The sequence below is a fragment of the Vibrio sp. 1078-1 genome (genome assembly GCF_033340475.1).
Genome location: NZ_JAWOWM010000001.1, coordinates 517,997 through 748,682, shown reverse-complemented (window position 1 = coordinate 748,682; position 230,686 = coordinate 517,997). Strand labels below are relative to the sequence as shown.

The 230,686-nt window shown below is 44.5% G+C and carries 195 protein-coding genes, 1 tRNA gene and 3 pseudogenes (2 of these 199 cut by a window edge); 96 read left to right on the top strand and 103 right to left on the bottom strand.

All coding sequences use genetic code 11. From position 1 onward, the window contains the following. Positions 1-82: the 5' portion of a DEAD/DEAH box helicase gene (locus R7190_RS03285; RefSeq protein ID WP_104976537.1), read on the bottom strand. It extends 1,850 nt beyond the left edge of the window; 82 of the gene's 1,932 nt are visible here — the first part of the coding sequence; the start codon lies at positions 80-82; its stop codon lies beyond the left edge, outside the window. 413 nt (positions 83-495) lie between these two features. Here R7190_RS03285 and rnb point away from each other — a divergent pair, with 413 nt between their 5' ends. Both rnb and R7190_RS03275 read left to right on the top strand, forming a co-directional pair. Continuing rightward, positions 496-2,499, top strand: coding sequence for an exoribonuclease II (rnb, locus tag R7190_RS03280; protein ID WP_170890049.1), 2,004 nt, complete (start codon positions 496-498; stop codon positions 2,497-2,499). A gap of 71 nt (positions 2,500-2,570) precedes the next feature. Next, positions 2,571-3,380, top strand: a complete 810-nt coding sequence (locus R7190_RS03275) for a helix-turn-helix transcriptional regulator (RefSeq protein WP_053307810.1) — start codon at positions 2,571-2,573, stop codon at positions 3,378-3,380. 33 nt (positions 3,381-3,413) lie between these two features. Here the strand turns inward: R7190_RS03275 and R7190_RS03270 are convergent, their stop codons facing one another. Beyond that, a complete protein-coding gene (locus R7190_RS03270; protein ID WP_017635751.1) occupies positions 3,414-3,767 on the bottom strand; it encodes a DUF3024 domain-containing protein in 354 nt (117 codons plus the stop codon). 266 nt (positions 3,768-4,033) lie between these two features. Between R7190_RS03270 and R7190_RS03265 the strand changes: the two genes are divergently transcribed. Beyond that, complete coding sequence (locus R7190_RS03265) at positions 4,034-4,858, top strand: phosphate ABC transporter substrate-binding protein (RefSeq protein WP_064354614.1); 825 nt, start codon at positions 4,034-4,036, stop codon at positions 4,856-4,858. A gap of 63 nt (positions 4,859-4,921) precedes the next feature. Here R7190_RS03265 and R7190_RS03260 read toward each other — a convergent pair whose 3' ends face one another. Continuing rightward, a complete protein-coding gene (locus R7190_RS03260; protein ID WP_005375670.1) occupies positions 4,922-5,602 on the bottom strand; it encodes a MaoC family dehydratase in 681 nt (226 codons plus the stop codon). A 329-nt stretch (positions 5,603-5,931) separates the two neighbouring features. Between R7190_RS03260 and R7190_RS03255 the strand changes: the two genes are divergently transcribed. Continuing rightward, positions 5,932-6,022 (top strand) — tRNA-Ser (locus R7190_RS03255). Between the two features lie 161 nt (positions 6,023-6,183). Here the strand turns inward: R7190_RS03255 and R7190_RS03250 are convergent. Next, complete coding sequence (locus tag R7190_RS03250) at positions 6,184-7,734, bottom strand: PAS domain-containing methyl-accepting chemotaxis protein (protein ID WP_025768974.1); 1,551 nt, start codon at positions 7,732-7,734, stop codon at positions 6,184-6,186. Positions 7,735-8,019: 285 nt separating this feature from the next. Here R7190_RS03250 and modF point away from each other — a divergent pair, with 285 nt between their 5' ends. After that, the gene (gene modF, locus R7190_RS03245; RefSeq protein ID WP_064354613.1) at positions 8,020-9,474 is read left to right on the top strand and encodes a molybdate ABC transporter ATP-binding protein ModF; all 1,455 of its coding nucleotides are present in this window, start codon (positions 8,020-8,022) and stop codon (positions 9,472-9,474) included. Here the strand turns inward: modF and R7190_RS03240 are convergent. Beyond that, positions 9,462-10,934, bottom strand: coding sequence for an EAL domain-containing protein (locus tag R7190_RS03240; protein WP_053307813.1), 1,473 nt, complete (start codon positions 10,932-10,934; stop codon positions 9,462-9,464). The two genes, modF and R7190_RS03240, sit on opposite strands and share 13 nt — an antisense overlap. Positions 10,935-11,282: 348 nt before the next feature. Between R7190_RS03240 and R7190_RS03235 the strand changes: the two genes are divergently transcribed. From R7190_RS03235 to R7190_RS03225, 3 genes are all read left to right on the top strand, one after another. After that, positions 11,283-12,017 carry an IclR family transcriptional regulator gene (locus R7190_RS03235; protein ID WP_053307814.1) on the top strand — a complete coding sequence of 245 codons (735 nt, stop codon included), beginning with the start codon at positions 11,283-11,285 and terminating at the stop codon, positions 12,015-12,017. A gap of 6 nt (positions 12,018-12,023) precedes the next feature. Continuing rightward, the gene (locus R7190_RS03230; protein WP_086047306.1) at positions 12,024-12,863 is read left to right on the top strand and encodes an arginase; all 840 of its coding nucleotides are present in this window, start codon (positions 12,024-12,026) and stop codon (positions 12,861-12,863) included. Positions 12,864-13,173: 310 nt separating this feature from the next. Then, positions 13,174-16,164: a DUF6701 domain-containing protein gene (locus R7190_RS03225; RefSeq protein ID WP_411977991.1), complete on the top strand. Its 2,991-nt coding sequence runs from the start codon at positions 13,174-13,176 to the stop codon at positions 16,162-16,164. Positions 16,165-16,230: 66 nt separating this feature from the next. On the opposite strand, the gene R7190_RS03220 is transcribed toward R7190_RS03225, so the two are convergent. The 4 genes and pseudogenes from R7190_RS03220 to pcp form a co-directional block, all read right to left on the bottom strand. Then, complete coding sequence (locus R7190_RS03220; RefSeq protein ID WP_025768979.1) at positions 16,231-17,523, bottom strand: DEAD/DEAH box helicase; 1,293 nt, start codon at positions 17,521-17,523, stop codon at positions 16,231-16,233. 170 nt (positions 17,524-17,693) lie between these two features. Continuing rightward, complete coding sequence (locus tag R7190_RS03215; protein ID WP_017821090.1) at positions 17,694-18,680, bottom strand: CobW family GTP-binding protein; 987 nt, start codon at positions 18,678-18,680, stop codon at positions 17,694-17,696. Positions 18,681-18,743: 63 nt separating this feature from the next. Further along, positions 18,744-19,007, bottom strand: coding sequence for a hypothetical protein (locus R7190_RS03210; RefSeq protein WP_053303741.1), 264 nt, complete (start codon positions 19,005-19,007; stop codon positions 18,744-18,746). A 197-nt stretch (positions 19,008-19,204) separates the two neighbouring features. After that, positions 19,205-19,843, bottom strand: a pseudogene (pcp, locus tag R7190_RS03205) (pyroglutamyl-peptidase I). Positions 19,844-20,132: 289 nt separating this feature from the next. Between pcp and R7190_RS03200 the strand changes: the two are divergent. The 4 genes and pseudogenes from R7190_RS03200 to trpB all read left to right on the top strand — a co-directional run bounded on the left by R7190_RS03200 (position 20,133) and on the right by trpB (position 23,190). Next, the gene (locus tag R7190_RS03200) at positions 20,133-20,381 is read left to right on the top strand and encodes a hypothetical protein (protein WP_005375646.1); all 249 of its coding nucleotides are present in this window, start codon (positions 20,133-20,135) and stop codon (positions 20,379-20,381) included. 306 nt (positions 20,382-20,687) lie between these two features. Next, positions 20,688-20,900, top strand: a complete 213-nt coding sequence (locus R7190_RS03195) for a cold-shock protein (RefSeq protein WP_005375644.1) — start codon at positions 20,688-20,690, stop codon at positions 20,898-20,900. Positions 20,901-21,259: 359 nt separating this feature from the next. Next, positions 21,260-21,566: pseudogene (locus R7190_RS03190) on the top strand (S1 RNA-binding domain-containing protein); the annotation flags it as partial. A gap of 400 nt (positions 21,567-21,966) precedes the next feature. Then, entirely contained in the window at positions 21,967-23,190 is a 1,224-nt protein-coding gene (gene trpB / locus R7190_RS03185) for a tryptophan synthase subunit beta (protein ID WP_005375643.1), read from the top strand. Between the two features lie 131 nt (positions 23,191-23,321). Here trpB and R7190_RS03180 read toward each other — a convergent pair whose 3' ends face one another. Continuing rightward, on the bottom strand, positions 23,322-24,779 hold the full coding sequence (locus R7190_RS03180; protein ID WP_053303744.1) for a DUF3360 domain-containing protein: 1,458 nt from the start codon (positions 24,777-24,779) through the stop codon (positions 23,322-23,324). A gap of 418 nt (positions 24,780-25,197) precedes the next feature. On the opposite strand from R7190_RS03180, the gene R7190_RS03175 reads away from it, so the two are divergent. Beyond that, positions 25,198-25,614 carry a VF530 family DNA-binding protein gene (locus R7190_RS03175; protein ID WP_005375544.1) on the top strand — a complete coding sequence of 139 codons (417 nt, stop codon included), beginning with the start codon at positions 25,198-25,200 and terminating at the stop codon, positions 25,612-25,614. A 151-nt stretch (positions 25,615-25,765) separates the two neighbouring features. Here the strand turns inward: R7190_RS03175 and R7190_RS03170 are convergent, their stop codons facing one another. The 5 genes and pseudogenes from R7190_RS03170 to R7190_RS03150 form a co-directional block, all read right to left on the bottom strand. Then, positions 25,766-27,016 carry a DEAD/DEAH box helicase gene (locus tag R7190_RS03170; RefSeq protein ID WP_005375545.1) on the bottom strand — a complete coding sequence of 417 codons (1,251 nt, stop codon included), beginning with the start codon at positions 27,014-27,016 and terminating at the stop codon, positions 25,766-25,768. A gap of 393 nt (positions 27,017-27,409) precedes the next feature. Further along, on the bottom strand, positions 27,410-27,880 hold the full coding sequence (locus tag R7190_RS03165; protein WP_017821094.1) for a hypothetical protein: 471 nt from the start codon (positions 27,878-27,880) through the stop codon (positions 27,410-27,412). Then, positions 27,870-28,780: pseudogene (locus R7190_RS03160) on the bottom strand (hypothetical protein). The gene R7190_RS03165 and the pseudogene R7190_RS03160 overlap by 11 nt, the downstream one beginning before the upstream one ends. Positions 28,781-29,101: 321 nt before the next feature. Beyond that, a complete protein-coding gene (locus tag R7190_RS03155; protein WP_170893315.1) occupies positions 29,102-29,347 on the bottom strand; it encodes a hypothetical protein in 246 nt (81 codons plus the stop codon). Positions 29,348-29,387: 40 nt separating this feature from the next. Beyond that, positions 29,388-29,603, bottom strand: a complete 216-nt coding sequence (locus R7190_RS03150; protein WP_005375557.1) for a DUF3820 family protein — start codon at positions 29,601-29,603, stop codon at positions 29,388-29,390. A gap of 143 nt (positions 29,604-29,746) precedes the next feature. On the opposite strand from R7190_RS03150, the gene R7190_RS03145 reads away from it, so the two are divergent. After that, positions 29,747-30,055 carry a cysteine-rich CWC family protein gene (locus tag R7190_RS03145; protein ID WP_080276966.1) on the top strand — a complete coding sequence of 103 codons (309 nt, stop codon included), beginning with the start codon at positions 29,747-29,749 and terminating at the stop codon, positions 30,053-30,055. A 38-nt stretch (positions 30,056-30,093) separates the two neighbouring features. Here R7190_RS03145 and R7190_RS03140 read toward each other — a convergent pair whose 3' ends face one another. After that, a complete protein-coding gene (locus R7190_RS03140) occupies positions 30,094-30,438 on the bottom strand; it encodes a HopJ type III effector protein (protein WP_005375560.1) in 345 nt (114 codons plus the stop codon). A gap of 199 nt (positions 30,439-30,637) precedes the next feature. On the opposite strand from R7190_RS03140, the gene R7190_RS03135 reads away from it, so the two are divergent. Next, the gene (locus R7190_RS03135; protein WP_170893316.1) at positions 30,638-32,407 is read left to right on the top strand and encodes a choice-of-anchor I family protein; all 1,770 of its coding nucleotides are present in this window, start codon (positions 30,638-30,640) and stop codon (positions 32,405-32,407) included. A gap of 70 nt (positions 32,408-32,477) precedes the next feature. Here R7190_RS03135 and R7190_RS03130 read toward each other — a convergent pair whose 3' ends face one another. Together R7190_RS03130 and phhA are read right to left on the bottom strand one after the other, a co-directional pair. Further along, a complete protein-coding gene (locus tag R7190_RS03130) occupies positions 32,478-32,816 on the bottom strand; it encodes a 4a-hydroxytetrahydrobiopterin dehydratase (RefSeq protein WP_005375563.1) in 339 nt (112 codons plus the stop codon). Then, positions 32,806-33,600, bottom strand: coding sequence for a phenylalanine 4-monooxygenase (gene phhA / locus R7190_RS03125; RefSeq protein WP_170893317.1), 795 nt, complete (start codon positions 33,598-33,600; stop codon positions 32,806-32,808). The genes R7190_RS03130 and phhA overlap by 11 nt, the downstream gene beginning before the upstream one ends. Positions 33,601-33,822: 222 nt before the next feature. Between phhA and R7190_RS03120 the strand changes: the two genes are divergently transcribed. Then, on the top strand, positions 33,823-35,796 hold the full coding sequence (locus tag R7190_RS03120; RefSeq protein WP_186585197.1) for an acetoacetate--CoA ligase: 1,974 nt from the start codon (positions 33,823-33,825) through the stop codon (positions 35,794-35,796). 148 nt (positions 35,797-35,944) lie between these two features. On the opposite strand, the gene R7190_RS03115 is transcribed toward R7190_RS03120, so the two are convergent. Then, positions 35,945-36,520: a class I SAM-dependent DNA methyltransferase gene (locus tag R7190_RS03115; RefSeq protein ID WP_017821100.1), complete on the bottom strand. Its 576-nt coding sequence runs from the start codon at positions 36,518-36,520 to the stop codon at positions 35,945-35,947. Between the two features lie 171 nt (positions 36,521-36,691). On the opposite strand from R7190_RS03115, the gene R7190_RS03110 reads away from it, so the two are divergent. Both R7190_RS03110 and R7190_RS03105 read left to right on the top strand, forming a co-directional pair. After that, on the top strand, positions 36,692-37,570 hold the full coding sequence (locus R7190_RS03110; RefSeq protein ID WP_005375568.1) for a LysR family transcriptional regulator: 879 nt from the start codon (positions 36,692-36,694) through the stop codon (positions 37,568-37,570). Between the two features lie 176 nt (positions 37,571-37,746). After that, positions 37,747-38,640 (top strand): cation diffusion facilitator family transporter, encoded by an 894-nt coding sequence (locus R7190_RS03105; RefSeq protein WP_053303754.1) that lies wholly within the window; start codon positions 37,747-37,749, stop codon positions 38,638-38,640. Between the two features lie 151 nt (positions 38,641-38,791). Here R7190_RS03105 and yddG read toward each other — a convergent pair whose 3' ends face one another. Further along, positions 38,792-39,694: an aromatic amino acid DMT transporter YddG gene (yddG, locus tag R7190_RS03100; protein WP_005389394.1), complete on the bottom strand. Its 903-nt coding sequence runs from the start codon at positions 39,692-39,694 to the stop codon at positions 38,792-38,794. Positions 39,695-39,814: 120 nt separating this feature from the next. On the opposite strand from yddG, the gene R7190_RS03095 reads away from it, so the two are divergent. The 5 genes from R7190_RS03095 to R7190_RS03075 all read left to right on the top strand — a co-directional run bounded on the left by R7190_RS03095 (position 39,815) and on the right by R7190_RS03075 (position 44,092). Continuing rightward, positions 39,815-39,964 carry a hypothetical protein gene (locus R7190_RS03095; RefSeq protein ID WP_017634379.1) on the top strand — a complete coding sequence of 50 codons (150 nt, stop codon included), beginning with the start codon at positions 39,815-39,817 and terminating at the stop codon, positions 39,962-39,964. A gap of 12 nt (positions 39,965-39,976) precedes the next feature. Then, positions 39,977-40,627 carry an isoprenoid biosynthesis glyoxalase ElbB gene (elbB, locus tag R7190_RS03090; protein WP_017634378.1) on the top strand — a complete coding sequence of 217 codons (651 nt, stop codon included), beginning with the start codon at positions 39,977-39,979 and terminating at the stop codon, positions 40,625-40,627. Between the two features lie 333 nt (positions 40,628-40,960). Then, positions 40,961-42,109, top strand: coding sequence for an L-threonine dehydrogenase (gene yiaY / locus R7190_RS03085; protein WP_186585195.1), 1,149 nt, complete (start codon positions 40,961-40,963; stop codon positions 42,107-42,109). Between the two features lie 149 nt (positions 42,110-42,258). Then, positions 42,259-43,335: a PQQ-dependent sugar dehydrogenase gene (locus R7190_RS03080; RefSeq protein ID WP_186585193.1), complete on the top strand. Its 1,077-nt coding sequence runs from the start codon at positions 42,259-42,261 to the stop codon at positions 43,333-43,335. Positions 43,336-43,477: 142 nt separating this feature from the next. Beyond that, the gene (locus R7190_RS03075) at positions 43,478-44,092 is read left to right on the top strand and encodes an HAD family hydrolase (protein WP_186585191.1); all 615 of its coding nucleotides are present in this window, start codon (positions 43,478-43,480) and stop codon (positions 44,090-44,092) included. Between the two features lie 108 nt (positions 44,093-44,200). Here the strand turns inward: R7190_RS03075 and R7190_RS03070 are convergent, their stop codons facing one another. The 4 genes from R7190_RS03070 to R7190_RS03055 all read right to left on the bottom strand — a co-directional run bounded on the left by R7190_RS03070 (position 44,201) and on the right by R7190_RS03055 (position 66,565). Beyond that, complete coding sequence (locus tag R7190_RS03070) at positions 44,201-44,680, bottom strand: Dps family protein (protein WP_005388254.1); 480 nt, start codon at positions 44,678-44,680, stop codon at positions 44,201-44,203. 299 nt (positions 44,681-44,979) lie between these two features. After that, a complete protein-coding gene (locus tag R7190_RS03065) occupies positions 44,980-46,980 on the bottom strand; it encodes a methyl-accepting chemotaxis protein (RefSeq protein ID WP_053303759.1) in 2,001 nt (666 codons plus the stop codon). Between the two features lie 121 nt (positions 46,981-47,101). Then, complete coding sequence (locus R7190_RS03060; RefSeq protein ID WP_033906832.1) at positions 47,102-47,455, bottom strand: hypothetical protein; 354 nt, start codon at positions 47,453-47,455, stop codon at positions 47,102-47,104. Positions 47,456-47,887: 432 nt separating this feature from the next. Beyond that, positions 47,888-66,565 carry a tandem-95 repeat protein gene (locus R7190_RS03055; RefSeq protein WP_318137509.1) on the bottom strand — a complete coding sequence of 6,226 codons (18,678 nt, stop codon included), beginning with the start codon at positions 66,563-66,565 and terminating at the stop codon, positions 47,888-47,890. A gap of 182 nt (positions 66,566-66,747) precedes the next feature. Here R7190_RS03055 and R7190_RS03050 point away from each other — a divergent pair, with 182 nt between their 5' ends. The 7 genes from R7190_RS03050 (at position 66,748) to R7190_RS03020 (ending at position 76,300) form a co-directional block, all read left to right on the top strand. Beyond that, positions 66,748-67,116: a hypothetical protein gene (locus R7190_RS03050; protein WP_025998718.1), complete on the top strand. Its 369-nt coding sequence runs from the start codon at positions 66,748-66,750 to the stop codon at positions 67,114-67,116. Between the two features lie 9 nt (positions 67,117-67,125). Next, positions 67,126-68,475, top strand: coding sequence for an HlyD family type I secretion periplasmic adaptor subunit (locus R7190_RS03045; RefSeq protein WP_053307833.1), 1,350 nt, complete (start codon positions 67,126-67,128; stop codon positions 68,473-68,475). 3 nt (positions 68,476-68,478) lie between these two features. Further along, entirely contained in the window at positions 68,479-70,710 is a 2,232-nt protein-coding gene (locus tag R7190_RS03040; RefSeq protein ID WP_170897020.1) for a response regulator, read from the top strand. Next, complete coding sequence (locus R7190_RS03035) at positions 70,685-72,109, top strand: TolC family protein (RefSeq protein WP_053307835.1); 1,425 nt, start codon at positions 70,685-70,687, stop codon at positions 72,107-72,109. Before R7190_RS03040 ends, R7190_RS03035 begins: the two co-directional genes overlap by 26 nt. Then, positions 72,099-73,685 carry an ATP-binding cassette domain-containing protein gene (locus R7190_RS03030; RefSeq protein WP_054701322.1) on the top strand — a complete coding sequence of 529 codons (1,587 nt, stop codon included), beginning with the start codon at positions 72,099-72,101 and terminating at the stop codon, positions 73,683-73,685. Before R7190_RS03035 ends, R7190_RS03030 begins: the two co-directional genes overlap by 11 nt. Next, complete coding sequence (locus tag R7190_RS03025; RefSeq protein ID WP_170897022.1) at positions 73,682-75,820, top strand: ATP-binding cassette domain-containing protein; 2,139 nt, start codon at positions 73,682-73,684, stop codon at positions 75,818-75,820. Before R7190_RS03030 ends, R7190_RS03025 begins: the two co-directional genes overlap by 4 nt. Positions 75,821-75,925: 105 nt before the next feature. Continuing rightward, complete coding sequence (locus R7190_RS03020) at positions 75,926-76,300, top strand: hypothetical protein (protein WP_005375619.1); 375 nt, start codon at positions 75,926-75,928, stop codon at positions 76,298-76,300. Between the two features lie 26 nt (positions 76,301-76,326). On the opposite strand, the gene R7190_RS03015 is transcribed toward R7190_RS03020, so the two are convergent. From R7190_RS03015 to R7190_RS03005, 3 genes are all read right to left on the bottom strand, one after another. Beyond that, positions 76,327-77,217, bottom strand: a complete 891-nt coding sequence (locus R7190_RS03015) for an RNA polymerase sigma factor RpoD/SigA (protein WP_017635872.1) — start codon at positions 77,215-77,217, stop codon at positions 76,327-76,329. Between the two features lie 333 nt (positions 77,218-77,550). Continuing rightward, on the bottom strand, positions 77,551-78,993 hold the full coding sequence (locus R7190_RS03010) for a diguanylate cyclase domain-containing protein (RefSeq protein WP_054577116.1): 1,443 nt from the start codon (positions 78,991-78,993) through the stop codon (positions 77,551-77,553). Between the two features lie 247 nt (positions 78,994-79,240). After that, entirely contained in the window at positions 79,241-79,537 is a 297-nt protein-coding gene (locus R7190_RS03005; RefSeq protein WP_017635870.1) for an alternative ribosome-rescue factor A, read from the bottom strand. A 365-nt stretch (positions 79,538-79,902) separates the two neighbouring features. Here R7190_RS03005 and R7190_RS03000 point away from each other — a divergent pair, with 365 nt between their 5' ends. From R7190_RS03000 to R7190_RS02985, 4 genes are all read left to right on the top strand, one after another. Continuing rightward, positions 79,903-80,112, top strand: coding sequence for a cold-shock protein (locus R7190_RS03000; protein ID WP_005375625.1), 210 nt, complete (start codon positions 79,903-79,905; stop codon positions 80,110-80,112). A gap of 89 nt (positions 80,113-80,201) precedes the next feature. Continuing rightward, a complete protein-coding gene (locus tag R7190_RS02995; protein ID WP_005375627.1) occupies positions 80,202-80,747 on the top strand; it encodes a YaeQ family protein in 546 nt (181 codons plus the stop codon). Further along, positions 80,734-81,276: a hypothetical protein gene (locus tag R7190_RS02990; RefSeq protein WP_017635869.1), complete on the top strand. Its 543-nt coding sequence runs from the start codon at positions 80,734-80,736 to the stop codon at positions 81,274-81,276. The genes R7190_RS02995 and R7190_RS02990 overlap by 14 nt, the downstream gene beginning before the upstream one ends. A 111-nt stretch (positions 81,277-81,387) precedes the next feature. Continuing rightward, positions 81,388-81,747 carry a glutaredoxin family protein gene (locus R7190_RS02985; RefSeq protein WP_054574391.1) on the top strand — a complete coding sequence of 120 codons (360 nt, stop codon included), beginning with the start codon at positions 81,388-81,390 and terminating at the stop codon, positions 81,745-81,747. A gap of 191 nt (positions 81,748-81,938) precedes the next feature. Here R7190_RS02985 and R7190_RS02980 read toward each other — a convergent pair whose 3' ends face one another. After that, positions 81,939-82,565 (bottom strand): OmpA family protein, encoded by a 627-nt coding sequence (locus R7190_RS02980; RefSeq protein ID WP_025768460.1) that lies wholly within the window; start codon positions 82,563-82,565, stop codon positions 81,939-81,941. 282 nt (positions 82,566-82,847) lie between these two features. On the opposite strand from R7190_RS02980, the gene R7190_RS02975 reads away from it, so the two are divergent. Both R7190_RS02975 and R7190_RS02970 read left to right on the top strand, forming a co-directional pair. After that, on the top strand, positions 82,848-83,480 hold the full coding sequence (locus R7190_RS02975) for a thiol:disulfide interchange protein DsbA/DsbL (RefSeq protein ID WP_042521488.1): 633 nt from the start codon (positions 82,848-82,850) through the stop codon (positions 83,478-83,480). Between the two features lie 13 nt (positions 83,481-83,493). Further along, positions 83,494-83,967, top strand: a complete 474-nt coding sequence (locus R7190_RS02970; RefSeq protein WP_005375638.1) for an FKBP-type peptidyl-prolyl cis-trans isomerase — start codon at positions 83,494-83,496, stop codon at positions 83,965-83,967. Between the two features lie 82 nt (positions 83,968-84,049). Here R7190_RS02970 and cyoE read toward each other — a convergent pair whose 3' ends face one another. From cyoE to R7190_RS02950, 4 genes are read right to left on the bottom strand one after another with little or no spacing between them, the layout of a single operon-like run. Continuing rightward, positions 84,050-84,949, bottom strand: coding sequence for a heme o synthase (gene cyoE, locus R7190_RS02965; RefSeq protein WP_005385222.1), 900 nt, complete (start codon positions 84,947-84,949; stop codon positions 84,050-84,052). After that, complete coding sequence (locus R7190_RS02960; protein ID WP_017635865.1) at positions 84,942-85,961, bottom strand: COX15/CtaA family protein; 1,020 nt, start codon at positions 85,959-85,961, stop codon at positions 84,942-84,944. Before R7190_RS02960 ends, cyoE begins: the two co-directional genes overlap by 8 nt. Positions 85,962-85,972: 11 nt before the next feature. Further along, entirely contained in the window at positions 85,973-86,509 is a 537-nt protein-coding gene (locus tag R7190_RS02955) for a hypothetical protein (protein WP_017635864.1), read from the bottom strand. Beyond that, positions 86,499-87,290, bottom strand: a complete 792-nt coding sequence (locus tag R7190_RS02950) for an SURF1 family protein (RefSeq protein WP_186585627.1) — start codon at positions 87,288-87,290, stop codon at positions 86,499-86,501. The genes R7190_RS02955 and R7190_RS02950 overlap by 11 nt, the downstream gene beginning before the upstream one ends. Here R7190_RS02950 and R7190_RS02945 point away from each other — a divergent pair. Next, positions 87,289-87,525 (top strand): DUF2909 domain-containing protein, encoded by a 237-nt coding sequence (locus R7190_RS02945; protein ID WP_005375504.1) that lies wholly within the window; start codon positions 87,289-87,291, stop codon positions 87,523-87,525. The genes R7190_RS02950 and R7190_RS02945 overlap by 2 nt on opposite strands. Before the next feature lie 24 nt (positions 87,526-87,549). On the opposite strand, the gene R7190_RS02940 is transcribed toward R7190_RS02945, so the two are convergent. Genes R7190_RS02940 through coxB form a run of 4 tightly spaced genes read right to left on the bottom strand, consistent with a single transcriptional unit; the run spans position 87,550 to position 91,834 of the window. Continuing rightward, complete coding sequence (locus R7190_RS02940) at positions 87,550-88,434, bottom strand: cytochrome c oxidase subunit 3 (RefSeq protein WP_005375506.1); 885 nt, start codon at positions 88,432-88,434, stop codon at positions 87,550-87,552. Between the two features lie 51 nt (positions 88,435-88,485). Beyond that, a complete protein-coding gene (locus R7190_RS02935) occupies positions 88,486-89,025 on the bottom strand; it encodes a cytochrome c oxidase assembly protein (RefSeq protein WP_017821600.1) in 540 nt (179 codons plus the stop codon). Between the two features lie 17 nt (positions 89,026-89,042). Then, positions 89,043-90,674 carry a cytochrome c oxidase subunit I gene (gene ctaD, locus R7190_RS02930; RefSeq protein WP_005375510.1) on the bottom strand — a complete coding sequence of 544 codons (1,632 nt, stop codon included), beginning with the start codon at positions 90,672-90,674 and terminating at the stop codon, positions 89,043-89,045. Further along, on the bottom strand, positions 90,671-91,834 hold the full coding sequence (gene coxB, locus R7190_RS02925; RefSeq protein WP_005385208.1) for a cytochrome c oxidase subunit II: 1,164 nt from the start codon (positions 91,832-91,834) through the stop codon (positions 90,671-90,673). The genes ctaD and coxB overlap by 4 nt, the downstream gene beginning before the upstream one ends. A gap of 330 nt (positions 91,835-92,164) precedes the next feature. On the opposite strand from coxB, the gene R7190_RS02920 reads away from it, so the two are divergent. Beyond that, on the top strand, positions 92,165-93,859 hold the full coding sequence (locus R7190_RS02920; protein WP_186585187.1) for a phospho-sugar mutase: 1,695 nt from the start codon (positions 92,165-92,167) through the stop codon (positions 93,857-93,859). A 99-nt stretch (positions 93,860-93,958) separates the two neighbouring features. Here R7190_RS02920 and R7190_RS02915 read toward each other — a convergent pair whose 3' ends face one another. Both R7190_RS02915 and R7190_RS02910 read right to left on the bottom strand, forming a co-directional pair. Further along, the gene (locus R7190_RS02915; protein ID WP_053307844.1) at positions 93,959-94,381 is read right to left on the bottom strand and encodes a GNAT family N-acetyltransferase; all 423 of its coding nucleotides are present in this window, start codon (positions 94,379-94,381) and stop codon (positions 93,959-93,961) included. 79 nt (positions 94,382-94,460) lie between these two features. Further along, positions 94,461-95,093, bottom strand: a complete 633-nt coding sequence (locus R7190_RS02910; RefSeq protein WP_005375522.1) for a LysE family translocator — start codon at positions 95,091-95,093, stop codon at positions 94,461-94,463. 229 nt (positions 95,094-95,322) lie between these two features. Here R7190_RS02910 and R7190_RS02905 point away from each other — a divergent pair, with 229 nt between their 5' ends. The 3 genes from R7190_RS02905 (at position 95,323) to R7190_RS02895 (ending at position 97,251) form a co-directional block, all read left to right on the top strand. Next, a complete protein-coding gene (locus R7190_RS02905; protein WP_005385198.1) occupies positions 95,323-96,150 on the top strand; it encodes an AraC family transcriptional regulator in 828 nt (275 codons plus the stop codon). Between the two features lie 79 nt (positions 96,151-96,229). Further along, a complete protein-coding gene (locus R7190_RS02900; RefSeq protein ID WP_005375526.1) occupies positions 96,230-96,940 on the top strand; it encodes an AzlC family ABC transporter permease in 711 nt (236 codons plus the stop codon). After that, complete coding sequence (locus R7190_RS02895) at positions 96,940-97,251, top strand: AzlD domain-containing protein (RefSeq protein ID WP_005385193.1); 312 nt, start codon at positions 96,940-96,942, stop codon at positions 97,249-97,251. The genes R7190_RS02900 and R7190_RS02895 overlap by 1 nt, the downstream gene beginning before the upstream one ends. Here R7190_RS02895 and R7190_RS02890 read toward each other — a convergent pair. Further along, positions 97,248-97,862, bottom strand: a complete 615-nt coding sequence (locus R7190_RS02890) for a fumarylacetoacetate hydrolase family protein (RefSeq protein WP_017635857.1) — start codon at positions 97,860-97,862, stop codon at positions 97,248-97,250. The genes R7190_RS02895 and R7190_RS02890 overlap by 4 nt on opposite strands. A 220-nt stretch (positions 97,863-98,082) precedes the next feature. Continuing rightward, a complete protein-coding gene (locus R7190_RS02885; protein ID WP_017821605.1) occupies positions 98,083-99,141 on the bottom strand; it encodes a porin in 1,059 nt (352 codons plus the stop codon). A 609-nt stretch (positions 99,142-99,750) separates the two neighbouring features. Here R7190_RS02885 and R7190_RS02880 point away from each other — a divergent pair. The 3 genes from R7190_RS02880 (at position 99,751) to R7190_RS02870 (ending at position 102,702) form a co-directional block, all read left to right on the top strand. After that, a complete protein-coding gene (locus R7190_RS02880; RefSeq protein ID WP_005375535.1) occupies positions 99,751-100,722 on the top strand; it encodes a porin in 972 nt (323 codons plus the stop codon). Between the two features lie 464 nt (positions 100,723-101,186). Then, positions 101,187-102,044, top strand: coding sequence for a DMT family transporter (locus tag R7190_RS02875; RefSeq protein WP_005375542.1), 858 nt, complete (start codon positions 101,187-101,189; stop codon positions 102,042-102,044). 43 nt (positions 102,045-102,087) lie between these two features. Further along, positions 102,088-102,702: a glutaredoxin domain-containing protein gene (locus R7190_RS02870; protein WP_005385185.1), complete on the top strand. Its 615-nt coding sequence runs from the start codon at positions 102,088-102,090 to the stop codon at positions 102,700-102,702. 127 nt (positions 102,703-102,829) lie between these two features. On the opposite strand, the gene R7190_RS02865 is transcribed toward R7190_RS02870, so the two are convergent. From R7190_RS02865 to R7190_RS02855, 3 genes are all read right to left on the bottom strand, one after another. After that, positions 102,830-102,964, bottom strand: coding sequence for a hypothetical protein (locus tag R7190_RS02865; protein ID WP_017635854.1), 135 nt, complete (start codon positions 102,962-102,964; stop codon positions 102,830-102,832). A gap of 133 nt (positions 102,965-103,097) precedes the next feature. Further along, positions 103,098-103,445 (bottom strand): hypothetical protein, encoded by a 348-nt coding sequence (locus R7190_RS02860; RefSeq protein ID WP_005375501.1) that lies wholly within the window; start codon positions 103,443-103,445, stop codon positions 103,098-103,100. A gap of 176 nt (positions 103,446-103,621) precedes the next feature. Further along, positions 103,622-104,815, bottom strand: coding sequence for a multidrug effflux MFS transporter (locus R7190_RS02855; RefSeq protein WP_017821607.1), 1,194 nt, complete (start codon positions 104,813-104,815; stop codon positions 103,622-103,624). A 105-nt stretch (positions 104,816-104,920) separates the two neighbouring features. On the opposite strand from R7190_RS02855, the gene R7190_RS02850 reads away from it, so the two are divergent. Further along, positions 104,921-105,808, top strand: coding sequence for a LysR family transcriptional regulator (locus tag R7190_RS02850; protein ID WP_025768470.1), 888 nt, complete (start codon positions 104,921-104,923; stop codon positions 105,806-105,808). 183 nt (positions 105,809-105,991) lie between these two features. Continuing rightward, complete coding sequence (locus R7190_RS02845) at positions 105,992-107,812, top strand: putative bifunctional diguanylate cyclase/phosphodiesterase (RefSeq protein WP_005375494.1); 1,821 nt, start codon at positions 105,992-105,994, stop codon at positions 107,810-107,812. A 106-nt stretch (positions 107,813-107,918) separates the two neighbouring features. Here R7190_RS02845 and R7190_RS02840 read toward each other — a convergent pair whose 3' ends face one another. After that, entirely contained in the window at positions 107,919-109,202 is a 1,284-nt protein-coding gene (locus R7190_RS02840) for a peptidoglycan DD-metalloendopeptidase family protein (RefSeq protein ID WP_025768471.1), read from the bottom strand. 124 nt (positions 109,203-109,326) lie between these two features. After that, positions 109,327-109,956 (bottom strand): hypothetical protein, encoded by a 630-nt coding sequence (locus R7190_RS02835; protein WP_017635850.1) that lies wholly within the window; start codon positions 109,954-109,956, stop codon positions 109,327-109,329. A 200-nt stretch (positions 109,957-110,156) separates the two neighbouring features. Between R7190_RS02835 and R7190_RS02830 the strand changes: the two genes are divergently transcribed. From R7190_RS02830 to R7190_RS02815, 4 genes are all read left to right on the top strand, one after another. Continuing rightward, the gene (locus tag R7190_RS02830) at positions 110,157-110,558 is read left to right on the top strand and encodes a GFA family protein (RefSeq protein ID WP_025768472.1); all 402 of its coding nucleotides are present in this window, start codon (positions 110,157-110,159) and stop codon (positions 110,556-110,558) included. A 153-nt stretch (positions 110,559-110,711) separates the two neighbouring features. Continuing rightward, positions 110,712-111,383, top strand: coding sequence for a YoaK family protein (locus tag R7190_RS02825; RefSeq protein ID WP_005375484.1), 672 nt, complete (start codon positions 110,712-110,714; stop codon positions 111,381-111,383). 455 nt (positions 111,384-111,838) lie between these two features. After that, positions 111,839-113,203 (top strand): YjiH family protein, encoded by a 1,365-nt coding sequence (locus tag R7190_RS02820; RefSeq protein ID WP_005385171.1) that lies wholly within the window; start codon positions 111,839-111,841, stop codon positions 113,201-113,203. Positions 113,204-113,639: 436 nt separating this feature from the next. Beyond that, entirely contained in the window at positions 113,640-115,511 is a 1,872-nt protein-coding gene (locus tag R7190_RS02815) for a methyl-accepting chemotaxis protein (RefSeq protein WP_025768473.1), read from the top strand. Positions 115,512-115,655: 144 nt separating this feature from the next. Here the strand turns inward: R7190_RS02815 and R7190_RS02810 are convergent, their stop codons facing one another. The 3 genes from R7190_RS02810 to R7190_RS02800 all read right to left on the bottom strand — a co-directional run bounded on the left by R7190_RS02810 (position 115,656) and on the right by R7190_RS02800 (position 118,422). Continuing rightward, positions 115,656-115,997 (bottom strand): hypothetical protein, encoded by a 342-nt coding sequence (locus tag R7190_RS02810; RefSeq protein ID WP_080276968.1) that lies wholly within the window; start codon positions 115,995-115,997, stop codon positions 115,656-115,658. A 232-nt stretch (positions 115,998-116,229) separates the two neighbouring features. Further along, positions 116,230-117,387, bottom strand: coding sequence for an amino acid permease (locus tag R7190_RS02805; protein WP_005375474.1), 1,158 nt, complete (start codon positions 117,385-117,387; stop codon positions 116,230-116,232). A gap of 723 nt (positions 117,388-118,110) precedes the next feature. Then, complete coding sequence (locus R7190_RS02800; protein ID WP_054577105.1) at positions 118,111-118,422, bottom strand: hypothetical protein; 312 nt, start codon at positions 118,420-118,422, stop codon at positions 118,111-118,113. Positions 118,423-118,563: 141 nt separating this feature from the next. On the opposite strand from R7190_RS02800, the gene R7190_RS02795 reads away from it, so the two are divergent. Then, complete coding sequence (locus R7190_RS02795) at positions 118,564-118,896, top strand: helix-turn-helix transcriptional regulator (RefSeq protein ID WP_031780945.1); 333 nt, start codon at positions 118,564-118,566, stop codon at positions 118,894-118,896. Positions 118,897-119,007: 111 nt separating this feature from the next. Here the strand turns inward: R7190_RS02795 and R7190_RS02790 are convergent, their stop codons facing one another. From R7190_RS02790 to R7190_RS02780, 3 genes are all read right to left on the bottom strand, one after another. Then, entirely contained in the window at positions 119,008-119,388 is a 381-nt protein-coding gene (locus R7190_RS02790) for a hypothetical protein (RefSeq protein ID WP_005375467.1), read from the bottom strand. Between the two features lie 167 nt (positions 119,389-119,555). Continuing rightward, positions 119,556-119,942: a GlcG/HbpS family heme-binding protein gene (locus tag R7190_RS02785; protein ID WP_186585185.1), complete on the bottom strand. Its 387-nt coding sequence runs from the start codon at positions 119,940-119,942 to the stop codon at positions 119,556-119,558. Between the two features lie 9 nt (positions 119,943-119,951). Beyond that, positions 119,952-120,920 carry an aldo/keto reductase family oxidoreductase gene (locus R7190_RS02780; protein ID WP_186585183.1) on the bottom strand — a complete coding sequence of 323 codons (969 nt, stop codon included), beginning with the start codon at positions 120,918-120,920 and terminating at the stop codon, positions 119,952-119,954. A 154-nt stretch (positions 120,921-121,074) separates the two neighbouring features. On the opposite strand from R7190_RS02780, the gene R7190_RS02775 reads away from it, so the two are divergent. Beyond that, complete coding sequence (locus R7190_RS02775; RefSeq protein ID WP_186585181.1) at positions 121,075-121,950, top strand: LysR family transcriptional regulator; 876 nt, start codon at positions 121,075-121,077, stop codon at positions 121,948-121,950. Positions 121,951-121,959: 9 nt separating this feature from the next. Here the strand turns inward: R7190_RS02775 and R7190_RS02770 are convergent, their stop codons facing one another. After that, a complete protein-coding gene (locus tag R7190_RS02770; RefSeq protein ID WP_186585179.1) occupies positions 121,960-123,717 on the bottom strand; it encodes an SgrR family transcriptional regulator in 1,758 nt (585 codons plus the stop codon). A gap of 564 nt (positions 123,718-124,281) precedes the next feature. On the opposite strand from R7190_RS02770, the gene R7190_RS02765 reads away from it, so the two are divergent. Together R7190_RS02765 and R7190_RS02760 are read left to right on the top strand one after the other, a co-directional pair. Beyond that, on the top strand, positions 124,282-124,821 hold the full coding sequence (locus R7190_RS02765; RefSeq protein WP_054578683.1) for a redoxin domain-containing protein: 540 nt from the start codon (positions 124,282-124,284) through the stop codon (positions 124,819-124,821). Positions 124,822-125,333: 512 nt separating this feature from the next. Further along, positions 125,334-126,017, top strand: a complete 684-nt coding sequence (locus R7190_RS02760) for a hypothetical protein (protein ID WP_054578682.1) — start codon at positions 125,334-125,336, stop codon at positions 126,015-126,017. Between the two features lie 195 nt (positions 126,018-126,212). Here R7190_RS02760 and R7190_RS02755 read toward each other — a convergent pair whose 3' ends face one another. Together R7190_RS02755 and R7190_RS02750 are read right to left on the bottom strand one after the other, a co-directional pair. Continuing rightward, positions 126,213-126,578 (bottom strand): winged helix-turn-helix transcriptional regulator, encoded by a 366-nt coding sequence (locus tag R7190_RS02755; protein WP_005375456.1) that lies wholly within the window; start codon positions 126,576-126,578, stop codon positions 126,213-126,215. A gap of 167 nt (positions 126,579-126,745) precedes the next feature. Then, positions 126,746-127,330: an NAD(P)H-dependent oxidoreductase gene (locus R7190_RS02750; RefSeq protein ID WP_054578681.1), complete on the bottom strand. Its 585-nt coding sequence runs from the start codon at positions 127,328-127,330 to the stop codon at positions 126,746-126,748. A gap of 270 nt (positions 127,331-127,600) precedes the next feature. Here R7190_RS02750 and R7190_RS02745 point away from each other — a divergent pair, with 270 nt between their 5' ends. Continuing rightward, the gene (locus tag R7190_RS02745; RefSeq protein WP_005375451.1) at positions 127,601-127,942 is read left to right on the top strand and encodes an ArsR/SmtB family transcription factor; all 342 of its coding nucleotides are present in this window, start codon (positions 127,601-127,603) and stop codon (positions 127,940-127,942) included. Between the two features lie 85 nt (positions 127,943-128,027). Next, positions 128,028-129,083: an ACR3 family arsenite efflux transporter gene (gene arsB, locus R7190_RS02740; RefSeq protein WP_005385145.1), complete on the top strand. Its 1,056-nt coding sequence runs from the start codon at positions 128,028-128,030 to the stop codon at positions 129,081-129,083. A 36-nt stretch (positions 129,084-129,119) separates the two neighbouring features. Here arsB and R7190_RS02735 read toward each other — a convergent pair whose 3' ends face one another. Further along, complete coding sequence (locus R7190_RS02735; RefSeq protein ID WP_170890025.1) at positions 129,120-129,899, bottom strand: helix-turn-helix domain-containing protein; 780 nt, start codon at positions 129,897-129,899, stop codon at positions 129,120-129,122. Positions 129,900-129,918: 19 nt separating this feature from the next. Beyond that, the gene (locus R7190_RS02730) at positions 129,919-130,452 is read right to left on the bottom strand and encodes a YbhB/YbcL family Raf kinase inhibitor-like protein (RefSeq protein WP_047101665.1); all 534 of its coding nucleotides are present in this window, start codon (positions 130,450-130,452) and stop codon (positions 129,919-129,921) included. Between the two features lie 187 nt (positions 130,453-130,639). Between R7190_RS02730 and R7190_RS02725 the strand changes: the two genes are divergently transcribed. The 4 genes from R7190_RS02725 (at position 130,640) to R7190_RS02710 (ending at position 134,617) form a co-directional block, all read left to right on the top strand. Next, positions 130,640-131,431: a PhzF family phenazine biosynthesis protein gene (locus R7190_RS02725; RefSeq protein WP_186585177.1), complete on the top strand. Its 792-nt coding sequence runs from the start codon at positions 130,640-130,642 to the stop codon at positions 131,429-131,431. Between the two features lie 207 nt (positions 131,432-131,638). Continuing rightward, the gene (locus tag R7190_RS02720; RefSeq protein WP_005385136.1) at positions 131,639-132,589 is read left to right on the top strand and encodes an HlyD family secretion protein; all 951 of its coding nucleotides are present in this window, start codon (positions 131,639-131,641) and stop codon (positions 132,587-132,589) included. Between the two features lie 4 nt (positions 132,590-132,593). Then, positions 132,594-133,520 (top strand): ABC transporter ATP-binding protein, encoded by a 927-nt coding sequence (locus R7190_RS02715; protein WP_047101669.1) that lies wholly within the window; start codon positions 132,594-132,596, stop codon positions 133,518-133,520. After that, positions 133,520-134,617, top strand: coding sequence for an ABC transporter permease (locus R7190_RS02710; protein ID WP_017635233.1), 1,098 nt, complete (start codon positions 133,520-133,522; stop codon positions 134,615-134,617). The genes R7190_RS02715 and R7190_RS02710 overlap by 1 nt, the downstream gene beginning before the upstream one ends. 109 nt (positions 134,618-134,726) lie before the next feature. On the opposite strand, the gene R7190_RS02705 is transcribed toward R7190_RS02710, so the two are convergent. Next, entirely contained in the window at positions 134,727-135,098 is a 372-nt protein-coding gene (locus tag R7190_RS02705) for a hypothetical protein (protein ID WP_005375433.1), read from the bottom strand. 377 nt (positions 135,099-135,475) lie between these two features. Continuing rightward, positions 135,476-139,714 carry a formate dehydrogenase subunit alpha gene (gene fdhF, locus R7190_RS02700; protein ID WP_186585175.1) on the bottom strand — a complete coding sequence of 1,413 codons (4,239 nt, stop codon included), beginning with the start codon at positions 139,712-139,714 and terminating at the stop codon, positions 135,476-135,478. 315 nt (positions 139,715-140,029) lie between these two features. Between fdhF and R7190_RS02695 the strand changes: the two genes are divergently transcribed. From R7190_RS02695 to R7190_RS02665, 7 genes are all read left to right on the top strand, one after another. Then, on the top strand, positions 140,030-140,452 hold the full coding sequence (locus tag R7190_RS02695; RefSeq protein ID WP_017635236.1) for a hypothetical protein: 423 nt from the start codon (positions 140,030-140,032) through the stop codon (positions 140,450-140,452). A 135-nt stretch (positions 140,453-140,587) separates the two neighbouring features. Next, entirely contained in the window at positions 140,588-141,979 is a 1,392-nt protein-coding gene (locus tag R7190_RS02690; RefSeq protein ID WP_186585173.1) for a TolC family protein, read from the top strand. Between the two features lie 146 nt (positions 141,980-142,125). After that, entirely contained in the window at positions 142,126-143,844 is a 1,719-nt protein-coding gene (locus tag R7190_RS02685; protein WP_186585171.1) for an efflux RND transporter periplasmic adaptor subunit, read from the top strand. Between the two features lie 2 nt (positions 143,845-143,846). Further along, a complete protein-coding gene (locus R7190_RS02680; RefSeq protein ID WP_186585169.1) occupies positions 143,847-147,014 on the top strand; it encodes an efflux RND transporter permease subunit in 3,168 nt (1,055 codons plus the stop codon). Between the two features lie 76 nt (positions 147,015-147,090). Continuing rightward, a complete protein-coding gene (gene copI / locus R7190_RS02675; protein ID WP_064376773.1) occupies positions 147,091-147,657 on the top strand; it encodes a copper-resistant cuproprotein CopI in 567 nt (188 codons plus the stop codon). A 326-nt stretch (positions 147,658-147,983) separates the two neighbouring features. Continuing rightward, positions 147,984-148,835, top strand: a complete 852-nt coding sequence (locus tag R7190_RS02670; protein WP_005375420.1) for a carbenicillin-hydrolyzing class A beta-lactamase CARB-42 — start codon at positions 147,984-147,986, stop codon at positions 148,833-148,835. 282 nt (positions 148,836-149,117) lie between these two features. After that, positions 149,118-150,167 carry a sensor domain-containing diguanylate cyclase gene (locus tag R7190_RS02665; RefSeq protein WP_021707655.1) on the top strand — a complete coding sequence of 350 codons (1,050 nt, stop codon included), beginning with the start codon at positions 149,118-149,120 and terminating at the stop codon, positions 150,165-150,167. A 112-nt stretch (positions 150,168-150,279) separates the two neighbouring features. On the opposite strand, the gene R7190_RS02660 is transcribed toward R7190_RS02665, so the two are convergent. Further along, complete coding sequence (locus R7190_RS02660) at positions 150,280-150,432, bottom strand: hypothetical protein (RefSeq protein ID WP_005375418.1); 153 nt, start codon at positions 150,430-150,432, stop codon at positions 150,280-150,282. A 246-nt stretch (positions 150,433-150,678) separates the two neighbouring features. On the opposite strand from R7190_RS02660, the gene speG reads away from it, so the two are divergent. Continuing rightward, complete coding sequence (gene speG, locus R7190_RS02655) at positions 150,679-151,218, top strand: spermidine N1-acetyltransferase (protein ID WP_005375417.1); 540 nt, start codon at positions 150,679-150,681, stop codon at positions 151,216-151,218. 47 nt (positions 151,219-151,265) lie between these two features. Here speG and R7190_RS02650 read toward each other — a convergent pair whose 3' ends face one another. The 7 genes from R7190_RS02650 to R7190_RS02620 form a co-directional block, all read right to left on the bottom strand. Further along, entirely contained in the window at positions 151,266-152,063 is a 798-nt protein-coding gene (locus tag R7190_RS02650) for a hypothetical protein (RefSeq protein ID WP_186585167.1), read from the bottom strand. 176 nt (positions 152,064-152,239) lie between these two features. Beyond that, the gene (locus R7190_RS02645) at positions 152,240-153,325 is read right to left on the bottom strand and encodes an OmpP1/FadL family transporter (RefSeq protein ID WP_186585165.1); all 1,086 of its coding nucleotides are present in this window, start codon (positions 153,323-153,325) and stop codon (positions 152,240-152,242) included. Between the two features lie 120 nt (positions 153,326-153,445). Further along, on the bottom strand, positions 153,446-156,586 hold the full coding sequence (gene vmeQ / locus R7190_RS02640; protein ID WP_136976497.1) for an efflux RND transporter permease subunit VmeQ: 3,141 nt from the start codon (positions 156,584-156,586) through the stop codon (positions 153,446-153,448). Between the two features lie 10 nt (positions 156,587-156,596). Continuing rightward, complete coding sequence (gene vmeP / locus R7190_RS02635; RefSeq protein WP_136976498.1) at positions 156,597-157,739, bottom strand: efflux RND transporter periplasmic adaptor subunit VmeP; 1,143 nt, start codon at positions 157,737-157,739, stop codon at positions 156,597-156,599. Between the two features lie 90 nt (positions 157,740-157,829). After that, entirely contained in the window at positions 157,830-158,621 is a 792-nt protein-coding gene (locus tag R7190_RS02630) for a hypothetical protein (protein WP_136976499.1), read from the bottom strand. Positions 158,622-159,150: 529 nt separating this feature from the next. Then, complete coding sequence (locus R7190_RS02625; RefSeq protein WP_186585163.1) at positions 159,151-161,310, bottom strand: prolyl oligopeptidase family serine peptidase; 2,160 nt, start codon at positions 161,308-161,310, stop codon at positions 159,151-159,153. A gap of 206 nt (positions 161,311-161,516) precedes the next feature. Further along, positions 161,517-163,088, bottom strand: a complete 1,572-nt coding sequence (locus tag R7190_RS02620; protein ID WP_054578669.1) for an ATP-binding cassette domain-containing protein — start codon at positions 163,086-163,088, stop codon at positions 161,517-161,519. Between the two features lie 445 nt (positions 163,089-163,533). Between R7190_RS02620 and R7190_RS02615 the strand changes: the two genes are divergently transcribed. From R7190_RS02615 to R7190_RS02605, 3 genes are all read left to right on the top strand, one after another. Next, positions 163,534-163,959 (top strand): universal stress protein, encoded by a 426-nt coding sequence (locus R7190_RS02615; RefSeq protein WP_005375398.1) that lies wholly within the window; start codon positions 163,534-163,536, stop codon positions 163,957-163,959. Between the two features lie 166 nt (positions 163,960-164,125). Next, positions 164,126-164,743 (top strand): NAD(P)H-dependent oxidoreductase, encoded by a 618-nt coding sequence (locus R7190_RS02610; RefSeq protein WP_005375391.1) that lies wholly within the window; start codon positions 164,126-164,128, stop codon positions 164,741-164,743. Further along, on the top strand, positions 164,740-166,704 hold the full coding sequence (locus R7190_RS02605) for a monovalent cation:proton antiporter-2 (CPA2) family protein (RefSeq protein ID WP_005375390.1): 1,965 nt from the start codon (positions 164,740-164,742) through the stop codon (positions 166,702-166,704). Before R7190_RS02610 ends, R7190_RS02605 begins: the two co-directional genes overlap by 4 nt. A gap of 92 nt (positions 166,705-166,796) precedes the next feature. Here R7190_RS02605 and R7190_RS02600 read toward each other — a convergent pair whose 3' ends face one another. After that, on the bottom strand, positions 166,797-167,090 hold the full coding sequence (locus R7190_RS02600; RefSeq protein ID WP_005375389.1) for a hypothetical protein: 294 nt from the start codon (positions 167,088-167,090) through the stop codon (positions 166,797-166,799). A gap of 245 nt (positions 167,091-167,335) precedes the next feature. Between R7190_RS02600 and R7190_RS02595 the strand changes: the two genes are divergently transcribed. Continuing rightward, the gene (locus R7190_RS02595) at positions 167,336-167,629 is read left to right on the top strand and encodes an ArsR/SmtB family transcription factor (protein WP_005375388.1); all 294 of its coding nucleotides are present in this window, start codon (positions 167,336-167,338) and stop codon (positions 167,627-167,629) included. Positions 167,630-167,737: 108 nt separating this feature from the next. Here the strand turns inward: R7190_RS02595 and R7190_RS02590 are convergent, their stop codons facing one another. Further along, a complete protein-coding gene (locus R7190_RS02590; protein WP_017635250.1) occupies positions 167,738-169,087 on the bottom strand; it encodes an alpha-amylase family protein in 1,350 nt (449 codons plus the stop codon). A 520-nt stretch (positions 169,088-169,607) separates the two neighbouring features. Between R7190_RS02590 and R7190_RS02585 the strand changes: the two genes are divergently transcribed. Both R7190_RS02585 and R7190_RS02580 read left to right on the top strand, forming a co-directional pair. Next, complete coding sequence (locus R7190_RS02585; protein ID WP_005375386.1) at positions 169,608-169,964, top strand: MerR family transcriptional regulator; 357 nt, start codon at positions 169,608-169,610, stop codon at positions 169,962-169,964. A gap of 58 nt (positions 169,965-170,022) precedes the next feature. After that, on the top strand, positions 170,023-170,400 hold the full coding sequence (locus tag R7190_RS02580; RefSeq protein ID WP_005375385.1) for a carboxymuconolactone decarboxylase family protein: 378 nt from the start codon (positions 170,023-170,025) through the stop codon (positions 170,398-170,400). 77 nt (positions 170,401-170,477) lie between these two features. On the opposite strand, the gene R7190_RS02575 is transcribed toward R7190_RS02580, so the two are convergent. Both R7190_RS02575 and R7190_RS02570 read right to left on the bottom strand, forming a co-directional pair. Continuing rightward, positions 170,478-170,708, bottom strand: coding sequence for a PAS factor family protein (locus R7190_RS02575; protein ID WP_005375384.1), 231 nt, complete (start codon positions 170,706-170,708; stop codon positions 170,478-170,480). Positions 170,709-170,990: 282 nt separating this feature from the next. After that, positions 170,991-173,417 carry a M9 family metallopeptidase gene (locus R7190_RS02570; RefSeq protein WP_213986388.1) on the bottom strand — a complete coding sequence of 809 codons (2,427 nt, stop codon included), beginning with the start codon at positions 173,415-173,417 and terminating at the stop codon, positions 170,991-170,993. A gap of 448 nt (positions 173,418-173,865) precedes the next feature. Here R7190_RS02570 and R7190_RS02565 point away from each other — a divergent pair, with 448 nt between their 5' ends. Continuing rightward, positions 173,866-174,843: a hypothetical protein gene (locus R7190_RS02565; RefSeq protein WP_065275418.1), complete on the top strand. Its 978-nt coding sequence runs from the start codon at positions 173,866-173,868 to the stop codon at positions 174,841-174,843. 31 nt (positions 174,844-174,874) lie between these two features. On the opposite strand, the gene accD is transcribed toward R7190_RS02565, so the two are convergent. Then, positions 174,875-175,738 (bottom strand): acetyl-CoA carboxylase, carboxyltransferase subunit beta, encoded by an 864-nt coding sequence (gene accD, locus R7190_RS02560; RefSeq protein ID WP_186585159.1) that lies wholly within the window; start codon positions 175,736-175,738, stop codon positions 174,875-174,877. Between the two features lie 141 nt (positions 175,739-175,879). On the opposite strand from accD, the gene R7190_RS02555 reads away from it, so the two are divergent. Next, positions 175,880-176,779, top strand: a complete 900-nt coding sequence (locus R7190_RS02555; protein ID WP_005375376.1) for a LysR family transcriptional regulator — start codon at positions 175,880-175,882, stop codon at positions 176,777-176,779. A gap of 147 nt (positions 176,780-176,926) precedes the next feature. Here R7190_RS02555 and R7190_RS02550 read toward each other — a convergent pair whose 3' ends face one another. Next, positions 176,927-178,486 (bottom strand): methyl-accepting chemotaxis protein, encoded by a 1,560-nt coding sequence (locus R7190_RS02550; protein ID WP_017635256.1) that lies wholly within the window; start codon positions 178,484-178,486, stop codon positions 176,927-176,929. A gap of 550 nt (positions 178,487-179,036) precedes the next feature. Beyond that, entirely contained in the window at positions 179,037-180,113 is a 1,077-nt protein-coding gene (locus R7190_RS02545; protein WP_171344147.1) for a nickel/cobalt efflux protein RcnA, read from the bottom strand. A gap of 135 nt (positions 180,114-180,248) precedes the next feature. Here R7190_RS02545 and rcnR point away from each other — a divergent pair, with 135 nt between their 5' ends. After that, a complete protein-coding gene (gene rcnR, locus R7190_RS02540) occupies positions 180,249-180,521 on the top strand; it encodes a Ni(II)/Co(II)-binding transcriptional repressor RcnR (RefSeq protein ID WP_005375370.1) in 273 nt (90 codons plus the stop codon). Between the two features lie 266 nt (positions 180,522-180,787). On the opposite strand, the gene R7190_RS02535 is transcribed toward rcnR, so the two are convergent. From R7190_RS02535 to ltnD, 6 genes are all read right to left on the bottom strand, one after another. Next, positions 180,788-182,281, bottom strand: coding sequence for a GntP family permease (locus tag R7190_RS02535; RefSeq protein ID WP_005375369.1), 1,494 nt, complete (start codon positions 182,279-182,281; stop codon positions 180,788-180,790). Continuing rightward, positions 182,281-183,240: a D-erythronate dehydrogenase gene (denD, locus tag R7190_RS02530; RefSeq protein ID WP_064369125.1), complete on the bottom strand. Its 960-nt coding sequence runs from the start codon at positions 183,238-183,240 to the stop codon at positions 182,281-182,283. Before denD ends, R7190_RS02535 begins: the two co-directional genes overlap by 1 nt. A 61-nt stretch (positions 183,241-183,301) precedes the next feature. Further along, positions 183,302-184,078, bottom strand: coding sequence for a 2-oxo-tetronate isomerase (gene otnI, locus R7190_RS02525; RefSeq protein WP_047101720.1), 777 nt, complete (start codon positions 184,076-184,078; stop codon positions 183,302-183,304). Next, positions 184,078-184,725 (bottom strand): aldolase, encoded by a 648-nt coding sequence (locus tag R7190_RS02520; protein WP_005385078.1) that lies wholly within the window; start codon positions 184,723-184,725, stop codon positions 184,078-184,080. Before R7190_RS02520 ends, otnI begins: the two co-directional genes overlap by 1 nt. Before the next feature lie 11 nt (positions 184,726-184,736). Further along, on the bottom strand, positions 184,737-185,993 hold the full coding sequence (gene otnK / locus R7190_RS02515; protein WP_031777204.1) for a 3-oxo-tetronate kinase: 1,257 nt from the start codon (positions 185,991-185,993) through the stop codon (positions 184,737-184,739). 25 nt (positions 185,994-186,018) lie between these two features. After that, entirely contained in the window at positions 186,019-186,927 is a 909-nt protein-coding gene (ltnD, locus tag R7190_RS02510; RefSeq protein WP_005375356.1) for an L-threonate dehydrogenase, read from the bottom strand. A 274-nt stretch (positions 186,928-187,201) separates the two neighbouring features. On the opposite strand from ltnD, the gene R7190_RS02505 reads away from it, so the two are divergent. Next, complete coding sequence (locus tag R7190_RS02505) at positions 187,202-187,960, top strand: DeoR/GlpR family DNA-binding transcription regulator (protein WP_005375354.1); 759 nt, start codon at positions 187,202-187,204, stop codon at positions 187,958-187,960. 177 nt (positions 187,961-188,137) lie between these two features. Here R7190_RS02505 and R7190_RS02500 read toward each other — a convergent pair whose 3' ends face one another. The 13 genes from R7190_RS02500 to ppiC all read right to left on the bottom strand — a co-directional run bounded on the left by R7190_RS02500 (position 188,138) and on the right by ppiC (position 203,479). Beyond that, complete coding sequence (locus R7190_RS02500) at positions 188,138-189,892, bottom strand: ABC transporter permease subunit (protein WP_373921228.1); 1,755 nt, start codon at positions 189,890-189,892, stop codon at positions 188,138-188,140. Positions 189,893-189,896: 4 nt separating this feature from the next. Then, a complete protein-coding gene (locus R7190_RS02495; RefSeq protein ID WP_186585157.1) occupies positions 189,897-191,411 on the bottom strand; it encodes an ABC transporter substrate-binding protein in 1,515 nt (504 codons plus the stop codon). Further along, the gene (locus R7190_RS02490; protein WP_186585155.1) at positions 191,401-192,249 is read right to left on the bottom strand and encodes an ABC transporter ATP-binding protein; all 849 of its coding nucleotides are present in this window, start codon (positions 192,247-192,249) and stop codon (positions 191,401-191,403) included. The genes R7190_RS02495 and R7190_RS02490 overlap by 11 nt, the downstream gene beginning before the upstream one ends. Before the next feature lie 20 nt (positions 192,250-192,269). Continuing rightward, entirely contained in the window at positions 192,270-193,031 is a 762-nt protein-coding gene (locus tag R7190_RS02485) for an ATP-binding cassette domain-containing protein (protein ID WP_186585153.1), read from the bottom strand. Positions 193,032-193,202: 171 nt separating this feature from the next. Next, entirely contained in the window at positions 193,203-194,507 is a 1,305-nt protein-coding gene (locus R7190_RS02480) for an MATE family efflux transporter (protein ID WP_161441156.1), read from the bottom strand. Between the two features lie 434 nt (positions 194,508-194,941). After that, on the bottom strand, positions 194,942-196,690 hold the full coding sequence (locus R7190_RS02475) for an ATP-binding protein (RefSeq protein WP_025505171.1): 1,749 nt from the start codon (positions 196,688-196,690) through the stop codon (positions 194,942-194,944). After that, entirely contained in the window at positions 196,683-197,774 is a 1,092-nt protein-coding gene (locus tag R7190_RS02470) for a dsDNA nuclease domain-containing protein (protein WP_025505174.1), read from the bottom strand. The genes R7190_RS02475 and R7190_RS02470 overlap by 8 nt, the downstream gene beginning before the upstream one ends. Positions 197,775-198,134: 360 nt before the next feature. After that, on the bottom strand, positions 198,135-198,632 hold the full coding sequence (locus tag R7190_RS02465) for an RNase H family protein (protein ID WP_318137508.1): 498 nt from the start codon (positions 198,630-198,632) through the stop codon (positions 198,135-198,137). 168 nt (positions 198,633-198,800) lie between these two features. Further along, positions 198,801-199,412, bottom strand: a complete 612-nt coding sequence (locus R7190_RS02460; protein WP_062854311.1) for a hypothetical protein — start codon at positions 199,410-199,412, stop codon at positions 198,801-198,803. A gap of 667 nt (positions 199,413-200,079) precedes the next feature. Further along, positions 200,080-200,280: a hypothetical protein gene (locus R7190_RS02455; protein WP_005479249.1), complete on the bottom strand. Its 201-nt coding sequence runs from the start codon at positions 200,278-200,280 to the stop codon at positions 200,080-200,082. A gap of 147 nt (positions 200,281-200,427) precedes the next feature. Continuing rightward, positions 200,428-201,072: a recombinase family protein gene (locus R7190_RS02450; RefSeq protein WP_198556790.1), complete on the bottom strand. Its 645-nt coding sequence runs from the start codon at positions 201,070-201,072 to the stop codon at positions 200,428-200,430. Between the two features lie 272 nt (positions 201,073-201,344). Beyond that, complete coding sequence (locus R7190_RS02445) at positions 201,345-203,072, bottom strand: recombinase family protein (protein ID WP_025505472.1); 1,728 nt, start codon at positions 203,070-203,072, stop codon at positions 201,345-201,347. A 62-nt stretch (positions 203,073-203,134) separates the two neighbouring features. Further along, positions 203,135-203,479 carry a peptidylprolyl isomerase PpiC gene (gene ppiC, locus R7190_RS02440; protein ID WP_082240195.1) on the bottom strand — a complete coding sequence of 115 codons (345 nt, stop codon included), beginning with the start codon at positions 203,477-203,479 and terminating at the stop codon, positions 203,135-203,137. 214 nt (positions 203,480-203,693) lie between these two features. Between ppiC and R7190_RS02435 the strand changes: the two genes are divergently transcribed. Then, complete coding sequence (locus R7190_RS02435; protein ID WP_005385059.1) at positions 203,694-204,608, top strand: chemotaxis protein; 915 nt, start codon at positions 203,694-203,696, stop codon at positions 204,606-204,608. Between the two features lie 80 nt (positions 204,609-204,688). On the opposite strand, the gene R7190_RS02430 is transcribed toward R7190_RS02435, so the two are convergent. The 4 genes from R7190_RS02430 to hutW form a co-directional block, all read right to left on the bottom strand. Further along, the gene (locus R7190_RS02430) at positions 204,689-205,225 is read right to left on the bottom strand and encodes an ATP:cob(I)alamin adenosyltransferase (protein WP_186585151.1); all 537 of its coding nucleotides are present in this window, start codon (positions 205,223-205,225) and stop codon (positions 204,689-204,691) included. 97 nt (positions 205,226-205,322) lie between these two features. After that, positions 205,323-205,853, bottom strand: coding sequence for a heme utilization protein HutZ (gene hutZ / locus R7190_RS02425; RefSeq protein ID WP_005375331.1), 531 nt, complete (start codon positions 205,851-205,853; stop codon positions 205,323-205,325). Between the two features lie 56 nt (positions 205,854-205,909). Next, positions 205,910-206,413, bottom strand: a complete 504-nt coding sequence (gene hutX, locus R7190_RS02420; RefSeq protein WP_186585149.1) for a heme utilization cystosolic carrier protein HutX — start codon at positions 206,411-206,413, stop codon at positions 205,910-205,912. Positions 206,414-206,445: 32 nt separating this feature from the next. Next, on the bottom strand, positions 206,446-207,816 hold the full coding sequence (gene hutW / locus R7190_RS02415) for a heme anaerobic degradation radical SAM methyltransferase ChuW/HutW (protein ID WP_186585147.1): 1,371 nt from the start codon (positions 207,814-207,816) through the stop codon (positions 206,446-206,448). 160 nt (positions 207,817-207,976) lie between these two features. Here hutW and R7190_RS02410 point away from each other — a divergent pair, with 160 nt between their 5' ends. The 6 genes from R7190_RS02410 to R7190_RS02385 are packed head-to-tail and all read left to right on the top strand — an operon-like array spanning position 207,977 to position 212,558. Then, positions 207,977-208,723 carry an energy transducer TonB gene (locus R7190_RS02410; protein WP_064354554.1) on the top strand — a complete coding sequence of 249 codons (747 nt, stop codon included), beginning with the start codon at positions 207,977-207,979 and terminating at the stop codon, positions 208,721-208,723. After that, complete coding sequence (locus R7190_RS02405; protein ID WP_186585145.1) at positions 208,723-209,421, top strand: MotA/TolQ/ExbB proton channel family protein; 699 nt, start codon at positions 208,723-208,725, stop codon at positions 209,419-209,421. Before R7190_RS02410 ends, R7190_RS02405 begins: the two co-directional genes overlap by 1 nt. Then, complete coding sequence (locus R7190_RS02400; RefSeq protein ID WP_005375322.1) at positions 209,418-209,831, top strand: ExbD/TolR family protein; 414 nt, start codon at positions 209,418-209,420, stop codon at positions 209,829-209,831. Before R7190_RS02405 ends, R7190_RS02400 begins: the two co-directional genes overlap by 4 nt. A 28-nt stretch (positions 209,832-209,859) precedes the next feature. After that, complete coding sequence (locus R7190_RS02395) at positions 209,860-210,729, top strand: heme/hemin ABC transporter substrate-binding protein (RefSeq protein WP_005375320.1); 870 nt, start codon at positions 209,860-209,862, stop codon at positions 210,727-210,729. Between the two features lie 9 nt (positions 210,730-210,738). Continuing rightward, positions 210,739-211,776: a FecCD family ABC transporter permease gene (locus R7190_RS02390; RefSeq protein WP_053350537.1), complete on the top strand. Its 1,038-nt coding sequence runs from the start codon at positions 210,739-210,741 to the stop codon at positions 211,774-211,776. After that, positions 211,776-212,558, top strand: a complete 783-nt coding sequence (locus R7190_RS02385) for a heme ABC transporter ATP-binding protein (RefSeq protein WP_005385036.1) — start codon at positions 211,776-211,778, stop codon at positions 212,556-212,558. The genes R7190_RS02390 and R7190_RS02385 overlap by 1 nt, the downstream gene beginning before the upstream one ends. 112 nt (positions 212,559-212,670) lie before the next feature. Here the strand turns inward: R7190_RS02385 and R7190_RS02380 are convergent, their stop codons facing one another. After that, positions 212,671-213,132: a TetR/AcrR family transcriptional regulator gene (locus R7190_RS02380; RefSeq protein ID WP_005385033.1), complete on the bottom strand. Its 462-nt coding sequence runs from the start codon at positions 213,130-213,132 to the stop codon at positions 212,671-212,673. Positions 213,133-213,739: 607 nt separating this feature from the next. On the opposite strand from R7190_RS02380, the gene R7190_RS02375 reads away from it, so the two are divergent. Then, positions 213,740-214,039 (top strand): YfcZ/YiiS family protein, encoded by a 300-nt coding sequence (locus tag R7190_RS02375; protein WP_005375307.1) that lies wholly within the window; start codon positions 213,740-213,742, stop codon positions 214,037-214,039. Positions 214,040-214,127: 88 nt separating this feature from the next. On the opposite strand, the gene R7190_RS02370 is transcribed toward R7190_RS02375, so the two are convergent. After that, positions 214,128-214,400 (bottom strand): YnjH family protein, encoded by a 273-nt coding sequence (locus R7190_RS02370; protein ID WP_053307874.1) that lies wholly within the window; start codon positions 214,398-214,400, stop codon positions 214,128-214,130. 317 nt (positions 214,401-214,717) lie between these two features. Between R7190_RS02370 and R7190_RS02365 the strand changes: the two genes are divergently transcribed. Then, a complete protein-coding gene (locus R7190_RS02365) occupies positions 214,718-215,317 on the top strand; it encodes a hypothetical protein (RefSeq protein ID WP_042521566.1) in 600 nt (199 codons plus the stop codon). Positions 215,318-215,390: 73 nt separating this feature from the next. Here the strand turns inward: R7190_RS02365 and R7190_RS02360 are convergent, their stop codons facing one another. After that, a complete protein-coding gene (locus tag R7190_RS02360; RefSeq protein WP_005385027.1) occupies positions 215,391-216,500 on the bottom strand; it encodes a 1-acyl-sn-glycerol-3-phosphate acyltransferase in 1,110 nt (369 codons plus the stop codon). Positions 216,501-216,691: 191 nt separating this feature from the next. Here R7190_RS02360 and R7190_RS02355 point away from each other — a divergent pair, with 191 nt between their 5' ends. Then, a complete protein-coding gene (locus R7190_RS02355) occupies positions 216,692-217,300 on the top strand; it encodes a hypothetical protein (RefSeq protein WP_005375302.1) in 609 nt (202 codons plus the stop codon). 127 nt (positions 217,301-217,427) lie between these two features. Here R7190_RS02355 and R7190_RS02350 read toward each other — a convergent pair whose 3' ends face one another. Together R7190_RS02350 and R7190_RS02345 are read right to left on the bottom strand one after the other, a co-directional pair. After that, positions 217,428-217,910 carry a hypothetical protein gene (locus R7190_RS02350; protein ID WP_017635276.1) on the bottom strand — a complete coding sequence of 161 codons (483 nt, stop codon included), beginning with the start codon at positions 217,908-217,910 and terminating at the stop codon, positions 217,428-217,430. A gap of 14 nt (positions 217,911-217,924) precedes the next feature. Then, positions 217,925-218,458 carry a nicotinate-nicotinamide nucleotide adenylyltransferase gene (locus R7190_RS02345; protein WP_042521568.1) on the bottom strand — a complete coding sequence of 178 codons (534 nt, stop codon included), beginning with the start codon at positions 218,456-218,458 and terminating at the stop codon, positions 217,925-217,927. A gap of 178 nt (positions 218,459-218,636) precedes the next feature. Here R7190_RS02345 and nadE point away from each other — a divergent pair, with 178 nt between their 5' ends. Continuing rightward, positions 218,637-219,467: an ammonia-dependent NAD(+) synthetase gene (gene nadE, locus R7190_RS02340; RefSeq protein WP_005375299.1), complete on the top strand. Its 831-nt coding sequence runs from the start codon at positions 218,637-218,639 to the stop codon at positions 219,465-219,467. A 100-nt stretch (positions 219,468-219,567) separates the two neighbouring features. Here nadE and R7190_RS02335 read toward each other — a convergent pair whose 3' ends face one another. Continuing rightward, a complete protein-coding gene (locus R7190_RS02335; protein WP_064354885.1) occupies positions 219,568-221,385 on the bottom strand; it encodes a hybrid-cluster NAD(P)-dependent oxidoreductase in 1,818 nt (605 codons plus the stop codon). Between the two features lie 267 nt (positions 221,386-221,652). Here R7190_RS02335 and R7190_RS02330 point away from each other — a divergent pair, with 267 nt between their 5' ends. Both R7190_RS02330 and pyrC read left to right on the top strand, forming a co-directional pair. Then, positions 221,653-221,817, top strand: a complete 165-nt coding sequence (locus R7190_RS02330) for a YqaE/Pmp3 family membrane protein (RefSeq protein ID WP_005375297.1) — start codon at positions 221,653-221,655, stop codon at positions 221,815-221,817. Between the two features lie 155 nt (positions 221,818-221,972). Then, complete coding sequence (pyrC, locus tag R7190_RS02325; RefSeq protein ID WP_053350086.1) at positions 221,973-223,001, top strand: dihydroorotase; 1,029 nt, start codon at positions 221,973-221,975, stop codon at positions 222,999-223,001. Between the two features lie 95 nt (positions 223,002-223,096). Here the strand turns inward: pyrC and R7190_RS02320 are convergent, their stop codons facing one another. Continuing rightward, positions 223,097-224,002 carry a DUF808 domain-containing protein gene (locus tag R7190_RS02320; protein WP_062730918.1) on the bottom strand — a complete coding sequence of 302 codons (906 nt, stop codon included), beginning with the start codon at positions 224,000-224,002 and terminating at the stop codon, positions 223,097-223,099. A gap of 172 nt (positions 224,003-224,174) precedes the next feature. Here R7190_RS02320 and R7190_RS02315 point away from each other — a divergent pair, with 172 nt between their 5' ends. From R7190_RS02315 to R7190_RS02295, 5 genes are all read left to right on the top strand, one after another. Continuing rightward, complete coding sequence (locus tag R7190_RS02315; protein ID WP_054578652.1) at positions 224,175-225,095, top strand: M14 family metallocarboxypeptidase; 921 nt, start codon at positions 224,175-224,177, stop codon at positions 225,093-225,095. A 761-nt stretch (positions 225,096-225,856) separates the two neighbouring features. Next, a complete protein-coding gene (locus tag R7190_RS02310; protein ID WP_033906772.1) occupies positions 225,857-226,801 on the top strand; it encodes an ABC transporter permease in 945 nt (314 codons plus the stop codon). Continuing rightward, positions 226,798-227,751, top strand: a complete 954-nt coding sequence (locus tag R7190_RS02305) for an iron chelate uptake ABC transporter family permease subunit (RefSeq protein WP_053307879.1) — start codon at positions 226,798-226,800, stop codon at positions 227,749-227,751. Before R7190_RS02310 ends, R7190_RS02305 begins: the two co-directional genes overlap by 4 nt. A gap of 53 nt (positions 227,752-227,804) precedes the next feature. Continuing rightward, the gene (locus R7190_RS02300) at positions 227,805-228,773 is read left to right on the top strand and encodes a siderophore ABC transporter substrate-binding protein (protein ID WP_054701806.1); all 969 of its coding nucleotides are present in this window, start codon (positions 227,805-227,807) and stop codon (positions 228,771-228,773) included. 94 nt (positions 228,774-228,867) lie between these two features. After that, positions 228,868-230,686 carry the 5' portion of a TonB-dependent receptor gene (locus tag R7190_RS02295; RefSeq protein ID WP_132936315.1) on the top strand. Its footprint extends 362 nt past the window's final position, so the window shows 1,819 of its 2,181 coding nt (coding positions 1-1,819); it begins with the start codon at positions 228,868-228,870; its stop codon lies beyond the right edge, outside the window.

The window sequence follows — 230,686 nt, the reverse complement described above, 5'->3', positions numbered from 1 at the left end:
ACACGAAACCCATTCCGTCTAGAGCAGAAAGGATAGAATCATTCAGAGATAAATCACTGAATTGAATAACAGAATCTTGCATTGGGATCCTACTTAATTAAACAAAAAAACAGTCCCATATGCTCTTCCAATTCGATACTGATCCATCCAGATACTGATTCCATTCAGACGGGAACACAGCACAGTACACAACCGCGATAAGCCATTAGGGACGACTAAGGGAGGCGGATTATTCCTTAAAAGCATAAAAAAATCCAGAAAAAATTGAATTACATCACAATTTATTCTCAACAATGGTATTTTTAGCATATTTTTCCACCAACCCTACCATTCCCCGTAGATTCGCGTAACTCACAGATGAGAATTTCATCAATATTTAAGCCAATTTCTCGTGGTTAAATTGGCAAAATTCACAGCGAAATTACGCTCCACAGGTAGTAATAATAGCTCGCAATGATTATAGTGTGCCCAACTCCATAGGTAATTTAAGAAAAGATGTTTCAAGATAACCCACTACTCGCTCAGCTTAAGCAGCAAATCCAAGAAAACCTGCCTAAAAAAGAAGGCTCAATAAAAGCCACAGATAAAGGCTTTGGCTTTTTGGAAGTGGACAGTAAGACGAGCTTCTTCATCCCGCCTGCGTACATGAAAAAGTGCATGCACGGTGACAAAGTCATCGCCATTATCCGCACCGAAAATGAACGCGAAGTTGCAGAGCCACAAGAGCTGCTGGAACAAGCCGTGACTCGCTTTATTGGTCGAGTAAAAATGTTCAAAGGCAAGCTCAACGTAGCACCTGATCACCCACAGCTTAAAAAGCTATCTCTTAAAGCGAAACTAAAGAAAGGTCTAAAACCTGACGAGTTCGCCGAAGGTGATTGGGTTGTCGCACATCTTATTCGCCACCCTCTAAAAGGCGATAACTCTTTCTTCGTAGAAATTTCTGAAAAAATCACTGACGCGAATGATAAAATTGCGCCTTGGTGGGTGACGCTTGCTCAAAACGATCTACCAAACTCTGAGCCAGCAGGCATCGATAACTGGGAACTAAAAGACGACGCGGAGCTAGAACGCGTAGACATGACTCATGTTCCATTCGTCACTATCGACGGTGAATCGACTAAAGATATGGACGATGCGCTGTACGCGAAGAAAACCGTATCTGGCGATTTCGAACTCACCATCGCTATTGCGGACCCAACCGCTTACATCACACCTGAAGATGAAATGGATAAAGTAGCGCGTGAGCGTGGCTATACTATTTATCTTCCAGGCCGCAACATCCCGATGCTACCTCGCGATTTAGCGGACAACCTATGTTCTCTGATTGAAGGAGAAACCCGCCCTGCTATTTGCTGTACCGTAACGGTAAGTAAAGATGGTGTGATTGGCGACAATATTAAATTCTTCGCGGCAAACATCAAATCACATGCACGCCTAGTATACGATCACGTGTCTGATTGGTTAGAAAACGGCAGCTCTGAAGCATGGACGCCATCTGAAGAGATCGCGACTATCGTTCGTGATCTTTATGAGTTCTCTCTTGCTCGCGCTGAATGGCGTGAGAAAAACGCAGTGGTCTTCCCTGATCGTCCTGACTACCGTTTTGAGCTCAGTGAAGATAACGATGTAATCGCTATCCACGCAGACATGCGCCGCAGTGCAAACCGTCTTGTTGAAGAATCCATGATTACCGCAAACATCTGTGCAGGTCGTACATTACGCGATAAATTTGAAACAGGTGTCTTCAATACGCATGCAGGTATCAAGAACGAGAAGATTGAAGAAGTGGTTCAACTTGTCAATCCAGAAGGCCAGTTGGAGTTCACAGCGGAGTCTATTGCTACGCTAGAAGGCTTTGCTGCGTTGCGCCGCTGGTTGGCTGCTCAAGAAACGTCTTATCTAGATAACCGTATTCGTAAGTTCCAAGCATACAGTGAAGTGGGTAATCAGCCTCTGCCTCATTACGCAATGGGTTTAGACATCTATGCAACTTGGACATCACCAATTCGTAAATACGGTGATATGATCAACCACCGTATGTTGAAGGCCGTCATCCTTGGTAAAGAACCCGTACAAAAACCAGATGACCAAGTAGGCGAAGAGCTAGCTCTACATCGTAAACATCATAAAATCGCTGAGCGAAATGTCTCAGATTGGCTATATGCACGCACGCTTGCTGATGAGCCGAGCAAGAAAACTTGTTTCACAGGTGAGATTTTCGATATTAATCGTGCAGGCGCACGTGTCCGACTTCTCGAAAATGGCGCAGCAGCCTTTATTCCTGGTGCACTAATTCTTGATAATAAAGAAAGAATTGAGTGCAATGGCGACAACGGTACCATCTCTATCGATAAAGAGGTCGTATACAAACTTGGGGATACATTGGAAATTGTCCTTACGGACGTAAACCAAGAAAACCGCAGTTTAGTTGCAAAGCCAACCCAGGTATTCGCTGAACAACCAGCAGCACAAACAGAACAGACTGTAAGTGAATAATACCGAATGAAGTTAAAAGGCGCTCTATTGAGCGCCTTTTTTATTTGTTATGTAAAACGATAAGAACGAGTATGCCGAACATTGAGATCATTCGCTTTAATCACTTCACTGCGCGCAAAAGTGAGCGTTACACTGCAACACATAATGGATTATATATTGTTGAAGAAGGTGCCCTATTAGTTCATCAACCTAATGGTGAGCAATTTGAACTTAAAGCCGGAGATTTCACACTCTATAACTCCGCAGATCTGAGCAGTGCAGAAGCCGTCTCTAGTGACGGTGGCTTTAAAGCACTGGCTTTGGTCTTCAACCCAAACATATTCTGTGACTTTAAGAAAGCGCACCCGATGCTACGTTCCAAAACGGAAGAAAGGCGCTTCTATCCTTTTTCAACGCAATCCAGTAGCGAAGTAGCACAATTGAAGGACATGTTGGTTAAGTTAGCGAGTCGCAACGCTCCAGACTACACACAAAGCCATATCGCAATGGCATTGCTGTCGTTGATGGTTGAGGTAGAGCCAAACATCCTATCTATCATAGATGATGCAAGTAGCCTGAGCGACTCTCAAAAAGCCATTAAGTACATTGAGGGTAATATTGAAAAAGACATCACGCTAGAAGGCTTAGCGGCTCATATGAGCATGTCCATCGCGACCTTGAAACGTCGCCTCGCCGCAGATGATCTTTCGTTTTCTCAGATATTAAAGGTGAAACGGATAAACTTCGCAGCAACCCAACTGCGCAAGTCAGAAAAATCAATAACAGAAATAGCGTTTGAGTCTGGTTTTAAAAGTGCAGCGCATTTCAGTACAGCATTTAAATCCGTTTACAACATGACCCCCAAAGACTTTAGAAACCAAGTCGTTAAGCCTAAAGTATAAATCATGTCGGCATTCGCATCCGTTGGGCTCGCCCTATTCCCAAAAACACGCTTGAGGATCGCGCTCCAACTCGTTGAGTAAGTCCTCAAGCATTCGGCTAAATGGAAGTGGCTTATAAGGCACCCACCTTAACAGCTCGTTGTGATATGTGGGAACATAGAAATACCAAAGTTGGTTGTCCTCATCAAACATGATCTTCGCGACGGGAGAAGTATACTCGCTATGCTGGGAGTCGAGGAGAAAATGCGCCCGATGAAGCTCAACGCCATTTTCTACTAGCTCATAGAGGCACTTGCCCTGTTCGACAGGCAAGTTAGCATTACGCGCAGAGCAGAGCGATTGAACTGATTTGTATAAACGACTTGTCGCCATTTGGGACACTGACATCAACGTTCTCCCGATGGATGATAGTTAGAGCTGTCGATCCTAGTATATAACCTTTACATCATCACCGATGGTAGTTATCTACCTAACTCAAGTATAAGATAGCTATATTATCATTTACCCAGATTATCATCTCAATCCACTTGGAAACGCTAGCTCCATCACCTCTTGACTAGAAACAATTCCCCTGTTTAGCGCTAACAGTTCACAAAAGTGTAACCTGAACGCAATATCATAAACTCTGCTTTATCCCGTATATGGAGTTTAATATGTTACGTTTTACTGTGGCGACGTTATTGGCCATAGCAGTCTCCCTCCCTACCATTGCAAAAGAAATCAACATCTCGGGTTCAACGTCGGTTGCTCGTGTGATGGATGTACTTGCTGAGGAATACAACAAAACACACCCAGACGATTACGTTGCTGTTCAGGGCATTGGTTCGAGTGCTGGTATCACCATGGTCAATAAAGGAGTAGCCGAAATAGGCATGAGCTCTCGCTATCTGACTGAAAGCGAAAAAGGTGAAGATCTCAATGTATACCCTATCGCTTATGATGGCCTCGCTGTTGTTGTAAACCGTACCAACTCTGTAGAAAACCTTTCTCAGCAACAACTATTTGATATTTACAAAGGTAAAATTAAGAATTGGAAAGAGGTCGGGGGCGCAGATCAGCCTATCGCGGTGGTTACTAGAGAAGCGTCTTCAGGTTCACGTTACAGCTTCGAAAGCTTGCTGGGACTGACCAAAATCGTTAATGATCGCCTTGTCTCGGATATCAGCCCAAACAACTTGGTTGTAAACAGCAACAGCATGGTAAAAACCATTGTTAACCATAACACTCGCGCCATTGGTTTTATCTCTGTAGGGTCAGTAGATCGCTCGATCAAGGCGATTCAGTTAGATGGTATTGACCCAACCTCGACAAACATTAGCAATCATAAGTACAAGTTGGCGCGACCATTCCTAGTGCTATACAAAGTAGATAAGATTAGCGATGCAGGTAAAGGTTTTATCGCTTTCCTTCGTTCAGAGCAGGGACAAAAAGCGATTGCAGGTTACGGTTATACGCCAGTAAAAAACTTTAATCAGTAAAAATGAAAAAGAGAGCACCTTGATGCTCTCTTTTACTATGTCGTGTTCTATCCGGTTTCGGAATTAGAAATGCAGTTGAATTACAGAGACCACAACCGCACCAGGTCGACGAATACCTTCAATTTCCACTTTAATTTCGCGCTCAATCTCCAAACCTTTTTTGATTGGCGTTACTTTTGTTAACGTGCTGACTGCACGAACATTATTGCCTGCTTTGACAGGGTAAGGGAAACGGACTTGGTTTAAACCCAAGTTAACTACCATTTTAGCTGTTGGGAACATTGGCTTGTCTGGATCGACTGAATCCGTCAGTTTAGGCAGCAATGCTAATGTTAAAAAGCCATGAGCGATAGTTGTCTTAAATGGAGATTCAGTTGAAGCACGCTCTGGATCAGTATGAATCCATTGCATGTCTTCCGTTACCGCACCAAATTGGTTAATACGTTCTTGAGACACATGAACCCAATCACCAGTGTGAATAACTTCGCCAATTTTTTCACTTAACTCGTCATAAAGCTTTTGAGCCTCAGGTGCCATTACGATCGGTGCAGGTTGAGGTGCAACTTCTTCGTTGACGGCTGGCTGCTGGTGATCACGAACTTTTGAGAAAAGAAAGCTATTTTGAGCTTTCCCCAAAAAGTCACTCCAATAATCGCGTAACGTTGGAGACATCCAATTCATAAACTCGGATTGATGAGCAGAAATCGCATCAACTTTGTCTTTAAATAGATTTGTGACCTTCATAAACACCCTTAAGAATTCTAAGCACAACTGGCTATACCAGTTAATTTTGAATTAGTTCACAAAGTCTTGCAAATACTTTCGGGCGAACACATGTACCCTAAAAGCATGTTATGTCTTATATATCAGCAAGATAACAATAAAACACCATTTTATTGACGTGCGCCAATATAAAGTAAAAACTCTATAAATTGGTACTTTTTGTCCCTTTTTCACTCCGTTTTCAAACTGTCCAACATCACATCAGTGATCATAAAACAAGCAAACAGTACTTCTATTATAATTCAGCACTTTACAAGTCGGACTATGCTCCTTATTATACCGCCCACAACGGAGAGATGGCTGAGTGGTTGAAAGCACCGGTCTTGAAAACCGGCATACGTTAATAGCGTATCTAGGGTTCAAATCCCTATCTCTCCGCCACTTATTTAGAGAGCTCGCATTTATTGCGAGCTCTCGTCGTTTTAGCTCTTACAAAAACGAGATTTAGAAATCCTCGCTCGTAAGCGAATCCAGCACTTCACTATATTCCAGTTAAAAGCCCGCTAATGTTTAGCGGGCTTTTAACTTCGATTTTCTAAAGTTTAAGCAAACTTCTTAATCATTTCAGACAGGTCATTGGTGCAATTTTGCACTTTGGTGTTCATATGATTCGTTTCAGTCATCAGTTCATACGATTCACTGTACTTTAAATTAAGCGACTGGATGTTTTCATTTATTTCATCCGTTACATAAACCTGCTCTTCTATCGCGACCGCAATTTGTTGGTTTCGTTCGACGACGTCCTGAACAAGGGACTCCAGTTGTTGAATGCTATCCAAAGCAGTACCTAGCAATGTTACCGTTCCGGTCGACATTTCATTACCTTTCTCTAACGCAGAAACCGCTGATTTGCTCCCATTTTGAATCCCTTCAATGGCCGATTTAATCTCTGTTGTCGATTCCTGAGTTCTTTTAGCTAAGGTTCTCACTTCATCTGCTACAACGGCAAACCCTCTGCCTTGTTCGCCTGCCCTCGCGGCTTCAATTGCAGCGTTCAACGCTAATAAATTAGTTTGTTCGGCAATACCATTGATGACTTCAACAACGGTTCCAATTTGCTCGGTTTGTTGGTTCAAACGTATGACCACTTTAGATATTTCGCCGAGCTCACCCACCAGCTCTAGTACCGATTGGTTAACATTATCGATAACGCTACGGCTGTCTATCATCGTATTTTGCGCTTCTAACGTAGCCTCGGCGGTCGCTTGAGCATTATTTGATATCTCAGATGAAGAGGCTTGCATCTCGTTGACCGCTGTTGCGACCGAGTCAATCTCCACTTTCTGTGCGCTTAAGTTCTCCGTCACTTGCTGGCTATTTGTCGCAGCACTGTTAGCACTTGCGCGCGTTTTTTCGCAAGAGTCTTTTACAGACACGCCAACGCGCCCCAATAGCGCATTGGCAAATTGCTTACGCATCTTCATACCCAGCTCAATCTCAGCCAGATCGTTGATTCTTCCGCAATAAATATATTCCATGAGTGGATTGTTGAAGTCTTGCCTAGCCTGTTTAGCGAGCTTCTCAACTGGTCTGGTTAATACATAAATAGAGAAAACGGAAAGTAACGCAACAACGCCAAACGCTATCACTGGTGATTGATTCATTTGTAGAATGAGTAAGCCAAGAAGGTTTGAAATTAAAAGGAAGAAGGCCGATCTCATCCACAAACGTGTACGAGGAAGATACATTTTCCACGGCTTACGATTATTTCGAAGCTTCGAATACGCTTTTTCCGCTCGCTGGATGTGTATACGCTCAGGTTTAAATCTCACTGATTGGTATTCCACAACTTCACCATTAGATTTTATAGGAGAAGCAAACGCGTCAACCCAATAATAGCCGCCGTTTTTACGTCGATTTTTGACCATTCCCATCCAGTGTTTGCCAGTTTTCAGGTGAGTCCATAAATCTTTAAAAGCCTGTTTTGGCATATCAGGATGACGCACAACATTGTGGGGTTTACCGATAAGCTCCCCTTCATCAAACCCCGCGACTTCATTAAAGTTTTCACTGGCATATTTGATGTAACTGGAGGTATCGGTAATGGAAACTAGGCTGTAACTCGAAGGGTAATCGTATTCCGTTTCACTCATAAACATGTGTCCTTACATTGATTAATTAACAAACGGCAAATATGAATTTATCAGCATAACATATACATGCATAATGATAGGTTGATTCAAAAATAAAACAAAATTATTGACAAGTTTACTTGTTACTTAATGACTCTAGTCGCATTTTTATCCTCTACTACAAGGCTTCGTTAATATGCACAAGACTGAGCACTGTTCAAAATTAATACACAAAAGCGCTTCCGTACTGAGTTCGTAAATTGTTATAAGTAATCCACTAAAACGAAAACAGGGAAGACAAACACAATGACTATTCACTTTCGTCAGCTTGCAGCTAAGAGAAACACGACACACTTGTTTATTGACGATTGGAAAATTAACACTCAGCAGTCTTGGGGGATATTCAGCGCGGATGGAGATATTGGCTCTCTGCTTGGAGACCTTATTTGTGATGAAATGTCACCAAATAGTGGGGAAATTGAGCTAAATGGGCTGTCCGTTGCGCAAGTGTCGTTATCAGAGCAACAGCGATTACTGGAAAGAGAATTAGAAAAGGATGATACGGATTTTCTTGATCGTATCGACCAAGGGAGCACTGTTTATTCATTAATCCTAGAGCAGAGCCAAGACACCAACTTAACTGAACAGCTAATTAATGATCTCGACCTAAGTCATCTTAAAGATAGTGGCTTCCGCGTTCTCTCTACCGGAGAAACCAGAAGAGTAATGCTCGCCCGAGCTTTAGCCACACAACCTGACTTAGTATTACTCGATAATCCATTTACTGGCTTAGATATTGCGCACCGAGCTGCTCTCGCTCGCTATTTACACTCGCTTTCTCAAAATGTGCAACTACTCGTAACCTTCTCTCGCGAATCTGACATGCCTGAGTGGATCAATAGCATCGCGCTTTTCAGTGCAGGAAAGCTTGATAGTACAATGGATAAGTCCAGTTGGGATAATCATCCAATCATTGGACAAATAAAATCTCAGTCAGAGCAACAGAGTGAAGAAATGATGAGCTTGATACGTCAGCATCAGCACTCGACGCCATTCAACAACCCAATATTTGAACTAAAGAATGGGACTGTTGAATACACCGATAAGAAGATTTTTACTGACTTGAACTGGCGCATAGACAAGGGCCAACATTGGCAGGTCAAAGGCCCAAATGGTTGTGGAAAGAGTACCTTACTTGGATTGATCTTTGGCGATCATCCGCAATGCTACAGCAATGACATTGATATTTTTGGTAAAAAGCGTGGTACTGGCGAGACAATCTGGGAAATTAAGCAGCATATCGGTATGGTGTCTTCAGCGCTACACCTCCAATATCGAGTCAATTGCAGCGCATTAGAAGTCATTTTGTCAGGATTTTACGATTCGATTGGGTTGTATAACCAGCCAACTCGCAAAGAGATGAATATTGCAAACGAGTGGCTCGATATCTTACATATGAGCCAGTACAAAAAAACCTCATTCAAGCAATTAGAGTACGGTCAGCAGCGACTATTACTGATTGCAAGAGCCATCGTGAAACAACCCACATTATTGATTTTGGACGAGCCGTATCAAGGGTTAGATTTTTTGGGTAGACGGTTAGTTAAGAACACACTTGAGCTCATCGCTAGAGAGAATTTAAGCCAACTATTGTATGTGTCTCACTACCAAGAAGACCGCTTAGATAGCATCAAAAATGAGTTAGAGTTTGTGTTTGATGAAAATGCTCAGTGTTATAGAGCTAACGTCTACCAATCATAATGACTTCGCTGCGCAAGCTGCTCATAAGGTAATGGTTTGGAGTATAGGTATCCCTGATGATATCTCACTCCCATCTTCTTTAAGTGTTCAGCTTGCGCTATGGTTTCCACGCCTTCAGCGATCAATTGTACTTGTAATTCTTCCGCGAAGTGAACCATCGCTTTTAAGACAGAAGCACTAAGGCTAGGAATACCAATGGTTTCGACAAAGCACTTATCGATTTTTAAGTAATCTATGCGCATGTGCTGTAGAAATGCTAACGAGGTTTGGCCAGTTCCAAAATCATCGATCAGCACATCAATACCATGCACTCGCAGCGCTGCAATGCATTTTCTCGCCTCTGAATCAATGAGCTGACGCTCCGTTATCTCTACCCCTAATGAGACTTTGTTTCGGCTCAACTGTCTGTCGAGCAATTGAATTTTTCTGATCGCGTTTGGTCCGACTAAATAACCAGGCGGCACGTTAATACCAAGGTGGACAGGCTGATCAAAGCCTAATTTACTGAAGTCCTCTGCCGCTTTATCCAGAACGAAATCAGTAAGTAAAAAAACCAATCCACTTTGCTCTGCCGCAGGGACAAACTCATCCGGAGAAATGAACCCCTTACTTTGATGCTCCCATCGCACTAGCGCTTCAAACCCGAATAACTGGCCGGTATCAACGTTAACTTGCGGTTGGTAATACAGGGTCAACTCTCCTCTTTTTATCGCTCTTTTAAGATCCAGTATCAAATTGCGATGGGGATCAATAAACTTATTCAACGCATACAAGCAAAGGTAGATAACGAAAATAATTGGAATTGAGTACAAAAAATAGGAAAGTGTTCTCTGTTTGACGAAAAGATCGCTGGCTTCGCTCAAAGCTTCATACTCAAACATTTGCGACGATTTGATACCGATAGGATTACTTCCCGCTCTTAATGCTCCTTCAGGTGAAACTTGATCATGGATAAACAGCGCAGAGCGTTTTAGGCGTAAATCGTTGTTAAACCCTATTGTTGCATTAAAGTAGTCATGATCGATAATCGTTACGGCTTGATAACCCCGCTCTCCCTCCGTTACCACTAGCAAGAACTGATCGTACAAGCTATCAACACTACCAAGCGCTAGCGTTTGTCCCTTGGGAAAGGCGATGTGCTCAGCTAACGGTTTAGAGATACTTCCCAATTTCGAAGAACAAGTAATGACTCCCTCTTTCACAATGAGCATTTCTTCAATATCTCGTTCAAACATTAAGCTTTGCTGGAGCTCTTCACATCGTTCAGGGTGTAGCAGCGCCGTGCGGTTTTCTGTCTCTATTTGGAATAAAATTTCATCTGCAATTTGCACATTTTTTTCTAATAAATGATTGAGATTGTTTTGCACGCTTTCACGAGCTAAATACAAAACTTCTCCAATAACCAAGGGAATAGGCAGAAGGAAAATGATGGCTTTTTTAAAAATCGCCTTATTCAGCATATAAAAGTAACCTTTTATAAAACCGATTTACTGAGATGGTACCTCGATTCCGATACCCGCTAGCAACTCACGTTTTTTAACATTATTTGTTTGGATTAACTCAGTATGCGAAACGCTGAGTAATACCGCAAACTAAACAATGTCTTATTCACTCCTGTTCCAATTTAGTATCAAGCGCCTCAAACCTGAGACTTTAATTCGACACCATGTTATGTCTATCGGTACTTGCGAAAGTCTTTACCGGTCTGTTTCTCATCATGTAAGAATTACCCATTAAAATTATTTTTCTTTTCTCAGTAATTAAGAATTATATTTGTCGTAACTCCTACAACACGTTACAACACTCTCATGACGACAAACAAAGCTAATGCTAACCAGGTAAACGAAAAATCACTGCAGTTGTTAATGCAAGTTGCAGTTAGTCCGTTCCCAGTTTCTGCGAAAGCGCTAAGCGAGCAATTGAACGTTCCTTTAAGCAGCCTTTACCGACACTTAAAACTGCTTAAAGAGTGGAACTTGATCGAAGAAAGCGTTCACGACAAGACATTTGTCGTTGGTCCAGCGGCATTATTACTCATGCACAGCTATGAGACCGCGCAACATGGGCTCGACATGGTCGAAACCATACTGGCTAGGTTGGTACAACAAACCGGGGAAATGGCCGCTTATATGGTACCAGCTGGTTATCGTGCGCTTTGTGTCAGACAGAAAGAAAGTATGCAGGCGCTGCGTTGCAGCTTCGTCCAGGGTCAAAGTCAACCTCTGCTGCGCGGTGCCTCATCTAAAGTGATGCTCGCTTTTATGCCTCAAAGTCGATGCGAGAAAATCTTGAGATATTTTAATCAAGATCACCGACGCGACGAGTGGGAAAAAGAGCTCACAACCATCCGTAAACACGGATATGCCGTCAGTACTTCTGAGATTGACCCTGGTGTTTCAGGTATAAGCGCACCGGTAATGAAAGGAAGCAAACTGATTGGCGCAGTCTCGGTGATGGCTCCGGCCCACCGAGTCGAAAAGGATAAGCAGCGCATTATTTTACATGTACTGCAAGCGGCAAGGGCACTACCACCAGAAAGGTAATTCATCATGTTAAGCTTTTTCAAACGCTATAAACTCCATCACACAGTGAAACAGCCGCAACATTACCCTTTTTCTTTTATGACAGTGTGCGAGTATTTACCTCCTATGTCGAAGGGTGCGTTTGAATTAGCTGATCAAAGTTTGGAAAATGCTAGTGATTGGCTTTACCAACAACATGATCATGAAACCGCTGAAAACTTTGGTCACTTCAACCACGACAAGCTGGAAAATGGCGAGTTTCAGGAAGCGTTAAGTCTTTCGCTTTCTCGTCATTCTATTCCCGTTTTAGTGACCAACTGTACCGAGGCAATCTTGTCAATGTTACCTGTGGTCGTATCCTATCGAGACGAAGTGGGTGTCGTAAATATCGGGCATAACATGAACTTGAAGCCGACACTTGAGCCACGCTTAGGCTCTGCATTCCATTTTGCTCTTTCTCGCTATCAAAACGTACGATTGTTTTTTGCTGGCGTCTGTGAGCAAGAGACGAAGCAGGAAACGTGGGAATACGCGGAAGATCAAGGTTGTGATTGGGTGACCGAGAAAGAGTTTTCTTTTCGTCATCGCAATAACGTTAAGCAACAGATCGGCAATTACCTAGACCACTGCGACCAAATAATCATTAGCATCGACCTTGGATCTCTAAAAACCAAAAACAGCCTTGATGGCGCGTCAGAAATTGATATCCAAATGGTTCTACGCACGATTAGGCAATGTCTGGTTGCAGGTAAAGTGAGGGCAATTCAGCTCGTTGGCGATCGAGATTGCCTGGTCTATTCGAGACAAACGAAAGCCATACTAGAAGAGTTATATCAGATGGCTCCACTCATCGTTCACGCTGCATAGCGTTATAAACATTCAGAATCAGGATCGCTTCCTTCCTGATTCTGAACCAACATGCTTACTTATTATCCTTAACTAACAAATAGTTACACATATAAATCGACACACATCACACTGGCCTCTTGAACTAACCTGACACTTACGTTGTAATAAGGCCGCTAAACTTTGGTATGACATACGAAATAAAAAATAACCAAAGTTCAATAACTAAGCTGCTTCAAAACAAAAAATTACCGCAGCTATTCCAATTTCAGTGAGCATTTGCTCACGCTCGCTTGATGCCATCTTGTTCCACTCATTAGGACATTTGATGATGCGTCTTTGCAGTATTTTCACTGCGGTTCTTTTTTTACCGCTAACCTCACACGCCACCACTTATGACTTAGCAGATATCAAGTCAAACACTAATGTTGCCTTTTGTAAAAACGGAACCATTCATGTAACGGGTTCTACTTACGATTGCACTACAAATATTGTTCTCCCGAAAGGCGATCAAATTATAAATAGTAGTCAAAGCTCATCGTCTTTAACCGCTCATGGTTCCATAACACTCCGTGGGCAGAATGTCATAGGCTCAAAGGAAAGCCCTATAAACATCAAAGCTAAAGGAACTTGGTTAAAAATTAATGGTAATAGCTACGTACTAGGTAATGTCTCTGCTTTAGGTTCTATAAAAATAACTGATAGTGAAATCGAAGGAGATATAGAAACCAATGGTGTTGGTGGAAATGGCCGTTCTGTCGAGTTTTACGGAGAGCACAACGTCCTTAATGGCAACATCATTGCTCAAAGTGACGTGTACATCGAATCTGGTATGTTCTGCGGTGATATCAAATCAAAAGGAACAAAAGTAGAAATTAATCAACTGGAATCGTCGCTTTCTAATACACCAATAGTTGTGGGCAACATTAATGCTCTATCGGGGATAAATCTTAATAATACGACAGTTTTTGGTTCTTTGACATCTCAGGGACATACTGTAGATACAGGTTTTGGCACGACCAAAATATATGCGAATAAGCAAGCTATTTCGGCAATGCATTTTTCAATTAATAACTCCAATACTTCTATTTGTGGTAGTGTGACAGCCACCCTAGAATCAAGTTCAAATTTCAACCACTATTGTGGCATTGATGAACCCAATTGTAGTTACGCAAATCAAACACCAACAACTTGCCCTATTCCTTCTTATATCCCTGAATGTAAAATTACGCCTCCATCAGAGAACGACTTCGACCTCAGCGTCACACCATCGGACGACATGGCACTGATGTGCGGCGACGATCTTCCGCAATTTACAGCAATGACAACCAATAATGGAGAAGTTGTAAGCGCAGAAGTCAGTGCAGCCCTATCACACCCTGACTTGTTCACTTTAGAGGTGATCAAAGGTCAGCAGACATTAAAAGCAAACCAATTTATGTCTGACGACAATGGTGAGCTCGTTGTTCGAGTGGTCCCGAACGATATTGATACCATCGCGTTAGGTACTAACTACACGCTGACTTTCACTATGGCAGAAGACACCAGCAAGCATCAAACGGTTAGCTTTATGTTTACGCCATTTATGTTTGAGGCCGACTCAAAGACGAAAAGCGCCACTTTAAATGAAATACGCGTTATTGCAGGTAAACCAGAAAACGTGCATACGCGATTGCTTGCTTGTGCTTCCACCGGCGAACCTGTAGTCGCAAGCAACTACAATGGTACTCCTAAGGTTTTTCATCCATTGGTTCAACCATTAGGAGGAAGTGAAGGAAACTTTAGCTATTCAGCGGAATTTAAAGACGGCTTGTCTGAACATGGTCTTGTCACGAACGAGTCCGGCATATTTGAAGTGACATTGTCCGATCATTTTGAATGTGAGGGATTTGAAGAGTGCCCTGAAGAAGGCAAAGTGGAAGTGAAAGGGACATTTAATGTGCACTCGCGACCATGGACATTCGCTATCTGTGACAACCAACGTGCTTTGCCTTCTGGCACCTCTGAACAAGGAGATGGGTTTATTGCCGCCGGAGAACTTTTCTCTCTAACAGTGAAGCCGATCATTTGGCAAACTGACGGCTCTGTAAGTGGTTCTGTTGAATCAGCACGTTATTGTGATGCCTCTATCACCCGTAATTTTATGCTTGATGACGCTCCAGCAGCATCGGTTGTCTTGTCGAGTGAGCAACATACGCCATCAGAGACAGCGAACCAAACCTCAAAATTGCTAAAAAGTAGTGACTCACTGGCTCAGGCGCATAATTCAGCCAAGAATGATCAATTCGTCTTTAATGGATTATATTGGGAAGAAGTCGGGAGCTTGAGAGTAAAAGCAAACCTAGAAAGTAAATATCTAGGTATGACTGTGAACGAAAGCTATCGTTACATCGGTCGTTTTTACCCAAAATATTTTCAAGTGCAAGACCAAGAATGGCACTACCCACATGGCCAAACTTTTGCTTACATGAATCAACCTTTTGAGAAAGTCACTTACGATGTTGTCGCACTCAATGCGAATAAGGAAAACGTGAAGAACTACGTCCACTTTTCATCTAACCTTCAACAACATTTCGACTTAGGCGAGCTAAGCTCATACTCCGATCGGTTTTTGCCGCCTAAGCCTAAGAAGGTAGACTGGAAACTACTGGGTAGCGCGAGTGTTGGAACGTTTGTGATCGAGAAGCCCTCGACCAATGCGACTTGTAACAATAGCCCATGTTGGAAAAAGAACACGACAGATAAACAATACCCTGATGGCCCATTTAATAAAGGGACTAACAGTGACAGCAGCCAAATAGGTTTAGTCACGACTAAAGCCGTTGATGAGGTAAACTTCTTCGACGATAGCGAAGTGCTCACAAAACAACCAGACATTCGATTCGGTCGTTTGAACTTTCAAGATGTAGGTGGCAACCAAGGCATGGTGATCAAAGTGCCACTTGATGTGGAAATTTGGCAAAACGGTCGATTTACGACTAACTTCGATGACAGCTCAACAACGGCGAGTGGTGAATATTACTTCAGCACGCCAATTTGGTCTCATGCGCTAGCAAACAACGCCCTGCTTTCTGGCGTTGGAACGATGAGTATTGGCAGAATGACCGATATCGTTGCAAGCCAAATTGACTCAGCACGCGAGCAAATACAATTCCACCTGGATTTAGACGGCTCAGGTAATCGCATCCCTTGGCTGAAATACGATTGGGATAACACGACAAGTGAAGAGGAAAATCCACCTGTTACAGTTACGTTTGGTATTCACCGAGGAAACGATCGCATTATTTATCGTGGTGAGCCAAATATGCTTGGCCTAAATTAACGCGAAACGACAAAACAAAAAAAGCCCCTATATTGAGGGGCTCTTTTCATCTAAAACGGATGTAATTTACTTTGCGCCACGACGCGCTTTCAGGCGCTTCACCATAGCAAGACGACGCTCTGCCGACCCTTGGTCTGTTGCCGACTGGTTCGGGTTATTACGACGACCTTGACGATTCTTAAACGCTGGTTTTGAGTGCAGCTTTTCAATGTAAGATTCACGCTGTTTTGGTTCATAGCCTGCAAGCTCAATACGGCGAATTCGCTGCTGGATTAGATTTTCAACCTGAACAACCGTGAGCTCTTCATCTCGGTTTACAAATGAAACAGCATGGCCTTGTTTACCTGCACGGCCTGTACGACCAATTCGGTGAACGTAATCTTCCGCTAGGAAAGGCATGTCATAGTTCACAACGTGAGGTAAATCTTCAATATCTAGACCTCGAGCAGCGACATCGGTAGCCACCATGACACGTGCTTTACCGGACTTGAACTCTTCTAACGCACGACGACGAGCACTTTGAGCACGGTCACCATGACAAACCACCGCTTTGATACCATCAAGTTTCAGCTCTTTTACAACGTCGTTTGCGGTCTCTTTGTAGTTCACAAATACCAACACTTGTTTCCAGTTCTTACGACCAATCAGCTCCGAAAGCAGTTCCGTTTTTCGCTCTTGATCAACTGGATATAACACGTGAGCAACTGTCTGTGCTGTCGTATTCGCTCGCTCAACTTCAATACGCTTAGGCTTACGCAGGATATCTTTTGCTAACAGATTTAGTTGGCTCGAAGTCGTTGCTGAAAACATCATAATTTGCGGATCAGTATCCACATCTAGCATGATCTTACGTACTGCGTGAATAAAGCCCATGTCCAAGATACGGTCTGCTTCATCAAACACTAAAAACTCTAAGTGTGCGACCGAGACATTACCTTGTTCAATGTGCTCTTCCAATCGACCTGGTGTAGCCACTAGGATATCTACACCGTTTTCTAATGCCGTTACTTGAGAAGACATTTTACGGCCACCGAAAATCGCAGCCACCGACAGGTTCGTGTACTTCGTGTAAGCTTTGATGTTGTCAGCAATTTGTTCAGCAAGCTCACGAGTTGGAGCCAAGATAAGTGCGCGAGCAGTCTTACGAGAAGCGCTACGGTTACTGTCTAGCAGCTGCTGAATCATAGGCAGAGAAAACGCAGCCGTTTTACCAGTACCTGTTTGTGCTGTAGCGAAAATATCATGGCCTTTGCGAGCCATTGGAATCGCCTTCTGTTGAATTGGCGTTAACTTTTCATAACCGCATTCTGCCAGTGCTTTAACCACTTCTGGCGCAAAACCTTGAGATGAAAATGACATTGAGCGTATTCCTTAAACAAACCACTAAAAATAGCTTTAAAAATTTAGCCGTGCACTATACCCGAATTTGAGTGATTTATCTCACTTTTCTCATTGAAATCCTACAAAAGAAAAAACGGTGAGCACAGATATATCAGTGGTTCACCGTTTTCGTTTAACCTTTGCGCAATTTAATGTTTGATGCCAGATAACTGAAGGAGAATTCGCTCAAGCTCATCCCATGGCAACAGCTGAGAATCTATCACTTCTAATCGTGATTCAAAGCCTTCTAAGCTGATTTCATTCACCGACACGACTCGGTTGGCAACATTAAACGCGTAACAACCTTGATCCGTATTGACCACTGCTTTAACACGCTCTGCGGTCAAGTCCGAAAGCATAGAGAAAAGCTTTTCAAAATCAAACTTATACTCTGCCCCAAACAACCACCCACAACTAAAATAACCCTGCCCTTTGTTCTCTTTGCGCACAAAGGCTTCACCAGGCGCCAACTGGAATTGAGGCTCTTGATGAGCGTGGTCATGATGATGTGACTCGATATGGGAAGAAGCGCTGCCGTAAACCCGTTCAATATCCAAGACTTCTATCGGCAACTCACCGTCATGAATAAGCTTACTGAATACTTTTGAAGGGGATTGGTCCGTCACCCAGTCATTAAACACATCAAGGTCGTGGCTGGAACATAGGTCAACCTTACTACCAATAACCACATCTGCACTGTCTAACTGGTCCACGAAGTTTTGGTTAGAAAGATACTTTTCATCACTTAAGTTACGCGGATCAACCAAGGCAATCGTCGCTTTAAGATCAACGTAAGGTTCATACTGCTGTGAGGTAAGCGTCGCGATAACCTGTTTTGGATGACCAAGGCCTGTCGGCTCAATCAATAAACGGTCCGGTTTTTGACGCAATAATGCGGTGATACCTACCGACATCGGCACACCCGCAGTGCAGCACATACAACCACCCGGCACTTCTTTAATCAGCGCTCCTTGGTCGGTCATCAATGCACCGTCGATGCCAATCTCACCAAATTCATTGACCAAAACCGCCCAGTTTTCTTTTTCCGGTTTGTTCTTCAGTAGATTTAAAATCGTGGTCGTTTTACCGACACCCAAAAATCCGGTCAGTATGTTGGTTGGTACTCGATTTGACATGCTTATCTCCGACACGTTAGTGCATTAATGCTCCAGCAAAGTATACGGAGAATGTGACTCGCTTCAACGCTTTTTATCGCACTCATCAAGCTCATTGCGTGATGCGTTGGCACACATTTTTCGAGCTTGTTTGGGTTGACTTATCAACTCTGAACGCTTCATATCGGACAAGTACCTACCGGTATAAATAACGCAAGTAAAAAACGCGATAATAGCGACTACGATGGGAAGAACTCCGAGCGTGTTTTCGAATTTAAGCGCAGCAATAGCCAACGCGAAAACAACGACAGAGATAAGTGCGATTGACTTACTTTTGTTGCTTTTCATAATAACTCGCCTTTCGTAAAGTTAGCCCCTAACACCTCCTGTACTAGAGGAATGCCAGTTTGAACAACATCCAACCTGACTATTCAATGCTACTCCTTTCGCTACTTGTGAAATTTGACAAAGCTAACATTTACTACAACATCAAACGACGAGCTTATTATTATCTTTCAGACACTTACTGGATTTTAAAACACTTACTAGCAAATCGTTCCACCGCTTACCAGGATATCGCTATCATTGGCAATACAAACTTGCGCCACCAGCCTTAGCCCTTCGACTATCATGTCCAAAGACATAGAAGGCTGACTGCCATCTACTGCTTGTTCTGGCAATAATGGGATATGAACAAACCCATGACGAATAGGTTTGTCTTTTAGATAATGTTGGATGCCATAAAAAAGGTGGTTACATACAAATGTTCCGGCACTGTTGGAAATCTGGCTAGGTATCCCCTGCTTTTGCAGCGTTTGAACAACACGCTTTATCGGCAGCGTCGAGAAGTAAGCATCAGGACCATCGGCCACCACGGGTTCATCAATCGGCTGATGACCAGCGTTATCTGGAATACGAAAATCATCGACATTAATTGCGACACGCTCTGGGGTTATCGCGCTACGCCCGGCCGCTTGCCCTACAGTAATCACACAGTCTGGCTGGTGCGCTTCTATTGCTTCAATAACGACTTTCACCGAGTCATATCGAACTACGGGGACTGGGCAAGTAACTATCACACCGCCTTTTATGGCCGCAGCCTCTAATTACTTGACCGCTTCTAAGGCGGGGTTAATGGCGTCACCACCAAAAGGTTCAAAACCGGTAATCAGGACTTTCTTCATAACAGCCTTTAGGAAAAGAGTTTTACAAATTATTGCACTCCCCTTTACCCCATCCAATAGCAAAAGTATTGATGAGATAAACCAGACAACATTATGTGACTCATGTCTAACCAGAGAGTGTTTTCTGCCTCATTGAATCTAGGCAAGTTCCGGACTATCGAGACTAACTTATTGATGATTAGTGGCAGGGCAAGGTTCTCTCATTACATGACGCACGTAGAAGCTTGGTTTCCACGCTTAACTTAGGTAGAGTACGCGACCGCAATGCAATTCGAAGAGATTGAATACAATGAATATTGATAACCATGTAATCGAAACGATTGAAGAGTTAGAGGCATTTCTGCATTTAGTAGAAAGCGGCGCTCTTGGCCTTGAAGGTGTCACTGGCGTTGCGCTAGCCACCTCTAATACCGATGGTCGTCCATTTGTTGCCGTATTAGGAGAAAAGCACCAATTGCTCCTCGGTCGCTGGGTTTCGCAGCACGTATATGACAATGGTAAAGACATCGTTCGTAACGGCCCAACCAGAAAACACTAAGCGCTCGACGCCACCTATAACATCACGCCGTCTTATACACCAAGCGTATGCTTTGAAAGCAATGCGCTTGGTGTACTCAAAAAATAAAAAAGAAAAGGCTAGCCTTTATTAATTTTGTCGGTATACTGCACATCAGCTCTTACGGAAAGAGCTATTAATGTAATTAAAGATCAAAGTTTCTCTCAGTTCCACATCGAATTCCTCGTTTACGTTCCTGCGACAAAATAGTTATCTCTAAAATCATATAGTAGCACTTGATATTAGCTAAAAATTCAATATTTAAAACAATCAAATATAGAGGTATCTATGTCTAATAAATTAACTGGTTCAGTAAAATGGTTCAACGAAACTAAAGGTTTTGGTTTTATTTCTCAAGACAATGGCGGTGATGACGTATTCGTTCACTTCCGTTCTATTGTTTCTGAAGGCTTCAAAACTCTTACTGAAGGCCAAAAAGTATCGTTCGTTGTTGAACAAGGTAACAAAGGTTTACAAGCAGCTGAAGTAACTGCTCTGTAATTCTTTGTGTGGCATCAATGTTGTTGGTGCCACAATCCCCTTCCACTTATTACTGCCCTTACTATTCTCTATCTAAGTTTATATACCCAAATCACTTACCTCTCCCACACCATCATTAATCACTTTCAATAAAGTCACTTTGGTATACATCTTTAGGTAATCACACAACCTACCTTGCAATTCCAGTTTGGAATTAAATTAATCTCATTCATATCTGAATCACTTCGCCTCATGCTTTGCTCATAAAAATAAAGTTTATAAAATAAAAGCGATTGGCGAATATCAGAGAAAAAATGAAATTAAATATATCTGCTCAATCAATAAATTCTAATAACTACGAGCACATAATCCCTAGCTGAGAGGTTGAGTCAGCACTGAAATGTCATTACATGAAGCCATTTATCGGACAACACTTCATAGGGACAGCGTGTGGAGTCACACACTTCGGGGTATTTGTTGAGTTAGAGGAACCGAACCGAAGGTCTCATTCCTTTATCAAGTTTCCAAAATGGTGAGTTCGAATTTGATGCAGTCAAACAAAAAATTTCCAGCCAGAGCGCCACGTTTACTTTAAGAGCTAAAGTGCACGTGTTGGTTAAAGACGCCGATTCGAGACAAAGAAAGATCATGTCCAACTTAAAAGACGCGGAACACGCGGTAGGTTAGCCTGTTTTAGGTTACTTTCTAATCCATTAATCAAAAATAAAAAATAAGCTTTTAATACCGCAATTAACTTGTGACATTTCGCTGACATCGACTCATTCTAAAACCCTAATATCTGACAAAGGAAACGAATCTAATTTTTGTTTCCAGACACCATCGCAGAGTGTATTTCCAGCATTCTGTTTGCCTCGAGAGGTTCTTATGACAGCCTAGGATCTCTCGAGGCTTTTTTGCATCTATTCAAACCACCTGATTCTACATCACAACTATTGTCCCCTACACAAGTTGTACTTTTTAACTAGTGCACTAGATCGCGAACTCTGATTTAAGCAACTGATCACACAACCACTTCTAAATTTTGGGTATAAAAGTATCAATACTTTCGTTAACTAGGATGTAAATAATGAAAAACTCGTTTGATCTCACTATGCCCAACGAAGAAGGATACTTTGGTGAATACGGTGGTAGCTTTGTTCCACCTGAGCTTGAACAAATCATGCATGACATCAACGCAGCTTATGAGGAATGCAGCAAAGATCCTGAATTTAAAGCGGAACTCGCTCGCCTGTATAAGCACTTTGTTGGACGACCTAGCCCAATCTTCCATGCGGAAAACTTGTCTAAAAAATACGGAGCAGACATCTACCTAAAGCGCGAAGACTTAAACCATACAGGCGCACATAAAATTAACCACTGCTTAGGGGAAGCCATTCTCGCTAAAAAGATGGGTAAGAAGAAACTAATTGCAGAAACTGGCGCAGGGCAACACGGTGTTGCGCTTGCTACAGCCGCGGCATTGGTTGGCTTGAAATGCGACATTTACATGGGTGAAGTTGATATCGCCAAAGAACATCCGAATGTCGTCCGCATGAGAATCCTTGGTGCTAATGTCATTCCTGCCACTCATGGGCGCAAAACCCTCAAAGAAGCGGTAGATTCTGCATTCGAAGCTTATCTGAAAGATCCTGATACACAACTTTATGCGATAGGCTCTGTCGTTGGCCCTCACCCATTCCCTAAAATGGTGAGAGATTTCCAATCAATTATCGGTAACGAAGCACGAGTTCAATTCAAAGAAATGACCGGCAAGTTACCCAATAATCTCGTCGCATGCGTTGGAGGTGGTTCTAACGCGATGGGGCTATTTACTGCTTTCTTAGAGGATGAACAAGTCGCCATTCACGGCGTTGAACCTGCGGGCCGCTCTTTGCAAAAGGTTGGCGAGCATGCTGCAACACTCACACTCGGTGAGCCAGGTATCATGCACGGATTTAAGTCTTACATGCTTAAAGATGCGCAAGGCGAACCTCAGGAAGTGTACTCTGTAGCAAGTGGCTTGGATTACCCATCGGTTGGGCCTCAGCATAGTTACTTAAAAGACATTGGCCGTGTCAATTACGGCTCAATCAGTGATGACGAAGCGATTGATGCCTTCTTTGAGCTGTCTCGTGAAGAGGGAATAATCCCTGCTATTGAATCCTCACACGCTGTCGCTTACGCAATTAAACTCGCACAGCAAGGAGAAACCGGCTCGATTTTGATCAACTTATCAGGCCGTGGTGACAAAGACATTGATTTTGTCGTTGAACACTACGGCGCAAAATACGGCATTGAATCACTCATATAGCCTAACTCCGTAGCCTAACCCTACATGCAAAAAGCTACCTGGTACTAGGTAGCTTTTTGTTTTTGTCTACTATTTTAAGAAGCAAGTCCCTTTACTCACTGCTCTCACTATACCTTTAGAGCATAATTCGATTAACCGATAAGAGCTGGAATGCCTGGAAGCTGACCAACAATAGCAAGGGAGCCTGCACATACGATAAACGCAGTGCCAGGAATCAGATATTTATCTTTGCGCGATAGTTCGTTAGCACGCTCATGGTCGCCGATAAGCCCGAGGTTATCCAACAGCATCGTGATTGCCCAACCGAAGACTGGATTAACGAATGCACAGGCAAAAATACAGATACCTGCACTGAGTGAATCTTTATGCTTATGGATCATCTGCATACCCGCTTCAAGGAGTGGTAAGAATACACCCACAATCAAAGCAACGCGCAGAACAGGTTCCCACATTGCTAGATCCATTGGGTAGCCAATTACCGCCGCCGCAATACACATGAAACCCGTCAACAGAGCGCCACCTGGAATAGGACGCTTGGCAATTGCGGCAGGAATCATGTACGTTCCCCAAGAAGAAGCTAGGTTTCCGCCCCCTAAGAGTGAACCAACCCCCTGACGAACAGATGCTCCGACCATCGTGTCGTCGACATCCATGAGTACACCTTTCGCTTCTTTTGGGTAGTTAAGTTCTTGAAACACACGATGGCCGAGATAATCAGGGGACCACATAGCGACTGCCAGTAGAGCAAATGGAGTCACGGCAATAAAGTGCTCTAGGGTTGGCCAGCCTAGCTGCCAGCCTGTATCTTCCCCCCACCAGTAGAATGGACTGAAATTAGGTAGGCCCGGTTCTGTGGTAAAAGCAAACTCAGCGCCCATCAAATAAGCAACAATACCCGCGAGTGCAGAGCACAATGGGATAGCGAGCCAACGTTTATTGATCTTGGCTAAGTAAGCGTAAACCATAACGGTTAGGCCTATGACCACAAACGAAATGTAACCTTGGTCCGTACTTGCAGCCCACGCTTCCGTCTTATTAATTTGCCCGAGCAACCCAACGGCACCAAGGTAGATCAACAACCCTCCTCGAACCCCGATACCAGTAAGAGTCATGAGTTTAGAGCCACCTTTGGTTAAGGCGAGAATTAACCCAAAAACACACACCATCAAACCTAGCGCGAGAGGGTGCCCTCCTGCAGCTGCAATCATAGGAATCAGCGGTATCATTGGTCCATGGGTTCCCGCTAAGTTTGCATTCGGGTTTAGGATGGCAGAAAACAGGATGACGAACAGGGCTCCAGCGATAAGTAATTCGTAACGCACGTTTTCTGCAATGAATTCCGGAGATAAACCAAACTGAGCAGCAAAAGCGGAAACCATGGCAGTGACCATAACCACTTTACCAATGGTTGCTGCTAATGCCGGTACCCAGTCTTCGATTTCAATACTGTAATCACGTGAAGGCAAATGAATTCCCCAGCGACGGAAACTCATGACGGTTAAATCATGATTTAGAAAGTCTTCTCGGCTTTCAAATTCATGCGGTTTTTTGCGCACATCCCTGTAAAAAGTCTTACTTTTGTCAGACATTGAGTCATCCTTTTATGTTTCAACGTTGAACTACGTCAACTAGAGTTTCGCTTGGTAGACAGGCCTTCGACCAATACGAGACAACACCCACATCAAACTTCTAGGCCATACTAAGAAAGCGGCATGAACCAATTTTGATTTTGAGCTTATTAAGCATGTGTTGCTATGGGTAGGAATATTAGACATTAGTAAAAGAACAACAAAAATCTCACTTATTACACAATAATTTAACATCGAGCTGGGACGCTTGAACTTTTAAGAGTCATTTTTGAGCAGAGAGCCAAGTAGAGCGGCCAATTCCGATTTATACTTTCAAGGTAGAGAGCACTGTGCTCGCATCCATCGCAAAGTAACTATAGATATCTCTACATTGTATACTTTGTTAAACTCCGCCCTTTAATGAGTAAGGCCCTTAAAAATGATGACTGACGAAGAGAGAATCGAGCTGCAACAGAACAATCCACTGCACGGATTAAAGCTAGAGACTATGTTGCAAGAGTTAGTGGATTTTTACGGCTGGGACATTCTAGATACAGCAATGCGTTTTAATTGCTTTAACACTAAGCCTTCGATTGCAAGTAGCGTGAAGTATTTAAAGAAAACCGAATGGGCGAGAGAAAAATTAGAAAACTTTTACCTTTATCGCTTTAAGCGCATGCCACGCGCGAGCGAAGAAGAATACAACTTACCACCAAGAGCTCGTACCTTCCCTCATGGCCTTGAACCTAAAGAGCCAATGCCGCTAACCGTTGACTCTATTCTTAAGTCACAAGCCAAAGCAGCGTCTGCATTTAAAAAGCGTTCACCTCGCGGACGCCCTGCTCGTCGCCAATAACACTATCTTGAAAAGCAATAGAGCCCTACTGGTAGCTCCAGCAGGGCTCTATTGTTCTTTAAAGGAATGGCTAGAAGCGAAGACTCAAGCTAGTGAGCATTCCTTTTCTCTAACAACTCCCGTAAGTAAACTCACATGTAGTTTACGTTTTCTATTGATTACGCTTTTTCTTCTTTTTACCCGTACCTGCCGGCTTCGCTCGCGGCTTCATTGGTAAAAAGTAGGCTTCACTCTGATCGTCTTCCACTTCAAAACCGACTACCTGCTCGCGTTCAAGTTGAAACTTATTTTTCTTTTCTATCACTTTGAAATGGTGGTAGTCGTCGTAATCGATAAGAGATAACCCTAAACCTACTTCACCAGCACGACCACTACGACCGATTCGATGCATATAATCAGCAGGGCTACGCGGAAGATCGAAGTTAATCACCACTGGAAGTTTTTCTATATCAAGGCCGCGTGCTGCGATATCGGTGGCAATAAGAACTTGAATCTCGCCAGACTTAAAACCGTCAAGGACACGAGTACGAGCGCCCTGCCCTTTATCACCATGGAAAACTTCAGCGGTAATACCGCGTTTTGACAACTTTTGAGCTAAATGATTACAGGCATTCTTAGCATTCACAAAAATCAGAGTCTGTCGCCACTGATGCTGTTTGATTAAGTGCGCGAGTACCGCCGTCTTCTCACCTTTATTTACACTAAACACGCGCTGCACCAAAGTGCTGGCTTCTGCGCTCTGCAACTGAACTTCAACAGGGTCGCGGAGCAACTGCTGAGCCAACGTCGTCACTTTATCAGGGAAAGTTGCAGAAAATAACAGCGTCTGTTTCTTCTCTGGGAGTAACGCAAGAATCTTATTCAGTTCTTCGGTAAATCCGAGGCTCAACATACGGTCGGCTTCGTCAAGAACAAGCGTTTTTACTTGGTCCAACTTAATCGCGTTACTGGATACCAGATCAAGTAATCGACCCGGCGTTGCAACAATGATGTCACAGCCACCACGAAGCGCCAGCATTTGTGGGTTCACCGATACACCACCAAATACGGCAACCGTTTTGATCTTATCTCTGAGATGGTATGAGTAAGATTTGACGTTATATGCCACCTGTGATGCCAACTCACGAGTTGGTACTAAAATCAGGTGGGAAACGAAGTTGCCACGGCGATTGTTTGATTCGTCTTGCTGAACAATTTTTTGCAAGATTGGCAGCGAAAAAGCAGCGGTTTTACCAGACCCCGTATTGGCACCACCAATAATATCTTTCCCTTCAAGGATATCAGGAATAGAACGGGATTGAATGGGCGTCGGTTGGCTGTATTCCAACGCTTCTAGTCGCTCGACTAATGTTGGAATCAGGCCAAGATCGGCAAATGTCGCTTGCTGTGTTTTATCTGTCATTACAATGAGTGGCTCAGTGCTAGTAAAGGCCGTGTATCTTATGCTATTTCGCGTCTGGATGTTAGAGATAATGGCCCAAACAGAAGATTGGTGAAAGAAGCACTATAGGGTTCAGGAACTTCCTTTCACTAACATGAGTTAATGGTTTCGATAACCAATACTCTACGACCAAGATGGTAAAGCTCACGACAAGCAAAGTGAAAAGGAGTCAGGCATTCTGACTCCTGTAAAGCAAAATACAGCTTGAGAAAACCCTATAGCTTATAATTGGACAAAAATGCGTTACGACAAATAGAATATTAGCAACTAATGGATAACTTCAAGTATTGAGAGCTAGCGCATGACATGTACATACGCTAGCAGGGTGCTTGTGCCAAGAGCTTGAAAGATGATTTAATCGCACGAACTAGGGTCTAAAACATACGTCCGACTTGAGGATTTTAATGTAAGTTCTTGTTCAGAAGTACATTCAATATAGTCATATTGCTTTATTTTTTCTCTCGTGTTGTTATCTAACCATATGGCAGAGGCAATAGAACTTAATACTATTATCGCTATAGAATATAGCCCTGTTTTTGTCGAAAATGGTACTTTTAGTAATAGTTCTGTTGACCTGTGTAGCATAGCTATGGGAATGATCGCTATAAAACCAAATATTAGAAGGCCTACAAAAGAAGCAACATTGTTCACTAAACCTGCTAGTTTTACTTTAGGAATGATACCGATTGAGTTGTTAATGCTAATTAACTCATTAATTGAGCTGTAGCTCAACCACACCATAAAAACCATAAGAGGCCAACTAGCCATCACTTTAAGCCAACGCTTTATCTTTAGTCTTCGGTTAAATTTTTCATTAGAAATCATTAATAGTTTTCTTTACTTGATTCTTCATCGGTTCCGTAAATTTAAATTGGTCATCTAGTTTAGATATTTCCTTTCCTACAATAAACGCAGTAACAGCGAAAATACCAAGTGTTAGAGCGGTTGGCACAACAAGTACCGTACTTAATGTTGCGACTCCCAGAATAGTTATTCCTTGAGCGATAACTCCTGCGGCAATGCCCTTAGATATATCCGCTGTAAATTGGCCGACCACTTCACCTAGCGTTTTTTCATCATGTAGAATGTAGTCAACCGCATTAACCGCACCACTAAACACAAGTTCAACATAGATGTTGCCTTTCAAGAAACTGACATTGCCTTGAACAGTATTTAGAGCATGACCAATTTTAAGCATTTGTGGTGTTGCTTCTTGCCAACGGATACCTAGGTCTAAATATTTAGGCTTGTAGTTCTCAACCACAATATTCATTACACCATTGATATTGACAGCTTTAGCGGTTGCCCCCAACCGCCAAGCTCTTTAGCGACCTCATAAGCGCCTTTAAGCCCCATGCCTACGCCAGTGTAGTCCTTGCCGTTCGAAAGTTGTCCATGCGAGTCTTTGATGAGCAAGTCTAAATACTCGTTACCTTCTTCAACAGTCAGTACCGCAATACTCACGTTCTCTTGTTGAGAGGTGTCCCACTGATATTCTTTAGCTTGCTTTTGTAAATCATCGTTCCATTCTTTTTCTGTTAGGTCGTAAGCTTGTTGGACCGCTTTGCGTTCAGCAAGAACGCGCTCGCTATTTTCAGCCCATCGTTTCTCATCGTTCGCGGTAGATCTCAGCTCTTCCTGACGTTCTCAGCGTTGACGTGCTGCTCGTTCTCTAGTGGTTTCTTGTCTTTCTTCTGGGGCTACAGGAGAGGATTCATATCTCATGGGAGTCGGTTTTACTGATAAATAAAAAGGATAATAACAATATTTTCAGTGATTTATCATCCCCAACAAGATTGCATGATGATTTAACCAATTAAATAGGCAGTTTGACTAATCAAACAAGCACAATGAAGGCTCAATAGTGTTGAGTTACATTCAATCGGATAACTTTTCGTAGGGTAAAACGTACGAACCAAATTTTGTAGAGTATTTATTCCAGTTCTTTTTTGGGGCAATAAAGAGTCAGCCTAACGGTCTGGCTCTTTTGAATGAAAACACTGGTCTCGTGGGTGAACTTGTAAGGCTGTGGCAGGTTACACTCACTTACTCCTTAGGCAGGTGACCAGTTTCCTTCGCAAGCTTTTGCATCGCCTCGGCAAACGTTGTTGTCCCGCCTTTAGCTTTAACCTGTATTACCTTATATGCCAACTTTTCCAACGCTTGGCGCTCTGCCAAAACAGCTTTGTCATCTTGCTGGCTACCTTGAGCTGGCTGATGAATGTAACATCCCTCTAATTTACCATCTTCGACCAATTGGTGGTGTTTCAGTGCATCGATATCAAAATTCATAATAAGTCTTTTCATCAAGAGTGGGCGTTTCTGTAGCTAATTACATGCGCTTCAAAGGCTTCACGACACTATCTAAGCCTTCAATTTTGAGCGCTAAACATAGCTTGAGCAAATCCCCTAGCTCGCCGCTTGGCCAGCCCTTTTTATCAAACCACAGTAAGTATTCTTCAGGCAGGTCGATTAACACTCGCCCTGCATATTTCCCAAATGGCATTTGCATTCTAGCGAGTTTAATGAGGTTTTCTTTTTCTAACATAAGTGACAGAGAGTTAAGGTAACTCGTGCAAGGGTAACACTGGTTCTCCCTCCTCACCAGCAAATCGCAGTCACGTTTATTTTGGCGGCCTTGACTCGCTTTGTGCTAGAGTACGCGGCATAAAAAATGAGAACGAGAAAGCAATGAAGTCACCTTGTCGAGCAGCATGTAAAAATAACGCCGGAATATGCTCTGGTTGTCACCGGACGATGGATGAAATCATCCAATGGAAAGACAAAACCGATCTCCAACGAGATGCGATTATCGAACAAATCGCAGGAGAAGATTCAACGCACAGTTGTCCTGAGTGCGGGACTCAAGCCCATTGTGATATCGCCGCAGGCAAAGAGACATGCTGGTGCTTTACTATTGAAACCCGTGATTTACCCAAGCCAAGCGCCAACCAGCTGTGTTTGTGCCGAAAATGTCTAGAAAAAAAGCCAGTCGCGTAATACGACTGGCTTACTGATCATCGTTTTCTGACTGGTGTTTATTTAGCGGTTAAAGCGGACGCTTCAAACTTAATGCCTTCCCACCCTGTCACCATAAAATTACGAATATTCTGGTGATCGCTGTTCTCTGGATGCTGCAATACATCTTCACGATAAAAACGGCCAAAGCAGGCTAGCGTCGCTTCTTTGTCTAGGTTGTTTAGCAAACCGAAAGCGAAGATCTTACACGAACCGTTGTTCTCGCCTGCATTGTTTTGTGTCTCACCATTTACAAAAGCGGTTGGCTCAAACGTATAGTTATCTTCGATCACCGCCATCGTTGCTTCAAATTCGACCTGCTCTGGTGACGCTGCCAATAAATCTAAAAACGATTTTAATTCCATTATTCCTCTATCCCTACTTCATCATATTGATGACACATTAGTTTCATAAAAAGCCAATATAAGAGTCATCAATCATACATATATTCAGAGCCTTACCAAATCAAACGTCATTCAGCGCTCTATCATTCCAGTTGCGGAAATGGACAGCAGCATAAAACCCATGCTGATTGACAACCTATCGGATTGATAAGGAGATATCATGATCACCCCTTTAAAGGCAATCGGTGCACTCGCATTGTCATCACTTGCCATCGCGTGTTCATCACAACCCGAAGATACCGTGGCTTCATTCGCTACACAATGCAAACCTACCACTGCACCCGTTACTGGGGAAACGTCAATTCAAGGTTTAACTTTTATCGGAGCATCCGTTGCTGATGCACCATTCGACACATCGGCAGCTGAAATCGTCAGTTATGACGCCTGTACAGATAAGCTCTATGTGGTTAATGCTCAAGCAAAACGTGTCGATGTAATGTCTATGGATGACAACGGCGTACCAACGCAAAGCGCATTCATTGATCTCAACAGCGCTGGCGAAGCAGCGGGCATTGAAATTGGCGCAGCAAACAGTGTCGCTGTATTCAATGGTTTGGTAGCAGTTGCGATTGAAAACAGTAATAAACAAGCGAATGGTATTGTTGGCTTGTACCGCTCCGACGATTTGTCATTAGTCATGACGTTTCCAACAGGCGCATTGCCAGACATGGTTGGCTTCTCGAAAGATGGCCGATACATCGCAACCGCTAATGAAGGAGAACCAAACAGCGATTACAGCATTGACCCTGAAGGTAGTATCACTTTGATCGATCTGAGCCTTGGTGTTGCTCAAGCAGAAGTGTCACAAATTGGCTTTAACGAATTTGATGATTCACGAAAAGCAGAGCTTCCAAAGAATGTGCGTATTTCGGGGGTAAACGCCACCATCGCACAAGATCTAGAGCCGGAATACCTCACTTTTGCAGATAACGGCAAAATCTATGTCGCGCTACAAGAAAATAACGCCATGGCAATCGTCAATCCAGAGAGCAAATCAGTAGAGCGAATTGTTGGCTTGGGTGAGAAGTCTTGGTCGGGCGCTAAACTCGATGCATCCAACAAAGACAAAATCATTGGGAACTTGAAAAGCTACCCACAACTGGTTGGCTTATTTATGCCTGACACCATCGACAGCTACTCAGTGAATGGGAGTACTTACATCGTATCTGCAAATGAAGGCGACGGGCGTGAGTACGGATTCAAAACCACTCAAGAACTGTGCGACAAAGCTGGCTTTATGTGGGATGAAGACGATTACCTCGGTACAGATGAATATACATCTGAGCAAGGAACCTGTTTAAGCCATATTGATGAAGTGCGCGGTAAGAAGCTGAAAGTGGCAGCAGAACACCCATTGGCAGAGGCACTAAAAGACAACAAACAACTCGCGCGTTTAAAAGTGATTAAGCCGGAACAAACGCTTTCTGCACAAGAGAATGTTCAATCATTTGGCGCGCGTTCATTCTCGATTTGGGATGAAAACGGCAAGTTGGTCTTCGATAGTGGTGACGATTTCGCGACTATCGCGCTGCTGAATGAAGGCAAGAACTTCAACAGCACCAACGATAACAATAATAGTGGGGATGACCGAAGTGATGATAAAGGTATTGAGCCAGAGGCGATTGAAGTAGCACAAATTAACGGTCGTCATTACGCGTTTATCGGCTTGGAGCGTCAAGGCGGTATCATGATTTATGACATCACAGACCCGAAACAAGCGCAGTTTATGCATTACGTAAACCGCCGTGATTACAATCAGCCAGTATGTACAGAAGTCGAAGATGGCGAATGCATGAACGACACATACAATCCAAAAGCAGGCGATTTAGGTCCAGAGTCCATTAATTACTTTACCCGTAACGGTGGTCATTTTATCGTCGTTGGCAATGAGGTATCGGGCACGACATCCGTCTTCCGAATCAATCTATAAAGTAATGTAAAAGTCATTTAGAAACAAAACGCCCGACGTAAGCCGGGCGTTTTTTGTATGAGGTAATGTCCTACTCTGCCGATGCTAGCGCGTCACACTTTGATGCGCAGATAAAATCGTTTTTATGCAGACCTTTGATAGAGTGACTCCACCACGTTACGGTGACCTTACCCCATTCCAACAAAATAGAAGGATGGTGGAACTCATCTTCTGCCAGTTCCGCGATTTTGTTACTGAAAGCCCATGCTTGTTTGAAGTTCTTAAATTTATACACCTTTTCTAGTTGAGGTATGTCTTCTCTTTCAATGATCTGCCAATCAGACAATTGCAGCAGCAGAGATTGTTGTTCTTCTTTGCTTAGTGCAATGGCATCGATACTACAAGCTTCGCATTTTTGTTCATTCAACATGAGCAGGTTCCTTTGGTTCAAAAAGTGGAGGAAGCAGTCCAGCTTCAATCGCTAGATCGGCTTGTTTCAATAAATTTAACTGACTGATTTTAAAAAGTTGAGAAAAGTCGTCAATCACGTAGTACTTCGGTTGCATGATGTCGATACGATAAGGCGTTCTCAGCACAGTTTGTAATTCAAATGGGTCGCGAATTGCTGCATCATTCTCTAATGCGTAGAGGGTTTCGCCAGGAGATGAAAGAATACCACCACCGTAAATTTTGGTTTTGTCCCCTTCTTTCACCAAGCCAAACTCTACGGTAAACCAGTAGAGGCGAGCGAGATAGGCTCTTTGTTTTGGGGTAGCGGCTTGCCCTAGTTGACCATAATGCTCGGTAAATGCAGCAAAGTCTGGGTTGGTTAACATCGCGCAATGACCAAATATTTCGTGGAAGAAATCTGGCTCCTGTAAGTAATCGAACTCATCTCTTGTACGCAAGAATGTGGCGACTGGAAAGCGCTTATTACCGAGTAGATTAAAAAATCGGTCGAAATCAATAAGCGCGGGAACGGGCTCCACTTGCCAACCTGTTGTATCCATCAAGACACGATTAATTTCTGGCAACTGAGGAACGCGGTCTTGAGGTAAATCAAGCAGCGTCAAACCGTGTAAATAAGCCTCACAAGCTCTGTTTTGGATCACACCCATTTGTCGTGTTACCAAATCTCGCCAAATGGCGTCTTCTTCACGGCTCCATTCAACCCTGCCTTCCTGGTTTACGGGTTTAGAACGATACTGGGTCATGGCTCATCTCCATTAACAAATCCTTTACATTAAGCCTATCTGTAGTCTTAAGAGCTTCCAATCCCTGCGCGATTTTCTCAGCATTATCCTGATGTAACATATTGTTTACAACCCATCGTAACTGCATGATTTTTATGACACGATATAATATCTGGCTTGTTTGACTTTATCGTGTATTCCTCTCACACTAAAACCTGTTATCACTTTGTTATAGAGGGACCTATGCGCGAGAGCAGCAAAGTATGGCAACCGAGCGACAGTCGTATCGAAGAAGCCAACATTACACAGTTTATTGAACACATTAATCGACAAGGAAATACCCTTGAAAGCTTCGCTGATCTGCATCAATGGTCACTCGATCATGTAGAAAAATTTTGGCAGGAAGTTTGGCTATTCTGCGACGTCATTGGCACTCCGGGAGAGACCATAAAAGAGCGATCAGAAAGTCGCTGGCAGCAGCCTGTTGAAAATAGGGATATAAAATGGTTCCCAAACGCGCAAATTAACTACGCCGAAAATTTGCTAACCTACGCGTGTCACCAACCCGATGATCTCGCGATTTGGTTTGAAAATGAACGTGAAGAAAAACAGACCTACACCTGGAAACAATTGTGCGAAGAAGTTTCGAGTGTGCAGCAATGGTTGAAAGAATGTGGAATTAAGCAAGGTGATGTCGTCGCTGGTTATTTACCTCACCTACCTCAAACGGTGATAGCTATGCTAGCAACCACCAGTTTAGGGGCGACCTGGACTTCCACCTCACCTGATTTTGGCGTCGAAAGCGTTTTGGAGCGCTTTGGTCAAGTGAAACCCAAAATCCTGTTTACTTGTGATGGCTATACATTCAATGGCAAAACTTTCGATATGTCTGAGAAAAACCAGCATATTGCGGATCATCTTGATGGTCTTAAACAAGTTTGCCAAATTAGCTACCTTAAACCACACATTTTTGAATGCGATGTCTGCACCCAAGATTGGCAAAACGTCCTGAATCAATACACACCCGAAGCGCTGACTTTTACTCGTGTGAATTTTAACGATCCGCTATTTGTGCTTTATTCTTCAGGCACAACAGGCAAACCGAAATGCATCGTTCATTCCGTCGGCGGAACGGTGCTTAATCACTTGAAAGAGCATCAACTGCATTGCGATATTCAACCGAACGAACGCGTGTTTTATTACACGACCTGCGGTTGGATGATGTGGAACTGGCACGTTTCTTCACTCGCGAGCGGTGCATGTTTGGTGATTTTTGATGGTAGCCCTGTTTACCCCACTCATGATGTGCTCTGGGACCTCGCAGAACGAGCCGAAGTGACGCTGTTTGGAACCTCAGCAAAATACCTAGAGGCGCTGGAAAAAGCATCTTTTTCTCCGCAGAAAAGTGATGCATTTCCAAGTCTGAAAACCATTTGCTCAACGGGCTCTGTTCTGTATCCAGAACAGTTTGATTATGTCTATCAGCACATTAAAGAAGATGTACACCTCGCCTCGATTTCTGGCGGAACAGACATTTGTGGCTGCTTTGTATTAGGCAACCCTATTTCTCCCGTTTATCGGGGAGAGTGCCAATCAGCAGGGTTAGGGGTCGATGTCCGAGTCTTTAACCAACAAGGTAATAGCGTAATGGGAGAGCGCGGCGAGTTGGTTTGTGCCAATTCATTACCCAACTTCCCTGCTGGCTTTTGGAACGACACCGGTGAGAGATATCATCGCGCTTATTGGGATAAATTCGACAATATTTGGCACCACGGCGATGATGTTGAACAGACCAGCGTTGGGGGATACGTGTTTTATGGTCGAAGTGATACCACGTTGAATCCCGGTGGCGTAAGAATCGGCACGGCCGAAATCTATCAGCAAGTGAACTGTATAGACGGTATTCTAGATTCGATCGCAGTAGGAAAAGAAGTCGATCGCAACGAACAAATATGGCTGTTTGTCCAATTAGTCAAAGGGGTAGAGCTCAATGACGAGATGATCGCTTCCATCAAAGCACAGCTAAAGTCTGCATGTTCTCCAAGGCATGTACCTAGTGCAATTTACGCAATAAGCGATATACCTAAGACACGCTCAGGAAAGCTGGTCGAGTTAGCCGTTAAGCAAGTCGTTAACAACCGAAGCGTCGAAAATTTAGGCGCAATAGCCAACCCTGAAGTGCTGGAGGAGATACGCAGGATAGTCGTCTCAAAATAACCTCCGAAGACTAAGTTGTTCGAGTATGTCCTTGCCTGCACCACGACGCTTGTTTAGAGCAAGTGAAGTTACATATATCCTCATCAGATAAGAAAAAAGCGAGCTTGTTAGCTCGCTTTTGTCATTTTTTGTTCTTTATTCAGCGGTATTAGCGACGACCAAGCCCCATTAATACCGACATTGTTTTACCATCAGATGTAATGTCAAAAACGTGTTGCGATTCAACTTCAGTAAAACCCGCTTCTTTCAGTGCACGCTCAGACTTCGCAAGGGTAAAACCGTCTTGTTCACATTCTGCAATCCAATCAAAATGAACAAAATAGCCGCCGTGGTTAAGTAGAGAATGCGAGATCGTTAATGACGCGTCTAAGTCTTCCACAAACGCTAAAACTGATGATGCAACCACCAAGTCGAACTGTCCACGAAAGGCCGGATGCTGAGCGACCAAGCCGCGAGATAATGCATCTACCACAGGTTCTACGTTGACGAGCTCTTTTTTATCGAGTTCCTCAATCATGGCTTCCGATGCGTCTAATGCTACGATGTCTTTAACCATCGGTGACAATCGTTGACTTAACTGCCCTGTTCCGCATCCAAAATCTAGTACTTTAATGCCATCAAGCTGAGTTAGCTGTTGTAACTGCTCAAACACCGACTGCGCAAATTGCTCTGTTGCTGGATTTGATTCCCAGTTTTTTGCTAAGCCGTCCCAATCTTGTGCCATCGTGGCCTCCATGTTCACTTTTTGTAACCCACATAGATTACCGCAAAACCGTTAAAAGACCATAGACTTATCTGGCGGATTCGCGTTTTTTTCGATAATCTTTCATGGCTTTGGGAGCGCATCTGCATAATACCCAAATTATTTGAATTCATTTATTGGTTGTGTCAAATCATGAACTTAACTCAAGTAGAAGCCTTCTGCACCATCGCTGAGTGTGGTTCTGTTTCTGAAGCGGCAAGGCAACTCGACTGCAATCGTACCAAACTCAGTATGTCGATTAAGGCATTAGAGAAAGATCTCGACGTTGAATTGTTTAACCGAACTGGCAACCAGCTCACCCTCTCTGAAGCTGGGAAAGCCATTTACAAAGATTGCGAACACCTACTTATCATCGCACAACGGGTCAGAAAGACCTGCGCTCAAATCTCGGAAGGGTTTAACGCGGAAGTTTGGGTAGCACGTGACGACTCCTTACCTGATGATCTCTGGCAAGAATTATCTCATACATTGAATAACCGCTTTCCTTCAACAACCTTCAACTTAATCTTGGCATCCAGTGGCGACTTAGCCAACTTGGTCAGTACCCACCAAGTAGATTTTGCTTTCGGCGTTGATTATGAGCGAGTAGACGATCCTCGTATCGTATATAACCCATTAGGCAAGATACGTATGATGTCAGTATGCAGTGTAGAACACCGCCTAAGTAAGATGCGCCGTGTCTCAGACGAAGATCTACGTAGTCAGATGCAAGCACTAATGGTGTACCTAAATGAGAAAGACAACCCTGAACTGCAACCTTTCTCGACTCGATATATTGGTTTTTCGAGTTTTGACTACATGCTGAACACCATCTTAGAAGAAGACGCTTGGGGCGTGCTTCCAGAACCATTAATCCGCCATTACCTTCGTCAGCAGAAGCTCGCCGTTATCAAACACACATACGGATTGACGCAAGAAGACTACTGTATGTTTTCACCTAACGGCCATACTGAGCATCCAGCAATGACGTGGTTAGCAGATAAATTGAGCGAGTATTTATTTGACTTCTAAACATTTTATCAGTGAGTGTCAATTTTACTGACACCAAAAAATCACAGTAAGCCATTGTTTTATAGGAATATAAATAAAAACGCAATTTTTTAGATTAGTTACTGGTCACTTTGTGGTTGCCTAAATTACCTTATGAGCGAAGAATAGTAAGGTATTAAAATTCAAAGGCATCTTTTATGTGTGACAGGACAAGCAAAAACGAAAACCGTATTCTAACCATTTCAGCCCTTTTGGCATCTGGGTTCGCTGCTGGTGGTATGGTACTTGGCTTGCTTGTAGGATCAATTGTCATCGTGTTTGACGGTGTTTACTCTTTGGTCAGCTTACTGTTAACTTTATTGTCACTGGCCGCTTCTTACTATATTAACAAGCCTTCAAAATCTGTATTCCCATTTGGAAAAGCGGTCTTAGAACCAATCGTTATTGCGATAAAAGCAGCCGTCATTTTAGTGGTTGTAAGCTTCTCTCTCTACTCTGCGATATCAGCATTGATGTCTGGAGGTCGCGAGGTCGATGCTTCTATTGCGACCTTATTCGGCATCGTGAATGTTATCGGTTGTGGTTACGCTTGGTGGTTTATGGCGAAACGCAGCCGCCGCTTCTCATCAGGCTTGATTGAAGCGGAGAAAAAACAGTGGCAAATGGATACTTTGTTGAGTGTGGCGGTGACCGTAGGATTTATCTCGGCTTGGGCTGTTTCACTAACGCCATTCTCTGAGTATGCGGTATATGCCGACCCCATGATGATGGTTTTAATGGGCTTTTACTTCCTCAAAGTACCGTTCGATATGCTAGTAGGTGCCTTACGTGAACTACTAATGATGGCACCAAGCAAAGAGCTGTGTCAGAGCGTTGGCAAAGATGTTCTTGAGATTGAAAAAGTAACTGAGCATCAATTGAAACTGGCTGGCGTAACGAAGGTGGGCCAAGAGCTACGAGTAAATGTGGACGTACATATTGATGACGACACATTGGAGCTTGATACACTAGAGCACACTCGTAAGCAGCTTATCAAGCGACTGTCGAAGCACAGATTCAAGCTTCAACTACACTTGAACGTCGCTTATTAGAGTGCCACCAAAGAGCCGTTAAAACTCAATAAAAAGCTCCCAATCTCGGGAGCTTTTTTAATTTTTTCGATTTAGTTTCTTCGTATTCGAATACAGCTCGCAAGGGAGATCTGTTCGTTGCTCACTTAAATTCTCTGATCTCGTTGGTAACTTACCCAGCCGCTTCGCGCTTCTCTTTGGTGACTAACCAACACATCAGCGAGCCCACCGTTACCATCACAACGCCCTGCCAAAAGCTATGGCTCAGAGTTACGCCAAGAATAATGGAAGAAAATAAAGCGGAAAAAATGGGTGTGAAGTAAGACAAGGTGGCGAGAAAAACCATATTGCCGCCAACGATCGCGATATTCCATAAACCATAACCACCAGCCATTAAAGCCGCAGAGGCCACTAAGTACCCCATCGCTTCCCAACTGAATGTCATTGGTGGCTCATCCGTAAACGCGTATTTGACCCAAAGCGAAACAGCTGTTGCAATAAAAAACAGGGTAATCGCATTATGTTTAGATTGCTGCCTTTGGGTTAAGTTGCAATAAAAAGCCCATATAACCGCGCCAGCGAAAGCCATAAAATACACCAGAGGGTTACTACTAACATTGGACATGATCTGAGTTATGGATAAGCCATTCTCACCGCTCACAGTCCAAGCAACCCCAACAAACGCCAGCGTAACTGCGGGATAAAGCAACCAGTTTGTTTTTTTATTGCTGCCAAGGACCGCAAATAAAACCGTCAGTGCGGGCCAAAGGTAATTGACAATCGACACCTCAATTGCCTGCGCGCGCGAGTTGGAATATCCCAAAGATAGAGCGAGAAATATTTCATAACAGACGAACATCGCACCACCAAGCGCAAGATACTTGGGAGAAAAGTAAGACAACTTTGGAATACCGACCACGATAAGAAGGAAAACAGAGCTAAGAGAGTACAACATGGCTGCCCCGCCTACAGGACCTAAACTCTCCGTAACCAACCTCGCGATGCCAAGCAGACAACTCCAAGAGAGAATCGCGATACAACCATAAAGTGTGAAACGAAATTGCACTGATTTCATGTGACCTACCACTCACGAATGCCAAAGGAAACGTCAGCTTAACTCAAAAATGATCAGGTTCAACGTACTGTTTTATAAAAATCAGTATAAAAATCATTCTATTAAGCCGTTGGAGTCGATATGAAACATTTTCTGCCCTCTAGTGTTATGCTTACACCCTTTGTTGTGCGCTACTATGATGAAGATGACAACGAGAGTGAAAACGTTAAAACACATTCGGAAACGCATGGTCTAGATAGCGAAGAGCAATCTAAGGAACGTTCAGAGTAAAGGAATCCAAACATGAAAAAAGTCGCAGTCATTTTAAGTGGTTCAGGCGTTTACGACGGTTCTGAGATCCACGAAGCAGTGTTGGCGCTCTACGCCATCGAGAAGGCAGGTGCAACTTGGCACTGCTTTGCACCTAACATTGACCAACTCCACGTCATCAATCACCTAACTGGTGACGAAATGGATGAAACACGTAACGTATTGATCGAATCAGCTCGTATTGCACGCGGAAATATTGACGATGTCGCCAAACTTAACGTCGATGAATACGATGCCCTACTGCTTCCAGGTGGGTTTGGTGCCGCGAAAAACTTAACCGACTTCGCTGTTTCGGGTGCGGAGTGCTCCATTAACACACACGTAGCTCAAGCTTGTCGCGCGTTTGCTAATGCGAAAAAACCAGCTGGCTATCTGTGTATTTCTCCTGTCATTATTCCGATGATTTATGAGCAAGGCGTGAAAGGAACGGTAGGCAACGATGAGGCAGTCTCAATAGCATTTAATCAAATGGGCGGTGAACACACCACGTGCCCTGTCGAAGACATCGTTTTTGATGAAAAACACCTCGTACTTTCAACCCCTGCTTACATGTTGGCAGAGAATATCTCTCAAGCGGCTTCAGGTATCGAAAAGTTAGTATCAAAACTGATTAAAATAGCTTAATTATTAGTAGTTAGCTTATAAAACACTTCCCTATCCCCATTGATAATTAAGTTATTAATGGGGATTTTTTATACTTTAGTCGAATTTAGAGATATATCCGCGTCAGAAGTCAATTTCTGCCAATCGTTTGCGTCCATAGTTTCACATTTGTTCTACTTTATATCAGTGTTGCACTTATACGCAGTGCAACAAGATCACTGTCACAGTTTTTCTCTTGCAAGTACCTCTAAGTGGGTAAACTTGCTTTAGATCAACTTCAATCTGGAAACGAATGTGCGACAGTAAATGGCAAATTAAGAAAGATTATTAAAAATAACGACGGAGCTATCCAATATGACAAGTGCATTTTTTATCCCTACGGTAAACCTAATGGGCGCTGGTTGTTTGAAAGACGCAGCAGACAACATCCAATCTCAAGGCTTTAAAAAAGGTTTGATCGTTACGGATAAGATCCTTAACCAAATCGGTGTAGTCAAACAAGTTCAAGACCTTCTCACTGAGCGCGATGTAGCAACCGTTGTGTTTGATGGCACTCAACCAAATCCAACTATCAGCAACGTTAACGACGGCTTAGCACTTCTTACTGATAACGAATGTGACTTCGTTATCTCTCTAGGCGGCGGTTCACCACACGACTGTGCGAAAGGTATCGCGCTTGTTGCTTCTAACGGCGGCAAAATCGCAGATTACGAAGGCGTAGACCAATCTGCAAAACCAATGATGCCACTTATCGCGATCAACACGACGGCGGGTACTGCATCTGAAATGACGCGTTTCTGCATCATCACTGACGAAGAGCGTCACATCAAGATGGCTATCGTTGATAAGCACACAACACCGCTTATCTCGGTAAACGATCCAGAGCTAATGCTAGCTAAACCTGCTTCGCTAACTGCGGCAACAGGTATGGATGCCCTAACTCACGCGATTGAAGCTTACGTATCTATCGCAGCAACACCAATCACTGATGCGGTAGCAATTAAAGCGATTGAGCTTATCCAGGCTTATCTACGCACAGCAGTGAAAAACGGTGAAGATCTAGAAGCTCGTGAACAAATGGCATACGCGCAGTTCATGGCGGGTATGGCATTCAACAACGCGTCTCTAGGTTACGTACACGCAATGGCACACCAGCTAGGTGGTTTCTATGACCTTCCACACGGTGTTTGTAACGCGATTCTTCTACCTCACGTACAGCGTTACAACGCGCAAGTATGTCCTGAGCGTCTACGTGACGTAGCAAAAGCAATGGGCGTAAACGTAGAAGGCATGTCTGCTGAAGCAGGTGCAGCGGCAGCAATCGACGCTATCGTTACTCTAGCGAAAGATGTGGGTATCCCAGCAGGTATCAAAGAGCTTGGTGCGAAACTGGAAGACATCCCAACACTAGCAGACAACGCACTGAAAGACGCTTGTGGTTTCACTAACCCTAAACAAGCAACTCACGAAGAAATTTCTAAGATCTTCGAAGAAGCGATGTAATCTCGCTAACTAAACAGTTCTCTAGCCTTAATTCAATCCCCGATCTCGTATCGGGGATTTTTTACATTCATATACAAGTGAATCTCTGCCAAACATAGTCTTTTAGTGTTAGCTTTTAAGTATTAACACGATTCATATTGGAAGGAACCATGAGAACGATTGCTGCTGCCCTACTCACTTGTTTATCCTTTTCTGCCAACGCTGCCGAATACCGCGCGAACGAGGTGGCGAATGGATTTCAGATCCCTTGGGGGATCGAGTTTTTAGATAACCAACGCGTTATCGTCAATGAAAAGAACGGTACGGTTTCGTTGCTGGATATCACATCAGGCAAACCTCAAAAGCTGTTTAACGTCCCCAATGTGAACACCAGTGGACAAGCTGGTTTATTGGATGTTGCACTCGCACCGAATGCCGATACGCAAAACCCGCAACTCTTCTTTACCTACAGCAAGCGCACGAGTAAAGGCAATACGGTGGCGTTAGCGACGGCGCAATTGCAAAACAATCAACTTGTGGGTTGGAACGATCTCTTTGTTGCTGATGCCATCACCGACACAGGGCGTCACTACGGCAGTCGACTTTCATTTGTAGACGACAAAGTTTATTTCTCAATCGGTGACCGTGGCGAACGTGATAATGGGCAAGACACTCAAACCCATGCTGGCAGTATTCTGCGCCTTAACCTTGATGGTTCGGTTCCGCAAGACAACCCATTCAAACCTTCCCAAGCTCGTCCTGAGATATGGAGTTACGGGCACCGCAACCCACAAGGTATGTTTTACGACGAAGCAACAAAACAGCTGTGGTCTATTGAACATGGACCACGCGGCGGCGATGAAATTAATCTAATCAAGAAAGGCGCGAACTACGGCTGGGCAAAAGTCTCTCATGGTAAAGAATATTGGGGTCCGTTGGACGTCGGTGAAGCTAAGTCGTTACCGGGAATGGAAGATCCCAAGCTGGTATACGTCCCTTCTATCGCACCCAGTAATATGATTTTGTACCGTGGTGATAAATACCCAGAGTTGGACGGAAAAATCCTCGCCGGTGCCTTGAAGCTGGCGCACATCAACGTGGTTTCTATTGAGAATGGCAAGCTCACCGAATCAAAAAGATTGATGGAGAATCTTGGTGAGCGAGTAAGAGATATAACCATCAGCCCCGATGGTTATATCTACTTTTCTACCGACAGCGGCAAAATCTTTCGTCTTGAGGAAAGGTAATCAAACACTAAAATCGTTAAGACTATTTAATTTGTGACGTACTAGTGATTTATTTTCGTACAATCTAAGCAGAAGAATCTAAACTTAACAATAACCTTTTGTTTTTTAAAACGATAGTTCGGTTAAGTTGTACGAGGTCATTATGATTCCATTCCCTTTACAGCTCGATAAAATTAAAGCCGTGGTGTTTGATTTGGACAACACCTTGGTGAGTTCTGATATGAACTTCGGCGAATTGCGACAACAGCTTGGCTGTCCGCAGAGTGAAGATCTATTGGATTTTGTCGACGCACTTGAGCATCCTCATCATCGAGAGCACGCTCATAACGTGATATTTGATTACGAGATTTCTGATGCTGAGCAGTCTGCTCTAATGATTGGCTGCCATGAATTGCTCGCCCACTTGCATCAAAATGAAATCAAAACCGCTATCGTGACGCGCAACTGCCAAATCGCCACTCAGCGCAAACTAGAGCACAACCAAATCTCAGTAGAACGAGTCATCACTCGTGAATGCTTCCCGCCCAAGCCAGACCCTTTGTCTCTGCAGGTATTGGCGAAAGAGTGGCGTTTGATGCCTGATGAAGTGCTTTATGTCGGCGATTACCTTTACGACTTGCAGGCAGCGTATAACGCGCAGATGCCCTCTTGCCTTGTGCACCATGGGAATCAAGAAACCTTCAATGACTCAGCCTCGTTGGCGCTTAATGAACTCAGCGATTTACTGAGCCATTTCCAATCCTTACCACGCAAATAAAGCGCACACATAAAACACGCAAACAAAAAAAGGGGCACCAGCGTGCCCCTTATGACTTATTCCCGATTGTTTCATGCGTTCCCAAGGATTGCTTGGGTGATGCGCTGCTTAGCCTTGTAGGTAAGCGTTAAGCATCCACATTAATTTTTCTTGCTCACGGATGTAGTCACCCATCAATGCCGCTGTACCTTCGTCATCTGCTTCACCCGCGTTTTGTAGAATCTCACGCTGTTTTAGAAGCAGAACGCTAAAGCCTTGAACCAGACCTTGTACACACTCCTCACCAGAAGTAGCGTTTTGATGTTCTTTAATTTCACTTGCTTCCAAGTAGTTGCTGAATGCGTGCGCTGGCGTGTGACCCAAAGTTAGAATACGCTCTGCAAGCTCATCGATTTTTGTTTGTAGATCAGTGTAGATCTCTTCAAATTTTACGTGCAGTTCGAAGAATTGCGCACCTTTAATGTTCCAGTGGTAACCGCGAGAGTTCATGTACAACACTTGGTAATGCGCTAACAGTTGATTGAGCTGTTGAGCTAGTTGTGCTGATTGTTCGCTGTCTAGACCAATTAGGCTTACTTGTTTGTTCATAATCTTGCTCCTAGAAGGATGATACCAATCGTAGTAACGAACGATTCTCTTACCGGGATTGGTATAAAGTTTAAAAATTCTTTTGCAGTATTTGCTGCCGATGGAGTCATATTACGACTCCGGCTCGGCGAAGAGAATTTGGTTTTAGCTATGATTTAAATAGCCAAATCCAATGAGCAAGCAGACGAATATCGGCGTATCATCCAACAAAAAGCCCCAACCCTTTTTGTGTAAAAAGGATTGGGGCTTTTTTACTATTTGGTTAACGTTCAAAAGTCGATGAAAGATGTAAACCTTATCTACGCCGTTTTGAAAGTTGCCATCTGTTGATTCAGCTCAGTAACTTGCTCTTTTACTTGCAATGATGTCTCTGATGCACGTTGGCTGTTATTCGAAACTTCATCCACTGATTGAGTAATACCGGACATCAATCCAGTGATCGAATTGGTCGCATGAGATTGCTGCTCTGCCGCTGCTGCAAGTTCTGCCATTTGCTCATTCAAGGAACCTATTTGCTCAGTAGTAACAAGCAAACGAGTTACCGCTTTTTCAATGTGCTCAGCGCCCTGCTCCGCAAGTGATTGACTGTGTTCAATCTCCTCTACCACCGAATTGGTCGAGCGTTGAATCGCATTGATGATACCGTTGATTTCTGTCGTCGATTGAGTAGTGCGAGTCGCTAACATACGTACTTCATCCGCCACAACCGCAAAGCCTCGTCCTTGGTCACCCGCACGCGCTGCTTCTATCGCGGCATTCAATGCCAGTAAGTTAGTTTGTTCTGCTAAGCCTTCAATCACCTCTGTAACTCGGCCAATGGCTTCGCTCTCTTTGCTTAACTGCGTCACCTGCGTACTCGCGGTTTCAATGCTGCCGTGCAAACTTTCCATAGTGACTTTGTTTTGCTCTAAAGCATCACGACCTTGTTCAATCTCGCCTTTTGAATCAGAAAGCTTCTGCACTGATTGGTTGGCTTGATCTAGGGTGTTACGCGCGGCTAAAGCGATTTCATCCAATTGGCTTCCCATTTCAACAATGCTGGTCTGTTGCTGTTCTACATTCGATGAAGTGACTTGCGCCGATTCCAACAAAGCCCCCATACTGGTATCCACTTGGTGCGCTTTCTCACTCACCCCTGCCACGATGCTCGCTAACGATTGGTTCATGCGGTTAATCGAATCGGTAAGGTCTGCCAATTCATCTTTCCCAACAACAGTTAACGGAGGCTGAGAAACGTCCCCTGAAGCGATCGTCTTTGCACGCTCCGATAAGTTTTTCACTCGGCGACCAATGGTGTTGCCCATGTATTTTGAAATCGCTACTGCGGCAAACAAAACCAATGCCGCGGCAATCAGCATGGTGGTGAGTACGTTTTTGATCGACTGATTAATGCCCTGTCCACTTTGATCTGCACGACTTTGCTGAGCCAATACGATCGTTTCTAAGCTTTGGTCTAGTGCATCCGCTGCTGGCAACAGTTCATTCGCCATTAACAAGTTTGATTCGTTCCACTCTGGCGATTGACGCAATGCAATTACCTGCTCTGCTAAAGGAAAGTACAGTTGCTGCATTTCTTTAAACAGTGACCACAAAGATTGGTCGTTATCAGTAAGTCTGTCGAGTTTGCTATCGATTTCCGCCACAGATTGATTGTGGTATTTAATCAAGTCGTGGTATTTGTCTAGGTGATCTTGCTGCCCGTATAACAGGAAATCTCGCAGTGCAGACAGTGCATTGGCGAGCGAGGTATAGCTGTCGGCATAAACTTTGAACAGACGTTTTCTGTCTCCACCGAATGGGTTTCCTGACTCTTCGTTGATTAAGCTTTGAAGCTGGTCAAGTGCCACTTCTGCAATGGGTGCCGCTTCGTTAATAAAGAGGTTGTGTGCGGGTAAGTTCTCATCACTGTGGCTAAGTTCAATCAGCTTGTTTAGAGAAACTTTTACCGCGTCCCACTGGCTTTGGATCGCTTGAAAATCCTGTTCAGAGATCAACGCCTGCAACGTTGGAAGCGACTCGTCTGTAGATGCCATGATATTACGCACGTCCTCACTCAGACGTGCGCTCGCCTCTTCATCGCCACCTAGCAACATGTAGGCTCGAATCGAGGACAGCGACGCTTGAACGGACTGTTGGATACCGCGACTGGTGTCGACGGTCGGTAAATCGGATTTAAGTAACGAAGAGGCGTATTGCTCTACGGTAGTGACGTTGCGATACGTGAATACCGCTGATGCCATAAAAAGTACGGCTAGCAGCACAAAACTGAGCTGCAACTTCCCTGATATCGTAAGGTTCATCCATAAACTCCTGACAACGATGAGCCTTAAATATAACGATGTTTACAAAAATGTTAAATACAGGTGTCAAAAGTTACTAAGAAAACCATGTAAACCACTATTTTAAGCCTATAAATAGGGCTTATTCGAAGTATGGTATGCGCTCACTACGTAAAATCAGATAATTAACGTAAGTCGTTTCTAAGCAGTCTTGCTCCCACAACGAAAGAATCCGCTTAGTGGCGAAGTAGTAATCTTTATTACGCAGTAACACGCCCACCGTGCGACTGAGCTGCTCAAAGCGCTGTTGCTCATTAGCAGAGATGTCATTGTCCTCATTTTCAATGATGGGCGCCAATCCATCGGCAAACCAATTGTTCAGAATTTCACGCATCTCAAGTTCTGACTCCGGTACATCGATACTCGACAACTCGCGATGCTGTGGTGGCGGTACTATGTACTTTGACGCTTTTGGTGAACTGACATAACGGTACATGTCGCTCCTCCTTGTAAATGACTCTTATACCCAAGTGACTTCAAGATGCAGGATTCAGAGCGTTGTCATTGATTCGGGGTCAAGGAAAACAACGCAGCGTAATAGTCAGCTCTTTCCAAGTTGTTTGACACAGAAACCGAGTCAATGACACGCTCCCGAAGGGCGAGCTGTCTTGGTTTGTATACTTTGTTGTCGATTCTTGATTTAGACCCACTAGACCTTTAAATCGCCGCCGCGTCTACAAACCAAGCCATTCTCGCTGAACCTAACATCTCGAGGTTACTTGGGTATAAACTAGCTAAGAATACTTTTTTCAATTTCCAAGTTTTTTTCTAGAGCTCATAGAAAGAAGCCCAACAAAAAAGCCATGCAAAGTAGGCTCTGCATGGCTTTGGTTTGGGCAGCAATGACACTGCCCTCGTCTAGGACTGGTTACATTGAGCTTTGATCGAAATCGTTGCCTTGGTCAGTACCCGTTTGAGTATCCGAGTCGAAGCTGCCAGAGTCATCCGTGAAGTCAACACCTTGATCTTGACCTCCTGCACTTGTCCAGTCGCTGCCGCCAGATTCCATACCCGCCATATCTGGTTGCTGATCTTGAGCAGAACCTTGCATGGTGTATTGATCATCGACTTCAACTTCAACTGTGCCACTCGCACCTTCTACTGCGCTGCCCAATTCGTCGTAACCTTGGAATTGGATTTCGCTCGTACCTTCGTAACCTTCTGGTAGGTCAACTGATACTGGTTGGTTGAGGTTGCCACTTAATGTGAAGCTACCATCGCCATTATCCAGTGCGTTGCTTACCGATGCACCATCAGGTAGACCGGACATTTCTGCATAATCCACCGATTCGTTACCACTGACCTCATCTGGAACCGAGATAGAAATAGTATCGCCTGGTGCTGCAGTCACATCAGCTGCGCTCTCCTCTTCACTGTCTGCACCGTTTGCTGCTTGCTCTTCAGGCTGTTGCGCTTCGCCAACTTGCTGCTCTGCTGATGCTTGAGCAGTTTGGATTTGTGGCTCGTCGCTTTGCGCTGAATCGTCCGCAACTTGGATGCTCAGATTCTGAGTCAATACTTCACCATTGTCGTTGACCTGAACATCCATAGCCAAATTGCCATCGAAGTCATCGTTCGGCCAGTATGTCCACTCTTCATCACCTGATTTCGCAAAGAAACCAGCATCGTTTGCATCGGCGACATCCAACACTTCTGCAGAAGGGCTAATGCCAAGTTCATCAATCAACTGCGCTTCCGTTAGTGTTAGTGAACCATCATCAGCCAGTGCGTAGCCTTCGCTGGTTATGGTTTCACCTTCACCTTGGATGTCGACATTGAAGAAGCTCTCAATGCGGTTTTCACCGTCAGTTGCAATGAAGCCAACTTGAACATCTCCGGTGTAGCCTTCTGCTGGTGTGAATTGGTAGTTACCTTGGTTATCGGTCTCTATCACACCTTGACCTTCCATTAGGCTCACTGACTCAATGCTCAAGCTGTCGCCTTCTGCATCGCTCAAGGTCGATAGCATGTCATCATTGGTGAACGACAAGGTGCCATCCGCTGCCATTTCTGTGGTAGAAATGCTGTCGATTTCTGGTGAAGCATTCTCTTGTGGTGCGTCTTCTTTCACGACCACGCCTGTTTGCTCATCATGAAGCACACCGTCTTTATCAATCACGTAAGCGATATCCGCTTCACCCGTAAAGCCTGGTGCTGGATTGAATGTCCATGTGCCATCACCGTTATCGACAATTTCACCTTGGCTGCGATCAGCTAGGTGAACGAATTTCACTTCATCACCCGCGTCAGCGTCCACATTCTCTGCCAATCCGATTAGGTCATCTGCGGTTAGTACAACTGGCTCACCCGCTAAGGTTTCGAAGTCACCTGAATCGATGCCATCTTCGAACTCTTCTGGCTCGTCACCATAATCCACCGTTGTTGCGGTCACGGTTACGAAGAACTCGCCATTAAAGTCAGCCGGAGGCGTCATTTGCAGGTCTGAGATATCCCACTCGTTCAAGTCGATGTATTGACCCGGTTCCGTGATGGTAACGGTGTTCACACCATCCGTAACTTCGAAGCCAACAGGGAAACCAGTCATCACTAGGTTACTTAGCGTTTCTGAATCGTCGATCAGACCGACATTCAAGCCTAGGTGACCTGTTTCGTCCTCACCGAAGACTAACGGACCATCATGGTCGGTTGTGATGACTGCGCCATCGGCAACAGGGCGAACAAACACTGGTACATCAAGTACCGTCTCAAACTCACCGTCACTTACCACAACTTGCAAGTCAGAAACCCCTGCAAAATCGCCAGTCGGTGTGAATGTCCAAGTACCGTCACCGTTGTCCGTTACCTCACCACCATATTCACCTTCTGCGGTGATAATGCGTGATACGACTAGGTTTTCAGTGTCGATATCGCCGAACAAGTTCATCAAGTCGCCAGCGTCGAAGGTGAATGCGCCATCCTCGTCGGTTGCCATAAAGGCATTACCCACATTGAATGGAGCATCGTTGACTGGGATGACATCCACATTCAACGAGCCTTCAACCACTTCTTCACCATCCGTCGCGGTGTAGCCCAGTTCCACCAAACCATTGAAGTCTTGAGTGGTCACCAAGTGGTACATACCATCTGGCTGCTGGGTTAATGTCGCGTTTGCAGGAGCACGAACCGTGATGCTTTCTACGCTGATTTCGTCACCATCAAGATCCGTAACTTGATCAGCGATGTAAGCTGGGTCAATCACCATGACCACATCTTCTTCGCCTTGCATCTGGATGGTTGGCGCTTCTGGTGCATCGTTAACCGCTTCGACGTTTAGATTGCCTTCAACCGGCGTAACTAAATCACCATCGCTGACGCCGAACGACATTGGCACATCACCATTGAAGTTCTCAGCCGGAGTGAATGACCAAGTACCATCACCGTTGTCTAGCAAGTCACCGTATTGCTCATCAATCACTAGGTCGACAGCAGACAGTTCATCGTAGGTGTTGTCGATGTCTGTCGCGTTAGCAAGCAACATGTCCTGCGTAATAAGAATGGTGGTATCTTCGGTGCCAGCAATATTCACTGGCGTTGATTGCGGCGCATCGTTAATTGGGTTCACCGTTAGGTCGACGCCCACTTCCACGCTCGCACCATCGTTATCAATCAAGTCGAAACTTAGGTCGATATCGCCATTGAAGTTCGCGTCAGGCGTAATCGTAAAGCTACCATCTTGGTTCTCAACAACGGTTGCATTGGCTACCGCGGTTAAGTTCACCGCTTCTAGATTATCGCTGTCGACGTCACCCGCTTGAGCCAGTAACTGCTCTTGACTCAATGTGATTGAACCGCCTTCATCGACGCTGTAAGCCAAGTCGCCAGATACCGGAGCATCGTTGACTGGCAATACATCAATGTTCGCGTTGGTTGTCGCAGTTGCACCGTCTTCATCAGCGACGACTACGTCTAGGCTTACGCCACCGTTGAAGTTTTCATTTGGTGCGAAGCTGTAAGTGCCATCGTCATTCGCCGTTAGAATGCCGTCACTACCACTGTAAGAGACGCTTTCTAGGCTCACGTCACCTTCCACATCACTTGATTGCGCTAGCAGTTGCTCTTCCGTGAAGATAATGACTTCGTCTTCATTGACAGAGTAACTTGTCGCACCTGCGATTGGCGGATCGTTCACCTCAAGTACCGTAATACCTGCGGTGGTTGAATCCGTCGCACCGTCTTCATCGACAACCACAACGTCAAGGCTCACTTCACCATTGAAGTTCTCGTTTGGAGAGAAGGTGTACGTACCATCACCATTGTCTTGGAAGACGCCATCGTTGCCACTGTAAGTCACACTACTGATGTCTACGTCGCCTTCAATATCCGACGAATTAGCCAGTAGTTGCTCGTCACTGATGGTGATCGAGTTGTCTTCATGTACGGTGTAAGACGTGCTGCCCGCCACAGGTGGATCGTTCTCCGGCGTCACACTCACATCAATGTTGGCAGAGGTCGTATCCGTACCGTCTGACACATCGAAAGTGAAGTTCACATCACCATTGAAGTTCTCGTTTGGAGCGAAGCTGTATGTGCCATCGCCATTGTCAGTTAGGACACCGTCCGCACCTGTGTAAGTGACACCTTCTACCGATAGGTCATCGCCATCGATATCCGTTGCGCCATCAAGCAGATCTTGGTCAGTGAAGGTCAACACACCATCTTCACCAATAGTGAACGCTTGATCTTCTGGCTGCGGTAAGTCATTAACTGGGTTAACCGTTAGGTCCGCCGTTGCAACGATAGTATCGCTGCCATCGTTGATATCGAACGTGATATCAATGTCGCCATTGAAGTTCGCGTCAGGCGTAATGGTAAAGCTACCATCGTCATTAGCCGTAACCGTCGCATCACCGTCAACCACTAGGTTAGAAGCAGTTAGTGCATCGCCTTCTACATCCGTTGCTTGTGCCAACAATTGTTCTTGGCTCAGTGTGATTGAGTTGTCTTCGTCGACACTGTAAGCCAAGTCACCCGATACTGGAGCATCATTGATTGGCAGAACATCAATGTTTGCCGTCGTCGAAGCGGTCGCACCATCTTCGTCCACGACTACAACATCAAGATTCACTTCACCATTGAAGTTTTGGTTTGGTGCAAAACTGAACGTACCATCACCATTGTCGGTAAAGATACCTTCGCTGCCACTGTAGCTCACGCTATCTAGTGCTACCTCACCTTCAATATCGGAAGAGTTTGCCAACAACTGTTCTGCACTGATGGTAATGACTTCATCTTCATCAATGGTGTAACTGGTTACGCCTGCGATTGGTGGATCGTTCACCTCAAGAACGGTAATACCCGCTGTTGTTGTATCAACCGCGCCGTCCTCATCAACCACGACAACATCTAGGCTAACATCGCCTGTAAAGTTTTCGTTTGGTGAGAAGGTGTAAGTACCATCGCCATTAATTTCTAGCACACCGTCGTTACCGCTGTAACTCACGCTGCTGATCGCAACATCACCCTCGATATCAGACGAATTAGCCAGTAGTTGCTCATCACTAATGGTGATCGAGTTGTCTTCATGCACAGTGTAAGACGTGCTGCCCGCAACTGGTGGATCGTTCTCTGGCGTAACTGTTACATCGATATTTGCCGTCACGGTATCCGTGCCATCGGAAACATCGAAAGTGAAGTTCACGTCACCATTGAAGTTCTCGTTCGGTGCGAAGCTGTAAGTGCCATCACCATTATCGGTTAGGACACCGTCCGCGCCAGTGTAAGTCACACCTTCAACTGTTAGGTTGTCACCTTCTACATCCGTCGCGCCTGTTAATAGGTCTGCATCTGTAAAGGTAAGAAGACCGTCCTCACCCACGGTGAACGCTTGGTCTTGTGGCTCTGGCGCGTCATTGACTGGTGTAACGGTTAGGTCAAGACCAGCCGCAACCACTTCTTCGCCATCCGTGACATCGTAACTAAACTCAATGTCGCCGTAGAAGTTCTCGCTTGGAGTAATGGTGAAGCTGCCATCCTCGTTCATTTCAACCGTTGCATTTTCATCATTGGTGCTTAAGTTGATTGCACTTAGGTCATCGCCATCGATATCAACAGCGTGCTCAAGTAACTGCTCTTGAGTTAGCGTGATGCTGTTGTCTTCGGCAGTGACTGCAGTGATATCACCCGTCACTTCTGTTGCATCATTGGTTGGCGAGATATGAATCGTCACATCTTGCGTCGCTGTCGCCGTTGTACCTGTATCCACATCTGTAGAGGTTGCGTTCACGGTTAGCGTCACATCGCCATTGAAGTCCGCAGAAGGAATAAACTCTAGCCCTTCTAGCTCGCCCGGTTGTAGTGACCAAGTGCCGTCACCATTATCGACACCCGCTGATAGCGCGCTGCCTTCTGGCACATCTTCAATCAAGATAGAGAGGTTTTCTGAACCATCGGTATCGGTTAACGCTGCATCGATATCAAGCGGCACTGGTGTATCTTCGGTACCAATGATTTGGTAATCCGCGTCCGCTACCGTGATTTCGATGTTGTCGATGCCGAATGACTCGTCAGGAATACTTTGGTTTAGCGTAGAACCAAAGCCTAACTGAAGCTGACCGTCTTCCACCGGAACGGTTAAGTTAACTTGGTGTGCTTGGTCGTTCCAACCACTGAAGCCTTCACGTTGAGAGGCTCCGTGAATCACTTCACCCACTTCGTTACCGTCAGAATCGTAAAGCGTTGTCGTACCATCTTGAGTACGGAACGCGGAGTTCTCCAAGGTGGTTAGCTGTTCGCCGCCGACAAAGATTTGGAACGACTCGCCATCCCAAGAATCGATTTCGTAGAAGCTAAACGAGATATTCACTTCATTGACATCGCTTGGGATATCGTAGGTTTTGCTGACCGCTTCATCACCGCCAGTGCCACCAATACGACCCAGCATGTCGCCTGTTTCGAAACCTTGTGAACTTTCAGTATTCGCGTTCCAACCGTTCGAGCCAGACTCGAAGTTATCAGAGGCAATTACCAAGTCCGAAGCAATCGACAACTCTGGCATATCAACCACAGATTGAACATCAATGTTCGCTTCTGCAGGAACCGTTACGGTGCCATCGTTGACATCAAACGTCACGTTGACGTTGCCATCGAAGTTTTCATTCGGAGCGAAGGTGTACGTGCCGTCACCGTTATCAACCAAAGTACCGCTGTCAGAAGCAACGTTTTCAACCGTTAGGTTATCACCATCGATATCACCTGCATTTTGCAGCAGTTGCTCTTCGGTGAAGGTGAAGCTGGTGTCTTCTTGCGTAACAAACTGTGGCTGACCAACCGTTGGCAAGTCATTCACTGGGTTCACAGTCAGATCGGCAGTGGCTTGAATGGTCGCATCGCCGTCTGTAATGTCGAAGCTCAGATCAATGTCGCCATTGAAGTCCGCATCCGGTGTGATAGTGAAGCTGCCGTCATTATTCGCAACAACGGTCGCATTGCCGTCAACAGTGAGGTTGGATGCAGTTAGGTCATCGCCATCCACGTCGCCGGCTTGAGCAAGAAGCTGCTCTTGGCTTAGCGTGATAGAACCGTCTTCATCCACGCTGTATGCCAAATCACCTGATACTGGCGCATCATTGATTGGCAATACATCGATGCTTGCATTGGTTGACGCAGTTGCACCGTCTTCATCAACAACGACAACATTTAGGCTAACATCACCGTTGAAGTTTTCGTTTGGTGCGAAGCTGAATGTACCGTCGCCGTTGTCAGTAAAGATACCGTCGGAGCCGCTGTAGCTGACGCTATCAATCGCGACATCACCTTCAACGTCAGAAGCATTCGCCAATAGCTGCTCAGAGCTAATGGTGATGACTTCATCTTCGTTAACGGAGTAGCTGGTCGCGCCTGCGATTGGTGGGTCGTTCACCTCAAGAACAGTAATGTCAGCGGTGGTTGAGTCCGTCGCACCGTCTTCATCTACCACGACAACATCTAGGCTCACTTCACCATTGAAGTTCTCGTTTGGCGAGAAGGTGTACGTACCGTCACCATTGTCTTGGAACACACCATCTGTGCCGCTGTAGCTAACGCTATCAACTGCGACATCTCCTTCGACGTCTGATGAATTCGCCAGTAACTGCTCGTCACTAATGGTGATCGAGTTGTCTTCATGCACTGTGTAAGAGGTGCTGCCCGCAACCGGTGGATCGTTCTCAGGTGTGACTGTCACATCGATATTCGCGGTCACGGTATCCGTACCATCGGAAACATCGAAGGTAAAACTCACGTCGCCATTGAAGTTTTCGTTTGGAGCGAAGCTGTAAGTGCCGTCACCGTTGTCGGTTAGGACACCATCTGCGCCAGTGTAGCTCACACCTTCAACCGATAGGTCATCACCATCGATGTCCGTTGCACCATCCAACAGGTCTTGATCCGTGAAGGTCAACACGCCATCTTCACCAATGGTGAACGCTTGATCTTCTGGCTGCGGCAAATCATTAACTGGGTTAACAGTAAGGTCCGCCGTTGCAACAATAGTGTCGCTGCCATCATTGATGTCGAACGTGATATCAATGTCGCCATTGAAGTTCGCATCTGGCGTGATAGTGAAGCTACCATCGTCGTTTGCCGTAACCGTTGCATCACCGTCAACCACTAAGTTAGTCGCGGTTAGCGCGTCCCCTTCTACATCCGATGCTTGAGCAAGAAGCTGCTCTTGGCTAAGCGTAATTGAATTGTCTTCATCGACACTGTAAGCCAAGTTGCCCGATACTGGCGCATCGTTGATTGGCAATACATCGATGTTTGCATTAGTTGACGCAGTTGCACCGTCTTCATCAACAACCACAACATCTAGGCTAACATCGCCATCAAAGTTGGCGTTTGGTGCGAAGCTGAATGTGCCGTCACCGTTATCGGTAAAGATACCGTCGGAGCCGCTGTAGCTGACGCTATCAATCGCAACTTCACCTTCAACGTCAGAAGCATTTGCCAATAGCTGTTCAGAGCTAATGGTGATAACTTCGTCTTCGTTCACTGAGTAGCTGGTCGCGCCTGCAATTGGTGGATCGTTCACCTCAAGTACTGTAATACCTGCGGTAGTCGAATCCGTCGCACCATCTTCATCGACCACGACAACATCTAGGCTCACTTCGCCATTGAAGTTCTCGTTTGGCGAGAAGGTGTACGTACCGTCACCATTGTCTTGGAACACACCATCTGTGCCGCTGTAGCTAACGCTATCAACCGCGACATCTCCTTCGACGTCTGATGAATTCGCCAGTAACTGCTCGTCACTGATGGTGATCGAGTTGTCTTCATGCACTGTGTAAGACGTGCTGCCTGCCACCGGTGGATCGTTCTCTGGAGTGACTGTCACATCGATATTCGCGGTCACGGTATCCGTGCCGTCAGAAACATCGAAGGTAAAGTTCACGTCGCCATTGAAGTTCTCGTTTGGCGCGAAGCTGTAAGTGCCATCGCCATTGTCAGTTAGGACACCATCTGCGCCTGTGTAAGTGACGCCTTCAATCGAGAGGTCATCGCCATCGATGTCCGTTGCACCATCCAATAGGTCTTGATCAGTGAAGGTCAACACGCCATCTTCACCAATGGTGAACGCTTGATCTTCTGGCTGCGGCAAATCATTAACTGGGTTAACGGTTAGGTCCGCTGTTGCAACAATAGTATCGCTGCCGTCGTTGATATCGAACGTGATATCAATGTCGCCATTAAAGTTCGCATCTGGCGTGATAGTGAAGCTACCATCGTCGTTTGCCGTAACCGTTGCATCGCCATCAACCACTAGATTAGATGCGGTTAATGCGTCGCCTTCTACATCCGATGCTTGAGCAAGAAGCTGCTCTTGACTCAACGTGATTGAGTTGTCTTCGTCGACGCTGTAAGCCAAGTTGCCCGATACTGGTGCATCATTGATTGGTAAGACATCGACTGTGATGTAAGTATCGACCTCTGCACCGTCTTCATCACGAATGGTCACATCCAACTGCACTTGACCATTGAAGTTTTCATTCGGTGCAAAGCTACAAGTACCATCGCCGTTTACTGAGAAGATACCATCTGGACCGTCGTAGCTGATGCCTACTAGCTCAACATCCCCTTCAACATCCGAAGCATTCAGTAGCACTTGCGATTCACTAAAGGTTAGAACTTGGTCTTCATCGATAGTGTATGCAGTAGGACCTGCGATTGGTGGGTCATTTACCTCAATCACAGTAATGCCAGCAGTGGTAGAGTCCGTTGCACCTTCTTCATCGACAACGACAACATCTAGGCTCACCTCGCCACTGAAGTTCTCGTTTGGTGAGAAGGTGTAAGTACCATCACCGTTGATTTCCAGGACACCATCGTTACCGCTGTAGCTCACGCTATCAATCAACACATCGCCTTCAATATCCGATGAGTTCGCTAATAGCTGCTCGTCACTGATGGTAATCGAATTGTCTTCATGAACGGTGTAAGCCGTACTGCCTGCCACCGGTGGATCGTTCTCTGGCGTAACTGTTACATCGATATTTGCCGTCACGGTATCCGTGCCATCGGAAACATCGAAAGTGAAGTTCACGTCGCCATTGAAGTTCTCGTTTGGTGCGAAACTGTAGGTGCCATCACCATTGTCAGTAAGAACACCGTCTGCGCCTGTGTAAGTGACGCCCTCAACAGATAGGTCATCCCCTTCAATGTCGGTAGCGCCTGTTAGCAGATCCGCATCAGTAAAGGTCAGCACACCATCTTCACCAACAGTGAACGCTTGATCTTGTGGTTCAGGCGCATCATTAACTGGTGACACCAATAACTCAAGGTTGGTTGAGACAACATCATCGCCGTCAGACACATCGAACGTAAAGGTGATATAACCATTAAAGTCCGCATCTGGCGTTAAGGTGTAAGTACCGTCGCCATTGTCTGTAATGGTGATGTTTTCATCATCCGTTGCCAAGTTCAGTGCTGTCAGTTGGTCTCCATCCAAGTCACGCGCATTAGCGAGTAAATCTTCTTGCGTAATTAGGATCGAACCATCTTCTTCAACCATCGCTGAAACAGGCAATGCTTCAGGCGCATGTTCAATGTGGGCACCTGTTGCATTGACGTAGATGGTTTGAGAAACGGTTTCAGAATCATTATTTGATAGCTCTGTTGCCGTTGCCGTTACATTGATTTCTAGCTGTTGGTTAAAGTCTTCTGGCAATTGAATCTGTAGCTCTTGTTCAATTGCTGTGGTTGGAAGCGTTACAGAACCATCTGGACCGACTGTCACTTCACCGCTGTAGATCTGGCTGTTCACTTCACCGACATCAATGGTGAAGTTGAAGTCGGTGTAATCGGCATCGCCGCCACCGTAGAGATCTTCAAAGCCGTAAACCAGTTCACCGTCTTCGTTCACAGTAGTTCGGGTATGTTCAATACCATCTTGGTTCAGCTCTGAGCTTGAACCACCATGGAAGACAGCATCACCGAATTGGCTTTGAATCACGGTTTCAGAACCATCAGCGCCAACAAACACGAGTTGTGGGTCAACTGTATCCATGTTCGCAGGAGAGCCATCTGCTGCACGGAACTCGTACTGACCATCTTGCATGGACGCAAAGTCATTGAAGTTATGACCGTTAGGAATTAAGAATAGGTTGAAGCTTTCCCCTTCCGAGATTTGGAAGCTGAACTGATCTTGTCCCGGAACGAGGTCACCGCCGCCGCCAACTTGAGAGGCGTTTTCGTACACCACTTCAACGCCCGTGATGTTGCCATCTTCATCGACTTTGTAGTAACCCGCTGTATTTTGGTAACCCGCGGTTTCACCTTCAAACGTAACCGTGATTTCAGTATCGTTGAAACTGGTGATACCGTTGTCTTGATCGTTAAGTACCCCTTCGTTGTCGTAGCTGATCACCGAACCTTCAGGAACACCATCAACGGTCACAGTCAGCGTTTCTGACAAGTCTTGGTCAACCAATGCTGCGGCGATGTTCACTTCAACAATACCGCCTGGCTCAACCAAGATCGCTTGGTCATCCACGTTTCGACCATCGCCATCAGTGATGACTAGGTCTGGCGCATCTGCCACGGCTTCGATATGGACATTAATGTCTTGCTCAACTTCATCAGTACCGTCAGAAACCGTAAAGCTGAACTGCAAGTCACCACTGAAGTGCTCTTCTGGTACGAAGCTAAATGTACCGTCACCGTTGTCCGTTACAGTACCTTCATCACCCGAGTAGTTAATGCTGGTAACGGTGAGGTCATCACCATCAATATCAATCGCGCCACTTAGAAGATCTTCTTGCGTGAACAGGATGCTGCCATCCTCTTCAATGTGGTACATGCCAGGCGCAACAATTGGAATGTCATTGACTGGGTTCACCGTCAACGTCATTTCATTGGCAACACTCAATTCACCGTCGCTTACTTCATAAGTAAACTCTATGTCTCCATTGAAGTGCTGTGAAGGCGTAACGGTAAAGGTGCCGTCACCGTTATCCACGATAGAGGCATTCGGATCATTGGTTTCTAGTGCCGTTGCGTATAGGTCATCACCATCTTGATCGCTGGCGTTTTCAAGCAGCATTTCTTGTGTCACGAGGATAGAACCATCCTCGTCCACGTCTGCCACGATTGGTGCTGCTTCTGGTGCGTCGTTGACGAACTCAACTTTCAAGTCGATGTTTGCCGCCACCACATCGGTGCCATCGCTCACATCAAACGTGAGGTCAACATTACCAAAGAAGCCTTGCTCTGGCGTTAACGTGTAAGTGCCATCACCATTGTCTGTCACTTGAACCGTATCGCTTAAGCTCGTCACGTTCACAACAGATAAGTCATCGCCTTCGATGTCCGTCGCTTGAGCCAGCAGCTCTGCTTCAGTAATCGTGATGGCTTCGCCGTCTTCTGTGGTGAAGGACAAATCAGGTACATCTGGCAGGTCGTTCACTGGGTTAACGGTGAGGTTTAGATCCGCAGCGACGGTTTCAATCGCGTCAGTTACGTCATAAGTAAATTCGATTTCACCAAAGAAGTTTTCGCTCGGTGTAATCGTGAAGCTACCATCAGCGTTCTCAACGATGGTTGCATTAGGATCGTTGGTCGACAGGTTCACCGCTTCAAGGTTGTCACCATCCACGTCCGTCGCGTTCGCCAACAAGTCTTCTTGAGTGATGGTAATTGAGCCATCTTCATCGACGACCGCATCAACAGGCCCGCTTACCTCTGGACCTTCGTTGACGATCTCAACATCGATCTTCGCAGTGCTTGGTGCGCTTGCTTGACCATCGCTGATGTCGAAGGTCAGGTTCACTTCACCGTAGAAGTTCGAAGTTGGCTCGAAGGTAAAGGTGTTGTCGCCGTTGTCTGTCAACGTACCTTGTGACTGGTCAACAAGCAGTAGATTCTCGATATGAAGAATGTCGCCATCCACATCGGTCGCACCTGATAACAGGTCTTTTGCTTCGATGATGATGGTGCCGTTTTCTAGCATTTGAGTATGCAGCGGTGCACCAGGAACTGGCACATCGTTGACCGGAATAACGGTCAGGTCTAGATGAGTATCGACTTCATCGGTGCCATCGAAGACTTTGTAATCGATATCGACTTCACCATTGAAGTTTTCATTCGGCATAAAGGTGTAAGTGCCGTCGCCATTATCGACAAGCTCACCGTTATCACCGCTGTAAGAGATATCAGAGATAGACAGCGCATCACCTTCCACATCACTTGCATTCGCAAGCAGATCGTCCGCGCTAAACGTAATGCCCACATCCTCATCAGTCGACAATACAATCGGACCAGAAACGATTGGCGCATCGTTTACTGCTTCGAAGTTGATGTTGATGATGTTGTCGTCAGTGAGTTCACCATCCGTAACTTGGTAGCCAAGCTCAATCTCACCGTAGAAGTTCTCATCTGGTGTGACTGTCCACGTACCATCGCCGTTGTCGGTTAACGTAGCGTGCTCCGCGTTATCCCCCACCAGCTCTAGGTTTTGAATATCAAGGACGTCACTATCGATATCACTCGCTTGTGCGAGAAGCTGCTCTTCTGTGATTACCACAGAGGCAAACTGCGTAGAACCTTCGGTATCGATGGTCACATTTGGCAGATCAGCCGTCAGTTCGATTTCACTGTCACCTTCACGGATATTCAGTTCTACCGTTTCAGTGATTTCCGTGCCATCCACACCAATAGATGTGAACACCGCTTCATCATGACAAGTTTGCGAAACCGTCATGTTTTGAACCACGTATGTACCGTTACCTTGAATCGTACCTAACTCAAAGTAAGACACCGGCTCGTTCACCGTTAGGGTGTAATCCGTCTCATAGCTACCACGATCTTCTTTGTGGTAAGTCATCGAGTCGATCAAGTCACCATCAGAGTTGAATGCGCGAATTTCGACTTCGGTAAAGTGGCGAGACTCTTCCATAAACCAGCCGCCTAGACCATCTAGGTGGAAGCTGATTTCGTTGATGTCTTGACCTTCAACAGTCACAGTCAGTTTTTCATCACCGCTCAAGCCTTGGCGGTCAGTATCACCAATACCGTGACCGATGTGTGTTTTACCATTCCACGCACCGAGTGGGTCATCATTACTTTGAACGGTAACTTTCAAATCACCATCAACAAACTCACGTGTGTAAGGGTCAACAGCAGTACCCCAATCATCAAGGCTGGCGTTGTCGTCAAAGGTACCAATTTGACTCGTATGCGTACCGTTTGCCAATGCATCATCATTTGGAATGAAGCGCACTTCCGTGTCTGCAGGAACCTCCTGCCCGACTTCTAGCTGTACCCATTCGTCATTTAGATTTGCTTCAATGATGCCGTTTTCAGGGGCTTGGTCGAGACGTAACGCAGGCTCTTCACGCAGAGAAACACCCACTGTTTGGTCTTCTTCTGCTTGAATAAAGATCTCGTCACCCGCTTCTGGCGCATCGTTGACAGGATTAACGGTCAGATCCAACGTGGTCAGAACATCATTTTCGCCATCGCTGATGTTGTAAGTGAAGTCCAACTCACCATTGAAGTTTTCCGTATGCGTAATCGTGAATGAACCATCATCGTTGGCTACGATCGTCGCATCCGGATCATTGGTTTGTAGATTGCTGGCAACAAGGTCATCACCTTCAATGTCTGTCGCATTCGCAAGCAACTGTTCTTGCGTGATGGTGATGGCATTATCTTCATCCACTTCAGCTTGAATGCCTGATGTTTCAGGTGCGTCGTTCACCGCGATAACATCGATGCCTGCGGTTGTCGTATCCGTTGCACCATCTTGGTCGATGACCGTAACGTCGAGAGAAATGTTACCGTCAAAGTTCTCATTTGGCGTGAAGGTATATGTGCCGTCGCCATTGTCCACGAAGCTACCGTCGTTACCAGAGTAGCTAACATTCGCCAAGGCTACATCGCCTTCCACATCAGAAGAGTTAGCTAACAACTGCTCGTCACTAATGGTGATTTGACCGTCTTCTTGAACCGTGTAAGACGTAGAACCGGCAACCGGTGGATCGTTCACTGGTGTCACGCTGACATCAATGAATGCTGGTGTTGAACCTGTGCCGTCAGACACATCGAATGTGAACTGAACATCACCGTTGAAGTTCTCATTCGGCGCGAAACTATAAGTGCCATCACCATTGTCGGTAAGTACACCATCCGCACCTGTGTAGAGAACGTTTTCGATAGACAGATCATCGCCATCAATATCCGATGCACCTTCCAATAGGTCTGCATCCGTGAACAGCAAGGTGCCATCTTCTTCTACCGTGAACTGTTGATCTTGCGCTTGTGGCAAGTCATTCACAGGATTAACCGTAATATCCAGACCAACTTGTACCGAGCCGCCATCGTTATCAATGATATCGAAGGTCAGATCTAGGTCACCGTTGTAGTTTTCATCTGGTGTGATGGTGTAGCTGCCATCATCGTTGTATTGAATTGTCGCGTTGTCATCTGTCGATAGATTGATGGCTTCAAGGTTCTCGCTATCAATATCGCCCGCTTTGGCAAGCAGTTGCTCTTGGCTTAGCGTAATTGAGCTGTCTTCGTTGATGGTGTAAGCCAAATCACCCGATACTGGTGGATCGTTGATTGGCAATACGTCGACATTGATGTGCGTATCAACGGTTGCCCCATTCTCATCTTGAATGGTCACATCCAACTGAACTTGACCATTGGAGTTCTCGTTTGGCGCAAAACTACAAGTACCATCGCCATTGACGGTAAAGATACCATCCGAGCCTTCATAGCTGATGCCAACAAGCTCTACATCACCCTCGATATCAGATGCGTTGGCAAGAATTTGTGACTCACTGAATGTCAGTACTGAATCTTCATCAATCGTGTAAGACGTTGGACCGGCAACTGGAGGGTCATTCACTTCAATGACGGTAATGCCTGCGGTCGTTTCGTCAATCGCTCCTTGCTCATCCGCCACAATCACATCAAGGCTGATGTCACCACTGAAGTTCTCATTCGGCATGAAGGTGTAAGTGCCGTCACCGTTGTCTTGGAATACGCCATCGGTGCCTGAATAGGTCACGCTATCGATGGACACTGCACCTTCCACATCTGAAGAGTTAGCCAGAAGCTGCTCGTCGGAAATGGTAATCGCGTTGTCTTCATCAACCGTGTAAGACGTTGAACCCGCAACCGGAGGATCGTTCACTGGAGTGACGCTCACGTCCACGTTGGCTGGTACGGTCTCAGTACCGTCAGAAACACCAAAGCTAAAGCTGACATCGCCGTTGAAGTTTTCATTTGGTGCAAAGGTGTAAGTACCATCACCGTGGTCAGTCAGCACACCATCGCTGCCTGTGTAGCTAATGCCATCAACCGTTAAGTTATCGCCATCGATGTCGGTCGCGCCAGCAAGCAAGTCTGCATCGGTAAACTGAAGCGTGCCATCTTCTTCAACACTGAACTGCTGGTCTTGAGGAACAGGAAGATCGTTAACTGGATTAACCGTTAGATCCGCCGTTGCTTGGATAGTGTCTGTGCCATCTGTAATGTTGAATTGGATATCAATGTCACCATTAAAGTCCGCATCTGGTGTAATCGTGAAGCTGCCATCATCGTTCGCTGTGACGGTTGCGTTTCCATCTACAGTCAAATCGCTAGCAGTCAGGTCATCGCCCTCAATATCAGACGCTTGAGAAAGAAGCTGCTCTTGGCTGAGCGTAATTGCACCGTCTTCATCAACGCTGTAAGCCAAATCACCCGATACTGGCGCATCATTGATTGGCAATACATTCACATTGATGACGGTATCAACTTCTGCTCCATCTTCATCTCGAATGGTCACATCAAGTTGAACTTGCCCGTTAAAGTTCTCGTTTGGCGCGAAGCTGCACGTGCCATCATCGTTAACGGTGAAAATGCCATCCGGACCATCGTAGCTAATGCCAACAAGCTCTACATCGCCTTCCACATCAGAGGCATTCAACAGCACTTGCGACTCACTAAAGGTCAGAACAGAATCTTCATCAATGGTGTAAGAAGTTGGTCCTGCGACTGGTGGATCGTTCACTTCCAGCACCGTAATGCCAGCAGTGGTGACATCCGTTGCGCCTTCTTCATCAGCGACGACAACATCAAGCGTCACTTCACCATTAAAGTTTTCATTTGGAGAGAAGGTGTACGTACCGTCGCCATTGATTTGCAACACACCATCGCTGCCAGAGTAGCTCACGCTATCAATCGAGACATCCCCTTCTAGATCCGAAGAATTTGCCAACAGTTGCGCGTCAGAAATGGTAATAGAGTTGTCTTCGTGAACCGTGTAAGACGTTGAACCAGCCACCGGAGGATCATTCACCGGCGTGACGCTCACATCTACATTCGCTGAAACCGTATCTGTGCCATCAGATACGTCGAAGCTGAAGTTCACATCGCCATTGAAGTTCTCATTTGGCGCAAAGCTATATGTGCCATCTCCATTGTCAGTTAGAACGCCGTCGGTGCCTTCATAGCTGATTCCCGTTACAGAAAGGTCATCGCCTTCAATGTCGGTAGCACCTGCAAGCAGATCTGCATCAGTAAATTGAAGAGTGCCGTCCTCTTCCACACTGAATTGTTGGTCTTGAGGAACAGGCAGATCGTTGATTGGATTAACGGTTAGGTCAGCGGTTGCTTGAACGGTATTCGTGCCATCTGAGATATCGAAGCTGATGTCGATATCACCATTGAAATCTGCGTCCGGCGTGATGGTGAAGCTACCATCGTCATTTTGAGTCACCGTCGCATTGCCATCTACCGAAAGGTTAGAAGCCGTCAGTGCATCGCCTTCCACATCGGAAGCTTGCGACAACAACTGTTCTTGACTCAAACGAATCGAGCCATCTTCGTCCACCGAGTAAGCAAGATTGCCAGACACTGGCGCATCATCGACTGGCGTAACACTGACATCAATGTTGGCAGAAACCGTATCCGTACCGTCGGACACATCAAAGCTGAAGTTTACGTCACCATTGAAGTTTTCATTTGGCGCAAAAGTGTAAGTCCCATTACCGTTGTCGGTCAGGATGCCGTCACCACCGTCGTAGCTTACGCCCTCAACTGTTAGGTTATCGCCTTCAATATCCGTTGCGCCAGTAAGCAGGTCAGCATCGGTGAAGATCAGCGTACCATCCTCTTCAATCTCAAAGGTTTTATCTTCAGGCACTGGTGCGTCATTGATTGGACGAACAGTTAAATCAATCGAGCTAGAAATGGTTTCTTGACCATCACTGATATCAAACGTTAAGCCGAGTTCACCATTAAAATCAGTATCAGGTGTGACGGTATAAGTGCCATCACCATTATCCACAACGGATGCATTAGCACCCACTTGCACGTTGAATGCGGCAAGATCATCGCCATCAACATCACTCGCGTACCCGAGAAGTTGTTCTTGCGTGAAGGTAATGGTGCCATCTTCATCCATGATGTATGCCAGATCTTGCCCTACTTCTGGCGCGTCATTTTCACCTTCGACTTTAATTTGGAACGTTTCGCTCGTAGTTTCGGAGTCGAAATCGTCTTCTACTTGCGTCGTGGTTTCTTCGCTGGTGTCTTGTACATCCACCGCGAAGCTCTCTTCAGTGGTTTCTGAATCTAGCTCGTCACCACCTTGAGAACCTTCAGAGTCTGAAGAAGCACTTGGCGCAGATGAAGTTTGTACCGCTTGTCCTTGCGCTTCATTGCCTTCTGCGTCCGAACCACCTTCAGAGCCAGAGGCATCACCACCACCGACCGCTTGGGCACCCGCCCCAGAATCCGAACCACCGCTGCCCAGAGCCTGGTCACCTGATTCTCCGCTAGAAGCTACACTATCAACAACATTGGATTGTGTAGCGTCAGAGTCGCTGCTACTTTCAGTATCCTCTTCTTGAACTGCGCCACCCGAGCTCACTGCTTCTTCTTCCGTACCCGCGCCACTAGGATTTTCTTCCATCGCACGATTGGCTTCATCAACAGCATCTGCACTTTCAGCACCGGTCGCTACAGTCGAAGAGACGGTCGACTGCTGTTTTTCTTCTTTTGTCCCCGTATCCTTCGTTTCTGTTTGCTCTACCGCATCGTTAAGCTTTTCATTGTCTTTTTCTTGATTAGTGTCGCCTGCCATTACAGCCTCCGTTGCTTTTAGCTAACTGATCGTATTTAGAGGCAGTAAAGGACACCATTTTTAGAAACCAACTTTTTTATACAACTTTTTTCATACCTTTCGAGTTCCATAAAAACAAAAAAATTTGAAAACCCAGTATAAAGATCCTTACTTGTTGTCATTAAAGCAATTAGTGCGGTGGGATAATGATAAATATGACAAATCTGTTGCGCTCAGTCGACAACAGCCATAAAGGGCTGCAATTGCTATTAGGCGATTTTTACCAAGATTTCAGTGACGCAGGGATTGATATTGAGATGCTGCATAAACAAAACCGTTTTGAAGCACTCAGATGTTATTCAAAAAGACTAAAGACCATTCTCGTCTTGTTATGTGATGACGACTTACCACCAAAATTGGCAAAGATTGAACACTTAAACAAACACCATTTCCCTGCTCCTAATGAATTGATCGAGGACGTTAAAACCGAGCTTAACAACGTAAACAAACAAATTAGCCAGCTGTTAAAAATCGAAAATTCAATCGATAGCCGCACAGGTAGTGAATCGTAGGGGTGGCTCATGAGTAATAAGCAAATAGAACATCACCTCAAAAAGGCGCTCGTTTCGAACAACGAAGCTTCGAAGGTAACAACAGACGATACAATCGTGCTAGCCAGTGCAATGACCAGCGTACACAAAACCTTGCTGGTTATCTTTTTGCTTTCCATGGTGGCTATCGCCGTGGCATCTCAGGCTCGTATCGACATTGTGGTGTCGGTGCGCGGTGAGCTATTGCTCGAATCTGACATCGAAAAAGTGCAACACCTTGAAGGCGGTATTCTAGAAGAAATGCTAGTGCGCAAAGGCGAAGTAGTTTACGAAGGTCAGCCTATTGCACGCCTTCGCTCTCTGGATAGAAACACTCAACTCGATACGGTAAACACAGAGATCATTCAGCTAGAGCTAGACAAGATTCGTTACGAAAGCCTGCGCGATATGGTGGAACCCGATTTTTCTGCCTACATCGAAAACTACCCAGAATTAGTGCAAGTCAACATGAATACCTGGCAGCAAGAATTTTCTAAAAACCGTTCCAATGAAGAGTTGATCACTCACGATATCCAACATAAGAATTCGCTTATTGATTCAATGCTCAAGCGCCGTAAAAGCTCCGAGAACCAGCTCTCCTTGATACGCAAGCAGCTCAATATTAAGAACACCTTGTACAAAGAGGAAATGGCGTCTTACGTCGATGTTCTGAATATGCAGGTTCAAGAGTCAAACATGGTGCGTGAGATAGAAAACCTTGATGAGTCGGTCATGAATGAGCGTTTCCAACTCGACAAACTAGAGAAGCAGTACCGAGACTTGGTGGAGAATCGTAATGCCGAGTATCAAGCACAAATCATTCAAGCAAACAAGGACTTAAAGTTGAAACGTATATTACGTCCTCAACACTCAGATAAAGTGGATCGCCTCGTGGTTTACGCCCCTATTGACGGTGTAGTAGATAAAGTGCACTTCAACTTCCGCTCCGCTGTGATACCGCCAGGTGAAAGCATCGCGGACATTGCACCGATCAATAACGCCCTTCACGGAGAGGCGAAGATCCCGCGTAAAGACATGGGTTTTGTAGAAATCGGACAAGCGGTCAAAGTGAAGATGGATACCTACAACTTTGCCAAATACGGATTTTTGGAAGGTCGAATTGCATCGATCAGCCGTTCTTCTTATGAAGAAGAAGACGCTGAATTCTATCTCGCGGAAATCCAAATCAGTCAAAACTATCTAGAGCGCGGAGGCACACAATACAAGCTGTCCCCTTATATGGAGTTTACCGCAGACGTGAAAACAGGTTCACGCCGGGTGATCGAATACGCAGCGAAGCCGGTAATGTCGGCTATCGAAGACGCATTCGATGAGAGGTGATGGATGAGTAGCAAACCTTCTTACAATATTTCCGTTCCTGTTATGCGCCTAAGCATCGCTTTCAGCTTGATGCTGGCTGCCCTCGCCTTTTATTTGTATATCTCTTGGGAAAAAGTGGATTCAGTCGAGAAAGTGCAAAACGCGCCTCTGTTGGTTCAAGCTCAACAGCTCAACCAAACTATCGAGTTTGATATTCAAACGCTTCAACGCTGTTTAAGCGCGCGTTATTGCAGTACAACAGAGCTTGATTTTGAGGTTCTGAAAGACGAAATTGACCAATTTAAGTCGCTCGCGTCACTCAACAAAACCGAGTTTAGCTTGGTGGGCGCGACCGAATACACGCAGCTTGAACTGGCAATCAATCGCTTCTCAGACAGCCAAAAAACACGCGACGATGTGTTGGCACTGTACCTCTCGCTCACCAATAACTACCTACAAATGGACGACAACTACCGGACCATATTTAACAACCATGCGAGTGACCTAATGATGGAGAAAAACGAGTTCTTCATTTGGTTGTTTGTGGTCGTTGTCGTACTGGTTGGTATCGCAGTGCTATCGAACTTGGTGGCAATCCTTAAACTGAAAAAATCCAGCTCGAATGAGCGTGACATTGACCAAGAATTCGATGAGCTTTATCAAGAACTCAAACTACTGGATTTACAAAGGTTGGAAGAGTTGCTGAATGAAGTGAGCATCAATCCTAAGCAGCGTCAGATCTACTCACACCTAAAACTGATTTTCAGCAAACTCGAAGAGCAAAAACGCAATAACGATCTCTACAAGCAGCTCTATGCTCTGATTGGTTACGAGATTCGTGGCATCACCAACACCATTAACGGCGGCGTGCAATATCTCGTTCAAGAGACCGATGAGAGCGGAGTGTTGATGGCGCAAGATATAACCTCGGCTGCCAATACCCTGTCTGAATTGGCAGAGAACTACAACCGACTCATTTCACAAGGGACCGAGAGCAAATCGAAAGAGTTTTCACTGCTGAATGTACTGTCTGAATTGATGATTCACATCAGTTCAAAAGTGCAGCGAAATGAAGGTGAGCTAGACTGCTTTATCTCAGATAACTTACCAAACCGTGTTGAAGGACAATCTACCAGCTTATTCTGGGTGTTGTTCCTACAGCTATCAAATGCCATCCAACTCAAAGCCGACAAGAAACTGTTTGTCACCATTGAATCAGGTGCGGCGTCAGACATTGAAAATACCCGCTTGACCATCAATCTAAACTTCTTAACCACACTGGATGTGCCGTTTGCCAAGCTCAATACCCTACACTGGAGCGACCATAAACAGCACACTGCAACCAAAGACGATTTGGCTAAAAGCGTACTGAAAGATTATGGCTATTACGAGAGCCATTGGTATCAATCGGGCAATCAGGAACGTTTTCAAATTCAGCTCGATTTGAAAGCCAAAAGCTTCCACACCGAGAAAACTCGCTTCGACAATAAGCGTTTGTTGCTGTGTGCCAACTCTCAGCTGCGCATTGATGTAATGAACAAAATGTTAGTCAACTTGGGCTTGGAGATCACGCCAATTCGAACGCCGAACGAACTCTTCTCTGCTGCAAAAACCTTTGGCGAATACGATGCCATCATGCTGACCGACACGTTCGAGCCAAACAAGCTGCCCTCACTGAGCAAAACGGTGAAATCGCAACTGCGCAATCACCCGAACACGAAGTTGTTGCTTTCAGTCACTAGCACTCAGCAAGCACAAGAGAGTCATACCTTTGTCGACAAGATTCTGAACTCTCCTGCGATTCCATATGAGTTCATCCCTAACCTGTTAGCAATCATGGAAGCGGAAGCCTCTGAAGATCAGATGGAGAACAGCTCATTCCTGATTGTGGAAGATGACCGTGTTCAACAGATTCTACTCAAACGTATTTTGAGCAAGCAAGAATACGAAGCCGATACCGTTGGCGATGGCGCAGACGCTGTTCAGCACTTCATAAATCAACGCTCGGACATCATCTTTATGGACTGCATCATGCCAGGCATGGGCGGTATTGAAGCAACCAAACGCATTCGACAGTACGAACAAGAGAGCGGGCAAAACCCTTGCACCATTATAGGTGCGACAGCATTGACCAGCAGTAATGAACACCAAGCTTGTATCGAAGCAGGAATGGATTACGTGATCAGCAAACCTTATAAAAACGACGAAATCATCAAGGTGATCAACAAGTATGTGGCGGTACAGAAACTTAACTAGCTGCGTATTGGCAGCGCTTACATTGAGCAATGCTCCTTCGGCAATGGCGACCACCTTGCTTGAGGCGGTCAAACTCGGCTTGGAAAACAACTTATCTCTGCGCGCTAGTGACAAAGGCGTGGAAGAAAACGAATACAACATCGACATTAGCCGTTCTAAGTTTCTACCCTCTTTAAACGGTGCTGCTGATACCACATGGAATGAAAACGAAACCATATTAACGGGAACACCGGATACACGTTCTAGCTACAACTCGAACAGCTACAGTGTGTCTTTATCCCAATCGGTGTTTAACCTTGGTGACATCTTTAAATACGGCACCGCGAAGCTTGATTTCAACATTGAAGAAATCAAACACGAGAACAAAATCCAGAGCACCATTTCTGAAATCGCGACGCAATATTTCGAATACCTCAAAAACAACGCGCAAATCAAAGCCACCCAAGTAGAACTTAAATCGTCTGAAACACGTGAGCGCCAAATGCGTCGCAACGTGGAACTTGGCAACACTGCGGCGAGCGAGTTGTATGAGGTAATTGCCCAGAAAGAAGGCATTGCCAATCGCTTAAGAACCTTAGAGAAAGACCGGCGCGTAATTTTGAACGGTTTAGAGATTCAAGTTCAATACCCAGTCACCCCATCACAGGACATCTACGAAAGCGTGCCCTTGGCGGAAATCAGCGAATCCGAACAACGTGAGATTCTTGAACAAGCTTTGAAGCTCAATAACGACTTATTGGTTGCGAAGAAAACCGTCGAGCGCAGCCGAAGAGGCTTGAAAGAAAGCGGTTCAAACTTTGTGCCGACCGTATCGCTCTCTGCCAGTTACCGTTACGACGATGCGAACAACTATGACCGAACCGACCCAACCGCAACAGGGGACAGTAACTCGACCAGCGTCGGGTTGAACTTGAATGTGCCAATTTTCTCCGGCGGTTCGGATTACTACGGTTATCAAAAATCGTCGACTGCCATCGAGCGAACGGAGCTGCTGTACCAAGATTCGTTGTTCACTACGCGCAATAGCGTTAACACCTCGGTGCTCAACATCAATGACTTCTCCCGCGCCATCAGCAGTTACGAGAACATCATCCGCGCAAACTACGCTTCCTACAAAGGCATTCAACGCGCTTACCAGCTTGGCACGCGAACCATTACCGACTTACTGGCAGCGGAAAGTAAACTGTTTAGCGCGCTACGTGATTACGAGAGCGCGCGTTATGACTACATCATTGAATCGATCAATCTTGAGCAAATCAAGGGCATGTTGTCGGTGCAATCCATCGAAAGCATCATGCAGTTGATGAGCGATATCGAAGGCAGAAGCAATCAAGACTTAGTTCCAAAACACCTTCTCTCCAAACCATCGATTAAGAAAGGAGGTCGCAATGCAAACTGAGCATTTTTCCCAAAAGATTAACTTTGCTGACAAGTGTTACCTGACTTTCTCAACGGTCATCTCGACACTGTTTGGTTTAGTACTGCCCTTTTCGATTCTGATTATCTTTGACCGAGTTTTACCTAACCAAGCCAAAGACACACTGTTTCTTCTGTTTGCCATTATCTTGATCACCATCTTCCTCGACTATCACTTAAAAAATCAGGAAGAGAAGATTTCGTCGGTCATCATGAAGCAGTTCGAAACCAACCTAACCAACAAGGTGTTTCAATCCATCTGTTTGGCTGAGATATCGAAGTTTCGTCGCCTAGAACCCGGTGAATACCTAGAGCGTATTGCTACCATTCCAGAGATTAAATCCTTCTTTGGCGGAGAATCTGTACGGGCATTGATCAACCTTGCAGTCAGCATACTGACCATTCTGATTATCGGTCTAATCAACATCTGGGCTGGGGTGACCATCTTGCTCGCCTCCATCGTTTTGGCGGTGTTCGCACTCAGTCTTTCCAAGCAAAAAATCAACAGCCTAGAAAACAAATCCGACATCGAAGGCTTAACCACGTCGAAAATCATCGAGATCATCTCTAGCCCACTCGATATCAAAGCGCGCAATATGGAATATCGCGTCGAAAGTTTGATGACACAAATGGTGGAAGAACGTGAAGTCGAGAACATCAAATACGAGCAAATCGAATCGAACTTCAGCCTTATCTTGTCGCTCATACAACAGCTCTCCATCGCTTGTGTGGTGGTGGTTTTGGCAACGGCAGTTATCAACATGCAATCTAGCCAAGGCATCATGGCAGCCATCATCATGCTTACCAACCGCTACTTCGCCCCATACCAACAAGTGATGCGTACGGTGAGCCGCTGGGAGTTGAACAAGCTTCATATTCAACGTATCGCCGAACTACTTGAGCTTGCGGCATCTGTAGAACAACAAAATGACACGACAGAAGTCGAGCGCATCTCGGTGAAGTATTCGGAAAAACAACGCATCGAGTTTGAACGCGGTCAGGCTTACTTGCTAACAGGGAAAAGCGGCGCAGGCAAAACCCACCTCGCTAACTGCATTACGCGGCAAAACACCGACAGCAAGCTCGATATCCAAATCAACGAGACACCACTCGATGACGTCAATTACAACGTCTGGCGCAATAGCGTGCTCATGGTCGACAAAACCAATTCGTTCGTCGAAGGCACCATCATCGACAACTTGACTTGTTTCCGCCCGAGCTTAAACAACACCGCATTTGCGCTTTGCGAGACCATGAACATCAAAGCACAAATCGATGCCCTTCCCGCTGGTTTTTATACCGAGCTTAAAGGACATTTACGCAACCCATTCTCGCGCCAAGTCGCTTATGCCTTGTTGTTAGTGCGTGCCTTACTCGCGAACAAACGTGTGTTGATCTTCGACGATATCGACTGTGTTTATGATGACGACTTTGCTCGATTGGTTTTGACCAGTACCGCCTATCGCGCCAACGACAAAATCCTCATCATCGTCAGCAACAAGATGGACAAACTTAATCATCGCCTCAAACGCGTCAAACTTACCGGAGGTGACCAATGAGTATTTTGGTTGATTTTAATAATGTCCCTCAGCGCTTGTTGGACTTTGAGGCTCGCAGTTATGACGAGCGATACAATCAGTCACCTTTGATTCGTGGTTTAGCTTACACCCTCATTGCGCTTGAATGGGAAGGCACACCTTCTATCCTCAGTGACGCTTTTATCCCTAAACCAAAAGACAGCGACAGTTTTGTTGCCACGATTGAACGTCTTGGTTACCGTTGTGACGTCACCAAATTAAAAACGTTGGAGCACATCGAGGGGCACCCTCATCCTTGTTTTATCGAGATAGAAAACCTCACTGCGATTTTCTTGGGCACTAAAGACGGCAAACTGATCCTGTTTGATTACACAAATAACAACACCATTGAATACCCGCTCTGCAAGAAGCCGTGCTTGTTGGTCTCGATCAGCGAATACTCCCGCTTATTCCGAGAACCGCCACCTGAATCTCAAGACCGCAGTAACTGGATTAAATACGCGTTTTATCGCTACAACAATGAACTCAAAAGCCTGATTATTCTCAGCTTCGTGGTCAGCATTCTCGGCGCACTCCAGCCCTTTTTTATTATGAGTGTGTACAACTTCGCCTTAACCTCTAGCTCGCAAGCCACGCTTTATTGGCTCACGTTATTTGCTGTGATTGTTGGGTTCTCGGAATACTTTTTCAAGAAAATGCGGGTCAACATCATCGCCACATCAGGAAAGGATTTGGCGGTGCATATTTCTCAAAACGTAATATCCAAACTGTTGTGGCTTCCTTATTCGATGACATCTACCGCTGGTGTCTCTTCTCAGTTAGCACGATTGAAGGACATCGACACTTTCCGCCGTTTGGTAACCGCAGAGTCAACATTAAGCTACTTCGACATGCCGTTTGTTATCGTATTCATTATTGCCATTGCTCTTATGTCTGGTACCGCAGCGCTAGTCGTTATGGCGGGGTTGATTCTAATGTTGGTGTTCTGTGTTTATTCTCGTTACATCTACTCGCAAGCCACGTCCAAGAGCTCTCGCGCCAACGCCATGGTTTCTTACCAATGGAATGAGATTCTTCGTGGTATAAAAACCATCCAAGGCTTGCCATTATTGCGTGTTATCCAGTCCCGCTTTAGCGCATCGCATTTACAAAGCACCAGCGATGCAGAACATGTTTCAGTGACTAATAGCAGGGTTCAGGCAGCAGGCGGGAGTTTGATTCAGGTTATTGGTACCGCAAGTATCGTCGCGGCCGTTATCGGCGTGATGGACGGCACCTCCGATGCAGGTGCAATGCTTGCTACCGTAATTTTAGTCTGGAAGGCGTTGGGGCCTATTATGGGCATCTACAACTCTATTTCTAAGTTCCAATCCATTAAGGCGTCTTCTGCGCAAATCAACAACCTTATGGCGATGAATGACGATAAGCTAACGTTAGAGAAAAGCCCCCCTATTCGCCTCTTTCAAGGTAGTATCGTCGGCTCTGGTGTGAGCCATCGTTATAGTGGTGCGGCAACAGGCTTAACTAATCTTGGTTTTAAAATTCCACCGGGCGCAAAAGTTGTGATTTGTGGACCAACAGGTTGCGGTAAAACGACGCTCATTTCTATTATCGCTGGGCTAGAGGAACGCTATCAAGGCTCAGTTTCGGTGGACGGTTATAACATCAAACAATTCAACAGTTACCGCTATCGAACCTCGATTAACTACATCCCGTTTAACCTGCATATTTTTGAAGGCTCCTTGGAGACTAACTTCATCTTGCATAATGGGTTAATCCCAACAGAAAAAATGCGTGAAATGGTGAGTTTCTTTGAGCTCGATACATGGTTGCCACAAGGCCTGGACACTCAATTGAGCGTTGATATCTGTAAAAGTTTACCAAATGGTATTCAACAAAGACTGCGGCTCGCATTAGGGCTAGGCAACTGCGAACAATCTTTGATTATCATTGACGAGCCATTTAATGGTGCAGAGCAAGAAAATTCCCACTACTTCAAGCGGTTATTTAGCGACAAACTACTCAATAAGACCGTTATTTTCTCAACGAATGATCCGGGCATGATCTCTACATCCAATATGAGCTTAGTCTTGGAGCCAGATGGCAACCTGAAGTATTTCGGGTTAACCGATAAGTACTTAAAAAGTCTAAGTTAAGTTCGGAATGTGGTGTGGTTCATCATTCATACTTGAGCACGGTCATTGACAAAAATGTAAACGATGAGACTATTTACTCTGTAAGCGCGTACACTAAGGAATCCGATGTATACATTTGTTGCAGACAAATTGGATGTGGTTTATTTATCAACGATACCAGAAAACTACCAGTTACAAGACTTCGACGTGCCTGAAGAAGAACTCGAAATTCGTGAAATTGTAGAGGTATGGTATGAGTGTGCGTTTCTTCCTGACTTTAACCTTCAACACATCGACATCGAAAACAAAACTGCTTTGGTCGAGACACAAGCGCAAGTCGTAAACAACTACACAAGTACGCTCGCTTTTTTACTCAAAAGTCGTACTTATCGCGCAGCACTTAACCGATTATTGAGTGTATGGAGATTGGAGGCAGCAGCTAAAGCACAGCTTGAGCTGCTGTTACTTACGGAAGAACAGAGTAGCAAGCCAGTAAATTAATCGGCTAGGATAAGGGGCTAAAAATCTTAAACCCAACCATCGAATCGGAGACGTTTCTGCACGCGTTCAACCGCCTCTATCTGCATCTGACGAACACGCTCGTTAGACACGTTTAACAACAGGCCTATTTCCGACAAGGTTTTCACTCTCTGGTCAAATAATCCGAATCGATGGATTAAGACTTTCTGCAACTTAGTTGGCAAGGTTTTAATAATATTTTCAATAGCTTGAGTAAAGCACTGGTTTTCACAGTCTTGTTGTGGATCTGGCGTATACTCACTTTCACACAGTTCAAGAACAAATGGAACACGATGAAGGTCCGCAGTGGTCGATACATCAATAAAACCACTAAGAGCAACAAGTTCATCTATACGCTCTGCTTTCACCCCTGAGCAGCGTGAGAGTTCAGAAATAGACAACTCCTTGCTCTCACTTTTTGACGCATCGAGCTTTTTTAAAGCCAGGCTATTTATCTCTTTGCACACATGAGCAGGTAAACGTACCGTGCGGCCATTGTTCATTAATGCCGCTTCTATATTCTCGCGAATCCACCATACCGCATAAGTAGAAAAACGGTAGCCTGGCTCAGGATCGAACTTATCGACCGCTTTTATCAAACCAATGTTACCTTCTTCTATTAAATCGAGCAGAGTAAAGTTATTGCCTGGCCGTTTGAGGTAGCCTTTTGCGATTTTCACAACAAGTCGAAGATTAGACTCAATCAACATTTCGCGCGCTTCTTCATCACCAGCTCGATTAAGTTTGGCGTAATGCAACTCCTCTTCACGAGACAACAAATCAATCCCCACAATATCTTTGAGATAGTGAGCATAAGGGTCTTTCCCAACTGACAACGATTCTTTCATTGACAGTTCATCCGTGACAGCTCGGAACCTAGCAAAGCATTCGTTGTTCATTCCCCGTCCTTCTCAAGCCAACTTATTTCTTATCTTCTTTAATTGTTTTTGTACAACACCGTATGCATCATGCTTTATATGCATTACTTTACACTGAGTGTAGACAGGGGTTCTGATCTTTACCAAGAAATCGCTTATCACTTTAAAACAATTACTGCTTCTATGATAAAAACGTGAGCAGGTGGGGGGTTATATATATGAAAGTGCGAATATTTGTACGCAAATTGGCCTCAAAGAAAACAACGCAACGTAATCGTCAACGCTTACCACGTTACTCTGACTAAACCTTTGAGGCTTGAGGATGGTTTGAAGTATCAGTTGAATTAGCGAGACCTAATTCACTTGACGAAGCGCAGGTTGAAGCTGACAGTCTGTTATAACTTGGAAAACTGCACGATTCTTTCCTTCAGACTTACCTTGATACATCAAGTCGTCAGCATCTTGCAAGCTCACGATGTGGGTAAACTCAGGATAGTAAGCACAGCCCAAACTGATACTCAAATGAATTGCTTGTCCGCCCAGTATAACAGGCTGATCGTAAACGGCTTTACAAAGCATATTGGCAAAATTGAGCGCTTCTCGCTCTGACAGAGACGACGTAACGAGTGCGAACTCTTCTCCTCCAATTCTCGCCAATGTCATTCGGTCATCAGTCATCGACTTAGCGGCTTCTGCGATGGCAACTATTGCTCGGTCTCCAGCAAGGTGGCCATATCGATCATTGATTGATTTAAAATCATCAATATCAAACACCATCACCGTTAAGTTTCGCTTCAAATGATTCAGTAGCGCCAATTGCTCAATCAGGTGTCTACGGTTGTATAGCTTTGTGAGAGAATCCGTCAACGTCATCTCCAGCAATTGCTGATTGGCAATCGTTAATTGCCTTGTCCGAAGAGCAACCATACGTTTGAGAGCAAAAATATGATAAAGCGTTGCGACCGCCATAATGAAAATAGCAATAGGGAAAAGATAAAGTGGATAAACCGTTTTCACCACACTCCAACGGGTGAGGATCCGCTCACGATCCGTATCGATGACTTTTTCAAACGCTCGTGATACCTCTAAAATGGAAGTTGCACTGTGCATTCCTGCTGCAATCCGAAGATCTTTACTATATAAGCTAATTGTCGGGACAAACATACCCGCTCCCGGCGTGGTTGCCATATAAAAGTTAGCAACTTGCAGGTCTGCAACAAAGTACAGCACCTTTTTATCGACGGCGGCTTGTATCATCGAATCATTGTTAATGTATTCTGCGATAGGTGCATTCGGATAATTCGTCTGAACAAACTCAGACTCGTAACTTCCTTTAACAACGCCAATTGGCAGCGTCATTTCGCCAGTTAAAACACTCCTGATATCAACCGAAAGTACATCTTTATTTACGTACAGTTTGGTTTGGATAGGCATTATGACTGCGCCAAAGTCCATATACTTCGCTCTTTCGGGCGAGTAGACAAGTCCTCCGTGAAAGTCAGCCTTACCCTCTTTTACGGCTTGTAAAGAAGCATCCCAATCCAAAAGGAGAAACTGAACGTCGATTTGGTTGTTCGCCGCGTACTCTTTCCAAAAGTCGATTAAAATACCTTTAGGTTCACCATCTGGGCTAAGGTAAGAGAACGGCTTCCACGCTTTGGAGTTAGCAACAATTAAAGAATGAGACTCTGACTTGTGTGCATGCGCCATCGGACAAATGGACAGCCACAGTAGTAATAAAGAAGCACACGCTTTTTTACATTTGCAACCATAAGTACCATAACTCGTCGATGACATACCTACTTCTCACCAGTCTTTTTAAACCATAATCTCGGCTGTTTGATTAGACTAAAGATATAGTAGAGTTGCATAAGACAGGAAGTGACGCTTATTGATATGAATCTAACTTAGTAAGTTTTAGTACTTAATTGGTACTTTCAACGCCTAGTTCGCTGAAGCAGTTGAAGCAGTTGAAGCAGTTGAAGCAGTTGAAGCAGTTGAAGCAGTTGAAGCAGTTGAAGCAGTTGAAGCAGTACATGATAAATTAGGAAAACTTATCTGGTACTAAAAATTGAATATCATCAGTTTTGCAAACACCTAGTACCAACAAAAAAGCCCTATTCAAAATCCACCTTGGGGAGAACTTTGAATAGGGCTCTTTGCCTCTATGCTTCATTTTACGGCTGAAGCTACCTTTACCTTTTTTCGCTTTAACGACTCGTGTTTGGAACAGCTGACTGGTAACAACCGCTTTTAACGCGTTGTCTTTGATTTCACCTCTGCCGAAGTCGGTCTCATGTTGTGAGCCACTCGGTTGAGGACTGATTTTACGCTTTGCCATAAATCCTCCTTAATGGTCGAACCAGATTGGACAATAATTATATAAATAAGTCAAATTTATAGATTTAGTTGAATTTTATGCTAAAAAACTTCACATCACCGTCATTTATTTGAAATTTAATCAAAAACATGCTGGTTAAATAGTGACTAAATACAAATATTTGTCCATAAAGCACTAATATATGTTGACTCTTCGTGGAATTAACCTAGACTCAAACACGGCTAGAAAGAAAGTTCTTTGTTTTCACATTTCGTTGGATTACTTGTAACCCGTCGTCCTGTGGTACGCAATAGCAATTTATTTTTCCACGCTATAAGCGCCGTTGAGGCGAAAGATTACATTATTTAGATATTTAGGAAATAGACATGTCTAACACAGCTACTGGCACAGTTAAGTGGTTCAACGAAACTAAAGGCTTCGGTTTCATTCAACAAGAAAACGGTCCTGACGTATTTGCTCACTTCTCTGCAATCACTGGTGACGGCTTCCGTACTCTAGTTGAAGGCCAGAAAGTAGAATTTGTTATCTCTCAAGGTCAAAAAGGCCCTCAAGCAGAGCAAATCAAAGTACTTTAATTCTTAAAGAATTTGATACGATAGCCAGCTTTTAAAGCTGGCTATTTTTTTGCCTAAAACTTATTTTGCCAACAAAACGATATAAATCTATGGCTCTTAAACCAACCATTTACAAATTTCGTATCGCCATTTCCGATATGAATAATGACTATTACGATTCTAAAAATCTAACTATCGCCCTTCATCCTTCTGAAAAGCCGCAACGAATGTTGGCTCGCATTCTAGCTTACTGTTTAAATGCTCAAAGCAATCTGGAGTTTACAAAAGGACTCTCTACGATTGAAGAGCCTGATTTATGGCATGTTGGCGATGATCAAAGCATTACTCACTGGATTGAAATTGGCGAACCAGAACCAGACAGAATTAAGAAAGCTTCTCGCCTCGCAAAGCATGTAAAAGTTTACACTTATAACACCAAAGCGGCTGTCTGGTGGGACAAAATGTCAGGAAAGTTCTCAATGCTTCCCGTCAACGTAGAGAGCTTTGACTATGACGCTATCGACTTGATTTGTCAGCATCTTGACCGAGGTACTAGCCTTTCTGTTATGATTACTGGCAGCTCAATTTTTGTTGATATCAATGATCAACATATCGAAGTAACGGTGAAGGAACTAAAAAACCATGACGTCTCTTAGTGAACTGAGTCAAGAGATGGGATTTGAAGAAATCCCCTTTGTTAAAGAACATAAAGCAGCAAAGCGGCGTTGGTTAAAAGAACAGTCACAACTATTTACAAAAGTTTGTGAGAACAAACCCACAACAGCACCTACTCTTCACCTGCTTGGCCTTTTGACCAAATCACATATTGAAGCAAGTGCTAACTACGAGCAACATGCTCACTCTACCCAGCGTATGCAGCAAGTTCTGACTGACTCCTTGGGTAATGAGCACGCGGATAAGTTTACTAACCAATCTGCTGAAGACCTAATCTTAGTCACCCACCTTTGGTTATACACGCAAGGCTATTTAAATATGGATTTCAGCTTGGCGCACGATCATGCCGAGCAGACTCAAAATACATTGCAGCACGAACTTGTCATGAAACGCATGGACGTTGATGCATTCAGAACCGAACTCATGCAAAGTTTTTATCAAGGTAAAGAAGCCCGTCCGGCTTCAGCAAGTGGCTTTTGGGGTTGGTTTAAACGTCTATTTTCCGCATAAAATACATGGTTTTATCCATTTCAAACAACTGATAGACTTCACGTCCAGTGCAACAAGCATCATGATTGCATTCTTAAAGGACAATTACCCAATGAACATCAAGGGATCATTATGAAGTTTATCCGTTGGATTTTAGGCAAGGTTATCTTATTGCTGAACGCGGTGTTCTCACCTCGTGGTATTAAGCGCACCGCAGAAGAACAGCAACGTATTGATGAAAAAGCGAAACAATACGCACTTTACCAATTTGAAGCCTGCCCTTTTTGTGTAAAGGTCCGCCGTGCAATGAAGCGTCAATCGGTGAACATTGAGCTACGTGATGCAAAAAATAACCCGACTCATCGAGCTGAACTAGAGCAATGTGGTGGGCGAGTTAAAGTCCCTTGTCTTCGTATCGAAAAAGATGGCGAGACACAGTGGTTATACGAGTCATCTGACATCGTCGCTTACGTTGAAAAAGAATTTGCCTAAGTTCCCCCTATGAACATTGGCGGATGTAAAAGAGGCACCTAACGGTGCCTCTTTTCTATTTTTTCTAGCTAGATGTTGCCGTGCGAGCTTTCCTTATTCAGTCTTCTTGCTCAACTCCGAACTTAAACTCCACTAAGCAAATAACGGGTATGCAAGAACAACACAACGAAGATTACCGCCTAACGTCTGCGTTATTCATCCACGATCAATGTTAGCTCTACGCGCCGATTGCAAGCTTTACCACTCGCTGTCGCATTGCTGCACTTCGGTACATACTCCCCGAAGCCTCTAGAAAACACTCGTTGACGTGGAATACTCGTCGCCAATAGTTGTTTTTCTACTTCACGAGCTCGCTTTTCAGATAGCGTGTCATTGAAGCTTTCAGCTCCCGTGCTATCCGCATGACCATCAATCACGACATCAACATCAGTTCTTCCAGCCAGATAGTGACCAATGTTTCGAATCCAGTCTTGAGATTGAGCAGATAACCGTGCAGAACCCGTTTGAAAATGCACTTGCTCTTTCAAACGTATCATCAGGTGACCACCACTGAGCGTCTCGTGAGGAATGTTATGCCTGCTCAGGAACATTTCCAGAGAGGTCACGTTTTGCGACTTTTTTACTGACGCCCTCGCCGTTTGATATGAACGAGGGGAAGAAGCCACATTGGATGCGCTCGGGTATCCCCACTCTGGGTGTCTCAGCTCAGTGTTTGATTTAGGAGCTGTATCTAAAATGTTCCCACCAGGGACCATATCTTGATCGAGGCTGCTGCACCCGGCCAGAATGCCACAAACAATTAAAAACCAATGCTTCATACCATTACCAACGTAGAAAAACTCTTGTTCATTGTGTCGACAAAACACGCCGAATCTTTAGCGCTTTTGTCCACCGATTGGTTTGTCTATGCAGCGTTCATGCCACTGGAGTCAATGCAAAATCATCTCTCAAATAAAACGCAACACTAAAATACCCTACCCTTACAGTCCATACGTCAGGCAAAGTCTGTTACCAATGGTCTCACTTTATTGTTATTTAATGGTTTTAGTCACTATCGTTAACCGATAAACTAACGCAAATTTCTCATTTAGAGCACTACTATGTTAAAAACCATATCGAAAGGCTTTGCTGTTGTTGTTGCCGTAATGGCTTTGTCGGCATGCGATAGCGGCAAGAGTCAGCCTCAGCAAGGCAAACAATACGAAGTTTTGCCAGTATCCCTTGAAGAGTATGATTTAGCTCCCCTGACTGAAGCATTCTCTTTAACTTGTGGCCACTGCCGCTCAATGGAAGAGTTTGTCCCTCAAATTGAATCATTGACCGATCAAAGCGTTGAAAAAATGCATGTAACGTTCAATGAAAGTGCACAAGTGAGCGCCATCATCTTCTATACTGCCGTAATGCAGCTTGAATCAACACCAGATAAAGCGTTTATGGCGGATCTTTTTACTGCTGTGCAAATGGGTGCCGATGCAACGGCTGAGGAACGCCAAATCGCTGTTGAGAAAGCCTTTGAGTCTCGCAACCTTATCAGCCCTTACCATTTAGATGAAGCACAGCAAAAAGCGCTGTTTGAGTACATCACTAAGGCAGAAGCGATCACCACGCGAGGCCAAATTAACTCCGTTCCAGCCTTTATCGTAAACGGAAAATATCAAGTAATTACTGGTGGTCATGACAGCGTTGAAGCCATGGCAGAAACCATCAACTTTTTGCTAAAACAACCTAAATAGACAAGGAGATTACGTGTCTAAATTTTTGTTTCCTCTTATTATTTTTATTTTGGCGGGCTTTTTCATTTACCGTACTTGGACAAACCATAAAGTAGCAGATGAAAACTTTGCCAAAGGCCAAGCATTCTTACTAGAAAATGCGAAAAAAGAAGGCGTCATCACAACAGAAAGTGGCCTTCAATACATGGTTCTTGAAAAAGGCGAAGGTGAGGTTCACCCAACGGCAACAAGTAAAGTAAAAGTACACTACCACGGCACCTTGATTGATGGCACGGTATTCGATAGCTCTGTTAATCGTGGTGAGCCTATTTCATTTGGTCTTAACCAAGTCATTAAAGGCTGGCAAGAAGGTCTACAATACATGGTAGAAGGTGAGAAAATCCGCCTTTTCGTACCAAGCACGCTTGGCTATGGTAAGAGTGGCTCTGGCCCAATTCCACCAGCAAGTGTTTTGATCTTTGATGTTGAACTGCTAGAAATTCAATAAATCTAGAAAGCTTTGTCTTAAAGCCAAAGTATCAAAACCAAAAACGCCGCGAACCACGCGGCGTTTTCTGTTTTAAGAGAGGTTAAAAACCAATATAGTGATCCGAAAGCAATGCAATGAACAACGCCAAAAGATGATAGATAGAGAATTTAAACGTCTCCATCGCGGTATTTGGCTCTGGTGCATATTTTAGCTTCCATGCATGGTACATAAAGCCAGCATTGAGTAGTAGCGAGGCAAAAAGATACACCACGCCGACCATACCAACCAAAACCGGTAGGACACAAACCAAAGTCAATAGCACCGTATACAACAGAATAGAAGTTTTGGTGTACTCAATGCCGTGTGTCACTGGCAGCATGGGAATATCTACCTTGCGGTAATCCTCGACACGATGAATAGCCAGAGCCCAAAAATGTGGTGGCGTCCAGATAAAAATGATCATTACGAGCAGCCAAGCATTCGCATGTAATTGCCCTGTTACAGCAGTCCAACCGAGAAGAGGCGGCATCGCACCGGCAATCCCTGCAATGACGATATTTTGGGGCGTAGCACGTTTGAGGTACATTGTGTATACCATCGCATAGCCGAGCAAACTCATCAAAGTCAACCATGCCGTCAGCGGGTTGACCATCGCATAGAGAAGTACAAACCCTAAGACACCTAAAACTGTAGCGAAGGCTATCACCGATGATGGTTTAGTCTCACCCGATGGCAATGGTCGTTTGTGTGTACGTGCCATTCTCGCATCAATTCGGCGGTCAATTAGATGATTAAACGCTGCCGCAGACCCTGCCATCAGACCAATCCCCGTTAGGCCAACTACCGCCTGCAACCAGGGGAAATCATCAACCGGGGCTAAGCTCATCCCTACTACTGCCGTCACCAACATTAACGCCACCACTTTAGGTTTCGTTAACTTCAAATAAACGGAACTTAGTCGCTTTCGCCCATTTAACGACAGCGCGATTTCTTTACTCATAGCGAACTCCTTTCGCGGTGTAATTCCAAGCCGTTTTACCCTGCCACAAGTAAAACTGGCTAACACAAACGAGACTCAACATAACAGCGGCACCAAGGTTGTGCGCCACCGCGACATAGATAGGAAGTTGAAATACTACGTTGCTTACACCCAGCATAATTTGGCACACCAGAGTGAATAACAACCACCCTCCGATTCTCTGTGAATGATGAGAATCTTGCCTCATAAGCCCAATACTATAAGCCAATACCACGGTGGCGGTAACAATAGCGCCTATACGATGAGTGACGTGTATAGTCATTCTTGCCGGATACTCCAAGACACCAAATTCATAATTCTCGAATCCAGTTTGCCAGAAAGAAAACGCTTCTTTCCATGAGAGATGGCTCATCCAGTCTCCCTCACAAATCGGCAGTGTGGTACACATCAGCGCAGCATAATTTGACGAAGTCCATCCTCCAAGGAGCACTTGCACCAAAACAACCAGGAAAACCAACAATGAAAAGCCTCTCAGAGAGCTAGAAGATGGAGAGAAATAGAGATTGTTTTGCGCTTTTAATTGGCAGTAAAAAATCGCCTGTAACGCCAATAAAACAAAACCACCGAGCAAGTGAAGCATCACGATGACGGGCATTAATTTAAGAGTAACTGTCCACATCCCCAAAAGTGCCTGCCCAATCACCAATACGCTTAGCAACATCGGAATGGTTGAATTTACACGCTCAGACCTTACTGATATCGCTGCCATCGCAAAAATGACTAAACCTAACGTTCCTGCAAAATAGCGATGAATCATCTCAAGCCATGCTTTCTCATGCTCTACTGCCCGCTCGGGGAAGTTCAGGTTAGCACGTATGACGTCTTCTTCTTGATGCGGCACAGAAAAGTGCCCATAACAACCAGGCCAGTCCGGGCAACCTAACCCTGCATCTGAAAGGCGAGTATATGCCCCTAGCATGATCACCACGAGAGTTAGGAGCAAACTGAATCTAACCAACTGAATTAATTTCATATGCACTTCCTCTAACCGACTCGTGACAGTTTTAAGAGCTTGCGTAAGTCCGCCAACATACCTTTATTCAATAGGACTAAGTCCTCATTTGGTTTCGGCGAATAAGACATCACCAGTTGCCCAAGAGGATCAACGATCAACATTTGCCCAGGTTTCACTTTTGCGGTAACCAATTCATTCATTTGCATCGCTAACATCGATACTTCCATGGGATCTGAATGCTCAGTCTGCCAAACGACTGGCACTACTCGCTCTTGATACTTACCTAAAGCAACATGACTTTGCTGAAGCAGGTAAAGCTGCTGTTTACACTGTTCAGTGCATTCGTTAGGCAATACATAAGCGAGTTGCCAACCATGGTCTTTGAGAGGTGACTCTTGACCAAGCTGCTCTAACGTCGTGTATGGTTCGACTAACTCGCCTCTATTGGTCACTCCGCTTTGATACCACCCTTGTGTGAGAATGACTTTTGCAATGACAGCGGGAAGCGCGAACGTACAAACCAGCGCAATCAACATTAGTCGTCCTTTGGTTACTTTAGATGTCATGCTTCACCTCCATGTGACGCAACTTTTTTTGCCAACGAACAAAAACAATTAAAGTCAGTATTAAGAAAACACCTGCCATCGAAAACCATTGAATCGAATAGCCAAAATGTTTGGCACTATTGAGTGGTAATGGATTCCAAGGAAAGTCATAGGGCCAACGAGTTAAATTGTCTGGCTGCAAGACTGCGGGCATAAGTTCAATATTCAGTAGCTGATTCAATTGCGCGATGTTTAGGTTTTGCACGCGAATAACATCGCCAACTTCCGGCATTAACTCTGAGCTCAGTGGATTAGTAGATTTTCGGTACAGGCGTCCTGTGATGAAAATCGAATTATCGAGTTTGGTGACCGTTGGTAACACTGAGCGATCTGCTTTTCCCTCGACAAAACCAAGCTCCAATAACGCATAGGCACTAGGTTCATCGCTCGTCAATACAATCTGAAATGCTAAATATCCCACACTGCCTTGATGCGTTTGGTTGTCTAACAAAATTACGGGAAACGCCTGAGGAACAACATTAACTTCCACTTTTTTCCCGAGGATACTTTCCTCTCGCCAGTCGTTGTCTTCAAGAACGACGCTTAGTGCTTGGTACGCACTATCCGCACGCGCGAGAATGGCTTGTTCCAATGCTTGTTTTTCTTGCCCTCTCTCAAACTGCCAAAAACCCAGTTTGACCAAAAGAGAAAACACAACCACAGTTAAACCAACTGCAACCCAAAACCGTTTCGATAGCCATAATTGTCTTGATAACAACAATGATGAAACCGGAGGTGCCATGTCCACCGTATTTCTATTCAAACTGACGCTTGTCCTTTTGCTGCTTTTCATTATCTTCAACCTCGCAAAAGCGCTTATCGAAATGGTTCGTGAAGACCCAGATAATCCTGAAAAAAGAGACAAACCCATGAGTCATTACTTAGGCCGTCGAGTCATGTTCTCCGCTTTGGTGGTCGTCCTTTTGCTTATTGCGCTCAGCTCGGGTTGGCTAGCACCAAACCCTCGCCCTTATTAGTCGAACCAAGAGTTCACACTGCGCCTAAAGTACGTAAACAAACACAAACAGACATAACCAAACCACATCCACGAAATGCCAATACCAGCTGCCCGCTTGAAAGGCAAAATGGTTCTTTGGCGAAAAGTGATCTTTAGCGATTCTGAACAGCAGCACGATCAAGAAGATAGTCCCAAGACAAACGTGTAAACCGTGGAACCCCGTCAACATGAAGAACGTGTTACCGTAAATACCGGACTGCAACGTGAGCCCTATGTCTTGATAAGCATGAACATACTCAACCGCTTGGTAATATAGGAAAAAGCCAGCAAGTACGATGGTTATCTCTAACCAAACAATCAGTGCCGTTCTTTTGTCTTGTTCAAGGCTTATATGCGCCATATGTAGCGTAATAGACGACAATAGCAGCAAGATAGTATTGGTAAGGGGTATGCCCTGCCACGGCATAGCTTGTGTTGTTTCTCCCCCCGGTGTCAGTGTGAGTGGCCACATCGCTTCGAAGGTTGGCCACAGGACTTCGTTGGTCATGAAGTTATTATCTGCCCCACCTAACCAAGGCACAGAAATCATTCTGGCGTAAAACAAGGCACCAAAAAAGGCACCAAAAAACATCACTTCAGAAAAGATAAACCAGCTCATTCCTTGGCGAAAAGAACGAGTAATTTGCGAGCTGTATTTTCCACTCAGTGATTCAGTAATCACATTACTAAACCAACCAGCCAACATGTAAAGCAAGAACAAGAAGCCCACCGCTAGCACAATGCCACCAATGGTTCCCACTGCACCGCCACTTTGTGTCCCCTGGACGGTCATGCCTGCGCCAACAGCAACCAAAAACAGAGCAAATGCACCGATGATCGGCCAGCTACTTTGAGCGGGAACATAATATGTTCCTGGCTTGTTACTCATAATTTCTCTCCTTACTGACCAACCTTGGTCTGTATCTCTCTCCCTGAGTGGCTAAGAGCCTGTAGGAGGGGGAAGTTTATAGAGTGTGTAAGACAGCGTTAACGTGTGTATAGACTCCGGCAAGTCCGGTTCGATATAAAAAATCAACGGCATTTGAGCTTGCTGTTTACCATCCAGAGGCTGCTGGTTAAAACAAAAACACTCAATCTTATTGAAGTAAGCAGCTCCAGTCCCGGGAGAAACAGAAGGAACGGCTTGCCCCACCAACTTCTGCCCGCTTTCATTAAATGCAAGGTATTCGGTTTGCACGACTTCACCTGGGTGAACATCCATCGAAATCACTTTGGGTCTAAACTCCCAAGGCATATCTGGGCTGACATGCGCCATAAACTCCACGCGAATAGTTCGGCTCATGTCCGGTTGCATACCTGTCGGTTGAATGGCGGCCACTTCACTTGTCTTTCCATTGATTCCCAGTGCGTCGCACATCACGTCATAAAGTGGGACCAGTGCATAGCCGAAGCCAAACATTAACAGGGTCGCCAAAAGTAACTTCACTGTGAGCTTCTTGTTTGATGGATTCGGTTTCATGTCACTCACCCCACTTGCTAGTCAATCTTAGGCGGTGTAGTAAACGTATGATGTGGCGCAGGGCTTGGCACTGTCCACTCTAAGCCTTCCGCACGTTCCCACGGTTTTGCAGAAGCCTTCTCCCCGCCACGAATACACTTGATCACCAACCATAAGAAGATCAGTTGTGACAACCCAAATGCAAACCCACCAATTGATACTATTTGATTAACATCAGCAAACTGAATGGCGTAATCCGGTATGCGCCTTGGCATGCCTGCTAAGCCTAGGAAGTGCATTGGGAAAAACAGGACATTGACGGAAATAATTGAGCACCAGAAATGCCATAAACTCAGCTTGTGGTCGTACATATTGCCCGTCCACTTAGGTAGCCAGTAGTATGCCGCTGCCATGATCGAGAATACCGCACCAGATACCAACACATAATGAAAATGGGCAACCACGAAGTAAGTGTCATGATATTGGAAATCCGCCGGCACAATCGCCAACATCAGTCCCGAGAAGCCGCCAATAGTAAAAAGCACAATAAAGGCAATGGCAAACAACATTGGCGTTTCAAATGTCAGAGCTCCACGCCACATGGTGGCAACCCAGTTAAAGACTTTAACCCCCGTTGGTACCGCAATCAGCATAGTGCAATACATGAAGAAGAGCTCAGCAAAAACTGGCATCCCCGTGGTAAACATGTGGTGCGCCCACACAAGGAAAGATAACAATGCAATGCTGCACGTCGCGTAAACCATCGAATGATAACCAAACAGCTTCTTACCACTGAAAGCAGGCAGAATGGCGGAAATGATTCCAAACGACGGTAAAATCATGATGTACACTTCTGGGTGACCAAAGAACCAAAAGATGTGTTGGAACATTACCGGGTCACCACCACCAGCTGCGTCAAAGAAGCTAGTCCCGAAATATTTGTCAGTAAGAACCATGGTCACTGCACCCGCTAGTACCGGCATAACCGCGATCAACAAGAAAGCGGTAATTAACCAAGTCCAAACAAACATTGGTAACTTGAACCAAGTCATTCCCGGAGCTCGCATATTTACGATCGTCACGATAACGTTGATCGCGCCCATAATGGAGCTGATACCCATGATATGCACAGAGAATACAAACAGCGCAGTGCTATCTGGTCCATAAGTCGTGGACAGCGGAGCATAAAACGTCCAACCAAAATCAGGACCGCCGCCAGGTAAAAACAACGAGCTCAACAAAATAAGAAATGCAAAAGGTAAGATCCAAAAGCTCAAGTTGTTCATGCGCGGCAGCGCCATATCAGGAGCGCCGATCATCATCGGGATCATCCAGTTAGCAAGACCCGTAAATGCTGGCATCACCGCACCAAATACCATCACTAAACCGTGTACCGTGGTCATTTGATTAAAAAACTGCGGATCGACTAGCTGTAGCCCTGGCTGGAACAGTTCGGCACGAATGATCATTGCCATCGCACCACCTGTTAGAAACATCGCAAAGCTAAACCAAAGGTAGAGGGTGCCTATGTCTTTATGGCTTGTAGAATACAACCAACGAGTGATGCCCTGGGGTGCATGATGCTCGTGACCATCATCGATCGCAATGGTACTGTTCGCACTGGCTTCTGCTGGCGCAGACTTCACTGCCTTATCTATTGGCTTACTCATATTTCCTCCTTAGCACTGCCTTGTGCCTTAAAGGCATTCACATCGGATGCTTGCACTGTATCGCCAGTATCGTTGCCCCATGCATTTCGTTGATATGTGATAACCGCGCCAATTTCTTTGTCACTTAACTGATTAGAAAAAGCCTGCATTGCGGTGCCCGGGCGACCGTTGACAATAATATCTATGTGCTCTGTAACATCTCCGGTTGCAATAGGACTGCCTTTAATCGCGGGAAATGCACCCGGAATCCCCTCACCATTTGCCTGATGACACACAGCGCAACGCGCCGTGTATATCGATTCGCCTTGCGACATCAATTCGTCCATAGATAAGTCTTGAGAGAGCGCTTCTTGTGCCGCCGCTTTTTGAAGCGCGAGTTCTTCCTTCTTACTCGCTAGCCATTCATCGAACTTTTCTTCTTCCATTGCATGCACCACCACTGGCATAAATCCGTGTGCACGACCACATAGCTCCGCACACTGACCGCGATATACGCCTGGCTCATCAATTCTTGTCCATGCTTCATTGATAAAACCTGGAATGGTGTCTTTCTTGACGGCAAAGTCTGGTACCCACCAAGAGTGAATGACATCATCAGAAGTCATCAAAAAACGCACTTTGCGATTCACAGGCAACACCAAAGGGTTGTCTACTTCCAGTAAGTAATGCGCGCCTTTAGCTTCGATTCCATCAATTTGTTTTTGGCTGGTGGCAAGCAAACTGAAGAACTCAACATCTTCACCAAAATAGCTGTAATGCCATTTCCATTGCGAGCCTGTGATCTTGACCGTGATATCCGATTGGCTTGTGTCTTCCATTGCTACTAGAGTTTTTGTTGCGGGAATCGCCATAGCGACAAGAATGATGATGGGTATGACCGTCCAAATAATTTCCACTTTTGTGCTTTCATGGAAATGTGCTGCAACTGCTCCTTTTGACTTGCGATGACGGAAGATGGAATAGAACATCACACCAAAAACAATCAAAGCAATTACACAGCAGATATAGAAAATCAGCATATGTAATTCATACACTTGCCCACTTATCTCTGTGACCCCTTTTGTCATGTTGTAGTCATTTTCCTTTGACCAACCAAAAGAGGAAAATGTGATTAAAATCACATTCAGTGATAAGGCTAGAGTAGTCGTTAATCTTTTCAAAAGATCTCTCCTCTGCTCAGACGCTACGCCTACGCGAGCTTCCTTGCGTCCCGATGCAAATATCGAACAACTTTACGAAAAATCACAAAAACTACGATTTCGACACGGTTTGTTATATTTATGTTAAAAGGCTAGTTATAGTTCCAAGGTTCTTCAAGAAATTAAATATGATTAAATTTTGTTCGGATAAGAAAAATTAATTCGGTTTATCGATTGCCCTCTTTGAAATGTAATTGAGAACCATTTACATTGATTTAAAAGAAAACATTGAGATACTTACCAAACGAAGTGTCCAAGAAAGTAGGCTCCCCCTACTAAGGAATGACTGATATGACAGCACTAATTACGCAATGGCTAGAACGAGACCCTGATCCTAAGACTCGTGAAGAGCTACAACACCTCGTCGATACGAACAATGAACAAGAACTTACTGATCGCTTTGGCTCACGCCTTGCCTTTGGTACTGCAGGCTTACGTGGCAAAGTGGGCGCAGGTCCAAACCGAATGAACCGCTTGGTGATTCAAGAGACCGCCACTGGTTTAGGAAACTATTTGCTTGAGCAAGTCAAAGATGCCGCGAGTCGTGGTGTCGTTATTGGCTACGACGGTCGTCCCGATTCAAAACAATTCGCGCATGATACCGCATCCGTACTGACGGCCCTTGGTATCAAGGTTTACCTAACGTATGACGTTGCAGCAACCCCAATTGTTGCGTTTGGTGTCCGTACATTGAATGCTGCGGCCGCTGTTGTTGTTACTGCCAGCCACAATCCACCAGAATACAATGGCTTCAAAGTATATTGGGAAAATGGCGCACAGATTATTCCTCCACACGACTCTGGAATCGCAGCGAAAATTGATGACGCAACAACGAAGCCATTACCTTTAATGTCTCTCGATGATGCAAAACAGCACGGTTTGTTAGTTTGGTTGGAAGACGACTACTACCAAACTTACCGTAAGACAATGAATGAAAACGCGCTGCTTACTCCTGACAACAATACCGATATATCTATTGCTTACACCGCAATGCATGGCGTTGGCGCGAATATGGCGGAAACGCTACTTGTCGACGCAGGCTTCCAAAAAGTGGCAAGTGTTAAGGAACAGCGCGAACCTGACGGAAGCTTCCCAACCGTCAACTTCCCAAACCCTGAAGAAGCCGGTGCAATGGATATGGTGATGGCATTAGGTAAGTCCGTAGATGCAGATATCGCTTGCGCTAACGATCCAGATGCAGACCGTTTTGCCGTGGCAGTTAGACGCCCAGATGGCGAGTATCAGATGTTAACCGGCGACCAAGTGGGCTCACTATTTGGCGATTACTTGCTGGAACAGCAACCTAACGCTTTGGTTGGCAACACCATCGTATCCTCAAGAATGCTGAGCAGCATCGCTAAGGCGCATGGCGCACAATACTATCAAACATTAACTGGCTTTAAATGGCTTACTAATGTTGCCATGGAACAAGAGACAGAAGTCAACCCATTCTTGTTTGCTTATGAGGAAGCGCTCGGTTATACCGTGGGTAACAAGGTGTGGGATAAAGATGGTTTATCTGCAATCGTCGCGTTTTCACAGCTAACAGGCAAGCTTAAAGCGCAAGGCAAAACACTGTGGGATAAACTGGAAGAGCTGTACCGCGAGCACGGTTTCTACTTCAACGCGCAACGCAGCATCGCTCTCGACCCGAACTCTCCACCAATCGGCGACAAACTCCGAGCAAATCCACCAACAGAGATTGCTGGTAAAAAAGTTGCAGTAACCGAAGATCTTAAAACATCGGTTCGCATGTTTGACGACGGCTCTGAAGAATCCATTGACTTACCAGCAAGTGACGTATTGATTTATCACCTAGAAGATCAATCACGCGTGATTGTTCGTCCTTCTGGTACTGAGCCAAAACTAAAATGTTACTACGAAGTCATCAACCTCTTCCCTGCGGATATGAGCTATGAACAAGCACAGCAAGCAGCAGAAGCGAAGATGAACGAACTTATCGACGCGCACCAGCAAAGTTTGTAAGTCAAAGAGAAACATAGATATTTTATACAACAAGAGGCGCAAATTCGCGCCTCTTTTTTTGATTTTAACTAGAACAAGTCAAGCTAACCCGTGCTTTCCCTAGCCTACAATTTCCTTTTGTAGAAAGTACTTGTGGATGCCCTCTGCAGGATAGCCTGAGTACTGCCCCACTTTCTCAAAACCTAATTTGATATAGAACTCAAGAGCTTGAAAGCTGTAGGTATCCAAATAAACATGGGTAACCCCATGAGGCTTTACTTTTTGTTCTAGCATCGACATTAATTGGCTACCGAGACCAGAGGTTCGACTTTCAGCGTCTACCCACAAAAACTCAACAAACACCGTATTTTTAAACATTTCGCCAGTCAAGCCACCCATGATCTTGCCATTCTCATCTTTTGCGAAACAGCCTACAGCATGCACTTCCCCTTCTGGTAAATGCAGTCGGTTATAAGATCGAATACCTTCACGAACAAAATCAAGGTCTGTTTGATCTGGATTTAAACAAAATTCAAGCTTCATATACCCTCTCCTTAGGAAACACCAATATCCTAAAACAAAAAGCCAGCAATTGCTGGCTTTCTGATGGAATATGATAACTTTACAAGGCGAAACTACTCAGCATCCACAACGCCAGAATAACAAACACTAACCCCATTAGTTTATGTTGATACGTGCGGAATTTTTCGTTCTCGAGCAGCCCTTTGCCCAATGTGCCTGCTAACCCAACAAGTAATAAATTGAATGACAAGCCAAGAACGTTCAACAATAACCCTAGCGCTAGCATCTGCTCACCGGAAGATGCAGTGATATTGCTTGAGACAAACTGAGGCAAAAACATCACAAAAAAGACCAAGGCTTTAGGGTTAAGCAAATTACTCATCAAAGCACGCTGATAATAAGTTGATGCCATTTTGTTTTGACCATCAAGCTCTGGAGCCGAAGATGCCTCAGCTCGTAAGCAGTCCCAACCCATTTTTAACAAGTAAGCGCCACCTAATAGATGAAGGACTTTAAGGGCTATTGGGCTCATGGCAATCAGGGTAGATACGCCCATCGCAGCAAGCAAAGTAAGAATAACACCAGACGTCGCATTGCCTAAGCTAGCAAAAAGACCGACCTTCTTACCGTAACTCATACTTGAGCTAGCTATCAGCAACATATCAGGCCCTGGTAAGAGCAATAAGGCGACAACTGCGGTGAGATAAACAGGAAGTACAGATAAATCAATCATGATGGAACCGCTTTTCTACAACAAGGCGGCGAATGTTATACCAACAAAATGACATCATCCAGCCCAAAATAGCCAAGATAAATCAAAAAATAAAAATCATAGTTTGCCCAGCCGAAAAATAGCAATCAATTCGCCTGTTTATCAAAATCGAATAGCAATTTTGTACAAAAATAAGCACGATGGATCCGTTACACTTCTAAAATGATTTTCTTGAGCAGACCGGATAAAGATGAAAGAAAAGAATAAGGAAATCGCTACCTTCAAGATAGCTCAAGAGCTCGGAGGTTTAGAGCTTCTCGATGCAAAGTATGAGAAGCAGAATTTTTCACGCCATAGCCACGAAGGTTACACTATTGGTGTCATCGAAAAAGGGGCACAACAATTTTTTAGGACGGGCGGGAATCATATCGCGCCACAGGACAGCATCATCCTTGTTAATGCAGATGAAGTACACAACGGGCATTCAGCCTCGGAAGGCGGCTGGGAATACAAAGCAATGTACCCCGTACCTCAGCAGTTTCAAACTTTAGGACAAGAGCTTGGCTCACCAAATGTAGCTCTGCCCTATTTCCCTCAACCTGTGGTTTACGATCCTGAGCTGGCTAGTCAGTTACGACTGGTATTTGAAACACTAGAAAAATCAGACAACCGTTTATTGAGAGAAACTTTGGTTTACGGCACGTTGATCAAGCTAGCCAGTAAACACAGCACTCATCGGGCACCACTGAAAGAGTCAACCAGAGCTCAGCGACAAGTGCAGCTCGTCAGAGAATTTTTGGAAGACTTTCCACAAACGGACGTCTCACTAGAAGAACTCGCGAAACTGTCTGGATTAAGCCCTTTTCATCTGCTGAGAGAGTTTCAAAAGCAATTTGGCTTTCCGCCTCATGCCTATCAAATTCAGCAACGTTTACGTATGGCGAAGAAGCTATTAAAAATGGGACAAAAAATTTCAGACGTGGCACAAGAATGCGGTTTCCATGATCAAAGCCATCTGCATCGACACTTTAAAAAAGCCATGGGCGTCACTCCCGGCCAATACGTCCGTCACAGCTAAAGCAGCAATATTGTACAAGGCGTTATGCGACTACCGAGCTATCTTGGTAATCTGATTTAGGAATAAATAAGAAGAAACTATGGACCACACTTTGCCGTTACAAAAAGAATCAAAAGCCACGCTATTTTGGCAAGGTACACTTGCGATGATGCCTCTGAGTATCGCAGTGCTCCCTTGGGGCTTACTCGCAGGCTCATTCGCAATTGATACTGGGCTTCACCCTTTGGAAGGACAAGCACTATCCGCCATTTTGTTCGCAGGTTCTGCACAGCTCGTCGCGATGGGAATGATTAAAACGGGAGCAGGTCTAGTGACCATGTTACTGACAACGTTTTTTATCACCTCTCGACACTTCCTCTACAGTGTATCGATGCGCAGTAAAATTGCACCGCTCCCTCTAAAATGGCGATTATCACTCGGCTTCTTACTTACTGACGAGCTGTTTGCGATTGTAGGCCACCATTCCGATAAACAATTTAATCGCTGGTATGCACTTGGGGCTGGTCTGAGTTTTTACCTGTTTTGGAATGTCGCGACATTGACGGGCATTATTGCGGGAAGTCTAATCCCTGAACTGAACGAAATGGGTTTGGAATTTGCTGTAGCCGCTACTTTTATCGCGATAGTAGTACCCACCATTAAAAATGCAGCGGTGCTCGCGAGTGTTATTGTGGCTTTGGTGAGCTCAGTTGCCCTAACCTATTATCAAATTGAGGGAAGTTTGATGATTTCGAGCATTTTAGCCATGCTTACTGGTTACTTTGTGGAACAAGTAAAGGAGAAACGCTAATGATCATGTTGGCTATTTTGCTGATGACGGTACTTGTTTTCACCAGCCGCTACTTGTTTTTAGAACCCAAGCTACCATTGCGATTAGGGACGCGCACTCAAAAAGTACTCAATTACGCTAGCCCCGCAGTACTGACTGCGATCTGGGCACCGATCGTTTTCATTCCCGATGGGGAGCTCAGCGTCAATGTGCAAAACCCATTTTTACTGGCTGCCGTACTGGCTGCTTTAATCGCGTATTTTACTAAAAATGTTCTTTTAACGACGGTTATCAGTATGGTGGTATTTCTCGTTCTACGAATTTGGCTTTAATCCGCCAACCACTCAATCTCCAACAAGGTGACATCGCCACACTTTAATCGACCAAGGAAGATGTCACCTTCATGTACCTCACCAACGCCCTTTGGTGTACCAGTCATCACTACATCGCCATCTTGAAGTGTTGTGTAACTGGTTAATTCATCCAGGATAGTTAGCGGCGGATAGAGCATTTGGTTAACGTGACCTTTTTGTACACGAACACAGTTGATTAAGAGCTCAAGGTTAAGATCATTGATATCAATGTTATCCAAAGAGACAAACCGACTAAACACAGCAGAGCCATCAAATGCCTTAGCACGCTCCCACGGCAACCCCTGATTTTTAAGCGAGGATTGCAAACCACGCTTGGTCAGATCCAATCCCAAACCAACCGCTGAATAACGTCCATCCTTGATCAAAAAGCAGATTTCAGCCTCATAATGAAGGGGCTCTTGATGGAATGAACGCAGAGTTGTTGATACGGAAGTTGCGGGTTTATTAAATACCACCATTTGCTCAGGCATTGCATTATTAAGCTCATGAATATGTTCAACGTAATTTCGTCCAACACAAAGCACTTTACCCACTTCTACTTTCTTTTCTTCAACTTGAATAACACTCATCATTCTTCCCTGCAAAACAAAAATCCCATCATAATCTAACCTATTGACTTAACGACACTAAATAGCAACCTCTAGTGTAAAAAATAAGACATTCACCCCGTTTTGAGTTTTGTATCATCTAATTGAAACAGCAAAGTATTTGTAAAACAAATAGACAAAAAAGCCAGCACGAGGCTGGCTTTAGATCAATGAGCTGAATAATAGTTCTCGCTAAATCCTATTATAGGTAGTAACGAGCACCTAACGCCCATTTGTCATCAGTTTCACGACCATTGTCGTCATTTAGGTCAAACTGGTAACCCGCGTAACCAACAAATTTAGGCGTGAAGTTGTATTCTGCTTGTAGTGCCATTTCTTCACGAGCAGTTTCTGTTTTAGAGTTCTTAAACTCTTTACCTTCCACCATCTCATAGTTAACACTCAAGTTTAGGCTGTTCGCCAGAGCGTATGCGATGATCGCCTCGTACGCATCACTTTCTTCTAAACGGTCACCTTTTGCACTGAAGTTCATGTTTTCGTTTGAACCATAAACTGCAGCAAGGAATAGGCCTTGGCCGTACGCACCGTAAGATGCTGATACAACGTGTGATTCCGCCGTGTGCTTACCTGCATATGCAGGGTGCTGGAAATCACCGCCATTGTAAGAGTAACCGATTTTAGCGCCCATGATTGAGTAAGAAAGCGCAGCTTGCACACGGTCATCGTATTTAGCACCGCCAGTTATAACTCCAGCATCGTTGCGCGTGTAATCATCGTTTGCACCCTGCCAACCAAGACCAAAGTTGATCACACCCGCTTCACCCAGCTCGATGGCATTACGGTAAGAAAGCATTTTATCCGCACGGCCAGTGCCAAGGTTTCCATGATCGTCATAGATGAAGTCGTTGGCAAACGCGATTGGCATATCTGCAATACCTGCGACATCGTAGTAAGGTGACCATTGCGTACCACCTACTGCACGACCATAAACCTCATGTGTTATACCTAAGTAACCTAGACGAGTTTTAAACGACTCTTCACCACCGTCTAAGTAGTTTAGCGCCCATTCACCACGTGCGTCTGCGGTGAAGCCATTACCCAAATCCTGTGTCGCAGAGATATTGATACGAGGAGAGTTAGTACCCACATCCGTGTCACCTTGCTCTGATCCATTTAAATTAACAGAAACGTGGCCGCCCATCGAAAATGTTGTGCCATCGTTATTATATAGTTCCACTGCAACTGCTTGAGTACCGAAGGTTGCTGCCGCGATTGCCGCTGCTAATAATTTTTTATTCATTTCTAAATCCATTACTTATTAGTTGGTTAGTCAGTTTTAGACCCGGCTTTGGTTCACTTTCGTAAAAACGAAATGATGAACAAAGAGAGGAATACAAAGGCTATCCGAGGCATCGTTTCCACCAGATTACTTTTACCTTTGTGTAACAACTGCCGACACTTTATTTGATTAGTTCCTGACAACCGAGTGAAAAGATCTCAGACAAAACCTAAAAAGCAATCGTTTACTTAGTCTTTAAGAAATCGAGAAATAAAAACCTTACAATAAGAAATGCTTTAGAGAGAGTTAGCTCACAAATAGCTGATGATTCGCTATTTTTAGGCCAAACTTCCCTGCCAAATTGAAATGTTTACTTACATTTAGGGTCAAGAAGCAATTCAGGAACTTTTTGAAAAAAACACAGTCTTTAACGGAGAGGAAAAAACCTCAAAAAAGATAAACCTTTCTTTTTATAAGTGGTATGAGAAGGGGAACTTATTCTTTCCAGCAATAAAAGTGCAATCAAATCATAACTTAACAGAAATCTATCTTTCATTTTCAGCCTTTACCTTAGCGTCATCAACACATCGGGCAAGAAAGCCCATCGATTACAACTAGGGTAATAAGAAAATGAAAAAGGCAGCACTAACTACTGCAATTCTTACAGCATTGGTATCAGCACCATCATTCGCAGCAACTGTATACAAAAACGACGGTACTGAATTAAAAGTTGGCGGCCGCGTTGAGTTTCGTGGTGACTTCATCGGTTCAGACGGTGCTGAAGTTGAAGGTTCCATGGAAGATAAAAGCCGTGCTCGTCTAAACCTAAAAGGTAAAACAGACATCGGCAACGGCCTTTCTGCTTTCGGTGTTTACGAAGCCGAACAAAAAACGGGCAAGAGTGAATTCAAAAACCGCTACATGTATGCAGGCGTCGACTCTGATATCGGTGCTTTCTCTGTAGGTCGTCAAGACATGGCTGCCGTCATCATCTCTGACATGACGGATATCACTGAATTCTCTGGTGTTCAGCAAGTTATTGATTCGTCTTCTGATAAGCAAGACAGCGTTTTCGCATACCGTGGTGCGTTTGATGCACTACAACTTCAAGCAACCTACCAAGCAAACTCTAGCGATAACGAAGATAAATACGGCATCTCTGGAATGTACTCACTACCAATGGGCCTCGACTTTGGTCTTGCATACTCTGGTGGCGATGTAGATAAAGATAACTCTGAAGATCAAATTCTAGGTGGTATCGCTTACTCGATGGACAACCTTTACCTAGCAGGTACTTATTCTCAAGGTTCCCTGACTGACTCTGAAGACTTTACGGCTTACGAGCTAGTCGCAAGCTACAAAGTAGCAAGCAAAGTGACACTTGCAGCTCTATACACAGCTCAAGAGAATGATCCAGACAACGGTTCAAAGTACGACACCGTTGAAGGTATCGAGCTTGTTGGTTACTACAAACTAAACAGCAACTTCCGTACTTACCTGTCTTACTACATCAACCAACTTGATGAAGCAAAAGATGCAACAACAGGTCTAGTAACAGAAGGCGAAGATACACTGCGCCTAGGCGTACGTTACGATTTCTAATTCACTCTTGTCCTAAGAGCGAGTCCACTTGGCCAGCACCTTTGCTGGCCATTTTTTATGTAACCCAACATAACTCGATAAGTTTTCACACTATCCAAGCATCGCTCAGCAATGAAAAACGACCGTAACGACGCCTACTTCTGCCCTCTTTTAATGCGATTGATCACTAAGTTAGTGCATTTCATCTAATCGACAACATAGAAAAACCAAAAAACCATTTAAAATCAAACACATAAAAGTTGGCACGTGTTCTGCAATGTTATTTATGCAAATGCATGGCAGCGTTTGTGCTTCTCGTTCTTTGTACCTGTTATAACAGGCACGTCCTTTGAATTGGTAATGTCGCCTCCCTCTGGGAGGCATTTTTTTATTGGCGCGAAAAACAATAGGACGTATGATCCCGCCACCTCTATCAAACTGGAATTTTTCAATTGAATCATCATCCTGTTCAAGGTGCGTCCTGGATGCTAACAGCTGGCTTGGCATTCGCCATAGTGAACAGCTTCGCCCAAATTGCTAGCATCAACTTTGGTGTCTCCTCCACCACATTTGCGTTATTCCAATATGCAATCGCCTTATTTGTTATTCTGCCCTACCTACGTACACTTGGGATTAGACGTTCTTTAAGAACCCAACACTTTGGCTGGCATGCATTCCGCATTTTTCTCTCTGTTATCGGGATTCAACTTTGGTTATGGGCTCTCGCTTACCCAGTTCCAATTTGGCAAGGTATTGCACTTCTCATGACCTCCCCGTTATTTGCCACAGTTGGTTCTGGCTTGTTACTCAAAGAAAAAGTAGGTACTGCACGCTGGCTCGCTACATTGACGGGGTTTGTTGGTGCCATGATCATTCTTGAGCCTTGGGCAGACTCATTTACATGGGCGACCCTGCTCCCTGTTGGCGCCGCATTTTTCTGGGCAGCGTATTCATTAATGGTTAAAAAAATGTCGGTAAACGATCCGCCATCAACCATGGTTGTCTATTTATTGCTGCTGATAACACCATTTAATATCTTGTTAGCGATACCGACGTTTACTATGCCAGATACGTGGACGATATGGGGTGTGCTTTTAGCCGCAGGTGCACTTACAGCACTCGCTCAATGGGCTATCGTTAAAGCATATGCAGTAGCAGACGCCTCATTTGTGCAACCATTTGATCACGCCAAACTGCCTTTGAATGTTGTTGCTGGTTGGTTGGTGTTTGGTTGGGTGCCACCTGGTCGTTTATGGTTAGGTGCTGCGATTATTATTGCATCTATTGCGTTTATTACGCATTGGGAAGCGAAAAAGACAAAGTTAGTTGAAAGAAAAATCTAATTTAAAAGTTCTATATTTTCAGGAAAGGAAATGAGGAACCCATATGAGTCAACCAATCAAAATTACACTGTATCGCTGGGCTGGTAGTTGGGGCCCATTCAAAGTCAATATTCCTTGTGGTGAATGTACATTAACCAAAGATATTTTAAAGGATACTTTTGAAAACGAATTAGCCGATGTGCCCGTTGAACTTGAAGTAAAAGATTGGTTATCGCACTGGTGGGAACCATTAAAAGCTGGTGCTTGGCATGCACCCATTCTTCTTGTCGAAGGGAAAGTTATCAGCCAAGGAGAAGCATTGAATCGGGGTGTACTTGTACAGTCTGTTATTGCTGAGTGGGTAAAACGCGATGAGCTAAAAGGCAACATTGTTTATGGTAAAGCAACTTGCCCTTACTGTGTCAAAGCCAAACAATTACTTGACGAGGCTGGCGTTCAGTATGAGTACCATGATGTAGTTAAAGACAGCGCCGCCTTATACCGTATGATTCCTGAAGTAAAAGCCATCATTGGCGAAAAAACACCGGTAACAGTGCCGCAAATCTGGTTAGATGGAAAATATATTGGAGGCGCTGACGATTTAGAAAAGTGGTTATCAGCAAAGGGGCTAGATAAAGTGCCTAACAATGTTGTGGAGATACCAAGCCAATCCGCGTAATTCTAGATTTAAATGTCATCAGTCTTTGAGTAGCGTTTTGCCAATGTTGTGCAATATGTTGGCTACTTACTAACAACAAAACAGAGAAAAGCAAAAAGCCCTGATTTTTCAATCAGGGCTTTTTAAATTATTTCGCCAGTTTTTTAATAACACGAGCAAAAACAGAAGCTTTTTTCTTCTTCGCTTTACCGTAAAGCGCTTTGTGCATCGCGTCTTTTGCAATCATCTGGCCAATATAAGCACCACCAAGTTCGTTACCCATGACCTTCTCCTGAATGTATTGACTTAACTATGTTGTAATTTTACACCACAATTAGATAAAAACAAGACTCCAGTCACATTTATTTTGTAATTAACTTTCAGTTTGATTTTCGTGGATTTCTTGAAATGAGCGTCTATCGCTTAGGTTGTTGGTATGTTTTTCCCGCTGCGACGTACGTATCTTTCTGTTTGATTTCAAAGAATGTTTCAAAGAACCACGCAGCAAACTTGATCAAGTGATCGCCTTCATTCATGACGTGCTCTACGTATTCTTGCTCTTCTCCGGACTCATCTTCTTGAGTGGTAATATGGTAAATACGTTTCTCACCATCAACTTCTGCAAGGCCAAACTGACCCGTTAGGGATTGCGCCGCTTGTGCAACTTCTTCTTCCTCACACGCCTTCAAGATTTCAAGTGCCTTTGGCATGCTTTCTTGCTGAGTAATTTCTTTTACCAGTGTTTCAAATTCGTTTTGTTGCATTCTTTCACCTAACGATTAGAGATCGGATAGCCATTGGGCAGAAATGTATTCCAAGCTTGAGAGAAGTATCAAGGTTCGCCCTCTTCCTTTCAAACCAAGTCATTCAGTATACACAACAGGCCTAGCTTAATTTAGCTGCGCATTTTAGAAAGCCGACCTTCTGGTTGCAAGTATATTCAGATGGAAGTTTCTGCTTGAACCGTCCCTTCTGGCACTTTACGAAATTGGCTTAGTACAAGAACAAAGCAAGAAAGTAACGCAATAAACAAATAAAACACCCCAAGCTGCTGCTGATTCGTAACCCATGAGTCTACTAAGTACCCACCAAACAAACCTGCTAAACACATTTGAATAGAGCCAGATAACGCAGAAACCGCGCCTGCCTGTTGCTTATGTGGCGAAAGTAGCAAACTGATCGATACTGGGAATGACATGCCTTGGGCAAAACTTAAACACGTGAATGCCGTCAGCAATGAAAATACACTGAAGGGGGTAACCAACAACATGAAGCCAGCAACAGCAACAATCGCGAAACTCATCAGCAAGATTTGCTGAGCTTTGTAACGAGCATTGATCAAATTCAGCACTAAGCTACCCGTCAGCAAACCAACTGACGGTATGATCATCAAAGAGCCGTAATCTGCCGCCGTTAATCCTAACTCTTGTTGCATTAAAAATGGATACAAGGAGAGCGTAACCAGAGCCGATAAATAACTAAGCCAGTTGTAGCTCGCACTACCAATCACTTGTGTATTCGTTAACAGACGCAAATAGTTCGCGCTTACTTCGCCTACTTTAAATTTTCTCTTCGGATAAGGCAGCGTTTCTGGCAGCACCAATAAACCAAGTGTAAAAATTGCCATTAAGTAAATCAGCACAAACACGAAGACAGCATGCCAACTCAGGTGAAAAGCGATCCAGCCACCAAACAGCGGAGCAATAATTGGCATCACTGAAGCAGTGACTGAAATATAAGATAGCGCTTTGGTTAGTTGCATACCGTCATAACTATCACGCAGTACTGACCGACCAAGTACCGAAGCGCTGCCCGCTCCTAGGCCTTGCAGTAACCGTCCCGCTTCAAGGGCAACAATGTTGTCCGAAAACGCGATGCAAATAACCGTACCAACTAAATATACACTTTGCCCCAGAATAAACACCGGCCGACGACCAATCGCATCAGACAATGGGCCGTAAAAAAGCTGAGAGATACCGAAGCCAACGAGAAATAGCGTGACGAGATTCTGAATCGAATGTTGCGGCAAATTCAAGTCATGACCAATCAATGGCAAAGAAGGAAGATAAATACTAACGCCAACTTGGCCTGTGGCAATGATCATCATCGCTAATAACAATGGTGTTTTACGCAAACGTTCCTCCTACTTTGTGACAGATTGATGGCAAACAGTGTATATTTGATACTCAAAGATGATAATCAGCTAAGTTGGAAAGGAATTAATTCCCAAGGAGATACAATGGACTGGATTCAAAGCGTGAAGAGTTATATTCGTGTGGTCGAAGAAGGTAGCTTTAATGCCGCAGCGCGGAAACTCAATACCACCAGCTCAGCTATCAGTAAGCGAGTTCAATGGCTAGAAGATAAAATTGGCGTTCAACTACTCAAACGTACGACCCGCTCAATTAGCCAAACTGAAGCTGGTGCTCTGTTTTATCAACGAGCAAAAAGTCAGCTTGATTCATGGCAATCGGTATTAGATGAAACTCGCTCAGTCAACCAATCACCAGCGGGGCTATTAAAGATTGGGGCAACGTTGGCCGTTGGTTCTAAATTTCTAGTTCATTATCTGGATGATTTTCTTGATAAATATCCAGACATCACACTTCAATTAACAACAACGCTACCAGGTCAATTGCCAGAGCTAAGCTTAGACCTGTTTATTAGCCGGGAATTAGAGCAACTGAACTCTCTGAGTTTCAAAGCCACTGCGCTTTTCGAACATAAAGCCCAGTTTTACGCTGCGCCTAGTTACCTAAAAAAATACGGCACCCCACAATGCGTTGAGGATCTGACAGAGCATAATGTCCTGATTTGGGGAGAAAAACCCTCACGAGAAATCAAAACAAATCGAGGCAAACGTATCAGCTTGTCCGGTAACTTTGCCACGACCAACCCAGAAGCGCTGTTTCATGGTGCCAAAAGAGGCATGGGTATTTTGATGACGAACAACGTCATGATCAAAGATGACCTCAAATCCGGCGCGTTAGTCCCTATCCTGCCCGATATCACAGCGGATAAAGCCACTGTATATGCCTACTATCCAAAGCTGGATTATCAGCATACCCGAACTAAGCTATTCCTCGATTATCTCAAATCACGATTAGAAGAGGAGAAGCGCGCCTAGCTTAGCGTTTTTATCGCTATAGCTTTAAAAGGTTCAAGCATAAAAACATGAAAATAATGATTTGTTCGTTCACAAAATTTGAAAAATCTGCCTTAGTAACCGATAGTTTATTTGATGCATATCAAATAATAATTCGTCGTGTCTTACACGATATGTAAATAACAACGCTAGGTGAAATGCTCAATGGGTCAGGTACAAATCAGTTTCCACAAAATTGATGAGATATTGAAGCTAAACGGCACGGCTCAGCTAAACCGAGTCACGCTAGATATTCATCAACACTTGCAGAGCCATTGCACTTGCGTTGTAGAAGTTGCGCATCTTCAGCATTCGGCTCATACCATTTCCTTCGCCAGCAATGGAAAAATTACAGACAACCTAAGCTACCACCTTTCAGGCACCCCCTGTGAAAAAGTGGCGAAAGACATTGGCGAACATATTTTCTATCAAGACCAGGTATACAAGCGTTTTCCTGAAGATCAGATGTTTCAAGAAGATGGCATTCAAGCTTACATTGGCCTGCCATTGAAGACACAAAATGGCGAAGTTCTGGGAATTTTACTGTCTACCTTTACCCGAAGCATCCACGCGAAAGAAGCGCAAGATATCCTCGACTTCCACCGATTTTATGCCAATGTCATTATTCATAGCTTACGTGAAAAGTGGGTCAGTGAACGTTCAGATAAGCTTCTTAATCAGCTTAGCTATGAGGTATCGCATGATAACCTAACTGGACTGCTCAACCGTAGCTGTTTAGCTGATACCTTGGAGACATTAACGCAGCAGGCGACTCGCCCATTCAGTTTGGCGTATCTTGATATCGATAATTTCAAATCGATCAATGATATCAACGGAAACTATATCGGCGACCAAATCATTAAGTTCACAGCTAACGCCATTCAACAGAGCTTGTCGTCGCCAAACAATGCGTTCCGTGTTGCAGGAGATGAATTCGCCTTCATCACGTACGACGAAGATCCTGTCGCCGTGTGTCAGGAAGTACTCGACAAAATTGAAAGCGGCTACAGCGACAAATCTAACCGGATTTCTTTCACCGTTAGTATTGGTATTGCACGTGCCCCAGTACATATGTTGAACAGCGATGAGCTGATTTTGAATGCCAGTCTCGCTCTCAAAGATTGTAAAAAACACCGCGATACACGGATTCAGCATTACGACACACACCTTAGTGCTTTATACCACCGTAGGACGCAGCTTATTGAGGCAATGCGAATCCAGCTAAGTACTGATATACAAGACAGCGATGAGTTGTATGTAGTGGTTCAACCGATCGTCGATATCACGAGCGACCGCTGGAATTACTTTGAAATTTTGACTCGTTGGAATAGCAATATCTATGGAAATATCTCTCCAGCGGAGTTCATTGAAGCTGCCGAACAATCAGGCCTGATTATCGAGTTAGGTGAACGGATTATTGAACTCGCGTGTATCGCAAAGCAAGAACTCGAAGCGAACCTAGGCTATAAAGTCAAACTCTCCATCAATTGCTCAGCGTATGAGCTGGTTGATTCCAACCGTTATATTAATCACTTAACCAACATGGTTGAAAAGTATCAGCACGAAGCAAAAGACTTTGTTATAGAGCTCACCGAGACCGTCTTACTCTCACAAAGTGGCCGTGAACAGATGGTACTTAACTCGTTGCGATACTTGGGTTTTAAAGTCGCACTGGATGATTTTGGTACGGGATACTCAAGCTTGAACTATATACACAATTATCCAATTGATAGCATCAAAATCGATGCTACCTTTGTGCAGAACATGCTCTCAAATACAACCTCTGAACAAGTAGTGTTTTTGATAGCGCAATTGGCAGAGCTGCTTGATGTGGATTTGATTGCCGAAGGCGTAGAAGACGATAGAGCACTACAAAAGTTAATTGAAATGGGCTGCCACTACATCCAAGGTTATTTTTACTCTCGTCCACACAGTGTTGAAGAAATCGTACACCTGATAAATGAACGTGAAGTGCGGAGTGCCTAACGTACTGAACAGACTGCTGTCATAGAATTCAAATCTAGTTAATGCACAAAGTAAAAGAGACCAAGCTATGCTTAGTCTCTTTTTGTTTTTTAAGCGAAGTACTTTATTACAGCACTGCTTTCTCTTTATCGCGTAATAGTCTATCCATTTCATCTCTGTTCGCGACAAAAGTAGCCATCTCTTTCTTAGGAACAGAACTCGCCATTGGGATATTTGCTCGCATAGCGTTAACTGGACGGCCGTATTCAATCAACTCATAGTGAAGGTGTGGCCCAGTCACTCGACCTGTTTTACCAGAAAGACCGATACGCTGGCCTCGAGAAACCTTTTGCCCTTTCTTCACCAAAATCTTACTTAGGTGTAAGTAACGGGTTTTGTATTTGCTGCCGTGCTCAACAACCACGTAGTTACCCGCATAGGGGTGTTTACGAGTCATGATCACTGTACCATCACCAGTAGAAACGACTGGTGTACCGGTTGGTACAGCAAAGTCAGTGCCGTTGTGCGGCGCAACACGCCCCGTTACTGGATGTAAACGATTAGGGTTGAAGCCAGAACTGATACGCCAACGGCTACTTACAGGGTAACGCTGGAATGCGCGCTGTAAGCTTTCACCTTTGGCATTGTAGAATTGACCATCAGTATGAAGGTAAGCGGTGATCTCGCGGCCGCGATTATAAATCTTAATCGCCTCAATTTCGTTCTTACCTGTTGGTACACCATTGATGCTTTGTGAGCGACGAACAACTTCAAATCGATCACCTGCACGAAGGTCACGTCCAAAGTTAAGTTGTTCTTTGAGTAAGCTTACGACTTGACTCACTTCCGCCGACGTTAAACCTAAACGACTCGCAGAAGAAGAAAAACTGCCTTGAATAACGCCAACTAAAGGCTCTTGGCTCCACACGCCAGGAATGGAAATATCAGTAAAGTCATAGCTACCATCACTATTCAGCTTGTAGACCACTTTATCTGCAATAGAAAATTGCAGTTCCATTTTCGCTAACTCGCCTGTCGCATCATCACGCCAGAAACGGAGCGTATTGCCCGGCTTAAGTGTATCAAGTGCCAAGTAGTTCAAATCCGTTTCCATTACTTTCATTAACGAGCTGTAACCGAAACCGAGCTGACTAAAAATAGTGCTTAGGTTGTCACCTGCTTGGATTTGATATTCGAAGTTCGGGGGAGTGACAACTTCGGCAGTTGTCGCATCAAGAATTTTTTCAACGACCTGAGATTCAGGTAGGTTCAATGCGATGGTTTTGGTTAAAGATGACTCTTTGAGAGAGTGAGAAACACCAATCGCAACTAAAACTGGCAAGGAGTATAACAGCAGCGCTCTACGACTTGTCAGATTCGGCAACCGTCTTGTAATTTCATTTGTAGACACGGGAATTACTATCTCCTTTCAAACAAGGCTCATAGCTTATGCATTCCCGAATAAGAAATCACTAGGAAATTTCGAGATCTAGCGCAGAAAATACTGAATTTTTACAGAACTCAAAAAAAATTCATCACTGTTGCATATGTAAGTTATTCCCTACACGCTGTAATGTGGATGAATTGAATTGATTTGGCGTGTCTGCCATTGCTTGATCGTCACCGTGCGCTAAATATGAAAGCGTGATAGTTGTATCACTTTTCCATTCGAGCTGAGTAAATTTCACGCGGTCACCAACAAAAATACTGTCTAAAAGTACAACTCGGCTCGGCACGGGGTCAAACTTGAACAAGCCAACATAGTTAAACGAACCGCTACCTTGTGTCGTTACAATCATCGGTGCAACAACCCATGAAACACCTTCAATCTCACGCTGACTAATCGACGCAGTTGGGACAAGTACCTGACCTTTCGTCGCACCTGCATCATAGTCACCTATCAAATAGCCGTTTTCTTTATCCCACTCATCAAGAAAAGTGACCGCACCCTGCTCGGGGACTTGGATCGTCCAAGGATTACGTGCAGTGATACCAAGCGTCTCTTGCACAATAACGTTAGTTTCTACTTCTGTTTGAGGAAACTTAGCCATGATCTCGTCATCAGACAAACTAAAACGATAAACACCCGCGATCACAACCACAACTAATAAAACGATTGGAATAAGTAGAATAAGTGGTATCGGCAGGATTTTTTTGTGAGTCATGAAAGCTTCCTTGTTTCAAGGTATAAACGAAAAGCGAGTATACCATTGTATACCCAAATGATTTCACCTCTTCAAGTGTTTCAAAATTAAACTAAACTGATTATATCCAAATAGTTTCAAGTCCAGAGCTCATAACGAGCTAGTGACACAAGCTCTGTGCTCTAGGTCTATTGGTGTATTGGGACAAATAGGTAATCACGATGACAAAAACCATTCATACATGCGAGTGCGCCTGCGGTTTAGTTGAGATCCGTTGTAAGGGAGAGCCCACCCACACGTCTGTCTGCCATTGCTTCGAATGCCAAAAACGAACTGGCAGTGTTTTTGGGGTACAAGCTCGCTTTGAAAAAGAGCACGTCACTTTAAACGGTGAAGTCACTAGCTATACCCGAATTGGCGATGATGGCAGTGAGGTTCAGTATGACTTTTGTCCATCCTGCGGCACGACAATGAGGTTGTTCGTTGCTGCATACCCAGAAATCATGATCATTCCCGTCGGTCTATTTACCGATAAAGAGTTCCACCAACCTACCGTTTCAGTCTATGAACAAATGAAACACGGGTGGGTGAGTTTCGAATGCACAACGGAACACATCTGCTAGCGGGCAATCCACGTTCACATATTTACTTTGGCTCGGACAAACACCCTATAAGTGAGATTTTTTTGAGAATGATCAATCGAGTTTTACTGTAAAGGGTTTCGTAACTCGGTGTGAGCGTTATAATCGGCTCCTAATATTTGGTGGGGGTTTATTGTGATTTCCAGACTTCCTCGTTGGGTGGAATATGGCGCGTTTCTACTAGCTCTTCTCGCGGGCTGCGTCAACGCCGTTGGTCTTCTCGGCTTTCAACACCAAGCGATAACTCATCTTTCGGGAACCGTAACTCAGCTAGGGAACAGCTTGCTAACAGGTGTGGATAGCTCCATTCACCTGCTCTTCATCGTATTTAGCTTTTTGATTGGCGCTGCCTTTAGCGGCTTTTTTATTGAAAGCAGTGCGTTAAAGCTAGGACGAAGATATGGTGTTGCACTGTGCATAGAAGGAAGCTTGCTCTTACTCAGCTTGGGCTTTTTGGTGCAAGGGGATTTGTACGGCCAATATCTAGCATCAGCAGCATGTGGATTACAAAACGCAATGATCACCACGTTTAGCGGCGCAGTAGTCAGAACCACACATATGACCGGAATCATCACCGATCTAGGGATTATGATTGGAGAGAGCTTGAGAGGTCGTCAATTTGACCGACGTAAAGCAAAATTATTCCTATTCATTTTCTTTGGCTTTTTGTTTGGCGGCGTCGCGGGAGCGGCTCTATTTACGGTATATGGTTTATATACGCTGGTTTTCCCAGCAATATTGGCTTTTTCTACAGCTCTGATTTACTGGAGTTACCTATACATACTTAGCCGTCAACAAAAAGCATAAAATTTCGATCCGATTGAAGCGACATACTTCAATCGGATTTGGCTCAATAGGTTCACACTGCAACGGTACAAGAAACGCTGAACGGCATTTTGACACTGCTAAAAACCTTAGAATAGATAAGGCTAACTGAATTTCTGGCTAAGAAGTTAGTCAGATCAAAATCACATTTGTTTACCATTTTATTATTCCAGTCACAATGCGCCCCATAATTCACTGCGCAATTCGCCTCTCGTGCTACAATTTTCTAACACACGCAACATATTCGCATACACTTAGACGTTATTTGACCAATTACCCGACAAATCGGCTGAATAACTAGATGTATTTAATGAATAGTATTGCAATGGATGCAGTTTGCGGGTACCCTCCGCAAAACTGTGATTAAATACGGATGTTTAGTGAATATTTATGTCATGGAAATGGCAAGTATTGACTAGTAGTAACACGAGACAACTATGCATAACACCACTAATGCTACTGAAGCTCCTAAGGGCAACTTTTGGATGTTTTTCATCCCTTCCCTAATTGGTCTTCTACTCTTTATGGCTCCGATCTCTTACGATGGCGGCCTAACCATTCCCGTTGCAGTGATGGCAAAAGTCATCCCAGCGGTGTTAGGCGATACCTTGATTGCTATCGTCACCAGTATCATCGCTTTCATGGCCGTTGCTTCTGTTCTTTGCAAAATTTTTAAGCCAGCTGCAATTTTACGTAATGGTTTTTTAAACGGTCTCTTCAACCCATCTCCACTTTGGCTCGTTGTTCGTTTAATCGGCGGCGCTGCCGTGTTAATGACGTTTTTCCAAGTGGGTCCAAAAGCAATTTGGGAAGAGAACACTGGCGGGCTTGTTCTTACTGGTCTCCTACCTACTCTGTTTGCCGTTTTCATTTTCGCGGGTTTACTGCTTCCGCTTCTTTTGAACTTCGGTCTTCTGGAGCTATTTGGTGCGTTACTCAGTAAAATAATGCGTCCGGTATTCAACCTACCTGGCCGCAGTGCAATTGACTGTATGGCATCTTGGTTAGGCGACGGAAGTGTTGGTATCTTGCTAACCAGCAAGCAATACGAAAATAAGTTCTATACTCAGCGTGAAGCGGCTGTTGTCGGGACCACTTTCTCAGCAGTATCGATCACGTTTAGCTTAGTTGTTATCGCTCAGGTAAAACTAGAGCACTTATTTTTGCCTTTCTACGGCGCTATCTGTCTAGCTGGTATCGTAGCTGCGATTGTCATTCCTCGCCTGCCTCCGCTTAGTCTGAAGAAAGATCGCTACATTGACGGCAGCAACCCTGATAAAGACGCAGATGCAGTGCCAGAAGGCCACACCACATTCTCTTGGGGTATGGATCTAGCTCTTAAGCGTGCTGGTCAAGTCACATCGGTTCAGTCTGTATTTAAAGAAGGCGTACACAACGCAGTCGACATGGTATTTGGCGTATTACCTGTAGTGATGGGTCTTGGTACCGTTGCATTGGTGATTGCAGAATACACACCTGTATTTGCAATTCTGGGTCAACCGTTTATCCCATACCTAGAGCTACTGCAAGTCCCTGAAGCTGTTGCAGCATCACAGACAATCGTTGTTGGCTTTGCGGATATGTTTATTCCAGCAATTTTAGCGGCCTCAATCGATAACGAAATGACACGTTTTGTTATTGCAGCAATGTCAGTAACTCAGCTTATCTACATGTCGGAAGTAGGTGCCCTACTGTTAGGCAGCAAAATTCCAGTAAACATTGTAGAGCTCTTCGTAATTTTCATTTTACGTACGTTAATCACGTTACCTGTGATTGCTGGCGTTGCTCATCTTATTTTCTAAAATCGAGACGTCAATTAACAAAGGCTCCGCATCGTCGGGGCCTTTTTTATACCTAAAACTCCGTCCACATTAGGCTTTTAGTAAAAAGCTCATAATTTACAAAGACAAAACTTCAACAAAACACCTGTCAGCACCAACAAAATTTTCATCACCTCACCTGTAAAGCCAGTTAATGCCACTGTTTGTTAAGCAATTCTTTTCATTATGACGATTTCATTAATTGAGCTCGCAAACATGATCACACTCACAAGTTTTAACGTAAATTGTCGGTTTGTTTAAATTTAGTTAAAAAAGACGACAAATGAGTTCATGTTTTTGACAAAGATGTCGATAAAAATATAACCAAACACAATAGGTTTCTCTTTACGCCCAATTCGCTCGGTTTAAAAGAGGCGAAAGCAAAGTGGAACCAACCGGGAGAATCAGAGGAAAGCTCATGAAATTCAGACATAAGGTTGTCACAGCCTCTTCATTTTTGCTGCTAATTACCGTGTCGTTATTGTCGACACAACAAGTTATGACCATCCGCTCCCAAACTCAGGAGCAAATCGACTCAAGTGTAAACGAGATATTGACCAGTGTTGGTAACACTGTGCAATCAGAAATGAATGCAAAGAAGGATCTCGCTCGCTCCATTACTGAAGTGATTGAGCTTGATCCCAGTTCACATAGCTATGTTCAAAACATACTTGAAAGACCGACGCCAAAAAGCAGCTTCCTTGCCATCGGTTTTGGTTATGAAAGTAATGGCTTTGTGATTGAAAATGACGACGGCTGGGATGCGGGTCCAGACTACGACCCACGTCAGCGTCCTTGGTTTATTGCAGCTAAGAGCAAAGGCGATTTGGTCGTAACCGATCCGTACGTCGATGCGTCTTCGAAAAACGTTATCATCTCTGTTGGTACGCCAGTAAAAGAAAATGGCCAGTTTTTAGCCGGTATGTTTTATGACCTCGAATTAACTACCCTTTCTGATCTGGTCAACCAAGTGAATCTGTTTGATGCTGGTTACTTATTTCTGATCACCGCTGATGGCACAACCATTGCTCACCCTCAAAGTAAGTATAACGGCGAGAAAGTCGGTAGCTACCTCCCGCAAATCGAACTTACGCAATCAGCACAACATGTTGAGATTGATGGCAACCGCTACATGGTTAACCTGACTCACATTCCTGGCGAGAACTGGTACGTAGGTTCGGTGATCGATGAAGCTGTTGCCTATTCTGCCGTAGGAGAGCTTCGTAACAACGCTATTATTTATTCAATCATTGCCGTGATTGCATCTATTATCGCCCTAACTCTGTTGATTCGCACTCTCATGCGTCCTTTGGACACGCTAAACAATGCGATTAAAGATGTAGCATCAGGGAAAGGCGACCTTACACAACGCCTCGAAACAGATACTGACCAAGAGTTTTCTGAGCTTGCCACAAACTTCAATACGTTCATGGAGAACTTACAACAGCAAATCATTGAGTCGAAACGTATTTCTGATCAAATTTTAAACGGAACTCAAATCACCGCTGAGGGCGCAAAAGACTCGGCAGGCGCAATTCACACTCAGCTGCAAGAGCTAGAACAACTTGCTACCGCGATGCATGAGATGTCTGTCACCGCGACAGAGGTTGCTAATAATGCGCAAGGTGCGGCAAGTGCAGCTAAAGAAGCCGACCAAGCAACGGTTGAGGGGTCTTCTATCGTTGGTGAATCGACACAAACGATAAACATGCTTTCCGATAGCATTGACCTTGCAGTCGAAGAAGTACAAGTGTTGGAATCTGCTACCGCCAATATCGAAACGATTCTAAAAGTCATCAACGATATTGCGGACCAAACAAACTTACTCGCGTTGAATGCCGCAATCGAGGCTGCACGTGCGGGAGAATCTGGCCGAGGCTTCGCCGTTGTTGCAGATGAAGTACGTACACTGGCACAACGTACTCAAGAGTCGACAACAGAGATTCGTACTATGATTGAGCAACTACAATCTGGCGCTTCATCTGTGGCAAATGCCATGCATCAAAGCAAAGGTAGTGCTATAGAGGCCGTTGAAAAAGCGGGTTTAGCAAATAGTGCGTTACAACGCATTCGTGACGCGATTCAGCGTATTTCCGATATGAACTTGCAAATTGCCTCAGCAGCGGAAGAGCAAAGCCTTGTCGCTGAAGAGATCAACAACAATACGGTGAATATTAAAGACCTATCGACTCAAGTCGCCGAATCGGCAAATCGAACCAACGACGCGATGCAGGCGCAACAAGAAGATGTACATAAACAAGATCAAATCTTAAATAGATTTACTGTCTAACACTCATCTAAGCAAAAACAGCGAGCACCGGCTCGCTGTTTTTGTTTTTAACCCTCAACCCTAGTATTGGTCGATGTTACATGTGCCATGTTGTTGCTATTAAGCTCAACATTACAAGAACGCCGACTATGTGCCCTTTCAAGTTTAATTGAACTCGACATGGATATAGCGATCATTAGAACGGCGATAATAACGGTCGTCCACTTTTAGATAAGTGAAATCTCCAATCTTTATGTAGGTACTATTCCGAGGAATTCGGTCATGGTAATAGTAACTGCGCCTTGGTCGTCTGGTCTCCACATAAATAACGTCACGATGTTTGTGTTTATGCTTGTGCTTGCGCTTGTGTTTATGATGGTGGTGATGAGCATGATGGTGATCGTACCGATGTCCATGCTTATGCTTCGGGTCAGCCACCGCTTCTGTACTCAACACACCTAAAGACAACATAACGCCAACCATGGCAAAAGATAATTGCTTTGACACAACAGAGCCTCTTATTCATATCAACATCGATATAATAGAAGGGTGAATCACTGTACATGTCAGCCTTTCGCTAAGGAGTTTTACTAAAAAGTCAGCGCTAACCGTGATTATCAGAGAAACGTCAAACATCACAAATGCTGATGACTTCGAGTGGCCTGGGTTCGGCTATGAATACAAAAAAGCCGCCCGTTTGACTACGAGCGGCTCAGTTTTTAAATAAGCTAGCGTGATTTTATACTGCTTGGGCAAACAGCAAGAAACAGCCGAATAGGAAGATCATGCTCATTCCCATTGCGCCGCCACCAGCTTCATAAATATTGTCATCTTCTACCGGCACTCGGCGCACTTTCATGGTCATTGATAATGGGACAAAGACCGCGAGAAACACAAGAATAATCCCCGCGTAGCTGAGAATAGCTAGGAAGTGTTCTGGCGCAAATACAGCACCTAATAGTGGTAGCACAAAAGTAGTAACAAAAATCACTGGCTTACTTGCTTTCAGTAGGTCTGCATTTTGATCATATAGCGCCATTGCAACACCTAAGAACGACGTTAGCAGTGCCAAACCAGTAAACATGGATAGGATGAACTCTAAGCCCTCGTATTGCTGACCTAGTACCGAGATCAACTCTGTTACGTTGGAGTATTGAACAAGCTCATGAGGTGGTAGATTGCCGACAACCGCTAACAACCATAATAGGTAACAAACAAGCGGAATAGTTGAGCCCACGATAATCATATTACGCAGCTGTGTTTTACTCGCTTCTTTGTTGTAAGTTACAAGCGATGGGATCACGACCATAAAACCGAAACTGGTGAAAAGCACCGAACTGGTTTTGATAAGTGCCATTTTATCGTCGCTCACAACCTCATCAAGTCCTTCAAACGAGACGCTTGGTGCAAGCGCAAAAAGTGTCAGGATCAGCGCTACGATCATGCCTAGGAACAAACCGCGATTCAGCTTATCTACTACCCCTGTACCTGCCGAAACAATGATACCAACTAAAAGAGTAAAACCGACTTGGCTTGAGATCGTAGATGTTGGAAGCCCAATTGAGGCTGTTACTTTTTGTACCAGATCACCCGCACCAATGATGTAAGCCATTAATAGACAAACTAACAGGGCGTAAAGCAAGCTGTTGGTTACCAACTGGCCTCCTTTACCAAGCGTTTCGCGAGCAATTGCATTCATGCTCACACCACCACCTACTTTGCAACTGGCTTCAAGAAGGAGCAGCGCAGCATAAGTCGTTCCAGCCCAGATGAACAACATAAGAAGAGTGCCCCAAAGGAGGCCAAATTGAGCAAGCACCATTGGTATAGCAAGCATACCAGCGCCAAGAGCAGTACCTGCAACGATCAGGGAGCTGCCGACAAGTTTTAGGTTCACGGTTAATACCTCTAAATTCAATCCGTTAATTTCTCGCCAGTTGTGCTTTATCTAAAGCACACAACAAAACGCTCCGACTTAGTCAAAATTTGGTTACAAGAGCACTATGTTACAAGAGCCCTGTATGGCTAAGAAAACACGCAACAAAAGGTGGTTAATCATTTGCACATGAACACTTGAGAGTCGTTTTTGGCGATGTCATCGTTGATGAAATGTGCGCAACTTTGGGTTCGAAGCAAAATTGTTCATCTTAATTCATCAACCCCATTCGTTATGAATGGATTTGGTTCGAAAAGATTGTAAGGCATAAGCAGGACGATTGAAAAGCAAAAGGTCAATCTTATAGCGATATATTTTAACAACTCTTATCTTTTACCTAAGATGTGTTGTTTTTTTCGTCACTAATTAGTCTTTTATCGCTTAAAGAGAAGGAAGAACGTGCTCAATGGCTCAATTTGGCTGGGTGTACAGATTAATTTACAGTTTAAGTGAAGGTGTTAGATTCCAAGGACGTAGCCTAGATCGGACAATATCGCTATTATTCGCTGCGTACCGACACTGTTCGGTTCACATACCTCTAAACACTGATTTACGGTTCGAAAATATAGGTAAATGAGTGTCCGAATGCTGGGTGTGGTTCCCCAGCATTTGCATCCTTTCTTTTAGATGTCATCAATTGATCGAAATTGCGTAAATCTTGTATCGCCCGACTTTACGACTGTGTTAATACGCTTTATCTAGCGCGCCAATGATATAAGTTAACACTGGAATACCCATATCGGCGACCTGCTTCTCAGTCTCACTCATATTTTCATGCGCGATCCGCAGCTCTACTTCACTTATCGATTCTTTGTGAAGGTAAAGCTCTTTGTAGTTCATCAATCGCTGTTGTGACTGTTGAATCAGTGTCACAACATTCTCTTTAGTCTCACGATGTTGCTGATCAATTTCACTAAATAAATGATCTAAAATGCGTTGCATTTTGCGAATAGAAGCTTTCGTTTCTATTGATTTGTATGATTGATACTTTTCCATTGAGTTAATAACTGACTAAAATATTTACGTTTTTATAAGACAGTTATTTTTATACTGATTGCAAAGCAGGTAAATATGTGGTGGTTAAACTGGTCCACTTCTTGCTACGTTTAGGTCAAAACTGTCCTTTCAGGAGAGCACATGCAGGTAGACCCTATAATTCAAGCACTGATCGCAAGACGAAAATCGAATGGCCTCTCCCGTGAGCAAATGGCAAACATCGCTGGAATGAGCGTAAAAACATATCAAAGGATCGAGCGCGGAGAGTCCGATCTTAAACTCTCACAATATCGTGCCATATTGCGTTCGCTTCATTTGACTGACCTAGATATTGCTTTAGATGTACGTGATGTTCAGCATGTCACAGCAAATGACCTAACGGCCGTGGCGAGATTGCTCTCACCGGAAGCTCAGTCCCTGCTCGTTCGCCTATTATCGTTAGTCCTTGAACAAAAGAACAAGAAAGGTGATTAACGACATTGCTCATACCCAAACGATGAATGCCCTGTTGAGCGTTGAAACATGAATCGTTTAGACAAAAATAAAACTCGTCAAATGACGAGTTTTATTCTTTATATCAGTCCGTTACTCTAGGCTTTTCAATTCCGATGTATCAACGCCTTTTATTGCATCTTTCGCCACTTTATCAGGATCAAAGACATCACGTTCTTCATATGAATTATCAATCATGCCTTGTCCTATCGCGGTTGCCTGCTTTTGTAACTTGTTACCCTCTACCTCACCAGCATCCCAGCCTTGCCGATAATCTGAGTCGGTTTGATACCTTGTTTCGTCCTTAATATAGTGTTCAAAATCATTCCCTGCCTCTTGCATACCACTATGCCGACCGTCATGAAAGCCTTGGATATAAGCTTCATCATAACCGCTCTCTTTTAACGCGCTGTCACTCGTACCACAGCCTGAGAGGAGAACAAAAAATAGCGAAACGAATACCTTATGAAACATATTTAGGCCTCAAAGCTTTCAAATAAATTAATCATAGTTCGCGATTTCAACTTCTGCTTACTTCAGGCTATTAGATAGCATTGTGACTCGACGAAGCCTGTGAACTTGAGTCCCTACAGTGAGTACAAAGCTGGACAAAGCATCACACCTACTGATAAACATTATACTCAACGCGCGTTTAATACTTCCATCGCAAGTGCTTCATCATCTTGCTCAGCCAAACCACTGATACCAATTGCACCGACGACTTTCCCCTCTTGTTCTACAGGTACACCACCCATAAAGCCTGTGATCTTCGGGTCAGTCCAATAACTCAACTGCTTACCCGTCTCACGAGCCCAAGCACCCAGATTGCCGCTAGGCTGACAGTCTCTAGCCGAGGTGTAAGCTTTGTTATGTGCCAACAAACCTGCTTGCACACTCACATCATCCATTCGGGCAAAACCGAGCAATTCTCCATGTGTATCAACCACGGCAACCGCAATGTTCTGCTTGCGAGCAGTCGCAATTTCCAATGCCGTTTGAATCAGAGTTTGAACTTGTACGTATTTCATTTTTCTCTCCTACGGGATCTCATGACCAAGGGTTTTCTCGAACAAGCCATACCAATGGCTACGTGATAGCGTGACGTTCTCTACTTGAGCACAAGCGCGAATACGCTGTGGGTTTGCAGTACCAATAACAGGCTGAATTTGGTTTGGATGACGCGTCAGGAAGGCTAAAACAATCGCCTCAGACGACACGCCATATTCAGCTGCTAGCGCCATTACCATCTCCGCCGTCTGTCTGGTGTTGTGATCATCAGAATGTAAGCCACGCTCTGAGAATCTTCCTTGCGCCATACTGCCCCACGCTTGCAGTTGGATATTGTGCCTACGGGCATGTTCCAGTGTTCCCGCAACGTAGTCAGATGCGGACGAAGGAAGCCCCATACCTTGCTTGATGAAGTCAGACTTAGCCAGACTCATTTCCAACTGGTTCGCCACAACAATTTCGCCCGTTGCTTGTTGAAGAAGATCAATTTGAGCACTGTTCATGTTAGAAACACCGAAGTGGTTAACTTTGCCAGCTTGTTTCAGTGCTTGGAGCGCTGTGCCCAGTTCTTCAAATTCAACCAGAGGATCAGGACGATGCAGCATCAAAACATCAAGGTTTTCCACGCCAAGGCGCTCAAGAATGCCCTCAACAGAAGCCGTCACCCATTTGGCAGAGAAGTCATACTGCTTAACACCTTGCTCATCTCCTAGACGGATGCCGCACTTGGATTGCAGATAAATTCGCGCTCGTAAGGTTGAGTCATTGGCTAAGATGCACCCAAACACTTCTTCTGCCTTACCGAATTTGTAGATATCCGCATGATCAAAGAGATTGATGCCAACCTCTAATGCAGCCTCGACAGCGGCATAAGCTTGGTTTTCATCTTGGGCGGTTAATGGGTTGCGATTCCACTCCCCTCCAAGTCCCATACAGCCGAAGACCAAGCGGCTAACGTTAGGTAAGGTTTTGGCGAGCGGTAGTGTTGGATTGTTCATCGTTATTCTCACTTTTCCGATTTCTGCATCTTCAATTTCTTAAGTTAACTCTAACCATCTTACCGTTCGTAAAAATTAGTTTAATACCGTAAAATCGAATTCATTATCCTCGCTACCGAACAATTAAAGCGAACAATAAAGACGAGCAATCAAGATGGCAGATTATAAGAGAATCGAAAAACTGATGCTGTTTGCTGAAGTGGCTCAAACACTTAACTTTTCTAGGGCAGCGGAGCAACTTGGCATTTCTAAAAGTTACCTGTCGGAACAAATCAAGCGCTTGGAATCGGAACTCGCAACGCCTTTGATTGTTCGAACCACACGCAGCGTGAGATTGACGGCAGAAGGTGAATCGATCTTTGCACAAGCGGAAGATCTCAAACGCCGCGTAATGGAAATGGAAAAGAGTTTAAGTCAGCGATCTGAACAAATAGACGGTCTGATTCGTCTTACCGCTCCCAAGATGTTTGCTGAAGCGGTGCTGCATGATTTGTGCGTAGCGTTTCGCGCTTTACATCCAAACGTAGAGTTCGAGATCCTTTCTAGCTATCAAGCGTTTAATCTGACAGAAACCAGCGTTGATTTTGCGTTTCGAGCGACAAGAACGCCGCCAGAGAATATGATTGCTCATCACCTTTTGGACTACCACCACTGGCTGGTTGCCTCTCCTCAGTATCTGCAAGAAGAAGGTACGCCGGAGACATTAGATGATTTACAAGAGCATCAATGCTTAACCACATTGCATCAAAAAGAGTGGCCGTTAAAAACGGGAACAGTTCAAACCCAAGGTTGGCTTTCAAGCAATGAAAACCGCTTACTCAAAGAATCAGCCCTGTCTGGCAATGGCATTGCTCGGTTAGCAAGTTACTTTGTCGAACAAGACGTTGAGCACTGCCGTCTAGTGCAGGTTCTATCGGAAGAAACCGACCACCAGCACAACGCGGTTTACTTGGTGTACCCACAACTTATCTATCAATCGGCGAAAACCAGAGCCTTCATTGAATTTGTGAAGCAGCACTTTGCTCAATAACTAAAGTAGTTAATCCGCTGACCACACCGAGCGAATATCTGGCCAACCCCAGTTAGTAAGAGCGACGTCTTCTAAAACACCTTGGAAACGCAAAGTTTGTGTATGGTGGAACATGGGTGCAATCCAGTATTCGCTGATCAACGTCGATGCAATTGGCTCCAATGCATTAAGGTAGTCCTCAAGTGGAACGAAAGATCTGACTCTCTGTAGTTGTTCATCCAACCATTGTGCGTTCTTTTCTCCCAAAGTGTGGAATAGCACAGCGTTGCTGAAGAAGTTCGTGAACGCTGAGGCATGACGATTATCATCTAGGTTTATGTTCGTCACGACCATCGTCTCATTTAGCTCACCATTCTTAGCTTTCTCGTTCAGCTCACGATAGGAATACATAACAATTTCTACTTTACTGCCAACACTCGCCAAACGATTAGAAATAGCCCGCGCACAGCGACGCAACGCGGTATAGTTATATCCTGCTATCGTAATGTGTTTAGGTAACTTAAGCGGCTCACTAAACGGACGGAGCACTGGCTTCCAACCTGGTAGCAGGTTATAAGCGGGTATACTCCCAAATACAATATTCTCGCGGCGCATCACTTCGGCCAAGTGCTCAGGTTGAATTAGCTCACTAATATAACGGCGCTGCGCTAAAGAGAGTTTGTGCTTAGCGTGCTGATTAAATAAGGCGAATAAGCAACCATCTTCTATTCGACTACGCTTGCTCGCCGATGAGTTTTCTCGGTTTTGCGTCGACATATAGTGTCCACACAAATCCTCCTCGGGCGAAGCATCCCTTTGCAACGTATTTGCTGCCAATGACGGGTTCTCCATTTGCTCGTCATTAACAATCCAGATAGTCACCAAATCCGTTAGAACTCTACATGCATAGTAACCATTAAATGCTTGCAGTTTTAAACGACTTTCATTGTGCTCGACAACAGAGAATGGGCCACTTCCGACCACCAGCTTGTTATTCGCTACGTTAACTTGGCTTACTGGTTGAATGCCGTATTTCACTCCAGAAATAAGTCCAGCAAAGCCCAAGTCAGCTCGATTAAGCTTAAAAACAACTTTCAATGGCGTTGGCGCAGTAATGTTAGCAACATGTGCCAACTCTTTTTCGTAATACTGTAGTGAACTCAACTTTGCAAACAAGCTAACCACTGTTTCTGCATCAATGGAATTACCATTATGAAAAGTCAGACCTGGACGAAGGTAGAAAGTCCATTCGTAGGTGTCTTCGTCATAACGCCAGTGATGTGCGAGTTCTGGTTGCACTTTCCCATTGTGATCACTCGAAACTAAGCAACAATAGATTTGCCTTAATAAGAAACGTTCGCTGCTACGCTGAAGTTGATGTGGAACGACGCGCTCAAACATTCGCTTATAGGTTAATTGAATATTGAGCTGTCCTTCTTGCACAGAAGCACCAGACGTTGTTTTTAACAAACGGCCAAATGCCATTTCGTCTTCATCTAATATCGCCAGTGCTTTTTCATACTTGCCTAACTTGATACGTTCAAGAGCCAAGCTCTCTTTTAAAACGTCTAACTCCATATTCAGAATAAGAGTCGATCGTTGGTTCCGCCCAGCTTTCGGGTGCCAGCTCAACCACGCCTTCTGCTGCATCTGCGTTAGCAGGCTACGAGCATGCCGAGAAGAAGTGAACATGATGTCGGCAATGTCCTGTAACGTGGTTTTTGTTTCATCACCAACGCTAAACGAGAGTAATCGTTGGTAATAGCGAAACAAATTGAGATCAGACACTGAATCAACCTTAGATCTGTGAAGTTTGTGGATAGGAATAGTTTACTTAAGTTGGCGGTAATAAAATAAGAAAACTTCCTAATTATCTGTTCCCCTTTTCCACAATTAACCTCCAAATTCGGCTTTAAAGCCCCATATATTTACGTTATTAGGAAAAAAGCCAACAAAAGCACTCTCTTTTTTATATCCCCTTTTATACACATAATTTACTCGTCAGCTAAAGGAGGAAAAAATGAAGAAGCCAATGATGGCGTACTTTTTTCAGCAACGCCTAGCTCAATCGAGTAATAAAATAGAAGTGATGACTCTGGTTTATCTTAACGATATGTTCCAGTGGTCATAGCCTAACCTCAAGCAGAACTTAGCTCCTGATACTACACCCCCACTTCGTTGTATCTTAAGTTCTGCTTTTTCATCTTTTGCACTCTAATACCTTATTGCAGGTTACTAAAAGTTAACTAGTTGAAACACCGCAAAACAGAGTCTACATTGAAGTCTCATCCCCCAATCGCTTTGTTGAGAAAGGGGCATTCATGGATATACACCATCAATTCGGGAGTCAATATGGCAACTTCAGTGAAACTTAAAGCGGGCGACAGCTTCCCTCATCTTCAAGCCACTTTGCTAGATGGTTCAAACGTAACGTTGGGTCAGCCGCAAGGTGATGCGACTTGGCAAGCAGTATTCGTTTATCGTGGTAAACACTGCCCTCTTTGTACTAAGTACCTCAACGAGCTTGAGAGTTACAAACAGGCTTTCGCTGATGCTGGCGTCGATATTCTTGCCGTTTCTGGCGATTCAAAAGCACAACTAGAGGGGCATCTAGAGAAACTCGAAATCAGCTTCCCTATCGCTTACGGCCTGACCGAAGAACAAATGAAAACGCTAGGCTTGTATGTATCTATTCCTCGATCTGAACAGGAAACCGATCATAATTTCGCAGAACCAGGTCTGTTTGTGGTGAATGAACACGGCGACTTACACGTGGTGGATATTTCAAACAACCCGTTTGTTCGCCCTGAGCTTGGCGCGCTATCACGCGGATTGGCATGGATTCGCGATCCAAACAATAACTACCCTATCCGTGGCACATTGGATTACTAATATCTTCTACACCCAAGTAAACTTTCTATCCTTAAATAAGCTAGGATTCTTGCCTTAGTGAGAATAACTTGGAATACATATCAGATCCGTGAGATCTGATATGTATCAACAAGTTGGAAATAGAGTCCTTGTTCATTATACAACGCCTTGATGAAAAACAAGATCAGTGAAGCCCAGGCTCCCCTCAAACAACGTTAGTTATTTACTTCTAAGTCACTTTCACGATAAATACATGAAATTAAAACTAAAAACTTAGACTTAACGGATATATAAATCATAACGGTACCTACACAAGTAGTTGGCTAGCGATTATTATCCTATTGCAACTCAAAATTGTGCAAATCTAATAATTCATACCATAAATGAAAACATAGATACCGTAAGAGACAAAATAAAAGCAAACGATTAAATTACCAATAAAACACCGTTCAATTAAAATAAAAAACATTTCACTTTATAAAAATGTAATTAATCGTTATTTGCAATCACACATCTTAATTGAGAAATACAGTATGAATAAAATCTCTTTACTTTATATGGCCGTTTGTATCGGATTAGTTGGATGCGGTTCAGGAGGAAGCGACAACGATCCAGCAAAAGATATACATCCCACCATTTCAAATCCGGAACAAGTCAACGCAATGACGGTGGACAAAGGTCATTTCTATTGTTCTGTAAACCAACAAAAACTGGAACACGGAGGGACATCTGCAACTATGTCCTACCTGATTGAAAAGAAAAGAAATTCTACGGTTGTCGACGATTATGAATGTACCGAATACGGTTTAAAGAAAGGTGAGTCAATTATCGTCACTAAAAGTGCAATTGAAAACTTTTCATACTCAAAACATTATAAAAGCACGAAGAAGAATGACATTAATAGGTTTAAAATCATCTACCCTACAGGGCTTACGACTCCGATTAATAAAGATTATGAAAAAATTACGATCACGTATAATACGGAGAGACCTGACGTTAACATTAAGATAATTCAATATTTTGACGAAAGGTCTAAATTATATACCATCAAAAAATATGAAAGCCACGTTAACGACAACTCACCAATAGGTTTAGTTGAGAAAGAGGAATTCGATAAATATTCCGATTTTGAAAAGAAACTGGAATTAAATAGTGCTTTTTTAAATTCAACTGAAGTGAGTGATTTATTCTACAACTTATTAAGTATGATAAAATAATAACTAAAAATCAAAAACTTAAAAAGTACGATTATGCTCAAGTAGCTTCGATATGCCTGACTCGAAAGAGTACGTTGTTTTACGAAACAAATTACGATTTGAATGAAGCACATCTAAGTTACTTGGGTATAAACGGCGATGTATTGTTAATCAGCTTTCAAAAGAGAGTGACGTTTGCGATTAACTACTTTGGTCTTAACGAAGCTCAATTTGATGCTTTTCAGACCAAATTCGCAAATCATCAAGAATCTTAAGTGCGGTACGGCCGAACTCTGTTAGTTCATAGCTGACTGCAATTGGGCGGTCGCTGATCACTTTACGCACCACCATACCTTCCGCTTCTAGCTCTTTAAGACGTTGGTCGATCATCTTTTTACTTGCACCGCCTAGCATGCGTGCTAAGTCATTGAAACGAACTGGGCCGTCTTTCAAATGATAAATCAGAGAACCTTTCCATTTACCACCAATTAAACGCATCCCTTTCTCGATAGCACATGGCTCCGCACATACGTTCGCCACTGACTTACGACCTTTGCTATCTACACTGATTCTGCTTTCCACAATACACCTCAAGATACGCACCTAATCTAGGTAACGAAAAGTAAGCTAGATACATTTAGTGCTTTAGAGTAATAAAAACGTCACCTCGCCGCAAACAAATAAAAATGGACCGCGTACAGCAGTCCATCTCAATTCATCATTCAGTTCGCACTATCTTTCTAAAAGGATTAGAAGTTTTCGTTAATGTGAGCTTCGAAACGAACAAAATCGTTTTCGATATCTGCGTTCTTCATCACATCATAACAAGCGAATGTAGGTAATGCTGACATACCAAAGAAGCGGAAGTTAGCGTGCATGTGGAACATCAAATCGTCCACGCCTTTACCTTGGAATAGGTATTCGTTCTCATCATCAAACGATTCTTCTGGCGCGTTGAATGTCAGTGACAGCATGTATTTGCTGTTGGTTTGAGTGCCGCCTGTACCATAGTTTTTCTTTGGTTCTTCTGCGCTACGGCCATCGAATGCACATAGTGCGCCGCCCATACCCGCAGTAAACACGTCGTCCATGTATTTTTTGAATGACCAAGGCACAGACATCCAGTTGATTGGGCTTTGGATGATCACGCGATCAGCCCACTCAAAGTGTGCGAGTTGCTCATCTACGTTGATCTCATCTTGCATTGTCACAACGCGAACCTCATGGCCTTTTGCTTGCAGAAACGTCTGTGCTTTGTCGACAAGAGAAGCATTTAGACGACCTTCTGAATATGGTGATGGTTCGTGTGCATTGATGATCAGTACGTTGCTCATGGGATTACCTTTAAATAAGTTCACAAGATGACGCAGTAACCATTGTGCGTCGGATGTGGTTTATTATGGTAACCTAGAAATATAGTGCAATTAGTTAACTTTTAGTAACCTACTTAATTTTTTATTATATCACTGTTTTTAAAACATATATTTTTTCAATTTTTTATTCATCGTTATTTTACGATTAATTTTTTCATCGAGTTGTTGCATCTTCCACAGAGCAGGCGTACACTTTATCGCAATTCGACGATTAACTATTAAGGCCAGCGAATGAGTGATAAGTGCAAGGACACGTGCGAAGTTGTTTTTCAGACAACACAACAACAGCTCGAGAAAGAACAAACTCTCGCAGCGCAAGCAAAAGCTTTGTCGCATCCAGCACGTTTGCGCATTCTGCATATCCTGCACACGCTCGATACCATGGGCGGTTGTTTGAACAGTGATTTGGTTTCTGAACTGGGTCTTGCGCAATCTACTGTTTCCGAGCACTTGCGTATTCTCAAGCAAGCAGGCTTTATCAGCGCCGAGCCAAACCCACCTAAGGTGTGTTACCGCATTCAACGCGACGCGTTTGATCAGTTCAATCTAGGCTTTTCCAAGTTATTTGATTAATTCCCTTTGCACGCTGGTCAGGCGTGCAGAGATAAACTATACCTTTAACTATCGCCTTTCGACGATAAACGGATAAGAGAACACTATGACTACTCAAGTTTTAAATAGTGCAAGCGACAAAATGAGCTTCTTGGACCGTTACCTAACGGTGTGGATTTTTGTGGCAATGGCAATCGGTGTAGGTATTGGCGCAGCATTCCCTCAAGTTGCTGAGTGGAATGAGTCAATGTCAGTCGGCAGCACGAACGTACCGCTCGCGATTGGTTTGATTTTGATGATGTACCCGCCGCTAGCAAAGGTGAACTACAACCTGCTAGGTACAGTGACGAAAGATAAAAAAGCGATCACGCTGTCTTTAGTCATGAACTGGATTGTCGGCCCTATTTTAATGTTCATCCTTGCATTGACTTTCCTAGGTGATCATCCGGGTTACATGGTTGGTATCATTCTGATCGGTCTTGCTCGTTGTATTGCCATGGTATTGGTATGGAACGATATCGGTGGTGGTAACAAAGAATACGGCGCAGCCCTAGTTGCATTAAACAGCGCTTTCCAAATCGTAACTTACAGTGTGATGGCATGGTTGTTTATCACTGTGTTGCCACCAGTCTTTGGTTACGAAGGTTTCGTAGTTGATATCTCGATGATGGACATCGCGGAAAGCGTTCTTATTTACCTTGGTATCCCATTCCTAGCGGGCTTCCTAAGCCGCAAATGGCTGGTCGCTGCGAAAGGTGAACAATGGTACAACGACGTATTCATCCCACGCATTTCACCAATTACGCTTATCGCCCTGCTTGCGACCATCGTGCTGATGTTCAGCTTGAAAGGTGAAATGATTCTTGAACTGCCAATGGATGTATTCCGTGTAGCAATTCCACTGGCTATCTACTTTGTGTTGATGTTCTTTGTCAGCTTCTTCGTTGGTAAGAAAATGGGCATTGACTACGACAAAAACGCGTCGATTGCTTTCACGGCAACAGGCAACAACTTTGAATTGGCAATTGCGGTTTCTATCGCGGTGTTTGGCCTAAACTCAGACCAAGCTTTTGCTGGTGTCATTGGTCCACTGATCGAAGTGCCTGTGTTGATTGCTTTGGTGAATGTAGCATTGCGAATGAAGGCCAAATATTATGGCTAACCTAAAAAGCACAAAAAATACAAAAGCGGTAAAACATTAACTCACTACCGTTTTAATATACTCGCTGGGCGTTAGGCCGAACTTACTTTTAAAGCGTTGGCTAAAACGCCCCTCTGACTGATAACCACACAACTGTGCTAGCAGCGCAACGTTATACGAGCCATTTTGCATCAAGTAAAGTGCGTGATTTAGGCGCACTTCTGCCAATACTTCACGATACTGGGTACCTTCTTGTTTCAGTTTGCGTATCAATGTTGCTCGGCTCATAGCAAAGTGCCCCGCGACCATGTCTAATGGATGCTCCTCCCCTGGAGAGCGCGATAAGTAACGACTAAGTTTCTGACTAAAAGAGATATGTGAACTCGAGAACAACCGATGCAATAACCCTCTCTCAGCTAGCTGCTGATATAGACCCATAATCCAATAGCGTTGTGTCGCTTCACTTAAGCTTTCCCGCTCAAACGAAAACAAAGCATTTAACGTCGCTTGCAATGCTTTATCTATCTCAACAACGGGTACATAGTTTCCTAATGCGTTGCTCATGCTTAGCTCCAACATTTCATCGCTAGGCACACAGTGAAAACTGAACATTCGAGAAAGAAATCGCCCTTGTAGAGGAAGATTTTCAAAATTTAGGGATGCATTTGCTTCACAAAGCATGATATTTGGATGATGGATGTCGAGTACTTCGTCTTTCCAGAAAAGATGTTTACTCCCCTTAACAATCTGAATAAGGCTTGGGGAGTGAACCCTGACATTACGAAGCTTCTGCTGCTGCTCCGCACGAAACAGCGTAACCTGATATTGGTGACCCATTCTCTCCCCTTATATTCAATTATCGCGTGTAAGTCGTGGTTAATGTCGCTTTACCCAAAGCAACACTATTCAAAGTAAACCCTACAATGGCTGGTGGCGTGTTTTCATCCAAATTCAGTTCTTCAGTTGGCAATGCCCACACCGTAAACTGGTAACGATGCATCCCATCATTCTTTGGAGGACACGCGCCGCCGAACCCCGTTGTGCCGTAGTCAATACGAGATTCTTTGCCGCCTAACTTGTTCATATCAATGCCTCGAGGCAGCTCGCTAACGGTGGATGGAATATTAAACGCTATCCAATGCCAAAAACCACTGCCTGTTGGTGCATCGGGGTCATACACGGTGATCGCAAAACTTTTTGTGCCCTTTGGAGCTTCTTTCCACATCAATTGTGGTGATTGATTCCCGCCATCACATCCCCAACCAGAGTATTCAAATGTCTTCGCCATCGGGTGGCCTTCTTGAATATCTCTACTCACGAGTTCAAATGCATGGGTAGAACCGACCGCAAAAACACTCAATACCAAAACTGACTTGTATATCGCTTTCATGTTTTTCTTCCTTTCAATGAATTCAACACTAGTCTAAATACCCAGCAGTCCGAACCCTTGTCAGTAAGTATCAAAAACCACAAAATAATCTATAATTTTGACACTTTAAGATTCTAACACAAACTTCTTACTCTCTTAATTGCACTTGGTTTATGCTAATTAATCGCTCACGGAATAAGGAAGGAAAATGGAATTGGATATCTACGTGGTGGACGCCTTCACCGATACGCAATTCAAAGGCAACTCAGCAGCGGTGGTACCGTTAGAGGAATGGCTAGCCCCAGAATTGATGCAAAATATCGCGACAGAAAACAACTTGTCGGAAACGGCTTTTCTAAAATCCATTGGCGCAAACCGATATGAGATTCGTTGGTTCTCTCCTATAACTGAAATCGACTTTTGTGGACACGCCACACTGGCCTCGTCGTTAGTGCTGTTTGATGAGCTTGGCATTAATGGCACGATTGAATTTCATACTCTGGAAGTAGGAACCCTCACCGTAGAGAAGAATGCGCAAGGTAAGATCGAGATGACGTTCCCTGCTCGTCCTCCAAAAGCCGTTTCTGATATTCCCTCGGCATTGATTGAAGGCCTAAGTTGCGATGTGGAACGCGTACTGCTTAGCCCTCAAGCGTATTTCGTGGTGGTCGGCAACCAGCAGGAGGTACTTGAGGTTCAATACCGTTCAGAGCACCTCAAGACACTCGCTCCTTACGATGTGGTCATTACCGCGAAAGGCGATCAACAAGACTTTGTATCTCGTTACTTTTGGCCTGCAAATGGTGGTGACGAAGACCCCGTAACTGGCTCGATTCACGCTGGATTAGCACCGTTCTGGACAGAAGAATTAGGCAAGACGTCACTGGTCGCTTACCAAGCTTCTCAGCGCGGAGGTATTTTGCACTGTGAAGTTACTGGCGAACAAGTAAGAGTATCTGGCGACGGCGTGCTCTACATGAAAGGCCAGATTTTTGTTTAAATGATATTCATGTAATCAACTTAAAAGAGCCAAGTAAAGCACGGCTTCAGCAGGATAAAGCCAGTTTCAATAATTAATCAATTGATGAATATTGAAGGAATTAACTTCCTAGCCGGACAAAACTGACTCACGTTACACTGAATGCAGTCCCATACTCTTCTATAGCTTGATACGAGTTCGAGCTCACCTTCTTAGAGGAAGCGTCGCATGATGAAGCGAATCATTCTTGGCACCCTAGCCCTGACTCTTTTAACTGCTTGTTCCAAAGATGACGGACAGCAAGCCCTTGGCACACTAGAACGTGACCGCGTAACTTTTACTGCCACCTCTAGCGAGATAATTCGTGCCCTACCCATCAAGGAAGGCAGCCAAGTCACCGAAGGAGAAGTGCTGGTTCAGCTCGATACAAAGAACCAAGAAGCCGTTTTAGCTCACGCCGTAGCCGAACAAGCCAAGGCTGACGCCTATCTTTTGAAATTGACTAATGGTGAGCGACCAGAAGACATTGCCGCAGCGCAAGCACGTGTTGCCAGAGCGGAAGCTCAATTGGTTGAAGCGCAAAAGAACTACCAACGTAAAGCGGAGTTAGTTCGCAAAAAACTCATCAGCCAATCAGAGAAAGACACCGCTTTAGCAGCCAGAGATTCTGCCCGTGCAGAGCTAGACTCCTCACAAGAAGAGTTCAGCAAACTGACCGCTGGCTCTCGCCCTGAAGATATTGAACAAGCGAAAGCCGCACTCATGGCAGCAAAAGCCGATGTGGCACTGCAAGAACAGAAACTGGCAGAACTCACCATCACGGCCACGCGAGATGGCTTGTTAGATAACCTACCGTTTAACCTTGGCGAACGCGTCCCTGTCAATGGCGTGGTTGCTGTAATACAAGCAAGCCGCGTCCCATACGCTCGCGTTTATGTTCCAGCCAACTACCGAGTCGATTTTGTGCCGGGTAAAACGGTTAACGTGCATGTAGATGGCGTTGAGCAACCATATAGCGGCACCGTTCGTTGGGTTGCGACTGAACCTTCATTTACGCCTTATTTCGCGCTTACCGAGGAAGAACGCTCGCGTTTGATGTACCTTGCAGAAGTCGACCTTCAAGACTCAGCACAATCCTTGCCTTCAGGTATACCAGCGCAAGTGGATTTGGTGGAGTAAGCCAATGACCGAATACGCTATTCAAGCTGAAAATGTAGTGAAGAAGTTTGGTGACTTCACCGCCATCAACAACATCACGCTTAATGTGCCCAAAGGCAGTATTTATGGTTTTCTTGGTCCTAACGGCTGCGGTAAATCGACAACCATTCGTGTGCTGACGGGCTTGCTTAGCCCAAGTGAGGGCAACGTGGACGTGCTTGGGCTAGAGATCCCAAAACAATCTGAGCTTCTGCGCCTCAAGATTGGCTACATGACACAAAAGTTCTCCCTATATGATGACCTGACGGTTCAAGAGAATCTTGAGTTTATTGGACAAATCTTTGGTATGGAAACCAAGGCTCTGAAAGCTCGCATCGAAGAACAACTATCCACCTACGGTCTCGACCAACTACGTAAACAGCGCGTCGGCGGAATGAGTGGCGGGCAGAAACAACGCTTGTCTCTCGCCGCAGCCACCATGCACAAACCAGAACTGTTGTTTCTCGATGAACCCACATCTGCGGTTGACCCAGAGAACCGACGCGATTTCTGGGAGCAGTTGTTTGATCTCTCTGACCAAGGCACCACAATTTTGGTCACAACGCACTACATGGACGAAGCAGAGCGCTGTCATCGTCTGGCCATTATGGAAGCCGGGGAAATCCGCGCCGATGGTGAGCCAGAAGAGCTCATGGCGCAAATGGGCGTTAACATCGTCGAAGTCAAAGCGGATAACTTACGCGAGCTTAAAGAGAAAGTCATTCAGCGCGAAGAGGTACGCTCAGCCGCACAGCTCGGCATTCGCTTGCGCATTTTAATCCACCAGCACATCGAACAACCGATCGAATGGTTAACCCAAACCTTTCCAGAGCTTGAGGGCTGCGAGATGAACATTGCTCGCCCGAGCTTAGAAGATGTGTTTGTCAGCGTGACGGGGGAAGGCCGCCAATGATGAAATCTATTGCCCGTATGAAAGCGGTGATGATCAAAGAGATCCGTCAGCTTTCACGTGACCGCATTACCTTTGGCATGGTCGTGATGATCCCGCTAATTCAGCTTCTGCTGTTCGGCTTCGCTATTAATACGGATATTCGTAACATCCCCGTTGGTGTCGTTGATCAAAGTGGCAGTACCGCCGGGCGCGTGATTACCGAGTCCGTTAAAGTAACGCAAGTGGTCGATGTGGTTGAAACCTTTGCTACCGCTTCAGAAGCCGAGCAAGCCATTCAAGACGGTTTGGTGCGAGCGGCTTTAATTCTACCTAGCGACCTAACCCAACGTATGGTGCAAGGTCGAGAGCTTGGACAGTGGATTGTGGATGGTTCAGACACCATGATCAGCTCTGCGATTCTCTCGCTACAAACCATGCCGTTAACGGATTTTGATTTTGAGATACGCCCTGCCCCAACCAAAACCTTTGAAGTTGCGCTGTATTACAACCCGAGTCGGCGCTCGGCGGTGAACATTGTCCCTGGTTTATTGGGCGTGATTCTGACCATGACGATGATCTTGTTCACCAGTGCAGCCATTGTTCGAGAACGAGAACGCGGCAATTTAGAGTTACTGATTACTACGCCAATTCACTCCATCGAACTCATGGTGGCGAAGATCATTCCGTATATCTTTGTTGGTCTGATTCAGGTGTTTATCATTTTAGGATTGGGGCACTGGATATTTGGCGTGCCAATAAACGGCGCCATTAGTCAGATACTGTTTGGCACGCTGCTGTTTATCGCCGCGAGTTTAACCTTAGGTTTGGTGATATCCACCATTGCGACGACACAGCTTCAGGCCATGCAGATGACGGTGTTTATTCTTTTGCCATCGATTCTTCTGTCCGGATTTATGTTCCCTTATGAAGGAATGCCCGTCGCGGCACAATGGATCTCAGAAGCCCTGCCTGCCACTCACTTTATGCGCATTATTCGTGGTGTGGTGTTGCGTGGTGCAGATTTAATGGAGCTATGGCGAGATACAGTCTGGTTACTTGGATTCACTGTTATCGGCCTTATTGTCGCTTCATTTCGCTTCAAAAAATCACTCGACTAATCCCACGATATTGCGTTCATTCCTTAAAAACAAAAATAGCCCCAACGAAGGGCTATTTTTTGTTTGTGTATTCATACACTGTGCTATCGAGCTCAACTCTCAGACAATATTAATAGTACTCACCGTAGGAACAATCTCGTAAATCGGAAATATTGTAGTTTTTCAAAGAGTTTATTTTAAAGTTGAACACTACCTGTTTACAGACAACGCCTTCGCGATCCGTGTACGTGATAATACCTTCACTGTACGCACGCTGACCATCAGAGGATGTCACGTCAGCAACAAGTTCCAAATGGCCCTTATGCGCGTCTACGCGATTCATCATCTCAAACACATCTACCCACTCTTCGCGATTTGCCATTTGTATTAGCATGGACTTCGCCTGTGTTTCCAACTGCTGGGGGTATACATAATAACGGTTGTAACCAAAGTATGCGCACATAAGTAATAAAACGAGTGCAAATGAGGTTGTTCTTGTCATACAAGCTTCCTCTTGTTGTTATAAAAATCTTGCTTCGTTAATTCAGTATAGGAAGCGAGCAAAGTTTAGGTTATAGAACTTGCCCAAATAACAGAGGACAGTCAGAGACAGTCAATTCTATGACAAGCTCAACAACAAACTTTATTGCACTCTCATCATGGGCTTGAACAAAAATACGCCATAGAGACAGTAAGAAGTAAGAAGTAAGAAGTAAGAAAGGAAAACTAACCGGAGCGCGGTGATAACAGAAAAGTAAAAGGAGTTTGAAGAAAAAGACAATCCGAGTGAATGTAGTGAGAGCGGAAATCAAGAGTAGATTATCCGCCCATCAACTAGGCTCAAATTGTCAGTGCCCACAACAACGTGACTCGCCGAATTTAAACGTGTTGGTAACTATCTTCGAGAGACTCTGTCTGCGTTGTCTTTTCGCTCACTTCCACTTTAACCGCAGCGACCTTGAACTCAGGGATCTTCGCATGCGGATCAGTCGCTGTTGTCGTTAGACGGTTGACTGGCGATTCAACAAAGTGGAATGGAATGAACACCACTCCTTTTTGAATACGCTTAGTCACAAAGGCATCAATCTCAATGCTCCCGCGACGTGTAGATACCGTCAGACGCTGACCATTACTGATACCTAACGCTTCTGCGTCTTCCACGCTCACCATCGCACGAGGGCCAGCAAGATTATCCAACCCTTTGGTTTTGCGCGTCATGGTTCCAGTATGGAACTGCTCAAGTACGCGACCCGTCGTTAACACAAGTGGGTACTCTTCATCTGGCAGCTCAGCCGCATAACGGAACGGTACACCCACCATTTGCCCTTTACCACGAGTAAACTGGGTTTGGTGCATGATGCGAGTACCCGCAGGGTTGTTCTTGTTGCTCGGCCATTGCACACCGTTTGGCGTAATGGCATCCCAACGAAGACCCGCGTATTGAGGTGTCACTCGTGCGATTTCATTAGTGATATCAGACACGCAGTGGTAATCCCAATCACTGCCCATTGCATTGGCGATCTCTTGGATAATCCACCAATCTTCTTTCGCTTCACCCGGTGCCGTTACGACCGGATTCACGCGTTGAACACGACGCTCCGTATTGGTGAAGTGACCCGCTTTCTCAGCAAACGAGCAAGAAGGCAGAACCACATCCGCGTATTGTGCAGTCTCCGTTAGGAAGATGTCTTGAACCACCAAGAAGTCGAGCGTTTCTAAACCTTCAATCACATGCGCTTGGTTCGGGTCACTCAACACTGGGTTCTCACCCATGATGTACATACCACGAACGTCACGATGGCAAGCCGCATCAATGATTTCTGTCAGGGTTAGACCTTGCTCAGAAGGCAGATTTGGTGCGTTCCATTCAATCGCAAACTTCTGACGCACAATTGGGTTGTATACCTTTTGGTAGCCCGGGAAACTGTTTGGCAACGCGCCCATATCACACGCGCCTTGCACGTTTGATTGACCACGTAGCGGGTTGATACCACCACCTTCAATACCGATGTTGCCACACAGCAATTGCAGGTTAGCGATAGAACGCACGTTGTCATGACCTGTCGTGTGCTGAGTAATACCCATTGAGTAGTAAACAGCGGTACGATCTGCCGTGCCAATCATACGCGCCATTGCTTGAATGTCTTCAGCTTTAACGCCCGTAACCAACTCCACTTTATCGAGGTTGTAAGCTGGCGACATTACTTCTTGCAGCAAGGTATCAAAGCCGTCGACACGTTCTTCGATGTACTCTTGATCGTACCAACCGTTCTTGATGATCTGCTGCATGACGCCATTTAGGAGCATCACATCCGTACCCGGACGGTGCGCCATGTACAACTCAGCATGCTCTGCCATATCGACACGTTTCGGGTCAGCCACAATCAAACGAGCGCCGTGGTGACGAATTGCTTGTTTGATGTGTGAAGCGATGATCGGGTGCGCCGATGTGGTATCCGAACCAATAATAAAGATCACATCCGAGTGCTTAATGCTTGGAATGTCGTTGGTCATTGCACCACTACCCAGTGACGCCTCAAGACCGGTTACACTCGATGCGTGGCACAAACGCGCACAGTGGTCGACGTTATTGGTGCCCAGTTCACGACGGACAAATTTTTGGAACGCGTAGTTGTCTTCGTTGGTGGTTTTCGCTGAAGAGAAACCCGCTAATGCGTTGCTGCCAAAATCTTGCTTGATGCCAGAGAACTTACTTGCAATCAGTTGAATCGCCTCTTCCCAACTTGCAGGCTGCAACCAACCGTCTTTACGAATCAATGGCGTGGTAAGACGCTCTTCACTGCCAATGAAGTCAAAACCAAAGCGCCCTTTCACACACAGCATGCCTTGATTCACCGGCGAGTCACCGCCTTTCACGTAACGAATCGTATTGGTTGCTTCGTCCACGAACATAGTCAACTTACAGCCCACACCACAGTATGTACAAATGGTGTCGACCGCTTTCAGATCTTCAGTACGACCTTGCGAACGGTCACGACTATCGACCATCGCACCCGTTGGACACACTTGAACGCACGCGCCACATTGCACGCAGTTCGAATCGCCCATTAGGGTTAAGCCATTCTTGTTACTTCCAAAGTGTGGACGATCATCAGGACGTAATGCGGGACGACCTTGTTTATCGCACACAAAGTTCAGTACACCGTGCACGGCTTTGTCGCGACACGCTTGGATACACTGACCACAGCTAATACAGCGGTTAGCATCAAACTCAATAAACTCAGAGCTGCGGTCAACTTCGTACTTATGACGCAAGTCTTTCGCACGAAGATCTAACCAATCTTGATGCGATTTAATCTGCAAGGAGAAGTCAAAGCTCTGCTCGGCTTCATATTCGGTGGAGTAGTCACGTAGCGCACAATCGGTATTGGCCTGACAGCCACATTCAAGGCAGCGCGCGGCTTCCTTCATTGCTTCTTCGTTATCAAAGCCCAACTCCACTTCAGCGAAGCTTTGCTCGCGTTGTGTTGGAGTCAGCTCTGGCATGATAGAGCGAGCGACTTTTTGGATATTCTCGAAGTGAAGCGGATCGACTTGAGAGAGTTTCTTCTCTTTGCGCGAGTTGAACGCCGCCTTTGGCATATCCGCCATATCGCCATTCAAAAACAGGTCAATGGCTTTTGCCGCAACGCGACCATCACCCACCGCTTCAACTGCCGTTGCAGGACCGCGGCGGAAATCACCAATACTGAAGATGTTGCCCGTGCCAGTGTGCATGGTCTTTTCATCTGCATCAGAAGTATTCCAGCGCGTAAGTGGAATCGACAAATCTTCGCCTTCGAGGAAGCTCAGATCTGGCTTTTGCGATACTGCCGCAATCACGGTGTCGAACTCTTCGGTAAAGAACTCGCCAGTTGGTTTAGGGCTGCGACGACCAGATGCATCCGGCTCACCCAACGCCATGCGCTCTAGACGAATCGCATTCACGCGTCCGGTTTCATCGGCAAGGTTTTCTGCAGGGTTGGTCAAGAAGTGGAATTTCACCCCTTCGTGTTCCGCTTCGACAATCTCGTAGTCTTCTGCCGGCATTTCGTCACGGGTACGACGATAAATCAACGTGGTGTCTGCACCAGCACGACGCGCAGTACGAGCACAGTCAATTGCCGTGTTACCACCACCGATCACCGCGACTTTCTGACCCGTAACGTAATTTTGCTCAGTCACGTAATCTTTAAGGTAATCAACGCCTAAGTAGCAACCTTCAAGGTCGCTGCCTGTGTAATGCATTTCAACCGCTTGAGACGCACCGACCGCCAAACACACTGCGTCGTATTCTTCGCTCAATTGAGAAAGCGTGAAATCCACACCCAGCTTTTGATTAGTGTGCACTTGCATGCCATTACGGCACATCAGTTCGATTTCTTTATCGAGAATGTCTTTTGGCAAACGGTATTCTGGGATGCCATAACGCAACCAACCGCCCGCTTTTGGCATGGATTCAAAAACCGTAACGTCGTAGCCTTCGTTCGATAAGTAATAGCCAGCCGTTAGACCACCAGGGCCACTGCCGACGACGGCAATGTTCAACCCTTTAATTGGTTTCTTTTCTGGCACATAGGCTTCATGCGCAGACAGATCTGCATCCGCGGCATGACGTTTTAGCTGACGAATTGCGATTGGCTCATCGACTAGCGAACGGCGACATTCGCTCTCACAAAATGCAGGGCATACGCGGCCAATCGATAACGGCATAGGCAGCGTACGCTTAATCACTTCAATCGCTTTTTGATGGTCGTTCTGTGCGATGTGATAAAGGTACGATTGGATATCCACGCCCGCAGGACACTCGGTTTTACATGGCGCTTCACAATCGGCGTAATGGTCCGTCATGATGCGGTTGAGTGCTTTTCTGCGGTGCTCGCTTAATTGTTCTGATTGCGTGACCACATTAAGGCCGCGGTAAACTTCGAGCTCACACGCACGCTTAGTACCGCCACTTTCGACTTCAACTACACACAAGTCACACGGTACTTTTTCATTACTTTTGTTCATTCCGCACAGCGATGGGATCTCGACCCCACACACTTTTGCTGCTTCTAAAAGGGTTAGACCCTCTTCTACAATTCTATATTTTCCATCGATGACGATTTCTATCATGCAACCCCCGCAGCAAAGCAAATCCAAATCTGCACAAGTAAAACCATGCATTCTATAAGGATAATCATTTGTAAGACAAGTTAGTGTGATGTAAAACTTATAAACCACATTTTTCACGTGTCATAAAAAGCGAGGGCTTCTTTCGCTAACTTTCAACACTCGGTGTTTAACAAACGTTTTACTCCCTCGAAAGTGCGAAAACTGAAGGGGTGGACTATTTTGATAATAAGAGTAATAAATGATTGACCTTACCCTTAGGTTAACCTTTAGAATCGAAGGGTTTTCATCATTTTCACCAAACACATGGGAAAAGGTATGCACTTAAAATCGCTGCATACAATCTGGTTAACTCTCTTCACGACGCTAGTACTATTGGTATCTAGTGTGGCGAACAGTGAGCCGTTGATGAATATTCAAATGATGTCTACTGGCATGGCTCACCATCCTTCTATGATGAGTGACAGCGAACACTGCGGTATGCCTGGCATGATGGACGTCTCCATGACTGACGCTTCTATGTCCGAAGATGGCGATGCAAGAGAAACCAGCATGAACTGTGGTGGGGGCTCCGGCATGGTTCATACCTGCTGTACTGCTGCGTGTACGATAGTTTTCGTCCCCCTACCGAATCCTATCAATAGCCCAATGCCCGTCGTCTATCGCGCAACTATTACTCCTGAAGTTGCTTCCCCAGTCGTACACGTCAGCCGCGACCTGTACCGACCTCCTATAGCCTAAATCCATCCTAGCATTCGACCCTGCGCGTGTATCGCAGGTTGTTTTAATGCGCCTGAACGATGAGGTAACAAGGCTTTACTGTTCCCGCAATAAAATCCGCACCTCCATCGATCCGGCGAACACTGGATTTAGATTATGGATATCAAACCATACCGCTTAGCTGCACCTATTTTTATGGTGGCTCTGGTCGCTGTGCCAACCTTGGTTAACGCCGCTGGTAAAGAGACGCACGCAGCGCAAAATTCCGCATCAAGTGAGCGAGATTCAACGACCAAGCTTGCCCAACTGATCAACGTCGCTTTGAGTAACGATGGCAATCGTAAGCAATACTCAGCGCAATCTGCTGCCATGCGTGAAACGGGTGTCGCGAGTGCGACCTTGATGGACCCAAAACTGAAAGTGGGTTTTGGTGGCTTACCTGTCGACAGCTTCAAATTCGATGAAGACCCAATGACCAACATCTCCGTTGGTTTAATGCAACAATTTGAGCGTGGCTCTACGCTTGATTTACAGCAGAAGAAAGCCAATCAACAAGCTGACGGCCTTGGGCTTCAAGTCCATGCTCGTGAGCTTGAGGTAGCCAACAGCATGACTCAACTTTGGTTAGAACTTGGTTACCAGCAACGCGCGGAGCAAATCATGCTTGAGAACCGCAAGTTGATGAAGGAAATGGAAAGCTTTATTCAAACCAACTATTCGATTGGTAAGAGTGAAGCGCAAGATCTGCTCAACGCCCAACTTCAAGTCAGCAAGTTGGATGAGAAACTGCAAGCCAATGCACAAATGCAACGTCGTCTTATCTCTCAACTCTCCGAATGGTTGGGGTCAGATTGGTTGGCGAACGAAGAGGCTCTGCACGCGAGCAATCAACTTAATTGGGACACACTGAACAGCAAACTTGCTGCCAGCCAGGGTTCCACCAAGCATTATCAGCAACTCAGCCAACACCCGATGGTTAAGATGGCCGACGTCAGCATTTCTGCCAATAAAACGCAGGTGGAAATTGCTGAGCAAGCCTACAACCCACAATTTGGCGTCGAAGTAATGTACGCCTACCGCCAAGCCGACAACATGATGGGTGAGCCCGCCTCTGATTTGGTTAGCGCTTACCTCACCATGGACATTCCGTTGTTTACGGGTGACCGCCAAGATCGTAATCTCGCGGCCGCTCAATACCAAGTTGGCGCGGCACAATCACAAAAGGACACCTTACTAACGCAGATGAATGCCAAGGTGAACACTTTGCTAGTTGATCGCGGCAACTTAACCCAGCGTTTAGAACGTTATCAATCCACCTTATTGCCTCAAGCGAAAGCGCGCATTCAAGCCGTTGAGCGGGGTTATCAAAACAACACAGCGCAGTTTAACGATGTGATTTCTGCCACGACTGACGAATTGGCTCTGCAATTAGAGCAACAACGTCTACTGACCGATCTCAACATCGCAAACAGCAATTTAGCCACCCTACTCGGTGGTTTCGACTACCAAGTGGCTTCACCGGAAGCTCGCTCTATTTCGACATATTAATTTGTGATTCCCCAAGACAGTTGGGGCTGCAGTTAGGCGGCAAACGAGAGAATCCCATGAGCATAGATCCTCTATGTGATTTGGGTGAACGAGAGCAGGCAACAACGCTGTAGCGTCAAATGTGAAGGGGAAAATAAGGTAAAACAATGAAAACATTAAAAATTGCAACCATCGCGCTGATTGTTGGTGGTGCTTTAGGGTTTGGTGCTAATCATTTTCTTACGGGCTCAACTCATGACATGAGTGCGATGGGTGGCGAGTCTGCTGCAAGCTCTAATGATCCGCTTTACTGGGTTGCCCCAATGGATCCGAACTACAAACGCGACAAGCCGGGTAAGTCCCCAATGGGCATGGATTTGATTCCGGTTTACGCAGAAGACCTATCCGGTGAACAAGACGCACCGGGTACAGTGACTATTGACCCTTCAGTAGAGAACAACCTCGGGGTTAAAACCGCAAACGCGACACTACAACAGCTATCACCACGCATCGAAACGGTTGGCTATATTGCCTTTGATGAAAGTCTGTTATGGCAAACCAACGTTCGTGTGGCGGGTTGGGTAGAAAAACTCTACATCAATGCCGTGGGTGAGAAAGTGAAGAAAGGCGATGTGCTGTTCACGCTCTACTCTCCAGAACTGGTTAAAGCACAAGAAGAATTGCTGAATGCGTACCGCACTGGCCGCAAAGGTCTTGAAAAAGGCGCGACCGAGCGCTTGGTAACGCTTGGGGTTGACCGTGCTCAAATCAAATCCATTACTCGTAGTGGTAAAGCATCGCAAACCATTGAAATCAAAGCGCCTGCTGATGGCGTTATCGCGAGCTTAAACGTGCGTGAAGGTGGCTATTTGTCCCCTGCTCAAGCGGTGATCAGTGCAGGTCCTTTGGACAATGTTTGGGTTGATGCAGAAGTCTTTGAGCGTCAAGCGCACTGGATGAAAGCGGGTTCTCAAGCCACGATGACCCTTGACGCGATTCCGGGCAATGAATGGCAAGGTGTTGTCGATTACGTGTACCCAATCCTTGATCCGAAAACACGTACGTTGCGTGTGCGTCTTAAATTCCCTAATCCAGATGGCGCATTGAAGCCAAACATGTTCGCCAATATTGCCTTGCAGCCTGTTACTGACGACGCAGTGTTAACGATTCCTAAATCATCTGTTATCCGCTCTGGTGGTATGACTCGCGTTGTTCTAGCTGAGGGCGAAGGCAAATATCGCTCCGCTCGAATTGAAGTTGGCCGTGAAGCTGGCGAACAAATCGAAGTATTACAAGGACTTAAACAAGGCGATAAGATCGTTACTTCATCTCACTTCATGCTCGATTCTGAATCAAGCCAGTCGGCGGATCTGTCTCGCATCAATGGTGTAGAAGCAGCGGCAGAAACAGCATGGGCCAAAGGTGAAATCACAGACGTAATGAAAGATCACCGCATGCTGACCATCAACCACCAACCTGTACCAGAATGGGATTGGCCGGGCATGGTAATGAACTTCACTTTCGCAGATGGCGTTGAAATGGGTGACTTGAAAAAAGGTCAGGCTATCGAATTTGAAATGCAAAAGACGGAGTCCGGTCAGTACCAAATCATCGAGTATAAGGCAGACAACAGCGTCATTGCCGCAGAAGTTTGGCTAACTGGTGACATTAGCATGCTGATGGCTGATTTTGGCATGATCACCTTAAACCACCTACCGGTTGCAGAATGGAACTGGGATGCAGGCGAGATGAACTTCTCTGTGGGTGAAGACGTTGATCTATCGGGTTTTGAAGAAGGACAGAAAGTTCGGTTTCTAGTTGAAAAACAAGGTTCTGACTACGTTCTTAAACAGCTAGTTCCTGCAACAACAGCCGTCGAGGGTTAATTATGATCAATGCTATTATTCGTTGGTCACTGAGCAACCGATTCCTAGTGTTGGTCGCGACCTTAGCCCTTGTATTAGGCGGACTTTACAGTGTAAAGAATACGCCTGTTGATGCGATTCCGGATCTTTCTGATGTGCAAGTGATCATCAAGACAAGCTATCCGGGTCAGGCTCCTCAAGTCGTCGAGGATCAAGTCACTTACCCACTCACCACCGCCATGCTTGCCGTGCCGGGTGCTGAGACAGTTCGTGGTTACTCCTTCTTTGGTGACTCTTACGTTTATATCATTTTCAACGATGATACCGACATGTACTGGGCACGTTCGCGCGTGTTGGAGTACTTAAGCCAAGTAGCACCAAAGCTGCCACCGAACGCAAAACCAACCCTAGGTCCTGATGCAACGGGCGTGGGCTGGGTTTACAGCTACGTATTACAAGACAAAACCGGCAAGCATGATTTGGCGGATCTTCGCAGCCTGCAAGACTGGTTCTTGAAATACGAATTGCAAACCGTTGATGGCGTTTCTGAAGTCGCTACCGTGGGCGGTATGGTGAAGCAGTATCAAGTGCAGATTGATCCTGCCAAACTGCGTGCGTACAACCTCACTTTGCAACAAGTGAACATGGCAATCCAAAACGGTAACCAAGAAACCGGCGCGTCCGTTATCGAAGTTGCGGAAGCCGAACACATGGTTCGTACCACGGGTTACCTAACCAGCATTGAAGACATCAAATCACTGCCTCTAAAAGTCACCGAGAAAGGCACGCCGTTGCTATTAGGAGACATCGCAGACATTAACCTTGGCCCACAAATGCGCCGTGGTATCTCAGAGCTGAATGGCGAAGGTGAAGCGGTAGGTGGCGTTATCGTGATGCGCTTTGGTGAAAACGCCAGTGAAGTGATTGCGAAAGTCAAAGACAAACTCGCAGACCTACAACGCAGCCTGCCAGAAGGCGTGGAAATTGTTGCAACTTACGATCGCTCTACCCTTATCGATTCAGCGGTAGAAAACCTATGGAAGAAGCTTGCAGAAGAGTTCATTGTCGTTGCGATTGTGTGCGCGTTATTCTTATTCCACATTCGTTCTTCGTTGGTTATCGCTCTGAGCCTACCGGTTGGCATTCTCACTGCGTTTATCGTAATGCATTGGCAAGGCATCAACGCCAACATCATGTCCTTGGGTGGTATTGCAATTGCCATCGGTGCCATGGTGGATGGGGCAATCGTAATGATTGAAAACGTTCACAAGCACATTGAACGAACGCCATTGACCGACAAGAACCGCTGGCAAGTAATCGGCAAAGCCGCAGAAGAGGTCGGCGCACCGCTGTTCTTCTCGTTGCTTATCATCACTCTTAGCTTCGTACCAGTGTTCGCCTTAGAAGGCCAAGAAGGCAAGATGTTCTCGCCGCTTGCGTTCACTAAGACTTACGCAATGGCAGCGGCAGCAGGTTTGGCAATCACACTCGTCCCTGTTCTTATGGGCTACTTCATTCGCGGTAAGGTGTTACCGGAACACAAAAACCCAGTTAACCGTGGCTTGGTCGCGTTGTACCGTCCGCTGTTGAACACCAGCTTAAAATACCCTAAGACCATGATTGTTATCGCATTAGGTCTGATGGCATCGGCTTACTACCCAACCAGTAAACTGGGTAGCGAGTTCATCCCTCCGCTGGATGAAGGGGACTTGATGTACATGCCAACAACCTATCCGGGTATCTCAATTGGTAAAGCACGCGAGCTTCTACAACAAACCAACAAGCTGATCAAAACCGTTCCAGAAGTGAAAACCGTATGGGGCAAGATTGGCCGAGCTGAAACTGCAACCGATCCAGCGCCACTCACCATGATTGAAACCGTGATTCAGTTGAAGCCACGCGACCAATGGCGTGAAGGGGTAACAACCGAGTCACTGCGCAAAGAGTTCGACAAGCTGGTTCAGTTCCCTGGTCTTACTAACGCTTGGGTAATGCCGATCAAAACGCGTATCGACATGTTGGCAACGGGCATCAAAACCCCTATCGGCATTAAGATCTCCGGACCCGATCTGAAAGTGATTGAGAAGATCGGTTCTCAGTTGGAGCCAATTCTTAACGGCGTACAAGGCACGGCATCGGTTTATGCAGAACGTGTAGCAGGTGGTCGTTATGTCACGATCGACATTAAACGTCGTGCCGCAGCGCGTTATGGCTTAAGCATCAAAGACGTTCAGCAAGTGATCTCCACTGCGGTGGGCGGTATGAATGTGGGTGAAACCATTGAAGGCTTGGAGCGTTACCCAATCAACGTTCGCTACCCACAAGACTACCGAGATTCAGTGGTTAAACTGCAAAACCTACCATTGGTGACACCAAATGGCGCTCGTATTGCGCTGGCTGATGTAGCGGACATTCGTTACGAAGACGGCCCTCCGATGATCAAGACAGAAAACGCGCGTCCAAACGGCTGGGTATTTGTCGACATCGATGGTCGTGACCTTGGCTCTTACGTAGTGGAAGCACAGCAAGTCGTGGCCGATCAACTAGAACTTCCTGCGGGTTACTCGCTGGCTTGGTCTGGTCAATACGAATACATGGAGCGTGCGAAAGATCGCTTGAGTGTCGTGGTACCAATCACCATCGCCATCATTATGCTGCTGCTTTACTTCAGCTTCCGTCGTGTCGGTGAAGTGATGATCATCATGCTTACCCTACCACTCGCTATGGTTGGTGGTTTGTGGCTCATGCATATCCTCAACTACAACTTCTCGATTGCCGTTGGGGTCGGCTTTATTGCCCTAGCAGGCGTCGCGGTTGAAATTGGGGTCATCATGCTCGTCTACCTCAACCAAGCGTGGCACTACAAAAAACTCGATGCAGAAGAGAGCCAACAGAAGCTTGAGGCGAAAGACCTAACTGATGCCATTCGTGAAGGTGCAGGCCTACGTGTTCGCCCAGTAATGATGACGGTACTGACGGTCATTATTGGTCTGATTCCGATCATGTACGGCGAAGGGACAGGATCAGAAGTAATGCAACGTATCGCCGCACCAATGATTGGTGGTATGGCATCAGCACTGCTGCTGACGCTGTTGGTGCTTCCAGCCATCTTCAAGCTGTGGAAACAACGTGAGTTGCGCCAAAGCAATGCAACTAATCACCAAGCTAGTGATGTAAACAACAAGGCTTAACCCCTACCTTCCTCTCAAACATGCCGTTTGAGGGGAAGCAACCAAGTTAATAATGAATTAAAACAAGGATATAAAAATGAAAAAGACACTAATCACTCTTGCTCTAGCCCTAACAACAACGACTGCGTTTGCCCAAGTGGATCATTCAAACATGGACCACGCGAACATGGATCATAGCAACATGAAGCATGAAAATATGGACCACGGCAGCATGAAGATGGACCACAGTAAAATGGACCATTCAAACATGATGGATATGCCGGGCATGTCGGCAGTTGGTATGCCAGCAAAAGGGGCAAAGCCAGACAAGGTGGTACACGTTATCTTGGGTGATGACATGACCATCAAGTTCAAAAAAGACGTTAAAATTGAGCCAAACGATGTGGTGCAATTTGTGGTCATGAACACCGGTAAGATCAACCACGAGTTTACGATTGGTTCGGCTAAAGAGCAGCTAGAACATCGCGAAATGATGAAGACAATGAGTGGCGATCACATGCATGACTCAGGCAACGCAGTTACGGTAGAACCAGGTAAAGCGAAGCAATTACTGTGGCACTTCCACGGTGACAACAAGGTTGAGTTCGCGTGCAACATTCCGGGCCATGCAGAATCGGGCATGGTTAAAAAGATTGAACTGTAAGTAATTATCCAACTAGACAAAGGAGCTGATGATTCAGCTCCTTTTATTTCTCTGGATCAAACTATTCGTTAGCTCATGATAAGAAATTCTGAGCCAGTGTCTCACGCTAAGATATTTTTATGACCGAATCACCGACGTAATATATAAGCCAAACTACGGGCCTTGATAGCAACACTCTTCTCCTCATATTGAGACCGTATTAGCGTATTGCAAAGAATCCTACATAAAATAGACATAGATTTAACAGTGTTTAGAGTATTGGCTCGTTATAGTTTACGTGACATCGCTACGGTGCGAACTAAAACTAAAATTGAAGAACACGATCCATGAAAAAGTTATTTTTGTTGGCTGGGCTAATGGTTTGCTCAACCCTAAGTTACGCGTCCCAACTGAATGAGGACATTTCTCTCCTCGAGCAACAAACCTCAAGCAGAATTGGGGTGTCAGTTTGGGATACCCAAGCAGACGAGCGTTGGGACTACCGTGGCGATGAACGCTTCCCACTCATGAGCACATTCAAAACCCTAGCTTGTGCCAAAATGCTAAGTGATATGGACAGCGGTAAGCTAAGTAAGAATGCGACCGCAAAAGTCGATGAGCGCAGTATCGTTGTATGGTCTCCAGTGATGGATAAGCTCGCAGGCCAAAACACACGCATAGAGCACGCGTGTGAAGCCGCTATGTTAATGAGTGATAATACTGCAGCCAACTTGGTATTAAATGAAATTGGCGGCCCTAAAGCCGTAACAATGTTTCTGCGAACAATTGGAGATAAAGCAACGCGCCTAGACAGAATAGAACCTCGCTTGAACGAAGCCACACCAGGCGACAGCCGCGACACAACCACACCTAACGCCATACTAAACACTCTTCGAACTTTGGTCGAAGGCGAAACGTTGTCTTATGAGTCTCGTGTACAATTAAAAATCTGGATGCAGGACAACAAAGTTTCAGACTCGTTAATGCGTTCTGTATTACCAACAGGTTGGTCTATTGCAGACCGTTCTGGTGCGGGTGGTCATGGTTCGCGTGGCATTAACGCGATTATATGGAAGGAAAATCATCGACCTGTTTACATTAGTATTTATGTCACAGAAACCGAGCTCTCACTTCAAGCTAGGGACCAGCTCGTTGCGCAGATAAGTCAGTTGATTTTACAAAAGTACAAAGACAATTAAGTCTCTACTCACCTGACCCCATTTGTATCCTTTTCTAGCCCTTCTCTTCCAGAAGGGCTCATTCTGTACTTCCATCTTAAAAACACCACTTATTGAGTAATGACTTACTTATAAATAGGTATAAGATTTACTTATTTAGGGTGAGTTAACGCCCACATTAAGCAACCAAATGCACACAAACGGCGATAATTAAACCATACTCTTACCAAGAAGCACATTTTCTACAAAATAGCTTCACGTAATTTATTGTTGGTATTTGCAACATTGCCAAGGAGATGTCTATTGAGACTTGAAAGAACTTTTAACCCTGATGACTTATCGATGCAAAACATGGAAAGTCCGATATGTATGCCGATAGGGTTTGTTCACTTTTTAGCTCAATCGGAAACACTACAGCAAGTACTTGATACGGTGGCAGAATGGATAAATCGTATATTTAATTCTGACCGTGCGAGTATCACACTTTATGAAAACAATGATCATCTAAAGGTCTACTCTTTCTCTGGTAGTAAAGCGATTCCCGCTGAATTTTTAGTGCCCATTCATCAAGCGTTTGTTGGCCGAGTGTTCAAAAAGCAACAACTGATGATCTGCGATGATGTTACGCAATCTGATGAGATCGATTGTATGATGCTCGCATCCAATGGTATGGGTACGTGTATGGACGCGCCTTTAATGCACGGTAAAGTCTGCCTAGGAACGCTTAATGTTGCGCATCATCAAACGCACATTTACACAAACGAACAAGCGGCACAGCTTCAGTGCATCGCTAATTGGATTGCTTTAAACATTGCCCTTCATATACAGATTATGAAGATGGAGCACCTCGCCACGACGGATGATCTAACAGGTATTCCAAACCGCAGAGAGTTCATGCGACAAATCGAAAGCCGCCTAAATGAATACCGAACCCAGGGCATTGACTTCCATGTTGCTATTTTAGATCTCGACAATTTTAAAAGCCTCAATGACCGATTTGGTCATGACGCAGGCGATAAATCACTGATCCATGCAGTTAATACTATTAAAAGTCATCTACTTGATTGTGACTTACTTGCCAGAGTTGGCGGTGAAGAGTTTGCCATCGTATTAAGAAGTCGCTCATCACAGCAAGCTCTAGACACATTAGAAACGATTCGTAATGCACTAGAAACGACGACCGTTCAACATTCAGGTTGTGATATGAGCTTCACCGCGAGTATTGGGGTAACTCAAGTCTGTCGTCTCGACGACTCATTTGAACCATTAGTTAAACGCGCCGACTTAGCACTTTACAAGGCAAAAGAAACTGGAAGAAATCGCGTTGAGTTTCATATTGGTGAAGAAAGGTAGAAAAAATAAAAAAAGGTAGCGACTCATTGCGCTACCTTTTATCGATTCTAACCCGCTTAAAATAACTAATACGAACTTTAAGCCAGTTAAAAATAAGAATGAGCAAATTTAATTATGCTTTCTTAAGATCTTTAGCTGGGTAAGTTAGTGTTTTTTCGCCTGCTTTTACATGTGTGTAAAAACCGCCACTGCTTAAACCTGTAACAACCATTTCGCCAAGATCGATACCTTTAGTCGCTACTACTACGTCACCGATTGAAAACATATTGAATACCTTGTTTGTTTAGATTAAGACACTAAGTCGTTGCGCGGTATTTAATACGATATTAGGCAAAGCACCTAATCGAGTTTTTTATCGTAAAGATTAATTTATATTTGTCGTGAACTCTAAGTTTCCACATTGAAAATCACAGGATATTTTCCAAAAAAAGATGCGCTATTCTTGTGAAATACGGTAATATTTTCTAGCATCAAGTGCGGAGGTATTCTCCGCCCTCATTGGAGAAAAATGATGAAGAAAGGCCTAAAAATGCGTGCATTAGAGCGTTCTGATTTGCGCTTTATTCATGAACTGAATAACAACCGAAATATCATGGCCTACTGGTTCGAAGAACCTTACGAGTCTTATGACGAGCTCGAAGAACTTTATCGAAAACATATACATGATGACGCTGAAAGGCGTTTTGTCGTCGAAGATGAAGACGGCATCGTAATTGGCTTAGTTGAGCTGATCGAGATTAACTACATTCACCGCAGCGCGGAATTTCAGATAATCATCGCCCCAGAGCATCAAGGCCGAGGTTATGCGACAGAGATGATTAATCGTGCGTTAGATTACTCATTCTCAATTCTTAATCTACGTAAAATCTACTTATTAGTCGCAGTGGATAACGAAGTCGCTATTCACTTATACAAAAAGTGCGGCTTTATCGAAGAAGGTCACCTTGTAGAAGAATACTTTATTAACGGCGCTTACAGCGATGTTAAGCGCATGTATATATTAAAACACCAGTACCAGAAAAAGATCGAAGAAAACAACTCAATTCACTAGTTCATTCTATCAAAGTAAAAACGCAGCTATTTGGGCTGCGTTTTTATTTATTCAAATTGATATTGATATGATAATACGATGCGCTTGTCTGCTTCATCCAAATAGGTGTTGTTGTCCATGCCAAACGTCATTACGTTAAAAGAGTGGCGTTTGCTCACGAGGTAACCAAGACCAATACCACCAAAGAAGCCTTTGTAGTTCTCTCCTTCACTGTTTTCTGAGCCGTAAGTGCCTGCTGCAAAGCTGATTAACGTCAGCTCTTTGGTAAACGATTTCAGCGCAAATGCACCAACGTAACCGCTACTGCCTGAAGAGCTCATCATATTGAAGCCATTCTCTGCACTTGGCGTACCCGTAAAGTTAGGCTCGCTACAGAGACTACTTTCTGCACCGTCACAAACAGGAACATCACCAGTGTTGTACGTATAGCCTGCCATTGGGAAAATTTGGAAGCCTGCTGGCTCAATCCCGAAATAACTTAGCGGCATAAAGGTACCAACGCTGTAGTTGGTTTGATCCGCGCCGTTTACGTATTCATTTTTACCGAAGTTGAAGTTCACGATACCGACCGGAAACAACCACGAGCCACCAATACGCCACTCGCTCGCATCATCATTGATACGCAGGTTGATTTTGCGCGCTTGGTCAAGCGCAAGTGAGCCCGAGAATGAGATGTTTTGATCATCAAAATCGTAGTTGTTTGCGTACGACGCGCCAAATTTCGTGATGACTTTTGTTGGGTCATCCGCCAACTTGTTTTTATTGTCTTTTACTCGATGCTCGGCACCATGAGCCAGCGTACTGACCAACAAAGTTATACACACTAACGCTAGTTTATTTTTCATTTTTCAGTCCTTTGAGATGTTGAATACCCGCACTTAGCTGCGCAGATATTTTTTGAATCATCACTCACTGGATGTGACAAAAGCGCCCTAACTACCTTAGATGGCGTGACAGCATCCAGTGCAGGTAGTTAGGGTAGAATGGCCTGTAAGGAAGGCGTTTTAGCGATTAGGAATGATTAGTTTTTCCAGTTGTAGCTCATGCTCATGAAGTACAGTGCAGGCTCATCAAAGCCCGCTTGGAAGCGTGGCGTTTCTGACGATTCCATCAAGATCGCTTCAAACGCGAAACCAATTGAGTTTTCTGAATCCAATTTGTAATCAATGCCTGTACCAATGCGGTACGCCTTGCCAGTAGGAACGGTAATGTCACCGTTTGATTGGCTTTCATACATGCTGGTATCGAATGCAAAACCTGCATTCCACATCATTTTTTCATTCAGTTTGTACTGAGTACCCAATGCGATTTGGTAAGTGTCTTGTGTCTCTACGCCCAGCGTGGTTGTGTATTCGCTCCAGTCTTGCCAGTTCACGTTCCACATCACCGCTAGGTCATCATTCACTTCATGGTAAGCACTGAAGATCAGTTGTTGTGGAGCAATGGAGTTACTATTGTCGAATTCAAATTCGGTTTCAGAAGAGTAAGACAGGCCAAGACGCGTACCTGGTGTTGCCTCATAAAGCACACCTACTCGGCCGTTAACCTGTGTGTCTTGGTCTTCGTCATTGAAGTTCAAGGCTCCCTTCGTTTCTACTTCATACATACCGTACTGAATGCCAAGCGCCGCACCCACAGACCAGTGATCATTGATGCGGTAAGAAGCGGAAGGTTGAATGGTCAAGGCTTGCGTCGTTGCTGTAGGAATATCTAAATGATTATTCAAAAGACCTTCGTACTCGAGGCCAAGGCCGTAATTGCCATACAGACCAATACCCAGCGTCCATTTGTCGTTCACTTGTTGGCTGTAAAATGCCGACGCCATAGGAACAAAACCAATCACGTTGCCCGCATCGCCAGTCATCGTGTCTAGTTGCGCGTCACCGTAAAGGCCAATCAGGTTACCAGAGAAAGATTTACCAGAAATATTCGCCAGACCAGCCGGGTTTGCTGCCATTACTGAGGCATCTTGCGCACGAGCCGCCATACCAGCGGATGCCAAACCAATATCCGATGCTGTTGTTTCGTAAAGGTATAACCCACCCGCTTGCGCAGCAGCACAAGTCAGTAGAGAACTCGCTACGACGATTTTTGAAAGATTTTTCATGTTAAAACCTATTATTGTTAGGGGAACCCACGCTGCGACGGTGGTTGTATATCAATGAAAGGCATTGGCCAATCGCACACAGCGTGGGGGTGTTGTGGAGTCAGTCAGTTGAAATCAGCGTTATTGCTCGCTCACCTCAAGTTCAGTGGGTTTCTTTCGCTTAAACTTCTCGCGCAGAGATTGCATCATCACGAAGAACACTGGCGTCAGTAACGTGCCAACAAACGTAGAGAGAATCATGCCGCCGAATACCGCAAAGCCCAGTGAGTGACGAGATGCCGCACCGGCACCCGATGCAATCACCAACGGGAATACCCCCCAGATGAAGGCGAATGCGGTCATCTGTACTGCTCGGAAACGGATTCGAGCAGCTTCTTTGGCAGCATCAATGATGGATAAGCCCTTTTCTTCTCGCAGAACTTTGGCAAATTCCACGATAAGAATCGCCACTTTGGCGGACATACCGATCAAGATGACCACACCAATCTGCACATACAAATCGAACGGTTGTCCCACCAGCAGTAGCGTACCCATTGCGCCGAGAATCGCGACTGGAACCGCCATCATTACCGCAGCAGGAATGGTCCAACTTTCGTACTGAGCCACCAAGAACAAGTAGGTGAACAGCAAAGACAATGCGAACGCGATTGGTGCCATGTTGCCTGCTTTCATCTCTTGGTAAGTCATGCCTGACCACTCGTACGAGTAACCACTTGGCAAAGATTCCGCAGCCAGTTTTTCAATGGCTTTTACAACATCACCCGAGCTGTAACCTGGCGCTGGCGCACCGTTCACGGTTGCAGAACTGAACATGTTGTAGTTCGACAAGGTATCTGGGCCGAAGATCGGCTTCACTTTCACTAGCGTTGCCAGTGACACCATTTTTCCAGAGCTTGAGCGAACAAACAGATGGTTGATGTCGTCGATATTGTCACGGTATTGCTCTTCTGCTTGCACTTTCACTTGGTACGAACGACCAAACAAGTTGAAGTCAGAAATGTAGGCGCCGCCCAACTGTGCTTGCAGTGTGCTGAAGATTTCATTCAACGGTACGCCCATCGAAATCGCTTTATCGCGATCAATATCGATGTAACGTTGCGGAATATTCGCACGGAAAATCGAGAACGCATGTGCAACTTCAGGCAGTTGGTTGATTTGGGCAACAAAATCAGCGGTTGTTTTTGCCAACTCTTGTGGAGAACGGCCCAAGTTGTCCTGCAGCACAAGGTTGAAACCATCCACCGCACCCATACCTTTGATTGCCGGCGTCGCGAAAACGAACGAAGCGGCATCTGGCGTTGAGTTCAGCATTTGGTTAACTTTATTCATCAATGCGCGTTGGTGTAGCTCAGGGTCTTTACGTTTGCTCCAGTTATCCAGTTTGATGATCAACATGCCCGAGTTTGGAATCGACGCCATGTTAATTACCGAGAAGCCCGCAACCGAAACCACGTTCTCCACACCTTCCATCTGTTTTAGCTCATCAACGTACTTCTTCATTAATGGTGCAGTACGCTGCAATGCTGCTGCGTCTGGCAAACGCATTTCGACCATGAACACGCCTTTATCTTCGTTCGGTACGAAAGAGGAAGGTACGGTCATGAACGCAAATGCCAGCACCGCAATAAGCGCGCCATAAACACCGATACTCAGCACAATACGACGGCTCAAGAAGCCAACTAAACCTTGGTATTTGCGCGTTATTGCTTCAAAACCTCGATTAAACGCACGCAAAGGCGCAATAGGTTGCGAGTGAGTAGATTTCAACATCAACGCACAAAGCGCTGGCGTTAACGTTAATGCGTTGATCGCAGAGATCAGCACCGACACACAGATGGTGACTGCGAACTGGTTGAACATCCGACCAGAAATACCCGGCAATAGCGCAACCGGTACGAATACCGCCAACAAAATAAGCGTTGTTGCCAATACTGGCCCCGTCACTTCTTTCATAGCTTGGATCGTGGCCGGAATCGGGTCTAAATGCTCTTCATGGATAACCCGCTCCACGTTCTCTACCACGATGATCGCATCGTCCACCACGATACCGATGGCGAGGATCAAGCCAAACAACGAGATGGTGTTAATGGTCATGCCCATCACGCCCATGATTGCGAAAGTCGCAATGATGGAAACCGGAATCGCTAAGGTTGGAATGATAGTCGCTCGCCAGTTCTGCAAGAAAACGTACACAACGAAGGTGACAAGAAGTACCGCAATCACCAGCGTCTCGTACACTTCATCAATCGATGTCTCTACGTATTCGGTAGAGTCATACGCGATGTCATAGACCAAATCATCTGGGAACGATTTCTCGTACTCTTTCATGGCCTCTTTCACGCGTTCCATCACGTCTAGCGCATTCGCTGTCGGCAACTGGTACAATGCCAGAACGGCGGCTGGTTCGTTATTCATACGACCATCAGCTTCGTAACCTTGTGCGCCAACTTCCACACGAGCCACATCTTTCAAGCGAATCAAAGAACCTTTCTTGCTCGCGCGGATGATGATGTTCTCGAACTCTTCCGCAGAAGTGAGTCGACCTTTGGTTTGCAAAACATATTGATATTGCTGGTCACCCGGAGCTGGCATACCACCGATCTTACCCGCCGCCACTTGGATGTTTTGCGTTTTAATTGCGCCAATAACATCGTTAGCAGAAAGCTTCAAGGTGGCCAGTTTATTTGGGTTTAACCAAATACGCATTGAGTAGTCTTTCTTACCCAGCAGCGTAATGTCACTCATACCTTCGATACGTTTTAGACGCTCGACAATATTGAGATCCGCGTAGTTAGAAAGGTAGATACTGTCGTGAGACTGTTTCGGAGAACGCAGTGTGATAACGCCCAGCATGTCGGAAGATTTCTTCTTAACCGTCACACCGATTTGGTTTACTTCTTGTGGTAGAGACGACGTCGCCTGTGCCACCAAGTTGTTCACACGAACCTGCGCCATATCGCCATCTGCGCCCACTCGGAAGTAAATACGCAATGTGTATGAGCCATCGTTACCAATCACAGAAGACATGTAAATCATGTCTTCAACGCCGTTGACTTTGGCTTCTATCGGTTGTGCTACGGTCTTTTTAACCACGTCCGCGTTTGCACCCGGATACATGGTGCTCACCGTAATTACCGTTGGAGAGATTTGAGGATACTCAGAAATTGGCAAGACTTTCAGGGCGAGCATACCCATCAATGTCATCGCCAGTGAGATCACCAAAGCAAACTTCGGCCGGTGAATGAAAAATTTACTTAACATCAGTACTCACTCAGCCTTGTTCACTCTGTAGCTCAACGTCTTTCACCGTTGCACCCGGACGCACTTTTTGTAGACCATTGACGATGACTTTTTCGTTAGCCGCCAAACCAGTCAGCACAGCACGTTTCACACCGTAGGTCTGACCGAGTTCAACGTTACGACGAGACACCACGTGATCATCACCAACCACCATGACGTAGTCACCCGCTTGGTCTTGTTGAACAGCCGCCGATAGGATAAGCAAACCATCAATGGTTTTGTTGCGCAGCTTGATGGTCAAGTTGCCATATTCACCCGGCATAAGCGCGTAAGTTGGATTATCGAATTGTGCTTCTGCTCGAATTGAGCCTGTTTCTAAATCGATCTTATTGCCAACGGCGTAGATCTTGCCATCAAGCGGATACAATGAACCGTCTGAAAGCGTCAGTGTTAAATCAACATCCAGTTTGTCATCGTTACGATGAGCCACATCAATCGCACTTCTTACGCGGCGGTAGAGCTTCTCATCCACATCAAAGCCAAAGCGAATTGGGTCTACTTGAGTGATCGAAACAAGAGGAACGAGTTGAATTTTCGAAATACGGTCACCCACTCGGAAGTTGCTGAAACCCACGCGACCAGAGAAAGGAGCATGCACAGAGCTAAATTCAAGATCGAGCCTTGCTGAAACCAGCGTCGCCTTCGCCTCTTCTACCGAAGCAATCGCTGCGGCTTGCGCGGCAATGGCGTCATCGTATTGCTGCTCACTGATGCTTTTATCTTTGATGAGTTTCTTCACACGTTCTGCATCACGCGTAGTTTGAACGAGTTGCGCTTTTGCTTTTTGCAACGACGCTTTTGCATACGCCAGTGCCGCTTTGTAAGGACGGTCGTCGATTTCAAACAACAATTGGCCTTTTTCGACCATATCGCCATCTTTAAAATAAATCGCGGTTAATTCTCCACCGACTCGCGGCATAATATCAACGTCATTTACCGCTTCAGTTCGACCGATAAAAGTATGATAAGGAGTGATTTTTGTTTCGGTTAGGGTAACGGTTTCAACAGAGGGTGCTTGGGCTGTTTTCGTTGCGATATCGCCAGTTTTGCATCCTGATAGTAATGCAGAAGATATAGCAATAGATACCAACGCAAATTTATATTTGGCTTTCATGATAAACCTACTTTATATAGAAAGTGCTTTGGCCTAGATATTTAAATATATGGATAAACACACTTTCTATTCTGGAAATAAACGAGGTAGTTAGAATTGGTAGTTAAATTCGATACGGTGATCACCATCACCGAAATTAACGTGCTCATTCCAGTTTGCAAAGTAACGAATATTTGCGCGAGGATTAATTTGATAAGACAACGCGAACTCATGAGTCAAGATATTATCTTCACCTGCATAATAAGTATCTTTATATTGACTAGACCCTGACAACGTATGCATATACATTGGGTTGTAGTTAATCCAGATTTTATCGGTTAATTCAATTTTTGAGTACATACCCACAACAGTGAAAGTACCTGGAATTTCATAACCTTTGTCATCACCACTAAAATCATTAGCAATAGTGATACCCGCACCAGCTAAAGGAAATAGCTGCAACATACCAAACTTAGGTAGACCTTGAATAAAGCTATAAGATGCATCTAATTTATCGTTATCAACGTCGTAGTTTACATCTAATTGACGGCCTAGACCTTTTGCGACTTCTACTTGGAAATTACGTAGTCGGAAAGAGTCAATGCTGTCATCAACGTTGGCATATATTGGATCGTCATTGTCGCGAATGCCAAATAGCTCACCACCAATGCCTTTCATTTCAATGATGTTCATCGCCATGGTACCAGGCTGGCTAGATTGGTAAGTTTGACCGATTTTGATGTTCGCGCCTTTATCAGTAATACCAAAGCCAGCTTGGGTGTATACCGCAAGTGGGTCAGACATATCTTGTAGTTCTTCGTTATTGTTTGTCTGCGCATAGGCAGAAGACGCGAGTTGTAGGGCTGCAACCATAATGGCAACAGACGGTTTCACTAAATTCATAAAACTGTATCCATTTTAATGATTATAAAATTATTCACGTCATGAGGTCATCATAAATAGCAAGCAACACAACTCGCTTTGGATAACATAAATTATCAAAGCAAATTCAATAATGACGAAACATTCGACGCTTTAATTAAAATAAAATAAAGCATCGTAAAAGTTCAATCACCGCTACTTATATCTTATATAACTTGAAATTTGGTAATACTAACGAAGAAGGAAATATTAAAACTTATTAAAATTCAATTATCATTAGAACGAATGATTAATTAATCTTACCATATAAATAGAGAGTGCAATGGATTTAGGTGATCGCGATCAATGTTTCATTTCGATCGTACAACACTCTTCAGATTAATTAGAACATTATAATAATTTAAAAAACCTTAGTTTGATTAGCCTCGCATCAGATTAGAATAGTAGCCCTATAATAAATAAAAAGGGAATCACTCTCTGTGATTCCCTTTTTATTATCGAGCGATAAAGCGCCGATGCATTTCGATAACTAAAACGCAAACAATTCGCACTATTGCAGTTTCTCTATTCCCATATTGAACAGTGCAAAACTATAAATATCTGCATTTGTCTCAATTATTTTACGCGTTGGTGTGCCTGCACCATGTCCTGCATTGGTTTCGATGCGAATTAAGGTCGGATTTGAACCCGCTTGCTTCGATTGCAACTCAGCAGCAAATTTGTATGAGTGAGCAGGAACAACACGGTCATCATGATCACCGGTTGTAATCAATGTTGCTGGGTATTCCACCCCCGCCTTTACATTGTGCACTGGCGAATAATCTTTCAGATATTGGAACATCTCTTTACTTTGCTCTGCCGTGCCGTAGTCATACGCCCAACCAGCACCTGCGGTAAAAGTATGGTAACGCAGCATATCCAGTACGCCGACTGCTGGCAGCGCCACTTTAAACAGCTCTGGACGTTGCGTCATAACGGCCCCCACTAACAAGCCACCATTCGATCCACCGTTAATGGCTAACTTGTTTGATGACGTTACCTTTTCATCAATTAGGAATTCAGCCGCAGCAATAAAGTCATCAAACACATTTTGCTTTTGCATTTGAATGCCAGCGTTGTGCCACTCTTTGCCATATTCCCCACCACCACGAATGTTCGCTACCGCGTAAACACCACCAAGCTCTAACCAAGCCGCACGTGTCGGGCTAAAAGATGGCGTGAGGCTAATGTTGAAACCGCCATAACCATATAGGATGGTTGGTGCACTGCCGTCCATCGGTGTCCCTTTTTTATAGGTGATGATCATCGGCACTTTTGTTCCGTCTTTTGAGGTGTAAAACACCTGGCGAGAGTCATACAAAGCGGGATCAAATGGCGCTTTAGATTTGTAGTACACCTCGCTATCACCATCTTTGATGTTCAGACGATAGGTAGTGCTTGGCATCTTGTAGTTGGTGAAAGAATAGTAGACTTCGGTTTCATCTTTTTTACCCGAGAAACCGTATGCGCTGCCAATATCAGGCAATTTGATTTCTCGGATGAGTTTGCCGTTCATGTCGTATTGCTTCACCATCGAGATCGCATCAACAATATAGCTCGCAAACAAATTGCCACCCGCGGTAGAAACACGTAACACGTTCTTTGTTTCAGGAATCAAATCTTTCCAGTTTTTGGGCTGCGGCTGACTTGCATCCACCGTCACGACGCGTTTGTTCGGTGCATTAAGGTTCGTAACCAAGTACAGTTTCGTGCCTTGGTTGTCTATCACCCAAGTATCAGAACTGGTGTTATCTAAAATGGTTTTCAGCGGGCTATTTGGCTTACTCAGGTCTTTGAAGAACAGTTTGTTGCCCGACGTCGATACGCTGGCTGAGATAAACAAGTAGCGTTCATCTTCCGACGTGTAACCCCCAACGTAGCGATACTTTTCGTCCTTTACACCACCGAAAATTAATTGGTCTTCACTTTGTTTCGTCCCTAGTTTATGAAAGTAGAGCTTGTGTTGGTCTGTCTTCGCGGAAAGTTCACTCCCTTTTGGCTTGTCATAACTTGAGTAATAGAAGCCTTGATTGCCGAGCCAACTGATGCCACTGAACTTAATATCCACCAGCGTTTCACCGACGGGCTTTTTGGTTTCTGTGTCTAACACAATGACTTTGCGCCAATCGCTACCGCCTTCCGAAATGCTGTATGCAACCAAAGATCCATCTCGTGAAAAGCTCACTCCCGCTAACGATGTGGTGCCATCTTCACTAAAAGTATTTGGATCGAGGAAAATTTCTGCTTCACCATCACCTAGCTGCCGATAAAGCACGTCTTGGTTTTGTAACCCGTCATTTTTGTAGAAGTAAGTGAACTTACCCTCTTTGAACGGCTGGCTTTGTTTTTCGTAATCCATGAGCTTAGTAATGCGCTCTTCAATCTGCTCGCGGTAAGGGATTTTCGCCAGATAATCAAACGTCACTGCATTTTGTGCCTTAACCCATTCTGCGGTTTCTGGGCTGAGATCGTCTTCCAACCAGCGATAAGGATCACTCACTTTTGTACCAAAGTAGTCATCGACAACATCCACTTTTTGTGTGGTTGGATACGTGATGGTTTTCGGGGTTACCTGTTCAACCGACGATTGCGCCGCTTCATTTGCATACGCCACCGACAACACACTTCCGAGTGCGAGAGCCGTTGTGAGTGCTAGGGTGTTCTTTTTCATGAAATTCCTTTTTATTTTTCTGTTGTCTTTTTGTGCAATACATCAGAACTCTACTATATATCGACAAAATGAATCTAATTTCATTAAACGAGTTGTGAAAGCCATCCTAACTCCCTCATTTCCTTCCAGTTCTACAAACTAGTAAGTGGAAGTGTAGAACTTGGGAACAATACTGAAGAGCCACGATGGCGTTTACTCTCTTTCGTCTAAGTCAGCTCGATTTGGCGCAAAACCCCAGACTCAGAAGCGAAATCTTGGTCGTGACTAATCAGAACAAATCCACCTTTGTATACATTTAACGCCTGACTAAGCATTATTTTTGACTCGAGGTCGAGATGGTTATCTGGTTCATCAAGCAGCAGCAAAGGCTGAGAATTTTGGTTGCTGACTATCAGCATCGCGAGCTTCATCTTCTCGCCACCGCTCAGTAGGCGCCCCAATCGAAACACAGCATCTCGACGAAAACCGATCCCGGCCAATAAGGTCCTCGCTTCACTTTCCGTCATCTCTTGGCAGCTCTCCATTACGTTCTCAAGTAACGAAAGATTTGGATTCACTGCACCAAAATGTTGGTCGAGATAGTACAAAGGCGTATTCACTTGCAACTCACCACTCTGCAACGATAACTCGCCAAGCAACGTCTTTAACAAGGTTGATTTTCCGCAGCCATTTCTCCCTTTGAGATGGACTTTGTCGTTCGCAAAAATCTGCAACGTGATAGGCGTAGAATTCCCAAAAGGTAATATACCTTCTTGTATCGACAACACTTTTCGCGAACGGTTCGGATTATCTGTAAGATAAAGCTTTTGCGCCTTGAGTTGCTCATGTCGCGATTGCAACGCCTGTTCTTTGGCTTGTAAATGCGCTTGTCTGAGTTGCTCATTCTTATTGCGATTTGAAGCGCTGGCGGTCGCGCTATCCTTTTTTCCATCAAGCAAAATTTTGGGCTGACTGCCGTCTTTGCGCAGTTTGTTCCCTTGCGCGGCGCGTTGGTCTGCTTTTTCGCGATTTTTCTGGGCTTGCTCGGCTAACCGTTTTTTCTGTTTATCGACTTGCGCTAACTGCCTCTCAACCGCTTGCAGTTCAGTGCGTTTTTTCTCGGCGTACACATCGTAATTTCCACCAAAAGCCTGTAAACCTAGGCCCGATAGCTCCCAAATTTCCTCCATCTCTCGCAGCAGCTCACGATCGTGACTGATGAGTAAAATCGCACCGCTGAAATGCGTCATAGACTCTATCAACCATTGTTTCGCCTCGGTATCGAGGTGATTGGATGGTTCATCGAGAATCAAAAGCTCCGTTTCGTTTTCAAACAACTGCCATAACTGCAAACGTGCCAACTGACCACCACTGAGCCGAGCACAAGAGAAGTCAGGGTCTTGCGGCAAGCCCATCGCAGCAAGCTGCTGTTTGAGTTTCAGTTCAATATCCCACTGTTCGCCAACCAGTTCGAACCAATGCTCAGAAACATCACCTTGTTCAATCTGCTTCAAAGCATGTAAGGCCGAGTCTGTTCCTAGAAATTGGGCGATCGATTGCTGACCTGAAAGCAGATCAGACGGCTGCTGGCGATACATCATGAAAGAAGAGGGAGCAGTCACAACACCGCTGGCAGGCTGAATTTCTCCCGCTAAAATGGAAGCCAAAAGCGACTTGCCGATGCCATTGCGCCCAACCAAACCAACACGTCGTTTAGTCATGGAACAAGAAATAGACTGGAATAGCGTATCGCCATTATCAAACTGATGGCTAACATTAAAAGCTTGTAAAACTGGCATAATTTGCCTCCTGTATGACAGGGACAACAGCCGTAGCTATGATTTGAAATTGCAACAAAACGCGTGCACAAACGCATTAAGCTCTATGTAAAGCTCGACGATATACGTCAAATCAAAAAGTCGTCTTGTTGCAAAGAAATATCGGAAAGTGAGCTACGCCTACTAACCCTGCAGATCCAAAAAATAAGTAAAAATATGGATGACAGGTTTAGTTCTTCATGTTGGCGTAATCTCCTAGAGAAATGATGCGCAGAGTGTAGCCGCTTTTTTGTTCAAAAAGCAAGCTTTCTAACCAAATGTGAACAAAAAGAAAGTTTCACAATAAGTTGTTATATCACATTAACTTTTTAACAAGTCTTTGAACAATTTCGAGATCTTAGCAACACAATTTTTATCCAAGCCATACTATGCTTAGGGTAAAGATAATCCACATAAGGGCGTGGTTATGAAATACAAACATATCCTTGTTGCACTCGAACTGTCAGATGAAAGCACCGTGCTTATCGACAGAGCGGTATCAATGGCAAACTATCTCGACTCCGATATATCCTTTATTCATATTGATGGTACGCACGGAGAAATCTATCGTGAGCTTGTAGACATCAAAGAAAACCCGGATCAAAGGCCGTTGAATGAGCATTCAATGGAATGTTTAAAAACATTTAGTGATTACATGGATTACCCACTTAAACATTTCTTCGTAGGTACTGGCGACTTGGCTGATAAATTAGAGGTCACCATTAAAGAGCAAGAAGTGGATCTTCTGATTTGTGGTCACCACCAAGATTTCTGGAGCAAGATTATTTCTTACTCCAGACACTTAATTAACAAGTCACCGGTGGATATTCTAGTCGTCCCTATTCATGATTAGTAAAAAGTAACGCTTCCCAAAACCACCAATTTATTTGGTGGTTTTTTATTGATATTGAAACAGCTTAAACAGTTTTCCAAACTAGCTTGGCGATCATTTATGAGTTACATTTTCTAACCAACCCGCGCTCCTACTGGGCATGGTTATTTAGATAGCAAGGATCCCTATGGCAAATAAAAAAGTACTCATTCTCTTTGCTCATCCTTCCCAGCATCGTTCAGAAGTGAATACTCCACTTTTCAAAGAAGCTCAAAAAATTGAAGGCGTGACATGTGTTGATCTCTATGGCGAATACCCTCGTTTCGATATTAATATCGACCGTGAGCAGCAACGCTTACGTGAGCATGACGTGGTGATTTTCCAATTTCCACTATATTGGTATTCAACGCCTGCGATTTTAAAAGAGTGGCAAGATCTGGTTTTGGAATATGGCTTTGCTTACGGTACAGATGGCACAGCACTGCAAGGTAAGACCATGCTTTGTGTGCTGTCTGCAGGGGGTAAAGAAGAAGCTTATAAGGCAGAGGGCTACAACCACTTTACGATTCGTCAACTGCTTGCGCCTATTGAACAAATGTCCGCACTGACCGGCATGAACTACATTGCCCCTCTCGCGATGTTTGGCGCACGTACAGCAGATGAAGAAGGGCGAATCCCTCGTCATGTCGAGCGGTACAAGAGCCTGCTAACAGCTTTAGTCGAAGATAGGTTGGATGTTGAAGCTGCGGCGTCATTAATCAAGCTTAACAGCGCATTGCCAGAGCTCATTAAGGAGGCTTCATGACAGGGATATTCTTACAAGCCTTCGTATATTTGATTGCTGCTGTAATTGCAGTCCCACTTGCTAAGCGTTTGGGACTTGGGTCCGTTTTAGGCTATCTCATCGCAGGTGTGGTCATTGGCCCAATTATCGGTTTAGTCGGTGAAGAAACAACAACAATCCAGCACTTTGCCGAGTTTGGCGTGGTGATGATGCTGTTTCTCGTCGGTTTAGAGCTCGAACCCAAAATGTTGTGGGCGATGCGCAATCGCTTAATGGGTTTAGGAGGTCTGCAAGTCGGTGGTACCGTCGCGGCGATTATGGGTATTGCCTTGTACTTTGACCAGCCTTGGACCATAGCCTTAGCCATAGGTTTGATCTTCGCCCTCTCTTCTACTGCGATTGTTTTGCAAACTTTTAGCGAAAAAGGATTAACGAAGACGGAAGGTGGACAAAACGCTTTCTCCGTGTTGCTTTTTCAAGATATTGCAGTGATACCAATGTTGGCGTTCATTCCTCTATTGGCCTTACCTGAATTAATTGAACAGGCACAGTCCGCGGCTCAAACAGCCGCAGCGCACCATGAAGAATTAAGCCTCGTTGCGGGGTTGCCAGGCTGGGCATACGGCATCGTAATCACAGCATCGATTGCAATCGTCGTCGTTGGTGGACACTTTTTAAGTCGACCTCTGCTCAATTATGTGGCTAGCTCTGGTTTGCGAGAAATCTTTACCGCAACTGCACTCATGCTTGTCATTGGTATCGCTGCACTAATGAGTTTAGTGGGCTTATCTCCTGCCTTAGGAACCTTCTTGGCTGGCGTTGTATTGGCGAACAGTGAATTCCGCCACGAGTTAGAATCCAATATCGAACCATTTAAAGGTCTATTGTTAGGTCTGTTCTTTATTACCGTTGGCGCAGGGATCAACTTCTCGGTCCTTTTTGGTGATTTCTGGTTGGTCATGGCATTGACCATTGGCGTGATGGTTTTGAAAGCCTTGGTGCTGTTTATTCTTGCACTGATATTTAGGGTGAAAGGCAGCAACCGCTGGCTGTTTACCCTAAGCTTGGCTCAAGCAGGTGAATTCGGCTTTGTGCTTCTAAGCTTTTCAGTGCAAAACCACGTCATCCCATTTGAACTCTCACAAACTCTTGCGTTAGTGGTTGCGATTTCGATGTTCCTGACACCAGGTTTGTTTATTCTGTTTGATAGAGTGATTCTGCCGCGCTTTGAAAGCCAGTCAAATGAACGCGAAAGCGATACGATTGAGGAAACAGGCACGGTGATCATCGCCGGCATCGGCCGCTTTGGACAAATAGTGAATCGCCTATTGGTATCAAACGGCGTGACTACCGTGGTACTTGACCATCAATCTGACCAAGTCGATAACATGCGCCAGATTGGCACTCGCGCCTATTTTGGCGACGCGACTCGACCAGATATGCTACATACAGCCGGCATTGAGCACGCCGCTGCGTTGGTTGTGGCGATTGATAACCAAGAATCGAGTGTAGAACTGGTGAAGTACGTTAAGCACACGTACCCAAAAGTAACAGTGATTGCACGTGCCTTTGACCGTGGACATGGCTATCTTTTGCGTCAAGCGGGGGCTGATATTATTGAATCAGAGACCTACCATTCTGCATTGGAGATGGGCGGTCACACAATGAAAGCCCTTGGCATTCACCCCTTCTTTGTTGAACAACAGAAGGCGACATATAAGCGTGTTGAAGCACGTAAGTCAGAAATACTTTACAAAGCTTGGGAAGATGATTCTGAAGGTGAACGCTATGACAACAATTTCCGACAACTGTTTATTCAGTTAGAGGAGAAAATGGCGGAAGAGATGCAAAAAGATCGTCATGACAAACTATCGCGGTCAGAACGTGGTTGGACACCGCCACCTAAAGGTTACGCAGATGACTTTAATGAAGATAACGTCCAAGAGCTAACACCACCAAGAGAAGAGCCTATCCAACGATAACGCACTCCATATTAAAAACCTCCCGCTTGGGAGGTTTTTATTTTTTCAGTACAGAGCCACACGCCGTGCAGGATAAAATGATCTTCTCGATATTACATAAGATCATTCATTAAAATCTCATACTCTTCGTTTGCTTCTTCCACTAAATGAGAAAGCTCTAACGCATCAGTAACTGCAAGATTGAACTGCCACGGAGTTGTGTCTTCTTTACCACAGATTCGAGTTTCACACCCACGACTCTCAAAAGACAAATCATCAAACTCTGTGGTGTGGCGCTCTTGAAGTTCAACAATCTCAACTTCTAATTTACCAACAGGGTTGACTTTAACGTGGGCATGTAACTCCGAACTGTTAGACAAACAATAATCTCTATGAACCGCAATCATGGCCGCCTCCTTGGTCTGCCAACTGACAACTCAACATTGAGTGTAGACGAGGGATTTTGAACGTGGCGTGAAATAATAATGAAGATTGATCTGTCTCATTAGAACAGACAATTGTTGTCATGAAGGCATTAGCCAGCATGAATCTCATCTGATTTAAATTGTTCTGAGATCGTAATAGTTGGCATTTACCGAGACTTTCCCTATTATCGAAACAAAATTACTGTGGTCATTCTTTAGAGGTCAGTATGGAGCTTGAAGCCGTTGCTAAAGCACTAAAAGAGTTAGGGCATCCGACTCGTTTAAGTATTTACAAAGAAGTCGTCAAAGCGGGATACAAAGGTATCGCGGTAGGCGGCGTACAAGAAAAGCTTGGCATTCCAGCATCCACTCTCTCTCATCATATCTCGAGCCTTGCTTCAGCCGGTCTTCTCACCCAGCGCCGTGAGGGTAGAACCCTTTTTTGTGTTGCAGAGTATCAGTGCTTAGATGACGTAATTGGTTTTTTAAAAGCAGAATGTTGCGTTAACGAGTGCTCATAAATTTCTAGCAAAAACGAGAGAGTTTGAGTTTATATTGAACTTCAGCAGAACGTGAATGACGATGAAAAACATACACACCGAAGTTGCTAACCTCGGTGTGTACATCTTCTACTTCGCGACGAGTAACATCGACGACTTAGATGGTACGATTAACTTACCGTCAGTTGGAATGATTTGTTCTGTCATCAAATCAACCCAATTACCATCGATTTTTAATGTCAAAGACTGTTGACGCTGTGATTTATTAAGCACCACAATACCTTTGTCACCTCGCTTAAGTACGAGCATGTCATCGTTACCTTCAAGAACACTCATCGGCTCGCCATGCGTCATATTATGGAACTGGATCATTTTTGCCATTCTCGGATCGCTCCATGCACCTTGCCATCTTGGCTGACCATTTTTACCTTTAATACCGCTGGTGTTTAAGTCGGTATAAATCAACGGCACACCACCATCTCGGCCTAGAATATAGGCATAAGCTAACCATTCGTTTTCCTCGTCCATGATGAGATCAAGAAAGACATCATTGTTAGGAATATCATGTGTGATAGCAAATGTAATCGCACGACCGGGAGACAGAGCCTGACCAAAACAATAGGGATCAATCAGAGACTTGAAGCTGCCCTTTTTAGCAAACGCCTTAAACATGGTTGAGAACAAAGGGAAATCGTACGCACCTAGGCGAGTTTCCTGTAGATACGGCTCAAGAAACAGCTGATACTCTTCTTCCGTCGCACCGCCATCGGTAATAATTTCACCAAATATATGCACATCCCGCGTGATGTCGTCTGTCCAAACACGCTTAAGATGCTCTAACGTCATGTGTTTCGCAGCGTCAATACGAAAACCTTTCACACCAATAGCTTTCAGCGCCTTTAGGTACGCTCGCTGCTGCTCAACAACATGGTCACAAACACGAAGAGTTGGCAAGCCAGGATCGGTTGGCCCACCTGTGATACGTCCGTTTTGAACCTGCCACTTATCTTTCCAGTCTTTGATGCCGAATGCTTCAACAAAGTCCTCTTCATCAAAAAGTGGTTGAGATAGATCGCCAAACAACGCTAGCGACTGATATTTCTGTTTGTTGTTCTGGTATTCCTCCAAGACCTCTTGTCTTGGGTACTGAAGGTCTCTGCGAAGGTGGGCCTCATTTGCCATATGGTTAAACACTACGTCGGCATAAACCCACACACCAACTTGCTCCAGTTCACGAACCATATGAATAAAATCTTTGGTATCACCCAAGGCATTATCGATAACACGATAATCCTGTGGTTGATAACGCTGCCACCAGCGCTCATCGTGTGCGCTTTTCATTGGTGGCGAAACCAACACAGAGCCATAACCAAGCTCGCGGATTTCTTTTGCTCGTTGGGCAATGTCAGCATACTTCCAATCAAACGCATGTAAGATAACGTTTGCACCGAATGATTGTGTTTCCTGTGAGCCACTCATGTTGTTCTCCTGCTCGTTTCCACTCACGATTACTTGTTTGCATTTTTTTGTGAGTGAATTCAATAATCGAAATTATAAAAGCTATTCATCAGAGGCACTCACCCTTTTAGCACTAACTCAAGGCTGAAATCGAAGGCGTAGCAACTCATCCATTGCACAGCGATAAATCGTTCTGAGTGAATAACGGGCACACAACATACAACCCAAATAGCCCAACACAAACCTAAAATATTGTTTTTATTGGCAAAAACATCAATCAAAAAAGATGCAACATAAGACCTACGTACGCCCTAAAATAGGCCCAAAGGATAAAAATAGCCAAGCCAACCCGTTTAGTAATCAATTGTTAATAAAACGAAACTGGCAGGTGGATCACGTTTGGCGCGTTTCAAAAATCCAGTAAATCACCATACCTAGCGTTAAAAGACTAAAGATTTCTGTTTGTATCTGTCCCGAAATGACTTCAAAATGCGAAACTTAGCTTATCTCTATGGGGTATGCTCTACCTTGGAGGATAATAATGAATATCAAAGAATTTTCTGACCTCGTCGGGCTATCTGCTCATACACTTCGATACTATGAAAAAATCGGTTTACTTAAACATGTCCATAGAAACGCGAGTGGACATCGAATGTATAGTTCGAAAGATCTAAACTGGATAAGCTTTGTTAAACGTTTAAAAGAAACTGCAATGCCACTTGAAGAGATTCTAGAATATGCCAAATTAAGGGAAGTCGGCTCTCAATCTGTACCACAACGTCAAGCCCTGTTAGAACAACACCAAGAAAACCTCAAACGCCACATTGAGCAACAGAAAAAGCACTTATCGGCTCTAGAAGAAAAAATTGCCTTGTATAAAAGCGGAAAAGTTCGTTGACTTAGAGTTAACTCTAACGATTAAGGTGTGTTTACGTTTATTCACTAGGAACATACCGATGGAACAATCACGCTTTAACAAAGGATTAGAACTACTCTCTCAAATTGATGGCGACGCTGGTCATAATGTCATCGAAACCTTACAAGATATTTGTCCAGATTTAGCTCAGTACACCATTGAGTATCCGTTTGGCGATATTTATGCTCGCCCGGGCTTAGACCTAAAATCGAGAGAAATCGCAACCGTCGCCGCGCTAACGGCTATGGGGAATTGCGCGCCGCAACTAAAAGTGCACTTAAATGCAGCGCTGAATGTAGGCTGTAGCGAGGATGAGATTAAAGAGATCATTTTGCAGATGTCCGTCTACGCAGGGTTTCCCGCGGCATTAAACGGCATGTTTGCATTCAAAGAAGTGTTAGCGGAAAGAGCAGAGTAATAACAACGTTGAAATCAATTTAACCGCAGTTAAAAACGGCCCTTGGGGTTCGGGCCGTGATTAAAACAACGAGTGAATTAGCGCTCAGGAGTTTCAAGCAGTTTAACCGCGCAATCTACCGCGTTGTTAATGCCTTGACTGCTCTCCAACTTGCCTGAACTTGCAGGACCAAGGGCACAAGAATACAAAGCCAGCTGCTTATCGAACGGCAGATCCAACTGTTCATAGAGATTTTGTCGGATTCTTGCATGTTGTTCTGGTTCTTGGTTAGCAAGGCTAATCAACGTTTCATAAATAAGCGTTTTCATGTCTTTCCCTTTTCACTTTATTGCACGGGGTGCATATATATTGTATCCATTTGGGAATCACAAATCAGAAGCTAGGTCACAGAACGCGTCGCTAAAAAAGTTTATGTGCGCGGTAAATTGCAATACAAACCTAAAGCCGTTTAGAAAAAGGGCAACCGATAACTCGATAGATCAGCCGATTAACTAGCATTCGCCGCTGTTTGTTTATAATCGTGTCCGATATAAACAAAAACGTCGCTGTATCAGCGACGTTTTATCTCGACTTTAGCTAATCGAACCTGTTTAGTTGAAGTGCACTAGCATTTCAACGTCATCACCTTGCTCTGGAGCCTGAAGAGCGAAGTACACGTACCCTGCTTCAGTAACAGGAATCGCAAGGTATTCATTGCTGCCTGCATAGTTGGACGCATACTCGTGCTGCTCTACTGTAGGCCAATGTTCCCTACTCGCGTATAGATCGACATTACCAGTTTGAGAGTGAGCCGTTAGCCATACACGAACCTCTTCAACACCTTCAGGCACATAAACTGCTGCATAACGCTGCTTGTGAACGGTAAGCATTTTGGCTTCACCAGACTCTAATACCACAGGTGCTAAATCATCTTGCACTTGGGTTGGCGGTGTTTGCGCTTCCACTTCTAACGCAGCCACAAGATTCACTGAGTCATAGCTATCACGTCCAGTTAAGCTGATGTAGTAACGACCCGCTTTAACGTAACCATCTTGCTTTGGTTCAAACACAATCTCTTCATTGCTGCCATCAGCATATTGACTCATTTCGAAATCATAGTAATGCGCGATTTTGTTGTAGCTCATGTAAAGATCCGCATCACCCGCACCCTCAATAGATACATTGAAGTTAACGGTGTTGGCTGGAACATCAACGTAGAACAGTTTTTCGCTGTATGCTTCGCCACTGAGCTGAAGGCTTTGGTTCGCCGTCAATTCAGTCACTTTTGCTTCAGGGCTTGTTGGTTCTGTTGGTTCTTCTGGGTCTGTATCAGGTTGCTCAGGTTCCACTTTTAATGTGTCCAACCAACGTTCAAACTCAGCATCGTATTGTTGACCTAAAGACGTCACCTGCTGTGCCCATTGTTCGAACTGGCCAGAGCGCGACAATGCCAACAAGCTTTCGACGTCTTGTGGATGATTTTCTAACATGAATCGAACAGCTAGATAACCCCAACGATAGATACGATTGGTATCGTGAGAGTACGTGGTATCAAACACAGTGGAAAGGCTCAGTTTACCATCTGCAATCAGCTCAATCGCAGCTTGGTAACCTTGCTTGTAATGCATGTATTCAGCAAAACCTTCTAGCCACCAAACAATATGACCATGAGCCAAGTTATCGCTGAACGAACCGTATTGGTTAAATCGTGCATCTAAATAGTGCGTGTATTCATGTTCTAGGTTCAAGATAGAGAGATCTTCACCATTCGCGTAGCGATAAGCGACGAAACGCGCAGTATTGTCCGCTTTTGAAGGGTCACCTTCTAGGTACTGACCACCGTTGTCCGTTGTATTACCAAATAGGAATGAAGAGTAATCAACGTAACTAGCGTTACTCGCGAATACCGCCACTTCAACACGATCATTCAAATCATCAGCGACAGGTTGATTACCCGTATTCGCAACTCGATGGAAGTCGGCTTCTTTTGCCGCTAGCACTTCACACGCTTTCGCTGCTTGAGCATCGGTCAGATCTTCAGAGCGAATAATGGCAGGTCCCTGACATTCAAAACGATTTGGCATTACACGTGCAGCTAAATCTTGCTTGGCTTGCTCAATATTCAGACCATTTAGGCCTTCTGGTGCGTAGTAGCTCATCATTTCAACGGCAGCAAGCCATAGTTTGTCATGCTCACTACCCAGTGGATAACGCTGCATCACCTGTTGCATTACTGCCAATGCTTTGCGTTTGGTCTCCTGATCTGGGCTCGCGAGCAAACGACCAGTTTCACGTAATGCATTGAAAACGATAAAGCTTGCATCCGTATCTAATGCCCAAGCATTATCAGATGCGAATTTCACCAACGTATCAATATGGTGTGTATTGTTTGCCATGTATCGGTAGAACGCATCGTTCGCCGCATGGCCTGCCATAGAGCGGAACAAGTTGTTTAAACCATCGACCCATTGCGTGTCCTGTGCGGTTTCACGATTAAAGTGCATCAACGCGGCCATCATGCTATCCATGGTCAGCGGCAACTGCTTAACGTTATCAACCATCAAAGTCAGGCTCTTCATTGCACCAACTTGTTCACGACCTTGATCCAAAGCATGAGGGTTGTTTAGGAATAGGTTCGTCGACTGAGCAAAACGCTGACTCAACGCTTGCGAAAACTCAGGTGTACCAGTACCAGCGTTGTAGCGAACGTAGTAGGCCGCTCGAATAAATTCGCCTAGGTTCTCTAGAATACGAGCTTGATCTGCTTCACCACGATAGCGAGCGATTTCTTGATCCAGCGCGACTTGGATACGGCTTAGGCTCGCTTCACTATAGATATCATTCAGCGTTTCTGAAGGTGCTGAAAACCATGCGTGGTAGCAATCATACTCAGCACCAGAAACGGCAGTAGCCAGATCTCGCGATTGTTGTAAATCAGCAACAGCACACTGATTTTGTGCAAAAGAGAAGCCAGACACACTCGCTAGCATACAAGCAAGCGCCAAACGATGGCGCGGGAAAAAACGGATATGAGACATAACAACACTCATTGATTATTAACATACATTGAGTGGGGGTTTATATTCTTTACAGCTCAAACAGTGAAATCAGTGTCATAAAATTTATGAAACCGCTCCCAAAAATAGGTCTTTTACTCTAATTAAATGGGAGCAATCCCACTCCAAAAAAACTCACAATTATCAATAAAAACATTAATTTACCTTTTTCTAAATAACGACTTTATGAGGAAAATTGCCCTTAAACGCCCCCCTTAACTCTTCCAGATAGAGTTCACGACAATCAAAGGTTCTAAATTAAATTTTGATGCTTGATACCATCTATTTTTATTTGTGACTCATACCCAATAAGTCATAGAGTGCATATCAAAAGGTTGGCATTAATGGTAAATTCTCCGCCAAATCAAACACATTTACTCCTCCAGTCATTGATGAGTGAATAAAGCAGATATTTGGCTAGGGATAATACATGTCACTTTGGGGATTTTGGGGAGCGGGGATTGCCTACTTCATGACAACGTTTGCCTTTGTTTTTGGCGGCATTTTTTGGTTATGTTCTGAAGGTAATACATTAAGAGAAACAAAGCGCCAATCATCAATAATGTCCGGGGTTATTGCTTGTACTATTGGAACTTGGGTGCTTGCTTTTGGTGTTTACGTTTACGGTTACTTTTGGGATAACTCTTCTCACTATTATTTTTATTTGCTCGCTCCATGGGGACTTGCCATTTTTGGGGTAAAACTTCGTAACCGCTGGGTTAAGCAATACGCGCGTGTAAAACACGCAAAAGAAGAACAGTGGCAAAAGCACTGGCGAGAATTATTAGGGGAAGATACTGAAGAGCTTCCACCATATACACATGATTACGAGCTCTACTCGGGCATTTGGCAAGCCAATGAAGCGCTCCAAGAACAGTGTTTTGCAGCCCTTCCTCACGGGAAAGCAGTCTACGAGAGAGTGAAAGCCTTCCAAACGATGGCCTCCCCCGCTGGTGACATAAACAATCAAGTTTTGCTGAGTAAACTCGATCAACTAGAGGATGAAATCATTCAAGTTCTTGAGCAACACTCGCAAAAGAAAGTAAGCATTGAAACTGGCGCAGGTACTTTACACAAAGAGTCAAAACGCAATGTTTATCACCATGAGAATGGCCCAACAGAAGAGCAACTGTACGACTCAATCAACCTCCAACATGATTTGGATCGAGAGCTACGCAACATTATCTATGATCGGCTCGGTTACGATGGCGAAGATGAGTACTTTTTCCTCCAAGCGCCACTCGAAGAGCTTACCGAGAATGAAACCGCAATCAACTGGATGCTCTGGGGGTTAGTAAGCAACCATTTTGCTGTTGACCCATACCAAACGGCGTTGGATCTCAGCCTAATGAATGCGGAACCAAGATGGGGGCAAAATGAACGGTTTGTAATGATTACGGCTCAATAAACGCAAGTACTAAGTCTAATTTTAATACAACCTATTCTGAGACCACCCTCGCGTTGGTTAACTTAGCCAGTAAGCGGCCAACGCGATCGCGCATTTCACGTCTATCGACAATCATATCTAGCGCACCATGCGCTAGTAAAAATTCACTTCGCTGAAACTCGTCTGGTAACTTTTCACGTACCGTTTGCTCAATGACACGTCTTCCCGCAAAGCCAATACTTGCTTTAGGTTCACCAATATTGATGTCTCCTAACATGGCTAAACTCGCCGAGACGCCACCATAAGTTTGGTCCGTCAATACTGAGATATAGGGTAATCTGTGCTCAGATAAGTGGTTTAACGCGGCGCTGGTTTTTGACATTTGCATTAGTGCCACCAAAGACTCTTGCATGCGCGCCCCTCCGCAAGCGTTAAAACATACTAACCCAGATTTTGTATTAATTGCGCTTTCAATTGCTCGGACAAACTTCTCGCCAACCACTGCGCCCATCGAGCCTGCCATGAAAGAGAATTCGAATGCACACGCAACAACAGGCAGCCCCAATAACTTGCCCTGCATCACCACCAACGCATCTTTTTCTCCAGTCGTTTTCTGCGCTAAAGCAATTCGCTCTTTATATCGCTTTAAGTCTTTAAAACCCAAAATATCTTGTGGCTCCAACTCACTTGCCAACTCTTGTTGTGTTCCATGGTCCAGAAAAGAGATCAACCTTTGACGCGCAGCCATTCTCATGTGATATGAGCATTTAGGGCATACTTCCAAATTTTCTTTTAACGCGGCACGATAAAGTATTTGTTCACACTCAGGACACTTTGTCCAAACGCCCTCAGGGATAGACGCTTTGCGCGAACCTATTATATTTTTATTCTCAAATAACCGTTCTAACCAGCTCATAAATTCACCACTATTGATTACGTTCTAGCGCGATATCTCGTTGTTTGTTCGCTTAAACTTGTAAATAAAATTGTATGTAACTTAGTACAGGGATAAAGTGCGATATGCTGGCTTGATAATCCAATAAAGTGGGATAATGAAATGTTTGATAACGTTGACCAAATCTGGTTAAAAAGTTTTCACTGTGTTTATGAGAACAACAGCTTTAAGCGAGCCGCTGAGTGTTTGAATATACCAACATCAAATATCAGCCGACACATTGCCCTGCTTGAAGAAAAGTTAAACATTAGGTTGTTCAATAGAACAACAAGGCGAATGACGCCTACCGAGGCTGGAGAAGAGCTCTATAGCAGCACTCGTCCGTTATTGGAGCAACTCAACGCCGCACTAGAAACGGTAACGCGCCACTCGCACACGGTAACAGGGGAACTGCGAATTCTTATGCCAGACACACCTGTACTGGCCAAAGCGGTTGTCACCTTTTGCACGCAATACCCGTCAATCTCTTTGTCTTGCGATACAACGCTAAACCCTAAAGATGATGTTATTGACAGCTTTGATGTCATTTTGAGTTTTCATAGAGGGACTTTGTCAGACAGTAACTGGGTGGCGAGAGAGATAAAACGCTGGCCCAGTGCCATTTTAGCCGCGCCTCAACTAATTGAGAAATACGCCACCCCTTACAAAATTACGGATCTAAGTCATGTTCCCTGCATCACGACGCTTACCGCAGTAAATGGTGCACCATGGGTATTCAGAAACCCTGTTGGGGGCCATATTACTCAAACTGTGCAATCTTCATTCAAAGTAAACAGCGGTCATCTCGCCAGATATGGCGCGTTATTAGGGCTTGGATACGCAATATTGCCAATTGAGTCATGCCAAAATGAGATCAAAAATGGTGAGCTAGAAATCGTCACTCTAGAGTACGAACCTGAGGATTTAGTGCTTTACGCCTTTTACTCGTCAAGAAAACATGTAGCTAAGAAAATATCTATGTTTGTTGAACATTTAAAGCAAAACGCAAAACTTAACGCCTAGCTAAGCTTTACTCAACTAATTTATCGTATTCTGTTTTATCGTCTAGAAAGGACAAACACCGCTAAGCGATTTGAGACTCGATTTTTTCAAATAAAAAAGCCAGCAATTAACATTTACTGGCTTTTATTAAAGAGGGTCAGTTGGCGTTTAGATTCTAAACGCTCCTACGTGACGATCGAGTGTTCGCGATAGCTCCGCGAGTTGTTGACTTGATTCTTCTAGTTGCTCACTCGCTGTTAGCGCACTTTTCACTGAGTGGCTGACGGTATCCATGTTCATATTAATTTCGTTTGCTACCGTTGATTGCTGTTCTGTTGCGGTTGCTACTTGAGTATTGATATCTGAAATAGTCGTCACTTGTGCAGCTATTGCTTCTAAAGCCTGTCGAGCTAACTCAGTTTCTGCCGTTCCTTCTTCAATAAGAGTCTTACTATTACTCATTGAATTCACCGCACTTTGAGCTTCAGTTTGTAGCTGGTGAATCATATTGTCAATTTCATCGGTAGAATGAGCCGTTTTAGTCGCTAGGTTGCGAACTTCATCAGCGACTACTGCAAAACCTCGGCCGGCATCACCAGCGCGTGCCGCTTCGATAGCCGCATTGAGAGCCAATAGATTGGTTTGCTCCGAAATACCTCTAATCACCTCTAGAATACTACCAATCGACTGAGTATTTTCAGCAAGACTCACGATAATGTTGGAAGTGCTGTTCATCTCGTTTTCAAGATTAGTCATCGCCGTTTTGGTTCTTTCTAGCGTCGTGTAGCCATCTTGCGCTTCATTACTTGCTGCACTCGCAGCATTTGCCGCTCCGGCAGCATTGGAGGCAATTTCATTGACCGTCGCAATCATTTCGTTCATGGATGTGACAACCAGCATGGTTTGCTCGTTCTGCTCTTGCCCTCTTGTGAGCGCTTGTTGAGATTGCCCACGCAAAGCGACAGCTGAACTATTAAGCTCCACACCAGTATTTACAACTTGTGTAATAATCTCATGTACTTTCCCAACAAAAACGTTGAAAGCAGAAGAAATTTGCGCGACTTCGTCATTACCTTTCGCTGGCAAACGAACGGTTAAGTCTCCGTCTCCTTTTGAGATGTCTTGTAGAGCGTCTTTAAGCGCAGAAAGCGGTCTCATCAGTTTATTTAGCAGAAGTGACAGAATCAAAACACACATAACGAAGATCGCCACCATAGAGATCAACTGGTAAGTAATAATTCCATTCGTCGCTTGGCTCACTTCAGTAATAGGAATACCGATATCAAAAGTACCGTATAACTGACCATCCACATAAATTGGTGCCATGATGTCAAACACCCATACTTTCTGGACATCGGCATACCACTTTGAGTACTGTTGAACACCTCTCGTCGCGCCTTCAACAGTATATTCATCGTTATAGGTTTTGTTCAACTTGTGCTTATCACTGTGGGCTACTGCCGTCACGTTACGATCAATTACAACGGCATAGCTCACGTCTGAACGTTGTTTCAGCCCCTCAACAAGCGATTGTAAATCTTGCATTGGATTAGCTGAGTTCTCCAAAATATAACTCGCATTTCCCGCTAGAAACTCAGCTTGAACTTGGGATTTGTTTAAGATGATGTCATCGATTTTCTGACTCGAAATTAGGTACGTTGATGCCATACTCGCCACGACAGCAATACCAAACATGGCGCAGACTGCTAATAAGATGATTCTTTTCATTATAATTGTCTCAATACAATTCAATTGATGCTCATTAATCGAGCGCTAAGCCTTTCTTCTCCAAAACCAACCAAACTGCATTTTGGGTCTGTTTGGCAGAGCAAGACATAACTTTATAACTATGTATCTGCTTGGTTCCCGATTACTTTAGACAGAAGGAAAAAAAGTCTTCAAAACGTCACATTTCTACGAGGTTTGGCGAAGGGACGAGTACGCAAAAGGAAACGTTTGCATAGTTAAATTTAACTATGCGACCAAATTGGTATCGAACATTAAAGAAAAGACTTCTAATTAGCGTTTTGACCGTCGGGAGCACTGTGGTCAGTGCTCCCGTTTTATCATTTAGTATCTCAGGTTCAGATATTAGAGCCACAATTGCAGCGGTTGTAATCCGAGATGCTTGGTGAAGCGAGAATGACTTGGTTTGTAGATATGGCAGCGATGTCAGATCGAGTGATTCTCAATCAAGAATCGGCAGCAAAATAGGCAAACCAAGGCATGAAGCCATTGCCCATAAAAAAAGAAAGGAAAAAAATCTTTACCACAGAGTTTAACTTGTCAGCGATATGTATCCATGCATACCCATGTATAAACCAACTGCACTGATCAAGACGCCCGATAAGTAAGGAGCTCGACGTGCAACATCATTCAAACCGCTCCATTTAGATGTCGCTTTTTGCACGCCCACTGCTGCCACAACGCCAACAGCAACCAGAGTCAAGGCTAAGCCAATACTGAATGACACAACTAAAGTCGCACCAAGAGTCATTGCCTTAAGCTGCAAACAGATAAGCAAAACCGTTACCGCAGCAGGGCATGGAATCAAACCGCCCGTTAATCCAAACAGCAGAATTTGCCCATTCGTCACGTCTCGATTCTCAAAGCGTTTTTGAATGTCTAAAGCGTGAGCGCGTTCGTGAGCATCTTGATATTCCTTATCTTCGCTTTCTAAATGAGAACCAGAACGGAAATGTACATCAAAGTCATGGGTATGATCATGGTGCCCGATGATCAAAGTGACAGAAAGTCCATTAGAGACTTCAATGCAAGACGCCGATTCCAAGTATCCATCACGCTCTATAAAGTGATAGATATCAGCAGGTTGATAACCATCACTCGATACCGAAACCTTGATACCTTCAGCAGTTAAAGGTTTACCGCTGAGTGTTCGCAATTGGAAACGGTGATGCTCCCCTTCCTGTGTAATCGAAAGCGAAACATGCCCATGTCCTGTATCCACAACTTGCGTCGTCCAGTCGCGAGCATGATCCTGAGCTTTGTTCCAAGCTCGCTCATCGCTCCATGTCCGCCAAAACATCCATACGCCGGTTGTCACGATAATGACCCCAGAGATAAGTTGCATCCATGGTTCAGCCGCTTCAGCGGTGAATTTCTGGCTAATATACATCCCGCCAACAGCGATTAACCATACAATTATAGTGTGAGAAAGTGTGGCAGCTAAACCCAGCATCACGGCTTGTTTGACCGTTCCTTTCACCGCGACAATGAACGCCGCCATCATCGTTTTAGAGTGCCCAGGTTCTAAACCATGCAAGGCGCCAAGCAAAATGGCACTGGGAATAAAGAACCACCCATTACCTTGTTGTAGTAACGCGACAAAATCCATTGTTGTTCTCTGTTGTTGATTCTAATTTATCGCAAACTATACTCCCCCCTAGTATTAAATACTACCCCCCAGTATAAATTGAGTGCTACATTATCAGTTAGAATAACTCGGCCCGTAACTTAAAGAAGATAAGACATGTCGCATACAACCAGAGATCAAAAGAAGCTCAACACTCGAGTCAGTAAAATACAGGGTCAGGTAAATGGACTTAAAAAAATGCTGGAAGAAGAGCATGAATGCCAAGATGTGTTGCAGCAGATTGCCGCTATTCGGGGAGCAGTAAATGGTTTGATGCGAGAAGTAATTAAAGGTCACTTACTTGAACACGTCGTACTTGAGGAAGACAAAACTCAACGTGAAAAAGATATGGAAGTCGTATTAAAAGTACTGGACTCTTATATAAAGTAACCCTACTTCGCTAGAGTAAAATCACTAGAGTTAAACTCGAATAGAACCTTTATAGGTAATCTCTTACTAAGCGGGAAATAACAATTCCATTTCATATTGATTAAGTTGAAAACGGAACCTATATCGGTTCAATTTAAATAGTTTATTTATAAGAACTAAAACGGCCCAAACATAGGGCCGTTCATATTATTAAAAAACTCTAAACTATCTGATAAAAATACATATTGTGATAGGTTTTTACTTTATGGAAGAGTACAAGTAAACCTTTATACCTCTTGTAATTCGACGTGCTTAGCGCTGTAAGATTTTGTAAATGCAACACACCCCAAAAGTACAGCAAGTGGTAACACAGGATCAAAGATTGAACCATGAGATCCGAAGAATAAGTTAAGAATCATGACTAATGAACCACCAATAGCCCAAGCAATTGTTGTTGGAATAGTCCAAATAATGAGTTGTTTCTTAACCTCAGTCACCCCCATTAATCGATTAACAATATGGAATAGCGAGTCATTAAAGTAGCCAGCAAATAGAGATCCCATCGTAGCTGCCGTCGCTGCGAATAAAAGGTTAACGTCAGGAATATTCACTAAAACTGGGGCAGATATAGAAGCAGCGGTTATCATGGAGACTGTACCAGAGCCCTGAATAATACGAACTAACGTCGCAATAATAAATGGAATCATAACCGCAGAAATAGGAAGCCCTGCAACTTGGTTGGCAATCTCTGCGCCCGCACCCGTTTCACGCAATACGGCACCTAACGCGCCACCAGCTCCTGTTACTAACAAAATGATGCCACAAGTGGAGATTCCTTGTTCCATCTTTTCATTCGCTTCTTCTTTGGTAAGGTTATTACCCAATGTGTAAACCGCTAGTAACGTCGCTATTGATAGTGCAATAGTAGGGCTGCCGATAAAAGCGATAAATTGACCAAATGTTGTTGCAGTCAGCCCTTCGAAACCGAAAGTCCCCTCTAATAAACCCATCACTGATTTCGCAAGTATAAGTAAAATTGGGATAATAATTGGAGCGATAGATTTACTTAAAGATGGTAGGTCTTTCGCTTCTTTACTTGCAATGTACTCTTTGTGATCATTAATCAGTTGCTCACTAGACTTCGAGAAATGTTCGGTTGGAATGAATTCAGGAAACTGCTTTTCTAACCATCTTGCATACCAAACAATACCCATGACACAAGGCGCTGCGATCATCAAACCAAAACCTAACATGCTGGCAAGATCGACACCAAAGATACCAGCAACGCCCAAAGGCCCTGGAGTCGGCGGAATAGCGTGATGCGCTACGACCAAGCCGCCCGCCAGAGCAACCGTAAGCGTTAAAATCGAGCGATTGGACGTTTTTGACAAAGACTTCGCTATTGGATAAAGAATGATAAGCGCGCTATCCACAAAGATTGGGATGCTAACAATATAGCCAGTTACAGCAAGAGCGGCCTCTTCTTTCTTTTTTCCTAACCACTTTATAAAATTATAGGCAATACTTTCTCCTGCTCCAGAAGCCTCTAAAATAGCCCCCATCATAACGCCGAGACCGATGACAATCCCTATACCGCCTAATGTTCCACCAAATCCTTTGCTAACGGTCGCAATCGTGTCGTCAACACTTAACCCACCAATAATACCTGCGATACATGCCGCAATTAACATCGCAATTAACACATGTACTTTTGTACGTAACACAAGAAAAACAAGGACTGATACGGCTACTATTAGTCCAATTACTGAGGTTGGTAACATTAGACAATCTCCATATTGTTAACAGAAATAAATTGTTGTAATACATCCTTGAAATTACTGTCTGCTTTAAATCCAAGCTCCAGTTCTTTAGTACAATCAATTTTTTGTGGCCAACTACTCACAATACGATCAATACCCGCATCATGCTCATAGGTAATATAATTAGAAAGTTGTTTACCCGTTAGAGTGTCCATTGTTTGAATCATCTCAGCTGGTGTAGTTTGAATACCAGGTAAATTAAGCGTTCTATAGGACAGATTATTTAACTGCTCATAAGGCATTAGCCCTGCATATTGAATATTGTCCACCACTCTAGACGGGCTCGATATCCAAAGTTTTAGCGTAGGGTCTACAGGACAATTTGATTCTTGAGCATTCAAAGGCTCACGAATAATTCCGCTTACGAAAGAGCTAGCGGCAAGGTTTGGTTTCCCAGGGCGAATACAAATAGTCGGTAAACGTACGGATACAGCTTTAACAAAGCCTTTACGGGCATAGTCGTTAACCAATAACTCACCTATGGCTTTTTGCGTCCCGTAGGATGACTGAGGATGAAGTGCTGTTATTGGTGTAATCGTTTCCGGAAGATCACCACCAAAGACAGCTAAAGATGAAGCAAACGTAAAACGAATATTAGGGTTTACTTTACGGCAACGCTCAAGCAATAACTGTGTGGTCGTCAGGTTTACAGCTACGCCTAAATCAAAATCTTGCTCAGCATGGCTCGATACAATTGCCGCTAAATGAAAAATGTGTGTCGTTTCGGCAGTAATAACTTGGTCTATATTTTCTCGCTTTGTCATATCCATGACTAAAGAAACGACTCGGTCATCAATGCCCTCTAAGCGCGACTTTTGAATGTCGACAATAGTAATACTTTCAGCTTTGTTTTCTTTTAGTAGTGATTTGGCAAGTAGGGTTCCGAGAAAACCCGCCCCTCCAGTTATGATAATATTCATAGTCACGACCCTTTGTTTTTGTAATTGGTTTCAAGTTATTTATGGATAGAAATTAAAATTGTTATAGGTATGGTTTAACCCAACTAAGGCCCAGCTGCGTGCTATGCCTTGGGTTGTATTCACAACCGATCCAGCCTTGGTAACCAGAGTCATCCAAAACATTGAATAGGTGTGGGTAATTCAGTTCGCCTTCCGATGGTTCGTGCCTTTCAGGCACAGAAGCAATTTGAATATGGCCTGTGTATGGCGCCACATCGCGAATCAACGTACTCAGATCACCGTCCATAATTTGTGCGTGATAGAGATCGAGCTGCAATTTCACGTTTGGACGAGCCACTTGTTTGATGAGTTCCACCGCTTCACGTTGATGTGCAACAAAGTAGTTCGGTACATCGCGATTGTTGAGTGGCTCAATCATCAGCTCAACACCTTGTTCGGCAAACTTATCCGCTGCATAACGAATGTTTGAGATAAAGGTTTCAATATGCTGATCACGAGTGAAGCGTGAATCAACAATGCCAGACATAGCGTGAACCTTTTTACAGTTCAGTGCCTTGGCGTACATCAGCGCAGTCTCGACGCTCGTTTTAAATTCATCCTCACGCCCCGGAATAGCTGCAAAACCTCGTTCACCTGCATCCCAATCACCTGGAGGCATGTTGAATAACGCTTGCTCAAAACCAAACTGCTGTATCTTGCTTGCTAGTTCTTGCGCTTCGAATGCGTATGGAAAAAGGTATTCCACCGCTTTGAAGCCCGCTTGGTGTGCTTTTTCGAAACGATCTAGAAAAGGAACTTCTGTGAATAACATTGTCAGATTTGCCGCGAATTTAGCCATTACTTACCTCTCCCTTTTAGGTCTTGAATCTCAGTATCCGTTAAGTAGCGGATGTTGCTATCTTTAAGAATGAACGCTAGCTTCGCTGTCTCTTCTAGCTCTTCTGCGTTATCCACTGCATCTTCAAAGTCCGTACCCGTGATCACTGGACCATGGTTCGCCAGGAGGAAAGCTCGGTAGTCACTAGCCCGCTGCGCAAGTTCTTCAGCAATCTGAGGGTCGCCCGGGCGCAGGTACGGAATCACTGGCAGTTCGCCAATGCGCATTACAAAGTAAGGTGTAAAAGCTTTGATGGCATTCTCGCGATCTAGACCTTCAAGACAAGAAAGCGCCGTCAAGTAAGTAGAATGCAGATGCACAATCGCATTACACTTTGAGTTATTTCGATAAATCGCCAGATGAAAAGCCACTTCTTTTGATGGCTTTTCACCAGAGATATGGTTGCCATCAATATCCACAACCGAAAGCTCTTCAGCAATCAAGCGGCCGAACGAAGAACCAGTTGGCGTTGCCAGAAAGTGTCCATTAGGCAGTTTTAGAGAAAGGTTGCCAGCGCCGCCAGTCGCATAGCCACGTTCAAACATAGAGCGCGCCATAGTGACCATTTGCTCTCGCAGTTGTTGTTCTGTCATCAATTCTTTATTCATCACAACCTCACCTATTCAAAAAACGACTGTGCTTTGGCAAAGAAGTGTTCATCGCCGAAGTTGCCCGATTTCAGAGCCAAAGAAAGCTCGCCTTCAAGTGACTTCACCCAAGGTACACCTGGTGCGATTTGAGGACCGATATGAAAACCTTTTACGGCTAGGCTTTGGGTTACAACCCCTGAGGTTTCCCCACCCGCAACGATGAAATTTTTCACACCGTGCTGCTGAAGTTTGATTGCAAGTTGGCTAAAGAATTGTTCAACCGCGTGGCTTGAAGCATGCGCGCCAAACTCTTGTTGAATCGCTTTTAACGCCGCTGCATCTGCGGTTGCGTAAACCAGTGGTGCGAACTCGCTTTCGATGTTGGTCATGACCCAATCAAACACTTGATTTGAGTAGTCTTCTTCCGTCAGACACGCCTTCACATCAATAGCAAAGTGTGGCGCTTTTTCTTTGTAAACAGCGACCTGTTGGTTGGTCATGACAGAACAAGATCCAGATAACACAACGGTTGGTGCTTTTTTAGGGTTCCCCTCTTGCTTCGCATCACTTTGATCTTCAAGGCTCTCTATCCAGTTCTTAGCAATACCCGCAGCCAAACCAGAACCACCAGTTACCAGTTTTAGAGACTTCGCCGCTTGGCCAAGTGTGACTAGATGCTCTGCATTGAATGCATCAACCACTGCGTAGCGGTTGCCTTGTACTTTTAGCTCTTCAAAGCGCTCAATTACCGCTTTTGGACCTTGTTCAATTATTTGGAAGTTCACCAGGCCAGATTTGCCTTGAGATTGAGCATCCATCATACGAACTAGGCTTGAATCAGTCATTGGTGTCACAGGGTGATTACGCATACCTGAGTCGCTTAGCAAGTCTTGGAATACAAATAGATGGCCGTTGAAAACTGTGCGACCATTCACTGGTAATGATGGGCAGACAATGGTGAACGCTTCACCTAGCTCTGCAAGCAGTGCATCCGTTACAGGACCAATGTTACCTTCTGCTGTGCTGTCAAACGTTGAGCAGTACTTGAAGTAAAACTGCTGACAGCCATTTGCTTGCAGCCACTTAAGCGCCGCTACTGAATCCTCGATTGCCTCATCTACAGGACAAGAGCGAGATTTAAGACTGATCACGACCGCATCTGCGTTTACATCAATCTCTTCTTTTGGAATACCGTTAAGCTGAACTGTGCGCATGCCGTTTTCTACAAGAAAACCTGCGATGTCTGTTGCGCCAGTAAAGTCGTCTGCGATAACGCCTAATAACATCATTTTTTCTCCGTTTTACGTGCGCTTATTTCTGTTTGTTTTCTACACCTGGAAGCTCAATACCATCAAAAATCTTGATAACGGCACTGTCGTCCTCCTGGCCAAAACCAGCATTGCTTGCACTCAAAAACATGTTTAGTGCTGTGCTTGATAGAGGAAGTGGAAATTTGAGATCTTTTGCTGTGTCCGATACGAGGTTTAAATCTTTCACAAAGATGTCGACCATAGATTTAGGGGAGTAATCACCATCAACCACATGCTTCATGCGGTTCTCAAACATCCAAGAGTTACCCGCTGCATTCGTCACCACGTCGTACATCAGGTCAAGAGGAATGTTTGCACGTGCCGCTAATGCCATTGCTTCAGCACCAGCTGCGATATGAACACCTGCTAGCAATTGGTGGATAATCTTCACAGTTGCGCCTAGGCCAATCGCTTCACCGATGTTGTAGACTTTAGCTGCCGTTGCGTTGAGTACTGGTTCAAGTGCATCAAATGTGCTTTGCGCTCCCGACGCCATAATAGTCATCTCACCTAATTCGGCTTTTGCAGCACCACCAGATACCGGTGCATCAAGCATCACAAGATTGTGTTCTGCCAATTTCGCTTCAATTTGTTTTGCGTCTTCTGCTGAGATGGTTGCTGAAACCATTACTGGCGTATTCGGCTTAAGCGCTGTAGCAAGACCGGTTTTGAACAAGACCGTGTTAACTTGAGCTGCGTTCACAACAAGAACTAGAACCGAATCAAGCTTATCTGCAAACTCAACTGCATTTGTAGAAACAGCTTTTGCACCGAATGAACCTAACTCTTCAAGCGCTTGAGAATTTAAATCGAAACCATAGACATCTAGGCCTGCACGCACACATGACTTTGCGGCGCCCATTCCCATAGAGCCTAAACCGATAACACCTACAGATTGAACTTCACTCATAAAAACAATGCCTTCTGGTCTATTAAACTTTGTTAATTCTTGTTTGGTTGATGTGATTATATGTGAAGATTAATACTAAGACCTCGCTTTGAATCACATTTTTTCACACAAATTAACAATGTCGTGATATATACCTCTTTATGGGCAGAGATATTCCGAGCAGTTAACACAAGCGAAGGCTGTTCTTACAACGTTGAGAACATAATTCACAGATATTCACAACAAATGAAAAGATTGGTAGGATACTGAAAAACAAGAATATAGAAGTGAAACTATGATCCCAGCAGAACGTCAAAGAACCATATTATCCCTGTTATCACATCAAGAAGTGTTAAGCATTTCAGATTTAACCGACCACCTTGGCGTATCACATATGACCATTCGTCGTGATATCGTGAAGCTTGAATCATCAGGTAAAGTCGTTTCTGTTTCTGGTGGAGTGCAACTCGCTCAAGCTCTACATTCCGAACTTTCCCATGATGCGAAGGTCGAGCAACAAGCGGATGAAAAAATTCAAATTGGTAAGCTGGCGGCTACGTTAATTGGTCAAGACGCTACGATTTACTTGGATGCGGGAACAACCTCTCTAGAAATCGCCCATCAAATAGCAAATCGTAATGATCTTTTAGTGATCACCAATGACTTCTCTATTGCTGCTTTCCTTATGACGCACAGTGAATGTGAGCTTTACCACACTGGGGGAAAAATTGACCGCGAGAACCAATCCACCATTGGAGGAAAAGTCGCAGAGTTCTTGAATGGGCTAAATATTGATATCGCCTTTATTTCGACTTCATCTTGGAGCTTGAAAGGCTTATCAACACCTAATGAAAATAAAGTTCTCGTTAAAAAAGCAATCATCAAGGCGGCACAAACCAATTATCTGATCTCAGACTCAACTAAATACGGTCAGATAGCGAGCTTTCATGCATTAGACATCGAGCAATTGGACGGAATTATTACCGATCGAAACCTATCCGAAGTGGTCACTCAAGAATTAACGGATAAAGGATTACGTGTGTATAAAGAGTAACACTACCTAAACATCTGAGTTCGCGTAACTTTTATACTCGTTAATTTATAGGTGCTTCCAATATACATAGACCGTGCTGTGTACTTTCTGGCAGAAAACACATCCTTTTGTTTTCTAAATTACCAAATTACTGATTACATCTGGATATGGAAGCTCACTTCGCTTTATCGCTGCTCGTCACTTGTCATCAAAAATCAAATTCACCGCAATTGCCATCAAAACTAAGCCTGAGATTGGCAGCAAGACACCTAATGGTGAGCGCTCTATGTAAGGCAAGTTTTCCGCAATCAATAAGCCCCACTCAGGTTCTGGCGGCTTAACGCCAAGTCCGATAAAACTCAGAGACGTCAGGCTGAGCGTAATGTATGGCAAACGCAGAAACGCGTGACGAATCAATGGCGGCAGCACATAAGGTAACAAGTAGTAACGGAGTACTCGCCACTGACTGGTTCCCCAAATGGGCGCAAGATGCGTGTAAGGCTGCGCTTTGGCTTCCATCAACAAGCTCGCACAGTGCGCCGCTAATGGTGCCCATGACACCATAACAATCGCAATCAAAGCGCTGTTTGGGTTCATCCCCGTTAGACCAGCAATCAGCAGACCCGCCACAATGTATGGCACACCTTTGGTGATCTCAATTAAGCCTTGGCTATAACGAGTCACGAAGCCGAGCAGCAAACCAATCACCAAACTTAGGAAGGTTGCGATGATGCCCATTTTGATTGTCGACATCATACCGCCGCCAACACGAGCAAGCAGATCTCGACCAACCGCATCGGCACCAAACGGGGCAGCTAAGCTTGGCGATTCAAGGCGGGTAAATTGGATAGTGTAAGGATCGCGCATTAAGGCCCATCCCGCACAACCAATCAGCAAGGCAAAGATTGTCGCACTGACAACACGTTTGGTGGTGCTTTGGGTAAAACGAAACGTGCTGTGACTGCTGATCAACTTGCCACTCGTGACACTGTGCCCGAGTAACCAGCGTTGCAATAAGATGCTCGCACTGCTGATCAACATCGAGAACACCAGCAACACTAACAAACCACCTTGCAGCATCGGCAGATCTTGTGACTTCGCCGCGCCTAAGATCAATCGTCCGATACCCGGAATGGAAAACACTTGCTCCACAGCAACCGCACCGCCGGTTAAACCAATCACCGTCATTGCGATTTGAGGAATCAAGTTACTAACGGCACGCCACAAGGCAAAGCGTAAGATTTGAAACTTACTGACGTTTGCCGATAGCCAAGTGATCACCCAAGGCTCATCTAATACTCGCTTGAGGCTGTCATTGAGCAAGCGCCCGAACAAACCAGCAGCAGGCAATGCCATTGCCAAGCTGGGTAGCCAGAGGTTTTGCACGCCTTGCCAACCATAAGGTGGGAACCAACCTAACCAAATGGAAAATACCATGATCAGCAATGAAGCAATCACGTATTCCGGCAATGAGACCAACATCGAACTGAGCGTGTCATGATGCTTGTCTAAACGATTCTGTTGCCAACGACGCACGGTGTAAAGCACGCTCGCCATGCACATTACAAATGCCATACCTAACGCTGTAAGCATCAGTAATAGTGACGTTTTTGCGGTTTGTTGAACGCTCTCCATGACGGACGCCCCGCTCACCCAAGAGACACCTAAGTCACCTTGCATGGCAAGCGTCAACCAATCCCACAGTCGCTCAGCAGCGCTGCGGTCAAGTTGAAGATCTTCTCGAATTGCTTGCAGAGCTTCTGCCGTCAGCAATTGTTGAGCACCCGCACGAGCACGGAGGATTGATTGGCTTGGGTCGATACCGGCAATATCCGGCATCAAACCCACCAGCACAACCACTACCCCGAGTGACAGGAAGCGCGACAAAAAACGCGTAAACCATTCAGGCATACAAGCGCTCCAACGAGAACGCATGTTGGCAACAGACGACATCGAGTTAGTTCACCTCAGTAAACTGGTCGATCAGGCGACGCTCACGTGGGTCACGTTGTGCATTCTTCACACGATCACTCTCACCTTGGATTACACGCTCGTGAAGCAGTGGAATCACAGCGTATTGTTCAAGGATTTTGCTTTCTGCTTCGATGATCGCTTGTTGGCGTTTCTCACCCAATGGCTGACGATCAGCGTGTTTCAATGCAGCATCTACTTCTTCAGAGCAGAACTGACCCAGGTTGTAAGAACCTTTACAGCTAAAGTCACTTTGCATGTACGCCACTGGGTCACCAGAATCCAGCACTGTTGCACGTGACAACAAGAACGCATCGAACTTACCTGCTAGTGCATCGTTTTCGATTTGTGCGTATTCACGAACGTCTAGCTCAACCACAAAGCCAGCCGCTTCAAGTTGTTGCTTTAGTAGCACCGCCACTTCTGGCAACTCTGCACGGTCGGTAAACGTACCAATGGTGATCTTCTCACCATTCGCGTGGCGCATTTCCATGGTTTCCATACGAGGGTTCGCATCACGAATTGGTTGAGCCCATGCCAATGCTGGACCTAACAGACCTTTCGCTGAATCGGCGTGGTTCTCGTAAACCGTTTTGATGATTTGCTCACGGTTAACCGCTTGAGCTGCTGCTTTACGCAAACCGAACTGGCTAAACACATCTGATTTGTTGTTTAGGTAAAGCGTGTTGGTACGTGGCATTGCAACTTCGTGCAGCTGTGAAGATTCCATCATCGCGATTTGCGAAACAGGAACCGCTTCAACGACATCCGCCTCACCGGTACGTAGTGCCGCAGCACGAGCAAAACCGTTTGGTACGTATTCAGCAAAAATGCGGTCTACTTTTGCTTTTTCACCCCAGTAACCGTCAAAACGCTTCAGTTTTGCGCTGGTTGTCCCGTTGATTTCTGTCAGAACGAATGGACCCGTACCCGCATTGATTGGAACAACACGACCGTTTTCTTGATATGCAGCACCAGAAAGGATCGCTAACTGTGGGCTAGATAGACGGCTTGGCAACAATGGATCGTTAAAGGTCGTTTTGATTTCAACAGTGAAGTCGTCCAATGCGCGAACTTGCCATTCGATACCATCCAAAATACGTGGCTTTGGTGCGGCATCTAATGCTTTTTGTAGAGAGTTCACGACCGCGTTTGCATCAAGCTCAGAACCATCGTGGAATTTCACGCCCTTACGTACCGTAAATTGCCACGTCATCGGGTCAACTTGTTCCCACTCTGTTGCCAGCATAGGCTCTGCTACCGACTGATCGTTTAGGTTTACTAGCGTCTCTGCTGTGCTCCAACGTGACAGTTTGAACGCGTCATCTGAAAGTGGCGACAAACCTGTGCGTGGTGGTTGCATCATGGCGACGCGAATTTCCGTTGCTTGCGGTGCAGCTGCTTTTTCCGCATCTGGCTTGCTTTCGCCAGAGTCAAAACAACCCGTCAGCAGTGCGCTTAAAGCCAGCGACAAAGCTAACTTGGGAGTACTAAGGTGCATAAGAAACCTCTCCAATGTTTTTTGTGAATTCATTACTTTTGTGTTGAGCGCTCATCAAGGCTCTCGTGATCAAGTGCGATGGGTTATTTGTCACGTTTTGTGCCGTGCCGTGCTCGACAACACGTCCTTTGTCTAACACCAGGATTTCATCGCATAGGGTTTGTGCCGCATCGAGGTCATGCGTCACCAAAATCAGGCGCATCTGACGACTCTTTTGAATGCCTGCCAACAAGTCGAGAGTCTGTTTACGACTGACGGGGTCTAAGCTGCTGGTTGGCTCATCGGCAACCAATACACAAGGCTCAACAATCAAAGCTCTGGCGATAGCTACACGTTGGGCTTGCCCAACTGATAATTGCTGCGGGTTACGATCCAGCAATGTGAGATCCAAACCGACATCCGCCAAGACCTTTTCCACCTTCTCGTTGAGCTCTTGCATCAAACCAATGTTGCTTAGCGGCTCCAGTAAGATCTGGCGAACGGTGTAATAAGGATTCAAGCTCGATTGCGGCTCTTGCGGAATCAGTTGAATGTGCTGACACAACTCTTGGCGCTGCTTAGCCGAGCTACGCGATAGCGGATAGCCACACACATACACTTCACCAGATGTGGGTTTACGAAGACCAAACAGAAGTTCAATCAAGGTCGATTTACCCGCACCAGAAGGACCAACAATCGCAATGTTCTTTGTGTCGATGGCAAGATCCAATTGTTCGAGCGCTTTAAACGGTTTGCCCCCTAACCAACTTGGTTTGGAGTAATAGTGAACACTGGCTTGCTCAAAGCGAACTTCCGCCGATTTAGGCTGCGTGTGCCCGCTCAAGTTGTGCTTAGTCAAAATAGGCTCCAGAGATGAGGTTAAGGCAGCAGTTGCGCAAGTTGTTGGCAGAAAGGATGCGAACTTTGCTGAATGGCTTGCCATGGTGCGCCATAAGCCACCATGGTGTTGTCCGCAATCACCAAGACTTTGTCACACGCCAAAGCCGCAGATAGATCGTGCGTGATCAACAAACCACTGATGTTGCGTTGCTGAACACTACTGCGAAACAACTCAAGGATCTCCGCTTCGGTGATTGGATCGAGCGCACTGGTGGGCTCATCCGCGATGATCAAGTTGGCACTACCAAGCAACGCGATCGCAATACAAATACGCTGACGTTGACCACCAGATAGCTGGCTTGGATGCTGCGCTAATGCTGCTTTTGGATCCGCAAATCCAAGTTGAGATAACAAGGTCGTCACCGTGTCTCGGTTTGCTGAAGACAAACGCGTTTTGTTGCCCGTCAATGCCAAACACAGTTGTTGTTCGACAGAGGCCAATGGATTCAGCGCTTTAAGTGCATCTTGGAAAATGACCGCAGGACGCTGCGATTGACTCCGTTGCAGCATGGCAGTTTGTGCGACTTCACTGCTGTTAAGCTGGATACTTCCGTCTACCCAAATATCAGACGGCAAAAAACCTGCGACGGCTTTCGACAACATGGATTTACCAATGCCGGAAGGTCCCATAATGGCAAGAACTTCACCTTGAAACAGCTCAAAAGAAATGTCTTTGAAGAGTGTGCGCTCTGAGTCTGTAAGGCTGAGATTATTAACGGAGAGTATTGGTTGAGAAATCACGGCATAAACTAAATGTAATAATATAACATCACAAATAATATCATGCGGGTTAAAGCAAGGAAACCAGTCGGAAAGGTTATTTCATCACCTTTTTCAGATTTATCAACAAGGGCAGATGGCTCCACCCTTGTTATAAGAACATCTAAATTAGGTCGTTTGTGACAGTGTGAATTAAAGACACTTTTGTTTAACTTGACCGAGGTATCGAAACAAGAAGACAAAGCGCCCAACGTAGAACAAAGTGAATGCCAGCCATAAACCGTGGTTGCCCCAATATTGCACCGCAATCAATTGAGTCACTAAGAACAACACCATGGTTAGAAAGGTAGAGTTACGCACTGGTCGCGTCGTCCCTGTACCGGTAAAGATGCCGTAAAACGTAAGACCAAAACCAGCAACCAACGGGAATGCCAATAACCAAGGGCTCATGTCTAGATACAGTTCAACAAGATTTGGCAAGGTGGTAAACAACATCACCACTTGGTGTTTGAACAGCACTAACAGCAAGGTCAAGACAACAACGAACGCCGCGGTCCATTGCGTGTTTAGCTTAATCACGTTATCAAGCAATGTCGGATTCTTCTGCCCTACCGCTTTACCTGCAAAGACGCTCGACGCGTTCGCTACACCGTCGAACATGTAGCTGACGATAAAGGTCACTTGCATCATGATTGCGTTCGCAGCAAGCACATCAGAACCAAGCTGAGAGCCTACACGCGCCATCATGTTGAAGAACACCAATAGACACACAGTACGAAGCAGCAGATCCATATTGGAAGACGCAATGACTTTGAGATCTTTACGCGTCATTTTTGCGGTCTGAATGTGATCAAACAGCGGGAAGCGACAGGTTTTCAACACCAGCACCGCACCAATAACAAACGTCGAGATTTGCGCGATAAGTGTCGCCACCGCAACACCAGCAATGCCCATATCGAAGTACAACACAAAGACGATATCCAGCACGATGTTCAGCACGTTACCAAACACTTGCGTGAACAAGGTTTCTTTGGCTTTCGCCTGCCCCATCAGCCAACCAATCACGGTGTAGTTCAGCAGTACAAACGGTGCACCAAAGATCATGATATCGAAGTAAATCTTCGCGTTTTCGGCCACGACTGCATCAGGGGAGATAATCAGCTCTGCCCCCATCCAAATCACGGACTGCAACGCAATGAAAATCAAGCCAAGGCAAAGCGAAAGTACGAAAGGACGAAATAAGCTGCTCGCTTGATCTTCTGGGCTATTTTTACCTAATGCGATTGCACTTTGCCCCGTAGTACTTACGCGGAAAAAGCCAAACAACCAATACAAGGTGTTCATGATGACGGTGCCGATCGCCACACCACCAATCATCTCAGCCACACCGAGTTTACCGATCACCGCGGTGTCCACCGCCCCCAACAATGGTTGGGTAACAGTAGAAACAATGAAAGGAAATGCGATTTTAAAATAGTCTTTATGAGTCAGGGACATCTTAAATTATGAACGGGGTTAATTTTTATAAGGTCGCTATCATATGCGAATGGCGCCCGAACATGAACCAAAGTTCGCCAGCAAGGAATAGCATTGATAATTGATACAACCAGCCAACGTATTCTCATACCAAAGCTTGAAATAGGATAACGACTTATGAGAAAAGCCAAGTTAACTGCATATAAATGAGTTTCTAGTTTGGAAAGATTAGCGTTTGGTTGAGCATGGCAGATCAGAATGTATCTGCCATGTCATAACGGTAGTGATTGGTGAAAAGAGACCGTACAGATGATATTTAATGCTTGTGGGTTTCATCTGACAATGTTTAGGTCGATACCAAGCCTTATGTTCTGTAAAGCACCTTAATACTATTGTCCATTCCCAAAATACAAAAAAATTCACCATGTAGGGTGGATATGCTCGAAACCTGACGTCTAGTATGCTTCTGATATTTCTAATGTATCTTCAATCAAATCCAATTCAAGCTCAGTTGGAGCTTCAGATAAAAATGCTCGTTGCTTTTCAGCGTTCCCAATACAGATAAGATTTGCGCTGGAAGAAAAATAAATTTCATTAACTTCTTCTATAAAATGTGTTCTAGAAGTAGGAGCGGGCTGATTGTCCTTAACGTCTGCGACTGCAAAAATTATTTGCTCATCACGTGAGTTCTTAGTGGACAAAAAGTTGAAGATAGTTTCCCGACTAACTTCGTCAATATCTTCTTTAAAGACTGCATCTAAAACAAAAGGTAGCCTGTGCATTTTTTCATTGTCTTTCAATAGCTCCCAAAAAGAAAAGTGATAAGCCATTATTAGTTTGTGTAACTCAACACCTTGCGCTGGAAAAGAATTGATTTCATACACATCACGGTATCTTGGTGACATAGGTATCGTAGCCTGCAATGCTTTAGCATTACTCTTAAATTTCTGCAAAAATAATCGGCTAACGATATTTCTTTCCCGTTCAATATCGCTTTGGTCTATGCCTTTCAGCTCACCTAAAACTAAGTCGAGCTTCCTTTGCACCTTGTTTAGTTTTAAATCGAGCTCTTCTGACAGCCGCCGTATGGATTCATACTCCATCCAAGTATCAAAGGTTATATTAAGCATTTTGAGCTTTTGTAAGACTTTATACTTACCGACTAGCTCCCTTCGACCCTCGGATAGTTTCTTTTCTACAGAATTTATAGTTGACTGAACTGATTTTAATTTCTCATCAACCACAGACCTCTGATGTACAGTATCATTAAGCTCTTGATTATATTTATATAGTGCTTCTACTGTACTTGGTAGAGACTGTTCGCACACGGGACATGAATCCAATTTTGGGCGTTGTTTATTCTGAGCGCTATGAACCTTACGTAAAACACTATTCCTCATGAGCAACGAAGATTTCTTGTTGACTAACTCAATATGTTGCCGCTCAAGCTCAATCAGAGAAGTGTTGATGTTGTTAAAGTCATCAATAAATTCATAAGCACCATTTTCAAATCTCTGAGATATTCTCTTTGATATTTCTAATTCTGGATGCTTTTTGTGATACTCTTCTATAAACTTTATTTCTGATTTATATTCCTTTCTTTTCTCTTCTAGTTGATAGCGTTTGGCTCTATCTGATTGATTAGAAATTCCAAAACAGTAGTCTAAATAGTCCTCTTTAAAGTTCTTATAAAATCGGTAGTTTCCAATTGACTCTCTTAGGTATACCCACCCTACTGACTGAGATATATAAAATGGTAAAAAAGCTGCCTCTAAGGGAGCTAAACTAACATCCCCCTTGCTCTCTAAATGTAAATCGAAGCCTAGAAGATTAGCGAAGAACTCTTTATATTTTCGATATTCATAAGAAGTATTTCCAGAGACGCCATCGAATCGCTTGATAGGTTCGCCTTCAACCTTAACTATTAATGAATCGTTTTTCCTAACAAAAACTACTTCTTTACAGGTTGCATTTACAGACAAGGTTAATGTTAACCTAATAACTACGTCTTCTTTCAAAATGTCAGAAAGGTTATCCTTTGCGTCATTTATCCCCATTGAGTAGTTAATAATTTGGATTAACGTACTCTTTCCTGACGTATTCCGTCCATAAACAATATTAACCCCGTTATTAAATGTGGTATAAAAGCTCTTATCTTTATTTATATTAAATACCAACAAACTATTGTAATTAACTTTAACCACAGATGTCCTCCATCTCTACGTAAGATGCAATAACTGCAAATACAATGATATGCGACTCTAAAGATATTTTATATTCACTTCTTATATATTCAATCAATGAAATAATACCATCACATTCGTTATACTCGTCTTCTACAATATCTTTATGTTCTTTTACAAGCGACTTTACTTTAAGAAGCTCAGAGTTACGTAAAGACTTAAAACCATCAAAGCAATTATCTATATGTTCTTCATAATTCTTTGAATACCTAAACTTTATTTTAAGATTTTTCCCTAACACTTCAGCATACTTTCGCCAAAGATTATAAGCTTTTTTTTGACTAGTTAAGACATCCATTGCATTTTCAATTTGACTTTTTGCAACCCACTTAGCTGAATGACTTAACTCTGGCAAACCATTTTTATTAAACTCTAGTTCTGAGTCAGTAAACAGAGTCATTAAGACATCTAATGCTGCTACATAATCTGAAATTTTATCACCAAACATACTCGTCATTTTCCCTACAAGGTAATCTTTATTGACTTTATGATTGTGATTTAAACTAATATTAGCAAACTCAAGACCATTCATTTCAGAAATATCATTTGGCTCTGCGTTGGAGTTAATTATATCTTCTAGTTTAATCTGTATTTCTTTATCCAACGTCAAAAATCTAATTGGCGTAGTATCTTCCTTTACGCTAATCGACTTCTTTTTTTTCCCAGCTTTACCGTTAGTCAGCTTAATTTCCGCATTAGAAATAAAGCTTAACCTATGACTATAATTTTTAGACTTATTTATACTATTATCTTGGCTAATCCGCTGACCAGTCATTGTTAATTTACATAGGATTTCGGCTAGTTTGTCGTTTGTTCCCCAACTAGAAGACAAGGACTTTTTCTTAGCTTGGTAAGCCTTGACCTCATCCAATTCGTCATTACCATCATAAAACGCGAATAAGAAGTCATCATGATGCTCAAATGCTAGGAAGTACTTCCTTTTACCGAACGAAGGAAAGTCATCCAGCAATAGGCATAACGCTGCGCATTTCTGAAACGAAAACCCACGCCCAGCCTCAACTCCGCCATTAATTCCTTGCCCCACTACACAACCCTCAAAAACACTGGATATTTATACACATATCAGTCACTTAACTCACACTAAGAGTAAATCACCTAACACTTATATTCAACTAGGTACATTGATATCGTATTACTAACATTCGTGAGAGCGTCATACTTGAAAATTGCTTTACTGTTAAAACAATAAATCGACATTAAAGATTATATTTATGCATGGCTACACTTATTTAGTAGATACTGACGCACATTACCCCCCTAACCTTAACCAATGCATGAGCTAGTATTGAATTGATTCGACTTCGACATAAAGCCCTGCGTACTACCTAGCTAGTACAAATTAAAAAGGTAACACCTGACGTCTACCCAAGTGTTACCTTTCATTTTACATTTTACCTTCGGCGGCTTGTCTCGCTAAGCAGTCTGAATGCTCATTACCTTTGATACCAGAGTGACCAGCTACGTGCTCAACGCTAACACGTGGACGAATAGCTTTAAGCTCATCTATCAGCATCCATAAGTCCTGATTAGCGACAGGCTTCTTGCTTGAGTTGCGCCAAGCGTTACGCTTCCAGCTATCAAGCCATTCATTGAAGCCCCGCACACAGTACTGACTGTCACTAAAGACATTGTCCCCCTCACCAGCTACAAGTAAGGCAATGATGAGAGCCAGAAGCTCAGCCCTTTGACTGGTGACACCACCAGCCCTGCGAACGGAGGATGAGTACTCCTGAATGCAATGTCCAAGAGCGTCGTAAACAGCGACACCAACACCCCCTTGAAGACACCCGTGCTGATTGTCTGGTGCTGAACCATCGCAATAGATACTTAGTGGGTGCTGAGCGTTGTGTAATAGATGTATCGTTTGAAGCTGTGTATTCATATTGAGTCCTTAATCGTAAAGCCACACCGAAAGCCCCACATAGCCAACTACACCAACGAAAGACTCGTAGTGACTAGCTGACAGCATGGCTTTGCGGTTAAGCGTTGGGTTTGAAGTGAAGTAGACCTTGTGGTGGCCTATTGTGGGTTGTGGAGATCTGAGGGTTAATCAGGCTGCTTGGAGTGATAGCACTGATGTGGCATGTATCGAGCGTTTAAAGGTAATGCTGTAGTTCGCACCTTCATCACCACCTAAACACACGATATAGCCGTGGTGGTCAAGCCGCTTTAGCGACTCTCGAATAGTACGAGGCTTGAGCCTTAGAGCTTCTTCAAGCGTCGACATCGACACGATAAGATACTTTGCCCCTTTCGGTAGCATTCGTTCAGCAACAGTAAAGACTCGCTTGTCGCTAACACTGAGCCAGTACTGAGACTCACTTTCAGGGATTGTTGTCTCATGACGAGGTATCCCATACATTTGTGCTAACTGAGACGCTACCTTACGGCAAACAGATAAGTACAACGCAATGGTGCGCTTTGAATACGACTCGCGGCTTAGTGCTTTGAGACTGACATTAAGACGCCTTTCAAGACTGTCATAGGTAAGTGTATCGAGCGTCTGAAGCAATCGAAAGATTCGGCTTCTAGACAGCCCTCGACCTACCCCAGACAAACGACAGGCGTTATCAAAGACGGCCATCTGGCGACGACTAAGGTCTGAGTACTCAAGTGCACAAGCAAGCTTAGCTTTCAGCTTTGAGTTGTTTACATACGTCATATCAAGTCCTTTAAAAACAATAAATTACAGAACAATCCTGCAAGACTGCAACATATATAAGAAAGGCATTGAGTAGTTACTTAGGGTTGGGTAGAAAGGACGATGATTGATAGGAAGGCGCAGAGCTTAAAGTCTCTCTAAGAACTACTTTAAGTTAAGCTCTAAGTAAGTGATTGTTATTGTTAATAACTACAATCACATCTTAAAGACAGACTTTAAGTATCCACGCCCTACACCAGCACGTCTTACAAGCTTAAAGCTTCCCTTAAAGATAAAGAGAACTCTTAAGCTTTGCGTCTGGTGCATGTATTGCTCTTTGTCTCTCTGCTTGCCCAAGGCATTAAGACTCACTCTCTATGAAGCCGAGAGGTAACGAGGTGATGGCCTTGAAGCCCACTCAGTGCGTGACTCTGATGTGTGACTTCTTGCTGTGGTTTGGCGGCTACAGTCCGCATTGGGTTTGTTCTTATAGGCAGTCGTAATTACAGGTTATTAACATCCTGTCAGACTCACCGTATCGGGCTGCGCCCTATAGGCAGTCGTAATTCGATTGGCATTGCGTTGAGACTCAAAGAGAGCGTAAAGGCAGGGGAGGAGAGCGTTGATACCTCGATGGTTTGACCCAACTAAGACAGACAAGGGCAGGCGTTGCACCCGCCCAAGTGACCTAGATAAGCTCGGCGTTAACCTCCGCCATGTAAGGCGCTAAGACATTCTCAATGCCATTTGTAGCGTCCTCAAAGACACCAAGCTCTACTAACGCTTTAACATGCCCCCACACCTCTTGGTGAAGCTGCGAGTCTTGCGTTGTAAGCAGCGTTTGAGTATCAAGATGATTAGAGGCTTTAATAGTTAAGACGTCGTTCATATCAATGCTCCTTTGTGCTTAAGGTGAGCTAAAGATACCGAAACTCAACTTGGTTGTGTTATGTGTAGTCACTAGTGAGTGCAATAACTTGAATATGGTCACGCAAGAGCTTGCTAAGTGAGTACTTATTGTTCAAACAGCCGACACTTAGAACACGGTGCCAGCTTCAACCGCCTTCTTCTTCACTCTCTGTACGGTACTTGCATTACAGCCAAGCTCCTGAGCGACACCACGGATAGACTTTCCCTCAAGTAACAACTCAATGATACGCTGATGCTGCTTGGTATTAGCTTTGCGTCCTTGGAACTTCTCAGCCCACTTCGCAGGGTTAGCTTTAAGCGCTTGTCTTCCAGCCTCAGCCGACGCTAAGCGATTCTTACGCTCTGCCGCAGCCATAGCCGTGAGCATGGTAATCTGGATGTCAGTGACCATGTTCTGCATTTCATCATCTTTGCTTGAGTATGAGAACGTCAGACCTTGGTTGATAGTCTTAATGCACACACCCCTGTCGAGAAGCTCACGTATAGTCGATTCAGCGTCTCGATAGTCACGCCCTAAACGGTCAACCCACCATACGACTAGAGTATCTCCTTTACGTAGCTTACCAAGAAGAACCGATAGCCCTGCCCTCTCTTTAGCTGGCACAGTACCCGACACTTTCTCTGTCGTAATCTCCGCATCAGGGTAGAGCTTTGAGATGTCACTCAATTGGCTATCTACGTTCTGCTCCTTAGTCGACACACGGACATAAGCAAAGACCATTGAGTTGCTGTCATTGGATTGAGTTGTCATTGTCATACCTCGAACGAGTGCTTTAGGTTACTGTATGCTTAACTTGCTATATGCATATCGACAAGTCAACACCTAAAGCATACAAAAATAACACCCTTAGAGTGTATGCATTTGGGCATAACCTAATACACATTCTAGGCATTATTGCTATTGCTAGTGAAGCGAGCGAAACTGCGTTTTCGTTTGTCTTCATGACACGGGGTATGGGGGGGTAGAGCGCATTCTTGAAACATATGAACACGCTCAAAATTTTTACCTAAATTAGTTCGGGGTCAGGAACTAGCTACCCAGCCTTCATCATCCCATAGGTCAACCGTCTGCCCTCCTAAATTGATTAACCTCTGAGACACGTGTTGGCTATTTAGCTGCTGTGTCGGTGAGCATTCAATGACAGTGAAGTCATCGCCTTCCCAAGAAATTGAAAGCCCATAGTCTTTTAAAACCTCAATCCTTAGCTCAAGTCCATCTCGACGCTTGATAATTATTAGTCCATGGTAATCATTGCCCGAAACTTCCATGAACTCTTTTGAGCGGGGGTTTGAGATGGAACCAAGAGTGATAGTATCAATCAAGCGACGCAATAACCCATTAGCCTTATGCCGCGAGTCGTCGTCATTGGCAATGTCTTCAAGCACTCTCTGAAGCTCTTCTACTTTATCTAGTGCTGTCGACTTCTCATAATGTACAGCTTCCAAGCGATGTTCTGCTTGCTCTTGTATCGCTTTTAGCCGAGCAATATCGTCCTCAAGTGTTTGTAGTCTTGCCTCAAGTAACTTACTTGGCTTATCCAGCAGGTAGTTAATAGCATTCTCTGCCTGACGTTCCTTTTCCTTTAGTTCTTCACTGATTCGTGCCAAATAGTGCTGACACTCTCTCAGAGAAACAGCATGGTCTTCTTCACTGAATGAACTCAATGAATGACGAAGAGCAATTAGCAAGATGCGCTCTGTCTTCTCGTAGTGCCAGTTCTTAGCCTGACAACCCGTAGTCTTCAACTGAGAACATCTTAAGAAACGATACGTTCTTCCTTTCACTGTTGAAGAGTTTATGGCTAAACCACTGCCACATTCACACTTAAGAAGACCTCGAAAAAGGTTTGCCATACCGCGCTCGACGACTCTTCCCTTAGCAGTTGTCTTACTCGACTTAATCTGTTGGCAAGTCGCCCATAGCCCTCTATCAATAATTGCAGGGTAATAGTCCTCGACAGGGTCACCATCAGCGACATCCCTTCCATCAATGCGTTTTAGTAGTTGAATTTCACCAATAACACCTCGGTGTTTGAGAAGTGAGCGGATATGTCTATACGACCATGTAGATGATTTCCCCCAGTAAGGGATGCCAAGCTCATTGAGTTTTAGCGCTATGGGCTTTGTACTAAAACCTTGGCTGTACCATGTAAATATCTTACGAACTATCTCTGCCCTTTCGTTATTGACTAAGAAACAAGACTTGTCGTCACTTACAGTAAGCCACTCGGGGCATTTACGCGTTACGATTATCCCCTTACGTATAAGCTCTTTGTTCTTCTTCTTTGCAGCACGCACACGCAGAGATTTTATCTCACTTTCTTCATGTGCTCGCTGAGCGGTCATAAGCCACATCATTAGGTCGAGCATTACGCTGTCAGAGTTTGTAGTGTAGAGCTTACTGTCAGACAATGTGAATATACTCACGCCGACTTCCAATAGCTCCAGCATTAAACGTAATGACTTATCGACTTGTTGACGAGACAGCCTATCTACAGACTCAACTATTAACACTGAGTTGGGTCTGATAGCCCCTTTCTTCGCAAGGTCGATAAACTGAGAAAGTGCACCTGTGGTAGCGTTAGCACCTTTCCAAGCACTAACACCGAGGTCATTGAAGGTTTGGTCTGAAAGCTGCCATCCGTGTTGGCAACATACTTTTTCGATTGCTTCGCGTTGGCGAGTGAATCCGTGTCCTTTAATTTGCTTTTCCGTCGATAAACGTGTGTAACTGTACGCTATCTTGGTCATTTCTTATACCCTAATTATTAGTAACCCCTTGTTGCTATTAGCGTTGGGGATTTTACCAAAGTTTAGGGAATACGATAAAGCACCTTTACAACATGCCAACCGAACTTGGTTTTAACTAGATGCGGCGTTAACACTTCGCCAGAAAAGCACACTTTGTCGAATTGAGGTACCATTTGACCACGGCGGAATTCACCAAGGTCACCACCGCGTTTGCCTGACGGGCAAGTTGAATACTTCTTCGCTAATGTCTGAAACTTTGCGCCTTTTTTCAGTTGCTTGATTATGTCTTCCGCTTGCTCTTTGTGCTTCACAAGAATATGTAATGCGGCTGCTGTATTTGCCATTGATCTATCTCTCACTATTCTGGTCGCGCAAGTGTACCCAATCCTTTTTAACAGACCAAACATTTCTTAATAGTAGCTCAGTGGCAAAGGCCAAAATGCACGTGGAATATAAAATCGTCTATATAATGAGTTTAAAATACAAACAAGTTTTGCTCAGTTAATCACTATTCTCTAAAAGATTGCCTAAAAAGCTCACATTTGTCTCTCCGATGGTTGAAGCCTTCGTCTGATAAGATTAGATTAGACACAATTCGGTGGTATTTATAAGGTTATTTTCATGGCAAAAGTCGTTAGCAAAGCGAATCAGTCTCAGGGCATGTTGATGTTTAAGCTCACCCTGCAACAGAGTTTCGCTATCGGTACGCTAAAAGTCCGTGAAATCGTCCCATACATGCCAACGACGAAGATCCCTTACTCGCATCATCATGTCATTGGAACCGTTACGATACGTAACTTAACAGTACCAGTGATCGATATGTCAGCGGCTGTTGGCTTTCGTCCTATAAGTGAAGAAGAATATAAAAGCTGCTACTTGATCGTGACAGATTGCTTGCGAACCGTGGTAGCTTTTATGGTTCGTAGTATAGAGAAGATCATTGAGTGCGATTGGAAAGCTATTGAAACGCCACCTCCGAGCGCTGGAAAAAATATTTTCGTGACTGGAATTACTCGCTACGAGGATAAAACTGTTCAAATGCTGGATGTGGAACTGCTACTTTCCAAAATTTATCCGCAGTACGAGAATTCAAAGATCCCAATGCTGACAGATATTGAGCGAGAACGCCTAAAAGCACTCAGTATTCTATTGGTGGATGACTCTTCCATCGCTCGTAAACAGCTGTGTGACGCACTCGATAGCATCAATATTGGGTATCAAATCTGTAAAAATGGTTTAGATGCATTGGAACTGATGAAAAGTGACGCTGCGGCTCATCGCCCAATTGATATTCTGGTCAGCGATATTGAAATGCCCGGATTAGACGGTTATGAGTTAGCATTTGAAGTTCAGAATAATTCCTCTCTGAACCATTCATACCGCATTTTACACACATCGTTATCGAGCGAAATCTGTGTAGACAGAGCTCACCAAGTTGGCGCGCATGAGGCACTTGAGAAATTCAATGCAGGAGAACTAATCGAAGCGATGCTTCGAGGAGCAAAAGAGCTAGAAGCCAAAGCTATGACTTCTTAACTCTTATTGGGCGACTTGATTTGAGAATATAATGCAGTGCTTGTCCTATCCCTGATGCTCACATCCGCTAATTTCTCAGCTCACTTCTTTGGCATCGCGTAACTACGAGAAACGAATTCCGTCTCTTTGACTTGATGAGTATGATTAATATAAGAAGCTAGGCTGTAAAGTACATTCGCTAATAAGTTCGCGTAACGAAACAAAATAGGTGCGGGCTGCTTCTTACCTGTATGTTCAACGGCAACTAATGCTCGTACCGTTTTTTTAGCTTGGCAACGGCACAAATGCAATTGACTGGCTGCCGAGTGCCCTCCGGGTAGAACAAAGCCTTTGAAGCCGCCATCAATACGTTGCTTGAGCAAAGCATAATCGGCCTTTAACTCTTCAACTTCCGTCTCTGTAATCGCTAATTTTCCGCGAACCGAACCATTTAGATGATAAACATTAGGCTGCATTCTTGTCAGTATATCGCGGCTAAACTCGTCCAACTCCATAGCGAGAACAAGGCCAATACGACTACAAAGTTCATCTGCTGTAATTTCAAAGTCACAAACCGGACTGTCCTCGTAAATAAACGGATAGCAAATCTCGCTCAATTCCTTGCTTACAGGTTTCATGCTTTTGTTCCAATATAAAAAAGGGAGTCAGTATAACCTAACTCCCTTTAAACGTTCATTATGCCAAATGATCGACATTCATATGATCGGTTTACAATCAGGCACTTTCGACTTTCTTGTGACCTTCTTGAAGGTGAACAAAATCGACTAAATCATCACCAGACACTTGATACGCCTGACCAAAACCTTTAACAAATAGCCCCGATTCTGGCTTTAAGTTGAACAAAACGAAATCCTCTAGCTGGCTTAGACCATCAATAATCTCACCAAAACGCTCTTTCATTTGTCCAACAACTTGTTGCCACATCTCTGTGTCTCGCTCAACTACATTTGCTACCGCATCAAAAGTTAAGCGCTTACGAGCAAACAACTGCTTTGAAGACTCTTCATCTTCGATCATCATCAATGAAACATTTGGATTTTCTAAAAGGTTACGGGCATGACGAGCGATTTTAGAAATGAGAACGAAATAACCTTCCTGGTTTTGAACATAAGGCGCGTAGCTTACATTCGGGCGACCTTCTGCATCGACAGTTGCAAGCTGAAGTGTACGGCGCTCCTGACGAAACTCTTTGATCTCTGGCCCTAAACGACCTTGCAAACGCTCTTGTTTAACTTGTTGATCCATATTGATACCTGACTTTACTAATTAGTATTCGAGTTAAGCCTCGATTATGTTTGTGATTACTTTTTTAATTCGGCTTGTAGGGCGCGAAATGCGGTGACTTGATCTTCAATCAACTCGCGCTTTTCGTTACGGCCTAAATAAACCTTGAAAATATTGCTTCCGCACTCTGAGAAAAAACCAAAATAGTGACTCTCTCTACCCATAAACGGTTTACTGACTAATGCGACATTTTTAACGTTATCTAATTTAAGGTGGCCGTGCAGTTCACCTTCTCTACCCATTAAATTGTAATAGCCACGCGCCACTTTTCCTTTTGGAAACGGCGCTTTAACTTCAAAGATAGAACCAAAAGAGTGGACGATGGTCGTCACCGGGCCAAAACCAACCAAACTTTCTAAGATGCTTTGCGCTTGCTCTCCTGGTGCAATAGCCACCATTTCCTGAGGTAGAGCCGCAACAACCTCAAACTCGGAAATGCCAAGACGCTCTGCCATCGCAGCTGGCAATAATTGTGGTTCTTGCTCTAGTAATACTTCAACTTGTTGCTTGATTGATTCCATTGTGTCTTCCGTTTTTGTTCAATTTGTTTTCATTAATTATTGGATGCTTTCGGTACGGTTTCGTTCATCTCTGACGTGAGTACCTGAATACAACTTTGAGCCAATGACACAGCCCAGAAGCTGCCTGCAAGAGTAAGGACTGCGCTACGTTCATGTAGTTGTACTAAGCCTTTCGCTTGCCACACTTTAAATAGAGGCAATAAAAACCCGAACGCGTCCTCTCCCATAAATGATGGAAGTTGATTTGCTTGAACAATGCCACGGTCAAACGCAGATTTGAGTGCAGAAAAAAGTGGTTCTAGAGGGCTTTGCTTCATCATCATCGCGATGGTGCTTTGACCTTCTTTGACCGCTTTAATATAGGTCTCTAGTGTGCGGTGTTGCATCATCCCGTAGCCACCGATATTACCTCCAGCACCACAGCCAATTGGCAATACCTCTGCATAAGTCTTGGCTAAACTATTGTATAAACTACGCTCGCGGTTATCGATTGCCCAATGGTTCACACTCAGTTGCTTCATATGGTGTTTGGCCATAAAGTTCACACCGAGCTCATACATTCCCGCTTTTTCTGGTGTGGTCGCAGGTGGCGGGATTTTTCCCTTTTCTACGAGGTTGAGCATGGGAGCTGACCCGCCAACCACTAACTGATACAAATCCAGTCCGTGTGCGCCAGTCGAGAGGAAATCATTTAAATCTTGCTCTAACACTTCTTTGGTTTGATAAGGTAAGCCATAGAGTAAATCGATAATGACCGGAATTTTGTCTTCTTTGGCGATCTCGCTCACTCGTTTGAGGACATCTTCCCTATCATCTAAACGTTTTGCGCTGCGGCGCACTTGTGTATTAAAACTTTGCACACCAAAAGAGAAACGATTAAACCCACCCTCTAAAGCGCCTTGATACAACTCATCAGAAAAACGATTGATGCGACCTTCTAAGGTGATTTCGCAGTCTGCAGCCAAAGGAAAGTGGTCTCGGATAGCCTGGCCTAACACACGAACCTGTACTGGAGATAGATCCGTTGGCGTTCCGCCCCCGATATATACGGCGTGAAAAATACCATTTTGTGTCCAAGGTAATGCCGCTTTCTCTCTAAGCTCCTGCATTAATGTTTCAAAGTACTCATCAACCAGTGTGCGACTTGCAGCATTTTGAAAGAAATTACAAAAAGTGCAACGAACGCGACAAAACGGAACATGAATATAAAGACAGCGTTTATTGGTCGCTTTAATTGAGTTAGCCGTAATACTCGAAAAAATCGCCTGTTGTTGAGACGAGGGCACAGGTACGCTCGCTCCCCCGGCATGTGCAGAATGCTTCTTAACAAAAGCAAATCGCAATGGATCAGGACTATCACTGCCCAACACTGATTCATCAAGCTTATCGATATCGACGCTCATATATACTCGCTTAACTCCCATCATGTAAGGGATGGAAGCTGATCTTGAAAATTCTGCAAGAATCATAATTTGAGCGTAATGATAATGCAATTGATAATTGATCTTATTTCCATTGTAAGTAATAATCTGCCCAAGTTTTCATAGTTTCCCGAGATATTCCGTGAACGTACAAAGATATGTCATTGCAGGAGGTGCTTCCCTTGCCATCCATGCCGCACTTCTTTTTGTTTCTCAAGAGACAAAGGTGTTCGCGATGCCGGCTGGAAACCCAGCAAGTTCGGTAAGTCTAAATCTTGTGTCTGCTCCTCCAGCTGTCGAAAAATCTACACCAGAAAATGTAGCACCACCAAAAGAGCAGCAGCCTCAAGACCAACCTGAACCAGAAAAGAAGATTGTAAAAAAACAGGTCGTCAAGAAAGACGCTGTTAAGAAGAAGGTAGTAGAGAAAAAACCTGAACCGGTTAAACAATCTAAACCTAAAGCGGTCGAGCCCACCAAAACCGTAACAAAGCAAAAGGTTCAGCCCGAAGCGAAACCAAAGAAAAAAACGGAACCGGTGAAGAAAGAGACGGTAGCTCAACAATCCGCACCTGCGAGCCAATCCAAAGGGGCAACGTCTCAGCCTGTCTTGGTCGACAAACCAACGTTTGTGAGTCAACCAACACAACCCCGTTACCCAAGGTCTGCACAAAGACGCGGTATTGAAGGTGTAGCCTTGTATGAGATATGGCTAGATGAGAATGGTAACCAGATTAAACAGGTTTTGATTGAGTCTTCCGGCACAGAGTCGCTAGATGCCTCAGCACTTCGTGCGATCAAACAGTGGCAATTTACACCACATATTTCAGGTGGGCTAAAAGTCGCTCACCGAGTACAAGTACCTGTTCGTTTTAAGTTGGATGGATAATGGAACAACTACAAGAATTACAAACTCAATTTGGGCTGATGACATGGCCTTTGATCATTTGCTCAGCTCTAACCGTGATGATCATCGCCGAGCGATTATTCCATGTGTTAATTAGCCTTGGTGTAGGAAAGCGAGCCATTCGCCAAAAGCTCACAGGATTAGACCGAACAAATGGGAGCGAGCTTGAAGCACTTGCTGAAGAGTTGTCGAATAAGCGGCCGCTTCTGTACCGTGGTGTTGCGATGTTGCTTGCTCATCATTCTTTCTCGAAATCTTTAAGAGAAGATGCCGCAGGTATTTGGCTGCAAGAAAAACGCCATCAGCTGCATTCCGGCCTTCGTTTGCTGACGCTGATTGGTGTCATCAGTCCTTTAATTGGCTTGCTTGGTACGGTACTTGGCTTAATTGACATGTTTAAAGGCATCGCGGTTTCAACGGGGAATATCACTCCGAATGATTTGGCTGACGGCCTAGGTCTTGCTATGCGCACCACTGCCGCGGGTCTCATTATCGCACTTCCTGCCATTTCAGGAGCGCAGATCATTGGTTTGTGGGCGGATCGTGTAATCGCCAAGCTTGAGCACACTTTAAACTACGTCAACTTATGGCTTGAAGGTATCTCGTTACAGCATGTCTCGCCAGACCACTCAAAAGTAACACTTCGCTCTTCTGAGAAGATTGAGGCTGCAACTCAATGATTAAAACACCACAAGAAAATAGTCGTAACGGTTTAACCCCCGATTTAACACCGCTGTTAGACATTATTTTTATCGTCATGGTTTTCCTGATGTTAACCGCAGCGGTCAAACTCGATTCATTAGACGTCAATTTACCGAGCACAGAATCTCAGGCTGTTGCAGATGTCGATAAGCAATCCATCACGGTAAATATTCTTAAAGACGAGCCTTACTGGGCTATTAACGGCAAGACATACATCGATTGGGACAACTTTACCCTCGCGCTGTTAGAAGAGAGTAAATCAAGCGATAAACCAATTGTAATTGGAGCAGAAAAAACCGCGAATATTCAGTCGCTAGTACAACTTCTCGGCTTTTTACAAGAAAACGGAATTCAAGCTACTCAGTTACTCACTGAAGAGCCATCATAAAAATAAGTAAGATAGAGATCCTTTCAAAATGAAGAACACACGCATCACTATTCATGCTGTTGTCACGGCAGCTATTTCCCTACTTGCGAGTAGTCAACTTTTTGCCAATGAAACGCCATCCTCAGAGCGCGTTGTTAGCGCAGGCAGCGCCGTCACTGAACTCTTGCTTGAACTCGACGCTAAAGATAGCTTGGTTGCTATCGACGTCACCAGTCAATTACCAAAAGGAATGGAACTGCCTAAAGTGGGCTACCATCGTCGTCTTTCAGCGGAGGGGTTGCTCGCCTTACGTCCGACAAAAGTCATTGGTTCTGATGAGATGGGGCCGAAAACAACATTGAGCCAATTGAAATCGGCTGGCGTAGATGTAGAAATCGTTAATACTGATGCAAATGTCGAGGGCCTTTATCAACGTATTGATCAAATTGCGAACCTTATGGATCGCAAAGCTCAAGCTGAAAGCTTAAAGCAAGATGTCCAGGCGCAAGTACAAGCACTCAATGCAAACCAGCCTGATCAAGCAAAGAAAAAGAAAGTGCTCTTTCTGCTGATCCATGAAGGGCGACCTGCAAATGTGGCGGGCTCACAAACGACACCCGATGCAATTATTCAACTCGCCGGCGGACAAAACCCAGCCGCTACACAACTCTCGTCTTACAAGCCTCTATCCACAGAAGCGATGGTAGAGATGCAGCCTGACGTGATTCTTGTTAGTGGTCGCAGCTATGAAACGTTGGGTGGTGCCGATGCAATTTTAAAAGCAATGCCGCTTCTTGCTGCAACACCCGCTGGAAAGAACAAAGACATCATAACGATTGATGGTCATGCTCTGGTAGGTGGTTTGGGCCTTAAAAGCCTTGCAGAAGCTAAACGCTTGAATGCACTGCTTTACCCATAGAGACATGACATGTTGTTAAGACGCATCCCCCTTTCAACGACGTTATCAGTGCTTAGTGGATTTTTAGCATTTATTGCTATCGCCTCTATTACCGTTGGCCCAATGAACATTAGCTTTGCTGACAGTTTGCGTAGCCTAACGGGAGGCAGTTCTGATCTCGCTCCTCACATTCAGTTGGTCATTAACGAAATCCGATTGCCTCGCACCATTTTGTGTATGTTCATCGGCGCCATTTTAGCAATTTGTGGTGTGGTTATGCAGGGCTTGTTCCGTAACCCATTAGCCGAGCCTGGTATCATTGGTGTGTCTGCTGGCGCTGCTCTTGGTGGTGCATTCGCTATTGTTGTATTTGCTGAATTTAGCCAAAACTATCCGCAACTAATGAACTTAGCGGCTCTGCCTCTTTTTGCTTTCCTTGGCGGTGCACTAACGACTATTCTCGTTTATAAACTCGGCACAAGTAAGTTTGGTACCTCAGTTACAATTATGTTGTTAGCCGGCGTTGCCATCAGCGCGCTCTCGGGGGCTGCGATTGGCTACATGAACTTTATCGCAGATGATCAGATGCTGCGAGATTTGACGCTTTGGTCGATGGGCTCATTAGCTGGTGCAAATTGGTCAGGGATTGCTCTATCTGCTATAACACTCGTCATCCTATTGCTCTGGTTTCAGAAGAAGTCGATGGCGCTGAATGCTCTGTTGTTAGGGGAATCAGAAGCAAGACACTTAGGAGTTCCGGTTCAAAAACTCAAACGTCAGCTTATTTTACTTTCTGCACTGGGTGTTGGTATTACGGTGAGCATCAGTGGTGCAATTGGCTTTATTGGGCTCGTGATTCCACACTTAGGGCGCATGCTCGCTGGGCCTGACCATCGAACGCTATTACCAATATCTGCCTTAATGGGAGCTCTGCTTCTTACTGCCGCAGATATGTTTGCTCGTGTTGCCGTGGCACCAGCTGAATTACCAGTTGGAATCGTGACCGCATTGATTGGCGCGCCCTTTTTCATCTACTTATTGTTCCAGCAAAAAGGGAAGATTTTGTAATGAACCAGATCGTTTTATCGGGGAAAAACATTTCGATGACATATGGCAACCGTGTGGTGCTCGATGACATCAACATTGATATCCGAGCTGGTGAAGTGACCGCCCTACTCGGCCCCAATGGCGCAGGTAAAAGTACTTTACTCAAGCTTCTATGCGGTGAGATCTCTTCGAATCATCACATCACCTACTTCGGTAAACAAAAGCATGATTGGGAGCCTGAAAAAAGCGCCAAACATATTGCAATGCTCCCGCAGCACAGCACCTTAACCTTCCCATTTCTAGCCAGAGAAGTAGTAGAGCTGGGGGCAATACCGCTATCACTGTCCAATAAAGAAACCACTAAACTGGCTTTACATTACATGGAACAAACCGACGTATTGCATTTAGCAGAAAGCCTGTACCCGTCTTTATCTGGTGGAGAAAAGCAACGACTGCATCTAGCACGAGTGATGACACAACTACATCAATCTGGCGAAAAACGAATCTTAATGCTTGATGAACCTACCTCAGCGTTGGATCTCGCCCATCAACACAACACGTTAAAAATTGCTCGTGAAACGGCAAAAGCACAGAACGCTGCGGTGGTTGTGGTGTTACATGACTTGAATCTAGCCTCTCAGTACGCAGACCGCCTTGTACTCTTGCATAACGGGAAACTAGTTTGTGATGACACGCCATGGAATGCACTAACGTCAGAGCGCATTGAGCAAGTTTATGGCTATCGATCTATTGTGACAAAACATCCGACGCTAGACTTCCCTCAAGTGCATGCCGCAGCATAAAGCGTATCTCCTCTAAGCCGTCTCTAAAACACTTTGATACGACAAAGGCCCGCAATATGAGAATTGCGGGCCTTTGCTTTGATAGTGGCAGAATTTGGGGCTTTAAAGGCTATTACTTGCTCATTTGGATCAATGATCGACCAATCAACCACTCAAGCTCTTTGTCACCACCCGCACCAAACTGGCTTTCAACCATTTTGTATAAGCGGTCAATACCATTAGCAGCAAATTCTTGCGCATTTTCAGCGGTGACAATGTGATGGAATAGCAGTCGTAAAATCGCGAGAAACTCAGCATCTTCCAGCGCTTTAATCCAACTTTGTGAAAATGCATTTAATCCTTTATCAAACTCTAAGTGTTCAATAAACATTTTAAAGATACGGCCATCCAGTGCGGCGGTGAAGTCCGTTTTCTTAGGGAAGTGATGGCTAATACCGGTACGCGATATACCTGTCTGCTGGCTTAGCGTCGTGTACGACATTTTGTCGTAACCTAATCTGAGTAGCTGATCAATAACGGCATCCATGATCTTTTGGATAGTGATTTCGGTATCTTCTTTACTACGCTTTGGCATATTTTAAGCTCTTCTCTTTGTAAATCCATCTAACTCACTATTAAATGAGGCCAGAATGAAATCATTCTTAGCATTATACCCGGCTCGCCGATGCGGTTCGATTAGCGAAAACCTAGAAATCAGGTTGCTAAGCACTGCACTTGAAAGCGCTTTGGGTATATGTATTGCGACTATTTAATATCATGTCGAGTTCCAAACCATAACGTCTTTACACTGCGTAATGTGTAATTTTCAGTTATGTTTTTGTCAATACATGCTACTCAAAATAAGGCGAAAAGTTAGTCTCATCAAAACCTTGCGCCAATTATTCATCGAAACTATTCAAAGACCAAGAATGATAATTATTAAAAATAATCAATCAAGAAATAGTCTTATAAATTAACCATTAGTTCAACTGGACTGAGCAAAATCTCGTCACTATGTTCGTTAATTGATTTTAAATGTTGATATATATCACATTAACGTTCTTGATGATTTAGTAATCCAATCTTTAACCCTTACTTAACAAGTGCCTACTCTGTTCCTTTTTTACGCAAAAGTCGTCATTTTTGTAGATACAGATCAAATACCTGATAGAATACCCTTAGTATTTACAAGAGGATTCGTTATGAGTGTCGAATTAGAAAAAAACCAAGTATGTGAGGCCTGCGGCTGTGCTGGCGAGATAGGCTTTATCATCAAAGAAGGTGACGAAGTTGCCGACGTAACGGTTTTCGCACAGACAAAAACAGAGCTAGAGTCTGAACTACAAAAATACATCGAGCTCGCTAAATCAGTATGTGCTGATGTTGAATACAATGTTTCAGAAATAACCGAAGAATCTAACCAAGCGACGGCTCGATTCAAATTTGAAGTAAGTGCTGAAAAACTTATCTTTGAATTAAAAACTCGCTCACTCGCGCGTTAATGAAAAAAGCGAGCATGATGCTCGCTTTTTATTTTTCCAATCTCTTAATCTTAAACCGCTCTAAATGAAACAGACAACTTCGGCGCGTTTATTTATCTTTTTTGAACACGGCCCACTTTAACGAGCCATTGGTTTCAAAATCGTTCTCAGCGGTACACATCAGTAATACGCCTTCAACATTAATCACGGCCCCTGTGGTGTAGGCTTTATCATCGTAGTAACAGATACGCTGACCTACCTTACCGTCAGCAACTATTAGCGCTTTGTTTTCTGGTGTACTGTATGATTTAGCAAAAACGGAACCCGACAGCAGTACTGCAAAAACACCAGCGGTAAAAATAGATACACTTTTTAACTTCATGAAAATCTCCCTCAAACCTCAATAATACTAACAAGGACCCTTGTGAAGTTCTTGGAAGAATCTCATATTATTCAAATATCTACTGATATTTTTCTCACCTCTACACTTGGGTCTGCTTCACATTCAATCATTTAATTTATCTCATTTTAGTAAGCTTGAAGTTACTTAGCTCAGTAAAGAAGCGCACTTTTAACGTGTATCTCTAATTTGAATATTTAAGTTATGAATCAAAAACTGTGAGCAAAAAATGCATAATAGGTTTATTTAAGTATAAGATAAGCACCTGTTGATCTCGGTATTTAACTAACTCTTTGACTATGCGTTTTGTTTCCCTATGCCTTACTTCAATCCTACTCTGCTCGTCTCCTTTGGCATATGAGCTAGATTACTATTCTAAGTTTGGTCACATCGATAATTACGGCAATCTTGATCTTAGAAACAAGCCTTACACCCAACTACCCTCTGGCCTAGTGGTAAAGGGCAACTTAAACATCTCACAAACCCCTATCAAAACCTTGCCTAAAGGGCTTGATGTCGAAGGCAGTCTGGAAGCAACTAACAGCGCACTCAAAGTTATTCGCTCAGGAACAAAGATAAAAGGCTATGCAAACCTACTAGGTAGTAAGATCGAAAACTGGCCTAAAGGCATCAAACTAGGCGGTTACCTAAATCTGACAGATACACCGTTAAAAGCGCTTCCAGCTAAACTTCGAGTAAAAGGTGATCTAAGTGTTATTCGCACTCCCATTTCTGAACTTCCTGAAGGATTGGTGGTTGATGGTAATCTTTATATTGGAGGATCAGCGCTGAAAGTATTTCCAGACACAATGACGGTGAAAAGGAATATCTATTTAGGTGGTAACAGGATCACCAAATGGCCTAGCAATTTAACCCTTGGTGGCGCCGTCGCACCTTAAAGAGCAGATAAACAAAAGCCCCGTCAGACCGAGGCTTTAAGGCATTCTGAATCAACGAGTTCAGTGACGAAGATTACTCTTGGTTATTCACAGGATTAGCATAGCTCGCCACCAAATAAGGTCTTGCGCCTTCAGGTAGCTGATCCAACTTATCCGCGAGATGACGCTTAACCGCTTCCGTAATGATGCTCGAATCTTCATGCCCAGCAGCTAACAAGTTGATTGGGTACAATTTGTAGTTGTTGTGAATTTGGCGGTCGATTTCACCAGCAAGAGATTCCGGCGTTTCAAACTCTTGCTCAATCACATCACCAAACGCAACATGTACACGGCCTTTATAGCCAACGATACCTTGAATGATGCTTTCGATATCTTCAAATTCGCCTTTTTCATAGCGGCCATTTTCTGCTTTTTCGTACAGCTCTTTTGCTTTGGCAATGTCACATGGATCATTTTCATAGGCAATCGAGACAGGAACGATTTTCAGAGAACGCGTGTACTCACCAAAGCTGATCTTTTGTTTACGACCTTCAACATGGAACATTTTTAAAATCGCAGGATCAGTAAAGTCGTTTCCATCTTTAGCACGACCTTCCTTTTGGGCAATCCAAATTGAATTGCCAGTATCAAGCGAATGTTTGATATAGCTTGACAGTTGTCCCAATGCTTTCATCATTTCTCTAGGCGCCTTAGCAGAGCGCTTAACGATGAAGCTCTTATTGAGTCGCATCAATTCTGTCGCACATGGCTTCTTCAGCAGGTTATCGCCAATCGCTATACGAACTGTACGGTGCCCACTTTGGTACAAGCCATAATTTACGAGCGCAGGGTCCATCGCAATATCACGGTGGTTAGAAACGAATAGGTATGACGTGTTTTTATCCAGCTTATCCAAACCAGAAAAAGTGACGCCATCCGTTGTCTTATTCAATGTATCTTTCAGGTACTTCTTCACTTCAATCTGAATTGCTTCGACAGAATCAAGCTTGCTCCACTTGGCTTTCAGGTAGATGCGCAGGATCGGGCTCATTAGCGTTTTGAACCACGCTGCTTTATTAGCAAAGCGATGTTCTAGGATAGCAGTGATAAATTCATCATCTTGGATTAGACGATCCAGCGCTGCTGGAATTTCTTCGTCGTTGTAAGGACGAATTTCAATATAAGGATCGGTATTGGCTGTCATTGTTCATTACATATCAAAAAAAGCTGGCACATTTTACGCATAGTTTTGCTGACAAGCAGCATTTCAACCCATACTTTTAACATGGTCATACCAGTTAAGCCACCATTTATCATGCTAAAAAATTCTCTCTGCAGGTTGGAATCGTATGGGTTTAACGTTACCCTTAGCGCCAAAAAACACTGGTACTCATAATGAACTACGCAATTGAATTTCACGACGCTAAATACCCCTTTCTTGATGTAGCTGCGCGTAAAAAAGCATTGAAGCACAGTCTACTGTCTGTCATCGAAGGGTTAGCCGTCATTAAATTGGGTAAGCAGGAGTATGCCATTGAACCAGGCCAATATTTTTGGATTCCTCAAGGATGTTTGAGCTCCCTCACCTTTTTACCTAATTCTCGTGTATATCGTTGTGATTTTTCTGTGCGTTTAAATGACGACTTCTCACAACAGGCGGGCTTTGTGAAGCCTTCACCGCTACTAAAAGCGCTCGTCGAGAAGCTAGCAACAACTGCCGAACGCTCGGATCTGCAAACCGATCTACTGACAGTAGTAAGACATGAAGTATTGACGCTGTCTCCTAAACTAGCGCACTCAACGTTAACGAGAACCATCAATCAATGGACTCCTGGCTGTGACATGAATATTTCTAAAGAGCTTTGCTTGGTACTAACACTACGTGAAGCAAGAAAAATGAAACTGTCGGGGAAGAAGGAAGAGCAAATTGTTGACTCTCTTTTTGCTGGTAACACCGAAGAATATGAACAGCTTTGCTTTTTAGTCTTTGGAGAAGCGCTATAACTTGCTCTTTAACAAGCTACGTTTTCAGCATTACGTAGAGTTACGGATACAGAAAGTAGAGATTCAAGTAAAAACAAAAAGGGCGTACATTGATAATGTACGCCCTTTTTTCATTTGCTTGAGATGTCTAGAAAGGTACTTCTATCTGCATCATCCAGTCAGCGTCATAATATTCGTGCCAACGATAATCAAACCGCATTCTTGGCTGTCCGTCTGATTTATCACCAAAACCGACGCTGAACATCAACCCGTGACTACGAAGCCACTCTTCTGTATCCATTTTACTCTCTTCGTCTCGGAGCTCTTCCGGCATCCAAAAACCAAGACCAAAGTAATTCTTTTCTAAGTTTTGAGTTAGAAGTGGGGTGTCTTCCGGCTTAATCGCCCACTCCTCCCAATAGTTTTCTGTTGGTCCTTCAAGCTTCGCTTCCGCTGCATACCAAATCAATGCTTCAGTACTTAACACGCCGATGGAATCTAAAATTTCTTCACAGATTGGAAGCGTGTTATCTTCAAACACCACGGAACGATCAGAAAAATAGTTACACGCGGAATGAGCTTGTGTCACCACAAGCAGCGCACATGCACTAAATAAAACGACTCTGACCATGAAAATCTGACCTCTCAGTTCCCAGACAATGTTTCTCTGTATAAGCCTTTACTAAGTAATAAATCACTTACGGAAGGTGTTGTATAGGCGCCGATCTCTTCACCCTCGGCCAATGCTTTGCGAATATCTGTGCTTCTGACTTTTACTTTTTCAGGACATGCCATAACAGTCCAACGTTCCGTAATCTCTTCAGCTCTACTAAATTTAGCAAATTTGAAGAAATTATCAGGACCAATGACAAAAGTTATATCGGCAGATGGGTAGATTTCTTGAATTTTTTCTAACAACGCATAGGTCGTCACACTTTGTCCAGGTTGGTATAAAGCTTGCTCCGCATCAGAACGCTGAACATTAGAAAGCCCCATATCCTTGATGAACACATCAACCATTTTGCACCGAGTTGGGTAATCAAGCATGTTCTTGCCCCAAGCATGTGCAATGCTTGGCTCAAGTAGCACGAGATCAAAGTGGCTCAAAGACTCAATAACACTTTTATGCCCTAAACTAGGTGGGTTAAATGCACTACCAAAAATGGCGATTTTTTTCATATCCGGTGATTACCTGGTTGAAGAGAGTTTTCTAATCTGATGATTTCGGTATGATACTACTAATCTTTACAGCTTTTGACCCTAAAGTCGCGTTTAATGAGCCTCAACTGTATGGTTTATCACCATTTGAGCAAATGCGCTTTAGAGTCTGAAATATTTGCAGGAAAAGGAACCCTAAATGGAACAATCCATCCGTGACGAAATGCGCGTACTCCCTTCAATTGATCCGCATTTTGAAATTGAACGCCGTGTCGCTTTTATTAAGCGTAAATTGCAAGAAGCGGGCTGTAAGTCTCTTGTTCTTGGCATCAGCGGTGGCGTTGACTCAACGACATGTGGTCGTTTAGCTCAGTTGGCTGTAGACCAACTAAACGAAGAAGCGGGCAACAATAGCTACCAATTTATCGCAGTTCGTCTGCCTTACGGGGAGCAAAAAGATGAAGATGAGGCTCAGCTCGCTCTGTCTTTTATCCAGCCAACCCATTCTGTATCGGTGAACATCAAAGCAGGTGTTGACGGGCTTCATTCGGCTTCTCACGTTGCATTAGAAGGCACAGACCTTCTACCAACTGATGCAGCAAAAGTCGACTTCGTAAAAGGCAATGTAAAAGCGCGTGCTCGCATGGTTGCTCAATACGAGATCGCGGGCTACGTAGGCGGCCTTGTTCTTGGTACTGATCACTCAGCAGAAAACATCACTGGTTTCTACACTAAATTTGGTGATGGCGCTTGTGACATGGCACCATTGTTCGGATTAAGTAAACGCCAAGTTCGTGAAGTGGCTGCTACATTGGGTGCACCTGAGCAACTAGTGAAGAAAGTGCCAACAGCAGACTTAGAAGAGCTTGCTCCACAAAAAGCAGATGAAGATGCCCTAAGCTTAACTTACGAGCAAATCGACGATTTCTTAGAGGGCAAACCCGTTCCACAGCAAGTAAGTGACCGTCTGGTAGCGATTTACAAAGCAACGCAGCACAAACGCCAGCCAATCCCGACGATTTACGACTAAGCGATATTTTCAGCTCTCTTTAAAACTCAAAACGCTGCTAAAAATAGCAGCGTTTTTTTGTCTAGGAACAGTTTTTGTCGAAGGACAAAGACGTTCTCGCCTAGTTGGTTACTGTTACGTCCGTCTCTGGCACAGCACAACACGCCAATACGGTTCCCATTGCACGTTCCTCATCAGTCAACGCGGGCACGTCCGGATGATGTACTTGACCCGACGTAAGCTGAACCTTACACGCGCCGCATAAGCCAGCACGACAGCTATTGCTAACAACCTTCCCAGCATCCTCGAGCTGATCTAACAACGTTTTTTGGTTGTTGCCTACGACTTTAGTTCCATTAAAGTCAATAGCGAGACTTTTCTCTGGCTTTGACGTAAGAGAAGAAACTCCAAACGCTTCTTGATGGTAGTTTTCTTCTGGCAGCCCTTTTCTTAGCAGGAGATTTTTCGCTTTCTCCATAAAACCATCAGGACCACACACAAACACTTGGCGCTGTTCAACATCTTTGATTTGCTTAATGTGTGACAAACTTAAACGCCCTTTTAACCCAAACCAATCAACGGCAGGCTGCGTTAAACAGACTTTTACTTCTAGCCCTGGGTGCTCACGCTTTAACTGCTCCAACTCTGAGCGACAAGGAATATCATTTTCGGTCCGACATTGATGGTAGAAAACCACGTTCTCCAACTGATTATGATCCGCTAAGTAACGCACCATTGATAACATTGGTGTTACTCCGCTACCCGCAGAGAGTAACAGCAGAGGCTGCGCTTCATGCGTTTTAAGGTGGAACTGACCGTCAGGTTGTTCTGCCTCTAAAACATCACCGACTTGTAAGTTGTCTAAGAGTGAGTTAGAGACTCTTCCGCCCGCGATACGCTTTACAGAAATAGCATAACGACCCGGACGAGAAGGACTGGATGATAAGGTATAGCGTCGACCCACTTTCTTACTATCAATATTCACCTCTATTGGCAGGTGTTGTCCTGGCAAGTAATTAGGCAACGAACCTTTGTTTGGCTCTAACCATAAGGTCACAAAGTCTTGGGCAATTTCTTCACGCTCAACACATGTAAGCTTCATGCGCACTGGCGAGTTATCTGCGTAAAACTCCGGCTCTTTGTACTCCAATACTTCAACTTTATCGCCTTGACGAATAATGCCTTCATTTCGCGCGACAAGATTCTGGCCAAAGAACACACCACCGACATCGTTTGCACGGAACTGTTGCAAGGTTTTGAGCGGCTCTTTGCTCTCACGGAATGTGCCTCTTTGGGTATTCACCGTAGTCAGGATACAGCGCTCGCAAGGTTTGAGAGACTCAAACTCTACCTCACCGATTCGTATGCGCTTCCATGAATCTTCTTCAAATGGCTTAGTATCAGAGACAACTAAGTTAGTACGAAACTGATCCATTGAGTGCAGCTCTGAACTTCTTCGATTCAGCTCATCAAGTGAAGCTTGGCTGATCACTAAAACCGGATAACCATCAGCAAAACTGACGTTTTGACCTAGCTTTTCACGGACACGATTCGATTGCTCACCACTAAATAACAACTCAACGCGCTGCCCCAAAACACGACTAAACCAGTCATCTGCATCATCTGTCGTGGTATAGGCAGTAAATGTATCTTTCCAAACCGTTGCAGGTGTCTCCTGCATTTTGAAATCTTGGTAACGGATTTTAAGTGGCTCCATACCCAAACTACTAAACACCACTCCATCGGACAATAAGGCAGACTTAATGGTTACCATTTGCGGATACTTTCGCGCAGTGATCATCGAGCCATCAGCTTTCGCAATCATAAAGCGACGATCGAAGCTCAATCCTTGCTTCTCAACCCATACGGACGACAGCGATAATCCGCCAACTGACTTAACCGGAAAAACATTAATTTGGGATAAAACGGGTTGCGACATTGCCTTCTTCCTACGGGTGTTTTTTATTTGTTGCGGTATTGTATACTCAAATCACATTAAGTTGCAGAGTCTACTGCCTCTTCATCCATCGCAACTTTCTCGAAACCATATTCTTATAAATTTGGTTTTAGTGACAAGTATTTACTACACTCAACATTCGCGTTTTTTAACACCGTTCTGACCAAATACCGTTTGATAAAGTGTGATACGACACACATAATTCACCCAAGTTATCACTACTCCCATTTATCGATTTGGAGCTTAATTATGGATACAAGAAAACTGGTTCTGATTTTGTTATGTATCTTTCTTCCGCCTGTCGCGGTGTTTATGGAGAAAGGTCTAAATAAAGACTTTTTGATTAATCTAATATTGACGTGTTTCTTCTTTCTACCAGGTACGATCCACGCGCTTTGGTTAACAATGAAGTAACCACTTACACTCTCACTCTTTATAAAATTGAAAAATGGGATGAAATATGAGGGCAATTCCTCTATCATCCTGTCGCCTAAGCGCAAGCGTTTGCTCAAAAGCAAATACGGCGCTTAGGCTCCAATCAGACAACTTTTCAATGGTGGGAGCAATTAATGACAACACTGACTATCACTCGTCCTGACGACTGGCACGTTCACTTACGCGATGGGGAAGTTCTTAAAGACACCGTTCGCGACATCAGCCGCTACAATGGCCGTGCGCTGATTATGCCAAATACCGTCCCACCTGTTACTACAACTGAGCTCGCCCTAGCCTACCGTGACCGAATTCTCAAAGAGCAACATGGCGAGCAGTTTGAGCCTTTAATGGCGCTTTACCTTACAGATAACACGACACCAGACGAAGTACGTAAGGCTAAAGCCACCGGAAACATTGTTGCTGCCAAGCTTTATCCTGCAGGCGCTACCACAAACTCAGATTCCGGTGTGACCAATGCGAAAAACATTTATCACGTTTTAGAAGCAATGGAAGAAGTAGGAATGTTACTTTTGGTTCATGGGGAGGTAACACATCACGATATTGATATATTCGACCGAGAAAAAGAATTCCTTGATACCGTCCTCGCTCCTATCGTCAATGACTTCCCTAATCTTAAAATCGTTCTAGAACATATCACCACCGCCGACGCAGCAAACTTCGTTAGCAACGCCTCAGACAACGTAGCGGCTACCATCACTGCCCACCACCTTCTTTTCAACCGTAACCACATGCTTGTGGGTGGTATTAAACCTCATTTCTACTGTTTGCCAATTCTTAAGCGCGGAACCCACCAGCAAGCGCTGATCGAAGCAGCAACTAGTGGTAGCAAGAAGTTTTTCCTAGGTACAGACTCAGCGCCACATGCGAAAGGGGCAAAAGAATCGGCTTGCGGTTGTGCTGGTTCTTACACTGCACACGCAGCGCTAGAGCTTTATGCAGAAGTCTTCGAAAAAGAAGGCAAGTTGGAAAACTTGGAAGCTTTCGCAAGCTTCAACGGTCCTGATTTTTACGGCATTGCACGTAACACAGATACGGTAACGTTAGAAAAATCCGCTTGGGATGTGCCAGAAACGATGCCATTTGGCAATGATATCGTTGTGCCTATTCGAGCAAATGAACAGATCGAGTGGAAAGTGAAGTAAGTACTTTACTGACGTTTCACCTATAAAACAGGGTCATGCTTTTTGTAAAAAGAAGTCATGACCCTTGTTACTATCGTCTCATGTTTTAGATGTGATTATTGACCACGAAGCTTTTCAACCATCGTCCATACCGCAACCACAACTAACCCTGCCACAAAGCCGATAATACCGTTCAATAAAATAGGCAAAATGGCTGTAGCAACCGAATGGCCACTAAAGTTCATAATAATCGGCTCTACAAAGTGATGAATGGCTGGCACGTTGTGCACCACAATTCCTCCACCCACCAAAAACATCGCAGCAGTTCCTACAATGGTTAACAACTTCATCAACTTTGGTGCAAAAGCGACCAAGGCCCCTCCGACTTTCGCCACCCAACCTTTACCGTTTGAGCGACTTTCAAGGTAAAGGCCTAAATCATCTAGCTTCACAATCCCAGCGACTAGTCCATAAACCCCAACCGTCATAATCACTGCAATTAAACTGACAACTAAAATTTGCGTAACAAGACTGGCTCCTGTCACGGTACCTAACGCAATCACGATGATTTCTGCTGAAAGGATAAAGTCTGTTCGAATTGCACCAGAAACTTTACGCCTTTCATACTCTTCTATCGACTCGCCAGTATTAACTAGCTCCTCTTTTTCTTCGTGCGGATGCGAGTGAGGAAACACTTTCTCAAGTACTTTCTCTGCCCCTTCAAAGCAGAGAAATAAGCCGCCAATTAGCAATAATGGCATGATAAGCCATGGAATAATCGCGCTAATAAGTAAAGCTGAAGGAACTAAAATCAATTTATTTTTGAATGAGCCTTTTGCAACCGCCCAAACTACTGGAATCTCTCGCTCAGATGCAACACCAGACACTTGTTGAGCGTTTAACGCTAGATCATCTCCCAACACACCTGCGGTTTTCTTTGCCGCCATTTTTGACATTAAGGCGACATCATCAAGCACCGTGGCAATATCGTCCAACAGTGTGAGTAAACTTGCTCCAGCCATTTTTGGTCTCTTATATGAAATTGAGTAAGTAACAAAATGTAACACCAATGAATCACTCATCAAAGTGATGATTTTGCAAAGAATACCACCCCAAATGGTGTTTTATATTGCCGTAACGATAAGACGGGTCTAGTCTTGTGATACCTTTCAGCAGTCAAAAGAAAAAGTATAGATGAAAAGTGGATACATTTACCCGATCGGTACTCCTGGCCAACCTTGGACCGAAGAAGAACGTAAAGCTTGGTTAGCAACGCAAGAAGTAAAACGTAGCTACCAAGATGAAGTCGTCAGTAAAATCGATGCCCTACGCGGGCATTTTGATGTTGAACAATATGGTGCGCTCTCATACAACGAGGCACGCTTCCCTCTGTTTTGTATCAAAACACGCAATTGGGATTCAACTAAACCTGTTGTGTTGGTCACAGGCGGCGTGCACGGTTACGAAACCAGCGGTGTACATGGCGCATTAAAGTTTGTAGAAACGGAAGCAGAGCGCTATGCAGAGCATTTCAATATTGTCGTTGCCCCCTGCGTAAGCCCTTGGGGTTACGAGGTGATCAACCGCTGGAATCCAAACGCGATTGATCCAAACCGCTCTTTCTATAAGGATAGTCCTGCCGAAGAATCCGCTAACCTCATAAAGCTAGTTGCAACTTTAGGCGATGTGTTAATGCACATTGATCTACATGAAACGACAGATTCTGACGAAACTGAGTTCCGTCCAGCCTTAGCTGCTCGTGATGGTATTGAGTACATTGAAGGTATGATCCCAGATGGCTTTTACACGGTGGGAGATAGTGAAAACCCTCAGCCTGACTTCCAAAAAGCGGTCATTGAGTCAGTTGCAAAAGTGACTCACATTGCACCAGCAGATGAAAACGGCGAAATCATCGGTTCACCCGTCGTACAGTTTGGCGTTATCAACTACCCAATGGTAAAACTGGGCCTGTGTGGCGGCGTAACAAATTGCGTTTACGGCACGACAACGGAAGTGTACCCAGACAGCCCAACGGTGACCGACGAAGAATGCAACGATGCGCAAGTTGCAGCCGTAGTTGGTGGTTTGAATTACGTACTAAGTAAGCTCGAATAACACAGGTTAACAATAAAGCAACTGACGATGTCTTTGAATTGTGAATCAGCTTTACTTTGCTCCAAAAGCAAGTTGAGACATTAATCCGCTAGTTTATTAGAAATTACCGCATTAACATCGCTAACACTGAAGATGCGAAGCATCACGACTTTATGACGCTATTTTAATGCGGTATCTAATAAATCCTAAAATACAAACGACATCTAGACATCATCGTCACTACTAACTCCTCTTCCTGAACAAACTATCGTCATACCATTTAAATCAAACCTCAACCAACGAGCTTCTGAAGCGAAAAACATCCTTAAACAATAAGAAAGCTTAATGCTCTTTGGCTTTATTTTTTAATCACTTACCCAAAAGCACATGCATTAGCCATTGCCTTGTTTTTTATACGCGATTGATCTTTTTAGAGAAACATATATGAACCTCATTGCTTAACCGAAAAAACAAAGATATAATGAAAATAATTATCATTTGTATTTTAATTTTAAATCGAGAACCTCTTTCTCTTTGCATTGAAAGCGGCACTTTTCTTTTGCTAGTTAATCCAGTTTTAAAGCTAAATCAGCACGTTGAATTTTTAGGTATGGCCTAGTGATACTTTGAGGGCTGGATTGTGACCTTAATGTTTATAAAAAATAACTTGGTTATGTTTTGTTGGAATTTAGAACCTATATGCGAATAGATATTCATTATTCGTATTCCATCCCCAAGTCATAAGTTAAGAGAAACTCACTTTATTTTGGGGCAGATTCTGTATGAGTATTCACGTAGTAAGCCTGTTTTTTATACTGTGCTTAACTTCAATTTTCGTCGGCGCAAACCAACTAGATTGGTCGTTATTGCTGACCATGGATGACAAAGCTTGGCTACCGATTACTGCTAGCAGATTACCAAGGCTAATCGCACTAATTCTTACCGGATCTGGTCTCGCAATATGTGGTGTTATTCTTCAACATATTGTTAGAAATCGTTTTGTTGAGCCGGGCACCACAGGCGGTATCGATGCGGCAAAGCTCGGTATTTTGGTATCTATCGTCATGCTTCCATCCTCAGACAAGCTTGAACGTATGCTCTTCGCCGTACTATTTTGCTTCGCCGCTGGCCTTATCTACATTGCCATCGTACGAAAAATTAAATTCAGTAACTCTGCGTTAATACCTGTGATTGGGCTTATGTTTGGTAGTGTACTAAGTGCTATAGCGGAGTTTTATGCTTATCAAAACAACATCTTACAGAGTATGTCCGGTTGGTTAATGGGAGATTTCTCCAAAGTGGTCCAAGAACACTATGAAATAATTTTCTTGATTTTACCCATCACCCTACTGACTTACTTATATGCACATAAGTTTACTGTGATGGGAATGGGCGAAGATGTTGCGTCCAACTTAGGAATTAATATTGCGTTCACTGCCGCCTTGGGTCTAATGCTAGTTTCCGTGACAGTTGCTATAACAGTGGTGACCGTAGGTGCCATTCATTTTATCGGTTTAGTCATACCTAACCTAGTCGCACTAAAATATGGCGATCACCTTAAAAACACCCTACCAATCGTTGCACTAGGCGGCGCTTCGTTACTTATTTTTTGCGATGTCATAGGCAGAGTTGTTGCCTTTCCTTTTGAAGTCCCAATTGGATTAACAGCCAGTGCTATCGGGGGAGTCATGTTTCTTGTGTTTCTTTTGAAAGGAGCACGAGTATGAGATCACATTACTCAAACATGCGAGTGAGCATTATACTCGTTTGCATACTGTCTATCGCCTTTATCTTTACAAGCTCTGGGTGGGATTTTGATTACGTCATCCCTAAGAGGCTGATTAAACTTGGTGCCATAGTTATTGGGGGCAGCTGCGTGGCCATCTCTGCTGTTATTTTCCAAGCTTTAGCTGGTAATCGTATTCTTACGCCATCCATTATGGGATATGAGTCGGTTTATCTGGTTTGGCAAACCCTACTCTTATTACTAGGGGGCACTTCTGGCATTGCTACATTAGGTGTTGTCGGTAATTTCGCTGTCTCTGCAATACTCATTCTGTTGTATTCCTTAGCGATTCAATCTTGGGTACTCAATAGATTTAAACATGACATGCACCAAGTTCTGCTGATTGGCTTTGTTTTGACAATGGTGCTGACAACTCTTGCTCAATTTATCCAGCTCAGAATAAGCCCTGGAGAATTCTCTATCCTTCAAGGGCTCAGCTATACCTCGTTTGAGCGAGCGAAACCTTCTACGTTACTTTTTTCCAGTATTGCGTTAAGCGTTTTGGCACTCTTTGCTAACAGATGGTCACGCGAGCTAGATGTGATAGGTCTAGGTCGAGACCAAGCGATGTCATTAGGACTAAATGATAAGCAATATGTACCAAAGTTCTTTGCTGTAATCGCCATTTTAGTAGCAATTTCGACGAGCTTGATTGGCCCAACGGCTTTTATGGGAATTTTTATTGCCAATATTGCTTATTCCGTTACTAGCGCACCGAACTACAGACACATATTGCTCGTTGCTTGTGCTATTGCAATTGTCATGTTCTTGTCTGGTCAACTTCTGGTAGAGCACTTATTTAACTTTAAAACCACCGTCTCTATTTTGGTGAATGTCCTTTGTGGGGGATATTTCCTAGCCATCACGATAAGAACAAGAAGCCAAATATGAAAACTGTTACTCGCCTGTTTAAAGACAACTCACTGACAAAAAGGAAATACCCCATGTTTAAGAGCCCCCTACGTTTGAGTATCGCGCTTGCTTGCTGCGCTCTAGGAACCTTATCAGGTTGCGAGCCGGAAATAACTAAAATTGAAGATACTCAGCCATTAGAAAAGCTCATCGTGATTGAACACAATCTCGGAGCAACTACTATTTCTCATCGCCCTCAACGAGTGGCAGCATTAGATATGAACGAAGTGGACTTTTTAGATCAGCTAAATGTTCCAATCTCAGGAATGGTGAAAGACTTTGTTCCTCACTTTCTAGCGAAATACAAAGACACACCTGAGATAGCGGATCTTGGTGCGATAGTTCAGCCTAATATGGAAAAGATCTATGCCCTAAAACCAGATCTCGTATTGATGACTCCGCTACATGCTAATCAGTATGAAGAACTCTCTCAACTCGCTCCGACTTTACATTTTGACATCAACTACCGTAATAGTCGTGACCATCACGTCGATACCATTAAGAAACACCTTGTAGAGCTTGGTGAGATCTTTGAAAAGCAGGAGCTAGCCCAACAGAAAGTTGCCGAAATCGATGCAAAAGTCGCAGAAGTGCGCGCTGTTACGAAAGAGCGTTCTGAAAAAGCTTTGGTTGTCATGCATAACAATGGTGCTTTCAGCTCATTTGGCGTTGAGTCTCGTTATGGCTTCGTTTTCGATGTTCTGGGGGTAAAACCAGCGAGTGAAAAAGTGGAGACAGGTTTGCATGGTCAGCCAATTTCTAGCGAGTTCATTAGCCAAGCTGATCCAGACATTCTTTACATCATTGATCGAACAGCAGTAATGGAAGGAAAGCCTGTCATTGATGCGGAACACTTAGCAAACCCACTACTCCGTCAAACCAAAGCATGGAAAAACGACAACGTCGTTTTTGTTGATGCCGATGCTTGGTACATCACTTCAGCAAGCATCACATCTCTGAAAATCATAATTGAAGACATCCTAAAAGGTTACCAAAGCTAAATCTAATAACAATGAGTTGGATCTTAAGTAATTCAACACTCAATCGACGTCAGAACGGATGTGAGCTAGCCCAAACAAAGAAAAGGAATCTATAATGACTCATGACTATCATCAGATAGCGATGGACTCTTCACAGAAAAACAAACCAAGCCCATGTCATATCGCCCTCTTTATTTCACTTCAATTTAGTACTTTTGTCGTACCAATTAGTATCGCTCAAGCTGAAGAAGTCGTAGATGAATCAATGACAGTTTATGGTGAAGCAAACAGAGTTTATGCCGCTGGCAAAGTTTCTCACGCGAGTAATATAGGAATGCTTGGCGACAAAAACTTCATGGAAACGCCTTTCAATACGATTGGATACACAGAAAAACACATTCAAGACCAACAAGCACGCGATATCTCAGATGTAATCTCAGCTTCTGATCCCTCTGTTTTCACCAGCGGTGAAACCGGCTTAAACAAAGAAAGTTTCAAAATAAGAGGTTTCAACTCAGACATTAGCGACGTTATGCTTAATGGATTGTATGGTATCGCTCCTTATTACCGAACCTCTCCTGAAATGTATCAACGTATTGATGTACTTAAAGGTCCTGCTTCTTTGCTCAACGGTATGCCACCGAATGGATCTGTTGGTGGCACCATCAACTTAGTGACAAAAAGAGCACAAGAAACACCAATCACATCTTTCACCGGCAGCTACTTATCGGACACTCAATTCGGAGGACATATCGATATTGGACGTCGCTTTGGTACAAATGAAGAATTTGGTATTCGTTTCAACGGTGCATTTAAAGATGGAGACACCGCGATAAACAACCAAAGCAACAAAACTCAACTTGCATCATTAAGCCTTGATTGGCGTAATGACATTGCTTTCCTTGAAGCAGATTTTTACTACAGTACAGAGCGAGTTGAAGGTGCAAACCGTGGGTTAAGCATCGCTTCTGGTCTCAAAATCCCATCACCTCCTCTATCTGACACATTATTGACGCCAAGTTGGGCCTACAATGATAGCGAAGATAAAGGGATGATGATTCGCGGGGAGCTAAGCGTTAGTGACTCTGTAACTGTGTACAGCGCATTGGGTGGTAGCCGTACAGATTTTCATTCAAATGTACCGCAACGAATCAAAATCATCGATAACGAGGGTAACCTAGAGGTATCTCTCGGATCAGTTAAGCTTGAGAACAAACGGACTTCAGGTGAGATAGGTGTTCGTAGCAACTTTGACACTGGCCCAGTAGAACACCACCTTGTACTGAATAGTACTTACTTTAGAGAAGATAAAAATGATTCTCCAACAGGTAATAATAATCCAGCCCCTTGGAACTCGAATATTTATGATCCTGTTTGGGGACCAGAAAATTCAGTTTACGACAACTACTATGGTTTACCTATCGATTCAACTCAGGTCAGCTATGGCATTGCCGATACGTTATCTTTTGTTGATGGGAAATACCAAATCACGCTCGGCTTGCGTTACCAGAGCATTGATTATGAATCTGGAATAATAATGAACGGAATGTCGCTTCCTACCACCAAGTTTAAGGAAAGTACTTACACTCCCGCACTTGCAGCATTATACAAAGTTTCGAGCTCAGTTTCGCTTTATGGTAACTACACCGAAGGCTTAACGAATGGGAAAACAGCAGGCTCTAGCGCTGCAAACGCAGGAGAGGCTTTTGAACCCCAAAAAACCAAACAGACTGAAGCAGGCGTGAAGCTTGACCTGGACGGCTTTGCTCATACGTTCAGTTTATTTGAGATTAAAAAGCCAAATGGGTACCAAGATCCGGATACCAACATTTTTTCTTTCGGTGGTGAACAGCGCAATCGCGGTATTGAATGGGGGTTCTACGGCACACTATCAAAGGACTATACACTCATCGGTGGTATCGCCTATACAGATG

Coding starts and splice junctions, on each gene's coding strand:
- rnb (WP_170890049.1), top strand. CDS start 496: ATGTTTCAAGATAACCCACTACTCGCTCAGCTTAAGCAGCAAATCCAA.
- R7190_RS03275 (WP_053307810.1), top strand. CDS start 2,571: ATGCCGAACATTGAGATCATTCGCTTTAATCACTTCACTGCGCGCAAA.
- R7190_RS03270 (WP_017635751.1), bottom strand. CDS start 3,767: ATGTCAGTGTCCCAAATGGCGACAAGTCGTTTATACAAATCAGTTCAA.
- R7190_RS03265 (WP_064354614.1), top strand. CDS start 4,034: ATGTTACGTTTTACTGTGGCGACGTTATTGGCCATAGCAGTCTCCCTC.
- R7190_RS03260 (WP_005375670.1), bottom strand. CDS start 5,602: ATGAAGGTCACAAATCTATTTAAAGACAAAGTTGATGCGATTTCTGCT.
- R7190_RS03250 (WP_025768974.1), bottom strand. CDS start 7,734: ATGAGTGAAACGGAATACGATTACCCTTCGAGTTACAGCCTAGTTTCC.
- modF (WP_064354613.1), top strand. CDS start 8,020: ATGACTATTCACTTTCGTCAGCTTGCAGCTAAGAGAAACACGACACAC.
- R7190_RS03240 (WP_053307813.1), bottom strand. CDS start 10,934: ATGCTGAATAAGGCGATTTTTAAAAAAGCCATCATTTTCCTTCTGCCT.
- R7190_RS03235 (WP_053307814.1), top strand. CDS start 11,283: ATGACGACAAACAAAGCTAATGCTAACCAGGTAAACGAAAAATCACTG.
- R7190_RS03230 (WP_086047306.1), top strand. CDS start 12,024: ATGTTAAGCTTTTTCAAACGCTATAAACTCCATCACACAGTGAAACAG.
- R7190_RS03225 (WP_411977991.1), top strand. CDS start 13,174: ATGCGTCTTTGCAGTATTTTCACTGCGGTTCTTTTTTTACCGCTAACC.
- R7190_RS03220 (WP_025768979.1), bottom strand. CDS start 17,523: ATGTCATTTTCATCTCAAGGTTTTGCGCCAGAAGTGGTTAAAGCACTG.
- R7190_RS03215 (WP_017821090.1), bottom strand. CDS start 18,680: ATGTCAAATCGAGTACCAACCAACATACTGACCGGATTTTTGGGTGTC.
- R7190_RS03210 (WP_053303741.1), bottom strand. CDS start 19,007: ATGAAAAGCAACAAAAGTAAGTCAATCGCACTTATCTCTGTCGTTGTT.
- R7190_RS03200 (WP_005375646.1), top strand. CDS start 20,133: ATGAATATTGATAACCATGTAATCGAAACGATTGAAGAGTTAGAGGCA.
- R7190_RS03195 (WP_005375644.1), top strand. CDS start 20,688: ATGTCTAATAAATTAACTGGTTCAGTAAAATGGTTCAACGAAACTAAA.
- trpB (WP_005375643.1), top strand. CDS start 21,967: ATGAAAAACTCGTTTGATCTCACTATGCCCAACGAAGAAGGATACTTT.
- R7190_RS03180 (WP_053303744.1), bottom strand. CDS start 24,779: ATGTCTGACAAAAGTAAGACTTTTTACAGGGATGTGCGCAAAAAACCG.
- R7190_RS03175 (WP_005375544.1), top strand. CDS start 25,198: ATGATGACTGACGAAGAGAGAATCGAGCTGCAACAGAACAATCCACTG.
- R7190_RS03170 (WP_005375545.1), bottom strand. CDS start 27,016: ATGACAGATAAAACACAGCAAGCGACATTTGCCGATCTTGGCCTGATT.
- R7190_RS03165 (WP_017821094.1), bottom strand. CDS start 27,880: ATGATTTCTAATGAAAAATTTAACCGAAGACTAAAGATAAAGCGTTGG.
- R7190_RS03155 (WP_170893315.1), bottom strand. CDS start 29,347: ATGAATTTTGATATCGATGCACTGAAACACCACCAATTGGTCGAAGAT.
- R7190_RS03150 (WP_005375557.1), bottom strand. CDS start 29,603: ATGTTAGAAAAAGAAAACCTCATTAAACTCGCTAGAATGCAAATGCCA.
- R7190_RS03145 (WP_080276966.1), top strand. CDS start 29,747: ATGAAGTCACCTTGTCGAGCAGCATGTAAAAATAACGCCGGAATATGC.
- R7190_RS03140 (WP_005375560.1), bottom strand. CDS start 30,438: ATGGAATTAAAATCGTTTTTAGATTTATTGGCAGCGTCACCAGAGCAG.
- R7190_RS03135 (WP_170893316.1), top strand. CDS start 30,638: ATGATCACCCCTTTAAAGGCAATCGGTGCACTCGCATTGTCATCACTT.
- R7190_RS03130 (WP_005375563.1), bottom strand. CDS start 32,816: ATGTTGAATGAACAAAAATGCGAAGCTTGTAGTATCGATGCCATTGCA.
- phhA (WP_170893317.1), bottom strand. CDS start 33,600: ATGACCCAGTATCGTTCTAAACCCGTAAACCAGGAAGGCAGGGTTGAA.
- R7190_RS03120 (WP_186585197.1), top strand. CDS start 33,823: ATGCGCGAGAGCAGCAAAGTATGGCAACCGAGCGACAGTCGTATCGAA.
- R7190_RS03115 (WP_017821100.1), bottom strand. CDS start 36,520: ATGGCACAAGATTGGGACGGCTTAGCAAAAAACTGGGAATCAAATCCA.
- R7190_RS03110 (WP_005375568.1), top strand. CDS start 36,692: ATGAACTTAACTCAAGTAGAAGCCTTCTGCACCATCGCTGAGTGTGGT.
- R7190_RS03105 (WP_053303754.1), top strand. CDS start 37,747: ATGTGTGACAGGACAAGCAAAAACGAAAACCGTATTCTAACCATTTCA.
- yddG (WP_005389394.1), bottom strand. CDS start 39,694: ATGAAATCAGTGCAATTTCGTTTCACACTTTATGGTTGTATCGCGATT.
- R7190_RS03095 (WP_017634379.1), top strand. CDS start 39,815: ATGAAACATTTTCTGCCCTCTAGTGTTATGCTTACACCCTTTGTTGTG.
- elbB (WP_017634378.1), top strand. CDS start 39,977: ATGAAAAAAGTCGCAGTCATTTTAAGTGGTTCAGGCGTTTACGACGGT.
- yiaY (WP_186585195.1), top strand. CDS start 40,961: ATGACAAGTGCATTTTTTATCCCTACGGTAAACCTAATGGGCGCTGGT.
- R7190_RS03080 (WP_186585193.1), top strand. CDS start 42,259: ATGAGAACGATTGCTGCTGCCCTACTCACTTGTTTATCCTTTTCTGCC.
- R7190_RS03075 (WP_186585191.1), top strand. CDS start 43,478: ATGATTCCATTCCCTTTACAGCTCGATAAAATTAAAGCCGTGGTGTTT.
- R7190_RS03070 (WP_005388254.1), bottom strand. CDS start 44,680: ATGAACAAACAAGTAAGCCTAATTGGTCTAGACAGCGAACAATCAGCA.
- R7190_RS03065 (WP_053303759.1), bottom strand. CDS start 46,980: ATGAACCTTACGATATCAGGGAAGTTGCAGCTCAGTTTTGTGCTGCTA.
- R7190_RS03060 (WP_033906832.1), bottom strand. CDS start 47,455: ATGTACCGTTATGTCAGTTCACCAAAAGCGTCAAAGTACATAGTACCG.
- R7190_RS03055 (WP_318137509.1), bottom strand. CDS start 66,565: ATGGCAGGCGACACTAATCAAGAAAAAGACAATGAAAAGCTTAACGAT.
- R7190_RS03045 (WP_053307833.1), top strand. CDS start 67,126: ATGAGTAATAAGCAAATAGAACATCACCTCAAAAAGGCGCTCGTTTCG.
- R7190_RS03040 (WP_170897020.1), top strand. CDS start 68,479: ATGAGTAGCAAACCTTCTTACAATATTTCCGTTCCTGTTATGCGCCTA.
- R7190_RS03035 (WP_053307835.1), top strand. CDS start 70,685: ATGTGGCGGTACAGAAACTTAACTAGCTGCGTATTGGCAGCGCTTACA.
- R7190_RS03030 (WP_054701322.1), top strand. CDS start 72,099: ATGCAAACTGAGCATTTTTCCCAAAAGATTAACTTTGCTGACAAGTGT.
- R7190_RS03025 (WP_170897022.1), top strand. CDS start 73,682: ATGAGTATTTTGGTTGATTTTAATAATGTCCCTCAGCGCTTGTTGGAC.
- R7190_RS03020 (WP_005375619.1), top strand. CDS start 75,926: ATGTATACATTTGTTGCAGACAAATTGGATGTGGTTTATTTATCAACG.
- R7190_RS03015 (WP_017635872.1), bottom strand. CDS start 77,217: ATGAACAACGAATGCTTTGCTAGGTTCCGAGCTGTCACGGATGAACTG.
- R7190_RS03010 (WP_054577116.1), bottom strand. CDS start 78,993: ATGTCATCGACGAGTTATGGTACTTATGGTTGCAAATGTAAAAAAGCG.
- R7190_RS03005 (WP_017635870.1), bottom strand. CDS start 79,537: ATGGCAAAGCGTAAAATCAGTCCTCAACCGAGTGGCTCACAACATGAG.
- R7190_RS03000 (WP_005375625.1), top strand. CDS start 79,903: ATGTCTAACACAGCTACTGGCACAGTTAAGTGGTTCAACGAAACTAAA.
- R7190_RS02995 (WP_005375627.1), top strand. CDS start 80,202: ATGGCTCTTAAACCAACCATTTACAAATTTCGTATCGCCATTTCCGAT.
- R7190_RS02990 (WP_017635869.1), top strand. CDS start 80,734: ATGACGTCTCTTAGTGAACTGAGTCAAGAGATGGGATTTGAAGAAATC.
- R7190_RS02985 (WP_054574391.1), top strand. CDS start 81,388: ATGAAGTTTATCCGTTGGATTTTAGGCAAGGTTATCTTATTGCTGAAC.
- R7190_RS02980 (WP_025768460.1), bottom strand. CDS start 82,565: ATGAAGCATTGGTTTTTAATTGTTTGTGGCATTCTGGCCGGGTGCAGC.
- R7190_RS02975 (WP_042521488.1), top strand. CDS start 82,848: ATGTTAAAAACCATATCGAAAGGCTTTGCTGTTGTTGTTGCCGTAATG.
- cyoE (WP_005385222.1), bottom strand. CDS start 84,949: ATGAGTAAAGAAATCGCGCTGTCGTTAAATGGGCGAAAGCGACTAAGT.
- R7190_RS02960 (WP_017635865.1), bottom strand. CDS start 85,961: ATGAAATTAATTCAGTTGGTTAGATTCAGTTTGCTCCTAACTCTCGTG.
- R7190_RS02955 (WP_017635864.1), bottom strand. CDS start 86,509: ATGACATCTAAAGTAACCAAAGGACGACTAATGTTGATTGCGCTGGTT.
- R7190_RS02945 (WP_005375504.1), top strand. CDS start 87,289: ATGTCCACCGTATTTCTATTCAAACTGACGCTTGTCCTTTTGCTGCTT.
- R7190_RS02950 (WP_186585627.1), bottom strand. CDS start 87,290: ATGGCACCTCCGGTTTCATCATTGTTGTTATCAAGACAATTATGGCTA.
- R7190_RS02940 (WP_005375506.1), bottom strand. CDS start 88,434: ATGAGTAACAAGCCAGGAACATATTATGTTCCCGCTCAAAGTAGCTGG.
- R7190_RS02935 (WP_017821600.1), bottom strand. CDS start 89,025: ATGAAACCGAATCCATCAAACAAGAAGCTCACAGTGAAGTTACTTTTG.
- ctaD (WP_005375510.1), bottom strand. CDS start 90,674: ATGAGTAAGCCAATAGATAAGGCAGTGAAGTCTGCGCCAGCAGAAGCC.
- R7190_RS02920 (WP_186585187.1), top strand. CDS start 92,165: ATGACAGCACTAATTACGCAATGGCTAGAACGAGACCCTGATCCTAAG.
- R7190_RS02915 (WP_053307844.1), bottom strand. CDS start 94,381: ATGAAGCTTGAATTTTGTTTAAATCCAGATCAAACAGACCTTGATTTT.
- R7190_RS02910 (WP_005375522.1), bottom strand. CDS start 95,093: ATGATTGATTTATCTGTACTTCCTGTTTATCTCACCGCAGTTGTCGCC.
- R7190_RS02905 (WP_005385198.1), top strand. CDS start 95,323: ATGAAAGAAAAGAATAAGGAAATCGCTACCTTCAAGATAGCTCAAGAG.
- R7190_RS02900 (WP_005375526.1), top strand. CDS start 96,230: ATGGACCACACTTTGCCGTTACAAAAAGAATCAAAAGCCACGCTATTT.
- R7190_RS02895 (WP_005385193.1), top strand. CDS start 96,940: ATGATCATGTTGGCTATTTTGCTGATGACGGTACTTGTTTTCACCAGC.
- R7190_RS02890 (WP_017635857.1), bottom strand. CDS start 97,862: ATGAGTGTTATTCAAGTTGAAGAAAAGAAAGTAGAAGTGGGTAAAGTG.
- R7190_RS02885 (WP_017821605.1), bottom strand. CDS start 99,141: ATGAATAAAAAATTATTAGCAGCGGCAATCGCGGCAGCAACCTTCGGT.
- R7190_RS02880 (WP_005375535.1), top strand. CDS start 99,751: ATGAAAAAGGCAGCACTAACTACTGCAATTCTTACAGCATTGGTATCA.
- R7190_RS02875 (WP_005375542.1), top strand. CDS start 101,187: ATGCTAACAGCTGGCTTGGCATTCGCCATAGTGAACAGCTTCGCCCAA.
- R7190_RS02870 (WP_005385185.1), top strand. CDS start 102,088: ATGAGTCAACCAATCAAAATTACACTGTATCGCTGGGCTGGTAGTTGG.
- R7190_RS02865 (WP_017635854.1), bottom strand. CDS start 102,964: ATGGGTAACGAACTTGGTGGTGCTTATATTGGCCAGATGATTGCAAAA.
- R7190_RS02860 (WP_005375501.1), bottom strand. CDS start 103,445: ATGCAACAAAACGAATTTGAAACACTGGTAAAAGAAATTACTCAGCAA.
- R7190_RS02850 (WP_025768470.1), top strand. CDS start 104,921: ATGGACTGGATTCAAAGCGTGAAGAGTTATATTCGTGTGGTCGAAGAA.
- R7190_RS02845 (WP_005375494.1), top strand. CDS start 105,992: ATGGGTCAGGTACAAATCAGTTTCCACAAAATTGATGAGATATTGAAG.
- R7190_RS02835 (WP_017635850.1), bottom strand. CDS start 109,956: ATGACTCACAAAAAAATCCTGCCGATACCACTTATTCTACTTATTCCA.
- R7190_RS02830 (WP_025768472.1), top strand. CDS start 110,157: ATGACAAAAACCATTCATACATGCGAGTGCGCCTGCGGTTTAGTTGAG.
- R7190_RS02820 (WP_005385171.1), top strand. CDS start 111,839: ATGCATAACACCACTAATGCTACTGAAGCTCCTAAGGGCAACTTTTGG.
- R7190_RS02815 (WP_025768473.1), top strand. CDS start 113,640: ATGAAATTCAGACATAAGGTTGTCACAGCCTCTTCATTTTTGCTGCTA.
- R7190_RS02800 (WP_054577105.1), bottom strand. CDS start 118,422: ATGGAAAAGTATCAATCATACAAATCAATAGAAACGAAAGCTTCTATT.
- R7190_RS02795 (WP_031780945.1), top strand. CDS start 118,564: ATGCAGGTAGACCCTATAATTCAAGCACTGATCGCAAGACGAAAATCG.
- R7190_RS02790 (WP_005375467.1), bottom strand. CDS start 119,388: ATGTTTCATAAGGTATTCGTTTCGCTATTTTTTGTTCTCCTCTCAGGC.
- R7190_RS02785 (WP_186585185.1), bottom strand. CDS start 119,942: ATGAAATACGTACAAGTTCAAACTCTGATTCAAACGGCATTGGAAATT.
- R7190_RS02780 (WP_186585183.1), bottom strand. CDS start 120,920: ATGAACAATCCAACACTACCGCTCGCCAAAACCTTACCTAACGTTAGC.
- R7190_RS02775 (WP_186585181.1), top strand. CDS start 121,075: ATGGCAGATTATAAGAGAATCGAAAAACTGATGCTGTTTGCTGAAGTG.
- R7190_RS02765 (WP_054578683.1), top strand. CDS start 124,282: ATGGCAACTTCAGTGAAACTTAAAGCGGGCGACAGCTTCCCTCATCTT.
- R7190_RS02760 (WP_054578682.1), top strand. CDS start 125,334: ATGAATAAAATCTCTTTACTTTATATGGCCGTTTGTATCGGATTAGTT.
- R7190_RS02750 (WP_054578681.1), bottom strand. CDS start 127,330: ATGAGCAACGTACTGATCATCAATGCACACGAACCATCACCATATTCA.
- R7190_RS02745 (WP_005375451.1), top strand. CDS start 127,601: ATGAGTGATAAGTGCAAGGACACGTGCGAAGTTGTTTTTCAGACAACA.
- arsB (WP_005385145.1), top strand. CDS start 128,028: ATGACTACTCAAGTTTTAAATAGTGCAAGCGACAAAATGAGCTTCTTG.
- R7190_RS02735 (WP_170890025.1), bottom strand. CDS start 129,899: ATGGGTCACCAATATCAGGTTACGCTGTTTCGTGCGGAGCAGCAGCAG.
- R7190_RS02730 (WP_047101665.1), bottom strand. CDS start 130,452: ATGAAAGCGATATACAAGTCAGTTTTGGTATTGAGTGTTTTTGCGGTC.
- R7190_RS02725 (WP_186585177.1), top strand. CDS start 130,640: ATGGAATTGGATATCTACGTGGTGGACGCCTTCACCGATACGCAATTC.
- R7190_RS02720 (WP_005385136.1), top strand. CDS start 131,639: ATGATGAAGCGAATCATTCTTGGCACCCTAGCCCTGACTCTTTTAACT.
- R7190_RS02715 (WP_047101669.1), top strand. CDS start 132,594: ATGACCGAATACGCTATTCAAGCTGAAAATGTAGTGAAGAAGTTTGGT.
- R7190_RS02710 (WP_017635233.1), top strand. CDS start 133,520: ATGAAATCTATTGCCCGTATGAAAGCGGTGATGATCAAAGAGATCCGT.
- R7190_RS02705 (WP_005375433.1), bottom strand. CDS start 135,098: ATGACAAGAACAACCTCATTTGCACTCGTTTTATTACTTATGTGCGCA.
- fdhF (WP_186585175.1), bottom strand. CDS start 139,714: ATGATAGAAATCGTCATCGATGGAAAATATAGAATTGTAGAAGAGGGT.
- R7190_RS02695 (WP_017635236.1), top strand. CDS start 140,030: ATGCACTTAAAATCGCTGCATACAATCTGGTTAACTCTCTTCACGACG.
- R7190_RS02690 (WP_186585173.1), top strand. CDS start 140,588: ATGGATATCAAACCATACCGCTTAGCTGCACCTATTTTTATGGTGGCT.
- R7190_RS02685 (WP_186585171.1), top strand. CDS start 142,126: ATGAAAACATTAAAAATTGCAACCATCGCGCTGATTGTTGGTGGTGCT.
- R7190_RS02680 (WP_186585169.1), top strand. CDS start 143,847: ATGATCAATGCTATTATTCGTTGGTCACTGAGCAACCGATTCCTAGTG.
- copI (WP_064376773.1), top strand. CDS start 147,091: ATGAAAAAGACACTAATCACTCTTGCTCTAGCCCTAACAACAACGACT.
- R7190_RS02670 (WP_005375420.1), top strand. CDS start 147,984: ATGAAAAAGTTATTTTTGTTGGCTGGGCTAATGGTTTGCTCAACCCTA.
- R7190_RS02660 (WP_005375418.1), bottom strand. CDS start 150,432: ATGTTTTCAATCGGTGACGTAGTAGTAGCGACTAAAGGTATCGATCTT.
- speG (WP_005375417.1), top strand. CDS start 150,679: ATGAAGAAAGGCCTAAAAATGCGTGCATTAGAGCGTTCTGATTTGCGC.
- R7190_RS02650 (WP_186585167.1), bottom strand. CDS start 152,063: ATGAAAAATAAACTAGCGTTAGTGTGTATAACTTTGTTGGTCAGTACG.
- R7190_RS02645 (WP_186585165.1), bottom strand. CDS start 153,325: ATGAAAAATCTTTCAAAAATCGTCGTAGCGAGTTCTCTACTGACTTGT.
- vmeQ (WP_136976497.1), bottom strand. CDS start 156,586: ATGTTAAGTAAATTTTTCATTCACCGGCCGAAGTTTGCTTTGGTGATC.
- vmeP (WP_136976498.1), bottom strand. CDS start 157,739: ATGAAAGCCAAATATAAATTTGCGTTGGTATCTATTGCTATATCTTCT.
- R7190_RS02630 (WP_136976499.1), bottom strand. CDS start 158,621: ATGAATTTAGTGAAACCGTCTGTTGCCATTATGGTTGCAGCCCTACAA.
- R7190_RS02625 (WP_186585163.1), bottom strand. CDS start 161,310: ATGAAAAAGAACACCCTAGCACTCACAACGGCTCTCGCACTCGGAAGT.
- R7190_RS02620 (WP_054578669.1), bottom strand. CDS start 163,088: ATGCCAGTTTTACAAGCTTTTAATGTTAGCCATCAGTTTGATAATGGC.
- R7190_RS02615 (WP_005375398.1), top strand. CDS start 163,534: ATGAAATACAAACATATCCTTGTTGCACTCGAACTGTCAGATGAAAGC.
- R7190_RS02610 (WP_005375391.1), top strand. CDS start 164,126: ATGGCAAATAAAAAAGTACTCATTCTCTTTGCTCATCCTTCCCAGCAT.
- R7190_RS02605 (WP_005375390.1), top strand. CDS start 164,740: ATGACAGGGATATTCTTACAAGCCTTCGTATATTTGATTGCTGCTGTA.
- R7190_RS02600 (WP_005375389.1), bottom strand. CDS start 167,090: ATGATTGCGGTTCATAGAGATTATTGTTTGTCTAACAGTTCGGAGTTA.
- R7190_RS02595 (WP_005375388.1), top strand. CDS start 167,336: ATGGAGCTTGAAGCCGTTGCTAAAGCACTAAAAGAGTTAGGGCATCCG.
- R7190_RS02590 (WP_017635250.1), bottom strand. CDS start 169,087: ATGAGTGGCTCACAGGAAACACAATCATTCGGTGCAAACGTTATCTTA.
- R7190_RS02585 (WP_005375386.1), top strand. CDS start 169,608: ATGAATATCAAAGAATTTTCTGACCTCGTCGGGCTATCTGCTCATACA.
- R7190_RS02580 (WP_005375385.1), top strand. CDS start 170,023: ATGGAACAATCACGCTTTAACAAAGGATTAGAACTACTCTCTCAAATT.
- R7190_RS02575 (WP_005375384.1), bottom strand. CDS start 170,708: ATGAAAACGCTTATTTATGAAACGTTGATTAGCCTTGCTAACCAAGAA.
- R7190_RS02570 (WP_213986388.1), bottom strand. CDS start 173,417: ATGTCTCATATCCGTTTTTTCCCGCGCCATCGTTTGGCGCTTGCTTGT.
- R7190_RS02565 (WP_065275418.1), top strand. CDS start 173,866: ATGTCACTTTGGGGATTTTGGGGAGCGGGGATTGCCTACTTCATGACA.
- accD (WP_186585159.1), bottom strand. CDS start 175,738: ATGAGCTGGTTAGAACGGTTATTTGAGAATAAAAATATAATAGGTTCG.
- R7190_RS02555 (WP_005375376.1), top strand. CDS start 175,880: ATGTTTGATAACGTTGACCAAATCTGGTTAAAAAGTTTTCACTGTGTT.
- R7190_RS02550 (WP_017635256.1), bottom strand. CDS start 178,486: ATGAAAAGAATCATCTTATTAGCAGTCTGCGCCATGTTTGGTATTGCT.
- R7190_RS02545 (WP_171344147.1), bottom strand. CDS start 180,113: ATGGATTTTGTCGCGTTACTACAACAAGGTAATGGGTGGTTCTTTATT.
- rcnR (WP_005375370.1), top strand. CDS start 180,249: ATGTCGCATACAACCAGAGATCAAAAGAAGCTCAACACTCGAGTCAGT.
- R7190_RS02535 (WP_005375369.1), bottom strand. CDS start 182,281: ATGTTACCAACCTCAGTAATTGGACTAATAGTAGCCGTATCAGTCCTT.
- denD (WP_064369125.1), bottom strand. CDS start 183,240: ATGAATATTATCATAACTGGAGGGGCGGGTTTTCTCGGAACCCTACTT.
- otnI (WP_047101720.1), bottom strand. CDS start 184,078: ATGGCTAAATTCGCGGCAAATCTGACAATGTTATTCACAGAAGTTCCT.
- R7190_RS02520 (WP_005385078.1), bottom strand. CDS start 184,725: ATGAATAAAGAATTGATGACAGAACAACAACTGCGAGAGCAAATGGTC.
- otnK (WP_031777204.1), bottom strand. CDS start 185,993: ATGTTATTAGGCGTTATCGCAGACGACTTTACTGGCGCAACAGACATC.
- ltnD (WP_005375356.1), bottom strand. CDS start 186,927: ATGAGTGAAGTTCAATCTGTAGGTGTTATCGGTTTAGGCTCTATGGGA.
- R7190_RS02505 (WP_005375354.1), top strand. CDS start 187,202: ATGATCCCAGCAGAACGTCAAAGAACCATATTATCCCTGTTATCACAT.
- R7190_RS02500 (WP_373921228.1), bottom strand. CDS start 189,892: ATGTCGTCTGTTGCCAACATGCGTTCTCGTTGGAGCGCTTGTATGCCT.
- R7190_RS02495 (WP_186585157.1), bottom strand. CDS start 191,411: ATGCACCTTAGTACTCCCAAGTTAGCTTTGTCGCTGGCTTTAAGCGCA.
- R7190_RS02480 (WP_161441156.1), bottom strand. CDS start 194,507: ATGTCCCTGACTCATAAAGACTATTTTAAAATCGCATTTCCTTTCATT.
- R7190_RS02465 (WP_318137508.1), bottom strand. CDS start 198,632: ATGAATACACAGCTTCAAACGATACATCTATTACACAACGCTCAGCAC.
- R7190_RS02460 (WP_062854311.1), bottom strand. CDS start 199,412: ATGACGTATGTAAACAACTCAAAGCTGAAAGCTAAGCTTGCTTGTGCA.
- R7190_RS02455 (WP_005479249.1), bottom strand. CDS start 200,280: ATGAACGACGTCTTAACTATTAAAGCCTCTAATCATCTTGATACTCAA.
- R7190_RS02450 (WP_198556790.1), bottom strand. CDS start 201,072: ATGACAACTCAATCCAATGACAGCAACTCAATGGTCTTTGCTTATGTC.
- R7190_RS02445 (WP_025505472.1), bottom strand. CDS start 203,072: ATGACCAAGATAGCGTACAGTTACACACGTTTATCGACGGAAAAGCAA.
- ppiC (WP_082240195.1), bottom strand. CDS start 203,479: ATGTTTGGTCTGTTAAAAAGGATTGGGTACACTTGCGCGACCAGAATA.
- R7190_RS02435 (WP_005385059.1), top strand. CDS start 203,694: ATGGCAAAAGTCGTTAGCAAAGCGAATCAGTCTCAGGGCATGTTGATG.
- R7190_RS02430 (WP_186585151.1), bottom strand. CDS start 205,225: ATGAAACCTGTAAGCAAGGAATTGAGCGAGATTTGCTATCCGTTTATT.
- hutZ (WP_005375331.1), bottom strand. CDS start 205,853: ATGGATCAACAAGTTAAACAAGAGCGTTTGCAAGGTCGTTTAGGGCCA.
- hutX (WP_186585149.1), bottom strand. CDS start 206,413: ATGGAATCAATCAAGCAACAAGTTGAAGTATTACTAGAGCAAGAACCA.
- hutW (WP_186585147.1), bottom strand. CDS start 207,816: ATGAGCGTCGATATCGATAAGCTTGATGAATCAGTGTTGGGCAGTGAT.
- R7190_RS02405 (WP_186585145.1), top strand. CDS start 208,723: ATGGAACAACTACAAGAATTACAAACTCAATTTGGGCTGATGACATGG.
- R7190_RS02400 (WP_005375322.1), top strand. CDS start 209,418: ATGATTAAAACACCACAAGAAAATAGTCGTAACGGTTTAACCCCCGAT.
- R7190_RS02395 (WP_005375320.1), top strand. CDS start 209,860: ATGAAGAACACACGCATCACTATTCATGCTGTTGTCACGGCAGCTATT.
- R7190_RS02390 (WP_053350537.1), top strand. CDS start 210,739: ATGTTGTTAAGACGCATCCCCCTTTCAACGACGTTATCAGTGCTTAGT.
- R7190_RS02385 (WP_005385036.1), top strand. CDS start 211,776: ATGAACCAGATCGTTTTATCGGGGAAAAACATTTCGATGACATATGGC.
- R7190_RS02380 (WP_005385033.1), bottom strand. CDS start 213,132: ATGCCAAAGCGTAGTAAAGAAGATACCGAAATCACTATCCAAAAGATC.
- R7190_RS02375 (WP_005375307.1), top strand. CDS start 213,740: ATGAGTGTCGAATTAGAAAAAAACCAAGTATGTGAGGCCTGCGGCTGT.
- R7190_RS02370 (WP_053307874.1), bottom strand. CDS start 214,400: ATGAAGTTAAAAAGTGTATCTATTTTTACCGCTGGTGTTTTTGCAGTA.
- R7190_RS02365 (WP_042521566.1), top strand. CDS start 214,718: ATGCGTTTTGTTTCCCTATGCCTTACTTCAATCCTACTCTGCTCGTCT.
- R7190_RS02360 (WP_005385027.1), bottom strand. CDS start 216,500: ATGACAGCCAATACCGATCCTTATATTGAAATTCGTCCTTACAACGAC.
- R7190_RS02355 (WP_005375302.1), top strand. CDS start 216,692: ATGAACTACGCAATTGAATTTCACGACGCTAAATACCCCTTTCTTGAT.
- R7190_RS02350 (WP_017635276.1), bottom strand. CDS start 217,910: ATGGTCAGAGTCGTTTTATTTAGTGCATGTGCGCTGCTTGTGGTGACA.
- R7190_RS02345 (WP_042521568.1), bottom strand. CDS start 218,458: ATGAAAAAAATCGCCATTTTTGGTAGTGCATTTAACCCACCTAGTTTA.
- nadE (WP_005375299.1), top strand. CDS start 218,637: ATGGAACAATCCATCCGTGACGAAATGCGCGTACTCCCTTCAATTGAT.
- R7190_RS02335 (WP_064354885.1), bottom strand. CDS start 221,385: ATGTCGCAACCCGTTTTATCCCAAATTAATGTTTTTCCGGTTAAGTCA.
- R7190_RS02330 (WP_005375297.1), top strand. CDS start 221,653: ATGGATACAAGAAAACTGGTTCTGATTTTGTTATGTATCTTTCTTCCG.
- pyrC (WP_053350086.1), top strand. CDS start 221,973: ATGACAACACTGACTATCACTCGTCCTGACGACTGGCACGTTCACTTA.
- R7190_RS02320 (WP_062730918.1), bottom strand. CDS start 224,002: ATGGCTGGAGCAAGTTTACTCACACTGTTGGACGATATTGCCACGGTG.
- R7190_RS02315 (WP_054578652.1), top strand. CDS start 224,175: ATGAAAAGTGGATACATTTACCCGATCGGTACTCCTGGCCAACCTTGG.
- R7190_RS02310 (WP_033906772.1), top strand. CDS start 225,857: ATGAGTATTCACGTAGTAAGCCTGTTTTTTATACTGTGCTTAACTTCA.
- R7190_RS02305 (WP_053307879.1), top strand. CDS start 226,798: ATGAGATCACATTACTCAAACATGCGAGTGAGCATTATACTCGTTTGC.
- R7190_RS02300 (WP_054701806.1), top strand. CDS start 227,805: ATGTTTAAGAGCCCCCTACGTTTGAGTATCGCGCTTGCTTGCTGCGCT.